Annotated in this window: 203 protein-coding genes, 18 tRNA genes, 2 other RNA genes, 1 riboswitch and 1 other annotated feature; of the genes, 210 read left to right on the forward strand and 13 right to left on the reverse strand. The window is 28.7% G+C overall.

Annotation, left to right across the window (positions count from 1 at the left end):
- From dnaA to SMONO_RS00290, 58 genes are all read left to right on the forward strand, one after another.
- Entirely contained in the window at positions 1–1,332 is a 1,332-nt protein-coding gene (gene dnaA, locus SMONO_RS00005) for a chromosomal replication initiator protein DnaA (protein ID WP_101780309.1), read from the forward strand.
- A gap of 132 nt (positions 1,333–1,464) precedes the next feature.
- A complete protein-coding gene (gene dnaN / locus SMONO_RS00010; protein ID WP_158637873.1) occupies positions 1,465–2,589 on the forward strand; it encodes a DNA polymerase III subunit beta in 1,125 nt (374 codons plus the stop codon).
- A gap of 66 nt (positions 2,590–2,655) precedes the next feature.
- A complete protein-coding gene (gene gyrB / locus SMONO_RS00015; protein WP_101780311.1) occupies positions 2,656–4,560 on the forward strand; it encodes a DNA topoisomerase (ATP-hydrolyzing) subunit B in 1,905 nt (634 codons plus the stop codon).
- Positions 4,561–4,584: 24 nt separating this feature from the next.
- Complete coding sequence (gyrA, locus tag SMONO_RS00020; RefSeq protein ID WP_101780312.1) at positions 4,585–7,017, forward strand: DNA topoisomerase (ATP-hydrolyzing) subunit A; 2,433 nt, start codon at positions 4,585–4,587, stop codon at positions 7,015–7,017.
- 3 nt (positions 7,018–7,020) lie between these two features.
- Positions 7,021–8,286, forward strand: a complete 1,266-nt coding sequence (serS, locus tag SMONO_RS00025) for a serine--tRNA ligase (RefSeq protein ID WP_101780313.1) — start codon at positions 7,021–7,023, stop codon at positions 8,284–8,286.
- Between the two features lie 97 nt (positions 8,287–8,383).
- Positions 8,384–8,481, forward strand: an RNA gene (ffs, locus tag SMONO_RS00030) — signal recognition particle sRNA small type.
- Positions 8,482–8,495: 14 nt separating this feature from the next.
- Complete coding sequence (locus SMONO_RS00035; RefSeq protein WP_101780314.1) at positions 8,496–8,921, forward strand: nucleoside deaminase; 426 nt, start codon at positions 8,496–8,498, stop codon at positions 8,919–8,921.
- A gap of 34 nt (positions 8,922–8,955) precedes the next feature.
- On the forward strand, positions 8,956–10,809 hold the full coding sequence (gene dnaX / locus SMONO_RS00040; RefSeq protein WP_101780315.1) for a DNA polymerase III subunit gamma/tau: 1,854 nt from the start codon (positions 8,956–8,958) through the stop codon (positions 10,807–10,809).
- Positions 10,809–11,375 (forward strand): toprim domain-containing protein, encoded by a 567-nt coding sequence (locus SMONO_RS00045; protein ID WP_101780316.1) that lies wholly within the window; start codon positions 10,809–10,811, stop codon positions 11,373–11,375. The genes dnaX and SMONO_RS00045 overlap by 1 nt, the downstream gene beginning before the upstream one ends.
- Positions 11,376–11,393: 18 nt before the next feature.
- Positions 11,394–12,023 carry a dTMP kinase gene (tmk, locus tag SMONO_RS00050; RefSeq protein ID WP_101780317.1) on the forward strand — a complete coding sequence of 210 codons (630 nt, stop codon included), beginning with the start codon at positions 11,394–11,396 and terminating at the stop codon, positions 12,021–12,023.
- The gene (locus SMONO_RS00055; RefSeq protein ID WP_101780318.1) at positions 12,023–12,769 is read left to right on the forward strand and encodes a DNA polymerase III subunit delta'; all 747 of its coding nucleotides are present in this window, start codon (positions 12,023–12,025) and stop codon (positions 12,767–12,769) included. The genes tmk and SMONO_RS00055 overlap by 1 nt, the downstream gene beginning before the upstream one ends.
- Positions 12,769–13,491 (forward strand): tRNA1(Val) (adenine(37)-N6)-methyltransferase, encoded by a 723-nt coding sequence (locus SMONO_RS00060; RefSeq protein WP_101780319.1) that lies wholly within the window; start codon positions 12,769–12,771, stop codon positions 13,489–13,491. The genes SMONO_RS00055 and SMONO_RS00060 overlap by 1 nt, the downstream gene beginning before the upstream one ends.
- Before the next feature lie 4 nt (positions 13,492–13,495).
- Positions 13,496–14,629: a tRNA lysidine(34) synthetase TilS gene (gene tilS, locus SMONO_RS00065; protein ID WP_158637874.1), complete on the forward strand. Its 1,134-nt coding sequence runs from the start codon at positions 13,496–13,498 to the stop codon at positions 14,627–14,629.
- Positions 14,630–14,669: 40 nt separating this feature from the next.
- On the forward strand, positions 14,670–16,592 hold the full coding sequence (gene ftsH, locus SMONO_RS00070) for an ATP-dependent zinc metalloprotease FtsH (protein WP_101780321.1): 1,923 nt from the start codon (positions 14,670–14,672) through the stop codon (positions 16,590–16,592).
- A gap of 77 nt (positions 16,593–16,669) precedes the next feature.
- Positions 16,670–17,521 (forward strand): Hsp33 family molecular chaperone HslO, encoded by an 852-nt coding sequence (locus SMONO_RS00075; RefSeq protein WP_101780322.1) that lies wholly within the window; start codon positions 16,670–16,672, stop codon positions 17,519–17,521.
- A gap of 53 nt (positions 17,522–17,574) precedes the next feature.
- Positions 17,575–18,582 (forward strand): ABC transporter ATP-binding protein, encoded by a 1,008-nt coding sequence (locus tag SMONO_RS00080; RefSeq protein ID WP_101780323.1) that lies wholly within the window; start codon positions 17,575–17,577, stop codon positions 18,580–18,582.
- An 88-nt stretch (positions 18,583–18,670) separates the two neighbouring features.
- Entirely contained in the window at positions 18,671–18,985 is a 315-nt protein-coding gene (locus SMONO_RS00085) for a DUF1904 family protein (RefSeq protein WP_101780324.1), read from the forward strand.
- Positions 18,985–19,971, forward strand: coding sequence for a tRNA dihydrouridine synthase DusB (gene dusB / locus SMONO_RS00090; RefSeq protein WP_101780325.1), 987 nt, complete (start codon positions 18,985–18,987; stop codon positions 19,969–19,971). The genes SMONO_RS00085 and dusB overlap by 1 nt, the downstream gene beginning before the upstream one ends.
- A 4-nt stretch (positions 19,972–19,975) precedes the next feature.
- Complete coding sequence (lysS, locus tag SMONO_RS00095; protein ID WP_101780326.1) at positions 19,976–21,487, forward strand: lysine--tRNA ligase; 1,512 nt, start codon at positions 19,976–19,978, stop codon at positions 21,485–21,487.
- Entirely contained in the window at positions 21,487–22,494 is a 1,008-nt protein-coding gene (locus SMONO_RS00100) for a class-II aminoacyl-tRNA synthetase family protein (RefSeq protein WP_101780327.1), read from the forward strand. Before lysS ends, SMONO_RS00100 begins: the two co-directional genes overlap by 1 nt.
- Positions 22,495–22,541: 47 nt before the next feature.
- Positions 22,542–23,141, forward strand: coding sequence for an IspD/TarI family cytidylyltransferase (locus SMONO_RS00105; RefSeq protein WP_101780328.1), 600 nt, complete (start codon positions 22,542–22,544; stop codon positions 23,139–23,141).
- Positions 23,142–23,249: 108 nt separating this feature from the next.
- Positions 23,250–23,798 (forward strand): 30S ribosomal protein S6, encoded by a 549-nt coding sequence (rpsF, locus tag SMONO_RS00110; RefSeq protein WP_101780329.1) that lies wholly within the window; start codon positions 23,250–23,252, stop codon positions 23,796–23,798.
- A gap of 21 nt (positions 23,799–23,819) precedes the next feature.
- Entirely contained in the window at positions 23,820–24,269 is a 450-nt protein-coding gene (locus SMONO_RS00115) for a single-stranded DNA-binding protein (protein ID WP_101780330.1), read from the forward strand.
- A 19-nt stretch (positions 24,270–24,288) separates the two neighbouring features.
- A complete protein-coding gene (gene rpsR / locus SMONO_RS00120) occupies positions 24,289–24,510 on the forward strand; it encodes a 30S ribosomal protein S18 (RefSeq protein ID WP_101780331.1) in 222 nt (73 codons plus the stop codon).
- A gap of 60 nt (positions 24,511–24,570) precedes the next feature.
- Entirely contained in the window at positions 24,571–25,017 is a 447-nt protein-coding gene (gene rplI / locus SMONO_RS00125; RefSeq protein WP_101780332.1) for a 50S ribosomal protein L9, read from the forward strand.
- On the forward strand, positions 25,017–26,363 hold the full coding sequence (gene dnaB / locus SMONO_RS00130; RefSeq protein ID WP_101780333.1) for a replicative DNA helicase: 1,347 nt from the start codon (positions 25,017–25,019) through the stop codon (positions 26,361–26,363). The genes rplI and dnaB overlap by 1 nt, the downstream gene beginning before the upstream one ends.
- A 71-nt stretch (positions 26,364–26,434) precedes the next feature.
- Positions 26,435–27,799, forward strand: a complete 1,365-nt coding sequence (locus SMONO_RS00135; protein WP_101780334.1) for a hypothetical protein — start codon at positions 26,435–26,437, stop codon at positions 27,797–27,799.
- Positions 27,800–27,846: 47 nt separating this feature from the next.
- A complete protein-coding gene (locus SMONO_RS00140; protein WP_101780335.1) occupies positions 27,847–29,031 on the forward strand; it encodes a hypothetical protein in 1,185 nt (394 codons plus the stop codon).
- Between the two features lie 8 nt (positions 29,032–29,039).
- Positions 29,040–29,699, forward strand: coding sequence for a uracil-DNA glycosylase (locus SMONO_RS00145; RefSeq protein ID WP_158637916.1), 660 nt, complete (start codon positions 29,040–29,042; stop codon positions 29,697–29,699).
- Positions 29,700–29,709: 10 nt separating this feature from the next.
- A complete protein-coding gene (locus SMONO_RS00150; protein ID WP_101780337.1) occupies positions 29,710–30,618 on the forward strand; it encodes a hypothetical protein in 909 nt (302 codons plus the stop codon).
- Positions 30,619–30,635: 17 nt separating this feature from the next.
- Complete coding sequence (gene cysS / locus SMONO_RS00155) at positions 30,636–31,967, forward strand: cysteine--tRNA ligase (protein ID WP_101780338.1); 1,332 nt, start codon at positions 30,636–30,638, stop codon at positions 31,965–31,967.
- Positions 31,967–32,686 carry a 23S rRNA (guanosine(2251)-2'-O)-methyltransferase RlmB gene (rlmB, locus tag SMONO_RS00160; protein WP_101780339.1) on the forward strand — a complete coding sequence of 240 codons (720 nt, stop codon included), beginning with the start codon at positions 31,967–31,969 and terminating at the stop codon, positions 32,684–32,686. The genes cysS and rlmB overlap by 1 nt, the downstream gene beginning before the upstream one ends.
- 21 nt (positions 32,687–32,707) lie before the next feature.
- The gene (locus SMONO_RS00165) at positions 32,708–33,331 is read left to right on the forward strand and encodes a hypothetical protein (protein WP_101780340.1); all 624 of its coding nucleotides are present in this window, start codon (positions 32,708–32,710) and stop codon (positions 33,329–33,331) included.
- A gap of 24 nt (positions 33,332–33,355) precedes the next feature.
- Entirely contained in the window at positions 33,356–33,517 is a 162-nt protein-coding gene (gene rpmG, locus SMONO_RS00170) for a 50S ribosomal protein L33 (RefSeq protein ID WP_342748167.1), read from the forward strand.
- 3 nt (positions 33,518–33,520) lie between these two features.
- Positions 33,521–33,931, forward strand: a complete 411-nt coding sequence (gene secE / locus SMONO_RS00175) for a preprotein translocase subunit SecE (RefSeq protein WP_101780341.1) — start codon at positions 33,521–33,523, stop codon at positions 33,929–33,931.
- A gap of 9 nt (positions 33,932–33,940) precedes the next feature.
- Positions 33,941–34,573 (forward strand): transcription termination/antitermination protein NusG, encoded by a 633-nt coding sequence (nusG, locus tag SMONO_RS00180; protein WP_101780342.1) that lies wholly within the window; start codon positions 33,941–33,943, stop codon positions 34,571–34,573.
- Positions 34,574–34,634: 61 nt separating this feature from the next.
- Positions 34,635–35,147 carry a peptidylprolyl isomerase gene (locus SMONO_RS00185; protein ID WP_101780343.1) on the forward strand — a complete coding sequence of 171 codons (513 nt, stop codon included), beginning with the start codon at positions 34,635–34,637 and terminating at the stop codon, positions 35,145–35,147.
- A gap of 120 nt (positions 35,148–35,267) precedes the next feature.
- Positions 35,268–35,702: a 50S ribosomal protein L11 gene (rplK, locus tag SMONO_RS00190; protein ID WP_101780344.1), complete on the forward strand. Its 435-nt coding sequence runs from the start codon at positions 35,268–35,270 to the stop codon at positions 35,700–35,702.
- A 2-nt stretch (positions 35,703–35,704) separates the two neighbouring features.
- Positions 35,705–36,391: a 50S ribosomal protein L1 gene (rplA, locus tag SMONO_RS00195; RefSeq protein ID WP_101780345.1), complete on the forward strand. Its 687-nt coding sequence runs from the start codon at positions 35,705–35,707 to the stop codon at positions 36,389–36,391.
- Between the two features lie 68 nt (positions 36,392–36,459).
- Complete coding sequence (locus SMONO_RS00200; RefSeq protein ID WP_158637875.1) at positions 36,460–37,254, forward strand: Cof-type HAD-IIB family hydrolase; 795 nt, start codon at positions 36,460–36,462, stop codon at positions 37,252–37,254.
- Positions 37,255–37,334: 80 nt separating this feature from the next.
- Positions 37,335–37,715: a MerR family transcriptional regulator gene (locus SMONO_RS00205; protein WP_158637876.1), complete on the forward strand. Its 381-nt coding sequence runs from the start codon at positions 37,335–37,337 to the stop codon at positions 37,713–37,715.
- Entirely contained in the window at positions 37,705–38,697 is a 993-nt protein-coding gene (locus SMONO_RS00210; RefSeq protein WP_101780348.1) for an aldo/keto reductase, read from the forward strand. Before SMONO_RS00205 ends, SMONO_RS00210 begins: the two co-directional genes overlap by 11 nt.
- Before the next feature lie 37 nt (positions 38,698–38,734).
- Positions 38,735–38,891 (forward strand) — a sequence feature (ribosomal protein L10 leader region).
- A gap of 34 nt (positions 38,892–38,925) precedes the next feature.
- Positions 38,926–39,426 (forward strand): 50S ribosomal protein L10, encoded by a 501-nt coding sequence (rplJ, locus tag SMONO_RS00215; RefSeq protein ID WP_101780349.1) that lies wholly within the window; start codon positions 38,926–38,928, stop codon positions 39,424–39,426.
- Positions 39,427–39,492: 66 nt separating this feature from the next.
- On the forward strand, positions 39,493–39,861 hold the full coding sequence (rplL, locus tag SMONO_RS00220) for a 50S ribosomal protein L7/L12 (protein ID WP_101780350.1): 369 nt from the start codon (positions 39,493–39,495) through the stop codon (positions 39,859–39,861).
- Positions 39,862–39,914: 53 nt separating this feature from the next.
- On the forward strand, positions 39,915–40,496 hold the full coding sequence (locus tag SMONO_RS00225) for a CatB-related O-acetyltransferase (RefSeq protein ID WP_101780351.1): 582 nt from the start codon (positions 39,915–39,917) through the stop codon (positions 40,494–40,496).
- 122 nt (positions 40,497–40,618) lie between these two features.
- Positions 40,619–44,434, forward strand: coding sequence for a DNA-directed RNA polymerase subunit beta (rpoB, locus tag SMONO_RS00230; RefSeq protein ID WP_101780352.1), 3,816 nt, complete (start codon positions 40,619–40,621; stop codon positions 44,432–44,434).
- A gap of 18 nt (positions 44,435–44,452) precedes the next feature.
- Entirely contained in the window at positions 44,453–48,202 is a 3,750-nt protein-coding gene (rpoC, locus tag SMONO_RS00235) for a DNA-directed RNA polymerase subunit beta' (RefSeq protein ID WP_101780353.1), read from the forward strand.
- Between the two features lie 78 nt (positions 48,203–48,280).
- On the forward strand, positions 48,281–48,706 hold the full coding sequence (rpiB, locus tag SMONO_RS00240; RefSeq protein ID WP_101780354.1) for a ribose 5-phosphate isomerase B: 426 nt from the start codon (positions 48,281–48,283) through the stop codon (positions 48,704–48,706).
- A gap of 10 nt (positions 48,707–48,716) precedes the next feature.
- On the forward strand, positions 48,717–49,340 hold the full coding sequence (upp, locus tag SMONO_RS00245) for a uracil phosphoribosyltransferase (protein WP_101780355.1): 624 nt from the start codon (positions 48,717–48,719) through the stop codon (positions 49,338–49,340).
- Positions 49,341–49,419: 79 nt separating this feature from the next.
- Positions 49,420–49,800 (forward strand): MG406 family protein, encoded by a 381-nt coding sequence (locus SMONO_RS00250; protein ID WP_101780356.1) that lies wholly within the window; start codon positions 49,420–49,422, stop codon positions 49,798–49,800.
- 39 nt (positions 49,801–49,839) lie between these two features.
- Positions 49,840–50,613, forward strand: a complete 774-nt coding sequence (locus SMONO_RS00255) for a F0F1 ATP synthase subunit A (RefSeq protein WP_101780357.1) — start codon at positions 49,840–49,842, stop codon at positions 50,611–50,613.
- Between the two features lie 105 nt (positions 50,614–50,718).
- The gene (locus SMONO_RS00260) at positions 50,719–50,979 is read left to right on the forward strand and encodes an ATP synthase subunit c family protein (RefSeq protein ID WP_425443420.1); all 261 of its coding nucleotides are present in this window, start codon (positions 50,719–50,721) and stop codon (positions 50,977–50,979) included.
- Positions 50,980–50,995: 16 nt separating this feature from the next.
- The gene (atpF, locus tag SMONO_RS00265; RefSeq protein WP_101780358.1) at positions 50,996–51,511 is read left to right on the forward strand and encodes a F0F1 ATP synthase subunit B; all 516 of its coding nucleotides are present in this window, start codon (positions 50,996–50,998) and stop codon (positions 51,509–51,511) included.
- Between the two features lie 4 nt (positions 51,512–51,515).
- A complete protein-coding gene (locus SMONO_RS00270; RefSeq protein WP_101780359.1) occupies positions 51,516–52,061 on the forward strand; it encodes a F0F1 ATP synthase subunit delta in 546 nt (181 codons plus the stop codon).
- Positions 52,062–52,071: 10 nt separating this feature from the next.
- Complete coding sequence (gene atpA, locus SMONO_RS00275; protein WP_101780360.1) at positions 52,072–53,646, forward strand: F0F1 ATP synthase subunit alpha; 1,575 nt, start codon at positions 52,072–52,074, stop codon at positions 53,644–53,646.
- Position 53,647: 1 nt separating this feature from the next.
- Positions 53,648–54,499 carry an ATP synthase F1 subunit gamma gene (atpG, locus tag SMONO_RS00280; RefSeq protein WP_101780361.1) on the forward strand — a complete coding sequence of 284 codons (852 nt, stop codon included), beginning with the start codon at positions 53,648–53,650 and terminating at the stop codon, positions 54,497–54,499.
- Positions 54,500–54,510: 11 nt separating this feature from the next.
- Positions 54,511–55,908, forward strand: coding sequence for a F0F1 ATP synthase subunit beta (gene atpD, locus SMONO_RS00285; protein WP_101780362.1), 1,398 nt, complete (start codon positions 54,511–54,513; stop codon positions 55,906–55,908).
- On the forward strand, positions 55,908–56,192 hold the full coding sequence (locus SMONO_RS00290) for a FoF1 ATP synthase subunit delta/epsilon (RefSeq protein ID WP_101780363.1): 285 nt from the start codon (positions 55,908–55,910) through the stop codon (positions 56,190–56,192). Before atpD ends, SMONO_RS00290 begins: the two co-directional genes overlap by 1 nt.
- A gap of 226 nt (positions 56,193–56,418) precedes the next feature.
- On the opposite strand, the gene SMONO_RS00295 is transcribed toward SMONO_RS00290, so the two are convergent.
- Both SMONO_RS00295 and SMONO_RS00300 read right to left on the reverse strand, forming a co-directional pair.
- Positions 56,419–57,348 (reverse strand): 5'-3' exonuclease, encoded by a 930-nt coding sequence (locus SMONO_RS00295; protein ID WP_101780364.1) that lies wholly within the window; start codon positions 57,346–57,348, stop codon positions 56,419–56,421.
- 13 nt (positions 57,349–57,361) lie between these two features.
- Complete coding sequence (locus SMONO_RS00300; protein ID WP_158637877.1) at positions 57,362–57,970, reverse strand: IMPACT family protein; 609 nt, start codon at positions 57,968–57,970, stop codon at positions 57,362–57,364.
- A 90-nt stretch (positions 57,971–58,060) separates the two neighbouring features.
- Between SMONO_RS00300 and SMONO_RS00305 the strand changes: the two genes are divergently transcribed.
- The 12 genes from SMONO_RS00305 (at position 58,061) to SMONO_RS00360 (ending at position 74,236) form a co-directional block, all read left to right on the forward strand.
- Positions 58,061–58,549: a nuclear transport factor 2 family protein gene (locus tag SMONO_RS00305; protein ID WP_101780366.1), complete on the forward strand. Its 489-nt coding sequence runs from the start codon at positions 58,061–58,063 to the stop codon at positions 58,547–58,549.
- A gap of 119 nt (positions 58,550–58,668) precedes the next feature.
- Positions 58,669–61,572 (forward strand): preprotein translocase subunit SecA, encoded by a 2,904-nt coding sequence (gene secA / locus SMONO_RS00310; protein WP_101780367.1) that lies wholly within the window; start codon positions 58,669–58,671, stop codon positions 61,570–61,572.
- A 145-nt stretch (positions 61,573–61,717) separates the two neighbouring features.
- Positions 61,718–63,703, forward strand: a complete 1,986-nt coding sequence (gene uvrB, locus SMONO_RS00315) for an excinuclease ABC subunit UvrB (protein ID WP_101780368.1) — start codon at positions 61,718–61,720, stop codon at positions 63,701–63,703.
- A gap of 7 nt (positions 63,704–63,710) precedes the next feature.
- Entirely contained in the window at positions 63,711–66,554 is a 2,844-nt protein-coding gene (gene uvrA / locus SMONO_RS00320) for an excinuclease ABC subunit UvrA (protein WP_425443421.1), read from the forward strand.
- A complete protein-coding gene (locus SMONO_RS00325) occupies positions 66,547–67,644 on the forward strand; it encodes a bifunctional folylpolyglutamate synthase/dihydrofolate synthase (RefSeq protein WP_101780370.1) in 1,098 nt (365 codons plus the stop codon). The genes uvrA and SMONO_RS00325 overlap by 8 nt, the downstream gene beginning before the upstream one ends.
- Before the next feature lies 1 nt (position 67,645).
- Positions 67,646–68,311: a folate family ECF transporter S component gene (locus SMONO_RS00330; protein ID WP_101780371.1), complete on the forward strand. Its 666-nt coding sequence runs from the start codon at positions 67,646–67,648 to the stop codon at positions 68,309–68,311.
- A gap of 54 nt (positions 68,312–68,365) precedes the next feature.
- Positions 68,366–69,295, forward strand: a complete 930-nt coding sequence (hprK, locus tag SMONO_RS00335) for an HPr(Ser) kinase/phosphatase (protein WP_101780372.1) — start codon at positions 68,366–68,368, stop codon at positions 69,293–69,295.
- On the forward strand, positions 69,288–70,685 hold the full coding sequence (locus SMONO_RS00340) for a prolipoprotein diacylglyceryl transferase family protein (protein ID WP_101780373.1): 1,398 nt from the start codon (positions 69,288–69,290) through the stop codon (positions 70,683–70,685). The genes hprK and SMONO_RS00340 overlap by 8 nt, the downstream gene beginning before the upstream one ends.
- Positions 70,669–71,601 carry a thioredoxin-disulfide reductase gene (trxB, locus tag SMONO_RS00345; RefSeq protein ID WP_101780374.1) on the forward strand — a complete coding sequence of 311 codons (933 nt, stop codon included), beginning with the start codon at positions 70,669–70,671 and terminating at the stop codon, positions 71,599–71,601. Before SMONO_RS00340 ends, trxB begins: the two co-directional genes overlap by 17 nt.
- Positions 71,602–71,662: 61 nt before the next feature.
- Positions 71,663–73,042 (forward strand): prolipoprotein diacylglyceryl transferase, encoded by a 1,380-nt coding sequence (locus SMONO_RS00350; RefSeq protein ID WP_101780375.1) that lies wholly within the window; start codon positions 71,663–71,665, stop codon positions 73,040–73,042.
- A gap of 9 nt (positions 73,043–73,051) precedes the next feature.
- On the forward strand, positions 73,052–73,999 hold the full coding sequence (gene whiA, locus SMONO_RS00355; RefSeq protein ID WP_101780376.1) for a DNA-binding protein WhiA: 948 nt from the start codon (positions 73,052–73,054) through the stop codon (positions 73,997–73,999).
- A gap of 3 nt (positions 74,000–74,002) precedes the next feature.
- Positions 74,003–74,236, forward strand: coding sequence for a helix-turn-helix domain-containing protein (locus SMONO_RS00360; RefSeq protein WP_101780377.1), 234 nt, complete (start codon positions 74,003–74,005; stop codon positions 74,234–74,236).
- A gap of 26 nt (positions 74,237–74,262) precedes the next feature.
- Here SMONO_RS00360 and SMONO_RS00365 read toward each other — a convergent pair whose 3' ends face one another.
- Positions 74,263–74,658 carry a rhodanese-like domain-containing protein gene (locus SMONO_RS00365; protein ID WP_101780378.1) on the reverse strand — a complete coding sequence of 132 codons (396 nt, stop codon included), beginning with the start codon at positions 74,656–74,658 and terminating at the stop codon, positions 74,263–74,265.
- 93 nt (positions 74,659–74,751) lie between these two features.
- Here SMONO_RS00365 and SMONO_RS00370 point away from each other — a divergent pair, with 93 nt between their 5' ends.
- The 5 genes from SMONO_RS00370 (at position 74,752) to smpB (ending at position 79,433) form a co-directional block, all read left to right on the forward strand.
- Positions 74,752–75,366 (forward strand): LemA family protein, encoded by a 615-nt coding sequence (locus tag SMONO_RS00370; RefSeq protein ID WP_101780379.1) that lies wholly within the window; start codon positions 74,752–74,754, stop codon positions 75,364–75,366.
- Between the two features lie 81 nt (positions 75,367–75,447).
- Positions 75,448–76,488: a hypothetical protein gene (locus SMONO_RS00375; protein WP_101780380.1), complete on the forward strand. Its 1,041-nt coding sequence runs from the start codon at positions 75,448–75,450 to the stop codon at positions 76,486–76,488.
- 86 nt (positions 76,489–76,574) lie between these two features.
- Entirely contained in the window at positions 76,575–76,847 is a 273-nt protein-coding gene (gene secG / locus SMONO_RS00380; protein ID WP_101780381.1) for a preprotein translocase subunit SecG, read from the forward strand.
- 35 nt (positions 76,848–76,882) lie between these two features.
- Positions 76,883–78,979: a ribonuclease R gene (rnr, locus tag SMONO_RS00385; protein ID WP_101781099.1), complete on the forward strand. Its 2,097-nt coding sequence runs from the start codon at positions 76,883–76,885 to the stop codon at positions 78,977–78,979.
- A 13-nt stretch (positions 78,980–78,992) separates the two neighbouring features.
- Positions 78,993–79,433 (forward strand): SsrA-binding protein SmpB, encoded by a 441-nt coding sequence (gene smpB, locus SMONO_RS00390; RefSeq protein ID WP_101780382.1) that lies wholly within the window; start codon positions 78,993–78,995, stop codon positions 79,431–79,433.
- Between the two features lie 78 nt (positions 79,434–79,511).
- On the opposite strand, the gene SMONO_RS00395 is transcribed toward smpB, so the two are convergent.
- On the reverse strand, positions 79,512–79,727 hold the full coding sequence (locus tag SMONO_RS00395; RefSeq protein ID WP_101780383.1) for a hypothetical protein: 216 nt from the start codon (positions 79,725–79,727) through the stop codon (positions 79,512–79,514).
- Positions 79,728–79,770: 43 nt separating this feature from the next.
- Positions 79,771–80,025, reverse strand: a complete 255-nt coding sequence (locus SMONO_RS00400) for a hypothetical protein (protein ID WP_101780384.1) — start codon at positions 80,023–80,025, stop codon at positions 79,771–79,773.
- 88 nt (positions 80,026–80,113) lie between these two features.
- Between SMONO_RS00400 and ssrA the strand changes: the two genes are divergently transcribed.
- The 4 genes from ssrA (at position 80,114) to trmB (ending at position 84,652) form a co-directional block, all read left to right on the forward strand.
- Positions 80,114–80,526: a transfer-messenger RNA gene (gene ssrA / locus SMONO_RS00405) on the forward strand.
- A 44-nt stretch (positions 80,527–80,570) separates the two neighbouring features.
- The gene (locus tag SMONO_RS00410) at positions 80,571–82,517 is read left to right on the forward strand and encodes an EAL domain-containing protein (protein WP_101780385.1); all 1,947 of its coding nucleotides are present in this window, start codon (positions 80,571–80,573) and stop codon (positions 82,515–82,517) included.
- Positions 82,518–82,530: 13 nt separating this feature from the next.
- On the forward strand, positions 82,531–83,985 hold the full coding sequence (gene mgtE, locus SMONO_RS00415; RefSeq protein ID WP_101780386.1) for a magnesium transporter: 1,455 nt from the start codon (positions 82,531–82,533) through the stop codon (positions 83,983–83,985).
- A gap of 16 nt (positions 83,986–84,001) precedes the next feature.
- Positions 84,002–84,652: a tRNA (guanosine(46)-N7)-methyltransferase TrmB gene (gene trmB, locus SMONO_RS00420; RefSeq protein WP_101780387.1), complete on the forward strand. Its 651-nt coding sequence runs from the start codon at positions 84,002–84,004 to the stop codon at positions 84,650–84,652.
- Here trmB and SMONO_RS00425 read toward each other — a convergent pair.
- Positions 84,649–85,200, reverse strand: a complete 552-nt coding sequence (locus SMONO_RS00425; protein ID WP_101780388.1) for a hypothetical protein — start codon at positions 85,198–85,200, stop codon at positions 84,649–84,651. The genes trmB and SMONO_RS00425 overlap by 4 nt on opposite strands.
- A 121-nt stretch (positions 85,201–85,321) precedes the next feature.
- Positions 85,322–85,416, forward strand: a riboswitch (purine riboswitch).
- A 108-nt stretch (positions 85,417–85,524) separates the two neighbouring features.
- Here SMONO_RS00425 and SMONO_RS00430 point away from each other — a divergent pair.
- The 33 genes from SMONO_RS00430 (at position 85,525) to gatB (ending at position 127,240) form a co-directional block, all read left to right on the forward strand.
- On the forward strand, positions 85,525–86,889 hold the full coding sequence (locus SMONO_RS00430; RefSeq protein WP_101780389.1) for a BMP family ABC transporter substrate-binding protein: 1,365 nt from the start codon (positions 85,525–85,527) through the stop codon (positions 86,887–86,889).
- Between the two features lie 56 nt (positions 86,890–86,945).
- A complete protein-coding gene (locus tag SMONO_RS00435; RefSeq protein WP_101780390.1) occupies positions 86,946–88,475 on the forward strand; it encodes an ABC transporter ATP-binding protein in 1,530 nt (509 codons plus the stop codon).
- A 1-nt stretch (position 88,476) separates the two neighbouring features.
- Positions 88,477–90,507: an ABC transporter permease subunit gene (locus SMONO_RS00440; RefSeq protein ID WP_101780391.1), complete on the forward strand. Its 2,031-nt coding sequence runs from the start codon at positions 88,477–88,479 to the stop codon at positions 90,505–90,507.
- Positions 90,497–91,402, forward strand: a complete 906-nt coding sequence (locus tag SMONO_RS00445; RefSeq protein WP_101780392.1) for an ABC transporter permease — start codon at positions 90,497–90,499, stop codon at positions 91,400–91,402. Before SMONO_RS00440 ends, SMONO_RS00445 begins: the two co-directional genes overlap by 11 nt.
- Positions 91,403–91,483: 81 nt before the next feature.
- Positions 91,484–92,203, forward strand: a complete 720-nt coding sequence (gene deoD / locus SMONO_RS00450; RefSeq protein WP_101780393.1) for a purine-nucleoside phosphorylase — start codon at positions 91,484–91,486, stop codon at positions 92,201–92,203.
- Positions 92,204–92,322: 119 nt separating this feature from the next.
- Positions 92,323–93,276 carry a tRNA (adenosine(37)-N6)-threonylcarbamoyltransferase complex transferase subunit TsaD gene (gene tsaD / locus SMONO_RS00455; protein WP_101780394.1) on the forward strand — a complete coding sequence of 318 codons (954 nt, stop codon included), beginning with the start codon at positions 92,323–92,325 and terminating at the stop codon, positions 93,274–93,276.
- 12 nt (positions 93,277–93,288) lie between these two features.
- Positions 93,289–94,068: a MurR/RpiR family transcriptional regulator gene (locus SMONO_RS00460; RefSeq protein WP_101780395.1), complete on the forward strand. Its 780-nt coding sequence runs from the start codon at positions 93,289–93,291 to the stop codon at positions 94,066–94,068.
- 23 nt (positions 94,069–94,091) lie between these two features.
- A complete protein-coding gene (locus SMONO_RS00465) occupies positions 94,092–95,201 on the forward strand; it encodes an alpha/beta hydrolase (protein WP_101780396.1) in 1,110 nt (369 codons plus the stop codon).
- Positions 95,202–95,266: 65 nt separating this feature from the next.
- Positions 95,267–96,628 carry an asparagine--tRNA ligase gene (asnS, locus tag SMONO_RS00470; RefSeq protein ID WP_101780397.1) on the forward strand — a complete coding sequence of 454 codons (1,362 nt, stop codon included), beginning with the start codon at positions 95,267–95,269 and terminating at the stop codon, positions 96,626–96,628.
- Between the two features lie 102 nt (positions 96,629–96,730).
- The gene (locus tag SMONO_RS00475) at positions 96,731–97,699 is read left to right on the forward strand and encodes a glycosyltransferase family 2 protein (RefSeq protein WP_101780398.1); all 969 of its coding nucleotides are present in this window, start codon (positions 96,731–96,733) and stop codon (positions 97,697–97,699) included.
- A gap of 14 nt (positions 97,700–97,713) precedes the next feature.
- The gene (locus SMONO_RS00480; RefSeq protein ID WP_101780399.1) at positions 97,714–98,412 is read left to right on the forward strand and encodes an RDD family protein; all 699 of its coding nucleotides are present in this window, start codon (positions 97,714–97,716) and stop codon (positions 98,410–98,412) included.
- A gap of 50 nt (positions 98,413–98,462) precedes the next feature.
- The gene (locus SMONO_RS00485; protein WP_101780400.1) at positions 98,463–100,634 is read left to right on the forward strand and encodes an ATP-dependent helicase; all 2,172 of its coding nucleotides are present in this window, start codon (positions 98,463–98,465) and stop codon (positions 100,632–100,634) included.
- Positions 100,635–100,720: 86 nt separating this feature from the next.
- Entirely contained in the window at positions 100,721–100,984 is a 264-nt protein-coding gene (locus tag SMONO_RS00490; protein ID WP_020836037.1) for an HPr family phosphocarrier protein, read from the forward strand.
- 552 nt (positions 100,985–101,536) lie between these two features.
- The gene (nrdF, locus tag SMONO_RS00495) at positions 101,537–102,559 is read left to right on the forward strand and encodes a class 1b ribonucleoside-diphosphate reductase subunit beta (protein WP_101780401.1); all 1,023 of its coding nucleotides are present in this window, start codon (positions 101,537–101,539) and stop codon (positions 102,557–102,559) included.
- A gap of 3 nt (positions 102,560–102,562) precedes the next feature.
- Entirely contained in the window at positions 102,563–103,036 is a 474-nt protein-coding gene (gene nrdI, locus SMONO_RS00500) for a class Ib ribonucleoside-diphosphate reductase assembly flavoprotein NrdI (protein ID WP_101780402.1), read from the forward strand.
- Positions 103,023–105,188: a class 1b ribonucleoside-diphosphate reductase subunit alpha gene (nrdE, locus tag SMONO_RS00505; RefSeq protein WP_101780403.1), complete on the forward strand. Its 2,166-nt coding sequence runs from the start codon at positions 103,023–103,025 to the stop codon at positions 105,186–105,188. The genes nrdI and nrdE overlap by 14 nt, the downstream gene beginning before the upstream one ends.
- Before the next feature lie 100 nt (positions 105,189–105,288).
- Positions 105,289–106,035 (forward strand): ABC transporter ATP-binding protein, encoded by a 747-nt coding sequence (locus tag SMONO_RS00510; RefSeq protein ID WP_101780404.1) that lies wholly within the window; start codon positions 105,289–105,291, stop codon positions 106,033–106,035.
- On the forward strand, positions 106,035–108,077 hold the full coding sequence (locus SMONO_RS00515) for a hypothetical protein (protein ID WP_101780405.1): 2,043 nt from the start codon (positions 106,035–106,037) through the stop codon (positions 108,075–108,077). Before SMONO_RS00510 ends, SMONO_RS00515 begins: the two co-directional genes overlap by 1 nt.
- Positions 108,078–108,092: 15 nt before the next feature.
- The gene (locus tag SMONO_RS00520; protein WP_101780406.1) at positions 108,093–108,845 is read left to right on the forward strand and encodes an ABC transporter ATP-binding protein; all 753 of its coding nucleotides are present in this window, start codon (positions 108,093–108,095) and stop codon (positions 108,843–108,845) included.
- Positions 108,846–110,708, forward strand: coding sequence for a hypothetical protein (locus tag SMONO_RS00525; protein ID WP_101780407.1), 1,863 nt, complete (start codon positions 108,846–108,848; stop codon positions 110,706–110,708).
- Between the two features lie 94 nt (positions 110,709–110,802).
- Entirely contained in the window at positions 110,803–112,848 is a 2,046-nt protein-coding gene (locus SMONO_RS04335; RefSeq protein ID WP_101780408.1) for an ABC transporter ATP-binding protein, read from the forward strand.
- A gap of 2 nt (positions 112,849–112,850) precedes the next feature.
- Complete coding sequence (locus SMONO_RS00535; protein ID WP_101780409.1) at positions 112,851–113,516, forward strand: hypothetical protein; 666 nt, start codon at positions 112,851–112,853, stop codon at positions 113,514–113,516.
- 83 nt (positions 113,517–113,599) lie between these two features.
- On the forward strand, positions 113,600–115,318 hold the full coding sequence (ptsP, locus tag SMONO_RS00540) for a phosphoenolpyruvate--protein phosphotransferase (RefSeq protein WP_101780410.1): 1,719 nt from the start codon (positions 113,600–113,602) through the stop codon (positions 115,316–115,318).
- A gap of 43 nt (positions 115,319–115,361) precedes the next feature.
- Positions 115,362–115,922 carry a DNA-3-methyladenine glycosylase I gene (locus tag SMONO_RS00545; protein ID WP_101780411.1) on the forward strand — a complete coding sequence of 187 codons (561 nt, stop codon included), beginning with the start codon at positions 115,362–115,364 and terminating at the stop codon, positions 115,920–115,922.
- 51 nt (positions 115,923–115,973) lie between these two features.
- Positions 115,974–116,450 carry a PTS sugar transporter subunit IIA gene (locus SMONO_RS00550; RefSeq protein WP_101780412.1) on the forward strand — a complete coding sequence of 159 codons (477 nt, stop codon included), beginning with the start codon at positions 115,974–115,976 and terminating at the stop codon, positions 116,448–116,450.
- An 81-nt stretch (positions 116,451–116,531) separates the two neighbouring features.
- Positions 116,532–117,500 (forward strand): CPBP family intramembrane glutamic endopeptidase, encoded by a 969-nt coding sequence (locus tag SMONO_RS00555; protein WP_101780413.1) that lies wholly within the window; start codon positions 116,532–116,534, stop codon positions 117,498–117,500.
- Positions 117,501–117,513: 13 nt separating this feature from the next.
- A complete protein-coding gene (locus SMONO_RS00560; protein WP_101780414.1) occupies positions 117,514–118,407 on the forward strand; it encodes a pseudouridine synthase in 894 nt (297 codons plus the stop codon).
- A gap of 39 nt (positions 118,408–118,446) precedes the next feature.
- Entirely contained in the window at positions 118,447–120,342 is a 1,896-nt protein-coding gene (locus SMONO_RS00565) for a hypothetical protein (RefSeq protein ID WP_101780415.1), read from the forward strand.
- Positions 120,343–120,426: 84 nt separating this feature from the next.
- The gene (locus SMONO_RS00570) at positions 120,427–122,040 is read left to right on the forward strand and encodes a hypothetical protein (protein ID WP_101780416.1); all 1,614 of its coding nucleotides are present in this window, start codon (positions 120,427–120,429) and stop codon (positions 122,038–122,040) included.
- A gap of 12 nt (positions 122,041–122,052) precedes the next feature.
- A complete protein-coding gene (gene ligA / locus SMONO_RS00575; RefSeq protein ID WP_101780417.1) occupies positions 122,053–124,047 on the forward strand; it encodes an NAD-dependent DNA ligase LigA in 1,995 nt (664 codons plus the stop codon).
- 1 nt (position 124,048) lies between these two features.
- On the forward strand, positions 124,049–124,339 hold the full coding sequence (gene gatC / locus SMONO_RS00580; protein ID WP_101780418.1) for an Asp-tRNA(Asn)/Glu-tRNA(Gln) amidotransferase subunit GatC: 291 nt from the start codon (positions 124,049–124,051) through the stop codon (positions 124,337–124,339).
- Positions 124,340–124,341: 2 nt separating this feature from the next.
- Positions 124,342–125,808, forward strand: a complete 1,467-nt coding sequence (locus SMONO_RS00585; RefSeq protein WP_101780419.1) for an amidase family protein — start codon at positions 124,342–124,344, stop codon at positions 125,806–125,808.
- Complete coding sequence (gatB, locus tag SMONO_RS00590; protein WP_101780420.1) at positions 125,801–127,240, forward strand: Asp-tRNA(Asn)/Glu-tRNA(Gln) amidotransferase subunit GatB; 1,440 nt, start codon at positions 125,801–125,803, stop codon at positions 127,238–127,240. The genes SMONO_RS00585 and gatB overlap by 8 nt, the downstream gene beginning before the upstream one ends.
- Before the next feature lie 23 nt (positions 127,241–127,263).
- On the opposite strand, the gene SMONO_RS00595 is transcribed toward gatB, so the two are convergent.
- The gene (locus SMONO_RS00595) at positions 127,264–127,959 is read right to left on the reverse strand and encodes a potassium channel family protein (RefSeq protein WP_101780421.1); all 696 of its coding nucleotides are present in this window, start codon (positions 127,957–127,959) and stop codon (positions 127,264–127,266) included.
- 90 nt (positions 127,960–128,049) lie between these two features.
- On the opposite strand from SMONO_RS00595, the gene SMONO_RS00600 reads away from it, so the two are divergent.
- From SMONO_RS00600 to SMONO_RS00820, 45 genes are all read left to right on the forward strand, one after another.
- A complete protein-coding gene (locus tag SMONO_RS00600; protein WP_101780422.1) occupies positions 128,050–129,696 on the forward strand; it encodes a TrkH family potassium uptake protein in 1,647 nt (548 codons plus the stop codon).
- A gap of 143 nt (positions 129,697–129,839) precedes the next feature.
- Positions 129,840–131,627 (forward strand): HAD-IC family P-type ATPase, encoded by a 1,788-nt coding sequence (locus SMONO_RS00605; RefSeq protein WP_101780423.1) that lies wholly within the window; start codon positions 129,840–129,842, stop codon positions 131,625–131,627.
- A gap of 66 nt (positions 131,628–131,693) precedes the next feature.
- Positions 131,694–132,593 (forward strand): HAD-IC family P-type ATPase, encoded by a 900-nt coding sequence (locus SMONO_RS04385; RefSeq protein WP_101780424.1) that lies wholly within the window; start codon positions 131,694–131,696, stop codon positions 132,591–132,593.
- Between the two features lie 78 nt (positions 132,594–132,671).
- Complete coding sequence (locus SMONO_RS00615; RefSeq protein ID WP_101780425.1) at positions 132,672–134,492, forward strand: ABC transporter ATP-binding protein; 1,821 nt, start codon at positions 132,672–132,674, stop codon at positions 134,490–134,492.
- 263 nt (positions 134,493–134,755) lie between these two features.
- Positions 134,756–136,114 (forward strand): FAD-dependent oxidoreductase, encoded by a 1,359-nt coding sequence (locus SMONO_RS00620; RefSeq protein ID WP_101780426.1) that lies wholly within the window; start codon positions 134,756–134,758, stop codon positions 136,112–136,114.
- A gap of 3 nt (positions 136,115–136,117) precedes the next feature.
- A complete protein-coding gene (gene lplA, locus SMONO_RS00625; protein ID WP_101780427.1) occupies positions 136,118–137,122 on the forward strand; it encodes a lipoate--protein ligase in 1,005 nt (334 codons plus the stop codon).
- A gap of 14 nt (positions 137,123–137,136) precedes the next feature.
- Entirely contained in the window at positions 137,137–138,249 is a 1,113-nt protein-coding gene (pdhA, locus tag SMONO_RS00630) for a pyruvate dehydrogenase (acetyl-transferring) E1 component subunit alpha (RefSeq protein ID WP_101780428.1), read from the forward strand.
- Positions 138,249–139,238: an alpha-ketoacid dehydrogenase subunit beta gene (locus SMONO_RS00635; RefSeq protein WP_101780429.1), complete on the forward strand. Its 990-nt coding sequence runs from the start codon at positions 138,249–138,251 to the stop codon at positions 139,236–139,238. The genes pdhA and SMONO_RS00635 overlap by 1 nt, the downstream gene beginning before the upstream one ends.
- Before the next feature lie 21 nt (positions 139,239–139,259).
- Complete coding sequence (locus SMONO_RS00640) at positions 139,260–140,519, forward strand: dihydrolipoamide acetyltransferase family protein (RefSeq protein WP_101780430.1); 1,260 nt, start codon at positions 139,260–139,262, stop codon at positions 140,517–140,519.
- Between the two features lie 15 nt (positions 140,520–140,534).
- Complete coding sequence (lpdA, locus tag SMONO_RS00645) at positions 140,535–142,334, forward strand: dihydrolipoyl dehydrogenase (protein WP_101780431.1); 1,800 nt, start codon at positions 140,535–140,537, stop codon at positions 142,332–142,334.
- A 1-nt stretch (position 142,335) separates the two neighbouring features.
- Entirely contained in the window at positions 142,336–143,304 is a 969-nt protein-coding gene (gene pta, locus SMONO_RS00650; protein WP_101780432.1) for a phosphate acetyltransferase, read from the forward strand.
- A 1-nt stretch (position 143,305) separates the two neighbouring features.
- Positions 143,306–144,496, forward strand: coding sequence for an acetate kinase (locus SMONO_RS00655; protein WP_101780433.1), 1,191 nt, complete (start codon positions 143,306–143,308; stop codon positions 144,494–144,496).
- Between the two features lie 125 nt (positions 144,497–144,621).
- A tRNA-Asn gene (locus tag SMONO_RS00660) sits at positions 144,622–144,697 on the forward strand.
- A 9-nt stretch (positions 144,698–144,706) separates the two neighbouring features.
- Positions 144,707–144,782 (forward strand) — tRNA-Glu (locus tag SMONO_RS00665).
- Between the two features lie 20 nt (positions 144,783–144,802).
- Positions 144,803–144,878, forward strand: a tRNA-Val gene (locus SMONO_RS00670).
- 8 nt (positions 144,879–144,886) lie between these two features.
- Positions 144,887–144,962 (forward strand) — tRNA-Thr (locus SMONO_RS00675).
- Between the two features lie 76 nt (positions 144,963–145,038).
- On the forward strand, positions 145,039–145,413 hold the full coding sequence (locus SMONO_RS00680) for a hypothetical protein (protein ID WP_101780434.1): 375 nt from the start codon (positions 145,039–145,041) through the stop codon (positions 145,411–145,413).
- 61 nt (positions 145,414–145,474) lie between these two features.
- Positions 145,475–145,550: transfer RNA gene (locus tag SMONO_RS00685), tRNA-Lys, on the forward strand.
- A gap of 5 nt (positions 145,551–145,555) precedes the next feature.
- Positions 145,556–145,640, forward strand: a tRNA-Leu gene (locus SMONO_RS00690).
- 288 nt (positions 145,641–145,928) lie between these two features.
- Positions 145,929–147,323 carry a uracil-xanthine permease family protein gene (locus SMONO_RS00695; protein WP_101780435.1) on the forward strand — a complete coding sequence of 465 codons (1,395 nt, stop codon included), beginning with the start codon at positions 145,929–145,931 and terminating at the stop codon, positions 147,321–147,323.
- A 100-nt stretch (positions 147,324–147,423) separates the two neighbouring features.
- The gene (locus tag SMONO_RS00700) at positions 147,424–148,257 is read left to right on the forward strand and encodes an HAD-IIB family hydrolase (protein WP_101780436.1); all 834 of its coding nucleotides are present in this window, start codon (positions 147,424–147,426) and stop codon (positions 148,255–148,257) included.
- Between the two features lie 16 nt (positions 148,258–148,273).
- Positions 148,274–148,579 (forward strand): thioredoxin, encoded by a 306-nt coding sequence (gene trxA, locus SMONO_RS00705; protein WP_101780437.1) that lies wholly within the window; start codon positions 148,274–148,276, stop codon positions 148,577–148,579.
- 13 nt (positions 148,580–148,592) lie between these two features.
- The gene (locus SMONO_RS00710) at positions 148,593–149,417 is read left to right on the forward strand and encodes a Cof-type HAD-IIB family hydrolase (RefSeq protein WP_101780438.1); all 825 of its coding nucleotides are present in this window, start codon (positions 148,593–148,595) and stop codon (positions 149,415–149,417) included.
- A gap of 267 nt (positions 149,418–149,684) precedes the next feature.
- Entirely contained in the window at positions 149,685–150,740 is a 1,056-nt protein-coding gene (gene potA, locus SMONO_RS00715; RefSeq protein WP_101780439.1) for a spermidine/putrescine ABC transporter ATP-binding protein, read from the forward strand.
- Positions 150,733–151,743: a spermidine/putrescine ABC transporter permease gene (gene potB / locus SMONO_RS00720; protein WP_211277584.1), complete on the forward strand. Its 1,011-nt coding sequence runs from the start codon at positions 150,733–150,735 to the stop codon at positions 151,741–151,743. The genes potA and potB overlap by 8 nt, the downstream gene beginning before the upstream one ends.
- Positions 151,710–154,895, forward strand: a complete 3,186-nt coding sequence (gene potCD / locus SMONO_RS00725) for a spermidine/putrescine ABC transporter permease/substrate-binding protein (RefSeq protein ID WP_101780441.1) — start codon at positions 151,710–151,712, stop codon at positions 154,893–154,895. Before potB ends, potCD begins: the two co-directional genes overlap by 34 nt.
- Before the next feature lie 95 nt (positions 154,896–154,990).
- Positions 154,991–155,065, forward strand: a tRNA-Cys gene (locus SMONO_RS00730).
- Positions 155,066–155,229: 164 nt separating this feature from the next.
- Positions 155,230–155,306: transfer RNA gene (locus SMONO_RS00735), tRNA-Arg, on the forward strand.
- A 43-nt stretch (positions 155,307–155,349) separates the two neighbouring features.
- Positions 155,350–155,426 (forward strand) — tRNA-Pro (locus SMONO_RS00740).
- A gap of 26 nt (positions 155,427–155,452) precedes the next feature.
- Positions 155,453–155,528: transfer RNA gene (locus tag SMONO_RS00745), tRNA-Ala, on the forward strand.
- A gap of 7 nt (positions 155,529–155,535) precedes the next feature.
- A tRNA-Met gene (locus SMONO_RS00750) sits at positions 155,536–155,612 on the forward strand.
- Positions 155,613–155,639: 27 nt separating this feature from the next.
- A tRNA-Ile gene (locus SMONO_RS00755) sits at positions 155,640–155,716 on the forward strand.
- A gap of 44 nt (positions 155,717–155,760) precedes the next feature.
- Positions 155,761–155,853 (forward strand) — tRNA-Ser (locus SMONO_RS00760).
- 7 nt (positions 155,854–155,860) lie between these two features.
- Positions 155,861–155,936: transfer RNA gene (locus SMONO_RS00765), tRNA-Met, on the forward strand.
- A gap of 3 nt (positions 155,937–155,939) precedes the next feature.
- Positions 155,940–156,016 (forward strand) — tRNA-Asp (locus SMONO_RS00770).
- Positions 156,017–156,021: 5 nt separating this feature from the next.
- Positions 156,022–156,097: transfer RNA gene (locus SMONO_RS00775), tRNA-Phe, on the forward strand.
- Positions 156,098–156,211: 114 nt separating this feature from the next.
- A tRNA-Ile gene (locus SMONO_RS00780) sits at positions 156,212–156,288 on the forward strand.
- A gap of 225 nt (positions 156,289–156,513) precedes the next feature.
- Positions 156,514–159,204 (forward strand): magnesium-translocating P-type ATPase, encoded by a 2,691-nt coding sequence (gene mgtA, locus SMONO_RS00785; protein WP_101780442.1) that lies wholly within the window; start codon positions 156,514–156,516, stop codon positions 159,202–159,204.
- A 101-nt stretch (positions 159,205–159,305) separates the two neighbouring features.
- Positions 159,306–161,723, forward strand: coding sequence for a leucine--tRNA ligase (gene leuS, locus SMONO_RS00790; RefSeq protein WP_101780443.1), 2,418 nt, complete (start codon positions 159,306–159,308; stop codon positions 161,721–161,723).
- A gap of 91 nt (positions 161,724–161,814) precedes the next feature.
- Entirely contained in the window at positions 161,815–165,675 is a 3,861-nt protein-coding gene (locus SMONO_RS00795) for an AAA domain-containing protein (protein ID WP_101780444.1), read from the forward strand.
- 3 nt (positions 165,676–165,678) lie between these two features.
- On the forward strand, positions 165,679–167,952 hold the full coding sequence (locus SMONO_RS00800) for a hypothetical protein (RefSeq protein WP_101780445.1): 2,274 nt from the start codon (positions 165,679–165,681) through the stop codon (positions 167,950–167,952).
- A gap of 1 nt (position 167,953) precedes the next feature.
- Complete coding sequence (locus SMONO_RS00805) at positions 167,954–169,048, forward strand: hypothetical protein (protein ID WP_101780446.1); 1,095 nt, start codon at positions 167,954–167,956, stop codon at positions 169,046–169,048.
- A gap of 8 nt (positions 169,049–169,056) precedes the next feature.
- A complete protein-coding gene (locus SMONO_RS00810; protein WP_101780447.1) occupies positions 169,057–170,868 on the forward strand; it encodes an AAA family ATPase in 1,812 nt (603 codons plus the stop codon).
- A 22-nt stretch (positions 170,869–170,890) separates the two neighbouring features.
- Positions 170,891–171,457, forward strand: a complete 567-nt coding sequence (locus tag SMONO_RS00815; protein ID WP_245857239.1) for a 4Fe-4S single cluster domain-containing protein — start codon at positions 170,891–170,893, stop codon at positions 171,455–171,457.
- Positions 171,458–171,542: 85 nt separating this feature from the next.
- Positions 171,543–173,366, forward strand: a complete 1,824-nt coding sequence (locus SMONO_RS00820) for a hypothetical protein (RefSeq protein WP_101780449.1) — start codon at positions 171,543–171,545, stop codon at positions 173,364–173,366.
- Here SMONO_RS00820 and SMONO_RS00825 read toward each other — a convergent pair.
- Complete coding sequence (locus tag SMONO_RS00825; RefSeq protein WP_101780450.1) at positions 173,363–174,208, reverse strand: bifunctional 5,10-methylenetetrahydrofolate dehydrogenase/5,10-methenyltetrahydrofolate cyclohydrolase; 846 nt, start codon at positions 174,206–174,208, stop codon at positions 173,363–173,365. The genes SMONO_RS00820 and SMONO_RS00825 overlap by 4 nt on opposite strands.
- Positions 174,209–174,250: 42 nt before the next feature.
- On the opposite strand from SMONO_RS00825, the gene SMONO_RS00830 reads away from it, so the two are divergent.
- From SMONO_RS00830 to gpmI, 7 genes are all read left to right on the forward strand, one after another.
- Positions 174,251–175,813 (forward strand): formate--tetrahydrofolate ligase, encoded by a 1,563-nt coding sequence (locus SMONO_RS00830; protein ID WP_101780451.1) that lies wholly within the window; start codon positions 174,251–174,253, stop codon positions 175,811–175,813.
- A gap of 114 nt (positions 175,814–175,927) precedes the next feature.
- Positions 175,928–176,653 (forward strand): hypothetical protein, encoded by a 726-nt coding sequence (locus tag SMONO_RS00835; protein ID WP_101780452.1) that lies wholly within the window; start codon positions 175,928–175,930, stop codon positions 176,651–176,653.
- A 25-nt stretch (positions 176,654–176,678) separates the two neighbouring features.
- Positions 176,679–177,404: a glucosamine-6-phosphate deaminase gene (gene nagB, locus SMONO_RS00840; RefSeq protein WP_101780453.1), complete on the forward strand. Its 726-nt coding sequence runs from the start codon at positions 176,679–176,681 to the stop codon at positions 177,402–177,404.
- 24 nt (positions 177,405–177,428) lie between these two features.
- A complete protein-coding gene (locus SMONO_RS00845) occupies positions 177,429–179,108 on the forward strand; it encodes a hypothetical protein (RefSeq protein WP_101780454.1) in 1,680 nt (559 codons plus the stop codon).
- Positions 179,109–179,201: 93 nt separating this feature from the next.
- A complete protein-coding gene (tpiA, locus tag SMONO_RS00850) occupies positions 179,202–179,951 on the forward strand; it encodes a triose-phosphate isomerase (RefSeq protein WP_101780455.1) in 750 nt (249 codons plus the stop codon).
- 11 nt (positions 179,952–179,962) lie between these two features.
- Positions 179,963–180,781: an HAD family hydrolase gene (locus SMONO_RS00855; protein ID WP_101780456.1), complete on the forward strand. Its 819-nt coding sequence runs from the start codon at positions 179,963–179,965 to the stop codon at positions 180,779–180,781.
- Between the two features lie 2 nt (positions 180,782–180,783).
- Positions 180,784–182,370: a 2,3-bisphosphoglycerate-independent phosphoglycerate mutase gene (gene gpmI, locus SMONO_RS00860; protein ID WP_101780457.1), complete on the forward strand. Its 1,587-nt coding sequence runs from the start codon at positions 180,784–180,786 to the stop codon at positions 182,368–182,370.
- 14 nt (positions 182,371–182,384) lie between these two features.
- Here gpmI and SMONO_RS00865 read toward each other — a convergent pair whose 3' ends face one another.
- Entirely contained in the window at positions 182,385–183,584 is a 1,200-nt protein-coding gene (locus tag SMONO_RS00865) for a hypothetical protein (RefSeq protein WP_101780458.1), read from the reverse strand.
- Positions 183,585–183,649: 65 nt separating this feature from the next.
- On the reverse strand, positions 183,650–184,630 hold the full coding sequence (locus SMONO_RS00870) for an NAD(P)/FAD-dependent oxidoreductase (RefSeq protein ID WP_101780459.1): 981 nt from the start codon (positions 184,628–184,630) through the stop codon (positions 183,650–183,652).
- Between the two features lie 66 nt (positions 184,631–184,696).
- Here SMONO_RS00870 and tsaE point away from each other — a divergent pair, with 66 nt between their 5' ends.
- The 8 genes from tsaE to proS all read left to right on the forward strand — a co-directional run bounded on the left by tsaE (position 184,697) and on the right by proS (position 190,949).
- Positions 184,697–185,113, forward strand: coding sequence for a tRNA (adenosine(37)-N6)-threonylcarbamoyltransferase complex ATPase subunit type 1 TsaE (gene tsaE / locus SMONO_RS00875; RefSeq protein ID WP_101780460.1), 417 nt, complete (start codon positions 184,697–184,699; stop codon positions 185,111–185,113).
- Position 185,114: 1 nt separating this feature from the next.
- The gene (gene tsaB / locus SMONO_RS00880) at positions 185,115–185,681 is read left to right on the forward strand and encodes a tRNA (adenosine(37)-N6)-threonylcarbamoyltransferase complex dimerization subunit type 1 TsaB (RefSeq protein ID WP_101780461.1); all 567 of its coding nucleotides are present in this window, start codon (positions 185,115–185,117) and stop codon (positions 185,679–185,681) included.
- Positions 185,682–185,696: 15 nt separating this feature from the next.
- Positions 185,697–186,167 (forward strand): hypothetical protein, encoded by a 471-nt coding sequence (locus SMONO_RS00885; protein ID WP_101780462.1) that lies wholly within the window; start codon positions 185,697–185,699, stop codon positions 186,165–186,167.
- A gap of 91 nt (positions 186,168–186,258) precedes the next feature.
- Positions 186,259–186,492 carry a hypothetical protein gene (locus SMONO_RS00890; protein WP_101780463.1) on the forward strand — a complete coding sequence of 78 codons (234 nt, stop codon included), beginning with the start codon at positions 186,259–186,261 and terminating at the stop codon, positions 186,490–186,492.
- Positions 186,493–186,582: 90 nt separating this feature from the next.
- On the forward strand, positions 186,583–188,643 hold the full coding sequence (locus tag SMONO_RS00895) for a PTS transporter subunit EIIC (protein ID WP_342748170.1): 2,061 nt from the start codon (positions 186,583–186,585) through the stop codon (positions 188,641–188,643).
- Positions 188,644–188,743: 100 nt separating this feature from the next.
- A tRNA-Ser gene (locus SMONO_RS00900) sits at positions 188,744–188,834 on the forward strand.
- A gap of 103 nt (positions 188,835–188,937) precedes the next feature.
- The gene (locus tag SMONO_RS00905) at positions 188,938–189,522 is read left to right on the forward strand and encodes an acetyltransferase (RefSeq protein ID WP_101780465.1); all 585 of its coding nucleotides are present in this window, start codon (positions 188,938–188,940) and stop codon (positions 189,520–189,522) included.
- A gap of 2 nt (positions 189,523–189,524) precedes the next feature.
- On the forward strand, positions 189,525–190,949 hold the full coding sequence (proS, locus tag SMONO_RS00910; protein WP_101780466.1) for a proline--tRNA ligase: 1,425 nt from the start codon (positions 189,525–189,527) through the stop codon (positions 190,947–190,949).
- 30 nt (positions 190,950–190,979) lie between these two features.
- Here the strand turns inward: proS and SMONO_RS00915 are convergent, their stop codons facing one another.
- Entirely contained in the window at positions 190,980–192,071 is a 1,092-nt protein-coding gene (locus SMONO_RS00915; RefSeq protein ID WP_158637878.1) for a Fic family protein, read from the reverse strand.
- Positions 192,072–192,299: 228 nt separating this feature from the next.
- Between SMONO_RS00915 and SMONO_RS00920 the strand changes: the two genes are divergently transcribed.
- From SMONO_RS00920 to SMONO_RS01095, 36 genes are all read left to right on the forward strand, one after another.
- Positions 192,300–192,833 carry a DUF402 domain-containing protein gene (locus SMONO_RS00920; protein WP_101780468.1) on the forward strand — a complete coding sequence of 178 codons (534 nt, stop codon included), beginning with the start codon at positions 192,300–192,302 and terminating at the stop codon, positions 192,831–192,833.
- Between the two features lie 77 nt (positions 192,834–192,910).
- The gene (lepA, locus tag SMONO_RS00925) at positions 192,911–194,713 is read left to right on the forward strand and encodes a translation elongation factor 4 (protein ID WP_101780469.1); all 1,803 of its coding nucleotides are present in this window, start codon (positions 192,911–192,913) and stop codon (positions 194,711–194,713) included.
- Position 194,714: 1 nt separating this feature from the next.
- A complete protein-coding gene (locus tag SMONO_RS00930; protein ID WP_158637879.1) occupies positions 194,715–195,140 on the forward strand; it encodes a GNAT family N-acetyltransferase in 426 nt (141 codons plus the stop codon).
- Positions 195,141–195,213: 73 nt separating this feature from the next.
- Positions 195,214–196,131 (forward strand): hypothetical protein, encoded by a 918-nt coding sequence (locus SMONO_RS00935; protein ID WP_101780471.1) that lies wholly within the window; start codon positions 195,214–195,216, stop codon positions 196,129–196,131.
- A 62-nt stretch (positions 196,132–196,193) separates the two neighbouring features.
- On the forward strand, positions 196,194–197,057 hold the full coding sequence (locus tag SMONO_RS00940) for a hypothetical protein (RefSeq protein ID WP_101780472.1): 864 nt from the start codon (positions 196,194–196,196) through the stop codon (positions 197,055–197,057).
- The gene (locus tag SMONO_RS00945; protein WP_158637880.1) at positions 197,002–197,703 is read left to right on the forward strand and encodes a YgjP family zinc-dependent metalloprotease; all 702 of its coding nucleotides are present in this window, start codon (positions 197,002–197,004) and stop codon (positions 197,701–197,703) included. Before SMONO_RS00940 ends, SMONO_RS00945 begins: the two co-directional genes overlap by 56 nt.
- A 30-nt stretch (positions 197,704–197,733) precedes the next feature.
- Positions 197,734–198,714: a DnaJ domain-containing protein gene (locus tag SMONO_RS04305; protein WP_211277585.1), complete on the forward strand. Its 981-nt coding sequence runs from the start codon at positions 197,734–197,736 to the stop codon at positions 198,712–198,714.
- An 18-nt stretch (positions 198,715–198,732) separates the two neighbouring features.
- Entirely contained in the window at positions 198,733–199,428 is a 696-nt protein-coding gene (locus SMONO_RS00955; RefSeq protein WP_101780474.1) for a hypothetical protein, read from the forward strand.
- Positions 199,428–200,249: a hypothetical protein gene (locus tag SMONO_RS00960; RefSeq protein WP_101780475.1), complete on the forward strand. Its 822-nt coding sequence runs from the start codon at positions 199,428–199,430 to the stop codon at positions 200,247–200,249. The genes SMONO_RS00955 and SMONO_RS00960 overlap by 1 nt, the downstream gene beginning before the upstream one ends.
- A 16-nt stretch (positions 200,250–200,265) precedes the next feature.
- A complete protein-coding gene (locus SMONO_RS00965) occupies positions 200,266–200,715 on the forward strand; it encodes a hypothetical protein (RefSeq protein WP_101780476.1) in 450 nt (149 codons plus the stop codon).
- A gap of 75 nt (positions 200,716–200,790) precedes the next feature.
- Positions 200,791–202,617 carry a translational GTPase TypA gene (gene typA / locus SMONO_RS00970; RefSeq protein WP_101780477.1) on the forward strand — a complete coding sequence of 609 codons (1,827 nt, stop codon included), beginning with the start codon at positions 200,791–200,793 and terminating at the stop codon, positions 202,615–202,617.
- A 115-nt stretch (positions 202,618–202,732) separates the two neighbouring features.
- Positions 202,733–204,085, forward strand: coding sequence for a phosphopyruvate hydratase (gene eno, locus SMONO_RS00975; RefSeq protein WP_101780478.1), 1,353 nt, complete (start codon positions 202,733–202,735; stop codon positions 204,083–204,085).
- 70 nt (positions 204,086–204,155) lie between these two features.
- A complete protein-coding gene (locus SMONO_RS00980) occupies positions 204,156–205,049 on the forward strand; it encodes a phosphatase PAP2 family protein (RefSeq protein WP_101780479.1) in 894 nt (297 codons plus the stop codon).
- The gene (gene ruvX / locus SMONO_RS00985; RefSeq protein ID WP_101780480.1) at positions 205,042–205,464 is read left to right on the forward strand and encodes a Holliday junction resolvase RuvX; all 423 of its coding nucleotides are present in this window, start codon (positions 205,042–205,044) and stop codon (positions 205,462–205,464) included. Before SMONO_RS00980 ends, ruvX begins: the two co-directional genes overlap by 8 nt.
- A 34-nt stretch (positions 205,465–205,498) precedes the next feature.
- Positions 205,499–206,068 (forward strand): hypoxanthine phosphoribosyltransferase, encoded by a 570-nt coding sequence (gene hpt / locus SMONO_RS00990; RefSeq protein ID WP_101780481.1) that lies wholly within the window; start codon positions 205,499–205,501, stop codon positions 206,066–206,068.
- Positions 206,069–206,140: 72 nt separating this feature from the next.
- Positions 206,141–207,109 (forward strand): 6-phosphofructokinase, encoded by a 969-nt coding sequence (pfkA, locus tag SMONO_RS00995; RefSeq protein ID WP_101780482.1) that lies wholly within the window; start codon positions 206,141–206,143, stop codon positions 207,107–207,109.
- A gap of 19 nt (positions 207,110–207,128) precedes the next feature.
- The gene (pyk, locus tag SMONO_RS01000) at positions 207,129–208,583 is read left to right on the forward strand and encodes a pyruvate kinase (RefSeq protein ID WP_101780483.1); all 1,455 of its coding nucleotides are present in this window, start codon (positions 207,129–207,131) and stop codon (positions 208,581–208,583) included.
- A gap of 101 nt (positions 208,584–208,684) precedes the next feature.
- Entirely contained in the window at positions 208,685–210,121 is a 1,437-nt protein-coding gene (gene pyk / locus SMONO_RS01005; RefSeq protein ID WP_101780484.1) for a pyruvate kinase, read from the forward strand.
- A gap of 110 nt (positions 210,122–210,231) precedes the next feature.
- Positions 210,232–212,175: a threonine--tRNA ligase gene (gene thrS, locus SMONO_RS01010; RefSeq protein WP_101780485.1), complete on the forward strand. Its 1,944-nt coding sequence runs from the start codon at positions 210,232–210,234 to the stop codon at positions 212,173–212,175.
- A 25-nt stretch (positions 212,176–212,200) separates the two neighbouring features.
- On the forward strand, positions 212,201–213,331 hold the full coding sequence (locus tag SMONO_RS01015) for a formate/nitrite transporter family protein (protein ID WP_101780486.1): 1,131 nt from the start codon (positions 212,201–212,203) through the stop codon (positions 213,329–213,331).
- Positions 213,332–213,594: 263 nt separating this feature from the next.
- Positions 213,595–215,127, forward strand: a complete 1,533-nt coding sequence (locus SMONO_RS01020; protein WP_101780487.1) for a YfcC family protein — start codon at positions 213,595–213,597, stop codon at positions 215,125–215,127.
- A 55-nt stretch (positions 215,128–215,182) separates the two neighbouring features.
- Positions 215,183–216,994: an ABC transporter ATP-binding protein gene (locus SMONO_RS01025; protein ID WP_101780488.1), complete on the forward strand. Its 1,812-nt coding sequence runs from the start codon at positions 215,183–215,185 to the stop codon at positions 216,992–216,994.
- 9 nt (positions 216,995–217,003) lie between these two features.
- Positions 217,004–217,321, forward strand: coding sequence for a PTS sugar transporter subunit IIA (locus SMONO_RS01030; RefSeq protein WP_101780489.1), 318 nt, complete (start codon positions 217,004–217,006; stop codon positions 217,319–217,321).
- A gap of 21 nt (positions 217,322–217,342) precedes the next feature.
- A complete protein-coding gene (locus SMONO_RS01035; protein WP_101780490.1) occupies positions 217,343–218,302 on the forward strand; it encodes an ROK family protein in 960 nt (319 codons plus the stop codon).
- Between the two features lie 73 nt (positions 218,303–218,375).
- Positions 218,376–219,452 (forward strand): hypothetical protein, encoded by a 1,077-nt coding sequence (locus SMONO_RS01040; protein WP_101780491.1) that lies wholly within the window; start codon positions 218,376–218,378, stop codon positions 219,450–219,452.
- A gap of 1 nt (position 219,453) precedes the next feature.
- Positions 219,454–221,661: a PTS transporter subunit EIIC gene (locus tag SMONO_RS01045; protein ID WP_101780492.1), complete on the forward strand. Its 2,208-nt coding sequence runs from the start codon at positions 219,454–219,456 to the stop codon at positions 221,659–221,661.
- A 24-nt stretch (positions 221,662–221,685) separates the two neighbouring features.
- Entirely contained in the window at positions 221,686–221,985 is a 300-nt protein-coding gene (locus SMONO_RS01050) for a PTS sugar transporter subunit IIB (RefSeq protein ID WP_101780493.1), read from the forward strand.
- A 58-nt stretch (positions 221,986–222,043) separates the two neighbouring features.
- Complete coding sequence (locus SMONO_RS01055; protein ID WP_101780494.1) at positions 222,044–223,147, forward strand: DUF871 domain-containing protein; 1,104 nt, start codon at positions 222,044–222,046, stop codon at positions 223,145–223,147.
- A gap of 2 nt (positions 223,148–223,149) precedes the next feature.
- Positions 223,150–223,425, forward strand: a complete 276-nt coding sequence (locus SMONO_RS01060; protein WP_101780495.1) for a hypothetical protein — start codon at positions 223,150–223,152, stop codon at positions 223,423–223,425.
- 116 nt (positions 223,426–223,541) lie between these two features.
- Positions 223,542–225,320 (forward strand): PTS transporter subunit EIIC, encoded by a 1,779-nt coding sequence (locus SMONO_RS01065; RefSeq protein WP_101780496.1) that lies wholly within the window; start codon positions 223,542–223,544, stop codon positions 225,318–225,320.
- 47 nt (positions 225,321–225,367) lie between these two features.
- Entirely contained in the window at positions 225,368–225,577 is a 210-nt protein-coding gene (locus SMONO_RS01070) for a hypothetical protein (protein ID WP_101780497.1), read from the forward strand.
- Positions 225,561–226,262 (forward strand): hypothetical protein, encoded by a 702-nt coding sequence (locus SMONO_RS01075; RefSeq protein WP_101780498.1) that lies wholly within the window; start codon positions 225,561–225,563, stop codon positions 226,260–226,262. The genes SMONO_RS01070 and SMONO_RS01075 overlap by 17 nt, the downstream gene beginning before the upstream one ends.
- 191 nt (positions 226,263–226,453) lie before the next feature.
- Positions 226,454–226,984 carry a translation initiation factor IF-3 gene (gene infC, locus SMONO_RS01080; RefSeq protein WP_101780499.1) on the forward strand — a complete coding sequence of 177 codons (531 nt, stop codon included), beginning with the start codon at positions 226,454–226,456 and terminating at the stop codon, positions 226,982–226,984.
- Positions 226,985–227,003: 19 nt separating this feature from the next.
- The gene (rpmI, locus tag SMONO_RS01085; protein ID WP_101780500.1) at positions 227,004–227,198 is read left to right on the forward strand and encodes a 50S ribosomal protein L35; all 195 of its coding nucleotides are present in this window, start codon (positions 227,004–227,006) and stop codon (positions 227,196–227,198) included.
- Positions 227,199–227,216: 18 nt separating this feature from the next.
- Positions 227,217–227,582: a 50S ribosomal protein L20 gene (gene rplT / locus SMONO_RS01090; protein ID WP_101780501.1), complete on the forward strand. Its 366-nt coding sequence runs from the start codon at positions 227,217–227,219 to the stop codon at positions 227,580–227,582.
- Positions 227,583–227,647: 65 nt separating this feature from the next.
- Complete coding sequence (locus SMONO_RS01095; protein ID WP_101780502.1) at positions 227,648–227,968, forward strand: hypothetical protein; 321 nt, start codon at positions 227,648–227,650, stop codon at positions 227,966–227,968.
- A gap of 23 nt (positions 227,969–227,991) precedes the next feature.
- Here the strand turns inward: SMONO_RS01095 and trpS are convergent, their stop codons facing one another.
- Positions 227,992–229,005, reverse strand: coding sequence for a tryptophan--tRNA ligase (gene trpS, locus SMONO_RS01100; RefSeq protein ID WP_101780503.1), 1,014 nt, complete (start codon positions 229,003–229,005; stop codon positions 227,992–227,994).
- A 95-nt stretch (positions 229,006–229,100) separates the two neighbouring features.
- On the opposite strand from trpS, the gene SMONO_RS01105 reads away from it, so the two are divergent.
- On the forward strand, positions 229,101–229,901 hold the full coding sequence (locus SMONO_RS01105) for a diacylglycerol kinase catalytic domain-containing protein (RefSeq protein ID WP_101780504.1): 801 nt from the start codon (positions 229,101–229,103) through the stop codon (positions 229,899–229,901).
- Positions 229,901–230,260 (forward strand): hypothetical protein, encoded by a 360-nt coding sequence (locus SMONO_RS01110; protein ID WP_101780505.1) that lies wholly within the window; start codon positions 229,901–229,903, stop codon positions 230,258–230,260. Before SMONO_RS01105 ends, SMONO_RS01110 begins: the two co-directional genes overlap by 1 nt.
- Before the next feature lie 9 nt (positions 230,261–230,269).
- Here the strand turns inward: SMONO_RS01110 and SMONO_RS01115 are convergent, their stop codons facing one another.
- Complete coding sequence (locus SMONO_RS01115) at positions 230,270–230,572, reverse strand: rhodanese-like domain-containing protein (protein ID WP_101780506.1); 303 nt, start codon at positions 230,570–230,572, stop codon at positions 230,270–230,272.
- Between the last annotated feature and the right edge of the window lie 114 nt (positions 230,573–230,686).

Genomic DNA, 230,686 nt, shown 5'->3' on the forward strand with positions numbered 1-230,686 from the left:
ATGACTAACGCAGCTTTATGAAAAAAAATAAAAGAATGGCTTATATCTTCTGATTTAATCGAACCTAATGTATATGAGGAATATGTTAAGAATGCCTCAATTGAAGATCTTTCTGAAAACCAAAAGGCTATAGTAGTTAGCAAAGAAATCTCAAAATACTATTTAGAGAACATTAAAACTGAACTTAAAGAAAAGATCAGTATTATATTAGAAAAAGACACTTCACTTACATTCCTTTCTAAAGATGAATTTAGAAAGGAAAAGAAAATAAGTGAAATAATAACTAAGAAAAAGAAAAAAAATAATGGTAAAGAATTTATTTTTGAAAGTTTTATATCTGGTAAAAGTAACAGTGAAGCTTTTAATGCATCAAAAGCTGTAATTAACAGCTTAGGAAACAAATGAAATCCATTATTTATTTATGGAGATTCGGGTTTAGGTAAAACACATTTACTAAAAGCTATTTTAAATGAACTTGAAAACACAAATGAAGATTTAAATGTGAAATACTTTGCTTCAAATGACTTCAGAAAAGAAATATTAGATTCATTATTAAGTAGTTTTAAAGATATTGAACAAACTAAACTTGAAATGAATGAAATTGATGTTTTATTAATTGATGACATTCAGTTCTTAGCAAATAGTGGTAAGACTAATGAAATCTTCTTTAATATTTTTAACTCTTTTATAGAAGAAGGAAAACAAATAGTTATTACTTCTGATAAATTTCCTGAGTTGTTAAATGGTTTTGATAAAAGACTCGTATCAAGATTCAATCAGGGTTTAAGTGTTAAAATAGAAACTCCAGACTTGGATACAGCTCTAAAAATAATTGATTATAAAACTGGTGGATCTAACTTAAATTTAACTTCAGATTCTAAAAAATATATAGCATCTCACTTTGGATCAGATGTTAGAAAAATTGAAGGTATTATAAATAAAATTGAATTTAAATTAATTCAAGAAAAGGATACAATCGGAGAAGTTATTGAATTAGATACAGTTCAAAAAATGTTAGAGGATTATTCATATGCACCTGGTGGTGAAATAACCGTTCAAAAAATCAAAAATGTTGTAGCTTTGAATTACGGTGTTAATGTTAAATCAATAGACGCAAAGAATAAAGTTGCAAACGTTGTTCTTGCAAGACATGTATCTATGTATTTGACAAATGAATTAATGAAAAAGAACTACTCTGAGGTAGGTATTTTATTTGGTGGGAAAGACCACACAACCGTTATCAACGCATGTAATAAAATTAAGAAAGCTTTAAATGAAGATAAAATTTTCAAAACAACAATGAAAAAAATTAAAAAGGAAATAACTTCTTAATCTGCTAACAGATATTAAGTGATAAAATTATTCTATAAAACTCTTTTGGTGTTTAGTTTTTTAAAAGTTATCCACAAATTAAGAGCATAATAATAATATAAATAATTAGTAATAAATATGGAGGTATTTTCAATGTTCTTTAGTGTAAATAGATTAATTTTTATTGAAGAAATTAATAAATGTAATAGGATTATAGATCCTAAAACACCAACACCTAGTTTAGCTGGTATTCTTTTAGAGGTAGAAGCTGATAAGGTTTCTTTAATTTCTTCAAATACTTCAATGTCTATAAAAACTACTATAGATATGGGAAGTAACGATTTATTAATTAAACAAACTGGAACAATATTAATTAGAGGAAAATATTTTTTAGAAATTTTAAGAAGAATGGATGATGAAATTATTAATATTTCTAGTGTTGAAGATAATCTAGTTATGTTATCTGGTGAAAAATCTGAATTTTCATTAAATATATTAAATTATACAGATTACCCTTCTCTTGCTTTTAGAGAAAAAGGAGATAATGTTAATGTTAATAATATAGAACTTAAGAAAAGCTTAAATCAAACAATTATTTCAGTAAATGAGTGAAATCAAAAAATAGTTTTAGCTGGCTTAAATTTTTCATTAGATAATTCTATGTTTTATATAACTGGAACAGATGGTTTTAGAGTATCAAGAAAGAGAACTCAAATTTTAGGAGATGTTCCTGAAAAATTTGAAACCAATATTCCACATAAAAGTATTTTGGAGATTATTAAATTACTTCCTGAAAAAGGAGAATGTAAAATTGTTTCTGTTGATAGTCATGTAACTTTTATTATTAATAATACAATTTTTCAAACAATAATTTTAGAGGGACAATTCCCAAATGTTAATGCAGTATTCCCAACTGATTTTAATACAACATTATATGTTGAAAATAAAAAGTTCTTTAAATTAATTTCAAGAGCTGATATTCCAAGCGAGGATAATGCATCAACTGTTGTAAATTTAATTTTGAATGATGATAGTATTTTTATTAAATCAAATATTCATCAAATCGGAAGTTTTGAAGAAGTTTTTAAGGAATTTGAAATAAAAGGATTGGATGAACAAAATATTTGTTTTAATTCTAAATATTTAATCGATTCACTTAGAACATTTGAAACTAAAAATATTGAGATCAATTTAATTGATTCAAAAAAACCGATTGTAATTTCTTCTTCTGAAGATGTAAATTTAAGTCAAATAATACTACCGATGTTTTCAAATTAACTATTAAGAAGGAGTACCTTTCACTGACTTAAATGATATAATTAAGTTCGTGAGAGGTATTTTATTATGGAAGATAATAAGTATGGAGCTAGTCAGATTCAAGTTCTTGAAGGATTAGAAGCTGTTAGAAAAAGACCAGGTATGTATATTGGTAATACAAATAAAACTGGTCTTCATCATATGATTTGAGAAATTTTAGATAACTCTGTTGATGAAGCATTAGCAGGTTTTTGTGATGAAATATCTATTTTTATAACTGATGAAAATGAAATAATAATACAAGATAATGGAAGAGGTATTCCAGTTGATATTCACCCTAAAACAGGTAAAACAACTTTAGAAACAATTTTTAATGTTCTTCATGCTGGTGGTAAATTTGATGAATCAACTTATAAAGTTTCAGGAGGATTACATGGTGTAGGTGCTTCTGTAGTTAATGCTCTTTCCTTATATGTTGAAGCGATGATTTCAAGAGATGGAAAAATTTATCATCAAAAGTTTTCTGATGGTGGAACAAAATCTACAGAGATAAAAGAAATTGGTGTTTCAGATTATAACGGTTCTATTATAAGATTTAAACCAGACCCAGAAATTTTTAAAGAAACAACAGAATTTGATTTTAAAGTAATTCAAGGAAAAATTAGACAATTAGCATTCTTAAATAAAAAATTAAAATTAAATTTATATGATCAAAGAAATGATAAATATCTAGCTTATGTTTTTGAGGATGGAATAAAAGATTATATAAAAGAAATTAATAGTGGAAAAGAAAAAGTTCATGACGAAATTTTTTATATTTCAAATAATTCAAATGATATTGAAGTTGAAGTTTCAATTCAATATAACGAAACATATGATGAAAATGTTTATTCTTTCTGTAATAACATTTTTACTTCTGAAGGTGGTTCGCATGAAGAAGGATTTAAAAGCTCATTATTAAAATCTATTAATTCATATACAAATGATTTAAAAAATTTTAAAGGAAATAAATTTACTTGAGACGATTTAAGAGAAGGAATTGTTTCTGTTATATCAATTAAACATAGAGACCCTTTGTACGAAGGACAAACAAAAGCTAAACTTTCAAATAATGATGCAAAAGAAGCTGTATCAGAAGTTTTAAGTGAAGCTTTTAAAGAATTCCTACTTAAAAATCCAAATGATGCAAAAAAAATAATTGAAAAAATTTTAGTTTCTCAGAAGGCAAGAAAAGCTGCACAAAGAGCTAGAGAAGATACAAGAAGAAAGTCTGCGATTGATAATTTTTCACTTCCAGGAAAACTTGCTGATTGCGAATCTAAAAATATTGATGAATGTGAACTATATCTAGTCGAAGGTGATTCAGCTGGAGGTAGTGCTAAAACTGGAAGAAATAGAAAAACACAAGCTATACTTTCTTTGCGTGGAAAAGTTTTAAATGTTGAAAAAGTAAAGCAATCAAAAGTATTTGATAATAATGAAATTCAATCAATTATAGCAGCTGTTGGAGTTGGAGTTAAAAATGATATTAATCTTAAAAAATTAAGATATGGAAAAATAATAATAATGACTGATGCTGATGTTGATGGAGCTCATATTAGAGTCTTACTTTTAACATTCTTTTATAGGTATATGAAAGATTTAATTTTAAATGGAAACATTTATATTGCTCAACCACCTCTATATAAAATTGATGCTGGTAAAAATAATGTTGATTACGCATACAATGATTTAGAACTGGAACAATTAAAAGAAGAAAAATATAAGGATCTTAAATATACAATTCAAAGATATAAAGGTCTTGGTGAAATGGACCCAATTCAATTGTGAGAAACAACAATGGACCCAGAAAGAAGAACAATGATCCAAATTAAAGTGGAAGATGCATTCTTAGCTAATGAAGTTTTTTCAAGTTTAATGGGAGAAAATGTTGATTTAAGAAAACAATTCATAACTGAAAATGCTCAGTTTGTTGAAAATATAGATATTTAATAATAACAGGAAGGTGGAAACTAAATGAGTGATATTAAACATGGTCGTATTTTAGAAATCGATATTAAAAATGAAGTAGAAAAAGATTTTCTTGAGTACTCAATGAGTGTTATTGTTAGTCGTGCCCTTCCGGATTTAAAAGATGGATTAAAACCAGTTCATAGAAGAATTATCTATGCAATGAATGATTTAAAGATAACTTCAGATACCCCACATAAAAAATCAGCTCGTATTGTTGGAGAAGTTATTGGTAAATATCACCCACATGGTGATTCATCTGTTTATGAAGCAATGGTAAGAATGTCGCAAGACTTTTCATATAGATATCCTTTAGTAGAGGGTCATGGTAATTTTGGTTCAATCGACGGTGATGGAGCTGCTGCCATGCGTTATACTGAGGCTAGACTTGCCAAAATAACTTCAGTCTTGTTAAAAGATATTGATATGGATACAGTCCCTTTCATTGACAATTATGATGCTTCTGAGAGAGAACCGAAATATTTAACTGGTTACTTCCCTAACCTTTTAGTTAACGGAGCTACAGGTATTGCAGTTGGTATGGCAACAAACATACCACCTCATAATTTAAGAGAAGTTATTCAAGCAATTGTTGCATATATAAAAGATGATCAAATAACTATTGATGATATTTTAAAATACATCAAAGGACCTGATTTCCCTACAGGAGCTTTAATGACAAATGGGAAAAGTATGATTGATGGTTATAAAACCGGTAAAGGTAATTTAATCATAAGATCAAAAATTGATATTGAAGATACTGGCAAAAATCAAAGAATTGTTATTAGTGAAATACCTTATCAAACTAATAAATTGAAAATCGTAGAAAAAATAGCTGAGTTATATAAAAATAAACTTATAAGTGGTATATCAGATATTAGAGATGAATCTAACTATGAAGGGATTAGAATTGTTGTTGAACTACAAAAAAATTCAAATCCTCAGTTAATAATTAAAAAACTATACAAGTATACAAATTTACAATCAAGTTTTGCAATAAACATGTTGTCTTTAAATAATGGAATACCTGTAGTTTTAAATATTAGAGATATTATTAAATTTTACGTAAAGCATCAAATTGAAATCATTGTTAAGAGAAGTCTTTTTGAAAAAAATAAATTGAACGCAAGATTACATATTTTAAATGCGATAAGAATAACTTTAGATCACATTGATGAAATTATAAAAATTATTAAAGAATCAAAAACAACCGAAATAGCAAATCAAAAATTGTTTGATACATTTCAATTTGATGAAAAACAATCTAAGGCAATTTTAGATATGAGGCTTCAAAGACTTGTTGGACTTGAAAGAGAAAAAGTTGAGCTAGATATTAAAAATATTGAAATAAGAATTTCTGAGTTAGAAGAAATTTTATCTTCAAAAGAAAAACAAGATGAACTTCTAATCAAACAACTTGAAGAGATAGCTCAGAAATTTGGAGACGACAGAAGAACAAAAATAATTGAAGAAGACGAAACACAAATTGATGAAGAAGAATTAATTCAAGATTCACAAATGTTAATTACTTTATCTAATGAAGGATATGTTAGAAGATTATCTAATGAAGAATTCAAAACACAAAAACGTGGAGGTAAGGGTGTTATCATTAACAACAATGCTGATGACAATATTGTTATAGCTAAAGTTGGAAAAACAAAAGATGATGTGTTGTTTTTCTCTGATGAAGGAAAAGTTTACAGAATCAAAGGTTACAACATTACTCAATTTTCAAGAAATGCAAGAGGAGTTCCTGTGATTAACTTTATTGGAATAAATTCTTCAGAGAAAGTAACTTCAATTTTATCTTTAAAGGATAAAAAAAATATTTATAAATATTTATTATTTGTGACTCAAAACGGAATTGTTAAAAAAGTTGAAATTGAAGAATTTAGTAGAATTAATAATTTTGGAAAAATTGCAATCAATTTGGATGAAGATGATAAATTAGTTTCTGTTATTCCGACTGTTGGATCAACTGAAATTTTAATAGCATCTCAAAATGGAAAAATTATTAAAGTAAATGAAGATGACTTTAGACCAATGTCAAGATCTTCTCGTGGAGTTAAAGGTATGGGTCTAGATAAAAATGATGTTGTTGTATCTTCATGTTCAAGTTATAAAAACGAATGCGTAGCAACTGTATCAGAAAAAGGAATTGTTAAAAAAACACTTATAAGTGAGTATAACATTTTTGGTAGAGGAGCTAAGGGTGTAGTTGGTATGAAACTAAGTGATAAAACAGGTAAATTTAAATCTGTATTACCAATTAGAGAAACCGATGAAATACTTATGATCTCATCAAAAGGTAAAGCTATAAAAATCGGAGCGCAAGATATAAATTTACAGTCAAGAAACTCCACAGGGGTTATTGGTTTCAATCTTGAAGATGACGAATTAATAACAGCTGCAACACTAGAATGAAATAAAGGTGAATAAGAAATGTTAGACATTAATAAAATTGAAAATGATTTTGACAAGGTTTGTTCAGACTTAGGAAAAAGAAATAAAGATTTCAAAAATGAATTAAATGAAATTGTTGAATTGAATTTACAAAGAAAGAAAATTACTTTTGAAGTTGAAGAACTTAAATCTGAAAAGAATAAAATTTCAAAAGATATTGGAGTGTTAGCTAGAGAAAATAAAAAAGACGAAATTGAAAAATTGAAAAATGCAGTTTCAGAAATAAATATCAAAATTGAAAAGTTAGATTATGAGTTAAAAAACGTAAGTGATAATTTGAATTTAAAATTAAGTTACATCCCAAATATTCCAAATAAAAATATTCCTTTAGGGAAAGATGAAGAAGATAATGTGGAAGTAAAAAAATGAAATTCAGATAATTTAAAAAATGGCGGAGAAGCACATTGAGAAATTGCATCAAAATTGGGATTAGTTGATTTTGAACTTGGAGCAAAATTATCAGGATCTAGATTTGTTGTTTATACAAATAAAGGTGCAAAAATGATAAGAGCGCTTACAGATATTTTAATTAATAGACATACAAACAACGGTTATAAAGAAATGTGATTACCATTAATTGTTAATAAAGAGAATATGTATGGAACAGGGCAACTTCCAAAATTTGAAGAAGATGCTTATAAAGTCGATGATCAATATTTAATCCCCACTTCTGAAGTGCCTTTAACAAATACTGTTAGAGATAAAATTTTAGATAAGAGTGAACTTCCAATGTATTTAACCGCTTTCACACAATGTTTTAGAAAAGAAGCTGGAAGCGCAGGGAGAGATACAAAGGGTCTTATAAGACTACATCAATTTAATAAGGTTGAAATGGTAAAAATAACTGATAGTAAAACTTCATATGAAGAGTTGGATAAGATGTTATTGGATGCAGAGGATTGTTTACAACTATTTAATTTACCTTATAGAGTTGTTGAATTATGTGGAGGAGACATAGGGTTTTCTTCAGCTAAAACATATGATCTAGAAGTTTGATTTCCAAATCAAAATAAATTTAGAGAAATATCCTCATGTTCAAATTGTTTGGATTTTCAAGCTAAAAGAATTATGACAAGATATAAAAATGATGAAGGTAAAAATGAGTATGTTCACACACTAAATGGTTCTGGTTTAGCTATAGATAGATTGTTTGCCGCAATAATGGAGAACTATTATGATGGCGAAAAATTGATCCTTCCAGAAGTTTTAAAACAATACTTTGGAAACCAGGAATTTTTAAAATAATGTTTCACGTGAAACATTATTTTTTTTATAAATTGTTTCACGTGAAACAATTTATAAAAAGCAAAATTACTATAATTTTGCTTAAAAAATGTTATTATATAAATGTCATTGTAAGGGTGACGTTCGAATTTGGTCAGGACCGGAAGGTAGCAGCCATAAGAATCTAGTGCCTTGTACAGTGACTTTTTTTATTTTTTAGGAGAATTTACATGGACAAAATTTACTACACCCTTTTAAAAGAACTTAAGAAATGTAAAAAAAGTAAAGACGTTCCTGTTTCAGCTTTACTTATTAATCAAGAAAATAAAATAGTCGCAAAAGACTTTAATACAAGACAAAAAAAGTACAACTTTACAAATCATGCAGAAGTTGGTGTTATAAATAAGATTTATAAGAAATTCAGAACTAAAAATTTATCAGAATATATTTTAGTTACTTCTTTAAAACCTTGTTTAATGTGTTTGACAATAATAGAAGAGGCAAATATTAAAAAAGTTTTTTATTATTTGGATAATTTGAAATGTAATTATAAAAAATTAAAAACAGATATTTTATTTGAAAAATTTGGAACAATAAACCAACAAAAGGAATTCAATATTCAATTAAAGGAATTCTTTTTAAAATTAAGGAAATAACTAGGTAAAATATTTATGCAAGAGGAGATATGCTATGGAAAATAAGAAATCACTTTATAGAGAATATAGACCAAAAAACTTTGATCAAGTAGCTGGTCATGAAGGAATCAAAGAAATTTTAATATCACAGATTAGTACAAATTCATTTGGGCATGCCCTATTATTTTCGGGTCAAAGAGGAACTGGAAAAACATCTATAGCTAAAATATTTTCTAAAGTAGTTAATTGCCAAAATTTAAATGGTTACAATCCTTGTGATGAATGTATAAGTTGTAAAGAATTTAATAACAACTCTCATTCAGATATTTTTGAAATCGACGCAGCTTCTAATAATGGAGTTGAAGAAATTAGGAATATAAAAGCTAATGTGTCTTTAATGCCAAACTTTTCTAAATTTAAAGTTTATATAATAGATGAAGTTCATATGTTATCTAATTCAGCTTTTAATGCTTTATTAAAAACTTTGGAAGAGCCTCCAAAACACGTTTTGTTTGTTTTGGCAACAACAGAATTTTCAAAAATACCAGCAACAATTATTTCGAGATGTCAGCTATTTAATTTTAAAAGAATTGCCCAAAATTCTTTGGAAAAAAAAGTTAAAGAAATTTGCAACTCTGAAGGTAAGGACATTACACAAGATGCATTAAACGAAATATATTACATGTCTGACGGTTCTTTAAGGGATGCTCTAAATTATTTAGAACAATCACTTACAATATCTTCTGAAGAAGTTACAACAGATGTGCTTAAAAAAATATTTTACATAGCAACCAAAAACGAAAAAATAAATATAATAAAGAATGTTCTTGAAGGAAATTCAAAAGAAATAATTTCATATTTTGAAACTTCAAATAATCAGGGTATAGATTTTCAAACAATGACTTTAAGTTTGTTGGATATTTTAAAAGAAATAATTGAAGTTAAACTTACTGGGGATAAAACTTTTTTAGCAAATTTAAATAGTGAAGATTTTTCGTATTTTGAAAATAAAGATCTAAAAAAACTATTTGAATTATCAGACAACATTGCTGAATCTTACACAAAATCTAAAAATTCAAATATTAGTTTTCAGTACATATTAATAAATATATTAAAGTCTATTTCGAAAGATAAACTTATAAGTGTTAGTGAGAAATTGTTAATTGATAACTCGCTTGAAAATGAAATTCTCGAAAATGAAATTCTCGAAAATGAAATTCTCGAAAATGAAGTTGTTGAAAATGAAGTTGTTGAAAATGAAATTCTTGAAGAACATAAAATTGAAAACAAAGTTTCTCGTGATGAATTAGATGCTAATATAAATGATTTCTTTAATTCTCAAGATGATGCAAAATTTTTAAAATTGCAAATGAAATTATTGATATCAGAATCAAATATGTATAAAAAAGCCATAGATTTTTCTAATGATCAAATTATAAATGTTTTGGTTGGTGCCAATAAAGAAGCAAGAAATTACTTTGATGAAAAATTTAGTTTAATTTTTAATGAGGACTCAATAAAAAATGATGCCAAATTTATTGAAAATTTTATTATGTTTTTTGGATCAAAAATTACCGCTGCAAGCCATGACTCTATAATTTTGGTTTGTGACGAAAGAACAATTTCTAAATGAATAAATAATAAACTTCAAAATGAAAATGTAAGATATGAAATTTTTAAATACTTTAATAAAGAAATCAAAATAATATCTATAGATAAAAAGCGATGAGCAGAAATAAAAATAGACTTTATGGATAGAAAACAAAATAATAAGCTAGAACAATACCGTGAAGATGATATTCAAGATTTTTACAAAAATTTAGTTATGGAAAATGATCAAGAAGAAAATGAATATCTTAAAAGAGCAAAAGAGATTTTGGGATCTCAAAATATTAAGGTTGTGAACTAATGGAAAAAATGATTGAGGAATTAAAAAAACTTGATGGAATTAGTAAAAAAACTGCTGAAAAAATAATCTTTGACTTGATAATTAATAAAGAAAAAATTTCTTCATTGGAGGAAATAATAAAAAAAATAAAAGAAACTTATAGTGAATGTGAAAAGTGCTTCTTTTTTAAAGAAAATAACATATGTTCTTTCTGTGAAAACAAAAATAGAAATGAAAAAATAATTTGTGTTGTCTCAACAAAGCTGGATGCATTGAAAATATTAGATAGTAACTATAATGGTATGATTCATGTCCTTAATGGAGAAATAAATTTAAATAAAAATATAGGTCCTGAAAAATTAAAAATGAGTGAATTATTTGTTAGAATAAATAAAGGAATTGAATTATTGTTGGCTTTAAATTTGACTTTTGAAGGAGAGGTTACTTCAAATTACATTGCAAACAAAGCTAAAGGTATAAGTGAAAAAATTTCAAGGATTGCAAGGGGGATTCCCTTGGGAGGTGTTATTGATTATATAGATCAAGAGACACTTAATGATGCGATTATTAATAGAAAGAAAATGTAATTTTAAGAGGGTATTGATATGTTATTTATTTCTTTAGAAGGTATAGATGGTTCAGGTAAAACAACTATCTCAAAAATGATTAAAGATAGTTTGATGCAAAAAGGTTACAATGTCTTATTGACAAGAGAACCTGGTGGAGAACCATTGGCGGAGGAGTTAAGAAGGATTATTCTTGATGAAAAAACTAATATAAATCCTTGGCCTGAGACACTATTGTATGTTGCAGCCAGAAAGCAACACTTAGACTCAATTATATTACCGGCTTTAAAAGAAGGAACAATCGTTATTTGCGATAGATTTATGGATTCCACTTCCGCTTATCAAGGTTATGCTAGAAATATTGGGATGGCTGACGTTGCAGAATTGCAAAATATAGTTCTTGGCTCAACAAAACCGGATTTAACTATTTTCTTTGATATCACACCCAAAGAATCTCAAATTAGATTAATAAACAGAAAAAGAAATGCCGATAGAATGGAACAAGAAAATCAAAAATTCCACGAAGCAGTATATGAAGGTTACCAAATATTAATATCTGAAAATTCAGATAGAATTAAAGTTGTTGATTCAAGAAAACCAATAAATGAAGTTTTACAGCAAGTGGATTTTCTAATTGATAATGCACTAAATGAGAGAACAAAAAAATAATGAAAAAAATAGAAGTATTTAAGACTGTGAATGAATTGATAAAAGAAAACAAATTTTATCATTCAATAATAATTTCAAACGAAAATCAAAACGAATTAAATGAAATATCAACAGAAATAACTAGACAAATTTATTGCTCTAGTAAATCTTTTGAAAATGATAGTTGTGATTGGTGTTTAAAAGTTATTAAAGGAAACAACCTAAATACTTTTTTTATTGGAGATGGATCAACTAAAATTTCCAAAGAAGAAATAAAGGAATTAATAATAAGATTTTCATCAACTGGTCTTGAAGAAAATAAAAATAAAGTTTATATAATAGCTAATGGAGAAAACTTGAGTGAGTCAGCTTCAAATTCAATATTAAAGTTTTTAGAAGAACCACCAAAGAACACTTATGCAATAATATTAACTAATGACAGAAATCAAATTTTATCAACTATAAAATCTAGATGTAAATTATTCTCTATTGAGAATGATAGTGAAAAGTTAGAATTGGATTCTCAAATAATAAACTTAGTTATAAATAAAGATAAAAGTGGCCTTCTTGAATATTTAATAGATTTTAAGAAGATGGATAAAAATGAAATTATTAGAATTCTTAAAAACACTTTTAATATTTCTCTTGAGTTAAATATGAAATACCTGCAAGAGATGTTGTTGGATTCAATTAATGAAATAAAAAATTCAAACTATATTAACTTGATATTAGAAAATCTATTTATAAAAATATATGAGGTAATTTAATGAAAATAGTAAATGCTGTTTTAAATTATAAAAATCTAAAAATAATTCAAGACAACAACATGTTTAATTTTTGTATTGATTCAGTTTTATTGGCAAGATTTTGAGAACCTTCTAAGAAATTTAAAAATATTTTGGATTTTGGAACAAATAATGCAATAATTCCTTTAATAATTTCAAGATATACAAATTCTAAAATAGCAGCCGTAGAAATCCAAAGTGAAGCTTGTGAAATTGCAAACGAGAATATTAAAATAAATAATTTGGAAAATCAAATCGAAATTTTTAATTGTGATATTAAAGAATTTGTAAAAGATAAAAACAATAAATTTGATTTATTGTTTTGCAATCCACCGTTTTTTAAAGTTGATCAAGGTGCAAATTTAAACAAGAGAAGTGAATTATTAACACCCGCAAGACACGAAGTGTTAATTACCTTGGAGGAAATAATAAAGAGTGCAAAAATAGCATTAAAAAATGGTGGTAAGTTTTTGATGGTTCATCTAAGTGAGAGGTTTGATGAAATAATAGTTATTTTAAAACAAAATAACTTTGCTGTAAAAAGAATTCAATTTGTATATTCTAAAGAAAATCAAGAAGCAAAAAGAATATTGATAGAGGCAATAAATGATGGAAATGATGGAATGAAAATTTTAAAACCTATTTATATCCATAACGAAGATGGCAGTTATAAAGAAAATATTTTAGAAATGTTTGGTGATTAATTTGTTGGATAAAGAACGAAAATATATTATAGGTTTATCTGGTGGAGCTGACAGTGTATTTCTTTTTCACAAACTTATTGAAGAAGGTTATAAAAATTTTGTAGCTTGTCATGTTAATTACAATTTTAGACCAGATTCAAATAAAGATTTAGATTTAGTAAGAAGACTTTGCGAACAATACAAAATTAAACTAATAGTTAAAAACTTAAAGCAAGATTATTCTAATCTTGCTCAAAATTTTGAATCTTGAGCAAGAGAAGTAAGGTATGATTTTTTTTGTGAAAATCTACTAATAGAAAAAGCTGAAGGAATTCTTATTGCACATAATTTGAATGACAACATAGAAACATATATAATGCAAACTAAAAATAATAAAACAGTAAAATTTTATGGAATAAATGCAATTGGCGAATACAAAGGTAATAAAATTTTAAGACCAATTATTGATTTAAAAAAATCATTTATTGTCAACTCTTTAAATGAAAGGTCTATACCTTATATAATAGACATTACAAATTTTGATGAAAAATATGAAAGAAATAAAATAAGAAAAAAACTAAAAGAAGAAGATTTCCATAAATATTTATCTTTAATTGAGGAAAGTAACAAAAAAATTGACTCATATAATTTGAAAATACAGAAAATTGATTTTTCAAAAGATTTAAATATTGATTTTTTAAATGAAGATAATATTTGAAATGAAAAGTTAATATTTAAATTTCTGGAATTTAACGGAATGGGAAATGAAATTTATAAATCAAAAAAATCACTAATAAAAGAGATTGTTAAACAAACAAGATCTAATAAAAGTCTTGTAGAAATTATCAAAGGAAACTTCTTGATAATGAAAGATTATAAAAAACTTAGAGTTTTAAAAAATAGTGATTTTAAGACTTATGAATATTTAAATAATAAAGAAGATATGTTTCAAAAAATTTTGAATGAAAACAAAATAATAGAAACCGAAGGGCTAATTATAACTAATGACTGAAAAAAGTATCAGTCACTATTAGAATACGACAACAAGAAGTTATCAAAAGTATATAAAGACAATAAAACTAGTTATTTTGAAAGATACAAAAATATTTTGATTTTTAACAAAACAAAGAAAATAGTTTTAAATAAAATAACTATATAATGATAAAATCATTATTGGTATTAGAAGACGGTGAAAAATAATGAAAAAGAAAAAATCTATATGGTTATGGGTTTTATTCATAGTAATGATAATTGTTATAGGACTTGTTATTTGACAATTTATAGCAGGAACTGCCGACAAACTTACTCTTGATGAGTTTAATAAAATTTTTACTCAAGGTGGAAGTGTGGCAACAGAAAGAACTTCAGAGAAAATTTATAATGGAGTTCACGTTATATCTGGTGTTTATACAACTGCTGATGGTGTAACAAGGAAGTTTGTTTTAACATTAAATAATGCAAATTATGATAAAGCTCTTGCTGAAGACCCTGGTTTTGCAGAATTTGTAAGTAAAATAACTTTAATCGCGGATGCAAATTCACCATTTATGAGCCTAATAATCGGTTTATTACCAATGGTGATATTAATTGGTTTCTATATTTGAATGTTTTCATCTATGTCTAAAGGTGGAATGGGTGGAGGAATGTTCGGCCCAGGTAAATCAACAAGACCTAGAGAAATCAAATCTGATGTTAAATTTTCAGATGTAGCAGGAATAAATGAAGAAAAAACAGAACTAGTTGAACTAGTTGACTACTTAAAAAATCCAAATAAATACGCACAAATGGGTGCTAGAGTACCGAAGGGTGTTCTTATGGAGGGTCCTCCTGGTACGGGTAAGACTTTACTTGCAAAAGCAGTTGCTGGAGAGGCTGGAGTAGCATTCTTCTCAATGGCTGGTTCAGAGTTTGAAGAAATGTTTGTTGGGCTTGGGGCAAGTAGGGTTAGAGATCTATTTAGTGATGCTAAAAAAGCAGCCCCATGTATTATCTTTATTGATGAAATAGATGCTGTTGGTAGAAAACGTAGTGGTGGAATGGGTTCATCAACAAATGAACAGACATTAAACCAATTACTTGTTGAAATGGATGGGTTTGGTTCAAACTCTGGAGTAATAGTTATGGCCGCAACCAACAGGGTTGATGTTCTAGATAACGCTTTATTGAGACCTGGAAGATTTGATAGAACAATTCAAATTTCTCTTCCAGATATTCGCGAAAGAGAAGATATCTTAAAATTACACTCAAGAAATAAATCTGTTTCTCCTGAAATAGATTGAAAACGTATTGCAGAAAGAACTCCTGGTTTCTCAGGAGCTCAATTAGAAAACGTTCTTAACGAAGCTGCAATTCTTGTTGTTAGAGATAAAAGAAAAATGATTACTTTAACAGACATTGACGAAGCTATTGATAGAGTTGTTGGTGGACCTGCTAAAAAATCAAGAGCAATGACACTTCAAGACAAACAAATTGTTTCATACCATGAAGCTGGTCATGCTTTGATGGGATTAAAATTAGAATCTGCATCAAAAGTTCAAAAAGTTACAATTATCCCAAGGGGTAATGCTGGTGGATATACAATTATGACTCCTAAAGATGAATCAAACTTTTCATCAAAAGAAGATCTGTTTGCATCAATTGCCGGTTACTTGGGTGGTAGAGCAGCAGAAGAAATTATGTTTGGTAAAAACAAAATTACAACCGGAGCTCATGATGACTTGGATAAAGCAACAAATATTGCGAGAAGAATGGTTACGCAATTTGGTATGTCTTCATTGGGACTTACAAAATACTTAACCATGCAAGAAGAATCATATGGACAAACAAAAGGGGTTTATTCAGATGAAGTCGCTTATAAAATTGATACTGAAATTAATGTAATTTTAGAACAATGTTACAAAACTGCAGTTGAAGTTATTAACAAGCACAAAGATGTTTTGGAATTAATAGCTGAATCATTAAGAGTTTTAGAAACAATTACAGCTGAGCAAATTGATTATATTGATAAAAATAATCAATTACCAAAAGAAGTGGTTGAAGAAAAAAACAGAAGAGCAGTTGAAGATAAGAAAAAAGAATCTGGAGAAATATTGGAATTTGAACCAGACGAAGAAGATAAATAAAACACTTTACTAAAAAGTGTTTTTTTATTTCTAAACAAGTATAATAAGAAAAGTTAAATTGTAAGGAGAACAAAAACATGGATATGGAAATTAGAGCTTTAAGTGAAAAGAATAATGTAAAAATTTCAATTGTTGATATATCAGAGGGATTTAATGAAATTGTAAAATTACAAGGAACTAATCCGTTAACCTCAGTGGCTTTAGGAAGAACTGTTATTAATAATGCTCTATTAAGTTTATCTTTAAAAGATGGAAGTAAAATGACAACAAATTTAAATGGAATGGGTCTTGGTGGATCTATAATAGCTGAATTTCAAGATAAAAAATTTAGAGGATATATTCAAGTTCCTAATTTTGAAGTGGATAAAATTGAAGAAGGAAATGGAAGCCCCTTATCTCAAGTGGTGGGAACACAAGGTTTCTTACAAATTTCAAGAGATAATGGCGGAACTGAACCATATACTTCAAGAGTTGATTTGGTTTCTGGAGAAATAAATTTAGATTTCATGTATTACTTACAACAAAGTGATCAAATTCATTCTTTAATAAGTTCAACTGTAGAAATAAATGAAGATGGTACAATTAAAAAAGCTTGCGGGATAATAATTCAATTATTACCTGGATTTAGCGATGAAGATATAGATTTTATAGAGGAAAAAGTTGGCTCTTTAGAACATTTGGTAAAAACTTTAATTAGCACAACTAATTATGAATCTTTAATTAAAGATATCTGTGAAGATGCTAAAGTTCTAAGTGTCGGAGAATTAAAATTTGAATGTACTTGTAATATGGAAAAAGTTATTGATTCAGTTAAAATGTTAGGTCAAGAAGACATTAAGAAAATTATTTCAGAAGGAGAAGTTGTGGAAGTTGTTTGTGACTTTTGTAAAAAACAATATAATGTTAAACCTGAAGAACTTGCTAAATAATTTGTGATAAAATTATTTTGGTGTATTTAAGTTCTATATTAAGGAGAATTAATATGGAAGAAAAAGATTTACAACAACCTGTTTCTGTGGGTGAGGGTGAATTAAAACAATCTAAAGAAAAAAAAGAAAAGATTGTTAAAGAGAAACCAGTTAAAAAGCAAGTGGCTGGTGATCAAGAACCTCGTATTAGAGAGTTCGAACATGTTCAGGTAGAAGAAGTAACTGAAGATGGAGTTAAAGGGTTAAAGCAAAAAGTAAAAATTCAAAAACAATTAACCTCAAAATATTCTAAAGATATTTTGGAAGGAAAAATAATTTCTACAACAGGTAACAAACCTGATTTTGAAAAAAACGTTATTGAATTGTATGGTGCTAAAAAATGATACGTAACTGGAGATTTAGTAACACCAGTTCTACGTGGAGTGGACTTGAAACTTGAAAAGGGTAAATTTATTGTAATTTTAGGACCGTCTGGTTCTGGTAAAACAACTTTATTAAACGCAATTTCGGGATTAGATAAAACAACCGAAGGTGACGTTTTCGTTCTAGGTAGCAATTTGTCTTTATTAAAAGACTCACACTTAACAAAATTCCGTAGAGAAAATGTTGGGTTCATTTTCCAACAATATAATCTACTTTCAAACTTAACTGCAAAAGAAAACGCAGAAGTTGGGGAAAACTTAAGTAAATCAAAAGAAAACAAAATGTCAATTGAAGAAATCTTCAAAACAATTGGTATGGAAGAACAAATGAATAAATATCCACACCAAATGTCGGGAGGACAACAACAAAGGGTTTCTATTGCTAGAGCTTTAGCTAAAAACCCAGAGATTCTATTTGGTGATGAACCAACTGGAGCTCTTGATGAAGAAATGGGTAGAAAAGTTCTTGATATTTTAGTTGATGTTAAAGAAAAATATAACACAACTGTAATTATAGTTACACACAACCCTAACATTAGTGAAATTGGAGATACAGTTATACATGTTAAAAACGGTAAAATTGATCAAATTAAACAAAACGCTAAACCAAAAAAGCCTTCAGAAATTGACTGATCATAGAAAAACAAACTACAAAGGGAAATCTTTTGTAGTTTTTTTTCTGCTAAAAAAGTATATAATTATATTTGTTAAAAGGTGGGAAAAAGACATGCCAATATTTAATTTTAAAGGTGTAGACGAAAGTAAAGTTAACGAATACTTTAAACAAGTTGGGGAACTGGCTTTAATCATTAATGCCGATGTTAAGAAGTTTGTATTTTGACACGATCCAAGTACTTTAATAGGTAATGGTTACGAAAAAGACGCAATTCAAGTTTCAATAGAATGAGTCGGAAGACCATTGAAGCAAGAAGAGGTATCTAAACACATTCAAAAATTCTTTGGAAATATTTCAAAAAATATCTATGTTAAATTTGAGGAAATTAACAGTTTCTTATATTTAAATGGAGAATGTATTGGATAATGAAAATTAAAAATGTTGATATAAAGGGTCAAGTATTTTTAGGTCCTATGGCAGGAACTACTAATGCTGCCTTTAGAATTATTTGTAAAGAAAAAGGTGCAGCACTTGTTTATGCTGAAATGGTTAGTACTGAAGGTTTGGTTCATAATAATCAAAAAACTAAAACTATGATTGAAGTATCTAATTTGGAACACCCCATCACTTTGCAAATTTTTGGTTTTGATGTAAATTCGTTTGTCGAAGGAGCCAAAATAGTTGAAGAATTTTCTGAATGTGACATTATAGATATTAATATGGGTTGTCCGGCACCAAAGGTAGCATTAAGAAGTCAAGCTGGAGCAAATTTATTAAAGTACCCAGAAAGAGTTGGGGAAGTAATAAAGGCTGTTGTTGATAACACATCAAAACCAGTTACAGTAAAAATGAGAATTGGTTGAGATGATGAAAACAGAAATGTAGTTGAGCTTGCTAAAATTGCAGAAGCAAATGGTGCAAGTGCCATTGCAGTGCATGGTAGAACAAGAAATCAATTTTATACTGGAAAAGCAGATTGAACTTGAATTAAAAAAGTTAAAGAAGCTGTTAGTATACCTGTAATAGGTAATGGTGATGTTGTTGATGGTCCATCGGCAAAAGCAATGATTGAAGAAACTGGTTGTGATGGAATAATGATAGCAAGAGCAGCTCAGGGTAATCCATGAGTTTTTAGAGAAATTCAACATTATTTAGATACTGGTGAAACCTTGGAAAAACCATCATACGAAGAATGAAAAGAAACGGTTATTAGACATGCAAATCTATTAATGGAAATGCGTGGAGAAGAGTTTGCAATGAGAGAAATGAGAAAACAACTTCTTTGATATTTAGGAACACTGGGAAATGACAATATAATTAAAGAAATGAAACAAATGGCAACTACTATTGAATCATTAGGAGATATTAATAATATATTTAGTTTTTATGAAAGCAAAAATTTAGGAGAATAATCAGATGAGCAACAATTTTGAAAGAAATTTTTCAGAACAAGAAAATATAAGAAGAGATAAACTTAAAAAATTAACTGAAAATGGTAGAGATCCTTTTGTTGAAAATCAATTCGAAAGAAGTCATTCATTAACAGAATTAAATGATCAATTTTCTTCATTTTCAAAAGATGAGTTAACTGAAAAAACAAACATTATAATCTCTGCTGCAGGTAGAATTAGGCTATTTAGAGAAGCTGGTAAAAAAGCAATCTTTGCAAATATTCAAGACCAAAAATCTTCAATTCAAATATATGTTAGACAAGATGAATTGGGTGATGAAGAATTTGAGTATTTCAGAGATTTAGATTTGGGTGATATAGTTGGTGTTGAAGGAATTATGATGAAAACCGATCATGGAGAATTAACTATAAGAATTAAAAAGGCCAAATTACTTAGCAAAGCTTTAAAACCATTGCCAGACAAACATTTGGGTATGGCTGATATAGAAGAAAAATATAGAAGAAGATATGTTGATTTGATTATTAATCCTGAAGCAAAACAAGTTTTTATTGATAGAACAAAAATAATTAGAACTATCCAAACTATTTTAGATTCAAAAGGATATATGGAGGTTGAAACACCTATCTTGCAATCTGTTAGGGGTGGAGCGAGTGCCAAACCTTTTGTAACACATTACAATGCATTAAATAATGATTTTGTTTTAAGAATTGCAACTGAATTACATTTAAAAAGATGTATAGTTGGTGGTTTTGATGGTGTGTACGAAATTGGTAGAATCTTTAGAAATGAAGGAATAAGTACAAGACACAATCCAGAATTTACATCAATTGAACTTTATGTTGCATATAAAAACATGGAATTCTTAATGGAATTATGTGAAGAATTGTTTAGAGAATGTTCGTTGGTTGTTAGAGGTACTACAAAAATTAACTATGGTGGACATGATTTAGATTTATCAAAACCATTCAAAAGATGACACATGGTGGATGCAATTAAAGAAGTTTGTGGAGTTGATTTTTGAAAAGAAATGACTTATGAAGAGGCTTGTGAAATTGCAAAAAAACATAATGTTAAAGTTGAGAAACATCATTTTTCAGTTGGACACATTATCAATTTATTTTTTGAAGAATTTGTGGAGGAAAAAATTGTTGAACCAACATTTATTTGAGGACATCCGAGAGAAATTTCTCCACTTTCAAAATTAAATTCAAAAGATCCTAGATTCACTGATAGATTTGAATTATTTATCATTAATAGAGAATATGCAAATGCATTTGCAGAGTTAAATAATCCAATCGATCAATATGATAGATTTGTAGATCAAATCAAAGAAGCTGTTGCTGGAAATGATGAGGCAAATGAAATGGATATCGATTTCATTGAAGCACTGGAATATGGAATGCCACCAACAGGCGGAATTGGAATTGGAATTGATAGAATGGTTATGTTATTAACAAATTCAGAATCAATAAAAGATGTTCTTCTATTCCCTCAAATGAAACCAAGAGGCAATTAATGAAATACGGTATAGCTTTAGGTTATGTTTCTAAATTAAATTTTCAAGAAACAATTCAAGGAATAGAATATATCAAAGAAAATACTTTCAAAGCTTTAAAAGAGAAATTCAATTTATTAAATGTATCAAGTGGTATTGTGACTAACAAGAACCTTTGATTAAATGATGACTTTCAACAAACAAAAAGGCCAATAGATTTTGATGTTACAAGTCAAAATGAATATGGTGAAATAATTCAATCAAACAACAAATGAAGAAGATATTTTTTAAAGAATTTTGATGAAGATAATGAAACGGTAAATGGAATAATTACAAACTTTACAACCGTTAATAGAGATGCCGTTTTGGACAATATAAACTCATTAATTTTTGATGAAGTTGGACTAGAGATTTTAGTTGATGAAGTTGATATGGATATTTTGAATAATAATCTTATAGAGATTTATAAAATACTTTGTTCAATTGATACAAATTTGAGTAAAGAATATGATAATTTGAATAGTTTTCATTTTTCAAAGACATTAACTTTCATAACATATAAAAAATTAAGAGAATTATATCCGCTATTAACGTTTTCAGAAAGATTAAATAAGTTTGGAAAAGATCACGGCAGTTTTGTAATACAAGATTATGCTGAAAAAATAATGAATCAAAAAAATATAAGTCAATTCTCAGAAGATGTATTTAATTTGAAAACCTACTCAAAATTATATATTTATAATGGAGAGTGCGAAAAATCAGTTTCATTAGTTTATGCCGGTTTCCAAGTTGATAGAAAAACACTTCAAGAACAAAATCTTATTTTAAAAGAAAATAGCAAAATAAATAATGAGTATAATCACTTGATAAAGTCAAACGAACTTCCTTTGACTTTATCTGTTGGAATCTTTACGAATAGAGTTTTGATGACAATACTTGAAAAACAGCATATTGGAGAAGTGCACTCTTCTATATGGGGAAGCGATTTTCTTGAGTACTGTAAAGCAAACAATATTAAAATACTTTAATCACAACTTAGTTGTGATTTTTATTTATAATTAAATTGGTGATAAAAATGGTATCCTTAATTATTGTAGCTAACGGATCGGGACAAAGATTCGGTGAAAATAAAATGTTAGCAAAAATTAATAATGAATATTTAATAAATGAGACAATAAAATGTTTTGAAAATCTAAATGAAATTCAAGAGATTATCGTTGTTTCTAATTTGGAAATTTTTGAAATAATTAAAAATAAAGATGCAATACTTGTTGAGGGTGGGAAAACAAGGGGTGAGTCTGTAAAAAAAGGTTTGGAGCTTGCAACCAAAGATTTTGTGCTAATCCATGATGGTGCAAGACCTTTTGTTTCAAAAGAAACTATTTTGGAAATTATAGATAACTTAAATGAAAATGATTCTGTAATTCCTACTTTAAAAGTTACAAATTGTTTAAAAAGAATCGTGGGAAATAAAATTGAAACAGTTAATAGAGAAGAGTATTTCCAAACTCAAACACCACAAGGGTTTAAGACAAAAATAATTAAAGACCAATACAATGAAAATCAAAATGATTTCTTTGATGACTGTCAATTAATTGAAAAATTAAACTACAAAATAAAATTTATAGAAGGTGATGAAAAAAATAAGAAAATTACTTTTAAAAGAGATTTATAAATATACCTTGAATATAATATAACTTTTACTATATAATAAATAGGCGAGTTAATTTTTTATTAACTCCTTGCCTTTTAGTAGGCCAAAAGACCACAAGGAGATAGAAATATGATTAGAAAATACGAAGTAATGTACATCATCGATCAAGATACAACAGATGTTAAAGTTGTTCAAACAAAATTACATGATGTTCTTACTGCTAATGGCGGAAAAATCTTAGAATCAGAAGACTGAGGATTAAGAGATTTCGCTTATATAATTAAGAAAAAGAAAAAAGGTTACTATACAGTAGTGATCGTTGAAACAGATTCAGCAAACATTAATGAATTTGAACGTGTTTCAAGAATTGATAAAAATGTAGTTAGATACCAAGTGCTTAACACAGAAAACGAAAAAAAATACATTCAATCAACAAAATTATCTAAAACAGATATGTCAAAATTTAAAGAAGAGAAAAAACCTTCAAGAGGATTTGACAGAAGAATGCCAAGAAGAGATGAAAACCCAAGAGTTGAAGAATCAAACGAAGTAAAATCTGTAAAAGAAGAAAAAGAAGTAACAGTTGTTAAAGAAGTAAAAGAAAAAAATGCTGCAACTAAAGAAGCTAAACCAGCTGCTAAAAAAACAACTAAAAAAGTTGAAGAAAAAGAAGCTTAATAGCTTTAAAGGAGAATTCAAATGAACTCAGTAAACCTAATAGGAAGAATTACAAAAGACCCAGAACTAAGAAGTTCATCAAATGGTAAATCATTTGTTGCATTTACACTTGCTGTAAATGAATTTTCTGGAGGGAATCAATTCACTCAATTTGTACCTTGCTTTGCATGAGAAAAGACTGCAGAAAACTTGGCAAAATTTGTTAAAAAGGGTGCTCAAATTTCTGTGGAAGGTTCAATAAATGTTAGACAAGAAAACAACAATGGACAATTTTCACAAATCGTTACAATTAGAGCTAATAGAATTGAATTCCTGGGTGGTACTGGTAACGGAACTCAATCAGGTTCAAATAATTCATTTGAAACAAACCAACCAAAACAATCTACTCAACAAACATCAAGTAATTTTGATTTTGATCTAATAGACGATGTTAAATCAAACGATGATGATTCGATTTTATGAGAAGACTAATATAGGAGGAAAAAATACAATGAAAAAATTTGTAAGAAGAAAAAAAGTAAATTTCTTTGCTAAAAACAACATTGATTATATAGATTACAAAGATGTGGATTTATTAAAAAAATTCATTTCTGCTAATGGGCAAATATTACCAAAAAGAATTACAGGTACATCACCAAAACACCAAAGAATGTTAGCTGTTGCTATTAAAAGAGCAAGAGGTATGGGGTTGTTACCATTCGTGGTTCAATAATAATTATTAAACACCTACAAGGTGTTTTTTTATTTGTTATAATTAAGAAGGTGAAAATAAATGAAAGTAATTTTATTAGCTGATGTGAAAAATTATGGTAAAAAAGATCAAATTGTAAATGTGTCTGATGGATATGGTGCAAATTACTTAATACCAAAAGGATTAGCAATTCTTGCAACAAAAGATGATGTAAGTCATTTAAATGTAAGAAAAAGAAAAGAAGAAGAATTAAATAAAGAAAAGCAAAACGAAATAAACTTTTTAAAGGAAAGAATTGAAGGGTTACAATTAAATTTTAAAATTAAAACAAAAGACGGAAGACCATTTGGTTCAATTTCTCTTTCGCAAATAACCGAAAGGCTGAAAAAGGAATTTTCTATCGAATTAGATAAAAGAAAATTTGAAAAACATGAAAATATTAATAAGTTAGGTTTATTTTATTTAAAAGTTAAACTTGAATTTAAAGTAATGGCAACTTTAAAAGTGTTTGTAGAGGGTACAGAATAATGAATGAAAAAATAGATTTAAATAGTGTTCTAATAGATTCGGAAAAAGCTGTATTAGCAATTGCAATGCACTCACCAAAAGCGAGTTTTGATATTTTAACTCAACTAAACTCTGAAGATTTTAGTTTGGAAAAACACCAAACTATTTTTGAAGCAATCAATAGCGTTTCGCAAAATAGCCAAAACGTTACAATAACAAAACTAGCTGAATTTTTAGAAGATAAAAAAATGTTAGATAAAATCGGTGGAGTTGGATATTTATCTGATGTATCTGGATACTTCTATACTGATGAAGGTTTTGAAGATTATGTTGAAATAGTTTTTAAAAATTCTATTGGAAGACAGTTGGATAGAGCTTTAATACACATTAAACAATTAAGAGATAGCAAATCGCCAATCGATGAAGTTTTTATGGTGGCTCAACAAAAAATTTTAAACATTAAAACAGATATAAAAAAGGACGACGCAACAGAGGTTAAAGAAACTGTTGTAGAAGTTATTAAAAAAATTGAAGCACTAGAAAAAAATGGAGGACTTGTAAATGGTGTTCCTTCTGGTTTCTCTGATTTGGATCAAATAACTAATGGATGACAAAAAGGAGATTTCATTATTTTGGCAGCTCGTCCTTCTATGGGTAAAACTGCTTTCGCACTTAACTTAGCTGTTAATGCAGCGGAAAGACAAAAGGGTGTAGCATTCTTTTCTCTAGAGATGCCCAAAGAACAATTGGTGCAAAGGGTATTAAGTTCTGTTTCTGGAATAGATTCTGGAGCATTAAGAAATGCTCAAGGATTAACAACAGAAAAATGAACTAGAATTACGGCCGGTGGAGAACAAATTAAAAACATGAATATTGTTATTGATGATACTCCTGGTATTACGGTATTACAACTACAATCAAAACTAAGAAAAATGAAAAGAGATTTTGGAGTAGAAATATGTTTTATTGATTACCTTCAATTAATTTCATCTATGTCAAATAAGTTTGATAGTAGACAAAACGAAGTTGCAGCAATATCAAGACATTTAAAAAAAATTGCTCGTGAATTGAATATGCCTATAGTTTGTCTTTCTCAATTATCACGTAGTGTTGAAAAAAGAGAAGAAAAAACCCCTTTAATGTCAGATTTAAGGGATTCGGGAGCCATTGAACAAGATGCAGATATAATTATGTTTTTATATAGGGATGCATATTATAAAGCCAAAGAATATAATGTTGGAGCAGATGATCCAACAGATGAGACAGATATTATAATTTCAAAACACCGTAACGGAGCAACGGGTGTTGTTAAAGTTAATTTCTTAAGAAGTTATGGTAAATTTATAGATCAGTCAAAAAATTCATAATGGGTTTTTTAATTTTTTAATGTAGAATAAACAATAGAGATTTGTTTTAAAAAAAAGAGGTTAGTTAAATTATGAAAAAATTACTTTCAGTGTTGGGGACATTTGCAATAGTTACACCAGGTATTTCTGCTGTAGCGTCTTGTGGTATAAGCACTAATTCAATCAAAACTTTAGTTGATAATGATAAAGAATTTAAAATTGGAGATGAGACTGTTGGATACTCAAAAGTATTTGGAAGTAACTCAACACTTTCTGTTTTGGGATATCAAGTGTTAGATGCACTTACTTTTACTGAGGATAAATACCCCGGAAAAGATAATCCAAAAAAACAAAAGCAAAAGGATGTTCTTGGTGATACTGGTTTAGCAATGGCACTTACAAACGCAAACAAAGAAGAACAAAAACAAGATATAAAATTCTCTGGAGATGCTATTGAAGATTTTGTAAAAGATTATAATGAACCTGTTGACTCAAACTTTACAGAAGTTAATTTTAATTTAGGTATCACAAATAAAGAAATTAAAGAAGGAGAAAAGTGATCAGCTAGCAAAGCTACAACTTTTAATTCTAATGATGCAAAAACTATTCAAGCAGAAGTGAAGTATCAATATAAGGAAAATGGTAATTTAGATAAAACAACAATTGATCATGACACTTCTTCTAGTGAAACTAGTTTAGAAGATTACCTTTCAAAAACATGATCAACCGAAAAAGCAAATGTTGATTGAACTAAAGGGCTTTCTGAATATAAAGATAAACCATATTATGCAATGAGCAGTGATGATGCTGAAAAAATGTATTCAGCAATTTTGAAAGAAGATGAAAAAAATCAAGAAGAATTGCTTGGAAATCCAAAAGTTAACTTAGCAACTTTCAAAAATGATCATACAAAATTAACCAGCTCTAAAACTAGATATGAAAATGGTATATTGATGCCCGGGCAATACAATCTTCCTGGAAATGCAGACAAACAAATAAAGGACTTTAATGAAGAAATAAAGTCACAAGACATTTCGGGATCAAGTGTATTTTATAGAAACAAAGATAAAAATGCTCTTCAATCACAAGTTGTGGGTGGCTATGATAATGAAAATAGAACATTCATGTACAGCAAAAGCACATCTCCTCTAAAAATTGACTTCACATTCACAATGCCTGAAGATAAAAAAAGAGAAAGAGAAGAAGTTAATTATAAAATTGAAATAACTTTAAATAATTTAATTGTTGGATATCAATTGGTAGGAGTTAACTTAGAAACTGAAATTAAGGATAAAAAAATAGAGTCTGCAAAAAACGTTTATTGATATGAGCCTGCCTTTTATCAATTTACAAATAAAGAAATGTTTAGAATTAGTTCTAATAATGTAGATGGAACTACAGATGTTTTTAAAGACTTAAAAGGGGCAACTATTAATATATCTAAAAAAACAAAGTAATAATTTGTGAGATAATTGAATAGAAAAAAAGAAACGGGGCACTTCTTATGAACTACTACATCAGATTTGATAGTAATTTTTATAATGTTGTTGATGGTAATACAAATCAAGTGATTGCGTCATTTGTTAGTGATTTTGAAGCTAACAAATTTATACAATCACTTTTTGGCTTTGCCTTAAACCCATTTGCAAGAAATCAACCTCAAGTAATTAATCATTATCCTATTAATAATCAGATACCTATGTATACAAACCAAATACCAATGCAAATAAATCCAAACAATCAATACCAATTAGTGCCACCCCTGAATCAAGGCACTATTCAACAAGGTATCTTGCAACAACCTCAAATGATGCAACAACCTCAAATGATGCAACAACCTCAAATGATGCAACAACCTCAAACGATGCAACAACCTCAAATGATGCAACAACCTCAAATGATGCAACAACCTCAAATGATGCAACAACCTCAAACGATGCAACAACCTCAAATGATGCAACAACCTCAAATGATGCAATCACAAACAATGATGCAAGAACCAAATATTGTACAACCTCAAACGATGCAACAAGTTGCTCCAGAACCAAATTTGAAAGCTGTAGAGCCCAATCAAAGTGTTGTTCAAGAACAAATTTTTGAACAATTAAACCAAAATACAGTTGTTAAAACAAACGAAAATAACATCTTTGAAGAAAAAGAAGAAGAGTTTAAGTTTGAATTTAATGACAATACTTTATCGATAGATTCAAGTTTATTTGAAGAAGATAAAATGGGAGCAATAATACAGGAACCAAATAGTTTTGTTAACAATACTGACGATGATAGTCTTGGAGAAGTTTCTGCATATAAAGACATAAAACATGTAGAACAAAAACAAGTAGAAATAATTGATGATAATACATTTGGATTTGAGGATATACCGGACTTAGACGAAGACTTTGCTTTTAAGGAACCAGTTTCTAAAAGCACAGAAGAAGAAAAAGCCATTACAGAAATTTATGAGGAAAACTTAATACCAGAAAGTAGAGTTACATCAAAAAAGGATGACGGTTTAATTGATCTTGGACCAATGAATGAAGAAGATGATATATTCTCAACACCAAGAAAAGATGCTGAACAAGATGATTTTGAAGTATTCTCCTTATCTAAAAAGGAAAAAGCAGAACTTAAAAAAGCCAAAAAAAGAGAAGAACTTTCAAGAAAGAGATATCAAAAACTTTTAAGATAATGAAATTAATAAACGAATTAGATCAAGAATGAATAGATTTATTTTTGAAAAAAGATATTTATAAAGATATTGAAAGTATTCTTAATAAAATTGAAGACTTTGAAAATGTATATCCTCCACAAGAGGATATTTTTAGAGTTTTTAAGATAATAAAACCAAAAGATATTAAGGTTGTAATTATTGGACAAGATCCTTATCACGGACCCCAACAAGCAAACGGAATAGCCTTCAGTGTTTCAAATAATGTAAAAACACCTCCTAGTTTAAAAAATATATTTAAAGAATTAAAAAGTGATTTGGATATAGATCACTTCAACAATAATGATTTATTGGGTTGAGTAAAGCAAGGTGTCTTTTTAATAAATTCGTGTTTGACTGTAAAAAAAGGAGAACCAAACTCTCACAAGAATCTCGGTTGAGATAAAGTAATTTTAAAAATTTTAGATGAAATAAATAATTTTAATAAAGACATTATTTATTGTTTGTGGGGAAATTATGCAAAAAAAATATATAATAGTCTTGTATATAAAAATGAAAAGAAAATTATTTTTTCAGCTCACCCATCACCATTTAGCTTTAAAAATGGTTTTGAAAAAAGTAATCCTTTTTCAAAAATAAACTTAATGTTGAAAAGTACTAATCAAAAAGAAATTAATTGAGAGTATTAAGGAGCGTACCATGAATAATATTAGTAAATGATTGCTTGAAGGAAATAATATGGCGTATGCTATGTCTGGTTTTATTGGCTTCTTTATATTCTTGTATTTCTTATACAACGCCATGTCTTTTTGAATTTTAAAAGAAAAATACCATGGCATAAGATTCACAACTAAAAACATTGCTTATATTACAATGTTTACAGCAATAAATGTAAGTATAACTGTTGTAATTTCATTAACTTTACCAATTACTGTTTTTCCTCCAATCAGAATTGCATTTGAAGGGGTAATGGTTAAAATAACGGGCTTTATTTTCGGTCCAATCATCGGGGTTTTGGTGGCTCTAATCACTGAAATATTAGTAATGATTTTTGTTCCCTCATTCGTTCACCCAGCTTTTATAGTTGTAATTATTTGTTATGGATTTATTGCTGGTATAGGATCGAGTTTTTTAAGATTAGGCAAAGGTTACAATTGAGTGCCGGTTCTTTTAATTAATTTGTTTTTAATTGCATTTGCGGCATTTATGGTTTTTGTTATTGATGGATATCCAGCAGAAGAAACAATCAAGGTTTTGGGTTTTGAAGTTGACAAAGAAACTTATAAATGAATATTCCTTGGTTCTATAATAGCTTGTATAGCTATTTTCTGAGTAATTTATTTTACACTATTAATAAAAGGTCAGCGAAAAACGCTGCATGTTTTATTACCGATCATCTTGTTTGCTACGGCATCTGAATATTTGGTAACAGCCGTAATTTCTGCTTGGGGTGATGCTGGATTTTTAGGTATACCAACAGAAAACGGGGGATATACTGCTATGTTTATTGGAAGACTTGTTCAAGCTCCTATGAAAATTATATTTAACTCAGCCGTTTTATATTTAACTTATAAAGCTGTTTCTCCGTTAATTAAAAGAGACAGATAATAGAAGGAATTAAATTAATGAAATTATATGATTCTTTAACAACAAAACTAAAAGAAATAGATGTTCCTAAGGTTTGTATTTATAATTGTGGACCAACTGTTTATGACTATATACACATAGGAAATGCAAGACCTTTAATTTTAACTGACATTATTATTAAATATTTAGAGCACAGAGATATTAAATATAAATATTTATTAAATATAACAGATATCGATGACAAAATAATAAATAAAGCTTTAGAAAAAAATATGACAGAAGAAGATTACACAAAAAAATTTACCAATGCTTTTTTGGAGGATATAGATTCTTTGAACATAAAAAGACCAACAGCTATTCTACCTATATCTACAAAAATAAATGAAATTTTAATTTTCATAGACGACCTAATTAAAAAAGACTTTGCCTATGAAGTTGATGGTAATGTTTATTTTGACATTAGTCAATGAGAGACAAAATACGGAATGCTATCCAAACAAAATTTGGAGCAATTAAATATGGGTGAAAGAATAGAGGTTGATCAAAATAAAAGAAGTCCTCAAGATTTTATTTTATGAAAAAAAACTGATACCGGCAAAAAATGACTATCTAAATGAAGTTTAGGAAGACCTGGATGACACACCGAGTGTGCATTGCTAATTGATGATTATTTTAATAACTCAATTGATATTCACATCGGAGGAATAGATTTAAAATTTCCACATCACGAAAACGAAAGAATTCAATACATGGCTAAAAATTCAAAGGAAATAGCTAAGGTTTGAGTGCATAATGGCCATTTATCAATTGATAATGTTAAAATGTCAAAATCTTTAAAGAATACAATATCTGTTAGAGATTATATAAAAGATAACGGAAGCAATTCTTTAAGATATATTTTTACAAACTCAAACTATAAACAACCTTTAAATATTACACAAGAATTAATAAATCAATCTAAGGATTGAGTTTCAAAAATTGAAACTATGTTAAAAACTGTCAACTGATCAAGTGCTATAGGTGAAGTTATTTTAACAAACCAAACTCCAATTGATGAAGATTTTAACTCATACAAATATCTAACAAAATTTAGAGCAATAATTAGAAATGATTTAAACACTCCAATGGCAATATCTTTAATTGATGAAATGTGTAGAAATATCAATAAGCAAATAAAAGCAAAAATGGTAGATTTAACTTTTTCAAAACTAAAAGTTATACTAGATATACTGGGCTTTAAATTTGAAGAAAAAAAATTAACACCAGAAGATATTGAAAAAATTAAAAAATGAAAATCATGTATTGATACAAAAGATTTTGAAGAAGCAGATAAATTGAGGGAACAACTTAAACAGGAGAATATCATCTAATGAAAAATTATATTTATGGAAAAAATGCAGTTGAAAACATAATAAGAAATTTTAAAAGCGAAATAAAGCAAGTTTTCATTTTAAAGGGACACTCATTTGATCCAGAAATTTATAATTTAATAAAAGAACAAAAAATAGAATGACATTCCTTGGAAAAACAAGAATTTAATGTTTTAATAAAAGAAGGTGTAAACCACCAAGGGCTAATAGCGCAAGTTAAGGATTTTAAATATCTAGAACTTAAAGAATTTTATAATGATTCAAAATTAAAACAAATAGTTTTAATTTTAGACAAAATACAAGACCCACAAAACTTTGGGTCAATTATAAGAACAGCAAGTTTATTTGGGGTTGATGGAATAATAATACAAGAAACAAATCAAGTTCAAGTTACTCCGGCTGTTATGAAGGCTTCTGCTGGAACCATTTATAACGTACCAATTATAAAAGTTAGTAATCTAAAATCTGCAATAAGCAATTTGAAAGATAGGGGATTTTGGATATACAGTTCGTATCTAAATGAACAAAGTGTATCGATTAAGGAAATTGATTTTGACAATAAGTCGGCAATAATAATAGGGAATGAGGGAAACGGTATCACAAACAAAATCGTAGAAATGTCAGATTTTGTTTTTAAGATTGATACCACTAACGTAATAGATTCGTTAAATGTTTCGGTAGCAACAGGAATTATACTTTTTGAATTATCTAATAATTAAAATATAGATAGGAATAAAAGAATGAACAATTTTAAACACATTATCAATGAGGTGATAGCATCTGAATTTTCAGAACAACTAACAAAAGAGACACTAATGCATTTTCAAAGATCAGTAATTAAGATAATAAATACAGAACACCAAAAAATTAGTTTCTTACAATTAGAGAAAGATGACCTTACTTCACAAGTTTTTCTTGCAATTAAAGAAGTGAAAGAGAAATATGACATAAATAAGAATGTTCCATTAATAGCATATGCAAATTTTATAATAAAAAGAAGAATACTTGATTATGCAAAATTTCTAAAAAGAGATAAAAGAAAAATAACTATTCAAATGATAAATTCATATAGAAGCGGTTTAACAGATGAGGGTCAAACATTTTTAGAAAGAGACATAGATCGTTTTTCTTTTGTAAAAAGCAAGGAAGATGACAGGAGTAATGAAATAAAGGAATTATTCTTTCTTTTTATTGAAAAAACAAAAGATAAAGTAGAGAAGAAAGCGGCTATGATGCTTTACAAAGGATATAGTCAAAAAGAAATTATAGAAAAAAATAATATAACAAGAAAAGATTTCTTGAAATTAAAAGAAAAACTAAAAAAGTTTTTTAACTATTTTATTAAAGATATAAGTAAGTTATAATAACTAGGAAAAGAAGAGAGTGTTATCATGCCACAATCAAAGAAAAAAGTTATATTGGTTTGTAGTGAGTGTCTTTCAAGAAACTACACTATTCAAAAGAGCACAATTTCTCAAAGAGAAAGATTACAAATCAAAAAACATTGTATAACATGCAACGCTCATGTTCTACATAAGGAGACAAGATAAAAAATGTCTGACAAAAAAGATTTAAGAGAGCAAAAAGCTCAAGATAAATTAAATAAAATTAAAGAAAAACAAGCTCAAAAAGAAGCTAAGAAAGAAACTAAAAAAAATAAAAAAGAAGAATTCACTAAGCTTTACAATGAGTTTGAAGGGCATGACGGAACACAAGAAGGTAAAATCAAAGCCGCTAAAAACAAAAGAGTCAAAAAAGAAAAAGAAAAAATAGATTATAAATTAGCTTTAAAAGAAGCACCTGTTAAATTTCTTAAAGAAGTAAACAAAATACAATGATCATCAAGAAAAAATTTAGGAACTAAATTTTTATGGGTTATAATATTTATTGCAATATTTGGAGTGTTTTTCTTCTGTGTTGATTTAGCATTCCAAAACTTATTTGAACTTATCAGAATTATCTAAAAGGAGATTATCATGGAACAAAACTTATTTGAATTAGAAGATGAACTTTCATCTTACAAAGGACAATGATTTGTAATTAACTGTAACAGTGGGCACGAGGATCGTGTCAGAGCCGATTTACTACAAAAAATAGAAACATCAGGATTAGAAGACAGAATATTCGATATTAGAATTTCAAAAGGGCCTGTAATGGGTAAAAACAACAAAATTAATGAAAAGAATAAATTTCCCGGATATTTATTTATAAATATGAACATGACTGACGAAACATGATTTATTGTTAGAAACACACCTGGTGTAACAGGGTTTATTGGTTCATCTGGTAAAGGGGCCAAACCTTTACCATTAACAGTGGAAGAGGTTTCAAGAATGTTGGAACAACAATCAACCCAACAATCAAAAGGAGAAAAATCTTCAAAAGGGAATGCAAATCAACCCAAAAGAGAAAAAGTTTTATATACAGCTAATTTCAATGTGAAAGATGTTGTCCTTGTTAAGGATGGTCCCTTTGCAGGTACTGAAGGGCAAGTTATGGAAATGGATTTCGAAAAGGGTGTTGCGGTTGTTAACATCGAACTATTCGGAAGAATTACACCAACTGAATTTGAATTCTCAAGTTTAGAAAAAGCTTTTGTTAACTAAGAACTTTATGAAAATAAAGTTCTTTTTTCTTGTAAAATTTACCTAAGGGAGAAAATTAATTATGAACAATATTAAATTCGAAATAATTTTGGAAGATGGTAGAAAAATGAATGGAGAATTGTATCCAGAACTTGCTCCAATATCAGTTGAAAACTTTGTTAACTTAATTAAAAATAAATACTTTGATGGATTAATTTTTCACAGAGTTATAAAAGGATTTATGATTCAAGGAGGGGGTATGTTTCCTGATATGTCAGAGAAAGGTGGATTAAATCCAATTAAAGGTGAATTCTCAATTAATGGATGAAACAAAAATGCCACATCATTGCCTCATAAACCGGGTGTATTTTCAATGGCTAGAACAAATGTTATGGATAGTGCAACAAGTCAATTCTTTTTAGTGACAGGAGATGCTGGTTTTTTAGATGGTCAATATGCTTCTTTTGGTAAATTATCTGATGAAGCAAGTTTAGAAGTTGCCTTATCAATTGAAAAAGTTGCTACAGGATCAAAAGGTTATCATGATGATGTTCCTTTAGAACCAATTATTATAAAAACAATGAATCTTATTTAATTAAGATTTTTTTTATTTAAAAATTATGTTAATATTATTTATGGCAGATTTTAATTGTGGAAGTAAGTATGCAAATGCATAACTACGTTAGGACCACAGCGAAAACAGGAGGTGTTGTTCGTGGCAAAAAGAATCACACGTATAGCAAAATTAGAATTTATGGCAATGCAAGCAAAACCTGGTGCAGAATTAGCTTCACTTGGAATTAACATGCCAGTATTCACACAACAATTTAATGACGCCACTAAAGATAGAGCTGGAGAAATAGTGCCTGTAGTTATTACAGCTTATGACGATAAATCATGCGATTTCGTTTTAAAAACTACTCCAGCAGCATTTATGCTTAAAAAAGCAGCAGGAATTCAAAAAGGTGCATCTAAATCAGGAACTGAAACAGTTGCAACTATTACAGCAGAAGATATTAAAAAAATTGCTGAATATAAATTACCTGATTTAAATGCAAATACAGTTGAAGCAGCTATGAGAATTATTGAAGGATCAGCTAGAAATATGGGTATAAAAGTTACTGGAATGCCTGAAAAAGAAGGTAAATAGTAATGGCAAAATTAAGTAAAAAATTAAAAGCTGTTAACGAAAAAGTTGACAAAACAAAATTATACTCAATTTCAGAAGCTCTAAAATTAGCTAAAGAAACTTCAATCACAAAATTTGACTCAACTGTAGAAATAGCATTCAACTTAAATGTTGATCCAAGACATGCTGACCAACAAATTAGAGGGGCATTAGTAATGCCTGGTGGAACTGGAAAAACTCAAAAAGTTTTAGTTCTTACAAAAACTAAAGTAAAAGAAGCTGAAGATGCAAAAGCAGACTTCGTAGGAGCAGAAGACTTAATCCAAAAAATAGCAAAAGAAAACTGATTTGATTTCGATGTTATTGTAGCAACTCCAGAAATGATGGCAGAATTAGGAAAAATCGGTAAGGTTTTAGGACCTAAAGGATTAATGCCTAACCCAAAAACTGGAACAGTTACAATGGATGTAGCAAAAGCTTTAGATGAAATTAAAAAAGGTAAAGTAGAATACAGAACTGATAAAGAAGGAAATGTTCACTCAATCTTAGGAAAAGTTTCATTTAATGAAGATAACTTAATGAAAAACTATATAGCTCTTTTAGATGTAATTAAAAAGGCAAAACCTGCAGCAGTTAAAGGTACATATATTAAAAATATATCAATCTCAACTACTATGGGCCCTGGAATCAAAGTTTTAATTGAAAACTAAAATCAAAAACTCACTTAAAGTGAGTTTTTTTTATTCTATAATTATATTGAAAGATGAAGGTAATGATGATGAAATGATGATTTTCTGATTATGATGGCACAATTAATTTAATGCACAATAACTTTATAGATCCTAGAGATTTGGAATTTATAAGAAATTGAATTAAGGATGGAAACAAGTTTGCTATTGCAACTGGTAGAATGGAACATGAAATTAGACCTGTATTAGAGGAAGTTAATATACCTTATGACTATATGATATGCAATAACGGAGCTATTATTTATGAAAAAGATAAGGGAATTATTGAAAATGCAACAATTCCAATGGAATCTAGAGAAGACATAATCAAGATTTTTAAGGAATTAAAAGAACAATATGTTATGGGTTATTGTATAAAAGATGAGAGAAAACCATTTTCAAAAGTTGATGAACCTGAAGTTTATACAAATCCATTTTTAGAACAATATGCACCTTCATATAATAATTTTGAAGAGGGTGAAAATGATATTTTAAATTCTCCAGATCTTAACTTGCTATATTTTTTTGTGGCAGAAGCTGATGTATTGACTGTTAAAACCTTATTAAAAGATAAAATAAAAAAATGTAAAGCTGTAACAACTCATAGAAATGTCATTGAAATTATGAGAGAAGATGTTTCAAAAGCTTATGGAATAAAAAAAATACAGGAAATTAATAATTTTCAAGATTCAGATGTTTATGCAAGTGGTGATGGTGAAAATGATATTGAAATGTTAAAGTTTGCATCAAATTCCTTCGCAATGAGAAAGTGTCAGCCAAAAGTGGATAAAGCGGCAAAAAATATAATAGATAATGTATTTGAAATTGAAAAATTTTTAAAATAATTCAAAAAAGTGCTTGCATTAAAGTAACTTTAATGAAATATACTTAAAAATGAGGAATGTCCTTAAGGGGGGGGTCTGGTATGAAAAAAATTTATATGAATGAATTGGCTAAGATCTTAAATATAAATGAATCTGCTTTAAGATATTATGATTCAAAAGAACTATTGCCAAATATTCAAAGAGACTCAAATAATTATAGGTTTATATTTGAACAAGATATTGAAAGAGCAAATACAGTGATTTGTTTAAAAAAAACAGGTATGCCTTTAAATGAAATAAAAAAATACTTGGATCTTTTAGAACAAGGCAATTCCTCTTTAGAAATAAGATACAAGATGATTTTAAAACAAGAAAAAATGGTCTTAGAAAAAATAGAAGATATCAAAAAACAAGTAGAATTTATAAACTTTAAAAAAGATATTTACGAGAAAAAAATAGAAGAGGAAAAATATGAAAACTAGAAAATTAGGAAAAGATTTAGTTGTTTCTGAAATTGGATTAGGATGTATGGGATTAAGTTTTTCACAACCACCGTTCCCAACAAGAGAAGAGGCTGTTGAATTTATTAGAAAAGCTTATGAAATGGGAGTTACATTCTTTGACACTGCAGAAGTTTATGGTCCGTTTGATAACGAAGAAATTTTAGGAGAAGCTCTAGAGGGGGTTAGAGACAAGGTTGTTATTGCTACTAAATTTGGATTTAGCTACACACCAGATGGTAAAAGAGATGGTGTTGACAGTAGTGAAGGAAATATAAGAAGGGCAATAGAGGGTTCATTAAAAAGATTAAGAACAAATTATATTGACCTATATTATCAACATAGAGTAGATCCTAATGTTCCGATTGAAAATGTAGCTAAATTAATGAAAGAATTTTACGAGCAAGGAAAAATAAAACATTGAGGATTAAGTGAGGCGTCTGCAAATACAATTAGAAAAGCTCATGCTATATTCCCTGTAACTGCCTTACAAAGTGAATATTCACTTTTCTGGAGAGATCCAGAAAAAGAAATAATACCAACATTGGAAGAGTTGGGAATAGGGTTTGTTCCGTTTTCACCTTTGGGGAAAGGTTTCCTTACTGGAACAATAAATCCAGACACAAAATTGGAACCTGGTGATTTTAGATTAAGTGTACCAAGATTTCAGAATAAAGAATATTTAAAAGAAAATTTAAAATTAGTTGATTTTGTAAAGGAGTTGGCAGAAAAGAAAAACACAACACCAGCTGCGATAGCGATTGGCTGAGTTCTTTCTCAAAAAGAATGATTTGTCCCAATCCCTGGAACAAAAAAAATTGACAGACTTAAAGAAAATTTAACAGGAGCTGAAGTTAAATTTACTGATAAAGAACTTTTAGAAATCCAAGAGAGATTGGAAAAAATTGAAATAGTTGGTGATAGATATGGTGCTGACGCTATGAAAATGATTGATAAAAGTTAATAAAAAAATTATGTAGAGACTTAAAGAATATGATATTATATAAGTGCTATTCGTACCGAAGAAAGTAACTGGGATTTTATCCCTTAATTTGTTACCGAGGAATGAAACTACATATACTATTTGTAAGGTTTTCTTACAATGTTTATTGTATTTTTAATTGACCTCGGAATTATCTGAGGTTTTTATTTTGATTTTAAAAAACGAAAGTACAAAAGGAGGTCGTTACGAGTGTCAAACGCAAGACCAGCTCATGCTAAAAAGAATGAGGTAGTTAAAGAAATTGCAGACAGAATCAAAAACTGTAAAGGTATGGCGATTGCTGAATACAAAAATTTAACTGTAGCACAAATGACAGAATTAAGAAACAAAGCTCGTGAACAAGGAATCTTTATTAAAGTTTATAAAGACTCATTATTCAGAAGAGCGGTTGAAGAATTAAAAATTACTGGATTAGATGCTTATTTAGTTCAACAAAATGTTTACATTTTTTCAGACGAAGAAGCTCTATTTCCTGCAAAACTAGTTTCAGAATTTGCAAAAACAAATGAATCACTAGTTCTTAAAGCGGGAATATATGAAGGAAACGTTATGGATACAGCGGCAATTAATGAAATTGCTTCTCTTCCATCAAAAGATGAATTATACTCAATGTTTGCTTCATCACTTATTTACCCATTACGTCAATTTATGTTGACTGTAAAAGAAATAGCAAATACAAAATCAGAATAAATAAACAATTAAGCGTACAAATAGCGATTAATTAAATTAAAAGAAAGAAAATAAGGAGAAAAAATCATGGCAATTACAAAAGACGATATTATTAAAGCTTTAGAAGAAATGAAATTAACTGAATTAAACGATTTAGTTAAAGCAATCGAAGATCACTTCGGAGTTGTTGCAGCAGCTGCAGTTGCAGCACCTGCAGCAGGAGCTGGAGGAGCAGCAGCACCTTCAGAAGTTTCAGTTATGTTAACAAATGCTGGAGGAAACAAAGTTTCAGTTATTAAATTAGTTAAAGAAATGACTGGATTAGGATTAATGGATGCTAAAAAATTAGTTGATGGAACATTACCTGTAGCTATTAAAGAAAACGTAAAAGTTGAAGAAGCTGAAGAAATGAAAAAACAATTAATGGAAGCTGGAGCATCAGTAGACTTAAAATAATAAATTATTTATAATGACCCTAAGGGTCATTTTTTTATATAAGGAGAATAAGTATGTCTAAATCATCAAAAATATATTTTTTAAAAGACTATATAACCAATGAAGGAATAGAGGTTGGCGAGTATACTTATTTTTATAGTTTTAAAAATGAACAAGGACTTAAAGAGTTTCAAAATAGAAATGTTTTATACCACTTTCCAAAAATTTATAATGATAAATTAATTATAGGAAAATTTTGTGCAATAGCAGATGATGTTAAATTTCTTATGAATGGTTCAAATCACAATATGGATGGAATATCAACTTTTCCCTTTGCAATGTTTGATGAATTCGGGGCGAATCATGAATCCCTGACAAAAGTAAATTCCAAGGGTGATACAACTGTTGGCAATGATGTTTGAATTGGTTATGGTGCAACAATAATGCCTGGAATTAAAATTGGCAATGGTGCCATAATAGCTGCAAAATCGGTTGTAACAAAAAATGTAGAACCTTATTCTATTGTTGGGGGAAATCCTGCAAAGTTAATTAGAATGAGATTTGATAAAAATAAAATTAATGAGCTAGAAGACTTGAAATGATGGGATGAAAGTATAGAATCAATAGGTAACATGATAGACAAATTAACTAAATAAGATTAAAAAGGCAAAAAGGTAAACAAAATTGTTTATTTTTTTGCTATTTACTATTGAATTTAAGTGAAAAATAATATAGAATTTGTTTGCGTATGTTTTATTTGAACGGGGGAAATTATTAAATGAAGTACAAAATTAAAAAAATTAATGCGCTTGTGGAAAGACGTGATTATGCAAAAGTATCAGGTGACCTTGAGTTACCCAACCTTATCGAATTACAAACAGACACATTCGAATGATTTAAACAAAAGGGAATAAACGAAGTGTTTGAAGAAGTTTTTCCAGTAGTTTCAGCTGATGGTGACATTGTTTTATCAATGACTGATTGAGAATTTAGAGAACCTAGACTTTCAATTACAAAAGCTAAAGAAGAGTCAAAAATATTTGAAGCTCCTATTTACTCAAACTTATCATTAACTATTCACATGGAAGATGTAGAAGTTTTTAAAGAAGAGATTTCGGGATCAATGGAAACATTCTTAAAAGGATGATTACAAGAAAAATTAGAATCAACTGGTGTTGAATTTAAAGATAGTAAAGGATCACTTTACTTTTTTGAGTTCAAAGGTAAAACTGGTGAAAAAGATACAATTCAAATTGAAATTAAAGATGAAAAGGATGAATTCTATCTAGCAAATATTGACATATACAAAACAGGAGAAGTCTTCTTTGGAGAATTCCCATTAATGACAGATAGAGGAACTTTCGTAATTAATGGTAGTGAAAAAGTAGTTGTTTCACAACTAGTTCGTTCACCAGGAAGTTACTTTAAAGAAGAAATGAACCGTAAAAATGGGGAAATGATTTATTATGCAGACATTATTCCTTCAAGAGGTACATGATTAGAATTTGAATTAGATTCAAAAAAAGCTTTAGATAATAAAGTTACTAATGTTTTTTATGTAAAAATTGATAAATCAAGAAAAACGACTGCCACAAGTTTATTAACAGCCTTCAAAATGCAAAAAGAAGAAATTTTAGACTTGTTTGATAATAACGAAGTAATCTCATCAAGTTATGAATTAGATACTTTAACTGGTGATATTGAAATAGATTACGAAAACCAAGTTCAAGAAATTTATAAAAAAATTCGTCAAGGTGAAACTGCAACAGCTGATGGAGCAAGTAAATACCTATACGGATTATTATTTGACAAAAGAAAATATGATCTTACAAAAGCAGGAAGATTTAAATTGCAACAAAAGTTATCTGTAAAAAACAGATTAATTGGACGTGTTCTTGCCGAAGATATAATTGATGTTAAAGGTAAAGTTGCATTTGCAAAAGGAACTGAAATAACAAAAGATATTTTTGATGATTTGGATAAAGTTCTTGAAGCTGGAGCGATGGTACAAAAAATTAACTTTAATGATGCAATCACTTCAGGTAATGAAATTCAAAAAGTTAAAGTTTTTAAAGACAATGATTTAAGAAACGAAACTGCAACAATTATAGGTATTACAAAAACATCAAGTGATGAATTTGTAAATTTGCCAGATATTATTGCAACCATTTCTTATGCAATTAACTTAATGGATGGAATAGGTGAAATTGATGATATCGATCACTTAGGAAACAGAAGAGTTAGAACTGTTGGTGAATTATTACAAAACCAATTCAGAATTGGTATGATGCGTATTGAAAAGAATGTAAGAGAAAAACTTGCAACATCAAACCCATTCAAAATGAAACCATCAAGTATTATTAATAACAAACCATTAACTGCAATAATTGGAGAATTCTTTAATCTTTCTCAATTATCACAATTCATGGATCAAACTAACCCGTTAGCTGAATTAACAAATAAACGTAGACTAACTGCTTTAGGGCCTGGTGGTCTAAGTAGAGATAGAGCTGCTCTTGAAGTTCGTGACGTTCACCCGTCTCACTACGGAAGAATCTGTCCAATTGAAACTCCTGAGGGACCAAACATTGGATTGATCAACAACTTATCAACTTATGCAAAAATTAACGAATATGGATTTATTGAAACTCCATATAGAAAAGTTAAAAATACAAAAGTTATCTCAGGTGAGTATGAATACTTAACTGCCGATAAAGAAAAAGACTATGTAGTTGCTCAAGCAAATATCAACTTAGCAGAAGATGGAACAATTTTAGATGAACAAGTAGTTGCTCGTTATAGAGGAGATGACATTATGGTTTCTCCAGAAGATGTTGACTATGTTGACGTTTCACCAAAACAAATTGTTTCAATCGCTACATCATGTATTCCGTTCTTAGAAAATGATGACGCCAACCGTGCACTTATGGGTGCGAACATGCAACGTCAAGCTGTGCCTTTAATTAATCCAGAATCTCCAATCGTTGGAACTGGTGTTGAACATGAAGCTGCACGTGACTCGGGAGATGCCATTGTTGCAACTGCTGACGGTATTGTTAAATATGTTGACTCAAAAAGAGTTACTATTGAACAAAAAGATGGAATTAAAACATATGATTTAAACGACTTTAGTCGTTCAAATAATGGTACTGCTATAACTCACTTGCCAATCGTAAAATTGGGAGACAAAGTTAAAGCAAGAGATATCTTAGCTGATGGTCCTTCAATGGAAAAAGGTGAATTGGCCTTGGGACAAAACGTTGTTGTTGCCTTTACAACTTGAAATGGTTACAACTATGAGGATGCTGTTATTGTTTCAGAACGTATCGTAATTGACGATAGATTTACTTCTATCCACATTGATGAATACACAATCGAAAGAAGACAAACAAAACAAGGTCCTGAAGAAATCACTAGAGACATTCCGAATATTTCAGAAGTAAGTAAAAAATACTTAGACGAAGATGGAATTGTAGCTATTGGATCAGAAGTTAAAGTTGGAGATATTTTAGTAGGTAAAGTTACTCCAAAATCACAAACTCAATTATCACCTGAAGATAAATTGTTACACGCAATCTTTGGTGAAAAATCAAGAAATGTAAAAGATAACTCATTAAGAGTACCAAATGGTGGAGAAGGAATTGTTAAATCAATTAAACGTTTCTCAAGAGCTGATGGTCACGATTTACCAGCAGATATCTTAGAAATTATTAAAGTTTACATCGTTCAAAAACGTAAAATTCAAGAGGGAGATAAAATGGCTGGACGTCATGGTAACAAAGGTGTTATCTCAAAAATCTTACCTGTTGAAGACATGCCACATATGGAAGACGGAACACCAGTTGACATTATGTTAAACCCACAAGGGGTTCCTTCACGTATGAATATTGGACAAGTATTGGAAATCCACTTAGGTATGGCTGCTAAAAAACTTGGAATTAAAGTTAATACACCTGTTTTTGAAGGGGTTAAAGAACAAGAATTACAAGATATTATGGAAGAAGCTGGAATGGATAACTATGGAAAAGTTACATTAGTTGATGGAAGAACTGGAGAAGCATTTGATAAACCAATTTCTGTTGGGGTTATGTACATGCTAAAACTTTCTCACATGGTTGATGACAAACTACATACAAGAAATATCGGTCCATACTCATTAATTACTCAACAACCGTTAGGTGGAAAAGCACAAAACGGGGGACAAAGATTCGGGGAAATGGAAGTTTGAGCACTTGAAGCTTATGGTGCTGCTTACACATTGCGTGAAATCTTGACTATTAAATCAGATGATATTAAAGGTCGTATTAAAACTTACGAATCAATCGTTAGATCAAAACCAATTCCAAAACCAGGAATTCCAGAATCATTTAACGTTCTTACAAAAGAAATTATGGGTCTAGGATTTGATATGCATATGATCGATGAAGAAGGAAATAAAGTACAAATAAATGCTTATGATGACGATGATGAATTTGAAATTGATACAGAATTATTAGATGGTGATTCATCATTTAATGATGCAGATATCAAAGACTACGTTGAAACAAGCGAAGATGATGAAATTACTTTCGAAGAAGAAAGTATAGAAGAATAATAAGGAGAAGTTTTTAAAATGAAAAATTCAAACAAAAGAATGATTAAAATCGAACTAGCTTCTCCAGACGTAATCAGAAGCTGATCACGTGGTGAAGTTACAAAACCAGAAACAATTAACTACAAAACATTAAAAACAGAAAAAGAAGGTCTATTCGACGAAAGAATTTTTGGACCAACTAGAAACTATGAATGTACTTGTGGTAAATATAAAAAAGTAAAAAACAAAGGAAAAATTTGTGAACGTTGTGGTGTAGAAATTACAGAATCAATCGTTAGACGTGAAAGAATGGGTCACATTGAGTTAGAAGAACCAGTTACTCATATCTGAATGTTAAAAGTAGCTCCTTCAAGAATTGCTTCAATTTTAGATTTAAAAACTAAAGAAGTTGAAGAAGTTGTTTACTTTGTAAGTTACATCGTTTTAGATCCAGGGAACTCAAAACACCTTAAAAAAGGTATGGTTTTAGACCTTGGTAATGCTAAATCAAGTGCAAAAACAAGAGAAAAATTATTAAAAACTCTTGAAGATATAAGAGCTGGAATTGAACCAGACTCATTTGCATGAAAAAGAGCAGATAACTTAATTAATCAATTAAGAACTCCAAGTACTCCATTCTCAATGGATGAAGCATCAACTTTCATTTCAAGATACATCAATGCTAAATTTGGAATCGGAGCAAGCGCTATCGAAGACTTATTAAAAAACATTGAATTAGATAAAGAAATTGAAAAAATAAGAGAAGACTTAAAAGAGAAAAAAGGTTCATCTGAACAAAATAAACTAATGAAACGTCTTGAAGTATTAGATTCATTAAAAAAATCTCAATCAAGACCAGAATGAATGGTATTACATGTAATTCCAGTAATTCCACCAGACATTAGACCAATCATCCAATTGGATGGGGGTAGATTTACTACTTCAGAAATTAACGACTTATATAGAAGAATCATTATTAGAAATGAACGTCTAAAAAAAGTTAAATCAATGGGTGCACCAAGTATTATTGTTAACAACGAAAAACGTATGTTACAAGAAGCTGTTGATGCATTATTAGACAATGAACGTAAACCAAGACCAGTTACTGGTAAAGACAAACGTCCATTAAAATCATTAACATCAATCTTAAAGGGAAAACAAGGAAGATTCCGTCAAAACCTTTTAGGAAAACGTGTTGACTACTCAGGTCGTTCGGTTATTGCTATTGGACCAGACTTAAAAATGTACCAAGCAGGTATCCCAAGAGATATGGCTATTACATTATTTAAACCATTTATCATTAAGAGATTACAAGAAAAAGATCTTGCCGAAAACGTAAAAGTAGCAGAAAAAATGATTTTAACAAACGATGCTAAAGTTTGAGATATCTTAGAAGAAGTTATTAAAGATAGACCGGTATTATTAAACCGTGCTCCTACACTTCACCGTTTAGGTATTCAAGCATTCGAGCCAAAACTAGTTAAAGGTAAAGCAATTAGACTTCACCCATTAGTAACTACAGCTTTCAACGCCGACTTCGACGGGGACCAAATGGCTGTTCACTTACCAATTAGTGATGAAGCTGTTGCCGAAGCAAGAGCGCTTATGTTAGGTTCAAAAGCGATTCTTGGACCAAAAGATGGTAAACCTATCGTTACTCCTACTCAAGATATGATTTTAGGAAACTATTACATCACCACTGAGGAAAAAGGTGTTGAAGGTGAAGGTACATTATTTGCGAACTATCAAGAAGTGAAAATTGCTTATGAAACTAACTCAGTTTCATTAAATGCAATTGTTGCAATGCCAGTTAGCGAATTAAAAAACAAAAAAATATCTGATAAACACAAAGATAAATTCTTAATTACAACAGTTGGTAAAATATTCTTTAACCAAATGTTTGTTGAAGAATTCCCATGAATTTCTAATTCAAACATTAATAATGCGGAAGATGAAATTGAAAAATTCATAGTTGATGGAAACACTGATATCAGAAGTTACATCATGAATGAATATGAAGCTCAACAACCAATTAAGAAAAAGGAACTATCATCAATTATTGAAAGATACTTCAAATTATATGGGGCACAAAAAACTGCTCAAATGTTAGATAACATGAAGGACTTAGGATTCAAATTTTCTTCAAAATCAGGAACAACAATCAGTGCAGCTGACGTTGTTGCTTATACAGAAAAATTTGATGAGTTCAAAGTTGCAGATGAAAAAGTGGCACAAATCACTGAATTCTACAACATGGGTATGTTAACAAGAACTGAGAAAAAACGCCGTGTAATTAACGTTTGATCACAAGTTAAGGATAAAATCCAAAACAGACTTGAAGATGTTCTTAAAAAGGACCCAAAAAACCCTGTATTTGTTATGGCTGATTCAGGAGCTCGTGGTAACGTATCTAACTTCACACAGTTGGTAGGTATGAGGGGACTTATGAATGACCCTAAAGGGGACATTAAAGAAATTCCAATTAAATCATCATTCCGTGAAGGACTAACTGTTTCAGAATACTTTATTTCTACCCACGGGGCAAGAAAAGGTATGGCTGACGTTGCCTTAAAAACAGCCGATTCAGGTTACTTGACAAGAAGACTTGTTGATATTTCACAAGAAATCATTGTTACTGAAGAAGACTGTAAAACAACAAAAGGTTTCGATGTTCACTCAATTATAGAAACAAAACACGATAACATAATCGTGCCTTTAAAAGACAGATTAGTTGGAAGATTCACTTTCAATGACGTTGTTGATGCAAAAGGAAAAACAATCGTTGAAGCTAACACTTTAATTACATTAGCATTAGCAGATGATATTATTAATGCTGGAGTTGAGGAAGTTCAAATTAGAACTGTACTAACATGTGACACAAACCGTGGTGTATGTAGAAAATGTTATGGTGTTAACTTAGCAACTGGAGAAATCGTTACAATCGGTGAACCAGTTGGGGTTATTGCCGCTCAATCAATTGGTGAACCTGGTACTCAGCTAACTATGCGTACTTTCCATACCGGAGGGGTTGCTGGGGGAGCAGATATTACACAAGGTTTACCTCGTATTAAAGAATTACTTGACGTTACAAACCCTAAAGGTTCAATTGCTATAATTTCACAAATCGATGGAGTTGTAAAAGAAGCAAAAGAAGAAGAAGGAATAATTACAATTGTCGTTTCATCTGATCAAGATGAAAGAAAATACAAATCACAATACGGAGCTATTTTAAGAGTAGCGGAAGGTGAAGTTGTAACTCGTGGTCAAAAATTAACTGAAGGTGCAATAAACATTAAAGAATTATTAGAAGTTGCAAGAATTGAAGACGTACAAAACTATATCTTAAAAGAAGTACAAAAAGTTTATCGTCTACAAGGGATTGAAATTTCAGATAAGTATATTGAAATTATTGTTAAACAAATGTTGAATAAAGTTAAAATTATTGACTCAGGAGAAACCGAATTACTTCCAGGAGAAGTTATTTCATCTAGAACATTCAGAACAGAAGTGAAAAATGCAATTATGGCAGGTAAAAAACCTCCTCTTGCAAAACACGTTATCTTTGGTATTAAAAAAGCACCACTTGAATCAGATTCATGATTATCAAGTGCATCATTCCAGGATACAGCAAGAGTTCTTGTAAAAGCAGTTATCAAAGGAAAAGTTGATAAACTTGAAGGATTAAAAGAAAACATTATGTTAGGAAACTTAATCCCAGCAGGAACTGGATTAACTGGTAGTGCAGATATTATCAAAAAAGGTAAAGAAACTTACGATTCAGAATACTAGAAAAAAGGTGGTAACACCTTTTTTTGTTTTTCTTTACTAAGAAAATAGTGTATATTCATTTAGAGGAGGATTCTTAAAATGAAAATTTTTATAGGAAACGACCATGCAGCTGTTGAAATGAAAAATAAGATAGTTGAATTTTTAAAAGAACAAGGTCATGAAGTTGTAAACATTGGAACAGACTCTAATGATTCAGTGGATTATCCTGACTTTGGAAAAGAAGTTGCACAAAAAGTTGTGCAAGAAAATACATTAGGAATAGTAATTTGTGGAAGTGGTATTGGAATATCGATAGCTGCAAATAAAGTAAAAGGGGCTAGAGCAGCGCTTTGCTACGAAGATCAAACAGCGATGTTAGCAAGAGAGCACAACAATGCAAACATATTAGCTCTTGGAGCAAGATTTATTGCAAACGAAAAAGCAATTAGATTGGTGGATATTTTCTTAAATGCTGAATTTGAAGAAAGACACGCAAATAGAGTTGAAAAATTAAATAACCAATAGGAGAGATAAAATGGCATTTACAATTATAAAACACCCCTTAATTCTTGATAAATTAACAAGAATGAGAAGAGAAGAAACATCATCAAAAGACTTTAGAGAAAATCTAAATGAAATAGGTCAATTAATGGTATATGAAATATTTAGAGACGTACCTTTAACTGAAATAGATATTAAAACACCTGTTGTTGAGACTAAGGGTTTCACTCTTGATATACCTGTGGTTTTGGTTCCTATTATCAGGGCTGGTTTGGGTATGACTGAAGGAATACAAAGATTAGTTCCTACTTCAAGAATTGCTCACATAGGACTTTATAGGGATGAAGAAACTTTAGAGCCTGTTCAATACTTTGCAAAAACTACAAAAGATATTGAATCAAGTTATGTTATTGTTGTTGACCCTATGTTGGCAACTGGTGGTAGCGCATCAAAAGCTATAGAAATTGCAAAAAGTTGAGGAGCAAAACAAATAAAATTTGTTTGTCTTGTTGCTGTTCAAGAGGGTGTGGATAGAATAATTAAAGACCATCCGGATGTAGATATTTACACAGCTAGTTTGGACCCTATTTTAAATGATCGTGGATATATTGTTCCTGGTCTTGGTGATGCTGGAGATAGAATATTTGGTACAAAATAGACAATTTTATTGTCTATTTTTTTATTTAAGAAGATAATTTTAATAGATTTTGTAAATTAATAGGAGTATTATTATTTAGATGGAACTTAATAGGGGTGAAATTGTGTTGTTTAAAAATAAAAAAACAATTATAAGCTTATCTCTAATTTCAATGATTCTAGTTTTATTAACCATTCTTACTTTATTGAAAGTTATTGATTATACATTTATTACAGGTTATCTTTTAGGGACTTGTTTTGTGTATTTATCATTTATATTTATGAATTTATCTATAAAAAACTTGACTATAAACTTAAACCCATTTAATTTTATATTTTTTTCAATATTAAGAATTGGATTCTACATCGTTCCATTCCTTATAAGTATTTATTTACCAATTGCATTCAATGTCTACGGATTGCTAATTGCTTTTGTTATAAATTGAATTCCTTCAATTTTTTTAAAAAGTAAAAGTAAGTAAGTTTTTATATGGTAACCAAAAAATAAAAAGGAGGTTCTTATGTTCCTTGCTGATGAAGAAGGTATGATGGATGTTTGAAATAAAATAACACCTCAACTTTTATCTATCCTATTAACTTGCATTATAATTTGTACATTTTGTATAGTTTATAATGTTAAGATCAGAAACTATAAAGAGGATAAAAAACTCACAGGCTTTTTAGTTTTAACGGAAATGTTTATTACGAAAGTGGAAAACATGGTTGTTACAATTATGGGAAAAGCTCACAGAAAATTAACACCATATATTATGTATTTATTTATGTACATAATGGTTTCTTCGATAGTTGCTTTAATTGGAATAGAGCCTTTAACTAGTTCTTATACAGTAACATTCTCAATGGCGATAGTTACTTTTTTAGGAATTTATTATTATGGATTGAGATATCAGAAACTAGCTTTCTTTAAAAGGTATTATAATCCAATAGAAATTATTGGACAATTTGTTCCATTAATTTCACTATCATTCAGGTTATTTGGAAATATTCTTGGAGGATCAATTCTATTAGGTTTACTTTATGGAATGATGTTAAATCTTCAAGGTAACATATTTTACCCAAGTGGTCCTGGAATGGAATGAGATAACAAATTAAGTTACTGATGATCAGGATTTAATATATTTACAGTTATTTCGCTTCCGTGATTACATTTATACTTTGACTTGTTTGACGGAGCAATTCAATCAATTGTCTTTTCAATGTTAACTCTTTCATATTGATCTGGAGCCAAAAATGGTGAAAGTGCAAATGAAGGAAAAGAAAAATTAGAAAGATAATTTTAAAAGGAGAAAAAGAATATGTTTATAGAAACACTTACAACATTAACGGTAACAATGGGTGGTAACTTTATATCAGTTATGCCAATATACTCAACTTTATTTATGTTTTTAACTGTGTCTGAGGATCATCCAGATTCAATAGCAATAGGATTAAAATTATTGGGTGCAGGTCTTACTGGAACAGGTATGATCGGAGCGTCAGTTGGACAAGGTATGGTTGGTTATGGTGCTTGTATCGCAATTGGTAGAAACCCAGAAACAGCACCAAAAATTACTTCAACATTAATTATTACAGCAGGATTTTGTGAATCTGGAGCTATCTATGCTTTAGTTGTTGCTATCTTGTTAATCTTTGTGGCATAAGAAAGGTGTGAAGTTTATGCTTTTAGTAGCAGGAGTTCCTAATATTATAGAAGGACTTTTTCCTAACTTAGCTAATTTTATTGCACATATTTTATCAACAATAGTTATTTTGATATTGCTAACAAAATTAGTTTACAAACCTTTTAGGGAAATGATCAAAGAACGCAGAAAAAAAATTAATGAGCTGTTAGATGATGCTGCTGCAAAACAAGCAAAAGCTAACAGAAACAATAAAGAGGCTTCTAAGTTTTTAGATTCTGCAAAAGAGGAATCTAAACAAATCATTAACACAGCAAAACTTTCGGCAGATACATTAAAATTAGAAATAATTGAAAATGCGAGAACTGAGGCAAGCAACATTCAAACTCACGCTAAAAAAGCGATTGACTTTGAAAGAAATGAAATGCAAGAACAATTAAGACAAGAAGTTATTGACCTAGCATTTGTTGCAGCTGAAAAATTAATGAATGAAAATATTTCAAAAGAAAAAAATGAAAAAATGATTGAAGACTTTATAAAAGGTTTAGATTAATTAAATGTTGAAACAATCTTTAATTAACAACTGAGCAACTGCAATTTGTGAAATTGCAAAAGAGGAAAATAAAGTTCAAACATTTACAGAAACATTAGAGGACTTGAGTAAAATTTTTGAGTCTAATGAAGAAGCTATAATTTTTTTATCAAATAAATTTATACCTTTAGAAAAAAGAATAAATTTTGTTGATGATATCTTTAAAAAAGAAATTGATGTATTAATTTTAAACTGTTTGAAATTAATAGTGGAGAGAGAAAGTTTCTCATCAGTAAATTATATTTTACAGTCAACTATTAAAAAACTTTGAGAGAGTTTGGAAATTAAAAAGGGAATAGTTTATTCTACAATTGAAATTGATAAAAAATTTATTTCAATAATGGAAGAAAAAATAAACAAAAAGATTAATCAAAAAATCAAATTAGAAAATAAAATAGACAACTCATTAATTGCAGGAATAAGAATTGAAGTTGCCAACAATGTTTTTGACTATTCTTTAAAAGGAAAAGTTGAAGATATGAAAAATAGTATTTTAGAAAATAGAAAATAGAGGCGATAGCATGTCACTTAAAATAAATGAAATATCTGAAGTTATCAAAAAACAAATAAAAGAATATGGTAAACAAGTTATTGAATCACAAGAAGGTACTGTTGCAAGTATCGGTGATGGTGTTGCTCTATTATTCGGCTTAGATGATGTAATGATGGGTGAACTTTTAATTTTCTCAAAAGATATTTATGGAATGGCACTTAATTTAGAAGAGGGTGCTGTTGGTGCTGTTATCATTGGTGATGATTCAAAAATTCGCCAAGGTGATAAAGTAACCAGAACTGGAAAAGTGGTTGAAACACCAGTTGGAGATCAATTACTTGGAAGGGTTTTAAATGGTATTGGAATGCCAATTGATGGAAATGGTCCTTTGAATAATGAAAAATTTTCACCAGTTGAAAAAATGGCCTCGGGAGTTATGTCAAGAAAATCAGTTAACGAACCAATGGAAACAGGAGTTCTTGCTATAGACTCAATCATTCCAATTGGAAAAGGTCAAAGAGAATTGATTATTGGAGATAGACAAACAGGTAAAACTGCGATCGCAATTGATGCGATAATTAATCAACAAGGTAAAAATGTTAAGTGTGTATATGTTGCAATTGGACAAAAAGAATCAACAGTTGCACAAGTTGTTGAGAAATTAAAACAAGCTGGAGCAATGGAATACACAACAGTTATTTCTGCTTCTGCAAGTGAGTCATCTCCTATGCAATACATTTCACCTTATACAGGAGTATCGATTGCTGAAGAGTGAATGTCAAAAGGTGATGATGTTTTAATTGTGTATGATGATTTATCAAAACATGCAATTGCTTACAGAACTTTGGCTTTACTTTTAAGAAGGCCACCGGGTCGTGAAGCATATCCTGGAGATGTTTTCTACTTACACTCAAGATTGCTTGAAAGAGCTGCAAGAGTGAATGAAAATTTTGGAGGGGGAAGTATCACTGCACTTCCCATTATTGAAACTCAAGCTGGGGATATCTCTGCCTACATTCCTACAAATGTTATTTCAATTACAGACGGACAAATATTTTTATCAGAACAATTATTTAACTCAGGTATAAGACCTGCTGTAGACACTGGTTTATCGGTTTCAAGAGTTGGATCATCAGCTCAAATAAAAGCTGTTAAGCAAGTGGCGGGGACTTTAAAACTCGAGCTGGCACAATATTATGAATTACAATCATTTGCAAAATTTGGAAGTGACTTAGATGAAACTACAAAAGAAACTTTAAGTCATGGTCAAAAAATTGTTGAGTTATTAAAACAAAGACAGTACAAACCAATTTCACAAATTGATCAATCAATAATATTATTGGCTATAAAAGAAAGAATTATAAAATGGTTACCACTAAATGAAATGGTTAATTTTAAAGAAGAAATAATAAACCACTTCGAAAATGACAAAGATGCGAAAGCATTAAGGAAATTATTAACAACAGAAAAAGAGTTTAGCGATAAACTTTATTCTGACATTAAATCACAAATCATAACTATTTTAAAAGTTATGACATCAAAAATAAAAGGTTATGAAGCAGCTGATTTTGGTAAGATAGAAGAATTTAATAAATTAAAATAGTATGCCAAATTTAAGTGAACTAAAAACCGAAATAAGTAATATAAAAGATATTGGAAAAATAACAGGAGCAATGGAATTAGTTGCAACTGCAAAATTAAAAAAAATATCTAAAAGAATGGGAAACATTCAAACCTACTTAGATGAAGTTTATGAAGTTTTTAATTATATTATTTCTCACTCTGAGGATTCAATATATTTAAAAAAGCAAAACCAAAAACCAGCAAATACTTTATGAATTGTTATTGGATCTAACCTGGGATTATGTGGAGGTTACAATTCAAATGTTTTTAAAGTATTGAAACCTTTAATAAATAAAAAAGCAGATAGTGTTGTTGCTATTGGTTCAAAGGTTGTCAACTTTTGTAAATCAAATGGTATTAACGTTAAAGAGGAATTTACAAACATTGATGTAGATTTTTCAAACGAACATTCTAGAAAAATCGCCGTTAACTTATTGGATTACTTTATAAAAAAAGAATTTGAAGAAATAAAAATTGTATACACAAAATTTATTAACAACGTTACTTTTGAACCGAAAGTTTTAGATATGTTTCCGATAGAAAAAAAAATAGAAGATAAAGAATCACATGAAGATGTAATCTTAGAACCAGATCCAGAAACAGTTTTAACAACAAGTGTTTCAATGTATTTAAACACAATTTTATTTGGCACTGTAATTGAATCACAAGTTTCAGAACAAGCAAGTAGAAGAATGGCTATGGAAGCTGCAAATAAAAATGGTAAAGAGCTTTCAGAAAATTTAAGTGTTATGTTTAATAGAAAAAGACAAGAGAACATTACACAAGAAATCAGTGAAATCATTGGTGGAGCGAATGCTCAAAATGAAGATTAGAGGTAATAATCATGACAGAAAAAACTACACAAGGTAAAGTCGTTCAAGTAATGGGACCTGTTGTTGACGTTAAGTTTAAACAAGAGGATATGCCAAAACTTTACAACACAATCGAACTAGACAACAATGGAACTAAATTAGTTTTAGAAGTTGTTCAACACATTGGGGATGACTTGGTTAGAACCATAGCTATGGGTCCAACTGAAGGTTTGATTAGAGGTGTTATTGGAACAAATACAGGAAGCCCAATCAGTGTACCTGTTGGTGAAAAGGTTTTGGGAAGAATGTTTAATGTTCTTGGTGATCCAATTGATGACAAACCCGAAGTTGAAGGTGAAAGAATGCCTATTCACAGACTTGCACCAAGTTATGATGAACTTGCTACTTCTGCTGAAATTTTGGAAACTGGAATTAAAGTTGTTGACTTAATGATGCCCTTTGCTAAAGGTGGAAAAATTGGATTATTTGGTGGAGCTGGAGTTGGTAAAACAGTTTTGGTTCAAGAATTAATTAATAACGTTGCCAAAGCTCATGGTGGAATTTCTGTTTTTGCTGGAGTTGGTGAAAGAACAAGAGAAGGTAATGACCTTTACTTTGAAATGATAGATGCTGGTGTTATTGATAAAACTTCATTGGTATTTGGGCAAATGAATGAACCTCCCGGAGCAAGAATGAGAGTTGCTCTAACTGGTTTAACAATTGCAGAATATTTTAGAGATGTTAAAAATCAAGATGTTCTATTATTTATTGATAACATTTTTAGATTCACTCAAGCTGGTTCAGAAGTATCTGCTCTACTTGGTAGAATGCCTTCGGCTGTTGGTTATCAACCAACACTTGCAACTGAGATGGGAGCGCTTCAAGAAAGAATTACTTCAACTCAAAAGGGTTCAATTACATCTGTTCAAGCAGTTTATGTTCCTGCCGATGATTTAACTGACCCGGCACCAGCAACAACTTTTGCACACTTAGATGCAAGAGTTGTTCTTGATAGAACAATTGCTTCATTAGGAATTTATCCAGCTATTGATCCATTGAACTCAAGTTCAAGAATGTTAGATCCACAAATCGTTGGAGAAAATCATTATCAAATAGCCTTAAAGGTTCAAGAAACTTTACAAAAATATAAAGAACTTCAATCAATAATTGCTATTCTTGGTATGGAAGAACTTTCAGAAGAAGATAAAATTGTTGTTAATAGAGCTAGAAAAATTAGAAACTTCATGTCACAACCATTTACTGTTGGAGAAAAATTCACTGGTAGAAGCGGAAAATATGTTCCTGTTTCTGAAACAATCAGTTCATTTGATTCAATATTAAAAGGTGAGCTGGATCATATACCAGAAGTATTATTTATGTATGCGGGTTCTGTAAAAGAAGTTATTGAAAGATATAGCGACAAAAAATAATGGAACTTACTAAATTAAAAATAATAACTCCAGAAGGTATATACATAGATGATTTAAAAGTTGAATCAGTTAGCGTGAGAACTGCCGATGGACAAGTTACTGTCTTTGCAAATCACTCACCAATAGTTTCTACATTGCTTATTGGTGATATGAAATATGAACTTAACGGTACTTCTAAGTACATACACTTACATAGAGGTATTTTGCAAGTTTCAAAGGAACAAGTAAAAATTTTAACTCAAAGATTATACGAAGTTGATGAACAAGGTCGCAGATTAAAATAGTTCAATTGAACTTGGTATTCACCATGAACAAGAACAAATAAGAAAACATGAACAAAATAGGTAACTTTAAAAAGTTATAAAAAGTGTTGCATAGCAAGATTAACCTATATATAATTAAGACATCCAGGACTTTCATTTGGCCTAGGGGTGTTTGAAATTAACACATTACGAGATCTTTACCCCACCGAAAGGTGATGGGTTTTTATTTAGAAATAAAAAAGCAGAACTAAGAAGTTGATTCTTGTTCTGCTTTTCTTTTTTCTCTGTAAGCCAGTTGTCTTTGCACTTTATCCTCAATCATTTTTGTGAATGCTCACATTTTCTCTCTTTTTAAGAACCCCATAAATCTAACATAGTTTATCCTTAATGGTTTAAAATTGATTCTTCCAATTTCGACATTTTTTAATATTCTAGTTATTTGTTTATTCATTAAAACTTGTTCTCTACATTGTTCAAGTTTTTTTCTTTGTTCCTCAGGAAAGTCGTTTAAGTTTTTAAATACATTTTCAACACAACCATATTTAGAAATTAATTTTGTTGCTGTATTATAATGCATGCCCCTAACGCCTTTAATATTATCTGATTGATCTCCTAATAAAGATTTTATGTCTGGAATTTGACATGGTTTACAACCAAATTTTTCATAAACTTCTTTAGCTGTAATTATTTCTTGTTTACACTTTTTGGATTGCTGTGAAACGATTCTTACATCATCAGATACTAATTGATAAGTATCTTTATCATTTGAAACAATATCAACTTGATAACCTAGTTTAACTGCAATTCTAGCAATTGTTCCCATAATGTCATCACCCTCAAATGAAACCTTTTCATATCAAGGTATATTAGCTGATGTTAAAAAATCCCTTACTAATTGCATTTGTGGAATTAAATCTGATGGTGTCTCTTTTCTTGTAGCTTTATATTCTGGATATATTTCTTTTCTTCAACATTCTTTACCAACATCAAAAGTTACAATAACTGTATGATATTCGTTTGATTGAACTAGTTGAAAAATGTTTGCTACAAAAACGTAAACTGCATTTATTAAAACACCTTCTCTGTTCATTGCCACTTTTTTTCTTTTTAAACTTCCATAATAACCCTTATGAAGAAGGTGATATCCATCGATGATTACCACTTTTTTCTTATCCATTGTTGCTCTCCTTTTAATAATACCCTTGTACTTTTTTTATGATTTTAATTTTACTTTTTATTGGATCAAGTTTTTCCATCTGATCCAATTTTAGTTTTGCATAAACCAAATCATCGATGTAGTTGTATTTAATTTCGCTTGCTATATTTTTTAAGCTTGAACTTATAGTTTTAATATCAGATATATTAAAAATAATCTCTAGATTATAAAGAAATTCCAATTGTTTGGTGTTCAACTCTTTTAACATCTCTATTGCAAGATGGCTATATGCTTTTTGTAATCCACCAGTTCCTAGTTTAATTCCACCATAGTATCTTATTACTAAAATAACTATATTGGTTAGATTGTTGACTTCAATTAACTTAAGCAATGGTTCTCCGGCTGTTCCATTGGGTTCGCCATCATTATTATAACCATAAGTTAATTTTTCATCGCCACACCTGTAGGCATAACAATTATGAGTTGCGTTTTTATCGCTGAATTTTTTAATAAAGATATCCAACTCTTCTTTATCTTTGACTTTTGAAATATAGGTAATGAATTTAGATTTTTTTATTGTGAAATTTCTTTCTACAACTTTTTCATCGTTTAATATTCTTAAAAATATCATAACTTTAACCATTAATAATAATACCTTGTAATTGGTAAAAAACATATATTATTTGCTATATTCTTTTAAAAGTGTTAATCTCTTGAAAAGGGAGACAACAATATGCAAGATAAAAAAGTAATTAATGATTTTTATGAAGCTTTTAAAGCCGGGGATGCTAACAAAATGGTTGGTTTATATTCTCCAAAAGCAACTTTTAAGGACCCTATGTTTGGAGACTTGAATTATGAAGAAGCAAAATTTATGTGAATAATGCTTGTTTCAACAAGAGCAACTTCACAATTTGAATTAAATTATACTGTTGAAGAACACAAAGGAAAAATAGTTGTTATTTGAAAAGCAACATATTTATTTGGAGATAAAAAAAGAAAAGTTATTAACATTGTAACTTCAAAAATGGAAACCGAAGACGGTTTAATTACAAAGCATGTTGATAGTTTTAATTTTAAAAGATGAGCAAAACAAGCTATTGGCTTTTCTGGTTTGTTATTTGGTAATGCTAAATGATTTAGAAAAAAAGTTAGCGATGGAGCAAAAGAAAAATTATATAAATTTATGGATTATATGAAATCTCAACAAGCAGGAAAATAAAAAGACCTTTAATATAAAGGTTTTTTTATTTATAAATATTGGCTAGATACCTTTATATTTGGCGTCTTTCATTGTATAATGATTAAGATTTTTGACTTAATAAAAAAGGAGTAGTTTTAATGGCAAGAGATAAAGCGATAATTAAAAAGCATGGTAAAACAGCTGATGAAATTATCTCACTAGAATCAGTTTATGAAAAATTGAGCGATTCTGATTTAGCAAATAAGACACAAGAATTTAGAGATAGATTAGAAAAGGGTGAAACTCTTGACGATCTATTGGTTGAAGCTTTTGCGGTAGTTAGGGAAACTGCATTTAGAGTTTTAAAGATGAGAGCTTATAGAGTCCAACTTATTGGAGCAATAATATTGCATGAAGGTGACATAGCAGAAATGAGAACTGGTGAAGGTAAAACTTTAACTGGTCTTTTTCCTGCTTATCTAAATGCTCTTTCAGGACTTGGGGTTCACGTAGTTACGGTAAATGAATACTTATCACAAAGGGATAGTGAAATAAATGGTCAAGTATATAACGCTTTAGGTTTGACTGTTGGTTTAAATGGAAGAGATTTATCAAAGGAGCAAAAGAGAAACGCCTATGCTCAAGACATCACATATACAACAAATGCAGAGTTAGGATTTGATTATTTAAGAGATAATATGGTTTACCGTTTAGAACAAAAAGTTCAAAGAAAACTAAACTTTGCAATTATTGATGAGGCCGACTCAATATTAATTGATGAGGCAAGAACCCCTCTAATTATTTCCGGGGGAAGCCAAAATAGAATTAATATGTATAAAGCAGCCGATGGTTTTGCAAAAACTTTGGATGAAAACAAAGATATTGAAATGGATTTAGAATCAAAACAAGTTTACTTAACTGATTCTGGTATTAAAAAAGCTCACAGTTTTTTCAGTATAGAGAATTTATTTGATTTTAGAAATACAGAATTATTTCACTTAATAATGAATGCCTTAAAAGCTTTGTTCACATTTAAACTTGAAGTTGAATACACCGTTCAAGATAACGAAATAATTTTAATTGATCAATTTACTGGAAGAACTATGCCTGGTAGAGCTTATAGTGATGGTTTACAACAAGCACTACAAGCAAAAGAGGGTGTTGAAATAGAAGAAGAAACAACAACGCTTGCAACAATAACATACCAAAACTTCTATAGGCTTTACAATAAATTATCAGGTATGACCGGTACTGCAAAAACTGAAGAGGAAGAATTCTTAAAGATTTATAATACAAGAGTTATTGTCTGTCCTACCAACAAACCAATAATAAGAAAAGATGAACCCGACCTAACTTTTGGTACTACACATGCGAAATTAAAACATTTAGTAAGAGATTTAGAAGAAGTTGTTCAAGCGGGTAGACCTGTATTGATTGGTACAACTTCTGTGGAATCTTCAGAACAAGTTTCTCGCTATCTAGAAAAAGCTGGTTTAAAATTTGAAATGATTAATGCAAAAAACCACCACAGAGAAGCAGAGATTGTTGAAAAAGCTGGACAAGTTGGATCAATAACTCTTGCAACTAATATGGCCGGTCGTGGAACAGATATCAAACTATCTCGTGAAGCAAGAGAAAATGGTGGATTATTTGTTATGGGTATAGAACGTAACGAGGCAAGACGTATTGATAATCAATTGCGTGGTAGAGCTGGAAGACAAGGAGATCCTGGTAGTTCAAGATTTTACATCTCAATGCAAGATGAATTGATGGTCAGATTCTCTTCAGAAAAACTAAGACAAATGTTTTTAAAGCTTGGTGATGACTACATAAACTCAAAAATGTTTACAAGAGCAATTACTAATGCGCAAAAAAAACTAGAAGGTTTAAACTTCGATCAACGTAAGAATGTTTTAGATTATGATAATATTCTTTCACAACAACGAGAAGCTATTTATGCTCAAAGAGATTCAATTTTAGAACAAGAAACTTTAAAGGTTGTTCTTTCAAGATTTCAATACACAATAGCTTTTGAAATGGTTGAAAGAAATTCTGAACTTGTTCGCGGAGAAAGAACAATAAGCATTCCTTCTTTAATACAGGAAATAAACGGTAAATTTGTTTTTGAAGGAGCCTTATCGGAATCTGATTTTGTAGGATTAGAAAAACAAGAAATTGCAAAAAAAATATCACAAAACATGATGGAATATTATTTATCAAAAACTTCAGCTGTTCCAGAAGAAGTTATAAGTGAAATGGAAAGAAGAACTATTCTTCAAACTCTAGATCATCATTGACAAAAACATATTAACTTAACTCAAAAACTTAGAAGTGGTATTTATCTGCAACAATATGCACAGAACAACCCATTACATGAGTATGTTGAAGAATCGGCAAGATTATTTAACAAAATGAAAGTTATGATTGCAGAAGAAACAATTGTTAAATTAAATGGATCATTTGTTAGTGAAATGAAACCAAATCAGGAAAATGTCTCTTTTGTTGAATCTGAGACAAAAACAGTCAACATATCTGATAAAGATATAGATGAAATATTATCAGAATGAAAAATACCAAAAGAAAAATTTTCAAGAATTATTGTAGAGAAAAGATTTGAAGAACTTAAAGATGAATTTAAAGAAGATCAAAAAAATTACGATAAAACTGAATTCCAGTTTGCAGTATTAGATGGATTGATGAAAAAACTTGATAATATGTTTGCCCAACAAACAAAACAAGCTGGAGAATTATCTTTTGAAGCTATTGATAAAATTGTTAATAAATTTAAACTTGAAAAAATATTTACAAGAGAACAAGTCAAAGAAAACTTTGATAAGTTAATGAAAACATGCAAAGACGAAAAAGAGAAAACAACATTATTGATTGAAACTCAAATATTAATGGCTTTAGCAAATCAATTTGAATCTAAGCAAAATGAATTTAAAATAACTGATGAAAAAGGTAATGTTAAAAAAGTTTTCAAAACAAATCCAGACGGTTCAATCTCTGATGAAGATATCGAAGATACAGAACAAATACAAACTAAAACAAAAATAGGTTAATAAAACATTTTAGCAATAAAAGATAGAGACAAGAAAATTAAAAAATTCTTGTTTTTTTTATTTAACTATGTAAAATATTGCTAGGTCATAGTATCTCTAGGGGCAAAGCTCTAGATTTTTTAAGTCCTATTTAAGAGGTGAAAATATGGAAAGTACAAATCAAAAATTTGAATTAGTTACTGAATATAAGCCTGGAGGAGATCAACCTCAAGCAATTGAAAAACTAATCAAAGGTTTAAAAGATAATGTTAAACACCAAGTTTTGATGGGTGCTACTGGTACTGGTAAAACTTTTACAATGGCAAATGTTATTAAAGAAGTAAATAAACCAACACTTGTTTTAGCTCACAATAAAACATTGGCGATGCAATTGTATATTGAATTAAAAGAATTATTTCCAAATAATAGAGTTGAATATTATGTGTCAAATTTTGATTTTTATCAACCAGAAGCATACATTCCATCAAGAGATTTATATATTGATAAAGATGCAAAAAGAAATAATGATCTTGAAATGATGAGATTAAGTTCTATGAATGCACTTATGATTAGAAAAGATACAATAGTTGTTGCTTCTGTCGCATGTATTTACGCAACTCAAGATCCAAAAGAATATGGAGATGTATTCTTTGAATTACAAGTTGGGCAAATCTTATCTAAGAAAGATTTGCTAACTTTTTTAGTACACACAGGTTATACAAGAGATGAAAATGATTTGGCTATGGGATACTTTAGTGCAAAAGGTGATGTTATAAGAATTGCTCCAAGTTGAACTGACAAATATCACATAAGAATTTCTTTGTTTGGAGAAGAAATTGAATCTATTGAAATGATAGATATATTAAATAATACTGTGATAGAAAAACTAAGAATGTTTACAGTCTATCCCGCAGCAGCGTATGTAACAAATTTTGACAAAATGAAACTTGTTGTTGAAAATATAGGGAAAGAATTAGAACAGAGGGTTCAATGATTTCAAGAACAAAAGAAATTTATTGAAGCAGATAGATTAGCAAAAAGAACTAAATATGATATGGAAACTATGAGTGAGTTTGGAATTTGTAGTGGTATAGAAAACTATTCTCCTCATTTAGATTTTAGAGCTCCCGGAGTACCTCCATTTACATTATTAGATTATTTTGGGGATGATTTCTTAACAATAATAGATGAATCACATATGATGATTCCACAATTAAATGCTATGTACAATACAGACAGAAGTAGAAAAGAAACTTTGATTGAGCATGGATTTAGATTACCTAGTGCAATTGATAATAGACCTCTTAAGTTTGAAGAGTTTGCAAAAAAATTAAAAAATGTAATTTATACTTCAGCAACACCCGGTCCATATGAATTGGAATTAACAAATAATGAAACTGTAGAACAAATAATTAGACCTACAGGTTTGGTTGACCCGCAAATTGAAATACGTCCAACTATTAATCAAATGAATGATATAGTTGATGAAATAAATAAGGTTGTTGAAAAAGGCCAAAAAGTTTTTATTACAGCAATCACAATTAGAATATCTGAAGATATAACAACCTACTTACAATCAAGAAATTTAAAAGTTGCCTATCTTCACTCTGAATTAAAAACCTTAGAGAGAAATCAAGTGCTTACTGATTTAAGAAAGGGTGTCTATGATGTTATAGTTGGTGTTAACCTTTTAAGAGAGGGACTAGACATTCCTGAAGTTAGTTTGGTTTGTATATTAGATGCTGATAAACAAGGTTTCTTAAGAAACACAAGAAGTCTAATTCAAACAATAGGTAGAGCTGCAAGAAACTCTGAGGGTAGAGTTATATTTTATGCTGACTCAACTTCTCAAGCAATGAAGGAAGCTATAGAGGAAACTGATAGAAGAAGGTCAATCCAAGAAGCTTATAATAAAAAGAATGGAATAATTCCTAAAACTATTATTAAAAAAATTACAGACATTATTTCAGATTCAAACATTAGAAATAAAGTTGATGAATTGAAAAAACTAAAGAAAAAAGAAAAAGAAAAGAAAAAAGAAGACTTAATAAATGATTTAAGAAAACAAATGCTAACTGCAGCTAAAGAACAAAATTATGAAAAAGCAGCAGAACTAAGAGATCTTATTTTAGAATTACAAGCAGAAAGTTAGAGGTTGAATTATGAATAAAAAAATAATTGTTAAAGGTGCTAGAGAGCATAACTTAAAGAATATCGATATTGAAATACCAAAAGAAAAACTGGTTGTTTTTACAGGTCTTTCTGGTAGTGGTAAATCATCTTTGGCTTTTAATACAATTTATGCAGAAGGTGAAAGAAGATATATTGAATCACTTTCTTCTTTCTCTAGACAATTTTTAAAATCTGTTGAGAAGCCAGATGTTGATGAGATAGAAGGGCTTAGCCCAGCCATCTCAATTGATCAAAAAACTACCAGTCATAACCCAAGATCAACTGTTGGTACAACAACAGAAATTCACGACCACTTAAGATTGTTATTTGCAAATATTGGAACTCCATTTTGCATTAATGGACATGGTCCTATAAAAACTTCATCACTTAAAGAAATAATAGAAACAATAAAAAAGGAAACAAAAGATGAAGATCAAATTTTTATTTTAGCACCAGTTATAAGAGATAAAAAAGGAACACACAAAGACTTATTAAATAAATTAAAAAAAGAAAATTTTTTAAGAGTTCAAATAAATGGGGAAGTTAAAAGTTTAGAGGATGAAATTGAATTAGAACAAAACAAAAGACACAACATAGACATAGTTGTGGATAGACTAATTTATAAATCAGAAGATGAAGATCTACAATCAAGAATTTATTCTGCAATAGAAGTTGGTCTGGGTTATTCTAATGGATTAATAAAAATAAATTATCCCAAAAGAAATGATGAAACAAGATTATTCTCTACAAAATATTCATGTAGTGAATGTGGTTTTTCAATTCCAAATCTAGAAGCAAATTTATTTTCATTTAACAAAAAAAATGGAGCTTGTGAAACTTGTTCTGGTCTTGGTGTTAACTTAGAAGCAGACCCATCATTGATAATTCCCGATTCTTCATTATCAATTCGTGATGGAGGAATATTGTATTACAAAAATATAGTAGACACAACAAATATAGAGTGACAGAAATTTAAATTGCTTTGTGACTTTTATTTAATAGACTTAGATTCACAAATAAATAAATTAAGTGAAAAGCAAATTGCTGCAATTCTTTATGGTAGTGAGGAACCTATCGAAACAAAAATAACAACTGTGAGTGGAAATGTTTTAAGAGCCTTTGACTATATTGAGGGTGTTGCAACTTTAATTGAAAGAAAATATATCGAAACAAAATCAGAAGAAAACAGAAAGTATTATGGAAAATACATGATGTCAAAAATTTGTAAAACTTGTGATGGAAAAAGATTAAATGATATTGCTTTAAGTGTAAAAATAAACGGATTGTCAATTGCGGATTTTGTAGAAATGACAATTGAAGAAGAACTAACATTCTTATTAAATTTAAATCTAACAGAACAACAAGAAAAAATTGCAAGTTTAGTTTTAAACCAATTGCTTTCAAGAATCAGTTTCTTAAACGAAGTTGGTTTAAATTATTTAACTCTTTCTAGAAGTGCTACAACTTTATCTGGTGGTGAAGCACAAAGAATTAGACTAGCTAAACAATTGGGTTCAAAATTATCTGGAGTACTTTATGTTTTGGATGAACCTTCAATTGGTCTACACCAAAGAGATAATGACAAACTAATATCCACATTAAAAAAACTTAGAGATTTAGGAAATACTTTAATAGTTGTTGAGCATGATGAAGATACAATGAAATCTTCTGATTGAATTGTGGATATCGGTCCTGGTGCAGGTGTTGATGGTGGTAACATAACAGCACAAGGCACATATGATGAAATTTGTAAAAACCCAAACTCCTTAACTGGTAAATACTTGTCAAAGCAATTATCAATACCAACACCAAAAAAGCGCAGAGGTGGAAATGGATTAAAAATTGAAATCAAAGGAGCAACAGAAAATAATTTAAAAAATATTGATGTAACAATTCCTTTAGGTAAATTTATCTCGGTAACTGGTGTTAGTGGTAGTGGTAAATCTACATTGGTAGAGGAAGTTATATATAAGGGATTAAGAAAAGAACTTAATAAAGAATTAATTCGACCCGGTAAATATAAATCTATGAAAGGTTTTGAAAATGTAGATAAAATTATTTATGTTTCACAAGATCCTATTGGAAAAACTCCAAGATCAAACCCAGCAACCTACACTTCTGTTTTTGATGACATAAGAGATTTGTATACAGATATACCAGAATCAAAAATAAGAGGTTACAAAAAGGGTAGATTTAGTTTTAATGTTCCCGGAGGAAGATGCGATGCTTGTCAAGGTGATGGTATTGTAAGAGTTGATATGCAATTCCTTGGTTATGTAGAAGTTGTTTGTGAAGTTTGCGATGGTAAAAGATATAATGAAGAAACTTTACAAATTAAATATAGAGGAAAAAATATTTGAGATGTTTTAAGTATGACTGTTCAAGAAGCTTACGAGTTCTTTGAAAACATTCCTAAGATAAGAGAAAAATTAGAAACCATTTTAGCTGTTGGTCTTGGCTATATCAAACTTGGACAAAATGCTACAACCTTATCTGGTGGTGAAGCTCAAAGAGTTAAGTTATCAACCTTTTTATTAAAAAAACAAACAGGAAAAACTATTTTCCTATTAGATGAACCAACAACTGGTTTACATATTGATGATGTAAAAAGATTAATTGATGTTTTAAATATATTAGTTGATCAAGGAAACACTGTATTAACTATTGAGCATAATTTAGATTTCATTAAAGTTTCTGATTATGTTATCGACCTTGGTCCTGAAGGTGGAATGGGTGGGGGTACAATACTTGCTACTGGAACACCAGAACAAATAGTTGAAAATAAAGAAAGTTTCACTGCAAAATATTTAAAGGAGTATTTGAATGATTAGTGTTGAAGAAAATTTAATACCTTCTGAAATTATTTTCAAAAAAAATTATAATTTAAAAAGACTTTTAGAGGATATGAACAATCCACAAAATAATTTCAAAGTTATAAGTATTGTTGGAACAAATGGTAAAGGTTCCACTTCTCAATTTATTTTTAGTGGATTAAAAACTAAATTTAAAAGAGTTGGATTATTTATATCTCCAGCATTTTTAAATCAAAATGAAAGAATCCAAATTAATTCAGAGATGATTTCTGATAAAGATTTAAAAAGGTTGCTTTCAGAAAATAATGATTTAATAAAAAAATATGAATTAACTTTTTTTGAAATATGAACATTCATTGCTATTTTATATTTTAATGAAATGAAAATTGACATTGCAGTTATTGAAGCTGGTATAGGAGGAATTAAAGATTCTACAAGTGTCTTTGAAAACCAATTAGCAGTTTGTGTTACTTCTTTAGGTTTTGACCACCAAGAAGTGTTGGGATATACAATTGAAGAAATAATTTATCAAAAAATAGCTATTGCAAAAAAGGGTGTAAAAATATTTATAAGTGCAGATAACTCTAAATACAAAAAAATAATTAACAGAGTTAACGATAACGAAAAAGTATTTGCTCAGAAATATACAGATCCAATTCACTTTCAAACTTTCAACAAGGGATTGGCCAAAGATGTTCTTGCATATCTCGGTATACCATTTGATAATTTTCATGTAACGCCTTTGGGTAGATTTAGTGTCTTAAGAGAGGAACCCTTATTTATTTTAGATGGTTGTCACAATTATGATGGGGCATATAAGTTATCTAAGCAAATTAGGGGGATAGACAATTTAATTATTTTGTTCGGTTCTAGTGAAGGCAAAGAGCAATTTAAAATGTTAGAAATTTTTAGAAAGCAAAAAAAAGATATATATCTAACTGAATTTGATCATATGAAATCTTGAAGTATAGATAAAAATAAATTTGCAAAATATAAAATCGTTGAGGATTGAAAAGAATTTTTAAAAAGCAATCAAGACAAAAATGTATTGGTTTGTGGAAGTTTATATTTTATTCCGCTTGTCTATACATGGTTTGGAGGGCAGTAATATGAATTTCTATTTATATACAAATATAGCTGCAGGTATTTTGTTGTTAGGTATTTTGGTGACTTCCCTTGCTCTTGAAAATTTTACTTTTAAAAAAATTAGTCTAAAACATATAACTGTAATTGCTTTATTTGCTGCGTGTAGTGCTATAATGACTGGGCTATCGTATATGATACCCCCTATATTTGGAAATATTCAAATTGCTTTAGGGGATTGAATAATATTTTTAATAGGTTTAATATTTGGTCCGGTGTGTGGAATCATATCAGCTATTTGTACAGATACACTTATGAGTATCACTTTACCAAGCAGATTAGGTTATCATGCCGGATATATGTTTGGTAAATGTGTTTTGGCTTTTTTTGGATCACTTGTCTTTTTAACAAAGTCAGAAAAAAGAATTCTATTAAAAGTTATAGTTCTCTACACATTTGCCTATATTTTGCAAAGTCTACTTTTAAACCAAATTTGAATGATGTCATGAAAAGGTAATGCTGCTTGATTAGATTTTGTAGCTAAGTTAATAAAGTTGCCAGTGACACTTCCTATTTATATTACTTTAACTATTTCCTCATATATTCCTATAAGAAAAATGTTGAAAAATTGGAACACAGAATTTGTGTGATGTTTTAAAACAGACTACTTAGAGAAAAATCTAGATTACTAAATCTAGATTTTTATTTAATTTATTATATATAATTACTAGTGAGGTAGTAAAAATATGAGTAAACTTTATGCAAAAAAATTAATAGACTTCTTTAAATTAGAAATAGTATCTGGCGACGACAAATTGGATAATGTAATTGAAGCCTACGGTATAAATAGAGCTGGATTAGAACTTACTGGTTATTTTGAGGATGGAGAAAAATCACATAGAATAATTGTTATGTCTACCAAAGAATATTCATACATTATGAATTTTGGTGAAGAAGAAAGAAAAGTGAGATATGAAAAGTTGTTTTCAAGAAAAATACCAATGATTATTCTTACAGACAAATTTGAAGATCCAATAGCCATTGACACTGCTAAAAAAACAAATTCATTACTTGTTAGAACAAATACAGAATCAACAAGTGATTTTACACAAAGTGTTTTAGAGTTTATGGATGATTATTTTGCTCCTCTAACTGAAGTACACGCTTCTTGTATAAATATATTTGGTAAAGGTGTTTTACTAATTGGCGAATCAGGTATTGGTAAATCTGAGATTACATTGGACTTAGTTAAGGCAAATCATTTATTTGTTGGTGATGATAGAATTGTAATTACTAAAAAATCAAATGAATTATATGGTAAAAGTCATGAAATACTAAAAAATCTAGTTGAAGTTAGGGGTATTGGTATTGTGGATGTTTCGCAAACAAATGGTTATCAAGTTATTTTAGAGAAAACAAAAATTGATTTAGTAATTGAGTTAACTCAATTCAAAAAAAATGGAATTGACGATTCTGAAAGGCTAGGTAATACATTTGCTGGATACAACATACTTGGTGTTGATGTTCCATATATCAAAATACCAGTTTCATCAGGAAGAAATATTCCAAACATAATTGAAGCAGCTGTTGCTAAATTAAAAATTAAGCAAAGCGGTCTTTATGAAGATGAAACTCAAATATTAAGTGAAAGAGCGTTGAATTTTAACAATGATTAATTTATTAACTGACATCAATTGAGTAAATGGGGGTAAAATACCAAGTGACTATGGTGATCAATTAAGGTTGATGTATCCAATCCTTGTTGGTTTTGGGGTTTTTCTTGTTATGGGCATTTCTGCACTTAAAATATGAAAAAGAAAAATACCACTTAAAGAATTTGTTAATGCAATTTATATTTCCTTGCCAATCGGAGTAATCGGAGCAAGTATTTTTGGCAAACTTGGTTCATTAGAACAAGAGTGGACATATTTCTATAAATTATTTTTCTTCTGGCAACCGGGAATGAGTTTTTTTGGTTCAATGCTATGTGGTGGAACTGCTGCTTTTTTGTGATTTTGACATAAAAGTAAAACAACAAGAGTTTCGGTTTATGTATATGCAGATTGCATAGTGCCCAATATTTTACTCGGACAATCAATTGGTAGATGGGGTAACTTATTTAATCACGAAATAATGGGAAGAAATGTTGACGATGTAAGTAAAATAAATTGATTACCAGATTTCATTTGACATAGATTATTTTATGTTGTAGATCCAAACACGGGAGAAAGATTAACTGAAATTCAGTTTAAAGAACCATTATTTCTATATGAATCTTTTGCAACATTGATGCTTTGAATACTGATAACATTTGTTTTTGCAAATTTAGCAAAATGAATAAGTAAAAAACCATGAAATGTAGATCCAATCAATTTCCCTTGCAAAGCAAACAAGAAATATAAATTTGCTTTAGAAAAAGATTTAGATGATTACTCAACTCAGGTACCTGTTAAATATCAAAGAGGACCTAATGGAACAATTTATTTATCTAATGAATGGGCGTGAAAAAAGGCTTATACATTATATGAACCTTCATTGGGTGCTGTTCAAGCAGAACAAACAAAAATAAATAATCAAAAAAGTGTTGCTTTAAAAGCGAGAGAAAAATATAATAATTTAGTAAATAAGATTAATCAAGAAATTGAAAAAGAAAAAGTTAAATTAAACAGAGGCAAAATAACTAAAAATGAGTTTGTCTTGTTTAAAAAAGAAACTAAAAATAATTATAAAAAGGAATTAAAAAACCTACGATTAGAAAAGAATTCACTCATTTCTTTTATGAAGAGAAATTCTAAAGGTCTTTATCAATTAAATAATCCAAACAATTACAAGATTACTCATTGTGGGACTCTTTCAAGTATTTATATTATTGGATACACAATTATAAGATTTATTCTTGATCCATTAAGAAATCCATATGAATTAACTGTAAAAAACATGGATATTTTGAACTACTTATTTCTAGCTGGATTTTTAATATTTGGATTAATAATATTTGTTTGTGCTCAATTTATAGCACCAAAAAAATGAAGAGAAGAGGGTTGATTATATGAAAAATCATATTAATACAGATTTTGATTTAATAATTGCTGGGGCTGGGCCCGCTGGCTTAAGTGCTGCAATATATGCCGGTAGAGCTGGTTTAAAGGTGCTTGTTTTAGAAAAAGAAGCACCTGGTGGTAAAGTGATTAAAACTGGAGAAATTGAGAATTACCCAGGTTTTACAAATATTCAAGGTCCAGATCTTGCTATGCACTTTTTTGAACAAGCAACTGCTATGGGGGCTGAATTTGAATTTTCTGGTCTAAAAGATTTTGAAAGAAATGAAGTTTTTAATGTAGAGTTAGAAAATGGAAAAACATTAACCTCTAAAGCTTTAATAATTGCTACAGGAACAAAAGAAAATTTAATTGGAGTTCCTGGAGAAGTTGAATTATATGGTAAGGGTGTATCTTATTGTGCGGTTTGTGATGGAAGTTTCTATAAAGAAATGCCAGTTGCGGTTGTTGGCGGGGGATACAGCGCCATTGAAGAGTCTATGTTTTTAACAAGGTTTGCTTCAAAGGTTTATTTAATTCATAGAAGTCAAAAATTTAGAGTTGATAATAAAACACTTGAAAAAGCAAAATCAAACAATAAAATAGAATTTATTTTAGATAGTATTGTTGAAAGTATCGAGGGAACTGATAAAGTCTCTTCTGTTAAAATAAAAAATACAATTAATTATTCAAAAAGTGAAATAGAAGTTAATGCAGTATTCCCATTCATTGGACACTATCCTGTAAGTCACTTTGTTAAGCAAATACAAATATTAGATGAAGACAAACATGTTGTTGGTGATGAAAAAATGAGAACCAAAATTGAAGGTCTATTTGTAGCTGGGGATGTTAGAAACACACCTTTCAGACAGATTGTTACAGCAACAAGTGATGGAGCATTGGCTGGTCAAAATGCTGTTAATTATATTGAAAGCCTTGATTAAAATGTCAAGGTTTTTTATTGTTGCTATGTTAAAATAATCAGAGTTAAAAGGTGTGATTACAATGTTTCTAAGCTGAATACAAGGAACAAATTGAGAAAATCCTGGTGGAGGTCTATGAACTGTAAATGAAGATTATGGTTTTTTCCATGTTTATGCATTCACAATGACTATGGGTGTTATATTTGCAATAGCCATATCAGCACTAAAATTATACAGAAGGGGAATTTCTTTAAATGAACTTTGAATAGCAGCAGCAATAATAGTTCCTGTTGGTCTTTTGGGGGCAAGTTTCTTTGGTAAATTAAATGCACAAGGTTTGGGAGAAAACGCAAATGGCGTTTCTTTCTTCGGTCTTTTTGCTTTTTGAGAAGGTGGAATGGCAATACATGGAGGTGTCTATTCTGGAACAATAGCTGGAGTTATAATATTTTATTTTTTATCAAAAAGAACCAAAGTATCTTTGTGGGTGTATGCGGACTGTATAATCCCCAATGTGCTTGTGGGTCAAGGTATTGGTAGATGAGGTAATTTTTTCAATCACGAATTAATAGGTAGACCTTTGGCGGAATGAAATAATGGTCAAACAGATGCTTTAAAATGACTTCCTGAATTTATTAGAACAAATATGGTATTTAAATATACAGGTAATAATTCAATTATAAATGGACTTCCTGTTGAACAATCCAACTTATATGTGATGTCACCGATATTCCTTTATGAATCTTTAAGTCTTATATTTGCTTGGGTTATAATAACTTTTATTATTCCTAATATAGGTAAATGAATTGGTAAAAAACCTTGAAAATTAAATCCAGATAAGTTTGAACCTAAGTTCTTTAACTTTAAAATCTGAAGAACAGAAGTTTTTGCAAATCATGAATATAAAGAAATAGAATTATACAAAAAAGAATTTAAAAAAATCAATGATGAAAACTTTATAAAAAGAAAGTGAAAACAAGGTAAGTTATTATCTAAATGCAATAATCCTCAGGGATATTATTTAGTTAGAACTGGGGTCCAAGCTGGGCTATACTTCTTTGTTTGAAATATGGTTAGATTTATATTGGAAACTGGTAGACCAGATGATCATTTATTCTTAATGTATCAAAGAACTTTATCATTAACTGTGATAGGATTATCAATGTTTGCCGGACTTATAGTTTCAATTCTTTCTCAATGGGTTATTCCATATTTATTTAGAAAGCCTGGCATAATTTATGAACAAGAATATTTTTATTTGGATGAATCAGAATGAAATTCTATCCAACCCATTATAAATAATGACGAAAGCAAAGAAAAAAAATGACATATTTTTAATTTAAAAGAAAAAAAAGCATCTTCAGAAAAAGAAAAAATAAAAATTGATAATAAAATCAGTAAGAAAAAATTAAAAGAACAAAAAGTTAAAGAAAAATTAGATAAGAAACTAGGTAAGAAATAGGGTGATAACATGTCTTTTGCAATGGAAGTTAAGGAAGAAATTTTAAATCATACATTTACAGAAGAGCAAAAGATAGCTTTGTTATCTGGTTTCATAAAATATAATGGAGAATTGATCTATACGAATAACGGAGCTGCATTAAAATTAACAAGCAACAGTAATAACGTTATCAGAAATATATTCTCCATTCTAAAAACTATATATAAGGGTAATATAGAAATATCTATTATACAAATTCAAAAATTAAGAAAGAACAAAATCTATCAATTAATGTTAACTGATAAAGTTCTTGAATTCCTTGCTAGCAACAATATTTATAATGTTGACGATGGTGAGAAAATAATTGAAATGGATTTGGAAAAATATGATAGAAAAATTAAACAAGAGTTAACAAGGGCTTATGTTTCTGGAATGTTTATTGCTATAGGAAGTGTCAATTCACCTGAAACAACTAACTATCATTTGGAGTTACAATTCAAAGAGATTGAATCTGCAATTTATATAACAAAAATACTTAAAAAGTTCGGTTTTGAATTTAAAACAACAACAAAAGGAAATAAAACAGTTTGTTATATAAAAAAATCTATTGCAGTATCCGACTTCTTAAAGTTTATAGATGCTTCAATTTCTGTAATGAAATTTGAAAATACAAGAATTAACAGGGATGTGAGTAATAACATTAATAGAATGATTAATATTGATATTTACAATCAGCAAAAATCTTCAGCAACAGGAACAAAACAAGTGCAAGAAATAGAGTTAATACAAAAGAATAATCTTATGTCAGAGTTATCACCAAAAGCTCAAAAACTTGCACAAATTAGATTAGAAAACCCAGACGCATCATTCTCTGAATTGGAAATGTATATGAATGATCAAAATGTGGTTATTACAAAATCTGGAATAAGCAATTTGTTTAAAATAATAAACAAACTTGCAAATACAATTGGAGACTAAAATATGAAAAAAGATATTATTAAAACATTTAGTAAAAACATGAAAAGAATAAGGGTAAATGCACAACTAACACAAGAAGAATTAAGTTTCAGCTCTGAACTACATAGAAATTATATTTCTGATGCTGAAAGAGGAAAGAGAAATATATCTCTTAAGTCAGTTGAAAAAATCGCAAAAGCTTTAAATGTTGAACCAATTGAATTTTTTAGGGAAATAGAAGAAGAAAAAGAAAATTAAAAAAATAGAACCTAGGTTCTATTTTTTTAATATAAAACTACTTTTGTTAACTTGTCAAAGTTAGGATCATTTCTTATGCTTTTGTAACCCTCGTAAAATAGATAGGACTTAAACCCTTTTTGTCTTAAGTTTTTGTAAACTGAAAGATGGCTTCTTGAATCTTCATCTATAATTAAAATCTTTGAATTTTTATCTAAAACCTTAAAATACTTAAAATTGAAACTTGTTACTGGTATGTTTAAAGAACCTTTTAGGTGATTTTCGCCATAAGAAATAGAATTTCTAATATCTACAACTTGTCAATTTTTACTCTTTAAAATATGATTTAACTTTTTGCTGCTTTTAGTTTTATATTTTTGTTTAAAGGCATTAGTTCTAAACAATTTATCAATAAATTTAAATACATAATCTAATCATTGCATCTATTAATCACCAAAATTATTATATATTGAAATAATGGAATTTGCTTTAATCTATTAGATAATGATAAAATATTTTTATAAGAGGAAAGAAAAATGAGAATTACACCAGAACAAGAGTTTAACAACATCAACAATTTAGCAAATACCAAACCCAGAAGAAGTCCATTGGGAGCTTTTATTTGATATTTAAGTTTCTTTTTGGTCATTCCGTTGTTTGTTCATATAGCTAATATAAACAAATTAAAAAGATTGAATATAAAGGTTTCAGAAGCAGAATCTGGCATAGATGTTCAACTTAAAAAAAGAAGAGACACAATAATAAAGTTAATTGAATCAGTCCAAGGTGGCATGAAATTTGAAAAGGAAATGCTTACCAACCTAACCTCAATGAGAACTGGGGTTGGGATTAAAGACTTAGGGAAAAATGCTTCAATGCTTGATAAAGTGTCTAAACAAGTAACGATGCAATTAGAAAATTATCCTGAAATTAAATCAACAGAATTAGTTCAAGAGTTGATGAAAACTACTTCAAGTATAGAAGATGATATTTCAGCTTCAAGAAGAATTTACAATTCAAATACAAGTATTTTTAATCAGGCCTTAAATACCTATCCAATAAATGCAGCGGCAGCACAATTGGGATATAAGTTTAAATCCTTATTTGAAATAACTGATTTTGAAAGACAAGATGTAAAGATTGAATTTTAATATAAATTAAAAAAATATTTTTTTGGATATGAAATATCCAAAATTTTTATATGAATGATATTCGTTTGGGGGGAAAGAAAAATGAATTTAAACAAAATTGATCAAGAATTATTTTTTGATTTAAAAAATGCTTTTGAGGGAGATCGAAGCGTAATGGGCGCTGCAAGAGCACTTATTATAAAAAAAATTATAACCATTATAGGATTAACATTATCAGTACTAGCACTTTTTTCGGGACTTATATTACTATTTTTAGGTGTTCAATACATTGGGCCAGAAAATATTGTGACAAAGATTGGAATTGTATTATTAATTTTGAGTATTTTTTTACTTCCAATATTTTTGATTCTTATGCTTTTGGGGTTGGAAAGGTCGAGTAAAAAATTGAATGAAGCTATAAATGAAAAGGGAAAACTTCCAGCTATTTATAAGAGTTTTTATTCTTCAAAAAAAGAACTTAAAGATGCATTTAATTTTAACTTAAAACTAGTTAATACAAATCCATCCCCAAAAAAAATTTATTCTCAATTTCATCAATCATATTTAAGTTCTCTAACTCCACCTATTTATAATAGGTCTTTGAATTCTTTAGATTTTATTTTTAATGATAAAATTGCAAAATTTCAAATACAACAACCACTTATTTTTTCAAGTAGGCGCAGGACAATGAGAAATTCTACGGTTAGTTATAAAAGAAAAGAAATAAAGGTTTCTATGGATGTTTTATATATGGACCACTCAGAATTCCAAACTATTGCAAAAAATCTTAGAATAAAAAAGGCAAAAGTTCTTAAAGGTGAATATAGATCTGAGTCTGTTGAATTTAACAATAAATACTCAACAAACATTCCGGCAAATCATATTGGTGGTGCTAAATTCCTTAGTCCCGTCGCTTTAGACACCCTGGCAAATATAAACGATAATAACTTTTTTGATTTAGGTATATTTGAGAATATATATGTGGAAAAAGTGTTTATGAAAAAACAAATTGCACCAGTTGGTCTTTTCGACTTTACTAAACTTAAAAGTAAAAAATCAATATTCGAATTGATGTCTGCAAAAATGCACCAAGAATATGAAATGCTTAAGCTTTCTATGGCTTATTTATCTTTTGTTAAATAAAATACATTATGGAATGATTGAGATAAAATCATTCTTTTTTTACCAAAAATTGTAGTATTATATAGATATTGAATGGAGGCCTTGTAATGAATTTACTTGCAAGCACAACAGCAAACCAAATAATTCTAGGTTTTGAAATTCTAGCTTTAATCGTTTCTGTATTTATGATAATAATTGGTTTGATTCAAAATAAAAGTTCTCAAACTGGGTTGAGTGCTTTAAATGGTGGTAACGATGAACTTTTCTCTAACTCAAAAGAAAGAGGAATGGATAAAACTACTTCAATATGAATGTTTAGTTTAGGAATCACATTATTTATAATCACAATTGCAATAGGAATTATTTCAAACACTGTTTAGAAAATAATGGTGTTTTTTTGATAGAAAGAAATGTTATGAAAAATACAATACTATCTCGTGTAAAGGAAAAAGAAAAGTTACATTTAAATGATTTAACAAAGAGTGTTAAAGCAGATTATGAAAGTGTAACAAACACGCTTAAAGAACTTCAAGAAGAGCATTTAATTGGTTGAACAAAGGAAAATGTTTTATATTTTGTTGGTGAAAAGTATAAAATTGGTTCGGTTAAAATAAATGACAAGGGATTTGGTTTCATTAAAGAATTCAATAGTGAAGATGAAGATTTTTTTGTGCCTCCAAATGCACTTAATGGTTGTATTTCTTCTGATGAAGTAATCTTTACAGTACAAAAAGAAAAAGATGACAGACTAAAAGCGATTGTTGAAGATATTGTCTTAAGAACAAAAACATCACTTGTTGGAGAAATAAGAAAAAGCGGCGATGGCAGATTCTTGGATTTCATTCCAAATGAACCTGGTTTTAAAAACTACAGAATAGTTATGATTAATGGAAAAGATTTTAATTTAAAAGAAGATTTAATAATAAAAGTTAAGATTTTAAACGTTAGGGATAGAAAACTTTTTGTAAGAATTCAAAAAATAATTGGAGATGCAAATAAAGCTGTAGATAGAATTATTTCTATTGCATATGAATATGAAATTAAACCTGAATTTAATAAATTAACCATTGAAAACGCCAATGAAGTTGCAAAACCAATTGATTATAATGACCCTAAAGTCAAAAGAAGAATGTCAAATTCTTTAGTTAATAAAAACCTTGTAACAATAGATGGAGCGGATTCAAAAGATTTAGATGATGCTGTTTATGTTGAAAAGACAAATGATGGTTATAAATTAATGGTTGCCATAGCTGATGTTAGTCACTATGTAACACCGTTTTCTCCACTGGATAATACAGCCTTGTTTAGGGGTAACTCTGTATATTTGGCAAACAAAGTAATACCAATGTTGCCTGAAAAATTATCTAACGGAGTTTGTAGTTTAAATCCAAACGAAGAAAAACTATGTATGGTTGCTGAAATGGATTTTGATTTAAAAGGTAATGTTATAAAGAAAAAAGTTTATGAGTCAATTATGATCTCAAAAGCTAGATTAACATATAAAGAAGTTAATGATCTTTATGCAAGCGGTAAATCAGACAGACCCAAAGATATAGTTGACATGTTAATGATTTCAAAAGAGTTACATGAAATCATCGATGCAGCAAGATCTGCTAGGGGTTCAATAGAGTTTGATGTTGCCGAACCAAAAATAATTTTAGATAAAGACTCAAATGTTATTGAAATTGCTAAACGAGAAAGAGGTATTAGCGAAAAACTGATTGAAAATTTTATGGTTAGCGCAAACGAATGTGTAGCGACTGTGATTTTTGAAAAAGAATTACCATTTATTTATAGAAATCACGACGTTCCAAAAGAAGAAAATTTAATTGAATGACATTCAATATTAAGAGCTTTAGGAATAAATGTAAAGTTAAATGATTTAGACAAAATAAATCCAAAAACAATTAAGAATGCTTTAGTTCAAATAGAAGACCAAATAACAGACCCTACAGAAAGAGATGTTATAAATGTAACTCTTCTTAAATTTATGGAAAAGGCAGCTTATGAATTAGAAAATATAGGACACTTTGGATTAGCAAGTGAATGTTATACACACTTTACAAGTCCGATAAGAAGATATAGTGACTTAATAGTTCATAGATATTTAAAACAATACCTTGTGGATAGAGATTTAAGAGATTTTAAATTAGAACAAAATGAAAAATTTGTTTTAAAGGCATGTAGCATAATTAACGATACCGAAAAACAAGCCGTATCTGCTGAAAGAGAAGTTAATAAAGTTTGTATGGCTGAATATATGCAATCAAAAATCGGACAAGAGTTCGAAGGAATTGTTGCGGCTGTTTTAAAGTTTGGTATATTTGTTCAATTGGATAATTGCGTTGAAGGTTTAATTCATATTTCGGAATTGGCTGATTTCACATTTGATGAAAAAACAAATATTATGGTTAACAAACAAAACAAAGTATTTAGACTCGGACAAAAAATTAAAATAAAAGTTAAAAATGCTGATGTTAAAAAAAGAATTATAGACTTTGTGCTTGTATAATGGTGGTGAAAAAATGGGAGAGCATGTTTTATTAAAAAATAAAAGAGCATATTATGATTATGAAATTTTAGATACTTGAGAAGCAGGGATAGTTTTGACTGGTCCTGAAATAAAATCTATTAGAAATAAGGATGTATCTATAAACGAATCTTTCATTTTGATCAGAAAAGGTCAAGTAGAAATCTTAAATATGAACATTAAAGATTATGAGTTTGCAAACAACATTAAGCAAGATTCTACAAGAAACAGAGTTTTGTTGTTGCACAAAGAAGAGATAAAAAAAATTTTAAAAAGAGTACAGTTGGAAAATCTTACAATCATTCCTATCAAACTTTATTTGAAAGGAAACTATGCAAAAATTGAAATTGGTTTGGGTAAAGGTAAAAAGACAATAGATAAAAGAGAAACAATTAAACAAAGAGATGTCGAAAGAAGATTAAAAAGAATAAAATAAAAAAATTCCTTAAGGAATTTTTTTATTTTTCTTAACAATTGCTATGATCAACACCAGAGACCCAAAATTAATATTTAATTATTCCATTTCATAAGTTTCTACATTTTCTTCATGGTTATTTGTTTTTTTATTACCTAGAATTATAATTCCACTTGTTAGTGTAAGTCCTCCCGAAAAAAAACCGAAAAACACACCAGAAAAACCACTTAATATTAAAATTAATCCTAAAAATCCATTAAATATAATCCCTGCAATTGCACCTATAAATCCAAAATTCTTTCCTGTTTTATTCATTTTAAATTCTTACCCTTCATATGTAAAAAATTACATTTTATATTTATCTTCAAACATATACTAAAATATTAGCTGGTTTACCACATCCACAAGTTCCGCAATTTTCACTAATTTCTTTTAATTCTATATTTGCTTTCAAATATTCAGAATAACCTAAATTCAAACTGTTAGAAACATGTTCTCCTTTTTCAAGTGCCAATATAATTGTCTTTTGTTCTTTTAATAATTTTTCTAAATCATCTAAAGAATATTTAGACATATCTAAAATCTCAATTGTGTTATTTAAATTTTTACTCATTTTAAATCCTCTTTTCCTAATATTATTTTAATGTATAAATCAAATAACAAATTTTATTTAGAGAAATATTGTTTTATAATATAAATATGGGGGTGTCCTGGTTTCGACAGGATACAACTGACCCATGACTGCAGTGGTTTGGTAGACCTAAATACTTCTAGGTTTGATAAAATGCAAACGAAGAAAAAAATGAATTTGAAATGCCAGCATTTATGATCAATAATGCATCAGCTGGAGTTGCTTTAGCAGCTTAATAAACTCTCGAAGTTTATAGCAGTTCAACGTTTATGGTTGTGTTTGTGCTTCATCCATTAACGTATTACCTAGCGCAATAGAACAAATGATTTTAGTGATAAATTTGTTTGAAACTCAATCACTAACGCTATAAATTTAAATCTTGTTGACTCTGTTGGTTTATAGTGTAAGTTAGAGACGACTAAACTGTAGATGTCATCGGTTGGAGTATTTTGGACGCGGGTTCGATTCCCGCCATCTCCACCATTTTTTTATGTTTAATTGTTTTATAAGAAAGGAATGTAATTTTTATGAATATTATAAATGTATTAATTGCATGTCTTTCTTATACAACAATTATTGCTTTTTGTTACACAATCTTTTGAGGTTTAACAAGACACTTATTTTCTAAACTAAAAATATATTATGAAATATTTTTGGGCTTTGTTTTAGGTTTTATTTCAACTTTTTCAATTATTTTAATTACACTATTGGGTGGTGAAAAATCTAATTTAGGCTTGACAATTCTTCTACCAACATTTTTATATTGGGTTTCCATAATATTTATTTCTCCAATGTCAAGCATAGGTATTTTGACTTGCAATATTTTAAATCTAGTTTTATTTTCATCTCTTTTTGGGGAATTTTTTGGAAAACCAAATGATGTTTGAACTATTACTATGTTGGTGTTAGCTTATGTGATTCCATTTATAATTTATTTGATAACAATATTTTGAAGAAAAATATCTAATTGATCAAATTGATCAATAACAACGATTATGCTTTTAACAGTTGGTATTGTAATGAGTTTACTGGAAATCAAAACAGCCATTGGAATAACAAATTTAACAAATTTATTATTTTGATTGGGTAGTGGATATTTGGCATATGCATATATAACTGTTATCAACCAAATTTATTTACATGCTCTAAAATTACAAAATATTGTAATTTATGACAATATATATTACTTAAACTTTTCTTCTGCACATGAACAAATTCTAAACAAAATTCAAGAAGAAAAAACAAGATATGGAATTTATTTAACATATTTTATTTCAAATTTTGAAAAATTTGAATCAAAAGTTAGTGGGCACATAAAAGAAGAAGTTGTTCATTCTGTTTCTGAACAAAGTTACAATTTGATTAAAGAAAACTTTAATAATGCTATTTTCTTTAAACCAAATTACAAAACTTTTGGGGCTTTTATTCCATTTGAATTAAGTGAAGATTTTAATGAAAATAATAATAAGTATTTAGAAAATATAAAAAATATTTTTGCTCAAATAAATACAGAATTTAAAATTGATAATTACAAAATTTCTGTTAAGTTAAAATCTGTTTCTTCATATTATGGATTGCATTCAAATAATTTAGATACACTTCTTGAATATAACAGGCATGTTGCAAATGACTTGCTATTGACATATCAAGAAAAAAATATTATTGTAAATCCTTTGGAAATAATAAAAGAGAAAAATCAAAATAAAAAAATGTTATCATTGAATGAAGTTACAAACCTTAACCAATTTGTAACTTTGTTTGAACCAATATATTCAACTAAGAAAAAAGATTTTGAGGCCTATTTCTTGAATGGTATGATTGATGGTATAGAAATAAATTCAGAGTTATTCACAGAAAAAAATAAACTGATTTTTGATATGGGATTAGGAAGTTTGTTTTTAAGATATATTGCACTACAAAATTTAAAGAAATTAAATAAGCAAAGTAAAAATATTAAAGATAAAACTATATTTATGGATTATGATAGTGACTACATTTCGAATGAAGATTTTGATGTTGTTGAATTTGTATTGAAACTTAAGAACTTAAAAATAGATTTGACAAAACTTGTTTTAAACTTTGATTTAAATCGGGATGTTGATAATCAAAAGCTTCTTGAAAAAAATATTGAAAAATTAAAAAGTAACTCAATAAGAGTATCTGTTTCAAATTTTGGTTCATTAAAAACAGACTTTTCTCTTATAGGTTTCTATAAGCCTGACTTTATTTTCTTAGAAGGGGAAATTTCAAAAAAAATTAATAGCGGAAAAGAAAATGAAAATATTGTTTTAGAAGGTTTAAAAATAGCTTCAAAAATAGATGCAAGTATAATTGCAACTTCTGTAAATAGTTATATAATTTATAAACACCTAAAATCTTTGGGAGTAGAATTGTTAACGGGAGAACTTATCGGTAGCTCAATAGAGGCAAGAGAATCTATACCAGAAGAATTAAAATACCTATTAAATAAATAGATGGAGAAATAAAATGTTAGAAAAAGAAGATAATTTAAAAAGTCTTAGTGAACTAATTGAAAAGTTGGTTATTGATAATGATATCAAAAAGCTTAGAGAGTTAGAAGAAGAACACTACCCACAAGATATTGCAGAGGCATTAGAAAATTTGGATGAGAAAATAGTAATTATATCTCTAAGGCTTTTTACAAATGATACAAGTAGTGAAATTTTTCCCCACCTTGATGCAGACCTTCAAGAAGAAATTATAAATAAAATGTCTTCTCAACAAGTTAGTGAACTATTTGGTGAACTATATACAGATGACATTGTAGACATTTTGGAAGAAATGCCTTCAAATATAGTTAAAAAAATTCTAAGATCTTCAACCCCTGAAGCTAGAGCTCAAATAAACAATATTTTAAAATATAATGATGACACCGCTGGAAGTATAATGAGTGTTGACTATACAAGATTTAAAGTTTATTGAACTGTGACAGAAGCTATTGAAAAAATTAGAGAAAGAAATGAAGAATCAGAAGACCACAACACTTTTTATGTAGTCGATGATTTAAATAACTTAAAAGGAACTATAGAATTAAGGGACCTAGTTTTTTCAAAAGGTTCAGTATTGATTTCTGAAATAATGGATGAAAGAGTTTTGTTTGCATTTACAAAAGATGATCAAGAAACTGTTGTAGAAAAATTTAAGAAGTATGACATTACAACTTTACCTGTTATAAATGTACAACAAAAACTTGTTGGTATTGTTACAGTTGATGATGTAATAGATGTAATTGAAGAAGAAGTTACAGAAGATATTTATAAAATGGCAGGAATAAGCCCCACAGATGATGAATATTTTAAAACAAGTATTTGAAAAATGGTTAAATCAAGAAGTGTTTGACTGATGTTCTTAATGGTTTCGGCAACTCTTTCTCAAGTAATAATAACTTTGTTTTTAAATATTTATCATGCAGGAAGAGAAGTTGTAAATCCAGAATCTAACAATCAAATAGAATATATTGTTACCATGTTGCTAACTCCTCTTTTAACTGTAATTTCAGGAACCACTGGTAATGCTGGTAGTCAATCTTCAACTATGATAGTTAGAGCACTTTCTTTAAAAGAGGTTGAAACAAAAGATTATGCAAGAGTGATGTGAAAAGAATTTAGGGTTGCATCAATTACGGGGTTAATACTTGTTAGTGTTAACTTTGTTAGAATGGTTGTGATTTACTCTATTCAACAAAAAGGTGATCTAAATCAAGCGATATTATGATATACAATAGCTACATTGTCTATTTCTATGTATATTTCTTTAATAATGGCCAAATTAATTGGAGGAACACTTCCTATAATTGCTAAAAAACTAAAATTAGACCCAGCCGTAATGGCGGCTCCTTTATTAACAACATTAGTAGATGCTTTATCTACTGCCATATTCTTTTCAATAGGATTAATATTTTTTACACAATTTATAAACTAAAATAAGGAAAGCAAAAATGAGATTAAGAAATAAAAATTGAACAAAAGACTATATTGAACAAAATAGAAGATACATGATAACATCAGATAAAAAAATTGATGCTAGTTCTTTATTTCCACAAAAGCAAGATACTTTTTTGGAAATTGGTTGTGGCAAAGGTCAATTTATTATCGGACAATCATTAAAAAATAAAGATAAAAATTTTATAGCTATGGAAAAGGAAACAACAGTTATTGGGGTGGCTTTAAAAAAAGCAATAACAACAGAAAATGTAGACCTAAATAATTTATTGTTTTTGAATAAATATGCTGAAAATCTTTTGGATATATTTGAATCTAATTCTTTAAAGGGAATATTTTTAAATTTTTCAGACCCTTGACCTAAATCAAAACATTATAAAAAAAGACTAACTTACATAGATTTTTTAAATATTTACTGAGATTTATTAAAAGATGATGGAATTATTGAAATAAAAACAGATAATGATAATTTATATGAATTTAGTTTAGAACAAATAGAAGAATCTAAGTTTAAATTACTTTATAACACAAGTGATTTATATTCAGACGAAGAAGCACTAAAAGATAATATAGCAACAGAGTATGAACAAAGATTTCAATCAATGGGAAAAAACATCAATAAAATAGTAATAAAAAAAGAGGCTTAATCTTTGGATTGAACCTCTTTTTTTGGCGTATTATTTATAAAATTAATATAGGCTTTTTTAAATTCTTCATTTTGAGCAATTAAATATCTTGTTATTGAAAAAAATAAATAAAGATAAATATAATTAATTATTAATAATATGAAAAATATTCATCATGTTGATTTGGCGTTTTCTACTCAACTTATTTTATTTATTAATGAACCACTAGTAATTTCAATAAAAAATGCTCCAATTGTGAAAATGCTTATAAATATTAAAACAAATCTTGTTTTAACTATGTTTAAGTTCTTTTCTTTTGTTTCTAGATTTGTAACAACTTCCATCCCATAAAATAATGAAACAGATGATTTGCTTAGGTTTGTTGTAACACAAACTAAATACACTAATATAAAGTTTAAGTTTATTTGAGAAACAAGAGTTGCTTTGTCTTTGGTTTCCAGAGGCAAACTTAAAAGAAGTATTGAACTAACAACCATTAAAGATAAAGTTATAGACCCAAATCACAGTAATGGCTTTTTTAAGTCGCTTTTTATTAATTTGAAATCCATTTTTATCACCTTTTATAATTATATTTTAAATATGACTTCTTTATTAAGAATATTTCGATAATTTTTTTTTTTTTTTTTCAAAAAAGTGCTAGTTATTTTTTGTATATGGACTTATAATAGAAATGTAAATTAAGTAAAAGTTTTTATAAGCCAACATATTGGGTTGGTGTTTCTACAATGTACCTATACATTCCTAAAAACGAAACACAGAAAGGAGCTAACTTTTTACTAGTGATATAAAAAGTGCTCCTTTTTTTATAAAATATAATAACAAAAACTAATTTACGCATTAGAAATAGAGAAATAATTTTTAAAGGAGGATATATGAAAAAATTATTATCAGGATTAATGGCTACTGCCATTGTTGGGACAAGCGCATCAGCTGTTGCTGCTTGTGGATCACCTTATAAAGCTTTCAATGAAATCTATCTAGTAACAGATGCAGGTAAAATTAATGACAAATCATTTAACGAATCTGGTTACAACGGTGGTAACGAAGTTATGAAAAGACTTGGTGATGTATCTGAGGGTTATAGTGGAATCGGTTATTTTCAACCACCTTCAATCACAGAATTAGAAACAGGTTATAGCAATGCTCAAACAGCAGGAGCTAAAACACTTATATTACCAGGATTTCACCATGCTGGAGATCATTTAAAAAATGCTTCTGAGGCAATGAAGAAAAACGACGGAAATGTAATTTTCCTTGATGGAGTACCTGAGGATGAAAATGGTAATACTTTAGATAATGTTGTAGGATTCCTATTTAGATCTGATATATCAGCATTCTACTCAGGGTTTGCTTCAATTATATGATCAATAACAAATAATAATTACAAAGGTCAAGAATTGAAATTAGCAACATTTGGCGGAGTACCAAATGGTTTAGCTGTTGAAAGTTTCATGATTGGTTACTTAGCTTCAATTGATTTTTATAACCAATTGAAAGAAAATGAAACAGGAGTAAAAAAATTAACTGAGGTTTATAAAGCTGCGGGTATGGATGAATCAAAAATTGAGGAAGCTTTAAAAGTTAATGTATCAAGAGTTGACAGTCAAAAAACAGTTAAGTCTGAGTTTAAAAGTAACTTCTTTACAGACAACTTTAATGCTGGTGGAGGTACAGTAATTTCTCAACAACTTGTTAATGGAGGTGCTGATGTTGTTATGGGTGTTGCTGGACCACAAACAGGAGACTTATTGAGTGTAATAAAAAACCAAAGAGCTAATACAATGGTTGTTGGTGTTGATACAGATCAGGTGAATGCTTACCCTGGAAGTAGTGATAAATTTATTACTTCAGCAGAAAAAGATTTAGTATCTGCAACAATTGCAGGAGCTGCAATGACAACTTATGCGGATAACAAAGAGCTTAAAGAAAAATCAAAAGATGAAATTGCTAAAGTTATACTTAAAGACGATCAAAAAAATTTAGAGGATTGAAAAGGTCAAGAAATTTATATGGGTGGATCATTCTCTAAAGATGGAAAAAATAAAATTAATTCACAATTGCATGACGCAATAGAAAAAGCAATTCCAAATGAGGCACTTATTGATGCTTCAACATACTACTTTGATAAACAAGATTCTACTGCAGATGGTTGATTAAAAAACATTGGAGACGATACTATTAAAGAATATGTTAACTTAGTTATGAACAGTCTGGGTTTAACAGGAGATGTAATTTAAAATTATAAAAACAAAATAGCCGGCTAAAATCGGTTATTTATTATGAGGAGACAAATATGAGTCAATATGCCGTTGAAATGGAAAATATCTCAATGATATTTAACAAAACTATTGTGGCCAATAAAGATATAAATTTTAAAGTTAAAAAGAATGAGATTCATGCTCTTGTGGGGGAAAATGGAGCAGGAAAATCAACATTAATGTCAATTTTATTTGGTATTTATGAACCTACAACGGGTTCTATTAAAATAAATAATAAATTAGAAGCTATATCAAATCCAATTAAAGCTTCTAAGTTAGGTATTGGCATGGTTCATCAACACTTTAAATTAGTAGATATTTTTCCTTTATGAAAAAATATTGCTTTGGGTGCTGAAGAACTAATAGCAAAAACAATTGTGAATTCAAAAAAAATAAAAGAAGAAATTACTGCAATAATGAAAAAATATAATCTAAATGTCGATTTAGATCAAAGTGCAGGAAACGCTTCTGTTGGGGCTCAACAAAGAACTGAAATTTTAAAAATTCTTTATAGAGATGCTGATATTTTAGTTTTTGATGAACCAACAGCTGTGCTTACGCCTCAAGAAATTGATGGTTTGCTTGAAGTTATGAAAGAATTACAAGCGGCCGGTAAGACAATTATCTTTATTACTCATAAAATGGCAGAAATTTGAAAAGTTGCTAACTCTGCAACCGTAATAAGAAAAGGAACTGTTATAGATACTTTTGAAATTTCTAAAACTACTCCTGAAAAACTTGCAGAAGCAATGGTTGGTAGAAAAATTGTAGAAGTAAAAAACGAATATAAACCAACTCTTACTGAAACGGTTTTAAAAATGAAAAATGTAAGTGTTAGAAAAAGTAATAATCATAAAATATTGGGATTGAAAAACTTCAGTTTAGAAATTAAAGCAGGAGAAGTTGTTGCTATTGCTGGTGTAGAAGGTAATGGACAACAAGAGATAGTTAACGCAATAACTGGTTTAAGTAAAATTGAAAAGGGTCAAATTCTAGTTTCCGATGAAGACGTTTCGAAAAGTTCGATTTATGATAGATATAATAAATTCAAAATTCGTCATATTCCAGAAGATAGACATAAACATGGTTTAGTTTTAGACTCTACTTTATTAGAGAATATGGTATTACAAGATATTTCAAACAGTAAATTCAATAAAATGGGTATTTTAAATTTTGCAGCTATTCAAACTTATGGTCAAAAAATATTATTAAAATTTGATGTTAGAAATGCCCAATCGGGGTTTGCAATTTCTAGACAACTTTCAGGTGGAAATCAACAAAAAGCTATAGTTGGTAGAGAACTTACTGCTGAAAGTCAATTAATAGTTATTTTTCAACCAACAAGAGGTTTGGATGTGGGTTCAATAGAATTTATTCACAGTCAAATACTGAATGCAAAAAATGAAGGGAAAGCGATTTTATTGATTTCCTATGAATTATCAGAAGTTATGAGTTTAGCTGACAGAATAGTTGTTGTTAATTCTGGTGAAATGGTTGGAGAAATTGAAGCCAAAGGAGCCAAAAAAGAAGACATTGGTAGAATGATGTTGGGAAAGGAATCTTAGTATGAACTTTAAATTAAATAGATGATTAAGAAATCAAAAAATAAAGAGTTCAATTACTAGTGAAAGAAACCTTTCTAAACTAAGTTATTTAAAAGCTTCTGTAATTGCAATAGCAATTGGTTTTGTGGTTGGAGCACTTATTGTAATTCAACAAGGTTATAATGGATTTGAATTTATTTTTGCCTCATTTGGTTATTCTTTTGATGCAGCAACTATGAGTAAAACACTTAACTATTTAGCTGTATATATATTTTTAGGTTTAGGATTGGCTCTTGGATTCAAGGTTGGGCTATTCAACATGGGTGGTTCTGGTCAAGCAATACTTGGTATGACCTTGGCTGTAGCATTGATAGCAACAAAAGCCAACTCTGACGGAGTTGCATTTAGAGATGTAGATAAAAGCTTTGTAATAGTTGTTATGATAGCGTTTATATTGAGTGGAGTTTTTATCTCAACAATAGCAGGTTTGTTGAAAGTATTTTTCAACATTCATGAAGTTGTAACAACTGTTATGTTAAACTGAATTGTTTGATATTTTTCAAGATGATTTTTGATGGATTCAAGTTTTGGAAGGGGTAAATGATCAATTTCCAATGGATTAACACCAAAATTACCTTCAGATTGACTTTCAATTGGAGGTAACACTTGAATATTGGGGGTTGGGTTGGCTGTAGTGGCTGTGATAACTATTTACTTGTTACTATCTTTTACAACTTTTGGTTTTAAATTTAATGTTGTAGGAAAACAACCTCAAGCTGCTATGTATGCAGGAATTAAAAATAGACAATATCTAATTTTAACCACAGCATTACAGGGTCTATTTATTGGATTAGGGTCAATGTTTTATTGATTTAATATAAAATCTTCAATGGAGGTTGGTTCTGAAGTTCTTCCTTCAATTGGTTTTGATGCAATACCAATTGCATTGGTTGCATTCAATAATATCATTGGTGTAGTTCCTGTGGCTTTAATTTGAGCTATGTTTAAAGCTGGTTCTGAAAGAGCTTTAGGTTTACAATTTATTGGACTTTCTCCAGAAATATCAAGTTTAATATTTGGTATTATTATTTATTCATCAGCAGTTTACATTTTATTCTTAAAATTTAAACCTATTGAAAAAATTAAGTTATTTATATTTGAATCAAAATGTTATTTATATCGAGAATTTAAAATAGATATAAACAAAAAAATAAAAGATTTAAAACTTGAACTAAAAGAAATAAATAAGAAAGCTGATATTTTAGAATTAAAAAAACAAATTTCAAATATAAATCAAGAAATTTTAAAACTTAAAATCGATAAAAGATCTAACAAAGAAGACCAGGAAAAATATCATGATCTTAAAAAGCAATTATTGTCTTTAGAAAGTGTTTTAAAATCTGAAGTTGAAAATTACTTATCAATATATAAATCAAAAATAAAAATGCAAATTCAAAATAAGAAAATGACTTTTGAAGAAATGTACAATGATTACAATAATAAATCTTTCAAAGGTCTTAAGAAAAAAATTAAAACTGAACTTGCTGTGAAATATTACACTATTATGGATCAATTTGTATTAATGCAAATAGAACGAAATGATTTAATTAAAAATTTAAAATTAGAGAAAAAACTTATAAAAGAAAGAAGTGAGATTTCTTCTTTAATTAATAAAATAAGTCTACTTAAAAATAATAGTGAAAACGATAAAACTGAACTTGACGTTTTAAAAAATGAATTAAATCTAAAAATTAAAAACATTAAAGATGAAATTAATAATAAGATTAAAGAAATAATAAACAAATACGATCAAGATGCAAAATTAATCATTGATGAATTTAATGTATTTAAAAAAGCTAAATTAGATATATTAAAAGATTCAGAAGTAAATGCTAAATTATTTTTAAAAGAAAATAAGGAAAAATATGAAATTGAAAGAAAAAAATTAAAAGATAATACAAAAGATAAAGAAGAATACAAATTTTTGGAATTAAAAATTTGTATTGAACAGTATAAAGCTGAATTGGAGGTTGTTGAAAGATATGGTAAATAGTTTATTTGAAAACTTCTCTCTATATTTAGCGGTATTCTCTCTTGCAGCTCTTTCTGGACTAATTTCTGAAAGATCTGGTATTGTTAATGTGGGTATTGAAGGTTATATGATAATGGGTGGTTTGACAACTGCTATTATAGGACAAAATCTTTCTGAATCAATGGGAAATTGAACACAAGTTATGGCAATATTTGCCGGAGCTTGTGTTGGGGGGGCAATTTCTTTATTACACTCATTTGCTTCTATTAAATTAAAAGCAGATCAAATAATATCTGGTACTGCAATTAACTTGCTTGCACAAGGTATAGGCCTATATATGGCCACAATGGGTGCTAATACATACATTTATGGTGACTACACAGTTATTTCTGTTGATTCAAATAGAATTTTTACATTTTATTTAATAATTGCTATGTTGATAACTTTATTAACAGGCTTATACTTTTCATTTACTAGAACTGGTATGAGACATATTTCTGCTGGTGAAAATCCAAACGCTTTAGAAGCTGCTGGGGTAAATGTAATAAAATATAGAATTATTGCTGTTTTATTTTCAGGAATAATAGCTTCTTTGGCTGGTGGTATATACACAATAACAGCTAGGGGTTCTTATTTTTATGGAACAGCTGATGGTATGGGTTTTCTGGCCTTGGCTATAATGATAGTTGGTCAATGAAGGGTTAAGTGAGTAACTCTCGGTGCTGCTGGGTTTGCATTCTTCTTTGCACTATCAAAGGCTCTTCCAATTAACTTGGAAGGTGGATGAATTAAAACCAATGCAAAACTATTCCAAGTATTACCATTTGTAATTTCATTAGGAACTATGGTTGGATTATCAAAATGATCAAAACCACCAGCTGCCGCGGGTATTCCTTACGATAAAGCAAAAAGATAAAAAAGTTTCATTAAGAAACTTTTTTTTATTTTTATAAGATTAAATTATAAAATATTTATGTATATAAAAGGAGAATTTAAAATGTCAAATATACCCACACCACATATTAATGCTAAAAAAGAAGATATAGCAAAAATAGTTCTAATGCCAGGAGATCCTTTAAGAGCTAAAAAAATAGCAGAGACGTATTTAGAAGATTATAGATTAGTAAATGAAGTAAGAAATATGTTTATGTACACAGGAACTTATAAAGGAGTTAAAGTTACTGTTGCAGGAAGCGGAATGGGATGCCCAAGCATTGGGATCTATTCATATGAATTATTTAAATTCTATGATGTCGATTACATAATTAGAGTTGGAAGTGCAGGAAGTTATAACGAAAATATTAACGTATATGATATTTTTAATGCCAAAGAAGCTTTTGGAGAAAGTAATTATGCAAAAATTGCTGCAAATATAGATTCAAACATTATTGAAGCAGGTCAAACATTATTCAATAAAATTGAAGAAGTTGCAAAAAGAAATGAAATAAAAACACATGTTGGTAGATGTCACTCTTCTGATGTGTTTTATAGATATGACGATTCAATGACGTTTGCTAAAGAAAATGGACTTGATGTAGTTGAAATGGAGTCATATGCATTATTTTCAAATGCTATTGTAACCGGAAAACAAGCTGCTTGTTTATTGACAATTTCAGATAGTTTTATAACAAACGAAGCTACAACAGCTGAGGAAAGACAAAATAATTTCATGCAAATGATTGAATTGGCCCTAGAAACTTCTTTAGAATTAAAATAGTATAAAATCCAAATCACCTTTTGGTGGTTTTTTAGTTTTGGAAAAAAATTCTAGCAAAGTATTTTACTATCTTTCAAAATATAGTAAAATAAAATAGATTTTGTAAACGAGGTAATTTAATGATAATTTTAGCTATTGAATCAAGTTGTGATGAATTTAGTATATCTATTATGAGAGATGGCAAAATCCTATCAAATATTATTTCTAGTCAAATTAAAGAACACTCAGAATTTGGAGGAGTAGTTCCTGAATTGGCCTCAAGATTGCATGTTGAAAATTTTCATTGAGTTTTAACTAAATCTCTAAAAGAAAGCAATGTTGTTTTAGAAGAAGTTGATTACATTTCTTACACTTCAAACCCAGGATTAATAGGAAGTTTAATTGTAGGGAAATTAGTTGCACAAACACTAGCAATGTATTTGAATAAACCTTTAATGGAGATGAATCATATTAAAGGTCATATATATGGTGCAAATATTGACGATAAATTTGTATATCCAGTTTTAGTTTTGGTCGTTAGCGGAGGGCACACCCAGATCCAACTGCTTGAAAAATCTTTGGATTTTAAAATAATAGGATCAACACAGGATGATGCGGTTGGAGAATGTTATGATAAAGTGGCTAGAGTTCTCGGTCTTCAATATCCTGGTGGACCCAAAATTGATAAATTAGCACAAAAAGGTAATCCCGATAGATATCAACTACCTATAAGTAAGAATGATGATACATATGATTTTTCATTTTCGGGTTTAAAAACAGCTAGTTTAAATTTGATTAATAAATTAAATCAAAACAATGAAAAAATAATTATTAACGATTTATGTGCTAGTTTTCAAAAAACTGCAATTAACACATTGATGTTGAAGTTTGAAAGAGCGGTAAAAGAGTTTAAACCAGAAACAATAACTGTAGTTGGTGGTGTTAGTGCTAATTCAAGTATTAGATCAAAATTCTTTGAAATAGGAAAGAAATACAACATAAGCAAAATCATAGTTCCAAATATGGAATATTGTACAGATAATGCAGCAATGATAGCTGAATTAACAAATGAATATATCAAAAATAAGAAATAGAGGTTTTAAAATATGAGATCATTTTTAAGTAAATTGACTACAATTGACGATAAAGATTTAACAATTAAAGAAAAGAAGATTGTTGAATATATTAAAAGTCATTTAAAAGAAATTGTAGATACAAATATGAAGATTGAGAGAATGGCACAAGAAGCGGGAACTGGTTATAGTGCTATTTATGGATTGCTAAAAAAACTTAATATAAAAGGTTTTAGAGATTTTGCAATATCTCTTGCAAATGATGCTGAAAATCAAGAAATAAATATAGCAAAAAATGATGAAAATGTTGTGGCTGGTTATATAAATATAATCAAACAAAACTATGCTCTAATAGATAAAAAATCAATTTTTGAAACATTGAGCATAATAAGATCTGCAAAAAGAGTTTTTGTTTGTTATTGAGAAAATTTATTATCAGGTCCAGCTCATGAACTTTCAAACTTTTTTTATAAAAATGGTTTCAATGTTCATCTATTGGATAGTGATCACGAAACCATTAAAGATAGAATCAAATCTTCAAATGAAGAAGATGTCTTTTTGTTCTATACAAGATATGGAAACTCTTCAAGATTGGATAATGCAATTAAAGAGATAGGTGAACTTAATAGAAAAGTAATTTATATATCAGGTAAAGTTGCTTCACACGATATTACAAAACACTTAAATTCAATACATACGTTAATAGTAGACAATCCAGATACAAGTATTTACAAAGGGCATATTTCCCATTCGGTTCCTTTCAACTATTTTAATGACTTACTAATTTATCATTTTTTAAATTCAGAGAAATAATTTTTTAGAATAGAGGTTTATCAATGAAAAATTCAAGAAGAATTAAAAAAAATACCTTAATAAATAATGTAAAAAAAGGATTTAGAACATTTTATGGTGGAATGGAAACTCCTTTTAAACAATCCTCATTAAGAGTTTGAATACAAGCTAGAAAATTCAATAAAACACGACAAGACAGAAAATGACTTAAAGAACTTTTAACCACAAACAAGGTTGTAAGAAGATTTTATAAAAGACCTGAATTAGAAATTCAAGATATAGAAAATGTAACTCCAGTAGACTTTAAATCAAGAGATAATCTTAATTTAAAAGGTCTAATTTATGAACCAAATAAAGGATCAAACAAATGAGTTATAGCTTCGCATTGATTTGCAGGTCATAAAACTTGATCGTTACATCATGCTAAAGTTTTTGTTGAAATGGGTTATAACGTGATGGTTTATGACTTTAGGGGTCATGGACAATCGCAAAATGACTCAACAACAATGGGTGGAAAAGAACATAAAGATCTTATGGGTGCTGTTGATTGATTAAAAGAAAATAAAAAGATAGATCAATTAGCCTTTATGGGAACAAGTATGGGTGCTTTTGTTTCAAATTATTGTTCAATTCTATACAAAGAGGAACTAAAAGCTTTAAACTTTAAATTTGTTGTTTCTGATGTAACTTATGGAAGTGTATTCAGTTTATTTTTACATGTAAGAAATGTATATTTAGGGTTTCTTCCTAAAAAAAGAACTAAAAAATTTATAAATAAAGTTATTGCTAAACAAAACAAAAAGGAAGTTAGCATAAATTTACATGAAGTAAGTATATTCCACCTACTAAGAGAAGGTGGTAATAAAGATTTATTCCCAACATTATTTTGTCACTCATCAGATGATAAAGTAACTAGTCCTACAGATACATATGAATTGATTATCAAAAGAAATAATCAAGACGATGATTATTTAATGTTCAACTTTTCAATGCACACTCAAGGTATAAGATACCACTTTAAAACATTTAATTACAAGTTGGCTGAATTTATAAATAGATTTGAAAAAGATGATGTTCTATTTGATAAAGTTATAAAAGAGTGAGAGTTATTAAAATTTGAAAAAAAAGATCAGTTATCATTGATGCTTAAATAATTAAATAAGAGAGAACTTTGGTTCTCTTTTTTTGTATAATAATATTGCAAAAAGGAAGTATTAATATGAAAGACATTAGAGAGTTATATTTGGTATATAAAGATTTAAAAGAGATCACCTTAATAGCTAGGGTTAGAAACAACAGACAAGGTAAGGTTGTTAGTTTCTTGGTTCTTAATGATGGAACAACTTTAAACGATATTCAAGTTGTTTATAAACCAGAAACTAAAGGATTTGATCAAGCAACTAAAGCCAGAGTTAGTTCAATTGTGGAAGTAAGAGGTTTAATTGTTTTAACTCCGGGAAAACAACAAGAGTTTGAAATTCAAGCGCAAGAAATTACATTGTTAGATCAAGCGATTGAAGATTATCCATTACAAAAAAAGGAACATTCACCAGAGTTTTTAAGAGAAATTTCACACCTAAGAGCAAGAACAAAAACATTTCAAGCAATTTTTAGAATTAGATCTATGGCTGCTTTTGCAATTCACAAGTTCTTTCAAGAAAAAAATTATGTATATGTTAATACTCCGATAATTACTGAAAATGATGCAGAGGGTGCTGGTGAAGCGTTTGTTGTAACAACAAGAGAAGATGCTAACTACGAAGAGGATTTCTTTGGTAAAAAAGCAAGCTTAACGGTTTCTGGACAATTAAATGGTGAAGCATATGCGCAAGCGTTTAAAAATATTTATACATTTGGACCAACTTTTAGAGCTGAAAATTCAAACACATCAAAGCATGCTGCAGAATTTTGAATGATTGAACCAGAAATGGCATTCTGCGACCTAAAAGGAAATCTAGAAATAATTGAGGATTTAGTAAGATACACAATTAACTATGTATTTGAAAATGCAAAAGATGAACTAGATTTTTGTAATGAAAATCTCGAAGAAGGATTGATCGAAAAACTTAATATAGTTAGAAACTCAAAATTTGCAGTTAATAAATATGAAGAAGTAATTAAAATACTTAAAAAGGCAGTTGAAGACGGTCATATATTTGAAGAACCAAATATTGAATTTGGTTTAGATTTAGGAACAGAACATGAAAGATATATTTGTGAAGTGGTTAATAAATGTCCTACATTTGTAACTGACTATCCTAAAGAAATTAAAGCCTTCTATATGAAACAAAACCAAGACAATAAAACAGTTGCAGCAGCAGATTTACTTGTTCCTGGAATTGGTGAACTTGTTGGTGGAAGTCAAAGAGAAGATGATTTTGAAAAAATTATTACAAGATGTAAGGAAATGGGTATAGATCCAGAAGAACTGGACTGATATAATGGTCTAAGAAATTATGGTTATTATAAATCGGCTGGATTTGGACTTGGTTTTGAAAGATTAATTATGTACATTACTGGCGCTCAAAATATTAGAGATGTAATTTCTTTCCCAAGAACCCCAAGAAATTTATTATTTTAAAAACAACGAAAGTTGTTTTTTCTCTTTGCTATTTTTTTGAAAAAGGTACTTTGTACTTATAAATTAGTGTAAAATATATATGTTAAATAAGGGGGATATACCATGTTAGTTTCATTTGTTATTACATGACAAGAAATAGAAGAAAACGTTAATGAAACACTACAAAGTGTTCTTAACCAAACTGATGATGATTATGAAATCATTTTAATATCAGATAAAATGCTTGAAGATAACCAAGAATTTGTTATCCTAAGAAATTATTTCTGAGACATCAAAAATATTAAAACAGTTGTAAACAGTTCTATTCAAGGGGCAGCTGTATGTTGAAACACTGCAATTGATTTAGCTGATGGTGACTACATTAAATTTATCTCTCAAGGTGATACTATAAGTCCTGATTTTGTAAAAAATCTGAGAACTGAATTAAATAAATATAATGGTGAAGAAGTTGATTTAATTGAATATAATGTTCAATTAAGGGGTTTATCAGATAAAACAATTGATACTCACTTAGAAAAAGGTAAACTATACAACTTAAACAGAGAATTCCAACCCTATGCAAGTATAAGTGCAACTTTATCAAATAAATTATTTAGAACTCAATTATTAAAAGAGTTTGGTTTTAAATTTAGAAGATTCGTTAGATTTGACATGTTATTTGCATATAAAGTATTAGGTCAAACAGACACTTATTTATTCTTAGATACAGAAAAACCATTGGAAGAAGTTTATTTGGGACAAGTTCAATACTCAGTATTTGACCTAGTAAATCAATGAACTCATATTTTAAATTACTACAGAAGAATTGGTAAATTTAAAGATTTAAAAGATTATTTAAACTATGCATATTATAAAACTCTAATTCACATTTGATTATGAAATATTAGAAAATATGATAATAAATTATTAATTAAAAAAGCAGCTACTTTTGCAAGTAGAAAATTTGAAGATAAAAGAGAAGATTTTATGAAAAATAATAAGGCCTTCCTTGAAACTAAAGATGTTAGATTTATAGAAATTGTTGATCAATTCTCATCATACATCAAAGAAATTATGAAACTTGCAAAATAAAAAGGGTGAGTTTAATGACACATCAAGAAGAAAAAAATATCATAGAAAAATCTTCTCATAATTTGGTTCAACCACATTTGGGAAGAATTTTTTTTGCTAGATTATTTGATTTGATTGTGTGCTCTATACCAACATTAATATTGACCTTTTTGAATCCAATTACAGATTTAAAAACTCTTTTTATTAATTTGCCTGTTAGTCAAATTGTTTTATTTATATATTTTATTTTATTGCCATACTTTTGAAAAGGTAACACAATTGGCAAACTTATTTTTTCTCTTAGATTAATTAAAGATAACAACAAAAAAATTAAAATGAAAGAAATATTTTTTAGAGAGTTTTATTTTTTGTATATTCCTTTAGTTATTCAATTAGTTATTCAACTGATAATTGGTTTGATAATATTCACTAGCGATGATCCAGAAAATATAAAATCACTTTCATTTATAGTAACAACAATTAGAAATATAGGATTTACATTTTTGGCGATTTGATTTATTTATATACCTATTACAATATATTTACAAAAAGAACACATATCAGCAGTTGATCTTAAATTAAACACAAAAGTTTATTATTTAGAAAAAGTTTTGATTATAAACAAAAGAGAAAAAAGCAAAAACCATATTCACTTACAAAAAGATAGACCAGGAAATTTTGACTTAGAAGAAATCGATAAAATAATTGATCAAGATAAAGATTTAAATAATTAATAAAAATAAATAAAAAATTGATATGATAGAAAAGTTATAGGAGTTATTATATGATAGAAAATTTACTAAAAGATTTGAATGACGAACAACTCGATTCAGTTATCACAACAGATGTTCCATTAAGAATAATTGCTGGAGCTGGTAGTGGTAAAACAAGAGTTATAACAACAAAAGTTGCGTACTTAATTGAAAAAGAAAAAATATTTCCATCAAAAATTCTCGCAGTAACTTTTACAAACAAGGCTGCTCAAGAAATGAGAGATAGAGTAAAAAAAATAATTCCCAATTTAGATAGAAATCCAATGATTACAACATTTCACTCTTTTTGTGTAAGGGTTTTAAGAGAAGATTGTGAATACATTGGCCTTTCTAAAGATTTTACAATAATTGACGGAGCTGACCAAGGTAAAATCATTAGAGATATAATAAAAAATTTGGATATTACATCCGATAAAACTAAACCAGAAAAAAAGATTCTTTCTAAAATAAGTAATTGAAAATCTAAACAATTAACATGAGAAGAAGCTTATGAAGAAACTTTTAATATTGCTGAAAAAAAATGAGCAAAAGCTTATAGAGACTATGAACAATATTTAGCAGAGAAAAATTATTTAGATTTTGATGATTTAATTCTAAAAGTTCATAAATTATTTAATGAGAATATTGATGTTAGAGAAAAATGAAAAAATAGATTTGAGTATATATTAGTTGACGAGTTTCAAGACACAAACTATACACAATTTGATCTAATAAAATGACTTACTGGTTCTAGAAATAATTTAACTGTTGTTGGAGATCCCGATCAAACCATTTATTCTTGAAGAGGAGCTAAAGTAAATATTATTTTAAACTTTAAAGATGAATTTAAAAACTCAAGAACTATTATGTTAACTGAAAATTATAGATCAACAAAGCCTATTTTGGATATTGCAAATGATTTTATTGATAATAATAAAAATAGAGAAAAAAAAGATATATTCACTCAAAAAAAGGAAGGAGAAATAGTGAGGGTTAAAGAAGTTGCTTCAAGAAATTTTGAAGCCAAGTTTGTTTCTAAAAAAATTAAAGAACTAATAGAAGAACAAAATTATAAATACTCTGATATTTATGTTTTGTATAGAACAAATGCTTGATCTCAAGAGTTCGAAAAAGAGTTTCAAAATCAAAAGATACCATTCCATTTAATTGGTGGTTTTAAATTTAGAGATAGAAAAGTGATTAAGGACGTAACCTCACTACTAAGAGTTGTGGTTTTTAAAGATGATTTGGCAATGGATAGAATATTTGGTTTCACTCCAAAAGTTGGTGCTGTAACTGCCTCAAAACTAAAACAAGCAGCTTTTGAATTTGATTTAAATTTATTCGATTTCCTAACTCAACACCAACAAGAAGTTAATTCAATATCTAAAAACTTAAATGAACTAATAAATTGTTTAATAAAAGCTAGAAAATTATTTGAAGAAAACAGAAGTCTTTTAGAGTTGACAACAATGTTGGTTAAAGAGTCTGGCTATAAAGATAGATTAGATTTAAAGGATAAAGAAGATATAGAATCTTTACAAAACTTAGAAGCATATTACGATCAAATGGAGAAATATGACATTTCATACAACGAGGGTGAAAATGAATTAAATAGAGCTGTAAGTTTTTTACAAGAAGAAGCGCTTTCTAGCGATGAAGATAATGAAGTTGAAATTAACAAAGTTACATTGCTTACAATCCACTCTGCAAAAGGATTGGAAAATAAAGTTGTATTTATTGTTGGGTTAAACAAGGATGTATTTCCTTCTAAAATGAGTTTTTACTCAATCGAAAGTTTAGAAGAAGAAAGAAGAGCTTTCTACGTTGCTATAACCAGAGCACAAGAAATGTTATTTGTTTCTTATGTTTCTGGTGAGTATTCATATATTTCTAGTGGTGAATTAGGACCTTCTAGATTTATTCAAGAATTAAATCCTGATTTATATGAAATTGAAAAAAGTATCTATTTCCACTCTAATACAGAAACTTCAAGTGGATATAAAGGAAAACCCAGTTTAGAATCAAAACCATCAAAACTAGAAGCTGGAGTGGTTAAGGGAGACCGAATTAATCATATGGTGTTTGGCATAGGAACTGTTGTAAAAGTTATAGATAAATATATATCTGTAGCATTTGTAGATCCAAAACAAGGGGTTAAAATGATTCCTATTAACAGCTCTTCGTGAGAAAAAATGGAATAACTTTTGGAAAATCACTAAAAAGTGAAATGTTTTTCTTGTATATAAAAGTTTTTTATATACAATAATATTGTTAAGGAGGATAAGATATGACTTCATTTACAGCAACAGTAATTGATCCGGTTGGATTACATGCAAGACCTGCATCAGTTTTAACCAAGGAAGCTTCAAAATTCGCATCAGAAATTAAAATCAAATGTGGAGATAAAGAAGGTAACTTAAAATCAATTATGAACGTAATGGCACTTGCAGTTAAAACAGGTGCTGAAATTACAATTGAAGCAAATGGCGAAGACGAAAACGAAGCTATTGAAGCAATTGAAAAAGCAATGAAAGATAACTCAATTATCTAATTTGATTAAAAGTCCTACGGACTTTTTTTTGTCCACATTTTGTCCACATTTTAACCACATTTATTTTTAAAAACCCTTTATTTAAGGGCTTTTTTTACTTATTTATTACTAAAAATAAATTTATTTTTTTTCAAAAAAATATGGTATTTTTCTTTTTTTTAGTTATAACAATATAGAAATGAAAACATAATTTCACAAAAAAAAGATGCGGAAATTTGGTGAAACTCCAAAACTGTACCAGCACCTGTAATAAGGAAATAGAAATTTAATGATCTATTAGAATTTGAGTCAGATGCCAATTCTTTTATATAAATCTTTTACTGGCTATAAAAGATAATATTTACAAATAATATTTTAGCCACGATACAATCATCGTGTTTTTGTTTCACTAAAAGTGCAGTTAATGCGCGTAAAATTTTGTGAAATGATATGTTTTTCAAACTATCATTTTTAACAACCCAAATTACTATCAATCATAATATTAAGGCGTTAAAAACGCACCAACTATTCAAAAAACTGGGTAGTTTTTAAAAAAAGAAAGGCAATAAACTTATGGCAAAGAAAAAAAATCAATATTACTATGATTCACTTTCACCAATTGAATTTGCATTAAACAAATTTAATGGAAGAATGAGATCAGTTAACTGAAACGTTATGAACGATGATAAAGATTTAGAAGTATGAAATAGAGCAACACAAAACTTTTGATTACCAGAGAAAGTACCGGTTTCAAACGATTTAGTATCTTGAAAAACTTTAACTCCTGAATGACAAGAGTTAATTACAAGAACTTTTACTGGACTTACATTGTTAGATACAATTCAAGCAACAGTTGGAGATGTTGCTCAAGTACAAAACTCACTGACAGACCATGAACAAGTTGTTTATACTAACTTTGCATTCATGGTGGCTGTTCATGCGAGATCATATGGAACAATCTTTTCAACTTTATGTTCAAGTGAACAAATAGAAGAAGCTCATGAATGGGTTATTAACTGTGATAGTTTGCAAGAGAGAGCTAAAGCATTAATTCCTTACTATGTAGGAAACGATCCTTTAAAATCAAAAGTTGCAGCAGCACTTATGCCTGGATTCTTGTTGTATGGTGGATTCTATTTACCATTTTATTTATCAGCTAGGGGTAAATTACCAAATACATCTGACATAATCAGATTAATTTTAAGAGATAAAGTTATTCACAATTACTACAGTGGTTATAAATACCAAAGAAAAGTTGAAAAGCTTTCTCCTGAAAAACAAGCAGAAATGAAAAAATTTGTATTCGATCTATTATATGAGTTGATAGATTTAGAAAATAAATTCCTTTATGAATTATACGATGGTTTCGGAATAGCAGAAGATGCTGTAAGATTCAGTTTATATAATGCTGGAAAATTCTTACAAAACTTAGGTTACGAGTCACCATTTACAGAAGAAGAAACAAGAATTGAGCCTGAAATTTTCACTCAATTATCAGCTAGAGCTGATGAAAATCATGATTTCTTCTCAGGAAATGGATCATCATATGTAATGGGTGTAACTGAAGAAACTTCAGACGAAGACTGAGAATTCTAATAAATGCACGATGACGTTATCAAAATATCTGGACAAGATATTGTGAGACCGAAGGGAAAAGTATTTTGTGTATACTTTTCATCAATTTCAAACAACACCCATAGATTTATGGATAAATTAGATGTAAATGACGCAAGAATTCCTTATGAATTAGACGAAGATTTAATTGTGGATAAGGAATACGTATTAATTACTCCGACATATGCCGGGGGAGGTGGAGACACTAAAGGTGCCGTCCCACCTCAAGTAGTTAAATTTTTAAATAACGAAACTAATAGGAATTTATGTAGAGGAGTGATTGCTTCTGGTAACACCAACTTTGGTGACACCTTTGCAATTGCGGGACCTATCATTTCTAAGAAATTAGGTGTTCCTCTTTTATATCAATTTGAACTATTAGGTACTAAAAATGATGTTGACACTATAAGAGAAATCTTAGAAGATTTCTGAAGGGGAAAAGAAAATGAACAAAGATAATATCAAAAATCTTTCTGGTACAAATGAATCTGATGAATATATCAAATTAAATGCTAGAGCAAAACTTTTTGTTCCAGGTCAAGACAATTTTAAATTAGATATTCAAGCAGCAGAAATGTACATGAAAGAGCACATTGAACCAAATATGATGAAATTTGGGTCAACAAAAGAAAGAATTGATTATTTAGTAACAAATCAATACTATGATGATCAAGTAATCAATAAATATACAATCGAACAAATCGATGAAATAACAAAATATGCATATTCATTCGATTTTAAATTCCCAAGTTTTATGGGAGCTTTAAAATTCTTTAATGCTTATGGATTAAAAACTTTCGATGGTAAACAATACCTTGAAAACTATGAAGATAGAGTAGTTTCAAATGCTCTATTCTTAGCTGGTGGTAACTTTGAAAAAGCTAAAAACATTTTAAAACAAATTATTTTAGGAAGATTTCAACCTGCAACTCCAACATTCTTAAATGCTGGTAAAAAACAAAGGGGAGAATATGTATCTTGTTACTTATTAAGAGTAGAAGATAACATGGAATCAATTGCAAGAGCAGTTACAACATCACTACAATTATCAAAACGTGGTGGAGGAGTTGCTTTGTGTTTGACAAACTTAAGAGAATTTGGTGCACCAATTAAAAATATTGAAAACCAAGCTACAGGAGTTATTCCTGTAATGAAAATCTTAGAAGATTCATTCTCATATGCAAACCAATTAGGACAAAGACAAGGCGCTGGAGCCGTTTACTTAAATGTTCACCACCCAGATATCATGTCATTCTTGGATACAAAAAGAGAAAATGCTGATGAAAAAATAAGAATTAAATCTTTATCATTAGGAGTTGTTGTTCCGGATATTACTTTTGAATTAGCAAAAGAAAATAAAGAAATGGCACTATTCAGTCCTTATGATGTAGAAAAAGTTTATGGAAAACCATTCTCAGATATTTCGGTAACTAAAGAATATGAAAACATGGTAAATAATCCAAAAATTAAAAAAACTTACATTAATGCAAGAAAGTTATTCCAAGCTATCGCTGAATTACATTTTGAAAGTGGATATCCATACTTATTGTTTGATGATACTGTAAATAACAACAATGCTCACCCAGTAGCTGGAAGAATTGTTATGAGTAACTTGTGTAGTGAAATTGTACAGGTATCAACACCAAGTGAATTTAATGCTGACTTATCATTTTCAAAAACTGGAGAAGATATTTGTTGTAACTTGGGAAGCATGAATATTGCAAAAACAATGGAAAGTGGAGAAGAGTTTTCTGAAGTAATCTATAACTCAATTCTTGCTTTAGATCACGTTTCAAGAAACAGTGATTTATCAAGTGCTCCTTCAATTGAAAATGGAAATAAAAATAATCACGCTGTTGGATTAGGTGCTATGAACTTACATGGTTTCTTAGCAACAAATCACATTTACTATAATTCACCAGAAGCTGTAGACTTTACAAATATGTTCTTCTACACAATGGCATTTCATGCTTTTAAAGCTTCAAATAAATTGGCAAAAGAATTTGGTTCATTTGCAGGATTTAATATTTCTAAATTCGCAGACGGTTCATTCTTTGATAAATATACAAAATGTGAAGAAAATAAATGAACTCCTGAATCAGATACAGTAAAAAACTTATTTGATAAAAACAATGTTACTATCCCTACTCAACAGGATTGAATTGATTTAGCAGAAGAAATTAAAAAAACAGGATTAGCAAACTCACACTTGATGGCTGTTGCTCCAACTGGATCAATTAGTTACTTATCATCATGTACACCGAGCTTACAACCTGTAGTTGCTCCAGTCGAAGTTAGAAAAGAAGGAAAACTTGGAAGAGTTTATGTTCCTGCTTATAAAATTGATTTTGACAACATGGGTTATTACTCACTTGGAGCATATGAAGTGGGACCAGATCCAATTATTGACATTGTAGCTGCAGCACAACAACACGTTGATCAAGCTATATCATTAACATTATTTATGACAGACCAAGCAACAACAAGAGATTTAAACAAAGCATATATTAGAGCATTCAAAAAAGGATGTGCATCAATATATTACGTAAGAGTTCGTCAAGAAGTTCTTGAAGACAGTGAAAACTACGAATGTGATGCTTGTGTAATATAAAAAAGTAAAAACTATAAAAGTTTTTGCTTTTTTTATTGCTTTTTTTCAAAAAAAAAAAAAAAAAGCATAATAGGTTATAATATTTATTGAGGATAAAAATATGATTGAGATAAAAAATATATCCAGAAAATTGGGGAATTTTGGATTAGAAAATGTTAGTTTTACTATCAAAAAAGGTTCTGTTGTTGCATTTGTTGGGGATAATGGTGCAGGAAAAACGACAACCATTAAAGCTCTTTTTGGTGAACTTAAACTAGATAGTGGAGAAATTTTAATTGACGGACAAGATTTATTTAAAAATAACAACTTGTCAAAAGTTGCTTTTTTTCCAGATTCAAATAATGTGCCTTTAGATATAAGGATTCATGAATATTTACAATATATTTGTGCTGCAAATAATATGAATAAGGAAAGAACGGATTTAAGTATTGATAATGTATATAGATTATTAGAACTTAGACCTTATAAAGATAAGAAAATAAAAGAGCTTTCATCTGGATGAAAAAAGAAAGCTATAATGGCAAGTGTTTTAGTTAGATCACCAGAATATATAATTTTTGATGAACCAACAGCTAATGTGGATGTTGAATCTAAATTATATTTTATGGAAATATTTAAATTATTATCAAAAGTAGGAATAACCATTCTAATTACTAGTCATATCATTGAAGAACTTCAAGAATTGGCCAACTATCTTGTACTAATTAAAAAGGGACAAATTGTTTATGCAAGTGATTTTGACAAATCAAAAGAACACATAATGGACGTTTATAAAAGACATATGAATGAACCCATAAAAGATTTACATGTATTAAGAGATTTATATAATAAAAGGAATAAAAGATAATGAAAAAGGATTTGAATGTAGTGAAGAGAGAAGAAAGTACTTCAAACTTTCAAAAAGAAGTAAAAAACTTTTTTCTACTTTATAGAATTAATTTAAAATTAAGTCTTAGAGATGTTGGTTCAATAATAAGTGGTATATTATTTGCCTCCTTAGTTACTCTATTTTTTATATTAGAGTTTTCAGAAATAATAGTGGCAGGTTCTGCCGATAAATATGGCACTTACAAAATACTTGTATACACATTGGGATCTAGCACATTGATATTTCATATTTTGTTAAGCTCACTATATTTATTTAAAAAGCAGGTAAAAGATGGTATAGCTTCTATTGAACTAAGAGCTGGTTTTAAAACTTGAAAATCTTATTTAATAAGAGTTTTAATTGTTTTTTCTACTTCTCTTGTATATATTGGAGTTTCTCTTGCAATAACAATAGTATTAAATGCAATGAGTATTGGTAACACAAAATTATTCTTTAATTTACATTATTCACAAGTATTTTTCTTAACTTTCCTTGCTTTCTTTTCAACTATGATCATGACAGTTGTTATGGTTATGTTTAAAACTTCTATGGCAACAATGTTTGCTATGGTTTACATGATAGCTATAGCTTTGGCTCCAATCACAGCCTCATTTAGTTATTTACTATTTCAAGAAAGAGATACAAATTATAATACTAATATAAGAATTATTTCAGGATCTAAATTTTATAACAGCTTTAAAGGAAATGAAGAACTATTTAATGATGATAATGGTTTTGGAAAATCAAAAACAACAACATCAATTAATGAATATGTTAAAGCTACTTTAGATCCTCTTTCTGAATATACAGAAGATGGCAAAAGTATATATGACGAAAATTATAAAATGGAAGGTTTTTCTTTGAGACACAGTGTCGAAATGAATGGGGCTTCTTCTTCTGTTAAGTTTGAAAATTCAAAAGCAAGTCATATCTTAACTAAAAATTTAGGTTTTGGACAAGTTTACTATAACTATAATGTCTTTGAAGAAAATGGAGTAGAAAGTAAACAAGAATATCTACTTGAAGAGACACCTATATGACCGCTTTTGGAAGCTATTAATGAAGCTGTTTTAAAAAATCAAGATAGCTTTTCAAGTAATAATAGTGGAGAAATACCAACTTTATTTATTGAGAAATCAAGTTACTATTGAATGAATAGAATTGATGGAAAAAATATGGATATAGATAATTTGGTAAAAGAACTTTCAAGGCAATTACCTGAATATTCTGGAATACTGAAATTTATTCAAAACTTCTATAACCAATATAGATCTATATTAGCTGATGCTTATTACAAGGGTAGGTATTGAAGTTCTGGTTCAAGTTATAAAGCTTCATACAATGATATCCTAGATAATGCTTTAATACCATCTTCAAGAGGAGTTCAAATTGATAATTATTACTCTTGAAAAGAACTTTATACAATAGGAAATTATCCTAATTACAGTGATCCGTTCAATTTTGATGAAGTTGATGCACCTAACAAAAGGGATAGATGTAGTTTGGGATACAAAAATGAGTTAGCAAAATCTCATAATGATGAAATGGCAAAAGTTTATAAAAGCTTTCCTGAACTTACAATATTAAATCAACTAATTGTAAGTTTATGAAGAATGGCAATGGATTTTGATATATACAGAACTGATGAATTGGATTCATCTTTATATGAATATTACAACACAACAGTTGCTTCTAACACTTTAAAAACTGATATATTCAGACACTTTGCAGCAATGTCTACAGGATTATTTTCTGATGTACTGTACAATGATCTTTTCAATGTTTCAAATGAAGTATTTTATCAAGGTCAATTTTATACAGTGACAAATATATTTGATTTTGAAAACTTTAGTTACACAAATAGAGAAGCTGATGCAGCAATGCAACCAGCTTATAAAACAACAAAAATAAAAACCAAAACATTATTTTTAATACCGTTAGCTTATTTTGTTTATATTGTATTGATATCACCGCTTGGTTATATTGGTTATGTTGTATTTAACAAAAAGGCAAAATTATAGAAAGGAGCTTTAAGAATGATTGAAATAAAAAATATTACAAGAGATTTGGGTGGTTTTGTTATAAATCAAGTAAGTTTCAAAATAAAAAAAGGTTCTGTTGTTGCATTTGTTGGGGATAATGGTGCAGGAAAAACAACAACCATTAAAGCTCTTTTTGGTGAACTAAAATTAGAACAAGGAGAAATCCTAATGGATGGACAGAATATTTTTGAAGAAGAAAATCTACAAAGAATAGCTTTCTTTCCAGACTCAAATAGTGTTCCTTTGAATATGAAAGTAAAAGATTACGTTTCTTATGTTTGTGCTGTTAACGGAATGTCAAAACAAGATGCCCAAGAATCTGCATCTAAAATATTTGCAATGCTTTCTTTAGAGCCTTATATAAATAAAAAAATTAAAAGTTTAAGTGCTGGTTGAAAGAAAAGAGCGATTATGGCAAGTGTTCTAGTGAGAACTCCTGAATATATAGTTTTTGATGAACCAACAGCAAATGTTGATGTAGAAGCCAAACTATCATTTATGAATATTCTTCATGAACTTTCTAAAATCGGAGTAACAATTTTAATTACAAGTCACATTCTTGAAGAACTTCAAGAAGTTGCTAATTATGTTGTTTTTATTCGTGATGGAGAAGTTGTGATGGAAAAAGACTTTGATAATAGGACCGAGTCTATTGCCGCTTTATATAAAGAGGTTATGGCTGAAAAAAATAACAAAGAAAAACTATTAAAAGAAATTTATAACCCTAAGGAAAGGGTGGTGATTTAAGTGTCAGAAGTTAAATTAAATTTGAAAAAAATGTCAAGACAAAAATCACCAAATAATAGCAGCTCTAGAACAAATGAATTTAATGGTTTTAGAACACTGTATTTAATTAATTTGAAAAGATTAGTAAGAAATAAAGCTGTTATTGCAATGGCAATAATTTCATTGTTGGTAACACTGACAATGACTTCAATTGTAAGTTCAACTATGAACAGTCCTGATGGAGCCTCTTCAATTGGTTTAATAATTGTATCTGTTCAATTTATATGTGAAATATTTTTCTTTATAGTATTTATGATAATACTTTCATCTGAGTTGATTAAAAAACAGTTGCTAGAAGGTATTCAAAATATTGAAATTAGATCTGGGATGAGTTACAAAAAGTCTTTCTTATTAAGATGATATGTATTTATGACTTTTACAATGGCTCTTGCGTTAGCAAACAGTCTTTTAAAAATTGCATTATCAACAAACATTGTTTTTCAGTTCAACTCTTTATCACTTGTTATAATAAGTACTTGCATATTCTTCTTTTTTATAGGTTTTGTATGAACACCTGTTGTTTTTCTAATTACAATAATATGTTCTATAGCATGAAGTATTATGCTAAATGTATTTATAACAATGTTATTGGTTTTTTCAGGAATGATTTCATCAATGGGTACATTATTTGAGTATCAAAAAACAGAGAATAACACTCTTGTTGCTAGAACGAATTTAAAATTGGAAATTGGAAATTCTTTTTATAAAACAGTTAAAGATGACCAAACTTCAGAAATAAAGGCTTTATTTATAGATGAGGATGACGAGGGCAATTCAATCTTACAAAAACAATTAAATAATAATTTGATTGTTGCTGGAATGGAAGGAAATTTAAAATCAACATCTATTTATTTTGACTATTCTTTCAGAAATCCTTATTATAACGCCGCTTTATGGGGTGGAGCTTTTAATATTAAAGGAAATCCAAAAGATGGTGCACAATCAAATGAATATAATCCGATTATAGATACAAGTATTTATTATTTATTAAATGATCTTTTTGAAACTGTTGAAAAGGGCATGAAATCAGACAATAATAAACCACCCCTTTCGCTGCCTGGTTATATGGGTGGGTTTATGGATGAATATGGTAGTGATAGTAAATTTCATGATATATCACCTTTATTAAATTGATTAGCTAAGCAAGAGCAAACAAAAAAATATAAAACCTTACTAAAATGAGTTGATGGTTTTTACTCAAAATATAAATTCATCATACCTTCTAATAAAAATTTAAGAACAGAAGAACCCTTCATATTTATAAGTGATTTTAGAAACTCTAATTATTTGTTACAAGAAGATCAAAACAAAGAAATTTATAAGGTTTATAAAAGATATCCAGAAATGCTTATAATAAACAATATAATAACCGAATCATGAATATCTTCTATGGTTTCTAAAGCCGAACTTACTTATAGGGGTAACAGTTGAAATTCAACTTTTAAAGACCCTAAAGAGGCTTATGAAAATTATCAAGAATGAACTAATGGGTCAATATTAAAAAATAATCTCAACATTTTTCAACATTTTTCAACAATACATTCACAGTTATTTGGTTCAAATACTATAAAAGATATGTTATTTAAAGATTCTCTTTTTGGTTACACTGGTATAACAACTGGTTACAAAAATCTTATTGATTTAGCTTCTGTAGATGCGAGAGAAATGGAAAATAACTCACCCTTGAAGCCAATATTTGAAAGCGTTAAATTAGAAAAAAATAATGGATTTTTAGTACCTATTGCTTTCTTGATATATTTATTAATTGGTACTGGATCAATGTATTTAATTTACCTATTATGATCTAGAAAATCAAAAATATAAAAAAACACTCTAAGTGTTTTTTTATTTATTTAAATTAGTACATTTAAAAGTTGTTTTATTTAAGATATAATTTATATTACTAGGAGAAAATTATATGGAAAATAACTTTTTTGTCAGATACGAAAAAGATGAGTATCTAGTTAATTTAACAGAATCCACTGACTTTAAAAAAAGTAAGGGATTCTTTGGTCTTTGATTTTTTTATTGAAAAAAATATAAAGCTAAAGCAATTGCTGTTATTTTTTTAATAGCATTAGCTTCAGCTATTTCGGTTTTTAACATCCTTGTTACAAGGCAAGTTACTGCAATTCTTGTTGCAGAAACAATGCTAAGCACATTTAAAAATCCAGAAATGTTATCGGATATTGTTATTCAAGTATTAAAAGAAGCAAGTGTTACCTTGTCTCCAGAGGATATTAAAAAATTGCAGGATTTTTTAGCAACAAATCAAATATCAAATGATGTTATTAATATTGTTTTACAAAAACACTATTTTGATTATGTATTTGTTGATGAGGCTGGTGTTGTTAGAACGACATTTATGTTCTTGTCTGTAAGCAAAATGCAATGGGTTGGAGTTTTATTGGGAAGTATCACTGCGATTATTATAATTATCTATGTAGCTTACTGCTTGTGTGGTGAAATTGGAGAAGATGCTAATAGTGATTTAAAAAACAAATTAGTTAAATCTTTATTAAATAAAAACATTGAATTTTACAACAACAATTCACAGGGTAAAATTACTGAGACAATAGTTAAAGATGTTAAAAATATAGCTAATCAATTAAAAGTTGCTCCGCTTATTATTGTATTTATTATCTGTACAACAATTGGTTCTGTAGCTATGCTTATTTATATCGACACAATTATCGCTTTATTAATGTTTGCGTTAATCTTCTTTGTACTAATTTTAGCTGTTCTTGCCGTATTGTGTATCTCAAAACCTATGAAAAAAAGTATTGAAGCAAGGTCAAAACACGATTCTGAAATTACAGAAAAAATTGCTTCAATAAGACTAGTTAAATCAAGTGGTAGTTGAGATAGAGAAACAGAAGATAATAATATTGAAACAGCTAAAAATACTAAAACAAACAAAAAGTTAAACTTTGGAATATCAATTATTCCAGGTATTATTGTTGGTGCAATGGGTTGTTTAACTCTTTCATCAATGATATTTGGTATATTTGTTTATGGAGACAATACACAAAAATTAATTACTGTCTTCTCATCTTTTACAGCTGGAACATTTGTTATGGTTACGCCAATATTCCAACTAAATACAATTTTACAAAGTATTAATGAGACAAATAAATCATCACAAAATATTGGAGATATTATCAATGATACAAATGATATTGTTGAAAAAGAAGACACTGTGGAAATTGAAGATTGTCAAATTAACTCTATAGAATTTAAAGATGTTTCATTTGCCTATCCATCAAATCCTGATTTACCAGTTATAAAAGATTTAAATATTACTTTAGAACAAGGTAAATCATATGCGTTTGTTGGACCTTCTGGTAGTGGTAAATCAACTGTTACAAGACTGATTATGAGATTCTATGAAGAGTTTAGTGGAAAAATTATCATAAATGGTAAATCAGAAATCAGAGACATTAATTTAAAAAACTGAATGGATAGTATAGGATATGTCGATCAAGAACCACAAATATTATCAGCAACAGTAAAAGAAAATTTAAGATATATTAAAATGGATGCAACTGATGAAGAAATTATAGATGCATGTAAAAAAGCAAAAATTCACGATTTAATAATGGATCTTCCAGAAGGCTACAATACTTTCTTACAAGAAAGAGGAAAACAATTAAGTGGTGGTCAAAAACAAAGAATGGTTATAGCAAGGATGTTCTTAAAAAATCCAAGTTTAATTATTCTGGATGAAGCAACAAGTGCCTTGGATAATTTAGTTGAAAAAGAAATATCTGCAGAGTTAGATAAACTAATCGTTGGTAAAACAACAATCGCAATTGCTCACAGATTGAGTACAATTAAAAACTACGATAAAATATTTGTTCTAGATACTAATAAACAAATTGCACAAACAGGAACATTTAATGAGTTAATCAAAAAGCCTGGATTATTCAAAGAACTATATGAAGTGAGCAAGGAGGAGAAATAGTTATGAAAAATTTCAATAAGATATTTAATCCTTCAAACAATTGAAAAACAACTTTTTACCTAATTATAGTTGTGACTTTGCTAACATTTTTCCTTGCTGTTTTTATGGGTTATCAATTCACAAATGAAGATGGATCAATAACATTTAAACTATTTTCTTTATCGGATAGATCAAAAGAATTAGGATACATTAGAGAAATATTTAACAAAAAACCTTTGGGTGAAAATGGCAATCCAATTGTTGTTGTATATAAAACTAGCCATGTATATGCTTTAATTGCTAAATATAACTTAATTGCATATGTTTTGTGATTTATAATACCATTATCATTTACCTTAAATCACTTCAGATTAATACATTTAGTTGGTAAAACAAGAAGAACTGCTAATGCTTCAATTGTATTGATGTCTTCAATTGTTTTATTAATTCTGGTTGTTAATTATTGAATAGGTTATTTTGGATGGATTGATGTTATGAATAAAAACAGATGGGTTCAAAGTGAAGGACAAAGTTTTAAAACTTGAGGATATAACTGAAGAACCGTTGTTCAACAATCGGTGCTTATAATTGGTGTTGCATTAATGATTGCAATGTCTGCTTATAACGTGTTTGTTGAAACAAAAACTAAATATGTAAGTATTTCTAAAAAAAATCAAGCAGCAAATTAATTGCTGTTTTTTTATACCTTAAAATTTAACCTTTAAAAGTGATAATTGTGTATAATATAAATGTTTAACAGGAGGTTATATCAATGTCTAACAAATTAACAGGTATTGGTGCAAGTAACGGTATATCAATTGCTAAAGTATATATACTTGACGAACAACCAATCAAAATATCAAAAGAGCCAACTAAAAACGTTGATTCTGAATTATCAATTATAACTTCATCAATTGAAAAAGCAAAAACTGACTTAGAAAATTTACAAGTTATTGCTAAAGAAAAACTTGGTGAAGAAAAGGCTGCTATATTTGAAGCTCACGCTTCAATATTGGAAGACCCCGCAATGGCTGAAGAGTTTACTTCTTTGGTAAAAGAAAATAACTACAACGCAGCTCAAGCAATTAAAGAAGTTGCAGATAAATACATCGCCATGTTTGAAGCAATGGAAGATGATTATTTCAAAGAAAGAGCTGCAGATATTAAAGACGTAACTGAAAGATTAATTAGATACGTTTTGAATATGCCAGTTGCTGATTTGGCAACAATTGCTGAGGAAGTTATTATTGTTGCTGAAGACCTAACACCTTCACAAACTGCACAATTAAATCCTAAATTTGTAAAAGGATTTGCATGTAATATTGGAGGAAGAACTAGTCACGCAGCTATAATGGCGAGAAGTTTAGAAATTCCTGCGGTATTGGGTTTAAAAACAATATTACATGATGTAAGAGAAGGTGATGTTTTAGCACTAAATGGTGAAACAGGAGATGTTGAAATCAATCCTTCAAACAAAACTGATTGAGAAAATTTAGCTAAAAACTTTGCTGAAGAAAAAGCTGAGTTACAAAAACTTAAAGATCAACCAACACTTACAAAAGATGGTTTTGATGGTTTTGTATTAGAAGGAAATATAGGTAGTCCAAAAGATGTTGAAGCTGTTTTAGAAAATGGTGGAGAAGCTGTTGGTCTATTTAGAAGTGAATTCTTATACATGGATAACGATCACTTCCCAACAGAAGAAGAACAATTTGTTTCATACAAAAAAGTTGTAGAAGAAATGAATGGAAAACTTACTGTAATTAGAACCTTAGATATTGGTGGGGATAAAAAATTATCATATTTCCAATTCCCTGAAGAAATGAATCCATTCTTAGGATATAGAGCTATTAGATTTACTTTAGATAGAAAAGATATTTTTAGAGATCAAATTAGAGCTTTATTAAGAGCGAGCGCATTTGGTCCGGTTGGAATTATGTTCCCAATGATAGCTACAGTAGACGAATTCTTAGCTGCAAAACAGTTTACTTTAGATTGTAAAGCAGAGTTAGAAAAAGAAGGACATAAAATTGGTGATGATTTAGAAATTGGTATGATGGTTGAAATACCTGCAGCTGCAGTTAATGCAGAAAACTTTGCAAAACATGCTGACTTCTTTTCTGTAGGTACAAATGACTTAATTCAATATACAATGGCTGCAGATAGAATGAGCGAAAACGTAACTTACCTATATCAACCATACAATCCCTCAATTTTAAGATTATTAAAAATGACAATTGATGGAGCACACAAACATGGTAAATGAGCTGGTATGTGTGGAGAAATGGCTGGAGAACCTGATGCAATTCCCTTATTAATGGGATTGGGATTAGATGCATACTCAATGTCAGCTACAAGTATTCTAAAAGCAAGAAGTATTATGTCAAAACTTACTTTAAAAGAAACTCAAGATTTAGCTAATAAAGCACTTGAGTGCGAAACAACTGATCAAGTATTAAAACTAGTTAAAGATTTAATGAAAGATAAATAATAAAAAGGGTACCACCCTTTTTATTTTTGTCAAAAGGAGAAATATGAAAAAAATAAGATGTGATTGAAAAAGTAATAATGAAAAACTTCTTGATTATCATGATAATGAATGAGCTAAAATAACTCATGACGATAGGTTAATTTTTGAAATTTTAATATTAGAAACAATGCAGGCAGGATTAAGTTGATTGACAATACTCCTTAAGAGAGAAAATTACAGAAAAGCTTTAGATAATTTCGATTATGAAAAAATGGCAAATTATGATTTAAAAAAAGAAAACGAACTAATGCAAAATGATGGAATAATAAGAAACAAACTAAAAATAGAATCTTTTTCAAAAAATGCTAAAAGTTTTATTGAGGTAAGAAATGAATTTAAAAGCTTTGATAAATATATTTGAAGTTTTGTTGATAACAAGCAAATAGTAAATAAAGTTGATAAAATGTCTGACATAAATTCTAAAACAAATTTATCAATTCTGATTTCAAAAGATCTCAAAAAAAGAGGTTTTAAATTTTTAGGGCCTGTTACTGTGTATTCGTTTTTACAAGCAACAGGAATTATAAACGACCATTTAAATGAATGTTTTGCAAAATATTTATAACTTAATTGTTAACTTTTATTGTAAAATAAAAGTGGGAAGAAGGTATTTTTTATGGGTTTATTCACAAAAAATAAAAATTTAGATGTATTTGCTCCAGTGGATGGTGAAGTAATAGATCTTTCAAAAGTTGAAGATGAAGTGTTTTCAGAAAAAATGTTAGGGGACGGATTGGCTTTGGTTCCTGAAAATGGAGAATTTGTTGCGCCGATCGATGGTAAATTAGTAACAGTTTTCCCAAGTGGTCACGCTTATGGAATAGCTAATTCAAACGGTGTAGAAATTTTATTACACATCGGGTTAGATACAGTTTCATTAAATGGTGAAGGGTTTGACATTAACGTAAAACAAGGTCAAAACGTAAAACAAGGAGACTTATTAGTTAATGTTGATATTAAAAATGTTTCTTCTAAAGTTCCTTCAATGCACACACCATTAATATTCACAACAGACTCTATGAGTGGAAGAAGTTTTGAAATTGTAAAAACAGGAAAAGTTAAAAAAGGTGACCTAATAGCACAAGTAAAATAATTGTTTTATTTTAACAAAAACCCTAAAGGGTTTTTGTTTTTTATTTAGCTAAAAGTAGTAAAATAAATAAAGGTGAAAATTATGAACACAAAACACAATGACTTTAGGTCAAAGCACTTTGATTTAAGTGAAGAAGCAAAATTTAGATTTGATATATTGAATTATAAAACTGATGGAATGATATTTTTGTCAACAGTTTTAATAATTCCTTTTATATTGTCTATAATGGTTAGTTTTATACAGCCAGGTGAACAAGGTAAAATTAATTTTCAAATATTATATTTAGTTTCTGTTTGCGTAGGATTAATCTTTAATTGTATTAGAAATAAAAATGGATTATTTAAAGGTGGCTATTTATGAATATATATTTTTATTTTAGCTCCGCAAGTTATTGGGGTTTTAATTTCTTCTATAACTCTAGCTATTTTTGAATTAACCGAAGAAAATAAAGGGGTTGTGAATTCGTTTGTTTCTGTTGTGACTATGATTGTCACAGAAATCATAATAATAGCTTTGGTATTGAAATTTGACAGGAAGATTTTTAAAAGAATTATAGAAACCTTTAAAACAAAGTGAAAAGAATTACTAGTTGTATCGATATTTGGATTAATATTATTATCTATTATTGTGACAATAATAATAAATTGATTAATAGAAACACTTTGATTTGGATTGGGTGAAAGTAGCAACCAAGAAGCTTTAAAAAGTATTTTAAATGGTGACTATGGGAAAACTATAAGAATAGCTTACATAATTCCTTTATTTATTCTAACGGTAGTCACAGCTCCGCTAGCAGAAGAAATTTGTATGAGAAATAGTTTTAATTTGAATGCTTCAAACAGATGGTTAGGATTTGTGGGTAGTGCAATGTTTTTTGGATTCATTCATTATGGCCCTGCATTTGATTTTGAACACATATTAAGCTACAGTGCAGCTGGATTTATATTGTCTGGAATATTTCTTTACACAAAAGGTAATATGACTTATTCATGGACAATACACTTATTAAATAATTTATTGGCATTTATATTAATTATAGCAATTAACTAAAAAGGAGTCTCTTATGACAGTAATAAAAGTAAATCAAAACGATGTTGATCAGACGATCTTTAATTTTATAAAAAAGAACTTTAAATCAACAAATCTCTCAATCATTTATAAGTGATTTAGAAAAGGTAAAATAAAAATAAATGATGTAAGAATAAAAGATACTAAAGTAAAAATAAAGTTAGATGATGAAATAACTATTTATGATAGTAGTCAAGCAGAAAAAAGAGACCAATTCGTTGAAGTGGATTTTTCTGATTTAGAGATAGTTTATGAAGATGAAAATATATTAATTGTAGACAAACAACCCAACTTAGAAGTTCATTCTCCTATAAATATTAATCTAGATCAAATGGTTAAAAGTTATTTAAAAAATAAGGGTGAATACAAACCAGAAGAAGAAAATAGTTTTGTTATAAGTCATGTTCATAGAATAGACAAATTAACAAAGGGTCTTGTTGTTTATGCTAAAAACAAAATAACTTTGGATATTCTTATAAAAGAGTTAAATAATAAAAGTAAATTTGTTAAGCTTTACTTAGCGAAAACAGAAAACCAAAACCTACAAACAGGAAAGGTTAATGGTTATATTAAGTATGATAATGATAATCAAAAAGCTAGATTTAGAATTGAAAAATTTAATAACACTAAAAAAGTAGAACAAATAAATACTTTGATTGATCCTGAAAATAACATCTATGAAATACAAATTCTTACAGGTAGAAAACACCAAATTAGAGCTGTTTGTGACTTTTATAAAGCACCAATTTGTAAAGATTTTAGATATGGAGCAAAAAGAAGTCACCTAAGAGAAATTGATTTAATTGCTTACAAACTGGTTTTTAATGATTTTGAAGAACATTTGGCTTATCTAAATGGTACTGAATACAAATCAAAATATAAATTTTAATGTTAAAATTATTACAATGTACGTTTTAGGAGGTTGAATATGTTATCTACAAGACAAGGTATTTTTAGTATAATTGTTGGTACAACAATCTCTACACTAAACGCCATAATTCAATTTTTGACTATGTATTGAGTTTTGGAAAAATTTGGAACGGAGTTTAACGGGTTTATACGTTTGGTTACATCTTTTTCTGCAATTATAGCAACCGCAGAAGGTGCATTAGGTATTGCAGCTTCAATCCTGCTTGTTAAACCATTGGTAAATAATGATTGAATAAGTGCAAACGAGATATATTCTACTGCAAAAAAAAGTTACAAAAGATCTGCTATAGTTGGTCTTGTTTTAGTAACTTTAACTTCAATTGGTTATCCCTTATATGCGGGAATTAGTTCTCAAGGTCAAAATATATTAAATCCTGGAACTTGAGAAAACCCTGGTATTGAAACAAATATTGGTTTTGCTGCATACTGACAATTAATACTTGTTTCTTTAATTTTTGGAACAAAAAACTTTGCTTCAGCTTATTGATTCAGTGTTTATGAAGCAATAATTATTGCTGATAATAAAAACGTCATTAGAAGAATGACAATATTGTTTACAGATGTTTTTGTAAGTGGTTTAACATTCTTTTTATTAGCTAAAGTTAATAATCCAATAATTCCATTCATACCAACTCTTCTATATTCGCCAATAAAGGGTCTTTTGATATATCTATATGTTAAAAAGAAATATTTATGACTTAAATATTACAAAGATTTTAATAGTTTCAAATTAAATACAACACAAACAAAAATAACATGATCAACGCTTGGGGGAACATTATTGTTAAACTCCGATATAGCAATAGTTTCTGTTATTTTAGGATTGAACGTTTCATCTGCTTTATCTCTTTATCTGGTTGTTGCTTTAAATGTTAGGTTAATTATGACAAATTTTGTTGTATCATTTAGAGAATTTTTTGTAACATTGGTTGCAAAAAGAGGAAGAATAAACTGAGATAGTTATGCAAAATATGAATTATATACATACTTAATAGCTGCATTTACATTTATAAATATGTCTATACTTTCCCCTTATTTTGTTAGTGCTTTATACTGAAAAAATATAGATCCATCAGGAACGTCTCTTGCAGAACCTTCAAAAAATGCATTAACTTTTATGTTTCACACCCCTATATTCTCGACATTATATGCTGGTGTTACTGCATTTGCAATATTGTGTGATGGGCAAATGACTTTGATTCAAGCAAAGGGTAGATATGGAGAAGTATCTAAATTTCAAAACATTATCGGTATTACTTATATAATTATTGCCCCTTTAGCAACATTTATAATTGTTATATCTGGTGTTGGTGGTGCTCAAAATTTGGTTATTGGAATCACAACCATGTACTCCATTAAGCTTGCTTGCTTGGTTTTTAGATATGGTTATTTATGAGTTTATGTTTGAAAATATGTAACTTATAATTCAAGTAAAAAGCATGTTTTAAATAACTTTCTAATACTCGTTGTTCCAACTGTTCTGGCGGCTGTAGTTAATATAACTTTAATAAATAAATGATTAAACATTGAACAGGCAACTTCTTCAACAGCAACTATTGCGCCATTGATTGGTTTATTCTTTGCTTCAATTCTTATATCAATGTTCTCACTAATATTATTTTCATACATATTAAATGCAAAAGCCTTTAATGGATTGGTTAAAAACTTGCCAATAGTGCAAAGGATAATATTAAAAAAATCTGCTGAAGAAAGAAAAAAAAGATTTGAAGAATATGGAATTGACGTTGATGAAATAGTTGATAATAGTGAAAGAATATCTCAAGCTATGTATGGTATAGAAGAATCATCAGTTAAAAGTGAAATTATTAATGAATCAACTGAAATTAATATAAATCCTAAAAATGAAAATATTTATGTTTTAAAAGGTAAGTAAAAATCGATATAATTCGATTTTTTTATTTAATCATTAAGAATAGTTAAATTCTATTGAGGTGCTATAATTTATAAAGGTGAGAATATGGCAATAACTTCATTATTTATAGCATTTGGAATCTCAACATTGTACTTATTCATGTTCTATACATCTGGTTTAATTGCAATAGAGCTTTTCAAATTTAAAATAAAGAATTACTTTGTAGCAATTGCTACAGGTTTTTTTAGTTATTTCACCTTTTTATCTGTTTGTACATTCCCCTTACAACTTATTTCCGTACTTCCATACACTTTCTTTATTTATTACATATTTGCAATATCTGTAATTTATTTACTATTTTGCTTTGTTTTTATGAGATTTTGATTAAACACTAATGTATTTAAAGTGGATTCATTATTTTTTATTGGTGTTGTTTTTATTTTTATTGCAATAGATTTTGTCTCAATTAAATTTATATCTACAGAAAACTTTAGTAGACACAAAAATACCTTGGCTATTTTATATTGATTAAAAGACAATCCAGTTTCTTTTTTTAACAATTCAACATTATTTAATTTTCTTGGATTTAAACCTTTTCAAGGTTGATATAGTTTCCAACTATCTACTATAATGATGGTTAATGCTCAGCCTTATCAATATAAGGATATAATTATACCTTTAACTGTAATTTTAGATGCCTTCTTAATTACTTCGATATTCTTTACATTTTATGAATCATTTGGATTAAATGATAAATTTAAAAAAAGGGTTATTAAATTTAGTGTTAGTTTAGTTATTTTTATTCTTACTCGAATGGCTTTTTGAAAACTTGGATATTCAATATTTGGTGGAGAAATGATTTTATTGTACCTTATATTTTATGCAACAACATTGCTATTAAGGTATACAACATTTAATAATAGAGAAAGACACAACCCAATATTAATTGGTTTGATTTTAGGGGGTTATATTTCTTTCTCTTGAGATAGTTCATATCAAATTTTGTTTTTGTTGTATGCATTTATTTTTACAATACAAAGAAAGTTTACACAAAACTTCACAAAAGATATTTTGAAAATTGCTCTTTTCCCGATGGTTGGCTTCATTTTTTATAATGTTATTTTAGGTTTGTATATACAAATTATCATATTTGGTTCAATACTCTTGGTTATGTTTATGACAGCATACCTAATGAATAAAAATTATAGTTTTGTTGTTAAGTTTGAATTATTTTTAGAAAACAGAAGCACATTTGCTGTTCTTATAGTTCCAATCTTTTTTATGGCAATATCTACAGCGTTTATTCTTGCGTTTAATGAAAATATTATTTCGGAAGAATACAATTCACTAAATATTTTATATATTTGAATGTCTGTTATAAAAAACAATATTGCACAACAACTATTAACATTTATAATATCCATGTCATTATTGGCAGGTTCATTGGTTTGAGTATTTTTTAGAAAAAAAATAAAAGCAGATCTATTAACGAGTGTTGTGGATTTATTTTTAATAAGTTATCTTACATTTTATAATCCAATCTCTGTTAGATTTATTAGTACCTTCTATCCAAAGATGTTTGAAACAAATGGTATGGTACTTTTAGTATTGTTGTTTGCAACATTAAACTCATTGCCATATTCAATAAAAGGTAAGGGGTTAAAAGAAAAAAACGAAGAGGTTGTAGTTATAAAACATTATTCAAGAGTTAGTTTTTAATAAGGAGTTTTTATGAAAGAAATAATAGAAAAAGTTAATATCTTAAAAGAAAAACTTAATAAATGAGGTCATGCATATTATGTTTTGGATAATCCAGTTGTTGATGATGCGGAATATGATAAAGCATTAAATGAATTAATTAATTTTGAAAAAAAATATCCAGAATTATTAACACAAGATTCTCCAACACAAAAAGTTGGTGGTGTTGTTATGGATAAATTTGAAAAATATAAACATAAGTTGCCTATGTTGAGTTTATCAAACGCTTTCAATAAAGATGATCTAATAAATTTTGATGATCAAATATTAAAAGAAATAGAAAATAAAAAATATAATTTCTTTGTAGAGCCTAAGATTGATGGTCTATCAATCTCTTTAATTTACAAAAACGGAATTTTATTTAAAGGAGTGACAAGGGGAGATGGATTTTATGGAGAGGATGTAACTTCAAATGTTAAAACAATAAAAAGTATTCCTTTATCTATTTCTGATAAAAATGATTATGTAGAAATTAGGGGAGAAGTTTTTCTTTCTAAAAAAGAATTTGAAAAAATCAATAAGCAAAGACAAAACAATGATGAAGAGTTATTTGCAAATCCAAGAAATGCTGCTGCAGGTACACTAAGACAATTAGATTCTAGTATTGCTGCTTCTAGAAACCTGGATGCTTTTTTATATTATTTTATGGATAGAGAAAAATTTCATACACACAGTGATTCCTTAAACTATTTAGAGGAAATGAATTTTAAAATAAATAATCTTGGAAAAATTTGTAATTCAATAGAAGAAGTCTATTCTCATATTGAATACATACAAAGTCAAAGAGAAAATCTAGAATATGAGATTGACGGTGTTGTGATAAAGATAAATGATTTTGATTTATATGAAAAGGTTGGATACACTGCAAAATCACCAAAGTGAGCAATTGCATTTAAGTTTCCGGCAGAAGTTAAAGAAACAACTTTAAAAAATATTTTTGCTTCAGTTGGCAGAACTGGAAGAATAACTTACAACGCTTCACTTGAACCTGTTCAAATTGCAGGCACCACAGTTCAAGCCGCAACATTACATAATGCTGACTTTATAATTCAAAGGGATATAAGAATTGGTGGCAAAGTAAAAATAAAAAAAGCTGGAGACATAATTCCTGAAGTTATAGCACCAATACAAAACGAAGAATATATAAAATTAAAAAAATGAACTGAAGATATAATTTGTCCTGAATGTAATTCTAATTTAGAAAGGGTTGATGGAGAAGTTGATCAATACTGTATTAATTCTCAATGTCCTAGAAAAATAGTTAGAGGACTTGAACATTTTGTATCAAGAGATGCAATGAATATTGAGGGTTTAAGTATAAAAATCATTGAAAAACTTTTTGAAAGTAAATTTATAAATAATGTAGCCGATATATTCAAATTAAAAAAATTCCAAAAGGAATTAATTCAATTGGATAAGATGGGAGAGAAATCTGTAAATAACTTATTAGAGTCAATTGAAAAGTCAAAGCAAAATTCATTGGAAAAACTATTCTTTGGTTTAGGTATAAGACATGTCGGAAAGAAAACAGCAAAAACCTTGGCTATAAATTTTAAAAGTATAGATGAAATATCAAAATTAGGTTTTGATCAATTAGATCAAATAAATGATATTGGGCCTATAGTTGCAAAATCTGTTTGTGACTGATTTGAAATAGAGCAAAATTTAAATTTGATAAAAGATTTAAAAGAGTTAAATGTAAATATGATTTATTTGGGTAATGAAGGAACAAAGAACAATGATAAAATAACTATGAAAAGCTTTGTTATTACAGGTACTTTAAGTAAGCCTAGAAATTATTTTAAGGATTTGCTAGAAGAGTTTGGTGCAAAGGTAATTGATACTGTGAGTAAAAAAACAGACTTCTTATTAGCTGGTAAAGAAGCGGGTAGCAAATTAGAAAAAGCTGAAAAGTTAGGAATAAAAATTTTATCAGAAGATGATTTTTTAGAAATGATAGGTGAATAGAATGCAAATAAATTTAGAGTTATTAAAAGAACTTCAAGAAGATGCTATGTTAGATTTAACAGAAAAAGAACTTCAAGATATTCTTAAAGTAGAAAATCAAATATTAAAAAAATTTGAAAAGGTTTTATCTGTAGATACAGATGGTGTAGAGGAATTACATTATCCTTTTGATTTTAACTTCACTTATTTAAGAGAAGATGACAAAACTCAAGTATTGCCTCAAAATGAAATATTAAGAAATGCACCAAGTATAGATGGTGATTTTGTAACAATAACAAAGGTGGTTAAATAATTATGAATTTTAAAAAAACTACACTAAAGGAAATACATGATAAATTAGTTTCTAAAGAAATTAAGTTAACTGATTTAATAAAAGAAGTTATTTTAAAATCTAAAGAAGAAATGAAAAGTAATTTTTTAATTACTTTAACTGAAGATGAGGCTTTACGAAAAGCAAATGAACTTGAAAATAATATTGATGCTAATAATGTATTAACTGGTATCCCTTTTATTCACAAAGATAATATTTCTACAAAAGGAATTTTAACAACAGCGGGTTCAAAAATGTTATCCAACTATACACCATCATTCGATGCAACAATAGCAGAAAAATTTAATGAAAAAAATTCAATTTTAATTGGTAAAGCTGCACTTGATGAATTATCAATGGGTGGAACTGGGTTGTTGTCTTTTAACGGTGAAGTTAGAAATCCTTATGATTCAAACAGAATAGTTGGAGGAAGTTCAAGTGGTAGTGCGTATGCTGTTGCCAAGGGAATAGTTCCTTTTGCGACCGGGGGAGACACTGGAGATTCAATTAGAAAACCAGCAAGTTTAAGTGGTGTGGTTGGTTTTAAACCAACATATGGTTCAATTTCAAGATATGGTGCAATACCATATGCTCCAAGTTTAGATCATCTAGGTTTTTTTACAAACAACGTTGAAGATCAGGCCTACTTATGTGATGCAACATATGGTTATGACTCAAAAGACTTTACATCTATAGACAATAAAAAAGAATTTGTAAAAAATATAAATCAAGTAAGTAGAAGATTTAAGTTTGGTTACATTAAGCAAGTAGAAGAAATAATGCCAGAAGAACTTAAAGAAGATTATAAAAAGCTTTATTCAATTCTAAATGATCAAGGACATGAAGTTCTAGAATTAGAATTTAACAAAAAATTATTAGAAGCAATTCCTGCAACTTATATGATGATCTCATTTGCAGAAGCTGTATCAACTCATGCGAATCTTGATGGAATAAAATTTGGTGTAAGAGTCGAAGGAAAAGATTATATGGAAATAATTAAAAATTCTAGAACTCAAGGGTTTGGTGAAACGGTAAAAAGAAGATTTTTAATTGGAAGTTATCAATTAAAATCAGAAAACCAGGATGTTCTATTAGCGAAATCTAAAAAAGTTAGAAGATTAATTGTCGAAGAGTTAGATAAACTATACAAACAAGTTGATATTTTAATATTACCACCGACAACAAAACCAGCACCAACTGTTAACGAGGTCTATGGATTTGATGTTGATCAACAAGAAGATGGGACTAAATTTATTGAGGATATTTTAATTCTTGCGAATTTCAATGGTATGCCTTCGATAACTCTTCCCTTTGTTTGCAAAGAAAATATGCCTATAGGAATCAATTTAAATGCAAAACCAAAAGAAGATCTAGAAGTTTTACAAGCCGCTAAAATAATTGAAAAATTAATTTTAGAAAATTTTAGACAAGTGGGTGATTTAAATGAATAACTTTGAAATAATCATTGGGATTGAGAATCACGTAGAGTTAAAAACTAATTCAAAAATGTTTGGTCTTGGACCGGTTACTTATGGTGAAATTCCTAACTCAAAAGTTTCTGAGGTTGACATGGGCTATCCAGGGGCGATGCCTTCGGTAAATAAAGAAGGAGTCAGACTCGCTTTGCTTGCGTGTAATGCTCTAGGTATGAAAATAGATCCTCTTTTAAGATTTGATAGAAAGAATTATTTTTATCCAGATTTAGTAAAAGGTTTTCAAATAACTCAACAATATTTTCCGATTGGACGAGAAGGTAACATTGAAATAACTTTAGACAATGGTGAAAAAAAGGTCATTGAAATTGAAAGACTGCACATTGAAGAAGATACTGCAAAACAAACTCACAAGGATGATTTAACCTATATAGACTTTAACCGAAGTGGGGTTGGTCTAATAGAAGTTGTTTCAAAGCCATTTATAAGAAGTGCTGATGAAGCGGTTGCATATGTAAATCAATTAAGAGAGATTTTATTATTTCTTGGTATAAGTGATGTTAAAATGAACGAAGGTTCATTAAGGTGTGATGTAAATATTTCTTTAAGACCATATGGTTATCCTGAATTTGGACCAAAAGTTGAAATAAAAAATTTAAATTCACTTAATAATGTAAAAAAATCAATTGAATTTGAAGTTAAAAGACAATCCAAAATACTTTTATCTGGTGGTAAAGTTGAACAAGAAACTAGAAGGTTTGATGAAAGTATACAAGAAACTGTATTGATGAGAAAAAAAGATAACGCAATTGATTATAAATACTTTAGAGAACCTAATATAGTTCCAATTAAATTAGATAAAAGTTGAATTGATGAAGTAATAAATAACTCACCAGAGTTAGCTTCGCAAAAAAGAGAAAAATATTTAAATAAATATCAATTATCATCTGATGATACAAATTATATTCTTTCAGACTTATCTCTTGTTAAATTTTTTGAAGATTGTATAGCGTTGGGATCTGATGCAAAAAAAGTAGCTAACTATTTAATCACAGATATTAAATCTTTATTAAATAAGGATGGAATAAATTTGGCCGATTCCAAATTAAAACCAAATGATATTAGTGAAATAATTTCTATGATGGATGAAGGATTAATTTCTTCAAAACACGTTAAAACTATATTGCCAATTGCATTTGAAACCGAAAAGAGTATTAAAGATATAACTGAAGAAAATAATCTAAAATTAATATCAAGTGTTGAAAAAATTGAATCTGTTTTAGAGCCAATTGTAAAACAAAACCTAGAATTAATTAAAGAACAATACGAACAAAGACCAGAAAGAGTTGAAAAAACTTTAATGGGTCAGTTGATGAAAGAAACTGGTGGAAATGTAAATCCCACAGTTGCAACAGAAGTTATTATCAAAATGATTAAAGAAAATAAATAAAAAACTAGCTTAAGCTAGTTTTTTTAATCATCAATCTCTTGGTCTCCTCTAATTTTTAAGACAAGATCATTTACTATATTATTTTTTGCATATACCCCAAGAATATCTCCTTCTTTAAGAACTGTGTATTCATCTGGGAGTATGGTTTTACCATTTCTCTTAATTTGAATTATGTTAAAGTCTTTATTTGATGTTAGTCCTGCATCGAATATTGATTTATCAATAACTTCTTCTTCATTGACTATAATACTTGTGAATACATATTCATTATCAATAGATTGAACTTCACTTTCAATATCAAATAATGATTTTGTTGCAACCATTTTTCCTGTAATAACATCAGGGATAATAACTTTATCCTCATCCAAACCAAGAGCCAATAGAATTCTTTTGTGTCTTTCATCTCTCGCTTTAACTATTATGTTTTCAACGCCTAAATCCAATAAGTTTAAAACAGTTAAAACACTTGATTCCATGTTTCCACCAAAACAAACAATAACTCCATCATATTGATTGATACCATTTTTTTCTAATGCATTTTTATTTGTTGCATCTAAAACAACGCCCTCAACCGATTCAAATTGGTTGATGTGTAGATTTAATTTTTCTTCATCATAATCAAATATTTTAATTAATTGTTTTTTTTCATCTAGTGTTTGTGCAACTGATAATCCAAAATAATTTGCACCAAATATAGCAAAACTCTTCTTTCTAGCCATATGAGCACCAACTTTCTAACTATTAAATTATACAACTCTTTTAATGTTTAATGTATAATTTAATGTAGATTTGAAAGAGGTAGTTTTTTCATGAAAAATTCTTTGAATGACGATAAAGATATAATTACTAAGTCAGTAAAAAAGAAAAAGGAACCAAGAAAAGATAATGAAAAGTTCTTTTATAAATTAAAAAACTGATGACCTTTTTCTCGAGTTAGTGGAAGAATTATATCAGCTTACTTACTAGCTATAATAATTGGGGGTTTCTTGCTTTCGATTCCAGGGGTTGTAATAGATAAAAATAATCACTGAAACTTTATAACTGGAATGTTTACTGCTTCAAGTGCTATATCTGATACAGGAATTACAATGATTCAAACAAATACTGGTTATTCTTTTATTGGGCAACTTTTGATAATAATAATGTGTCAAATTGGAGGTATTGGTATACTTACAATTAAAATATCTTTACTTGTAATGATAGGAAGAAAAGTGTCTTTGGATGATCAAAATATTGCCTCGTCTGAAAGGGGTAACAACAGTTTATCTAATACAGTTGAAATGATTAAAGATGCATTTATATTTTTAATTTCATTGGAAATAATAGGTTCTATTGTTTTGTTTTTTGGATTTTATTTTACACCAATTGATTTAAATTTAGGTAAGGACTCAACAATAACAAGTCCTTATAATGATTTTGGTAAATCACTTTGAGCATCAATATTTCATTCAATTAGTGCAACAAACAATGCTGGTTTTGATATTATAAGTGGTAAATCTCTTGTTCCCTATAATCAACAAGGATCAGCAGGATATTTAATTCAAGTTACTTTTTTATGTCAATGAGTAATTGGTGGTCTTGGTTATCCAACTTATCATGATATTAAAAAGAAAATAAAAGCCAGAAAACAAGGAAAAACAGTAAAATTTTCTTTATTTACAAAAATAAACTTCATTACATACGTTACTTTATTTGTTTTAGGACCAATTCTTGTATTTTTAACAGAATGACTAACTCACGAAGAAAGCAGAATCTTATTAAATGGTGAATGAGTTCCAACTGAGAAAATGACTAAAGGTGGAGAGGTTTTATTAATAGATAAATGAACCCCAACTGGTGGTTGAAAGCCTACACATGTTTGGTTAATGGACTTAATATTTAATGTATCTTCAACAAGAAATGCTGGATTTGCAACGGTAGATGTTAATGATTTTACTGCCGGAAGTAAATTTATACTTTCGATTTGAATGTTTATTGGTGCAGCTCCTTCTTCAACTGCTGGAGGTATAAGAACAACCACATTTGCTATATGTATTTTAGCTGTGTTCTCTATTATGAGAAATAAAAAATCTGTTGAAGCATTTAAAAGAAAAATACCAGATGAAACAGTAAAAAGGGCATTTGCTGTAGTATTTATTTCATTTTTTATAGTTGTGGCAAGTATTTTAATTGTTTACTTAGATAGCAATGAAATGCTTTTTGGAACAGATGACACAGATCACACAGAAGCTACAATAATTAAACTTATAATGTATGTCTGTTCTGCTTTTGGAACCGTTGGGTTCCAACCGTTCCCGAACGAACAAATACTTAAACTGGGTGTTTTGAGTAAAATAATACTTGTAATAACAATGTTTGTCGGTCAATTGGGTATTTCCAACACGCTGTTAGCTTTTGTGAAACCAAAAAATAAGCAGAACTATGGATATTTAGAAGAAGAAATAACAATAGGTTAGAAGAATTTTAAAATTCTTCTTCTTTTATTTAAAGTCAACAAACTAGGGTTTATAAAATGGACTTTAAAGTCGTAAGTTTGACTTATATATTTAAAGTAGTAAGATAATTTCGTCAAGATTTTTAAATCTTTCGAGGTGTTAAAATGAACATAAATGAAAACATTAAGGAGCTAACAGACTCCCAAAGTTCAGTTTTAAGTGAAGAATGATATAAACTATCAAATAAGAAAATATGTAGCATTTTGGAAGTTGACCCAGAAAAAGGGTTATCAACTAAAGAAGCAAAAGCGAGATTAGAAACTTATGGTAGAAATATTTTGCCAAAATCTAAAAAACCAAATTGATTAACAATTTTTCTAAAAAGTTTCTTAGATCCTTTAAGTTTAATTATGATTCTTTCTGGTTTTGCTTCTGGGTTAGTTTCTGCAATATCAGGAAAAGTTGAAACAGTTGATATAACCGGTTTAGTAATAATAGCAATAATAGTTTTAACAAACTCAGTAATTGCAACAATTCAAGAAGTGAAATCATTAAATCAGGTCGCTAACTTAAATGAAAATAAACAAGTTGCAATCGTTTTAAGGGACTCAAAAAAAACTGAAGTAGATATTGAAGAGCTTGTTCCTGGAGACATAATCTTTGTTAATTCAGGAGGTTTTGTACCTGCAGACACTAGAATAATTTATAATCAATTACTAAAAATTGATGAGTCTGCCCTTACTGGTGAAAATGAACCAGTTAATAAAACATCTGATATTATTAAAGATAAAAATTTAATGCTTGGAGATCAAAAAAATATAGCATTTATGTCTACTTTGGTTCTTGAAGGTAAAATGACTGGCGTTATTTTTGGCACAGGAAAAGATTCTGAAATAGGAAAAATAGCTACAAAAATAACAGGACACAAACAAGAAAAAACCCCTTTAGAAAAAAAGGTTACAAAATTAACTTCAATAATAGGTCTTGCTTCAATAATTTTAGGTTTAATATTATTTTTGACTTCGTGGTTATTAAGAGAACAACTTAATGAGGTAAATCCAGAAAATGCACAACTAAAAAACTTATTATTGGTTGCTGTTTCTTCTGCTATATCTTTAATACCAGAATCATTAACCATTATTGTAAAAATTTGTTTAATGGTTGCTACTAAAAAAATGGCAAGAAAAAATGTAATAATTAAAAATCCTAAATCAATTGAAACTTTAGGGAATGTTAATGTTATATGTTCAGATAAAACAGGAACTTTAACTCAGAATAAAATGAGTGTAGATAAAATATTTTTAGACTTTAAAGAATCAAATTTTAATGACTTTAATGAAAAAAAATACCCAGAACTTGTAAATTGCATAACTCTTTGTAGTGATGCTATTGTTGAAAAAGAAAAGATTGGTAGTGCAACAGAAATTGCTACAATTGATTTTATTAAAAAGTTTAAAATTGATTATAAATTAATTAGAAAAAGCAACGAAAGACTAGATGAAATACCATTTGATTCAAAACGAAAACTAATGACAACTTTAAATGAAGTTGAAGGTAGAAAAATGGTTTATGTAAAAGGTGCTGTGGATTACCTTTTAGATATTTGTTCAAACAAATTAGTTGGTGGTAAAGTGACTCCTTTAACAGAAGAAGATAAAGTTAAAATTAACGAACAGTTATATAGTTTTGCAAAAAGAGGTCTTAGAGTATTAGGTTTCTCACAAAAAGATATAACAGGAGAAAAACAAAGATATGAAAATAATCTAACTTTCTTAGGTTGTGTTGCAATAATTGATCCTCCAAGAGAAGAGGTTAAAGCATCTATTGAAGAAGCAAAATCTGGGGGTATTAGGGTAATAATGATTACGGGAGATCATAAAATCACTGCATTTGAAATTGCAACCAGATTAGGTATTGCAGATGATCGATTTGATGGTGTTTTAACCGGATAAGACATAAATGAATTATCTAATGAACAATTAAAAGAGAGATTAAAAAGAACAAACGTATTTGCAAGAGTGAATCCAGAACACAAAGCATTAATAGTGGATTTATTACAATCAGACAATAATATTGTTGCCATGACAGGTGATGGTGTTAATGATTCACCAAGTTTAGTTAAGGCGGATGTGGGTATATCAATGGGTATAACAGGAACAGAAGTTGCAAAAGGTGTGAGTGATGTTATCCTTGCAGATGATAATTTCAAAAGTATAATTTCTGGTGTTAACTCAGGAAGAAATGTCTATGAAAAAATAAAGTATTCTATTTCCTTTTTGATTGCAGCAAACTTAAGTCAAATACTAACTTTATTATTAATATTAGCTATAAATAGAGATATTGCTTTAAATTCTGTTAATATACTCTTCCATATTTTTATTATTGAAACAATAGTTGCAGTACCAATTGGTATGCAAAAAGAAAGACGTGGAGTGATGAAAAACCCTCCACCAACACACAAAAAAGAGAGTTTATTAAAAGGGATTAGGTCTCAAATTATAATCACAACGCTATTTAATACATTGTTTGCTTTATTAAACTATGAAATAGCTGTTTGGGTATTTGGTTCTGGTTCTGAGGAAGCAAATGCATTTGGTAAAACAGGTGTTTACATTGCAATTATGTTTTCTCCAATATTTTATTCAATTCTTTATAATAATTTCTTCTTACCAATCAAGACTACAAGAAACAATAAAGAAGCTGATAAATATAGACCAAATCATTGATTATTAATTCTAATGTCAGTTGCATTAATAGCAACAACCTTAACATTGATACCTGTTTCAAAAATAAATGAGTTTTTTGATTTTACAACAGTGGGTTTAAAACCATGATTAGGAATTGTATTCTTTATTAACTCATTATTACCAACTGTTTGTATATATGGTACTTATCAAGCATTATTAAAAGTAATATAAAAGAAAAACATTATTTTATATGTTTTTCTTTTTTAAAGATATACTCTCAATAGAGTTAAAAATGAAAGGAAAAATAAAATGGAAAATATGGATTTTGAAGTTGGAAAAGGTAAGTTTTTCCACACCCTAGTTTATTATTTTGCAAAAGAATGAAAACTATCATTAACAATGCTTGTTTTGTGTATAATGTTTGTTCTACTGCATTTATCATTGCCAATACTGACATTCCAAATGACAGCTGCAATAACAAATCCTAGAGAAGATGGTGAAGTTGTTAAAAATATAATAACTGATACATGAACAAATGACTATGTACTACTAATATATGTTGCTATTGGAATAGTTGTAGTTTATTGTGTATTATCATTTATTTATGACTATTTAGCATATATAATGGGTCGTAAAATTGAAATAAGTTTAAGAAATAGAGCTTTGGAAAATCTTGTAAGACAAGATATTTCATATTACTCAGATAAAAAAATTGGAGAGATTTTAACTAAAATAGTTTCTGATACACAGATAGTAGGAGATCAAGCTGTTCAAGTTCCACTTCAATTCGGATTATCATTCTTTGAAATTATTGGTGCTGCAATATTAATGTATATATTAAGTTGACAACTAGCATCAGTAACTGTTATCACATTTGTTATATTAATGTCTTTAATGATGGTAAGTTTCTATGCAACTAGAAATAAAGTTATTAAAGTTAGAGAAAGTATTACAGAAATTAATGGTAATGTAACTGATAGAATTGCTACTGTTAGACTAATTAAATCCGCAGGTACTGAAAACTATGAAACTGAAAGATTTAAACAAGTGCATAAAGACTTCTACAATAAATCTAAAAAAGTAGGAACAAGACAAGCAATTATGTTGACTACTATGTGGGGTGGAATGTTTGTCCTTCAATTTGCAACAGTTATTGCAACAATGCTAATTTATGGACAAGAAGGTGCTGAAGGTGAGTTTATTAAACAAAGATTTGCAGCATATAACTTAGCCCAAGGACTTATGATAGGACCTCTATTTAATGTTATGGCAGCATTATTTGGACTGGCACAAGCTTCTGTTGCTGCTCAAAGAGTTGATGACACAATTAAGTCAAAATCAATTATGAATTCTCACTATTGAGATGGTGAGATAGTTAAAAAAATTGAAGGAGACATTTTATTTAAAGGTATAGAATTTGCATACCCAGAAAAACCAACAAAAGTAATTCTTCCAAAATTTGACTTTAAATTTGAAGAAGGAAAATCATACGCCTTTGTTGGAGAAACTGGTAGCGGTAAATCTACTATTGCAAAACTTTTATTACGATTCTATGATCCTACAAAAGGACAAATAATAATTAACGGAAATACAGACTTGAAAGATGTTAATTTATCAAGTTATTTAAGCCACGTTGGATATGTTGAACAAGATCCACAAATTCTTTACGGTGATGTTTTTGAAAATGTTAGATATGGATCTTTTGATAGTACCAATGAAGAGGTTATAGAGGCTTGTAAAAAAGCAGAACTTCATGAACTTGTAATGACTTGACCTGACCAATATGAAACGATTCTTGGAGAAAGAGGTTTCCTATTGAGTGGTGGACAAAAGCAAAGATTAATAATAGCGAGAATGTTCTTGAAAAATCCAAAAGTCTTAATTTTAGATGAAGCAACAAGTGCTTTAGATAATATCGTTGAAAAAGAAATTCAAGCAAAATTGGATGTGCTTATGAAAGGTAGAACAACAGTTACTATCGCTCACAGACTAAGTACAATTAAAAATGCAAATGAAATAATAGTTTTAGGTGGAAATGGAAAAGGGATAGTTCAAAGAGGAAAATTTAATGAATTAAAAACTCAAGATGGACACTTTAAAAAACTATATGAAGCTGGATTAATTGAATAATAAATTAAAGAACACCAAAATTAAATAGAACATAAAGTTATCAACCTAAGTTTTATTTAGCAATTTTGTGTTTTTTTATTTGAAAAAGTTGATTTTAAGTGTTAATTAGTAAATTTAATGTTCTCATTACACAATTGGGGGTATAATTAATTTAGGAATATTTTTTATTTTGAATATTATTATTGAAAAATCTTCCAAATTGTATAAATTTGCATTAAAAGTTGGGTATTTCCAACAAAAAAATCTTTAAAGGAGTTATAAATATGAAAGTTATAGTTTTAGGAACAAATCATGCAGGAACAACTGCTGTTAGAACACTAAAAAGACTAAACCCAGAAATTGAAGTTACTACTTATGATAGAAATGATGTAATTTCATTTTTGGGTTGTGGAATAGCGTTATGAGTTAAAGGAGAAATTAAGGATCCAAATGGACTTTTTTATGCAAACCCTGAGATTCTAGAATCTGAAGGAATCAATGTAAAAATGAAACATGAATGAATTTCGATTGATTCTAATAAAAAAACTGTTTTGATTAAAAATTTAGAAACAAATGAAACATTTGAAGACAACTATGATAAGTTGATAGTTGCAACTGGTACATGACCTTTACTGCCACCAATCCCAGGATTAGACTTAAAAGGTGTACAAATCTGTAAAAATTATGATCATGCTAAAAAAATTCAGCAAGCTAACTTAAATGATTCAATAAAAAAAGTAACTATAGTTGGAGCGGGTTATATTGGTGTTGAACTTGTTGATGCTTTTGTGGCACACGGTAAAGAAGTTACATTAATAGATCTTGCAGAAAGAATAATGCCTGTATACTACGATGCAGAATTCACTCAACATGTAGAAGATAGAATGAAAAAAGCTGGAGTAAATCTTGCTTTAGGGCAAAGCGTTAAAGAATTCAAAGGTGTTGATGGAAAAGTTACGCATGTTGTTACTGATAAAGGTGAAGTTGAAACTGATTATGTAATTTTCTCTGTTGGTGTGGTTGCGCAAACCAAACAACTTGAAGGTGTAGTCGATTTAAATGACAGAAAAGCAATTTTAACTAACGAGTACTGTCAATCATCAAACGAAGATATTTATGCAATTGGAGATTGTTCAACAGTTTTCAATAAAGCATTAAACATGGAAATGCCAATTCAACTAGCAACAACTGCAGTTAGAACAGGTATTATTGCAGCTTCAAATATTGCTAATGGGAATAAATTAGCGTCTCCAGGTTTTACAGGAGCAAATGGTATTGAAGTATTCGGATTTAAAATGGCTTCAGCTGGTGTTAGTGAAGCTAGTGCAAAAAACATGGGATTAGATTATGAAGCCATTTTATTATCTGATTCAGATCGTCCAGAATTTATGTCAACATACAAAGAAGCTTGAATCAAATTAGTGTGAGATAAAAAAACGAGAAAAATCATTGGGGCCCAAATAGCTAGTGAAAATAACCATACCGAAATCATGTATATGTTGTCATTGGGTATCCAAAAAGGACTAACTATTGATGAGTTACCATTGGTTGATATATTCTTTTTACCTCACTTTAATAAGCCATACAATTTTGTTACATTGGCTGGTTTAGAAGTTTTAGGATTAAATTACTTTAAAAAGTAAAAAATGATTAATCTTTTAATATCAAAATCAAATGATCCAGCTTATAACTTGGCTGTTGAAGAGTATTTAACTTACCATTACAAAACTCAAAATCCTATTCTATATATATGACAAAATAGCAATACGATTGTGGTTGGTAGAAACCAAAATACTTATGCTGAAATAAACATTGCAGAAGCAATGAAAGATGAAGTAAAAATTATAAGAAGAAATACAGGTGGAGGAACGGTTTTTCACGACATGGGAAATGTTTGTTATTCACTTATTGTGAATAATGATAAAAACTCACAAACTAACTTTGAAATAGCATTAAAACCAATAATTGATTATTTAAGAAACGAAGGATTAAATGCAAATTTTTCGGGAAGAAATGATATCGAAATTGATGATTATAAAATCTCTGGAAACGCACAATTAAAAACTAAGGACAAAATTCTTCAACACGGAACATTATTATTTGATGTTGAATTACCTAGGATCTTAAAGTATTTAAATGTTGATTTGGAAAAAATAAAACATCAAAAAGTAAAATCAAAACCAGCTAGAGTTGCCAATATAAAAAAAATTTTAGCTGAAGCAAATAAAGATATTGAGTTAGAAAATTTTATAAAAAATATTATTAATAGTTACACAAAAAATAATGAAGTAAAAGAAATAGAATTCACCATTACCGAAATTGAAAATATTAAAGAAATTTTGGAGAATAAGTATTTATCGAGAGAGTGAACTTTTGCTAAAAATGAAGACTTTGAAATCTCTAATAAAAAATATTTAGAATCAAAAGGTTTGATTGAAATAAAAATAAATATTGATAAAGGAAAAATCTCAAAAATTAAGATATATGGAGATTTTCTTGGATATAAAGGTACAGAGGATTTGGAATTTTCTCTAATAGGTGTAGATTACGACTATCATTCTGTAAGGGGTGTTTTAGAAAAACATAACCTTAAAGAGATCTTCGGAGATAACTTTGAAGCTGAAGATATTTTAAAACTATTAATAAATTAGGAAGGGATAAAAATATGAAATATATAACAAAATTTGATCCACTTAAAGATGAAATTGTACGTGTTATGGATAAAGATGGAAAAATCATTGATCCAAAATTAGTTCCAAATATCTCAGATGACGAATTAATCAAAGCATACACAATTATGAACCTTTCAAGAAGACAAGATGACTATCAAAACAAAATGCAAAGACAAGGAAGATTGCTTTCTTTCTTAACTTCAACAGGACAAGAAGCTTGTGAAGTTGCTTATACAATGGTTATTGATCCTAAAAAAGACTTCTTTGTTTCTGGATATAGAAACAATGCTGCTTGATTAACTATGGGTCAACCAATTAGAAATATTATGCTCTATTGAGCTGGAAATGAAGCTGGTTCAAAAGCTCCTGAAGGTGTTAATTCATTACCGCCAAACATTATTATTGGTTCTCAATACTCACAAGCTACAGGGCTTGCGTTTGCAGAAAAGTACCAAGGTAGAAATGGAGTTGCTGTAACAACAACTGGGGATGGTGGAATGAGTGAGGGTGAAACATATGAAGCAATGAACTTTGCTAAGTTGTATGAACTGCCAGTTGTATTTGTTTGTGAAAATAACAAATGAGCCATATCAACTCCAACAGATCAACAAACAAAATCAATAAATATAGCAGTAAAGGCTATAGCTACAGGAATGCCTTCAATTAAAGTTGATGGAAATGACTTTTTAGCAAGTTATGCTGTTGCAAAAGAAGCGGTTGAATTTGCAAGAAGTGGTAAAGGTCCTGTTTTAATTGAATTTGATACATATAGACTAGGTGCTCACTCATCTTCAGATTCACCAGATGTATACCGTCCAAAAGGCGAATTTGAAGATAGAACACCTTATGAACCACTTATTAGACTAAAGGCTTATATGATTGAAAAAGGAATTTGAAGCGAAGAAAAACAGAATGCTTTAAATGAGGAGCAAGATAAACATATTGCTTCAGAATTTGCATGAGTAGAGCAAAATAAAAACTATGGAATTGAAGATATATTCAATTATCAATATTCTGAATTAACTGAAGATTTAAAAGAACAAATGGCTGAAGCAAAAGAATTTTTTGCTAAATATCCAGAATCTAAAGATGGAGGGCACCACTAATGGCAATTATAAATAATATTAAAGCAGTTACTGAAGCTTTAGATGTCGCTATGGAGCGTGATAAAAACGTTATTGTTTTTGGTGAGGATGTTGGTTTAGAAGGAGGGGTTTTTAGAGCTACTCAAGGTTTGCAACAAAAGTATGGAATTGAAAGAAGTTTTAATGCTCCAATCTCTGAAGCAATGTTTGCTGGAGTTGGTTTAGGAATGGCAATGAATGGTATGAAACCGGTTGTTGAATTACAATTTCAAGGATTGGGATTACCCGCACTTCAAAATGTTATTGCAAATATATCTCGTATGAGAAATAGAAGTCGTGGTAAATGAACTGCACCAATGGTAATTAGAATGCCTATGGGTGGGGGAATTAGAGCCTTAGAACACCATTCAGAAGCTTTGGAGGCAATTTTTGCCCACATTCCAGGTATAAAAACAGTTATGCCTTCAACACCTTATGATACAAAAGGTTTATTATTAGCGGCAATTGAATCACCAGATCCAATTATTGTTTTAGAACCAACAAAGTTATATCGTGCATTTAAACAAGAAGTTCCAGAAGGGTACTACACAGTTCCAATTGGAGAAGGTTACAAAATACAAGAAGGAAATGATTTAACAATTGTTACATATGGAGCTCAAACTGTAGATTGTATGAAAGCAATTGAATTAGTTAAATCAAGTCACCCTAATGCAACAATTGAATTAATTGATTTACGTTCAATTCAACCATGAGATAAGAAAATGGTTATTGAATCAGTTAAAAAAACAGGAAGATTATTAGTTGTTAGTGAAGCGGTTAGATCTTTTGGTGTTCCTGCTGAAATTATTACAACAGTTAATGAACATTGTTTTGATTCATTGAAGGCACCTTTATCAAGATGTACTGGATATGATGTTGTTATTCCTTATGACAGAGGAGAGGGTTTCCATCAAGTAAACCCACAGAAAGTTGTAGAAGCAATTAAAAAAGTGCTTGATTACAAATTTTAGTTAGAGAGGAATTGAAATAATATGTATAAAGTAAAATTTGCAGATATTGGAGAAGGGCTTACTGAAGGTAAAGTTGCAGAGGTTCTTGTTAAATTAGGACAAGAAATTAAAGAAGGAGATGCTTTGTTTTTTGTAGAGACTGACAAAGTTAACTCTGAAATTCCAGCACCGGTTGGTGGAAAAATATCTAAACTTTTAATTTCAGAAGGGCAAGAAATAAAAGTCGGCGATGTTGTTGTTGAAATTGATGATGGAAATGAAATGGTTGATGAAAAGCCTGCATCTACATCTAAGAATGAGCCAATCGAAGAAAACGCTTCAGTTGTTGGGTCAACACCGGTTTCCAACGACGTTATTGCTTCAAGAGCAACAACAAATATTGCTTCTGAAATTTCGAATGAAGGAATTAAAGCAACACCATTAGCTAGAAAAATCGCAGCAGATAAAAATCTAAACTTGTCAACAATAAAAGGGACTGGTCCTCATGGAAGAATTTTGGTAGCAGACTTGAATTCAGCACCTGTGGGATCAGTATCAAATTCAATTTTAAAATCAACTACAAAATCCGTTGATATTGATGCTCCTTTATCATGAGATTCAATTCCAATGAGTGGAATTAGAAAAGCAACCATTAAAGCTATGGTTAAATCACATTCAGAAAACGCTTCATTTACAGGAATGAAAAATATAAATATAACTCCTACATATGATATGCGTGCAAATCTAAAGGATTGATCTGAAAAAAATGGAATCAAATTAACATACTTAGCATTTGTTGTTAAAGCAGCAGCTAAAGTTTTAGAAGAAATGCCAAATATTAATGTTCGCATTGATGAGGCAAACAATGCCATCTTACAAATGCATAACATAAATATAGGTATTGCAGTGGATACTGAAAAAGGTCTGATGGTTCCTGTTATAAAGGGAGCAAACCATTTATCTATATTTGAAATTGCAAATAAAATAGGTGAGTTAGCTATGAAAGCCAGAGATGGTAAATTAGCTATGGCTGAAATGAAAGATGGAACTTTTACAGTTTCAAACTTCGGATCGGTTGGATTAGATTACGCAACACCAATTATAAATTCACCAGAATCTGCTATTTTAGGGGTTGGTACAATGACAAAAACTCCTATTTTTGTAAAAGATGAAATTAAAACGGGTTGAATCATGCCATTCTCAATGACATGTGATCACAGGATTATTGATGGTGGAGATGCAGGTAGATTTTTAATGAAGATTGAAAATTACCTAAGCAATCCAGCATTACTATTAATTTAAAAAGGGAGATGCAGGATGTATAAAGTAAAATTCGCAGATATTGGAGAAGGACTTACTGAAGGTAAAGTTGCAGAGGTTCTTGTTAAATTAGGACAAGAAATTAAAGAAGGAGATGCCTTGTTTTTTGTCGAGACCGACAAAGTTAACTCTGAAATTCCAGCACCAGTTGGTGGAAAAATAGCTAAACTTTTAATTTCAGAAGGACAAGAAATAAAAGTTGGCGATGTTGTTGTTGAAATTGATGATGGTAATGCAACAGTGGGCGAAAAGTCTTCTTCTGAAGAAGAAAATGCTTCAGTTGTTGGTTCAACACCCGTTTCTAATGATGTTATACCAAGTAGAGGTCCAGCACCCGTGCAACAAACCTCTAAATCAGAATCTGCTCCAATAAAACATACAGATATTGAAGAAAGTTTTGATGTTATTGTTATTGGTGCTGGTATTGGTGGATATGTTTCAGCAATTAAAACAGCTCAAATGGGATTAAAAACATTAATTATTGAGAAAAAATACTATGGTGGTGTTTGTTTAAATGTTGGGTGTATTCCAACAAAATCATTGTTAAGAACTGCTAAAGTTTTTGAAGATATAGTTCATAAAGCAGCAAACTTAGGAATTGATATGAAATCAAATGAAGAACCAAAAATTAATTGAGGAAAAGCACTTGAACGTAAAGATGGTGTTGTTAATAAATTAACTAGTGGGGTTCAAGCTTTACTGACTAAAAATGGTGTAAAGCAAATTATTGGAGAAGCTTCTGCTTTAGATAAAAATACTATTATTGTAAATGATAAGAAATATCACTGTGATAATTTAATTATTGCAAGTGGTTCAGTACCAAATGAATTACCATTACCTGGATTTGCTGAAGGAAGAGAGAGTGGATATTTAATTGATTCAACAAAAATTCTTTCTTTACCAAAAATACCAAAAGCTTTAACAGTTATTGGTGGAGGTGTTATAGGAATAGAGTTTGGTTGTTTATTTGCGGCCCTAGGAACTAAGGTTACTGTTGTTGAAGGAGCACCAAAAATTCTTCCTATGTTAGACCAGGATGTAACAACTTTAATGACAAAAATATTAAAAGAAAAATACAAAATTGAAATATTTACTAATGCAAAAGTTAAAGAAGTTAAAGGTAAATCGGTTATATTTGAAGTTGATGGAAAAGAGCAAGTTATTAAATCAGACTACTGTTTAGAATCAATTGGTAGAAAAACTGTAACAGCAGGATTTGATGAAATTGGCCTTGAGTTATCAGAACGCAAATCAATTATTGCGAATGAATATGGAGAAACAAATATAGAAGGTGTTTATGCAATTGGGGATGTCACAAGTAAAATCATGTTAGCTCACGTTGCTTCACATGCCGGTATTGTTACTGCAAACAGAATAGCATTAAAAGCAAATAAACCAGATGCTCATGACTTAAAAATGGATTATTCAAAAATTCCAAGTTGTATTTATTCTCATCCAGAAATTGCTATGATAGGTAAAACTGAGCAACAATTAAAAGAAGAGGGTGTTGAATATAAAACATTCAAGTTCCCTTTTGCGGCAATCGGAAAGGCACTGGCAGATGATGATACAACAGGGTTTGTAAAAATAATTTGTGAGCCTAAATATAAAACATTACTTGGTGCACATATTATTGGTAATAGAGCAACAGATATGATCTCAGAGTTCACAACATTAATTGAATGTGAAGGAACAATTACAGAATTAGCAAGAGCAATACATCCTCACCCAACCATGAGTGAAGCGATAGGTGAAGCTGCTGAAGCATTAGAATCAGGAAAATCATTAAACCTTTAATATGTATTCAGTAGAACAGATAAAAGAAATTCTTGTAAATTCAGATCATAAAAAAACAATTGTTTTACCAGAAGGTGAAGAACCTAAAATTCAAGAAGTTGCAAATTTACTTGTGAGAGAGAATATATCAAAAGTTATTATGTTGTTTCAAAAAGAAGTTTCAATTCCAAAAACTTTAGATTCAAAAATAGAAGTTATTGCAATTGATAAGATGAACAAAGAACCTTTGGTTCAAAAATTTATGGATTTAAGAAAAGAAAAAACCAATTTAGAGCAAGCAACAAAATTAATGGAGCAAGCTAGCTATATTGGGTCAATGTTTGTTAAAATGGAAAAAGCCGATTGTATGTTGTGTGGTATAACTTACACAACAGCTGATACAATTAGACCTGCATTGCAAATAATAAAAACTTCACCTGATGTTGCTTTGGCAGCAAGTGTTTTAATTATGAATAAAGGTGATGAGAATTACTTTTTTACAGATTGTGCTTTAAATTTAAAACCTACAAGTGAGCAACTAGCAGACATTGCAAAAATGACAGCTAAATTTGCACAATCATTTAATGTAAAAAATACTGAGGTAGCTCTATTAAGTTACTCAACCGATGGTTCGGGATCGGGAGAAGATGTGGCTCGAGTTAAACAAGCAGTTGAATTATTAGACAAGCAAACATTAGATTTTAATTATGCAGGAGAAATTCAATTTGATGCAGCATGAGACAAAGAGATTAGAGACAAAAAATTTAAAAATTGTAAATTAACCAAACAAACACCGGATGTATTTGTTTTTCCTGATATTAATTCAGGTAATATTGGTTACAAAATTGCTCAAAGAATGGGTGGATATGAAGCTATTGGACCATTTATTCTAGGGTTTAATAAACCTGTTAATGATTTAAGTCGTGGAGCCACATTAACAGATATAATTAATACAGCTATAATTACAATTTTCCAAGCAATGGAGGGGTAACATGATTTTAGTAGTTAATGCAGGAAGTAGTTCAATTAAGTTTAGATTATTTAATGATTCAGATATTAAAAATCCAGTTGATGTTCTTGATGGTATTGCAGAAAGAATAACTGTAGATGGTTTTGTTTCATTTAAATATGAAGGAAAAAAGTATGAATTTGACATGGAATTACCTAATCACGAAGTTGCAATTCAATTTATTTTGAATAAATTAATTGAATTAAATGTCATCGTTAATATTAATGATATAAATGCTGTTGGATTTAGGATTGTCCACGGAGTAACTATAAGCAAATCTTCAATTATTGATCAAAAAGTTTTTGAAACAATTAGTGAAGCTGTTAAATTGGCTCCTTTACATAACCCAGGTGCAATTATTGCAATTGAAGCTATTAAAAAAATAATGCCTAAAGCAAAAATGGTTGCTTGTTTTGATACGGCATTCCACCAAACTTTAGGTGAAGAACAATTTCTATATCCTGTTCCGTATTCTTGGTTTGAAGAACATGGAGTAAGAAAATATGGATTTCATGGAATTAGTTATCAGTATATAACTGAAAAAATGTCAGAAATTCTTGTTAAATCAAAAGATAAATTAAACCTTATTGTTTGTCATTTAGGAAATGGAGCAAGCATTACTTGCATTAAAAATGGTAAATCATTTGATACAACGATGGGATTGACTCCTCTTGCTGGTATTATGATGGGTACTAGAAGTGGTGATATTGATCCATCAATTATTGAATATATGTCTAAAGAATTAAATTTAGATGTTTCAAAAATAACAAATATTTTAAATAAGGAATCTGGATTATTGGGTTTAAGTGGTAAATCAAGCGATATGAGAGATATAACTGATGGTTATTTTAAGGGTGATAAAAATTATATAAGAGCTCTTAATAAATACACCCAAGTTGCTGCGGATTATATAGTCAAATTTGCAAACCTACTAGGAAACGATTTTGATGGTATAGTTTTTACAGCTGGGATTGGAGAAAATTCAGTAACAACAAGAAAATTAATTTTAGACAAATTACCCCTATTGAATATAGAAATTGACTCAGCAAAAAATGAGGAGTCATATGGGGATTATAAATATATTTCATCAAGAAATTCAAAAATTAAAGTTCTGGCTGTTAGAACCAACGAAGAACTAATGATTTGTAAAGATACAATCAATCTTACAAAATAAAAATAAGAAATAGACTTTAAAACAATAAAAAGTCTATTTTTTTGCCTTTTTTACAAAAAAAATAAAAAAAATATTGATTTTAATATTGCTAATATGCTATTATGAATAGGTAGAAATCTATCTATGGCTTTTTAGCTCAGTTGGTAGAGCAACCGGCTGTTAACCGGTTGGTCGCAGGTTCGAGTCCTGCAAAAGCCGCCATTTATATATGGCCTGTTGGTGAAGCGGTCAACACACACGGTTTTCATCCGTGCACACACGGGTTCGAACCCCGTACAGGCTACCATTATTTTATATTATATTTTTGGAGTGTTAGCTCAGTTGGGAGAGCTCCTGCCTTACAAGCAGGCGGTCGGCGGTTCGAGCCCGTCACACTCCACCATTTTTTTTGCTGATGTGGCTCAATTGGCAGAGCAACTGACTTGTAATCAGTAGGTTGTAGGTTCAAGTCCTATCATCAGCACCACGCAAGAAATCATCAACCATAAATGGTTGTTTTTTTATTGCTAAATCTATGTATTATATAATTAAGGAGTGAAAGTATGAAAAAAAATCTATCTTTAATTGCCTATATTTCATTAGCTCTTGCTTTATTAAATCAAATCTTTGTAATATCTTTTGCAAAATTAATATTTAAAAAAGTTAACAAAGTGGAGTTGGATGAAATGAGTTATATAATAATAATTATTGCAGTAATTTTTTTGACAATTATTGGAATAATAGCTACTTTATTTATCTTTAAAAATACTGTTAAATCAAGTTTTGTGGGGTCTATAATCTTAATTACATTGGGAGTTATGCTTTTACCTACAATATTTGGATTTACATGAATATTTGGAGTAATTAATATTATTTGTGGAATTTTGATGATTACAGTTGGCGCAATCCATCTTAAAACATCGAGAGAATACTTATAAAATTAAAATAAGTATTCTATTAAAAAGAAAAAAATGTTATTATAAATGTGTTAATTTTAACGTCTCGTTAGCTCAGTCGGTAGAGCAACTGGCTTTTAACCAGTGGGTCATAAGTTCAAGTCTTATACGGGACACCATTCATCCGGAATTGGCGGAATTGGCAGACGCACCAGACTTAGGATCTGGCGTGGTAACACGTGGGGGTTCAAGTCCCTTATTCCGGACCATAAAGAAACATAATCACGAAAGTGATTTTTTTTTTTTTTTTTAAAAAAAAAAAAAAAAACATTACCTTATTCTTGCAATTGAACCTAAAATTATATATATTCATTTTTAAGAAAAGTTGGAGAAATTGATGAAAAGTATTAATCTTGTAAAAAAAATTAATAAAAGAAGAAAAAATAACTCTTTAGTTTCTCTTTCTTTTCAATTTTCAAATCTATTTATATATAATTAATCAACCATTTTTATTGGTTGATTTTTTTTGTAAAAAGTTAGATTTAGAAGGAGGAAAAATGGAAGATAATAAAAAAATTGAGCTAATATTAGAACCTCACCAAAGACCTAAAAACTTTGGTCAGTGATCAATATTGTCAATTCAACATGTCTTTGCAATGTTTGGAGCTACAGTCCTTGTTCCTATGGTAATAAATGCCCAAGCACACAAAGACGGAATGGGTGATGCAATAAATATATCAATGGCATTATTTTGTTCTGGTTTTGGAACATTAATTTATATAGTTCTAACAAAAGCGAGGGTGCCAATATATTTAGGGAGCAGTTTTGCTTATATGTCGGTTATGGGTGTTGGTTGAGCACAGTGAGAAAACTCAATATTTATAGCTGTTTTTGTTGTAGGTTTAGTATATATACTTATGGGATTCATTATTCATTGAACGGGGGTTAAATGAATAAAAAAAGCATTTTCACCAATTGTTATAGGACCGATTGTAATAACAATAGGTTTAAGTGCTGTACCTAGTGCTTTGGGGAATGTTGGTTTCGCTTGGGCAGGGCCTCCTGAAGGTTTAAATTACCCACAATGATTGGCAATAATAATTGCCATAATTACATTTATGGTTGCAGCTCTTTGCATGTTAAAAGCAAAAAGTTTCTTTAAAATAATTCCAATACTAGTAGCTTTGGGTGTTGGTTATTTACTTTGTATAATTTTACATTTTAGTTTATCTGGTTTGGGTATCAAAATAATGGATACAAGTTTTATAACAAATACTAAAGATTGAGAATGATATCCAAGTTTTAAAGCTATATGAAAAGTTAATCCAAATACAATTGGGCCAGCGCTAGTAGCTATTGTGCCAATATCATTGGTAACTATGGTGGAGCACTTGGGTGATCATATAAATATTGGAACAATGACTGGAAGGGATTTCATAAAAAATCCAGGAGTAAGCAGAACTCTTATGGCTGATGGAGTTGCTATGAGTATTGCGGGTCTAATTGGTGGTCCTGCAAATGCAACTTATTCTGAAAATACAAGTGTTGTTGGTTTAACAAAAGTTGCCAGTGTTTGAGTAACGGGTTTAGCTGCAATATTTGCTATAGTTATGAGTTTCATCGCTCCAATAAATCAATTAATAAGAATGATACCAGCTCCTGTAATGGGGGGCATAAGTATAATGCTGTTTGGTATGATTGCTTCAAATGGTATCAAAATAATGCTGGATTCAAAAGTTGATTTAAAAAATGCCAAAAATCTAATCGTAATTTCTACAATATTAGCGATTGGTGTTGGAATGTCTGTTAGTGGAGCAAACATTGATATTAATGGTTTTAAAATAACTGGCTTATTCTTAGCTACAATTTGTGGGGTTCTATTAAACTTATTATTACCAGAGCATGACAATATGGGAATTATGACAATTTTTAAGAAAAAGAATAATAAATAGTTCAAAGGAAATGATTCTATAAAATAGAATCATTTTTTAATCTATTTTATAAAAATGAGTATTTCCTTTATAATCAATATTAGTAAATTGAGGTGGAAAGATGAAATTAAAAGAAAACGTTCTTATTTTTTCAGACTTAGATGGTACCGCTCTTGCAAGTACTCATAAATTTAGTGATAGAACAAAAGAAATGGTTAAAAAAGTATATGATAAAAATTATTACTTTATTCCAGTTACAGCTAGATGTACACTAGACACTTTTGATCAACAATCTATTTATTTAGGTTTAGATAAATTAAATGGTCTTGCAGCGGCTAACAATGGTACACATATCTATGACTTTAAAGAAAAGAAATGAATAAAAGAAGAGTATATATCAGCAGAATCTTTAAAAGAGGTTTTTGATATAACGTTTGGCAAAATTGGTAAATACAAAGTGCACTTTATAGGAGATGACATTTACTATGTGTATGGCGAGGGTGAAAATTCAAAATACTGAAGTGATATTATGAAAACCGACTATAAAGTTATTCAAAATTTTGAAGATATTGATAGAAAGATAAATCACATTACAGTTATATTAGAAAAAAACCCTTCACAACAAAGTGTTGAAGAATTTTACAAAGATTTTTCTGGTATAAGCAATGAACTTGATATAATTAAATATACAGAGAGGGTTTATGAATTGGCTATTAAAGGAATTCATAAGGGATCTGTGGTTAAAGAAGTCTTAAATTACTTAGGACTAGACAAATCAAATACAACAACATTTGGATTTGGAGATAGTTTTAACGATTTTGAATTAGCAGCACAAGTTGAATACTTTATTGCAATGGGAAATGGTTTGGAAGAACTAAAAAACAAAGCATCATTTGTTACAAAATCAAATGATGAAAACGGTGTAGCTGATTTTATTGAAAAAAATATACTATAAAAGGAGAAAACAGATTATGGCAGTAAAAGTTATAAATACAGTAGAAGAATTTGAACAAGAAATCGCAAAAGAAGCAACAGTGGTTGACTTTTATGCAGAATGATGTGGACCTTGCAAAATGTTAGCACCAATATTTGATTTAACTTCAAATGAAGAAACATCAGTTAACTTCATTAAGGTTGATACAGACAAACTAACAGAGGTTGCACAAAAATATAATGTTATGTCAATTCCCACATTAATTATGTTTAAAAACGGAGAAGTTGTTAAACAAAATAGTGGATTTATGTCAAAAGATATTTTAAAACAATTTATAAAATAGGGGGTAGAAAATTGTGGTTAAATTAATAGCGCTTGATGTCGATGGGACTTTAGTTAAAAAGAAAAATTTAGTATCTAAAAAAAATATCAACGCAATAAATGAAGCACGTAAAAAAGGTGTAAAAATTTGTATTGCGACAGGTAGAAATATAACAAGAGCTGTAAAAGTTGCTAAAGCAATTGGAATTGATTTAGCTCACGAATATGTAATTACCCTAAATGGTGGAGCAACTTATAAATACGATGGTTTAGCAACACCTAAATTGATTGAAGAACACTTATTTGAAATGGACGACTTTAAAACAATTTATGACAAAGCAAAACAATACAGGTTAAGCACATTTAGTTATGCAGAAGATCCTAATGTTTCTTATGTTGTTAAAAAGAACTTTTTCACTTATGTTCTTAAAAAAGTTTCTGGAAGAAAATTAATTAAATACAACAGAGATGAAATAGACGGGAAATCATACAAAATAATAATTTATGGTAACAAAAAAGGAATAGCTAAAATAAAAGAGGATTTAAAACCAAAAGGTTATGAAATGTTCTCTTGAAGTTATGTTCCTCACTCTTCAAATATTGAAGTTAATCCAAAAGGTGTAGATAAACTTTATGCATTACAAAAAGTTGCTGCAAATTATGGAATTGACTCAAAAGATATAATGTTTTTTGGAGATGGTGACAATGATATTAAAGCTATAAAATGAGTTGGTCACGGAATTGCCATGGGAAATTCTAAAAAAGATTTAAAAGAAATAGCTAGTGGTTCAACAAAAACAAATAAACGCCACGGTGTAGGTCATTACATCATAAAAGAATTGCTTAAAAGTGCTAAGTAGCACTTTTTTTATTTTTTATAATTTTCATAAAATAAAATAAAATATATATATAATTATCTTATGAAAAAACAAGGGAGGATTACTATGAAATTGCAAAGTGTAATAAACATAAATCAATATCTAATTTCGGAATGATTTAACGTAGTAATTACTCGTGTTGAATGATTTGAAAAGGTTTTAGAGACCGAAATGCTCCTCCTGATTGCGTAATATATTTTAATTAAGATTACGCGTTAAAAATTTAATATTTTAAAAGGAGAACATATTATGAACAACAATAATATTTTAGAGATTAGAAATCTTACTAAAAGTTATGATGGAAAAGTTGTTTTAAAAGGTGTTGGTTTTAATATTAAAGAAGGAGAGTTCATAACTCTTTTAGGACCTTCTGGGTGTGGAAAAACAACTACTTTAAACATAATAGGTGGTAGAGAAAAACAAGATACTGGCGATTTGTTATTTGAAGGTAAGGATTTAACCCCAATACCAAGTAATAAAAGACAAATTAACACAATCTTTCAAAACTACGCACTTTTCCCGCATTATGATGTTTATGACAATATTGCTTATGGATTAAGAGTTAAAAAAATGAAAGAAGACTTAATCACAAAAGAAGTAATGAAATATATTAAGAAATTCTCTCTTGAGGGAATGGAAAATAAAAGAGTTCATGAACTTAGTGGTGGTCAAAAACAACGTGTTGCTATTGCAAGAGCACTTGTTTTGAAACCAAAAATTTTACTACTTGATGAACCAATGTCGGCTCTTGACGTTCAATTAAGAAAAAGAATGCAAGATGAATTAAAAGAACTACAAGAAGAAATAGGAATTACTTTTATTTTGGTAACTCACGATCAAGAAGAAGCTTTGACTTTGAGTGATAGAATTGTGGTCATGAACGATGGACAAATACAACAAATTGGTACACCAGAAGAAATATACAACGAACCAGAAAATAGGTGGGTTGCAAACTTTATTGGAGTATCTAATGTTATTGGAAATGGTGTATTTATAAAAGACTTAAAAGTTAAATTTGATGGAAAAGAATTTGACTGTACAGATAAAGGGTTTGGAGACAATGAAGAAAATATCGACATTGTTTTAAGACCTGAAGATTTACAGATTGTAGAACCAAACAAAGGTTTCTTTAATGGTTCGGTTGAAAACATAATTTTCAAAGGTGTGCACTATGAAATTACTATTAAAACAGAAAATAGAATGTATATAGTTCACACAACTGAATTCCATGATTTTGATAAAGAAGTTTCTATTAAATGAAATCCAGAAGATTTACACATAATGTGAAAAGAAATTGATGAATAATTTAGTTAACGAAAAAGACATTATTGAAACACAAAATAATGTTGAATTCGAAAAAGAATTAGACGATATTGAAAACATTGAATCTGAAGGAACAGAAATAGAAATAGAAATACCAAAAGTTAAATTTAAAGATAAAATAGCAGAATTTAAAATCGTAAAAGGACTAAGGGGAAAGGTTTGACCTATTATGCTCCCTTTTATGGTTGTAATGGGATTTTTAGTTGTACTTCCACTACTTGGAATAGTTATATTTGCAATAGTTGAAGCAACTGGGAACAGTATTAAATTTAAAATTGACTTTACAAACTTTATAAAATTATTAACATCAGGATCAATTCTATATGTTATGTTTTTATCTTTGCTTTATGCATTTATTGCAAGTTTAATTTGTGTTGCTTGTGCATATCCGATTGCTTTGGTTATGGCTCAACTGAAAAATAAAATGCTTGCTAAAAATGTTTGAGTGTTAGTGACGTTGCCTATTTGAATAAGTATGATTCTAAAAATACTTGGATTAAGAAGTTTATTCTTATTAATTTCTCCAAGTGTTTTAGGAACTCCAATTGCAGTTGTTATTGGTATGGTGTACATGTTTTTACCATTTGCAATCTCACCAATTTATAATGCAATTGAAAATCAAGACCCAAATTATTATTTAGCTGCTTTGGATTTAAAGGCAAGTAAGTCAAGAGCTTTTTGACAAACAACTTTTAGACAATCTTTACCAGGAGTCTTTGCTGGATTTACATTAGTTTTAGTACAAGCAGCAACATCATTGCTGATTGTAAGATATATGGGTGATGGAAAAATAAATTTAATTACAACCATTATAGAGAACTACTTCTTTAGGGGTACAGACTTTACTTTTGGTGCAACAATAGCTATTGTTTTGGCTTTGCTTTTATTTGCAATTATGGGGGTTATGAAGTTAATCTCAAACAAATTCGAGGTGAAAGGAGCATCTAAAAAATGAAAAAATTCATCAAATCAAGTTACTTCTTAATAATGATGTTATTCATCTATGTTCCTATTGCTGTTATGATTTTATTCTCATTTAACTCTGGGAATAGCACAAGTAGTTGAAGTGGATTTAGTTTAGAATGATATTCAAAACTAATAACTAACTCACCGTTTATGAAATCAATTACAGTCTCTTTGTTTGTGGCAATGGTTTCAACAATAATTTCATTAATTATTGGTATGATGGCTGTAGTTGGTTTAACTAAAATAAGAAAAAGAACAGCTGATAACTGAGTTAGAATAGCAAACATTCCATTAGTAAATGCAGATGTAATTACTGCTGTTGGATTAATGTTAATTTTTGTTCTAGCTGGTGTTAAGTTTGGTATTGTAACTTTAATTGCTGCACACGTTTCATTTAACGTGCCTTATGTAATTATTACAGTTTTGCCATTTATGAATAGAATTGATAAAAATGTTTTAGAAGCATCAAAAGACTTGGGTGGAAACCAAAGACAAACTTTCTATAAAGTTGTTTTACCAATCTTAACTCCATGTATTATTACAGCTGCTGCAATTTGTTTTGCGATGAGTTTTGATGACTTTATTATTTCTTACTTTACAGGTGGAGGACAAACTAATGTTTCAACTTTCATTTATACCGCAAAAAGAATGCAACCTTATATAAATGCATTTGGAACTTTATTAGTTGCATCAATTGTATTTATTATTTTGGTTTGAAACATTATTACATTTTCAATCCAAAGATCAAAAGAAGTTAAATTACAAATTAAAAAAGGTGAATATAAAATTAAACTTATTTCAAAAATTGAAAATGAAATTCTATATTTACAAAATTGTCTTTCAACAGGAACAAAAATTGAAAGATCTAAAAATTTGAAATTGTTAGCTCAATATAGATTGCTTAAATTTCAAATTAGAGCGCTTAATAATAAAAATAATAATAAAAAAATTAGTAAATTAGAATGAAAAAAGGAATTAATTTCATCAGAAATTAAAAGCGAAAAAAGATACTTTACTATTTTTAAAAAATTAAATATTAAAAAATCTCAAATAGAGTCAAAAATTAAATTAATGACTAATGATAAAAAAATTAAAAGGTACGAACAAGTTCTATCAAAATTAGATAGAAAAATTAACAAATATGATAAGGAAATAGAATGAATAAATAACAGAAATGAAATTGATAAGGAAAGATCGCACGACATTGGACAACAAATTGTAGATTTAAAAGAAGAGTTAGCCGGACTTGAAAATCCAAGTGCTAAATTAGTTTCTTGATATAACAAGAAAATTAAAGTTCTTTCAATAAAAAGAGATAGTTTATTGGAGGGAAGAAACCAATATAAACTTAGAGTTACTATTGAAAAACTTGCCCTAATTCAAAAAGACAATCAAGAAAAATCAGAAATTAAATATAAACAATTTAAAGAAATTGAAGAAAAAGTATTTAGAAAAATATCTTTAGTTGAATCTATCGACAAACAAATTGAATTTTTAGATAAAGAAAATGAAAACTACAAAAATAAATTAGCTGAATTAAAAACTTTAAGAAAAGAAAAACTTGAAGATGCAACAGAGGATTTAAGATCTAAACTGGCTACAAGTGAAGAAAAACTTGATAAAGTAAACAAACACGTAAAAGCCAAAAAAGATAAATATTTCCCTGATGTTTTAGAAGAGAACTATGTTCCAAAATCAAATAGATGAATTAAAAGAAATTGAAAACAACTTACTATGGGAACTGCCCTTTTAGGGTCATTCTCATTGTTAACAACTGCTTATGTTATGAATAACATTTATGACTTAACAATTGGTAACTGAGGAAGCTATATTGACCCAGAATTAATTACAGAATTTGAACAAGAAACAGGTTTAAAAGTTAATTATCAACAATATGATTCAAATGAATCATTATATAACAAGACTTATACATTTAACTATGACATTATGGTTCCAAGTGACTACATGGTTGAAAAACTAGCTACAGAGGGTGGTTTACAAAGAATTGATTGATGTAAAGTTGAAAATATTGCTGCACCTGACGGTAGAACAAATCCACAAGAATGTGAAGAAGTGGTAGAAACAGAAACTGAAAATGAAGTTCGTGAAGGTCAAAATGATGACGGATATGAATTACATTACAATGAAGGTATTAGAAAAGTTCATGAAAATAGTGAGTTTACTGACGCTGAAGGGGTGGAATCAAACCTTCTAGATTACTCAATACCTTGATTCTGGGGTGATGTAAGAATTGTATTTAACTTAGGTGAATATGAAAATGGAAAATTTATTCATAACGAACCATTGGTAGAATTCTTATCTGCAAAAGGTGTAATAGAAGAAAATAAAGACGAAAACAATAATCCAAATGAAAATTACGAAAATGAACCTTATATTGTAAATGAAGATAAATTATCTTGAAATATTTTGTGAGAAGCTGCTAATGCAAACTTCAATTTAGCATTAAACGAAGATCCAAAAAATGTGTTTATGTATGGTTTCCAAAAATTATATGGAACAGTACAAGCAGAAGATAATTTAGCAATTAATGATTTGAATAACAAAATTTCAAAACAACAGCAAGTTGATAATGTATCAAAAGAAATAGATACATTAGTAAGTCACAGAAATGTAGGACTTTATGGAGATCAATTGTTAGATAAAGTTCATGATAAAGATTTTGATATTGCTGTTATGTATAATGGTGACCTAATTTATGCAATGCAAGATGATTTTGAAAGTGAAGCAGAAGAAGATTCGATTTCTAATTTAGAAAATGAAAATGAATCAAATGACTACAAATTCACAGTCGTTTCAGGCGTTCCTGACGCTAATTTACAACAAAATGTATTTATTGACGGAGAAAAAGTTAATAAAGAATCAACTAACTTATGAAGTGACAACCTTGTTATTTCAAGTGTTAACTCAAATTTAGATGCAACATACAAGTTTATAAACTTTATGTATGAAAGAGAAGCTCAAAAAGCCTTAATTGATGAAACTGGTATGCCAACAGCATTTGATGAAATGTTGGATTATGGTATGAAACAAGGTGATGAATGGGCTAAATGATTCACTCCAAGTAATAGGGGCTCTGCATTTGGTTTTGATGAAAAAATAGATAATTATCTTGTTGATAAATTTAACCAAATAATTTCTACAAAACACTAGAATTAAAGCCCTTTTTTAAGGGTTTTTATTTTTTTAACCTTTATGATTAATCTATACTAGATTTTAGTTTTTTTTAGTATAATCATTTAGGTAATGGTACCATAGCCAAGAGGCTAAGGCATGGGACTGCAACTCCCTGATCGTCGGTTCGACTCCGACTGGTACCTCCAAAATGAATTTAAAAGAGCAAATAGTGCTCTTTTTTATTTATTTTATTAAAAAAGACACATATTGTTTTTTTATTTGCTATAATAAATATTGTCAATTTTGTACAAAGTTGATAAAAAAAGAACAAAATGTAATATAATATTTTTGGTTGTTTTCACACAAAAATGCGCCCTTAGATCAATTGGATAGATCGTTTGACTACGGATCAAAAGGTTAGGGGTTCGAGTCCCTTAGGGCGCGCCATTATTGAGAGCAATCATGAATATTATTAAATATTCATATACTTCGGGAAGTGGCTCAGCTTGGTAGAGCATTCGGTTTGGGACCGAAGGGTCGCAGGTTCGAATCCTGTCTTCCCGACCATTTAATTTAATATTTTATTTATATATGGGCCCGTAGCTCAGCTGGGAGAGCACCTGCCTTGCACGCAGGGGGTCGACGGTTCGATCCCGTTCGGGTCCACCATATATATGGCGGGGTAGCTCAGCTGGTTAGAGCGCTCGGCTCATACCCGGGAGGTCAAGAGTTCAAGTCTCTTCCCCGCTACCATATATTTTATTGTTTATTTTATATTTTGGACCTTTAGCTCAGTTGGTTAGAGCATCCGGCTCATAACCGGATGGTCATTGGTTCGAGTCCAATAAGGTCCACCATCATGATGACTCTATTATGATCATGAAGGGGCAAAACAAAATACGGAAGATTACCCAAGCCTGGCTGAAGGGGTCGGTCTTGAAAACCGAGAGTCGGGGAAACCCGAGCGGGGGTTCGAATCCCTCATCTTCCGCCATTTTTATCGCGGGGTGGAGCAGTTGGTAGCTCGTCGGGCTCATAACCCGAAGGTCGTAGGTTCAAGTCCTGCCCCCGCAACCATTTGGCCCCATAGCGAAGTTGGTTATCGCGCCTCCCTGTCACGGAGGAGATCACGGGTTCGAGTCCCGTTGGGGTCGCCATTATCGGTTTTGTAGCTCAGTTGGTAGAGCAATTGATTGAAGCTCAATGTGTCGGCGGTTCAACTCCGTCCAAAACCACCATTTATGAAAACGAGAGGCGTCATAGAATGACGTTTTTTTATTCAAAAATATCAAAAAAAATTAATTTTTTAATTGTATTTTAAAAGTTAATATTCTATAATTAATATTGTTTTACGGAGTATAGCTCAGCTGGTTAGAGCGCACCCCTGATAAGGGTGAGGTCGGTGGTTCAAGTCCACTTATTCCGACCATTAAGAAAAATATTTAACACCCATTAAGGGTGTTTTTTTATTTTTATGTAGGTATAATAATAGCGGTTTAGAAAAGAGGTGGTAAATATGAGTATTCCTTCCGTCGATCAGTTAGAAATATTAATAAAAAATAAAACGGTAAGAAGTATTGCTAATTTACCATCTGTTTTTGCATTGTCAAAATAGATATTTAAGTTAGCTTTCATAAATAAGGAGAACGATGTTATGAGAACTAAGAAAAAGTTAAATAATAATTATAATAATCAAATTTCCGAGTTTGTTAAATTAGATCAAGCTCAAACATTAAAAAAACTTGAAGTTTCTAACTTTGGTCTTACAGAAGAACAAGTTGAAATACAAAAGGAAAAGTTTGGAGATAATAGCTTAAAAGAAAAGAAATTCAATTACTTACTTTCATTTATCAAATCATTTTTTAGTCCATTCAATCTAATTTTGATTGTAATAGATTCATTTAGCTTCTATCAATATGCACAAGAACCAGAACCATCTGATTTGGTTGGTGCTTTATTGGTTCTAACAATGATTTTAATAAGTGGAACAATTTACTTTGTCCAAGAAATAAGAGCTTTTAGTGTTATTAAAAAAATGACATTTGAAAATAAGCACATGACTAAAACTATTAGAGGTGTTGATTTCAAAGTAAAAGATATTGATAATGCTAATTCAATTAAGTTAATTAAAGAACATGAACAAATTGAAAACTCAGAATTAGTTCCTGGTGATTTAATATATGTATCAAATGGCGATTTAATTCCAGCAGATGTAAAAGTTATTTGATCAAATAACTTATATTTAAATCAATCTTCTTTAACTGGAGAGTCATTTCCTGTTCAAAAGAAAACAACTAATGAAAAAGAAAGTTATTTGGAATATCAAAATGTTTGTTATATGGGAACAGAAGTTGTTTCCGGATCAGCGCTTTGTGTTGTAATTCAAACAGGGCAAAAAACTTATTTCTCAGCAATAAATGATAAAGTTACTGAAAAAAGAAGTAAGAATTCATTTGAAAAAGGTATTTGAAAAATAACAATGTTGTTAATTTCATTTATGCTTGCAGTTACACCAATAGTATTTTTGGTTTTTGGTTTAAGACCTGGTGAAATTGATGATAAATGATTTGCAGCTGCAATGTTTGCTATTTCAATAGCTGTAGGTTTAACTCCAGAAATGTTGCCAGTAATTGTTACTGCAAACCTTTCGAGGGGTTATTCAAAAATTAAAAAAGAAAATGTTATTGTTAAAAATTTAAACGCTGTTCAAAATATGGGTGCAATAGATATTTTATGTACAGATAAAACCGGAACAATAACAAGTGGTGAAATTAAGCTAGATCATGTTTTTGATATTAAAAGTCAAAAAAATGAAATGATAGAACATGTTTTATATTTAAATAGTTATTTCCAATCTGGATTCCAAAATCCAATTGATCAAGCAGTTTTGCTTAGCAAAAACATAAGCGCACCAAATCTTGATGAATATACAAAAGAATGAGAAGTTCCTTTTGACTTCCAAAGAAAGATATTGTCTGTGATCTTATCAAAAAACGGAGAAAAAGAAATATTTACAAAAGGGGCAATTGAAGAGGTTTTAAAAGTATGTAACCGTATTTATATAAATGGTGACATTGTAAAACTAACTCAAGAACACATTGATAAAATTATTAAAAAATCAGATGATTACAATAATGATGGTTTCAGAGTTATTGGTATAGCTCATAACCAACTAGAAGATGAAGATATAGAAGAAGATTTGGTATTCTATGGATTTGGTACATTCTTTGATGAACCAAAGAAAACTTCAAAAAAAATTATTAAAGAATTAGCCGAAAAGGGAATTGCTACAAAAGTATTGACCGGAGACAACGAAGTTATTACAAGAGCTATTTGTTCAAAAGTTGATTTTAAAATTGAAAAATTATATTCAGGTAAAGAAATCGAAGCAATGAGCGAAGAACAATTACACAAAGCAGTTCGTAAAGGAAATGTTTTTGTTAAGTTAAGTCCAATACATAAATCAACAATTATTAGAGCTTTAAAAGAACAAGGTCATGTTGTGGGATTCATGGGTGATGGAATTAATGATGCACCAGTATTAAGAGAATCTGATGTCGCTATTTCTTTTGATGAAGCATCAAACATAGCAAAAGAAGCTGCAGACATTATCTTAATGGAAGAATCATTATTACCAATTAGCGCGGCAGTTCATGAAGGAAGAGTTTCATTAGCCAATATATTAAAATATATTAAAGTTACTGTTGCTTCAAACTTTGGAAATGTGTTAAGTGTTCTTGTTGCATTGTTCTTAACTATGGCAGAACCAATGCAACCACTACACTTGTTAACACAAAACTTATTATACGATATAGTGATGTTTGCATTTATATTCGATAAAGTTGATAGTAAATTCACTGACAAACCTAGACCTTTAAGAACTAAAAATATTATTTGATTTACAGTTATAAATGGTCCTGTAAGTTCAATATTTGATATATCAACATTCTTGGTTCTATTATATGGATATCATATTGTAAATCCAGGTATCGGTTCTGGTGTAGCTCAACCTGATCCAGAAGCATTGGCTGTATTTAATGGTAGTTGATTCGTTGTTGGATTAATGACTCAAACAGCTGTTATGCAAATGTATAGAACTGAAAAAATACCATTTATTCAATCAAATGGTTCATGACAAGTTACAGTGTCAACAATATTTGTATGTTCAATGGCAGTAATTGTACCATATGGATTTATGAGCATCCCAGCAATAAGTCAGGGTATGAAAATGGGTGTACCACCGATGACATTCCTACCAATTGCTTTAGGTTTTGTGGCTGCTTATATGATGCTTGCACAAGCGATTAAAATGTTATACATTAAAATGTTTAAAGAATGATTGTAAAAACTTAAACTTATGTTTAAGTTTTTCTTTATTCAGTTTAAATGATTAACACAAATAAAGTTTTAATGTAAAATAATAAAGTTAATAAAAGAGGTAATAACATGGAATTTTCACATAAAGCAATTGAAAAGAAATGACAAAAATTTTGAGAAGAAAATAATACATATAGAACAACGAGTGATAAAGACAAAAAGGCTTATATTTTAGATATGTTTCCATATCCGAGTGGAGCGGGACTACATGTTGGTCACCCAAAAGGTTATACTGCAACTGACGTATTTGCAAGAATGAGAAGAATGCAACAATATGATGTTCTTCACCCGATTGGGTGAGATGCTTTTGGTTTACCTGCCGAGCAGTACGCTTTAAAAACAGGGAATGATCCAAGAGAATTCACATCTAAAAATATCATTACTTTTAGAAATCAATTAAAAAAACTTGGATTCAGTTATGACTATAATAAAGAAGTTAATACAAGTGATCCAAACTATTACAAAATTACACAATGGATCTTCCAACAACTTTACAAAAAAGGATTAGCAGAAATTAGAGAAGCTAATGTTAATTGGTGTGAAGGATTGGGAACTGTTCTTGCAAACGAAGAAGTTATTTTAGAAAATGGTAAAATGGTTTCTGAAGTAGGTGGTTTTGAAGTTATTAAAAAACCAATGAAACAGTGAGTTTTAAAAATTACAAATTATGCAGATAGATTACTTGAAGGTCTGGATGAATTAGATTGACCAAGTTCAGTAAAAGAATTACAAAAAAACTGAATTGGAAAATCTGAAGGTGTAATTGTCAATTTTGATGTTAAAGATAGTGCTGAAAAAATTGATGTTTTTACAACAAGAGCTGACACTATGTTTGGTGTTTCTTATGTTGTTTTGGCGCCAGAAAATGAACTAGTTTTAAAATTAACAACTGAAGAAAACAAAAATAAAGTAGAAGAATATATTTCTTTGACAAAAACTAAAACAGATGTTGAAAGACAAGACGATTCAAAAGACAAGACGGGTGTATTTACAGGTAGTTTTGTGATTAATCCAATCACAAAAGAAGAATTACCAATTTGAGTGGCGGATTATGTTTTAAATGAATATGCAACCGGAGCTGTAATGGCTGTTCCTGCTCATGATGAAAGAGACTGAAAATTTGCAACTAAATACGAATTACCTTTAAAATATGTTTTAGAAACAAGCGATCATTCAAAAGCGTTTGTTGGTGAATCACCCTTAATCAATTCTGATTTCCTAAATGGTTTGAATAGAGTTGAAGCAATTAAAATAGTTGTTGAAAAGCTTGAAAAAGAAAATAAAGCACAAAGAAAAATTAATTATAAATTAAGAGATTGACTATTCTCAAGACAAAGATTTTATGGTGAACCATTCCCTGTATTGTTCTTGGAGGATGGGCAAATTGCTTTAGTTGATGAAAAAGAACTGCCGTTAGAATTGCCAAAAACTGATTATATAAAACCTTCTGGAACTGGTGAATCACCTTTGGCAAATTTAACTGAATGAGTTAATATTGAACACAATGGTCAAAAAGCAAAAAGAGAAACAAATACAATGCCTCAATGAGCCGGAAGTTGTTGATACTATTTAGCTTACATATTGACCACAAGTCCTAATGAACTTGTAGACATTCAATCAGATGAAGCAATGGAATTATTTAAAAAATGATTACCAGTAGATCTTTACATTGGAGGTCAAGAACATGCCGTTCTTCACTTGCTTTATGCTAGATTCTGACACCAAGTATTATTTGATCTTGGAGTTGTCCCTACAAAAGAGCCATTCCAAAAATTAATAAATCAGGGTATGATCTTAGCTGATAATGGTGAAAAAATGAGTAAGTCTAAAGGTAATGTAATTAATCCTGACGACATAATTGAATCACATGGAGCAGATACTTTAAGGCTTTACGAAGTGTTTATGGGACCTTTAGAGGCGTCATTACCTTGAAGTTTTAAAGGTCTTGATGGAGCTAGAAAATGACTGGATAGAGTGTTTAGAATGATTGAAAACACTCAGTTAACAGATGAAAATAATGGTAACTTAGATTTTGTTTACAATGATGTTGTTAAAAAAGTGACCCAAATGGTTGAGGATTGTAAATTCAATACAGCAGTTTCTCAATTAATGATGTTTGTAAATGCCGTTTACAAGGAAGAAAAACCAGTTTATAAAGAATATATTTTAAACTTTATAAAAATGCTTTCTATTTATGTGCCCCACTTAGCTGAAGAGTTATGAGTTAAAACAGGTAATGAAGGCAGTGTTTGTTTACAGGTTTGACCAACTCATGATGAATCTAAATTATCACTTTCAACAGTGACTATTGCTGTTCAAATTAACGGAAAACTTAGAGGTACTTTTGAAGTTGATAAGGGAACTGAAAAGGAAGAATTAATAAAGATGGCAAAAGAACTTGATAATGTAAAAGAACAAATTAATGGAAAAGATATAGTTAAAGAAATTGCTGTTCCAGATAAAATTGTCAACATAGTTGTTAAGTAGTATTTCAATATCAACCAGTAAAATGGTTGATATTTTTTAATTTCCTAAAAATGCTATAATAATAAAAGTGTAAATAGATAGGGGTAAAATTATGTCAAATATTATTGAAAATAATGGTGTTAAAGAGATAGTTTTAGACTTTTCATTTTTACAAAATGTACAATTTAAAGAAAGTCCCGCAACATTAGACCAAATAATAGATCAATTAGATATTAAAGGAGTTTCAACATATTTAGATTTTCAAAATTTCTTAAGAAATTCAATGGCAAAAAAATCTTTCATATGTCTTTTGGATGATAAAACTAGGCAACTTTCAAAAAAAGACACAAGTAAAACATCTTATAATGGGATAATTAGAATTGAATTAGATTCAAAGAATCAATCATTGCTGCCCGAAGGAACTTACTTAGGTTTTTACGTTAATATTGACACAAAAAATGCAGCCTTAACAATTAGTTCCATTTTTATGACTAGATTAAAACCTGTTGCCCAAGAATTTGAAACAATTATTCAAGAATCTCAAATTTTGTTGATAAGAAATCAAGGGCAAATAAAAGATGACGAATTGATAAGAAGGAATGTACTTAATTCATCAAACATTTCAGAAATAGGAAAACTATTATCTACTTTTGAAGAAGAAAAAGAAAAATGACTTAACTATCTAGAATTTAGTGAAGATCTTTTAATGTTGGAGAGAAAAAAAGCCTTACCTTATTTGGGTGCTCAAGCAACGAAAGTTATAAGAATAGATAAAAACCATTTTTCAAATGATTTAATAGAATATGAAATCAAAGAATTCAAATCAAAAAGCTTTAAGTATTTATTTGTGAATTCAGAAAATATATTAAAAAGCAAAGGAACTACATTCGACTTTACAAATGTAGTTACTCTAGATCTTCTAGCAGATGATATTGAAAAAGTTAACAAAATTAAAAAAACTAAAGATTTATCTTTGGTTCCGATAAAAAGAAATAAAAACATAACAACTACTCATGAACTTCTAAAAAATATTCATGATATTTTTGATTTTGATTTTGAAAAAACAAATGAGACACAAAATATAATATCTTTATCAACTATGCTAGGAACTTCAGAAGACACAATAAGTTTTGCAAACTATTGATCAAGAAATCCAAAGACAATTTTTCTTGGTGAAAGAAATGAGTTTGAAACTCTATTAAAAGAAAACCCAAATGAAATGCAAAACTGATTTATTCAAAAAATTTGTTTTGAAGTGGAAATGGATTTTGAAGATTCTCTTTTAACTGTCAAAAATAATCTAGATTATTTAAGCTCTGGTTATATTGCCTATACAGGAATTGGTGAAGATGTTCTAATTGAAAGATCCAAACAAGTAATAAAAAAAATATCTGATGGTAACACAAAGAATCCATACCTAGTTAACTACTTGTTCAATACAAGGTTGGTTGAGCTATCCGAAGTTTCAAATGATGTAGAAATAAAAGATGATGAGTTCAAATTTAATCTAAATAATGAGCAAAAAGATGCTGTTAGAAAAGCTGTAAATACAAAAGACATTTTTATTTTGCAAGGACCGCCGGGTACTGGTAAGACACAAGTTATTTCTGAAATAATAAACCAATTATCTAAAATGAATAGAAAAGTTTTATTATCAAGTCAAAATCACGAAGCTATAAAAAACGTTGTGGATAGATTACCAATTGATCCAAACTTAAACAAAATAAGGCTAACTAATCAATTAAACTTGAAAACTCAATCTGCAAACAACTACTCACCAGATAGAGTTTTATATAACTATTACAAAGCTATTGGTAAAAAAGTTTTTGATGACATGAATAATGATGAGAGTTCAATCAGGGAATTCTATTCTTATAAAAATGATCTTGAAAGATTAATAAATGCAAATAAAAGTTTTCACCAAAACAACACACAAATAAGATCAATACAAGAAAAAATTGATGAACTTAATAAGCAAATAATTTCTTATAAAGAAAATAATTTAGAAAAAATAAAGAGCAAAAATTATTTGAAAGAAGAATTAATTAACACAGATAATTTAATTGAAATTCTAAATACTAAAGATTTTGATGCAACTGTTAATATTAGCGAAAAACTTTTAGAGTGCTTTAAAAATTCTATAGAATTTGAATTAAATAATTTCATATATATGAATTTAAACTTTGAACCAAAAGATTTTTCAAATATATATTCTTTAATCAAAGAAGTTGCTAATGAAGTATATTTTAAAAATGAAACTTTTGCTGAAATAAAAATTTGCAAAGCAAATGTTATTAAGTTTAGAAGAAATGCTGATTTTGATTTGGCAGAAAAAGAAGAAAGTAAAATTGCTGGACTAGAACAAATATTAAAAATGGATTCAAAAATAACTGAACTAAATAGTATTTTTAATAATTTTGTAACTAGCCTAAAAAGTTTGAAATTAGAAATAGAATTGAGTTTACAAAGTGAAAGCACAGTTAACGTTTCTGAAATGGACATTAACAAATTGGAAATTGAAAAGAATGAACTTACAGTTACAAAAAATAATTTAAGTGAAAATTCAGGTTCTAATGCAAAAGAGTTAAGAGATTTACTTAAAACAGTTAATCAAAAATTTAATTTAAATTTAGGATTAACTGATGTAGATCTTGAAGAACAAATTAAAGAAGAATTAAATAAATTAGAAATCAAATTAAAAGAAAGTAAAGAAAGAAAGGAAAACTTTTCTGATATTTACTCAGAAATAATTAAATATCTTAATGATAATTATAAAATAACAGATAACTTTGAAGAAGAGCTTGCTTCAAAAGATTTTTCAGGACAAATGTTCAAAGATAGTCAAAGATATATACAATCTATTTTAGATAATTTGGTTAATGTATATTCAATGACATTAACTTCAACAAATTTATTTAGATTCAATAAAGATAACTTCGCAACGAAATTGGGATTGGAAGAATTAAATTTGAGGAACATGGATGTTGATGTTGTTATTATTGATGAAGCTTCAAAAGCAACATTATTGGAAATTTTAATGCCGCTAATTTATGGTAAGGCATTAATACTTGTTGGTGATTATAGACAGTTGCCACCGATTTTAAAACTACAACCAAGTGATGTTGACGATGTAAATAAATATTTTGGTAAAGAATATAATTACAACTTAATGTATGAGTTACTTGATGAATCTGCATTTAAAAAATTAATTGGAGCAAGAAACAAAACTATAACAACGATATTGAAAACTCAATATAGAAGTCATGAACAAATAATGGATGTTGTAAATAAATTTTATGATGGTAACTTGAAGGTTGAATCTCAAGTTAGCGAGCAAAAGCGTCATGACCTAAAAATAACAAATCACTTTGGTAAAGATATAATCGATTCAAGAAGTTCTGTTTACTGGGTTGATTCAACAAACAATTTAAGAAATGAAACTAATTTTGAACAAAGCGAAGACTTCTCAACAAGTTTATTTAATGATCTTGAAATAGACTTAACAAAAAAACTTTTAGAAAAAATAAATAAAGCAGTTGAAGATAAAAAAACAGAAATCAAACCAACTGTTGCAATAATTAGTTTTTATGGATTACATGTTAATAAACTAAAAAGAGAAATTAAATCAAATAAATTTAAAAACATAGAAATTGTAATAAATACAGTTGATGATTTCCAAGGAAAAGAAGCAGACTACGTAATCGTTAATATGGTAAGAAACCCAGAAAAATTATCAACAAAATCTGGAAGAGACTTTTTGAAAAAGTACGAAAGAATAAATGTTGCATTCTCAAGAGCAAGAGAACTTCTTGTAATTATTGGTGCACAAAGAGCTGTGAATGATATAACTGTAAAAATTCCTACAGTAGAAGACCCGAACGTATCAAACAGTCATCAAGTCTATGCAGATATAATTGCTAAACTTGACTTTGAAGGTTGTTTACTACAGCCAAGTGAAATTATGGAGGATTAAAAAATGATATTTAATAAAATTGAAATTCTATATGACAAAGTTTGTCTGCCTTTAAAAATTAAATATTCAGAAATCAGAAAACCTACGTTTATGGAATTTTTGATTTTGTTAATTATTATTGAACATCCAGATAAAACCAAAAATCTACAAGAAATTCTTGAAAAAGACTTTGAAATAAAAAACCAATCTTTATTTGAAAGAGCTTTAAGAGAACTTATTAATTTTAAAGTTATTGAAATAAATAAAGTTAGAGCTGGTATTGGGTCTCTTAATATGAATACTTCGATTGATAATTTTCATATAGATGCAAAAATACAAAAAGAATTTAAAAAGGGAACTTACACAATCTCTCACGATAATAAATTTCAAGATGTTAAATATTTTATAGATCCTATTACAAGAAAAACTGAAATATTAAAAGAGGCAAACTGAAATAAAAGGGTTAGTGATTTGAAGTTTAGTCACAGACTTTCTATTCCTTTCGATAATTCTCAATTAGAAAATAAGGAATTAATTTTTTCTAAGTCAAAAGATTTTATGAAAGATAAATCAGATATTTTTGGAGATGATTCATTCTTGAAAGATATTTTATTGGAAGGTCAAGAGTCTATAAATGAAGTTAGTCGCTTTAAAGAATACACAAAAAATGATACTGCTGCAATTGAGAGTTGAATTGAAATTTTTGACAACGGGACCTTTAAAGTTAAAACTGACAATCAAAATTTAGAAGACTATTTAAGATTAAATCCAAATATATCTGCAGAAATTTTAAAAGATGTTGCAACAAAATATGAAGATAAACTTAAAAAAATATTTAGACCAGAAACAAACTTTACAGATATGCAAAATTTTATATCAACACCAGATTTACTTTCTAATTTAAATGTTAAAACAACGTATAATTTAATCCTTATAAATGATCAATACATTGAATCTGATAACGAAATTATAAAGAATAAAGATTTAACAAAAAATATTGAAACAATAATTTTTTATAATTCAAAAAGAAATAACAAAGTAATAGATATTATTGATGGTAAAGTTATTTTTTATGTTGGATATATAGAAAATGAAACTCTACAGTCAAATTCATTCATATATTTGGATTCAAAAAATGCCTCAACAGCCTTTTTAGTGGCAGAAAAAAATATTCAATCAATAAATTTAAATATTCCAGTTCTTTACGCTTATAAAAATTCTAATAAAATTTTAGATCTCTATGCAATGTTTAAAACAAATATTGAATCTATTATTGAAAAATTTGAACAATCGCTTTTAGAAGCAAATTATGAATTGGCGATGAATATATATTTAGTTCTAGAAAGAGTAGGGTTAGAAAGTAAAGTTTCTAAGGCTCTTGAATATTACTTAAGTAAAACAACGGATAGTGGTTCAAACTATTCTGAAATGAAAAAGTACTTGTCTGAAGCAGAAGACAGAAAGCTATTCTTGATACTTGATAGAGTAGCTAAGAATCTTATAGTAAATGTTTCTAAAGAGAGAACTGATGATGAGTTATTTGAAATAGTTAGAAACTATAAATTTGTTGATACCAAAAACATACTGGATATATTTAATCAAGCAGATATTCAAAATAACATTGATAATATCTATAAAATTAATGATTTTTTAAGAAAGAACTCAGTTGATGGGTGAAAATTTAATGTTAGAAATTCATTAAATATATTAACTGATTATTTCAAAAACAATAATAGAGCTGAAATGTTTGATGAGAATAAATACAATTCTGATGTATGAACTCAACACGCAAATACATTAAATACAATAGGTAAAATTACAAAAGAACTATATATGAATAATTATGCTTTTGTAGAAAACAACTATAGCTATCTATTAAATTCATTAATGGAATTGGTGGGCAATTCATTGGATATAGAAAACTTTGATCAGTATTTAATTAATCTCTCAGATTCTTTAATTGACTTTTATAAGTCATACTATAAATACAAAAGCGAACAATTTTCTACAATAACTGATGATATGATTGAATATAAAATTCAAATAATAGCTGGTGGTTATATTAACAAAGTAGAAGATGCATTAAATGAATTTATAGATAAAAAGATATATAATATGCCAATTGAGTTAAAATTAGAGTGAGTAAAAAACGTAGAGAAAAACTCTAGTGCCGTGGATAAAATACTAAAAAATAATGATAAAGCATTTAAAGAAGCTTTAAATATCATTTTTGGTAAAAAGAGAGAATACACACAATTTGATTTATCAAAATATAGCGAAATGTTTGGAGGAAAATAAAATGAGTATGACAGCTGAAGAAATCTTGGTTAATTGCGAGAAGCAATTTGCTTTCATAAAAAGAGATATTGATGCTTTAATAAAGTACATTAAAGAATTAATAGGTCATTGTGAACAAATAGATAACTCTGGTTTTTACAAAAACCAAATACAAGAATTATTAAATAAACTAACTAAAGAACAAGAAGATTTAGCTCAAAATACTTATGAAAGAGAATTGTCTTCCGATACACATGTCGCTATCGAAACATATCATGAAATACAAAGATATGCAGAGAGAAAGAGAGACTCAATTGCTGAATTTAAAGCACAGGTTTTTAGTTTCAAAAAGGATGTTCTTGCAAAAGAACAAGAAAATATTTTAAAAGCATTAGATAAAAACCTATTTGAAGATTTGGAAAACTTAAAGAATTCTTTAATAGAAAAATATGAAGATGATGAAGACAAACTTTATATAAAAAAAATGTTTGATGAAAATAAACACATATTGATCAATAAAAAAGGTAATGAAATCTATGAATTTGTTTTAGAAGAACTTAAAAATAGAAAAGCCTCAAACAGTGTAATTGCAAAAGAAATCGTCTCGGGTTCAATTGATTTATATAGCGAAGATAAAGATTTAGTTGAAGCAATAAGAGGTGAAGCTAAAAACTTTATGGGCTCAAAAGACTCTAATAATTTTCAAGAAACTATGAAGAACTATTTTGTTAACTCTTCAAAAATAGCAGAACAAGAAGCTGTTAGAAAAGATAATGTTATTAAAATAGTTAATGCTATTAGAGAAGTTGGTTATATTGTTAATGAAGACAATATAAGAAAAGTTGAAGAAAAAAATATGATACTTATCCATGGAGAAAAACCAAGTGGAGAAACAGCTGACTTTGCTGTAAAATTAGATGGAAGTTTTATTTATAACTGAGAAGGATTTGATGGGCACGAACATGATGCTGATGCACAAGCCTTTTTAAGTAAATTGAAAGAATTTAACTTGCATTCAAGTGACGAATTCAATAAACAATATAGAGAGCCAAAGTACATTGCTAAAAATAAACAAATGTTTAAAAATAAAAATAGCAATTCAAACTCAAACAAGTAGGTGGAAATATGAGTGTAAAAAGAGAATTAAGTCAATTAAAAAATTTAATAGGAATTAAAAAAGCAATAATAATCGAAGGTAACATTGATGATATTTATGAATTTGAAGGTAAGTACATAAATATTCATGAAATAATTATGAATATTTTTGAAGAAAAAAAGTACTCAGATAAATTTATTTTTGATCAAAACTCAGGTTTAAAAGGTAAGAAAATTTCCAATCTTATTTTAACGTCTGCCGATCAAGGACAAGGTGAATCTGCTGCAAGTGAATTTGATGAGTTATTTGGTGGCGGAAGCAATGATAAACCAGAAAGAAAAGATGAATTAAAATTAAAGAAACCAATTGATTTTTTTGCGATTTTAAATAAAAATATTAACAGAGAAGATGAAAGAAAAATAGGTTTTGTTGCTGATTACACAAACTTTGTTTTTAGTGATCAAGGATTAGACATTGATGATAGAGCTGTTCTTACGGAATTTTCTAAAACATTAAAGGAATCTGAATTTTCAATTGCAAAAATTGATGAACTAACAAGTTGTATAATTTTCTTAACTAAAAAAATTAATCAACTACCACCAAGTTTATATTTAGATAATCCTGAAATAATAATTTCCACTTTACCAAAACCAAGTAGAGAAGAAAGGAAAGAATTCCTATCAACAATTAAATCAAGAATTCAAGTTACAGATATTTCAACAGAATTTAATAATATTGTTGATGCAACTGAGGGATGAACGTTAAAAGAACTTTCACACTTTGCTAAATTTAGTTGTAATTTTGAAACTCCAATAACTTTTACAAAAATGTTTAATATTTACAATTATGGAGAAAAAACTTCTCCATGAGAAGAGTTAAGTTATGAAAAAATGTTAACAATAAAAGACTACTTAGCTTCAAAGGTTATCGGACAAGATGAAGCTGTTGAAAAAGTTGCCAAAGTAATTTATAAAGCTTATACAGGATTAACTGGTATAACTTATTCTTCAAAAAGAAGTAAACCAAAAGGAACTCTATTTTTTGTTGGACCAACAGGTACTGGTAAAACTGAACTTGCAAAAGCAATAACAACTTTCTTGTTTAATGATGAAGCAAATTTAATTAGATTTGACATGTCTGAGTATGGACAAGACAATGCAGATCAAAAATTAATAGGAGCACCTCCTGGTTATGTTGGATTTGAAGGTGGAGGACAACTAACAAATTCTGTTAAAGAAAAACCTTTCTCTGTAATCTTGTTTGATGAAATTGAAAAAGCTAGTCCAAAAATATTTGATAAGTTTTTACAAATACTAGAAGATGGTAGACTTACTGACAACACAGGTCAAACTGTAAGTTTTAGTGAGTCATTCATCATATTCACTTCAAACATTGGAGCAGCTGATGTAAATCCAAACCAAAGTACTGAAGATGTTCACAATGAATTTATAAAAAAAGTTCAAGAACACTTTACAAATGAATTAAATAGACCAGAACTTTTAGGAAGATTTGGAAACAACATTGTTCCATTTAACTTTATTAAAGATTTAAGTTTAAAATCAAAAATTATTCGTCAAAAAGTAAAACCAATTCAAATAGCTATATATGAAAAATATAAAGCTGAATTACATATTGATTTAAATGATCAAAATTTAATTGCGATAATGCTAAAAAATGCAGATGAAAGACGTGGTGGGCGTGATGTTCTTAACTCACTAGAAACTAATCTTGTTGACCCGCTTTCAGAATTTATTTTTGAAAACTTACAAAATATAAAACCAGGAACTAAAATTTTAACTTCATCTGGTGAAGGAAAAATAAACTTTTCAATAAATGGCTAATTTGAATATTGGTAAATTTTTAATGAATAGTGAAATTGAGGGCCCTGGAACTAGGTTTGTAATTTGGTTTCAAGGATGTAATATAGGATGTAATGGTTGTTCTAATCAAGAGTTGCTTTCTTTTCAAAAGAAAATGTTCATGCCTAATGATTATATTTATGAAAAAATATTAGAAGCTAAACAATTGTTTGATATTGAAGGGGTTACATTAATTGGTGGAGAGCCATTTTTGCAACCAGATGGTTTAAAAGAACTTGTTATTTGATGTCAAAAAAATAACTTAACAGTAATTTGTTTTACTGGGTACATTTACGAAAAAATATTGGATGAATATAAAGAAATATTAGAAAATATTGATATATTAATTGATGGACCATTCATCATGAAAATGTTGGATAAGAACAGAAGATTAATAGGAAGCAAAAATCAAAGAGTTATAAAAATAACTGATAGATATAAAGATTGTGATTATTTTGAACAGCCACACTCTGAAGCGGAAATTCAAATTTACAATAATAGAATTTCAATAAATGGAGATGGTGTAATCTTTGATGATGAAAATGGTCAGTTTAATTTCAAATTAAAATAGGAGACTTAAATGAACTTTTTAACTAAGAGTATGCTAGATTTTTGATCCAATTTTCCTTTTTAGAATTTAATGAAAGGAAAATAAGATGAAAGATAACAAAAAAAGAATAAGCTTTGACATCACAATAACAGCAATGCTTTTATCTGTGGGGGCTTGTCTAAAATTAATTTTTCCAGTACAACTAGGAATTGATTTAACTTTCCTTGTAATAATAATTACAGGATTGTTCTTTAAAACTAAAATATCATTAATATCTACAATTGGTATTGCTGGTTTAAGTTTTATTATAATTTCCGATCCATTGTATTGGGCAGCAACTAGTTCTATGTATTTAATATTTAATATTTTTATAGTTCTTCTTAAGAAAGTTATTTTAAGAAATAGATCAATAGTTTATATATCAACTCCATTTTTTGGCTTGATGATAACAACTCTATACCTTTTGATTTCGATTGTAGTTTACGGAAGAACTGAAGGCTATGCTCTCTATTTATTACATTTACATGAAGCTTATGTAATTTTCTTTATGTATTGCTTTTTAATACCAATTGTTTTAAAACAAATATTAAAGTTTATGATAAGGATGGAAGAAAAGCATCCAAGTGTTTTTAATAATAAGTTTAAAGAGTATATAGTAGAAAGTGAACTTGATATGAAAAATTTTAGTGATAAAAAAAATAATTATAATATCCAAATAACTTCAATGGTACTTTCTCTAATGCTTTTAATTTCTTATTTCAGTTATGTTCCATATGCAATGGTTATAAAATTGGATAATATAAATTACCTTTCAGCTATTATTATTGTTCCTACACTTATGTTATTTGTGACACCGGGATGAATGAAGTTGGCAAAAAAAATTGGAAATCAAAATCTGCTAAGAATAAACTCTATTGGAGTTTTATTTGCTTTGATATTTACATTTAGTTCTTTTGCAACAAATAAAAATGCTATGACAATAGGTTTTTTATTTACGGGATTGGTACTATTTGGAATTTTTATAGCAGGATTTTTACCAATAAATATAGAGTCTATAAAAAGCTATGAAAAAAGAAATAATTTAAAAAATAAAACATCAAAATATAATTCATTATTTGGATTTGTCCTTTTACCATTACCATTTCTTTTAAATTATTTTGTAGGTAATGTTTATGTTCTTGCTTTTTTTATGGTTTTTGGGATTACAATAGTTTTGTTGATTTCAATGAATAAAAATATAATGTCAGAAGGAAATGTTCTTGATATTCAAAAAGGATTATTTGCAAAATTAAAAAATAATAAAAAATTCTTTTCAGAAGTCTTTATACAAAATTACTTTATTGGTTTTTTTAAATTTTTAGATTGATCACTTGTACTTTTCTATTTTATTTCTTTTACAAGTAATGGAATCGAAATAAATTGAACAGAGAATAAATTATTAGTTTTACTATTTTTAATTTCTGGATTTATATTGAAATACATTGCTCAAGCAATTTTTAGTAACATTAAATTTAAAAATACTAATGTAAACAGAATAGCGATGGCAACAACAATATTTTCTGTGATTTTATTTATTGCTTTCTTAACTTCCAATTTATTTATGCATTATGAAAGTGTAAATTATGTTTACTATTCTATAGTTACTTTGTTAATGTTTGTGTTTGGAACATCGTATGCTTTAATAGAAAAAACTAAAGCTCAAAGATTTAGAACTATGGTTGGCGATGAAGAGTTTCCGCTTGCAATGATAATTGATCATGTGATGGGGAATGCATTCTTTTCTTTGATAATAGCTGTTACGTTCTTTACAACCATATTATTAACAAAGACATCATTATTAGGATTAATAATACTGATGTCAATATTTGCAGTAATAGCAATAATTTTATTGATTATTAATGTATCTATAAAAAATAAAAAAGAGAACTAAAGGTTCTCTTTTTCTTTATATAAAGTAAAAGTATTTTGCAACAAACAAGCTATTGTCATTGGACCAACCCCCCCAGGAACTGGTGTTATATGTTTAACTTCTTCCAATACATTATCAAAATCAACATCTCCACAGTATTTTCCATCCACAAAATTTGCACCAACATCTATAATTGTCATATTGTTGTTTACAAATTCTTTTGTTATTAGATTTGCAACACCTGCCGCACTTATTAATATGTCTGCCTCTTTACAAATGTCTTTTAAATTTTTTGTCTTTGTATTACAAATAGTAACTGTTGCAGATTTATTTATTAACATGTTTGCAAGAGGTTTTCCTACAATATTGCTTCTCCCAACAATAACAACATTAGCTCCAATTAGATCAATTTTTTTTCATTCTAGTAACTTAAGAATACCATAAGGTGTTGCTGGGAATATTTTTGAATTATTTAGCATTACGTTTCCGAGTGTTTGAGGATTAAAACCATCAGCATCCTTACCTGCAGGAATTAAATCTATAATTAATTGTTCTTCAATGTGTTTTGGTAGAGGTAATTGAACTATTATCCCATCAACCTCGTTATCATCAATTATTTTTATTATTTCATTCTCTAATTTTTTTTGTGATATCTCTTCTTCAAATTTTTTAAGTTCACCAATAATCCCGACTTTAGCACAAGCATTTAATTTATTTTTAATGTATTTATTGCTTGCTGGGTTATCTCCAACTTGTAATATAACTAATTTTGGTTTTCTTTTTCCCTCTAATTGATTTATACTAATTTTGAGGTTAGTATTTAATTCTTGAGCAAATTGTTTTCCATCAATAATTTTGTTCATATTTTAAATCCTTTCTTGAGAGATATTCTAAAGGTGATTATAATGGAAAAAATATTAAAAGCATTAGATATGCTAAAAATTGATAAAAATGACTATGAATTCTATGGAAAAAACATAGTTAAAATAGACTATGAAAAATATATGAATAATAATAAAGGGAAATTGATTTTAATGACTTCAATTAACCCAACTCCAGCTGGTGAAGGAAAAACCACTACAGCAATAGGGTTAGCAGATGGTTTAAATTATATTAATAAAAAGACTGTTTTGGCTTTAAGAGAGCCTAGTTTAGGACCTGTATTTGGAAGAAAGGGAACTGCAACTGGTGGTGGAGAAAGTGAAGTTATACCTATGGATGATATTAATTTGCACTTTACAGGAGATTTTCATGCAATAACAACTGCTAATAATTTAATTTCTGCTCAAATAGATTCTGAAATTTATTGAAATACAGATATAAAAATAGATCCTAATAATGTTGTTTGAAAAAGATGTTTAGATTTAAATGATAGAGCTTTAAGAAAAGCTGAAATAAAAATAAGTTCTAAAATTTCGAGAACCGAAGAATTTACAATAACTGCAGCAAGTAATATGATGACAATATTGAGTCTTTCAAAAAGTATAAATGACTTGAGAGAAAGACTTGATAATTCTCTTATTGCTTATAACAAAGAAGGAAAAGAAATTTATTTAAAAGAACTTAAAATTACAGGTTCCCTAATGGCTATTTTAAAAAATGCAATTAAACCTAATTTAGTTTTGACAAAATATGATACACCAACACTTATTCATTGTGGCCCATTTGCAAATATAGCAACCGGAACAAATTCAATAATTTCAACAAATCTTGGCTTGAGTTTGGGAGATTATTGCATTGTTGAATCTGGTTTTGGAAGTGATTTGGGTTTTGAAAAGTATATTAATGTAGTAAATCAAGACAACGATCTAATTCCTGATTGTACAGTAATGGTTGTTACTTTAAGGGCTCTTAACTTACACAATGATTTTGAAAATAAATTTGATCATTTAGAAAAACATTTAAAGCATATTACTCAATACAATCTTAATTTAGTTGTTGCAATTAACTTCATTGAAGGTGATGATGAAAAACAACTTAGCACTTTAAAAGAATGATTAGATAAAAATAACTATGAATGAGAAATGAATGAAGCCTACACCAAGGGTGCTTCTGGTGCTGAAAAATTAGCAATAAAAGTATCTGAAATTTGTGAAAAACAACAAACTTTTAAAAAACTTATAGATTCAAACGAAACTATAGAAGAAAAAATTTCTAAAGTAATTAAAAATTTCTACTATTTAAATGATTTTAAAATAAGTGAAAAAGCACAAATGAAGATTAAAGAAATTAGTAAAACTATGTATTCAAATCTTCCAATTTGTATGGTCAAATCCTCAAACTCAATTGATGGAAATGACGCAAATGAAAATAATTATGAAATGATAATTAAAGATATAAATGTAAATACCGGAGCTAAATTCATATTAGCATACACAAATAATGTTATGAGTATGCCTGGGTTAAATAAAGACCCAAATTCAAAAGACATAGATCTTGAAAGTGGTAAAGTTACAGGATTGAAATAAACGGAACTGTTTCCGTTTTTTCTTTTGCTTTATTAATTGTTGTTTTTCTTTATAATATATTATGAATATGCAAAAAATATTATATTTTTTTTCTTTTGAAAAGGTGGTGTCGAAATGTTTTTAAGAATAAATGGTGATATAAACTACTATTTAAAAAGATCTAGTTTTATAAAATATTTTGATGAGAATAACCTTTCTAAAAAATCAAAATGATATATTAGAAAAATCGAAAGAAAGGTTAATGATAAAAACACCTTTACATACTTTAAATATTGAATACTATGAAGATGAATTAACATAAACTTTAAATTATCAGAGAATTTTATAATTAAACTTAATAAAAATATAATCAAACTTAATTTAAACTTAAATTCCAAAGAAGAAAGATTTATTAGGGATTTGGAAGAATTGGTTTTTAACTCTTGAAGACCATTAAAACAATTACCAGTTAAATTCGAACTAGAAAAAAGAGAAAAAATAAATTTAATTCAAACTAACGTTAATGTTCATAAATACAATCCAGAAAAAGAGGAAAATAAAATTAACTTAATTGGTAAATTTGATTGCTACTTTTCTAACCAAAACATGTATTTAACAGATAATAATCAGAAAGTAAAGAAAGTTATCAAAAATGAAGATGTGACAGAAGCTTATATAGAAACTTTTGGTGTTGTTGTTGTTACAAAAAAACAAAAGTATTTATTTAGAGCTAAAAATAGACTTCTAACTTATGTTTTATTGCAAAGAATGGTTCCGAGAGTTGGACCGAGTTTAGAAAAAAAAGATAAGCTTTATAACTATTTTGATTTTTGGAACAAATTAATATCAAAAATTAGTTAATATATTTATGTTAGGAGAAAAAGATATGAAGATAATTAGAGTAAAAGATAACAAAGAAGCTGGTGAAATAGTAAGTGATATTCTTTTAGAAGAGGTTAAAGCAAATTCTAAAGTAGTTTTGGGTTTAGCTACAGGTAGTTCACCAATAAGCACTTATGAAAACATTATTTTGAAAACAAAGGATCAAAAAATTGATTGAAGTGGAGTTACTACTTTTAATCTTGATGAATATAAAGGGCTTGAATCAGATCATATTCAATCATATAGATATTTTATGAATGAAAAATTATTTAATCACATCAACATTTTGAAAGAAAATACATATATTCCAAGTGGATTAATAAATTCTGACGAAGAAGCTAAAAAATATGATAAATTAATTAAAGAAAAAGGTGGAATTGATTTGCAACTTCTAGGTTTGGGAATCAATGGACACGTTGGTTTTAATGAGCCAGGTAGTGACTTTGAAGGTCTAACATCAATTGTTGATTTAACAAAATCAACAATTGAGGCAAACTCAAGATTTTTTGAAAATCAAGATGAAGTACCCACACAAGCCATTTCAATGGGTTTAAAATCAATTATGAGTACGGGTAAAATTGTTTTAATTGCAACTGGTGAATCAAAAGCTGAAGCCGTAAAACATTTAGTAGAAGGTCCCATTTCTATAGAATGACCTTGTTCTATTTTGTTAAATCATCAAAATGTAACAATAGTTATTGATGAAGGGGCAGCTAAATTACTAAAATAAAATTAAAACAAAGGATTTAAAAAAATGAAAAAATGATATTCAAGAAAAATTATGTTTAAATTGGCTTTTTTTGTACCTGTTATTTCAGTGGCAATTCTGGCCCCATTAAATGTTGTTTCTTGCGGTAATCAAGTAACAATAAGCAAAAACGATAGATATGATAGACCTATAAATTGATATAGTCCTTATAATACTGTTAATGGAAGTTCGAATGCATTTGCAAATGATAATTGCTCTATCTTGTGAGATGAAGAACAACAATTATTTTATAGTTGAATGCTTTTTAGAGATAATAAGGGATTTCCTTCTGGGTGAGTTGAAATGACATCTCCAGATCTAAATAATTGAACACAAGGTAAATACAGAATAAAACAAGGAAGAGAATTCGATACTTTAAATGGAAAAGGTAAAACCTCAGCTTTGGGCGGGTCTGTTTGAGTTGATACAAAAGGCGATTTTTTTGAAAAAGGAGATGTTGTTTTTGTATTATCAATGCAACCTTCAAAAATACTTATAAAAAATGATTCTGATTACATTGGTTCTAAAGCGACTTTATCATCAAACTATACAACAAGTGAAAGTGGTATTGCATATTTTGTATCTCACGGTCTTGGTCAAGAATTTTATACATCTGGAGTTTTATCTAAGGATTGTTTAAATAATGACGGATCAATGAACTGAAGAGATACTGCTCTTTTTGAAACTGATGATGGACTTTATTTTGCAATTTCGGCAAATAATAGATTAGAGTTTTGAAAAATAAATCATTTTGATAATAAAAAGGCAAAAAATGAACCAAAAATTACAAAAGTAAGCGAAATGTTTGTTAGAAATATTGGTGTTGAAGTTCCAAATGTTGTGAGAATGGGAGAAAATCTTTGGTATATATCTGCTTCTGTTCAAGATAACCCATTTGGAGGACCGTTCCAGTCTGGTTGATGATCTTTATGTGAATGAGACAAAGAAAAAGGTTTTGTACATGTTAAGAAAAGTGAAAATGGAGATTATGTTAGAATTCCAGAAGAAGATTTACAAAGCGTAGCTGCTGCAAAAGAAGTTCAAAAAGAACAACCCAACAACAAAGTTATTGAATGAAGCAAAAGTAGTAAATATAGCCATTTAATAAACCCTTGAACAGCAAATGAATATGGAACAGAAGGTTATGCTCAAAGAGTTGTTAACCCTTATCAAACTCAAGAAACTATCCAAAATGCAAAGAATCCCAACAAAAAAAGTTATGCTAAGTTTGCAATAGCTCGTTCTATGACTTCTAACTGAGCATATGATACAGATATTTGATCTTGAAAAGGTGGTTCTTATGGTAGTGAAAAAATAGAGTTTAATGAAAAAGGCGAATTAGAGTTTTCACCATATGATAAGATAGCTGGATTTTCAGATAATGGAACAGCGGTTTACCATTTAAAAGGCAGTGACCTTAATGACGGTTATAACTTAAAATTTAATGGTCAAAATTTTACTTTTAAATTAAGTGATAATGTAATTTCTTGAAAAAATGAAATTAAAACAGGACTCAAAAAATGAACAGAAAAGGGTGGTCCTGCGAATGAAGATGATGAAATTATTATTGTTTGAAATAAGTGCACACTAACTTTCTACAACAAGACAAAAAACTGAAATGCCCACTTTATGTTACCTCAAGGAACAACTCATGAAGCTAAAGAAGGTGCAAAATCAATAGTCTAAAAATCTCTAAAGGGGATTTTTTATTTTATAAATTAGCAATATTATAATATGGTGTAAAATCATAAAGTAAAACACTAAAGGAGTATATAAATAATGAGAAAACAAATTATTGTAGGGAACTGAAAAATGTTCAAAACAAATTCAGAAGCTATTGAATTCATTAAATCAGTAGATTCAAAAGTAAAAGCAGACGAAAACATTATCGCTGGTATTGCTGTACCTTCAATTATGTTAAGTGACGTACAAAAAGTAGCTAAAAACATAGTTATTTCAGCACAAAACTGTTATTTTGAAAAAGAAGGAGCATTTACTGGTGAAATATCAGTTCCAATGTTACAAGATTTAAACGTTAAATATGCTGTAATTGGTCACTCAGAAAGAAGAGATATTTTCGGAGAAACTGATGAAATGATTAATAATAAGGCAAAAGCTTTATTGTCATCAAACATCACACCAATTTTATGTTGTGGAGAAAGCTTAGAAACATACGAAGCTGGAAAAACAATCGAATGAGTTAAAGCTCAAATCACTAAAGACTTTGCAGGAATTTCTGCAGAAGATGCAAAAAAAGTTGTAATAGCATACGAACCAATCTGAGCAATCGGTACTGGAAAAGTTGCAACACCTGAAATTGCACAAAATGTATGTAAAGAAATTAGAGATATTATAAAAGATATCTATAATGAAGAAGTAGCTAATGAAGTATTAATTCAATATGGTGGAAGTGTTAAACCAGAAAATATTAAAGATATTTTAGATCAAGCAGATATTGATGGTGCACTAGTTGGTGGAGCTTCATTAATTGAAGATTCATACCTAGGATTAGTAAACTACAAAGGTTAATTTTTTAATAAATGAAATATAAAATTTTAGCATTAGATATGGATGGAACTACTTTCAAACAATTAGACGATATAGTAATGGAGAATGTCGAACCTATCAATCAAGCTATCAATCACGGAACAAAAGTTGTATTTGTAACAGGAAGACCTGTTCACACAAAACTGAACAGACTTGAGTTATTTGATTTCTCAAATGACGGTGCAATTTTTGCTGCATTTAATGGAGCTCTTATTTATGATTTAAAAAATAAGCAAGCAATTGATGCTAATCCAATAGACAAAGAAACTGCTTTAAAAGCTTACGAACTTTTAAAGACAGATAAAGTTTTTAAAGATGTAGAACTTTGATTCTATACAGTTGATGATACACTAAGTTATATTAGTAAACCATTAACAGAAGCAAAATTCCTAGGACATGAAACAAATTTCTTTGACTATGAACCGGTGTTATTTACAAATGAAAAGAAAATGTTTGATTGTCATAAAATACTTGCAATGAACACTAATCAAGAGTTTGTGGATAAATTAAGAGAACTTGGACTAGAAGTTTCTTGAACTCAAGGATCATATTCTGGCGAAGTTACAAAAAAAGGCATTAATAAAAAATATGCCTTAGAATTTTTATCAAAAAAATTCTCAATTGATAAAGAAGAAATTTTAGCTATGGGTGATGGTGCAAATGATGCTCCTATGTTTGAATACGCAGGATTGTCAATAGCTCCGGCAAATGCTCATGATGAAATTAAAGCACAAGCAAAAGAAGTTTCTGAATATACAAATTTGGAAGGTGCTGTTGCTAAAGCAATTAATAAATATATATTAGGAGAATAAATATGAAAACTAAAAAACCAGTAGTATTAGCTATATTAGATGGTTGAGGATTAGCAGAACCAGGAAAAGGTAATGCAGTTCTTGAAGCAAATATGGAATTTGTGGAAAGTCTTAAAAAAGAATATCCTTGAGCTCCTTCACACGCAAGTGGAGAATGAGTTGGATTACCTGAAGGACAAATGGGAAACTCAGAAGTCGGTCACATCCACTTAGGGGCAGGAAGAATTAAATATGAATCATTATCATTAATCAACAAAGCAATTTCTGATAATAAATTTGATTCAAATGAAGAAATTCAAAAAGCAATTAAAAATTCATTAGATAAAAATAGTGCATTCCACATTATGGGATTATTCTCAGATGGTGGTGTTCACTCTCATATGAAACATATGTTTGCAACATACGAAGCAGCAGCTAAAGCTGGTGTTAAAGAAATTTACTTACATTTATTTACAGATGGAAGAGATACAAAACCAACTGTTGCATTAAATTATTTAAAAGAATTAAATGAACTATTTGCTAAATACGGTGTTGGTCAAGTAGGATCAATTTCAGGAAGATTCTTTTCAATGGATAGAGACAAAAGAATGGAAAGAGTTGCTGATGGATATAAATCAATGGTTGATAGAAACTGTGAAAATTCATTTACAGATCCAGCAACTTACATACAAGCTCAATACGACTTAGGAAAAGATGATGAAGGTATATTACCTGCATACAATTCAAGTTGTGAAAATGGTTACATTAAGGAAAATGATACAGTAGTATTTGCAAACTTTAGACCAGATAGAGCAATCCAAATGGCAAGCACATTTACAAACAATGATTATGCTGCTTGAAGTGATTCGTCATTTGATGGATTAACATTCTTAGGGGATAAAATTTACTTCCTATGTATGATGGAATACTCAGATTCAGTTAAATCAAAAAACATTGCTTTTAAAGCTATTGAGGTTGTAAATGGTTTGGGTGAATGATTGAGCAAAAAAGGTTACAAACAATTGAGAATTGCTGAAACTGAAAAAATTGCTCACGTTACTTTCTTCTTTGATGGAGGAAAAGACTACTTCAAAAATGGTCTAGCAACTCCTGAAGAAATTAAACTTGATGGAGCAGCAATTGATTTAATTGCTTCGCCAAAAGTTGCAACTTATGACTTAAAACCAGAAATGTCAGCTGTAGAAATTACAGATAAACTAGTTGAAAGAATAAATTCAGAAGAATTTGATTTAATAGTTTTAAACTATGCTAACTGTGACATGGTTGGACACACTGGTGTATTAGATGCTGCAATTCAAGGTGTAAAAACTTTAGATGCACAACTAAAAAGAGTTTATGAAGCTTGTGAAGAACATGGAGCCACAATGATTATTACAGCAGACCACGGTAATGCTGAAGTTATGATTGATGCAGAAGGTGGGCCAAACAAGAAACATACAAGTCAACCAGTACCAATTATTATTACTGATAAATCAATTAAAATAAGATCAAAAGATGCTGCAATCGCTGATGTGGCACCAACAATTTGTGAAATTTTAGGAGTAGAAATTCCAGAAGAAATGACACAACCTTCATTAATTGAAAAATAAAATAAAAATACCTTCTAAATATTAGAAGGTATTTTTTTTCTATTATATTTATTTTCTAAAATAATAGGAATTGCCATTAGTAGTGATATTGCATAAATTTGTAAAATGAATAGTCCAGAGAAAATTGAAGAAAGAAATTCCATTGTTGGATTTTCATATTTACCTCTAATCTTTAAAATTGTATAAATTATTGTCATGATGTTTGAGATCAACACAATTAAATATAATAAAGGATATACAAAATAATATAAAACTGGAATTTTCTCTTTAAAGTCATAGTTATCAAAAATAGTTAATTTTCAAATAGCTAAAGATATTAAAAGAAAACTTATAATAATTTTCATTATAGAAAACACAATTTCACACTTAGATAATTTAAATTGAATTTTCTTAATTTCTTTTTTATTCTCTTTAATAAATAAATTATTTACTCAAATCATCAAATACTGACAAGCTGTAATCAATAATAAACAACCAATAGAACCAAGTATCAATAACTCTAACCCATTTTTTTCCACCAAAGGATTAAAGAAAAAGTATGGTGTTGAAAGTTCACCTATTCCAAGATTTCTAACTCATTGATAGTCGTTATCTATAAGCCATTGTAATTCTTTTTCAGGAATATTTTCTAGGTAATGATCTGCTCCAATGCTTTTCATTATTAAAAATCTTATCATTACAAAAAATAAATAAAATAATGGATATATTCAACCTATCAGTAAATCTCTTTTATATCAATTTTTTATATCAATCTTTTCTTTTTTAACAGCAATTATATAATAACTAATTGCGATAATGTAAGTTACAAGGTGCGTGGTGACTGTGATAAATCATTTCATAAAACTATCATAAACATTCGCATAAGAAACTAATGGATTAGTTTCTATATCTTGATTTGATAATGTAGCTGATAGTGCCGATCAAAATAAAGTCATTGTAAGAGTAAAATAAGCTAAAAAATTAATTCAAGCTACTTTACCTGGCTTTCAAATTCCTCACTTACCATCCAATGCCACAAATAGAAAAAATATAATAAACATTCAATTAGTTTGGGTTGTTCAAAAAGACATATCTGCAAATATTTTATCCACAGCACCAAAAACATGGTATCTTGGTGCTGGATTCAATTGAGCCATAGTTGCAGATAGAGCTAAAAAACCCAAAAAATAAATAAAAAATAAATATCAAACTATTATTTTCAACTTTTTATTCATATTGACCCCTTAATTTAAATTTATTTTATTATCAATTAAATAAAGAAAAAAAGCAATTAATATGATTACCAACCGTTATTAACTACTTTTCTATCTTTTATTATTTTTTCAATATTAACAACTGCTTGCATTGATTCATAAACACTTGAAACTAAGTTTCTAATTTTTGTATCATAAACACAACAATCTCCAGCTGCAAATATACCTTTTACAGAAGTTTCCATTTTGCTATCCACTTCAAATCTATTTAATTTGTTTATTTTCAAATCTAAGTTTTCAAATTTTTCTTTTTCTATTGTTGATCCGAACTGAACAATTACTGAGTCAAATTCTAACTCCAATTCCTCATTTGATTCCACGCCCACAATTTTTAATTTTTTGGCTAATTCTCCATCTTCTTGAGTTATTTCAACAAAGTTATAACAAGTTAAAAAATTAGCATTATTATTTTTTGCTTCTTCTATGCTTGCTGGTTTTGCTCTAAACTCTTCTCTTCTATGAATTATAGAAACAGATTTTGCAATTCCATTTAATTCATTTGCTCAATCAAGTGATGAATCCCCGCCACCAAATATCAATACATTTTGGTCTTTAAATGCTTTTATGTTTGTTACTGAATAAAATATATTTTCATATAATTTATCAACTAATTGAATCGGTTTAAAAATACCCATTCCGTCTGTAAACAATATTCTTTTGTATTGTTGTATTTTTTTATTTGAAAATTTAACTTCAAATCAATTTATATCATTTTCATTTTCTGGCTTTATTATTTTTATACCGGTCACATAAGTATTATATGAAACTAAAATATCATCAGTTTCTTTTTTGATAGATTCATACATCATATCCATTGCTTCTTGTCCTTGTATTTTGGAAATTGCAGGAAAATTATATATATATTTTTCTGGATAATAAGTTGTAACTTGACCACCATATGTTTCTCTAGATTCAACAACATCACCATTTAATTTTAAATCTGCTGCCATTTTTCAAGCATATAAACCAGCTGCCCCACATCCAATAATCAAAATATCTTTAACCATAATTGCCTCCAAAATAATGCAAAATCATTATATCATATATACATAAGTGAAAAGGGGTAATGCCAGATGAGATTTGAAATTTCTAATATAGAAGAATTAGATATAATAAGTGAGCATTTAATAAACTATTTAAAAGGTAATGTTTGTTTAATTCTTGATGGACAAATGGGTGCTGGGAAAACTACTTTTACAAAGAACTTATTGAAAAAAGTTGGTGTTAAAGAAATTGTCACTTCTCCAACTTTTAACATTATGAATCAATACAAATTACACGACCTAAATATTAATCACATTGATGCCTATAGATTAACAAACGAAGAAGATGAACAAATGTATTTAGAACAAATGATAGATTCATTTAATATTGTTGAATGAAGTAAAAACTTGGCCATAAAATATGAAAATTACTTTAAAGTTATAAAATTAAAAATTGAAGTAATTGATGAAAATATAAGAGTTTTTAATTTAGAAGGAGTTAACTAAAATGAATTTATTTTTAGACACAAGCAATAATAAGTTAATATTGATTTTAGAAAATAACAATGAAATAGTGGACAGTCTATTTTTAGACAACCAACTAAGAATAAGTGATATAGCTCTAGATGAATTACAAAAGTTTTTAAGCAAAAACAATATAACTATCCATGAAGTAGAAAATCTTTATGCAACAAAAGGACCTGGTAGCTATACAGGGGTCAGGGTTGCAATAACAATAATAAAAACATTGAAAACTATAAATAATAGTTTTAAAGTTTATTTGATTTCTTCATTGGCATTCCAATCTTCAAATAAAAAAGCAATAAGTATACTCGATGCAAAAGGTGGAAAAATTTATTTAGGAATATATAAAAAAGGACAAAATATAATTGAAGATCAATTGATACCTTCGGAATATTTGGTGGATTTTCAAAATCAATTTTTTGATCACGAACTGATTAAGGATTATAGTGAAGTTGATTTTGAAAATGCATATTTAAATAATAAGAATAATTTTAAAGAAGTTACAAAAATTGAAGACATCAAACCATTGTATATAAAGCATTTTATTTAAGAAAGAGGTTTATGAATGAAAAATAATCTACAAGCAGGTAATCTGCCAACGTGAGCTTTAATATTATTAATAATATTATTCATATTAGGTTTGCTAGCTTCAATTTGGGGTATTGCTTCTGCTTTTGGTTTGAACAAAAATAAAATCAATTCAGATGATAAAGTCTTTAAAGGTAAAGAAATAATAAATTTTAAATCCGGATTTAAAAACAATCATGGAATATTTGCTCTTACGTTTTTGAATTATGATAAAAATGATTTTTTTATTCCAATCTTTATCTTTGAAACAAAGGACTTTTTAATGACTAGAGATGCTATTTTAAAAGAAATAGAAATGGAAGAAAAACAAATTATATTTGACTATATGAAAAACAAGGGATTGTCTTTAAAAGATGTTGCGTTTGTACAATTGGAAGATGAATTAAATGGGAGATTAGAATTTTGAATAAAAGAAACAAACTCTGATAGCAAGGGTTTTAATAGATAAAGTCAAAGTAAGGCTTTTTTTTGGAAAATTCTCCACAAATTTGACAAAAAAAAAAAAAAAAGGACTATAATAAAGGTGTGGAGGACGTTATATGGAACAAAATCAAATAATTGGATTGTCATTAATTTTAATAGGGTTATTGATAATGACTGTCTTTACTTGATTAATTTTTCGTTTAAAGAATGGATCAAAAAAAGAAATAAATTTTAAAGCAAACAATCAAGAAAGCCAAAGTATATGACAATTTACTAAAAAGAATTTTCCTGTATTTTTGGCGTTGTTTGGTTTGATAATGTCTGTAACTGGATTGATGATGATGTTCTAGTGTCTTCACAACTAGAAAGAGAGAATAGAGTTTATGAAAAATATTTCTTCAAAAACTGGAGAAAAGAAAGAAAATCAATTTATAAGCTATATGAAGAGGATGGGTCATGGAATAATGCCCACCCTTTCAAAACTAAGTAAAGCATTCTTATTACCTATTGCTTTGCTTCCTATTGCTGGTGTATTCTTGGGTGTTGGTTCAGCTATTGCTACCAACTCTGCAGATGCAAGTTTTGGGTTTTACTTTGGTAGTGTTTTAAACAAAATGGGTGATGTCTGTTTTGGTAACTTACCTGTATTATTTTGTATATCTGTTGCATTAGCGTATACAAAAGATTCTGGAATTGCAGCATTAACTGCTGTTGTTGGATTCTTGGTTATGAATGGTATGCAAGCTGCTTTATTACATACAACAAGCGTTGATCAAAGTACTGTTTGAGTACAATATTTGGGTCAAAACGATGAATTAAAATGAGCACAACTTTATACACAAAAAGGAGATAACTGAGTTATTGATTGGAATTCGCTTGGATTTAATTTACAAGATATAACACAATATGTTAGTGCTTCTAGTGAACAAGCGATATTGAGTGGAGATTTTATTTCTATTAATTCAAATTTAGAATTAATAGATGCTGCTGGTAGTGTTAAATATTCATTATTATGAATTAATAATATTCCTAATGGATTAATTACTTCAAATATTGGTGTTAACTCACTAAACACAGGGGTTTTTGCTGCTATATTTGTCGGAGCAATTGCAGCCAAATGTTACAATAAGTTTCATGACACACAGTTGCCTTCAGCAATTAGTTTCTTTTCAGGAACAAAACTTGTTCCAATTGTAACTTTTGTTGCGGTTATACCTTTATCATTTATATTTATGTTTTTGTGACCGTACATTGGTATTGGTCTTGCTGCATTCGGTAGGGTATCAGGTGAACTACCTGGAGGTTTAGATTCATTTATTTATGAAATTGCAGAACGTTCATTGGTTCCTTTTGGGTTGCATCACGTTTTCTATGCACCATTATGATGAACTAATGCTGGAGGATCAATAGCAGAGGCTTTCACTGGAGCAAATGATGCACAAAAAGAAGCTTTTGTTGCGGTTTGAATGTCTAATCACCAAGATATGTTTGGTGTTGTTGGTGTTAGTGAATCGGTTCATTGAACAGTTAACTTTGCTGCAATTCAGACATATATAAGTACTCAAAGAGTTGATTTATGACAATCAATGGGAGATCAAACAATGGCTTATTCAGTTATTGCGAACTCAAACATACTTAACTTTACAGACTTAGAAAAATTAGGTCTAAATATAGGAAGATTCCAATCTGGTAAATTTGGATTCATGTTAATAGGATTGCCTATGGCAGGACTTGCAATGTGATTGAATGTACCTAAAGAAAATAGAAAATCAGTTATGGGTATTTACTTCTCAGCTGCATTTACTTGTTTCTTGACAGGTATCACAGAACCAATTGAATATACATTCTTATTCTTAGCTCCATGATTATTCTATGGAGTACACATGCCTTTAGCATCAATTTCATTCTTATTGGCTGGTTTATTTAAAACTCACGTTTCAATGACAGTATCAGGAGGATTTATTGATTACATAGTATTTGGTATAATACCATTCTTTGGTTCAAATGCTATGAGTGCTAAATCATGTTTTGCAATTCTTGGAGTTGCAGTATTAATGGGTCCAGCCTACTTCTTCTCATTCTACTTCGCAGTAAAATATGGAAAAGTAATGGTGCCAGGACGTGATGGTTCATCTGATGTTCAATTAGCTACAAAAGCTGATTATAAAGAATCAAAAGGTCAAAACCTTGATGGATCAAAAAAAGAAACTTCTAGCAATTCCAATGAAGAAGCTAGAGTTGAAAAAGCTAGAAAAATTATTGAATTCCTTGGTGGAGAAGAAAACATCGAAGATGTTGATGCTTGTGCAAGTCGTTTACGTGTAACTGTAAAAGATGGAACAAAAGTTGATAAAGATGGAATAATCTCTTTAGGTGGAGCTGCGGGAGCCCTAATCAGAGGAAATAACGTTCAAGTTGTTTATGGTGGAGAACAAGAAGCTATAAAACCTAGAATTATAAAAATTCTTGGAGAACAACGAAAAGCAAAAAAAGCTAAATAATTTAAATTAAAAAAATGCTCTTAGGAGTGTTTTTTTATTCTTTTTCATTAAATGTATTGTTATTTAAAGCATTTTTTTTGCTATAATGAATTATGTGTATGGATTGATACTCAAGTTGGTGAAGAGGGCACCCTGCTAAGGTGTTAGGCCGGGCAACTGGCGCGAGAGTTCGAGTCTCTCTCAATCCGCCATTTAAGAAATGAAACCAAGATTGCAAAATCTTGGTTTTTTATTTGAATATGTAAATAATACCTATAAAATAATTAATGTAAGAGTATCTAAGAGGTGATATTAATGAACAAAAATGATATAACAAATGATTTAAGTGAAAATAAACCAAAAAAAGGATTTTTAAAGAAAATTTTTGCTGGTAAAGAAGGGCAAAAAAAAGTATTAAACATTGTAAAAACAAAGAAAATAAATAATCTTTATTTCTATACAGATGTAAGTAATGTTTTGCTTATTTTAGAACATGGAATAAGACTTATTAAGGATCAGAAACTTAGAAAAGATGAAGAATATGTTGTTTGAACGTATTTAGAAAACGAAAATTCAGTAGGGCTAGAGTTTGACAGCTCAACAAGAGCTCATTTTTGAAAATGAGCTAGTGAATCAAAAGTGGATATTGAAAAAATAACAGTAGTTGGTATTGACCCATCGGCATTAGCTAAATTAACAAAAAATGATTGAGCTATTGATGAAGTTAAAAACATAGTTTATATTTATGAAACTGTTCCTTTAGAAGCTATTGATTTTATAATGATTAAAGACAAAGCTAATTTAAAAAGAATTCAAACATATGTTGAGGCAAACGACATAGACATAGATGTATTTTATGGTGAAACAGGAAACGTTGATACTAAAAAGGAGAGAAAATAACAATGGCTAATAAAATGGAAAAAATAACATCAAGAGATGTTGATTTTAGTCAGTGATATACAGATGTTGTAAAAAATGCAGGGTTAATGGATTATGGACCAGTTAAAGGCACAATGATATTCAAACCTCATGGTTTTGCTATATGAGAACAAATTCAAAAATTTTTAGATCAAGAATTTAAAAAATTAGATGTTCAAAACGTTTATTTCCCTTTATTGATACCTGAAAAATTATTTTTAGCAGAAAAAGAACATGTTGAAGGATTTGCTCCAGAATTAGCAACTGTTACAAAGGTTGGTAATAAAGAACTTGGAGAAAACTTATTTATTAGACCAACAAGTGAAGTTATAATTGCTGATTTCTTGTCAAGAGAAATTAAATCTTATAGAGATTTACCAATTAAGTACAATCAATGAGCAAATGTTATGAGATGAGAAAAAACTACAAGGCCTTTTTTAAGAAGTAGTGAATTTTTATGACAAGAAGGTCATACTTTTCATGCCTCAAAACAAGAAGCTAAAGATATGACTTTGCAAATATTAGAAGTTTATAGTAGAGTAGCTAATGAAATTTTACTTTTACCAGTTATTACAGGAAGAAAAACTGAAAAAGAAAAGTTTGCAGGAGCAAAAGAAACCTATACTATTGAATCATTGATGTATGACGGTCAATCTCTTCAATCAGGAACAAGTCATTATTTTGGAGATAATTTTGCAAAAGCGTTTAATATCAAATTTCAAAACAAAGAACAAAAAGAAGAAAATGCCTATTCTTCGAGTTGGGGAGTTTCAACAAGATTGATTGGAGCTATAATAATGACTCATTCAGATGATTTTGGGTTGGTATTGCCAAGTAAAGTGGCTCCTGTTCAAATTTCTATAATTGCAATTAATGATTCAGAAGAAGTTATGAGTATTTCAAATGATCTTAAATCTAAATTATCTTCAAACTACAGAGTTGAATTAGATAAAACTGATAAATCATTTGGATTTAAAATATCTGAAGCAGAAATTAAAGGAGTTCCAATTAGAATTGAAATTGGACCAAGGGATTTAAAAGAAGGTGTAGTTACAATTTCTAGAAGAGATTTAAGAAATAAAGTTCAAGTTAAATTGGAAGAAATTGAAAATTATATCTCAAAAGAAATTATAGAGCATGATAAAAACTTATATAATAAAGCTCTTGAAAATAGAAATAGTAAAACTTTTAAAGCAAACACTTTAGAAGAATACAAAACAATTATTGAAAAAAATCCAGGATTTGTACTAGTTCCATTTTGTGGAGAAATTGAATGTGAAAATGAAGTTAAACAAAAAACATCTACTAACTCAAGATGTATTCCGGAAGGAATCGAACAAGTTAAATCAAAATGTTTTAACTGTAATAAAGATTCTCAATTAATGGTTTACTTTGCTAGGGCTTATTAATAAAAAAAGATGCTAATTAAGCATCTTTTTTTATCAATCTTTACCTACAATTAAATCTACAACTCTACTAAATTCATAGTTTTTTGATTCTGGTATTTTTCTCATTTTATAAGTAGCTATTAACTCATCAAATAAAGAAACAAAAGTTGCATCATCTATTCTATCAAAACTTGGTTTGATTTTGAAATAAACTCTTGAAAATGTGAAGATGGGATAGCGAACCATATAGTCCATCATTGCTCTTTTAACTTCTCTGTGTGAACTTTCTTCTTCTTGAAGCATTTCTCTTTTTATTTCAACAAATAAATCATTTGCTGCTTGGAAAGTTTTAATGTTTGCATCAAGTTGATATATTAATAGATCCAAAAAGAATTTTATTCATTTTTGATAATCATTACTATTGTCTAACTTAGCGAGTTCTTGATAGTATAAAAATTGCTCATGAAGAATTGCTTTAGAAATATAAAAATATGGTTTTGTTGTTAAGTTGTGTCTGTTTAAAACAATATTAAATAAAATTCTTCCTGTTCTTCCATTTCCATCTGTGAATGGATGAATTTTTTCAAAGTAAGCATGAGTAATTGCTGCTTTTACAATTGATTCTAATAAATTGGAACAACCTTCAAACAAAGTTGAATCATTGACCCAATCAATAAATTCTGTCATATATTCATCAACTAGTCCTGGGTGTGGTGGCATGTGGTTTGCGATTTGTACTTGTTTAACTCTTCAAACCCCAGGATTTGCATTTATAGCATCAATTGACATCATATTTACAAATAAGTTTTTATGTATATTTAATACCAACTCTTTTGTAAATATTTTAGTTTTCATTAAATCTTCATTTGCAAATTTTAAAGCGTTAACATAATTTGAAATTTTCTTACTAATAGGGCTGTTTGCTGCAAGCAATTCAATATCATTTGTATCTATTCCCTCAATCATATTTGAGTGACGTGCTTCGTATTTTAAAAGTTGCATACTTAAAAACTGTGTATCAAAAGGAGAACTATTCAAATACTGATTATATAACTTGAATTTCTCTAAAATGATATTGGCTTGCTCATTAAAAGCTTTTGGATCAAATTTAATTTCAGAAATTCTATAAAGTTGTTTAGACATATAATTAATCCCCTTTAAAAAGTGCTTATTTACTATATTATATCACATTTAGCAAATTCCTAAAAAACCAAATAAGCCTTATTTTATAAGCTTTTAAAAAAACTCTAAATTTGTAATTAATTTGCTTTTAGAGATATAATAAAAATGTATACGGATTCACAAAAAATAAATGTGAAATTGACGTGGTATTTATTAATTAAAAATGGACAGCTGAAGGGAGGTTTTTGAATGAAATCAAAAACTGGAGATTTAGTTCTTGTTCATGCATATAAACATAGTGGAAAACTATATAGATCATGAGAAAAAGTAAGTGTTTTTGAAGAAACAGAAGATTACTTAATTTTGATTAACGAGGAAGTATTGATTACTGAAGTTAATGGAAGAAAATGAAAAACAAATGAACCAGCCATATGGTTTTTTTACAAACAAGGCTGATACAACATAATATGTATGTTTAAAGAGCGAGGTATCAACTACTATTGCAACTTGGCTTCACCGTATATTTTTGAAGAAGGAACAGTAAAGTACATAGACTACGATTTGGATTTTAAAGTATTTAATGATTACAGTTATAAAATTTTAGACCTAAAAGAATTTAATAGAAATAGAATGGCTTGAAATTACTCTGTAGAAATTGTAGATAAAGTATGAGAATGTGTTGATGAAATAAAGAAAATGATTAAGGAACGTGCAAAACCCTTTAATCATGAATACACAAGTGATATATGAGAACAATATCAAAATTTAAAAAATAAAAACTAGCATAAGCTAGTTTTTATTTACTAATAACAAAGGAATATTGGTTATAATATTTAAAGGAATTATGGAGACGATTTTATATGGATAAATCAAAAATTAGGAACTTTAGTATAATCGCCCATATTGATCATGGTAAATCTACATTAGCTGATAGAATTCTTGAATTAACAGGAAGTGTTGAAAAAAGAGACATGCAAGCTCAACTTTTAGATTCAATGGATATTGAAAGAGAACGTGGAATTACAATTAAATTAAACTCAGTTCAATTAAAATATAAAGCAAAAGATGGAGAAGAATATATTTTCCACTTAATAGACACTCCTGGTCACGTTGACTTTACATATGAAGTATCAAGAAGTTTAGCAGCTTGTGAAGGAGCTCTTTTGGTTGTTGATGCAAGCCAAGGAATTGAAGCTCAAACATTAGCTAATGTTTACTTGGCTTTGGACAATGATTTGGAAATAGTGCCGGTAATAAATAAAGTTGATTTACCAGCAGCCGAACCAGATAGGGTTAAAGAAGAAATAGAAAAAGTAATTGGGATAGATTGTTCAAATGCTCCAATGATTAGTGCAAAAACCGGATTAAATGTTCAAGATGTTTTAGAAGCAATTGTTAACTTCATACCAAGTCCTTTAGAAGCGGATGATTCAAAACCATTTAAAGCTCTAATTTTTGACTCTTATTATGACAAATATAGAGGAGTTATGGTTTCTGTTAGAGTAATGGATGGAACTATTAAAGTTGGTCAAACAATAAAAATGATGCAATCTGGAGCAACATACGAAGTTACCGAACTTGGTGTAAAAACACCTTTTGAAATCAAAAAAGATAGTTTAGAAGCCGGTGAAGTAGGTTGGATTGCAGCTTCAATCAAAACTGTAAGAGACGTACAAGTCGGAGATACAATCACAACAAAAGAAAATAGCGCTAAAGAAGCTCTTCCTGGATATAAAAAATTAAACCCCATGGTTTATTGTGGTATTTATCCAGTTGATACAGCTAGATACAAAGACTTAAAAGAAGCCTTAGAAAAAATATCTTTAAGTGATGCGAGTTTAGTTTATGAACCAGAAAGTTCACAATCACTTGGGTTTGGATTTAGATGTGGATTTTTAGGATTATTACACATGGATGTTATTCAAGAAAGACTTGAAAGAGAGTACGACTTAACTTTAATTGCAACTGCACCATCAGTTGTTTATAAAGTTACTCAAACAAATGATGAAATTATTGAAATTGATAATCCAGCATTTCTACCAGATCCTCAAAAAATCAAATCAATTGAAGAACCTTTTGTAAAAGTTACAATAATGACTCCAGATCAATATCTAGGAGACTTAATGAGTTTGTGTCAAGATAAAAGGGGTAATTACATTGATATTGAATATATTGATGACACAAGAAGAACTTTAGTTTATGAAATGCCATTAAATGAAATTGTTTTTGATTTCTTTAATAAGCTAAAATCAATGTCAAAAGGTTATGCTTCTTTTGATTATGAATTAATTGGTTATAAAGTTTCAAAACTGGTTAAAATGGATATCTTATTAAATGGAGATATTGTCGATGCTTTATCAACAATAGTTCATAAAGATTTTGCTCAAGGTAGAGGTAAAGTGTTAACTGAAAAATTAAAAGAAATAATACCTAGACAAAACTTTGAAGTTCCAATTCAAGCTGCAATTGGAGGAAAAATCATAGCAAGAGAAACAATTAAAGCTATGAGAAAAAACGTTCTTGCAAAATGTTATGGTGGAGATATTTCGCGTAAGAAAAAGCTTTTAGAAAAACAAAAAGAAGGAAAGAAAAGAATGAAAGCTATTGGTTCTGTTGAAGTTCCACAAGAAGCATTCATTGCTGTTCTTAAATTGGATGATTAATATGGAATATTTAGTAGATTTTTCAAATGATAACACCGTATTCGAACAGGCTTGTATAATCAGAAAAAAAGTGTTCTGCGATGAACAAGGTTATCCTGTAGAAGAAGAAATGGATGAACATGATTCACATAGTTTTCATTTCTTGGGTTTTTATAACAATGAACCAGTTGCTTGTGCAAGAATATTAAAAAAAGATCAACATTGACACCTTGGAAGGATTGCTGTTTTAAAAGAATTTAGAGGAAAAGGTCTGGGAAGTGAACTTGTAAAATATTTAGTAGATTACGCTACAAACGAGTTAAAAGCAGAAGAATTACATCTTTCTGCCCAAGAAACTGCAGTTAAAATTTATGAAAATGTAGGATTTAAAGTAACATCTGAACCTTATTTAGATGGTACAATTTATCACTATGATATGGTTAGATAAAAATATTTAACCTTTTTTTTGTATAAATTTGTCTCAGAAAATTATATAATCTATTTAAAGGTGGGCTTTTGGGATGAGAAGAGTAAGAGTTTGAAGATTCATAATAATGTCAATCATTTCGGTATGTTTAATTTTTGTTATACCTTGATTGAAAGTTGATGGAACACAAGTTACTTTTACAAGTGAAGCTTTCAATATAATTACATTGCTGACTCTTGCTAGTGGAATAATTTACTTAGGTGCAGGTTTTTTAGCAAATGGTTTAAAAAATAGACCAGGTAAAGTATTTGGTGTAGTAAATGCAATTATAGGTTTTGGAATAATAATCCTTCTATCGATTCAAACTTTTATTGATATGAATGGAATAGGTATAAAAATGATTTACTTTATGCCTTTGTTTTCTTTACTTACAGTAGATTTAGTTTTAGCTATTATTCATATCTCAATCAAACCAGGAGTACAACAAAATCAAAATATTCAACAATCACAAGCGGTTGAGGGACAACAATTTTCTAATAACGCAAACGATTCGATGACTATGAATATAAACACACCTCAAACTCAAGATGTATCAGAATTGAAAAATAAAATTCTGAACATGAAAAGTGGATTAAGCAAATCTTATGAAGAGGCAATTGATGAAATTGAAAGAACAGGTGCTTTGAGTGGTCTTGATATGTCTGATTTATTAAAAGATGATAGTTATAATGATAATAATAAAATCATCCCTTATTCAGTAGAAGATCAACAATATCAACAACCAAGACAACCAGAACAACAATATCAACCAGAACAACAATATCAACAACCAAGACAAAACGAACCTTATGAACCAACACACTATACACCAAGAAGAGAGCAAAATTCTAATGTTCAAGATCCGTTAGCAAATTCTTCTAGTGATTATGAAAGTATTCATTCTTCAAGTTTATCAAGAAAAGATTATAAATATATTTCAAGAAGAAATGATATTGACGACAATAAGCATTAGAGAATTTAAACAATAGATGTTTAAATTCTTTTTTATATAAATTTAGAATGCAAGGTGAAAATATGAAAAATAAAGGTGAAAAAAAGAAGTTAAAAAAACTTAATTTTAGAAACTTTAAAACAGGTTCTGTGGCCTTTATGATAATTCTATCTATTTTTAGAATTGCTATGATTGTATTTTGGTTAATTGCCCCAATTATTTTGGCATTTACTATTGCATTTGATGATGGAATAAGAAACCTAGTTCTTTTTATATGGGATTTAATTTTAGGATCTGACGGTAATGCCACGCAAGCAACTGTTATAACTATAAATACGGTTGCTCCTATTATGTGGTTTTTAACATTATTAATAATGTTAGGAGCAACTGTAAAGCCCTTTTTCAATAGAAGAACTTATTTACAAAGATTATATTTAGGATTTAATTATATTTTCTGACCAGTTCTTTTTATTTCAATTATATATGGTATATATTATACAATTCCATTTTATGGAAAACCTGGAGGATCAATAACAGACCCAGAATCTGCTGCTTGACAAGCTCTAAGAGCTTCTTTTACTCCGTTTAGTGGTTGAATGATAGCACTACAATGTATGTACTTTGTATTAATTATATTTGGTATTTTTTCATTTTTCGAAGCGATAATGGTTAAAAAAATGAAATTAGATTACAGTGATTTTGTTGTGAGAGAAGCAAATCAAAGAAGTTTGGTTAATCAAGTAATTGAGGGAAAGATTGAATTTGGGGACTTCAATCCCGATGAGGTTGATAAGGAACTTAAAAGAATAAGAAAAGAAGAAATTGCTGAAGAAAAACGTTTAAAATTTGAAGCCATGCAAAAAGCAGAAGAAGAGAGAATTGAAAAGAAAAATGCAAAAAAACAACGAAAAAACAAAAAAGGAAACAAAAATAAAGAAGAGTCTTAGTTTTAAAGGTCAAAAAATTAACTACTTTTTAACGTTGAGAGATCAAAAATATATTAGATTAAAATTAGAAGACACAAATATTTATGTATCAGCTCCTTTTAAAGTTTATGATTGAGAAATAGAACAGTTAATTTATAAAAATATTCAAAAAATTCAAAAAATAATTGATTATAAAGAAAAAAATCAATTTTTTTCTATTGAAAAAGAAGGTTTTATAAAGATAGATGATGAAAAAATACCTGCAAAATTTTTAGAAGAATTAGATAATAAGGAAAAAATGAGTTTCAAAATTTATGAAACTCAAGAAGAGACTATTAAAAGAATGTATAAAAAGTTATCAATATTATTTTTTGACTATTTTGAATCAACCGTTGATAGATTAAAAGAAATAATGGAGTTAGATTTTAAAAATTTATCTGTAAAAGTTATGAAGGGTAAATGAGGTGTTTGTTATCCTGAAAAATCTAAAATAGTTTTAAACACAAGATTGATACACTTTCCAAAAATTGCATTAGAATATGTTGTTATTCATGAATTAAGTCATTTAGTACATAAAAATCACTCAAAAGATTTTTGAAGACATGTAGAAAGATATATGCCAAATTACAAAAACATAAGTGAAATTTTAAAAGTAAATGTTTTATAAAGTATAATAATCTTATGGAGAGATAAAATAATGGGTTGAAAACGCGAATATAAAAAAATGAAAAAAGAAAGTGAAAGAAAATCTAGTATCTTTGATTATTCTGATGGTATTTCAAGCAACATTGTTTGAAATAGATCTATGAATTCAGCAAATCATTGAGTTATAGATAATCTTTTATCTGAAATATCGCACTTCAATAAAGAAATTAAAGAAATTTTAAGTATTCAAGTTCTTCCTGATGAACTTGAGGATTACTCATGAAAAATAGACTCTATATCTACTGTTGAAAATTTCTATTCTTATCCCATGGCAAGTTATTTTAAAGAAACATATAATGGTATTTCAAATAAATTAGGAAATTATGAAGCTGCATTAATAGTTGCTAGTTTAAGTAAATTCGCATACTATACAACTGAAAAGTTTTGAAAGGTATTTAATTATACTTTTGCAAATAAAAATATTAATGAGAAACCTTTAATAAGAGTTTTTGAAGTTATGCAAAGAACTTCAATAGATTCAATTAACGGAATTATTGAAAAAGCATTGTTACTAATAGATAAGAAACAATTAGATCCTTACAAACACCATTTACTTCTTGAAGAAATAATGGACTTGGGTGATGATTTTACTTATCACTGGTCAAGGATGTTAGATCAAGTTGTGGATTTAACTGTAGAAACATTTATGTTTCAAAGTGAATACGGTCAATCAGATTCAACATCTTATTCATCTACTTATTCTGATTTTTTTGGAAACTCAGATGATGATTTTGATGATTTTTTTGAAAAAACAAAAACGTTGGTATTCAATGATGAAGTGAATGATGCCTTTAATTACTTTGGAATATCTAAAATGGCAAAGCCCGAGGAATTTAAAAAGATTTATAGAAAAATGGCAAAACAATTTCATCCAGATTTAAATCCAGATCCTTCAGCAGCTCAAGAAATGAAGAAGATCAACATATTCAAAGAAATAGTAGAACAATATTATGATAAATATGACATAGTATAGAAAAAGAGGTATCTAGTTATGCAAAACAAAGTTTGAAATGATTTATTCCAATCTTCACAAAATTTGATAACAAGTTTTTCTCAAGATCAAGAAAAATTGTTATCTTCTGTTAAGGATTTTAGTAATAATTTAGTTGCTTTTTCAGAGATTTACTTTTCTGACAGAGAAGAATTCTTTAAATTCTTAAAAAATAAATTTAGTAGTTTTTATTTACAAGCAACTTCAATAGTTTCAAGTGCAGATTCAGTATCTGTTATTATGCAATTAAATGAAGGTGTCAATGATTACTTGATTTTAATTAATCTATTTAGACAACTTTTAGTTACTTTAGATTCACTCACAAGTGATTATTGATTAAGAGTTGCTGAAAAAGTAAAGGATGCCAAATTTATTAAAATGGTAATAGGAATATCAAATGAAGCAAGATTTGAAAATGATAATGAAATATCAGGTTTTGTTATTAAAACTTTAGAAAAAAATAGAATTAAAGAAAATGACTTCTTTAAAAACTGTATGAATAAGGAATTGTGAGAAGAAATTAAATTACTTGAAGAAAAAATTCTTAATAAGCCAGATGGAGATTTTGAATACTTTAAAGAATTGTTATCAAAATCCGAACATTTAGCAGATGATATGGTTATAAATTTATGAGCTGTTTTAGCTATAAATATTAGTTATTTAGAATTTCTAAATGATATTGTGGGTGAAGTTTAATGTCTTTAAAAGAATGGGAATACTATAGTTTTATACAAAAAGATTTAATTAGCAAAGAAGTTTATATGCTGTTTTCAACTTTTGGAGAGGACAACAAATATTTACAAACAATTCAAAAACAATGATTTGAATCAAAAGATATTGAAGAATTTAGAGATCAAATAGAAGAAAAATTTGAAGAAATTGAAGTAAAAGTAAAACCTCAAGTTGATAGAGATAATTTAAGTTGTCTTTTAAGGATGATGGCTATTTGTGATACTTTTTTTGAGTATGAATATTTATATGAAGCATCAAGAGAAACGTTCTTAAATTCAAATAAAGAAAAAATTAATAGTCTAAATGTTTATGATTATGCATTTGATGACAATCTAACTTTTAGCTTAAGGTCTTTTATTGAAGATCTAGAAGAAATTAATTTACCTAAAAAGTATTCAACAGTAATTGAAGATATTAAAAAATCAATCTCTAGAGTTTCTGAACTTGGAGATTACAACTTAAGAGTTAAAGAAGCATACAAAATTAACGATTTAATGAGTGACTTATTAGATGTTTTAGAAGATTTTGAAGACTTTGAAGATAATTCAACAGAATTTGGAACAATTGATGAAGTTATTTTGTATAATTTTGCAATATACCAGTCCACTAAAATGCATTTTTTAATACTATTGAGAGAATATATTATTTTAGAAGAGGAAAAAAGCAATAATATAATATTGCAAAAATCTAAACCATTAATAAACGAAGAAGAATTAAGACTATCTGAGACAAAAGTTCTTTCAGATAAGATTAATGAAATTTACTATAAGACTTTAAAAAATTAAAAAAGGAGTGAGTAGTATGGAACAACATTTAAAATATCCGTTTTGTTGTAAAGACCATTCAAACTTTTTTTCAACACTCTTAGAAAATTACATAAAGTTAAGGCCGAAACAAGAAGGTATTGTTATTATCAATGAGGATTTTCAATTATATAAAGAATTAACAAAAACAAATTTGAAACTAATTTTTGAAAGTGAAAAAAATAGTATTAAAAAGTGAAATGACAATTTAATTGACGATCTTGAGAAAAAACTTTGAAGTATAGCTAGCATCATGTTTATATATTATGTTTTTCATGTATTTGAACTTAATTTAAATAAAGAAGTAGTTGAAAATTTTGAGTTTTTAAAAGATCAAAGTATAAATCTACACAATTCCATTGGCACTTTAGAAATACAATCTGCATTTAAATTAATCTTTCAAATAATTGATGACATCAAACAAATTAAAGAGGCAAATATTTACTAAATTAACTTATTTGTTGGTATAACAATTAAATATTTGGTATTATCAATAAGTTATTAAATTATTAAGTAGGAGAAAATCATGAATAAAAAAATAATAAATATAGCTGTTATTGCTCACGTTGACGCAGGTAAATCAACTTTAGTTGATGCATTTTTAAGTCAATCAAATGTATTTAGAGCAAATGAAGAAGTTAAAGAACAAGTTATGGACAGTAATGATCAAGAAAGAGAACGTGGAATTACAATTTATTCAAAAAACTGTGCTATTGAATATAATGGATACAAAATCAACATTGTTGATACTCCTGGCCACGCTGATTTCTCAAGTGAAGTTGAACGTATTATGAAAACTGTTGATACAGTTATCTTATTGGTTGACTCAGCTGAAGGACCAATGCCTCAAACAAGATTTGTTTTATCAAAAGCTTTAGAATTAGGTTTAAAACCAATTCTTTTAGTTAATAAAATTGATAAAAAAGACCAAAGAGCATTAGAGGTTGTTGATGAAGTTCTTGAATTATTTATGGAATTAGATGCAAACGATGAGCAAATTGAATTCCCATCATTATTTGGTACAGCTCGTGATGGTATAGTTCAATATTCAATGGAAGAAAAAAGTGATAACTTAGTTCCTTTATTTGAAACAATTATTAAACAAGTTGGAAACTATCCATTAGAATTAGCTCAAGAAGCAGTTCAATTGCAAATTTCATCACTAGCATACGACTCATTTATCGGAAGATTAGGAATTGGAAGACTATTTAAAGGAGTTCTAAAAGAAGGGCAACAAGTTGCTATTTCTAAAAATGATGGAACAGTTGCTAAAGGTAAAATTACTGGATTATTTATCTATGAAGGATTAAAAAGAGTTGCTGTAAAAGAAGCTCAAGCTGGTGAGATTGTAGTTATTTCTGGAATTAGTGATTTAACAATTGGAGATACAGTTTGTGAACCAGATAAAATAGATGCACTTCCTCCAATCGTTATTGAAGAACCAACAATGAGTATGAACTTCCTAGTTAATACATCTCCATTTGCTGGTAGAGTTGGTAAATATGTTACAACAAGAAATATTAAAGAAAGATTGGATAAAGAATTAGAAGTAAACGTTGGTTTAAGAGTTGAAGCATTATCAGATTCATCTGCCGATGGATTCAAAGTTTTAGGTAGAGGTGAACTTCACTTATCTGTTCTAATTGAAACAATGAGAAGAGAAGGATTTGAATTGGGGATCTCTAGACCAGAAGTTGTTGTTAGAATTGATGAAAAGGGTAACAAACTGGAACCAATGGAAAAAGTTATAATTGACGTTCCAACTGAATTTGCTGGAACAGTTATTAACAAATTAAACCTAAGAAAAGGTATGATGGTTGATATGGACTCTGATGGAGTTAGAGATAAGGTTACTTACCACATACCAACTAGAGGGTTAATTGGATTTAAATCAGAATTTACAAACGACACACGTGGTGAAGGGGTTATGGTTAAATCAAGTATTGGCTATGAAGAGTATAAAGGTAAAATAGACGGAAGATTAAATGGTACTTTAGTTTCCATGGCTAATGGTGTAACGCTTCCTTATGCTTTAAATAACCTTGAAGAAAGAGGGATACTATTTGTTGGTCCTCAAACTGAAGTATATGATGGAATGATTGTTGGATTGCACTCAAGAGATAATGACTTAAATGTTAACCCAACAACTGGTAAAAAATTAACAAACACTAGATCATCGGGTAATGATGATTCAGTTAAGTTGACACCTCCAAGAAAATTCACACTTGAAGAAGCTCTTGAATTTATTGAGTGAGATGAACTAGTAGAAGTTACTCCTGAAGATATAAGATTAAGAAAAAAATGACTTTCAGAAAATGAAAGAAAGCAACACAGAAACGACCCACACTAGTAAAAAAATTCCGTATTGGAATTTTTTTTTGAAAAAAGTTCCATATCAATATGAAAAAAATTATTAATAATCTAGGAAAAAAGGTTTATTATAGAAATATAAGGAGAATTTGAATATGTCAAAAATAACTAACATAGTTGCACGTGAAGTATTAGACTCACGTGGATTCCCAACAGTTCAAGTTGATGTAACAACTGAATTTGGTGGATTTGGAACTGCTAAAGTTCCTTCAGGAGCTTCAACTGGTTCAAGAGAAGCATTAGAATTAAGAGATGGAGATAAAAACCGTTTTGGTGGAAAAGGTGTTTTAAAAGCAGTTTCTAATGTAAACGACAAAATCGCAGATCAAATCATTGGTATGGAAGTAACTGATCAAGTTGCAATCGATACAGCAATGTGTAAATTAGATGGTGATGACTTCAAAAAAAACTTAGGAGCAAATGCAATCTTAGGTGTTTCATTAGCTGTAGCTAAAGCTGCAGCAAGTGAATTGGAAATTCCATTATACAGATACATCGGAGGAACAAACGCAAGAAGATTACCTGTTCCAATGTTAAATGTTATTAACGGTGGAGAACATGCTGATTCAGCAATCGACTTCCAAGAATTTATGATTATGCCTGTTGGTGCACCAACATTTAGTGAATCATTAAGATGAGCTTCAGAAACTTTCCAAGCTTTAAAATCTTTATTACATGATAAAAAAGATATTACAGCTGTTGGTGATGAAGGTGGATTTGCTCCAAACTTTGCATGAGCATACCCAGAAGAAACAATTGAAGCATTTAAAGCAAAAACTCCAGTAGAAGTTGCTTTAGATTTATTAGTAGAAGCTATCGAAAAAGCTGGTTACAAAACTGGTAAAGATGGAATCATGATCGCAATGGATTGTGCTAACTCAGAATTATACATCGATGGTAAATACCACTTCAAGAAAATTGAAAAATTAACAGGAAAAGATTGATCATTAACAACAGATGAAATGGTTTCATTCCTAGATAAATTAGTTGATACATACCCAATTATTTCAATTGAAGATGGATTAGCTGAATCTGACTGAGATGGATTCCAAAAACAAGTTAAAACAATGGGTCACAAAATCCAAATCGTTGGAGATGACTTATTTGTTACTAACCCAAAAATTACTGCAGAAGGAATTGAGAAAAAAGCTGCAAACTCAGTATTAATTAAACTAAACCAAATTGGAACTTTAACAGAAACTATTGAAACAATTCAAATGGCTCAAAAAGCTGGTTGAACTGCTGTTACTTCACACCGTTCAGGTGAAACTGAAGACGCAACAATTGCTGACTTAGCAGTTGCTTTAAACACAGGACAAATCAAAACAGGATCAATGTCAAGATCTGATAGAATTGCAAAATACAATAGATTATTAGAAATTGAAGCTGAATTAGGTGAAGCTGCAATTTATGATGGTTTAAAATCATTCTATAACTTAACAAAATAATAAAAATATAATTTTTACTCGAATCACATAGTGATTCGTTTTTTATTTATAATTAAGTAAAGGTGATTAAATGTTTCTAAACAAAAAGAAAAATTATATTTGAATAGCTATTTTAATTGTTTTTTTAGCATATTTTATTTCTATAGCTTTATTTGATTTCAAAATTGCTCAATTAATTGGCTCAGATTTTAAAAATAATTGATTTTCAATATTTTTTGATAAATTTGGAAGTTGTCTAATTATATTTCCTTTATTCATAATCACTAATTCATTTGTGCTTAAAATGATTACTAATTATAAAAGTAATAAATCTATAAAAGTTATAATAATGATTTTGTTTTCGTTTATTTATGTGACTATTTCAATTTTATCTATATTTCTTTTTGAAAAAAATGACAACACAAATTTATACATAACTTTCATTTCTGTAACTACTTTTCTTTTGATGTTGCATGTATTTTTTATAAATTATTTCTCAATTAAATTAATATTAAAAGAAGATTTAGAATTTATAAATAAAATGTTTTATTATTCTTGTGTTTCGTTGGCATTTCTTATAATTTCTTGAACCAATGTAACACTATTTAAATATATTTTTGGAAGAAATAGACCAGAAGCAGTTTTAGAAGAAGGTGCAAATTTCCAATATGTATTTCAGATTAACTTTAATAGACTGGGCAAACAAAGCACTAGTTTTCCATCGGGTCATACAATGTCTGCTGGACAAATAATTATATTTACATACTTTATAAATTTGAAAAATCCTAAAAATAATAAACTAATTAAAGGTATATTAATTATATTAGTAGCAATTTTAACTTTAAATGTTGCTACATCTAGAATGTTGATGCAAAAACACTTTTTAACAGATGTTTCTCTATCAATGTTTTTGGTTATTGTATATTATTTGGTAACACCAATAATAACAGAAAAAATACAAAAGAGGATAATAAAAAATGGCTAAATATATAGGATTAGATTTAGGAAGTAAAACTATTGGAGTTGCAACAAGTGAGGGATATTTTTCAAATCCAAAAGAAACAATAAGATTTCAAGAAAATAATTTTGAAGACGGTGTAATAAAATTAAATTCCTTTCTTAAAAAAGAAGGATTTGAAAAATTGATAATAGGATATCCAAAAAATATGGATGGATCGACAGGTCATAGAGTTGAAATGGTTGAGGACTTCATAAAAGTTATGTTAGAAAAAAAAGCAGTAAAAGAAGAACAAATTGAAAGAGTTGATGAAAGATTAACTACAAGAATGGCAAAACAAATGATGATATCTGCAGATCTAAGTCGTAAAAAGCAAAAAGAAAATAAAGACCAAGTAGCTGCAAAATTAATTTTAGAAACTTATCTTAACTCAATTAAGTAAGTTATAATAATGTTGTAAATAAGTGGAGGTATCAATGGAAAAGCATCCTTTAGTAAAAGAAATTTTATTTTCTAAGGAACAAATCGACACAAGAACTGCGGAATTAGCAGAAGAAATTGATAAGTACTACGAAAGCCAAGATGTTAAGGAAAACACTGTTATTCTTATTGGGCTATTAAAAGGTTGTGTACCTTTTATGGCAAATTTTATTAAGTATTTTAAACATGAGTGTCAAACAGAATATATGGTTGTTTCATCATATTTGGGTGGGACAAAAACAGTTGGAGAACCAAAAATAAATTTAGACTTAAATATATCAATTAAAGACAAGCACATATTGATAATAGAAGATATTATTGATTCAGGAATTACGTTAGATTACATTAAAAACTATTTAGCTTTTAAAGGTGCAAAAGAGGTTAAAGTAGTAACTCTTTTAGATAAACCAGAAGGTAGAACAGTTGATATGGAAGCTGACTGAAGTGGATTCACAATAAAAAAGGAATTCATAATTGGTTATGGGCTTGACTATGAGGAAAGATTGAGAAATCTTCCATACGTAGCAATTTGTGATACGGACAAGCTAAAAGATTGAAAATGATAATTTAATCATTTTTTTATTAATTAATTAGATTTTTAAAAAAGTTATATAATCTATACATATGGAGGAAGTTTTATGATTAAAAAAATTGGTGTTTTAACATCAGGTGGTGATGCTCCTGGTATGAACGCAGCTGTTGCTTCAGTTATAAAAACTGCAATTTCAAAAGGGATTGAACCTTATGTGGTCAAAGATGGTTACAAAGGATTAATCAATAACTGAATTGAAAAAGTTGATATCAACTTCGCATCAGACATAATATCAAAAGGTGGGACAATAATCGGTTCTGCTAGATTACCTGAATTCAAAGAAGAATCAGTTAGACAAAAAGCTGTTGATAATTTGAAAAAAATGGAAATTGAAGCATTGGTTGTTATTGGTGGAGATGGAAGTTATCAAGGAGCTGAAAAACTTACAAAAATGGGAATAAATTGTATTGGTTTACCTGGGACAATTGATAATGATATTGTTTCATCAGACTATACAATTGGTTTTGACACAGCCTTAAACACTGTTATAAATTCATTAGATCAAATAAGAGATACTATCCAATCACACAATAGATGTATGGTTGTTGAAATAATGGGTAATGGTTGTGGTGATTTAACTTTATATGGAGCTACAGGTACTGGGGCTGAGATTTTTTCTACAAAAGAAAGTTTCTTAACAGAAGAAGAGATTATTAATCAAGTTAAAGAATTACGTAGCAAAAATAAAAGAAGTGTACTTATTGCTGTTGCTGAAAAAAATTATGATGTGAATGAATTGGCAAAAAAAATCGAAAAAGAATCTGGATATGAAACTAGAGCTACAATTTTAGGACATACTCAAAGAGGTGGTAAGCCAACTGGTATGGATAGATATTTAGCGGTAAAAGCTGGTATGTTTGCAGTCGAACAATTGATTGCAGGTAAGGGTGGATTATATATTGGAATGAGCAACAATGAATTGGTTGCTAGAGATATTGATTCAACTTTAAATATGCCAAAAGTTGATAAAAGTGATGAATATGAAAAACTAAGAAATATTAACAAAGCTGTTTAGTAACAATAAGGAGAAAATTATGAACAAAGAAATAGAATTTTACGAACCAAGTAAGATAGCAAAAAAAATCAAAAGAACTAAAATCGTTACAACAATAGGGCCAAGCACTCATTCAAAAGACGATATAAGAAAATTGTTTGAATCAGGTATGAACGTAGTTAGGTTAAATTTTTCACACGGAAAACAAGATGAACAAGCAGAAAAAATTAAATCAGTAATTGAATTGAGAGAAGAATTAGATAAACCAATCTCAATTATGTTAGATACAAAAGGACCAGAAATTAGAATTGGAAAAGTTCTAGATGGGTCTCAAGAAATCAAAGCAGGTACAGATGTTAGAGTTTATACAACTCAAGAAGAGTACTTAAACCGTGAATGTAAATCAACTGAAATGACAGTTTCTTATGACATGAGTATTGATTTAAAACCTGGAGATACTGTTTTAGTAGATGATGGAAAATTAACATTACACGTTATTAATGTTGAGCCAGGACTAGTTAATTGTAAAGCTTTTAACACTCACACTGTTAAAACAAACAAAAGAGTTAACTTGCCAGGTGTAGATTTCTCATTACCATTTTTAGCAGAAAAAGATATAGAAGACATTAAGTTTGGAGCAAAAATGAAAGTTGACTATATAGCAGCATCATTTGTTAACTCAGCTGAAAATGTAAAAGAAATTAGAGCAATCTTAAAAGAATGTAAAGCAGAACATGTTCAAATTATTTCAAAAATAGAATCAAAAATTGGAATTTTCAATATTGATGAAATCATTGAAGCATCAGATGGAATTATGGTGGCTCGTGGAGATCTAGGATTAGAAATTCCTTATTATGAAGTTCCATATTGAGAAAAACAAATGATTAGAAAATGTAGAAAAGCAGGAAAAGTCGTTGTTGTTGCAACACAAATGTTAGAATCAATGACTGACAATCCTCAACCAACAAGAGCTGAAGTAACTGACGTTTACTACGCAACTGAATTAGGAGCTGATGCAACTATGTTAAGTGGTGAATCAGCTGCAGGTATTTACCCATTTATTACAACAGAAACTATGGCAACAATTAATAAGCGTGCTGAATTAGGATTTTATGGGAAAATTTACTATGATAGAGCTTTAGAAATCGCAAGAAGTTCTACAACAGGAACTAGAGCAGACATTGCTGATGAATTAGCAAACATTACTAGAAATGGTAAATATGAATTCGCCTTGGTTCTTTCAAGAACTGGAGAATTATTAAGAACAATTTCTAAATTTAGACCAAACGTTACAATCTTGGGTGTTTGTGATAAAGAAGAATTATGAACTGGATTTGGAGCAATGCACTCAATATTTATGAATAAAGTTGAAAGCATAGATAAAGCAATAGAGGATAAATCAATTTTGCCAGAAATTGCAAGATCTTGAGGTGCTAAAAAAGGTGAAGAAATCTTAATAGTTAGAAATGAAGATATCAAAGTTTACACAGTTTAATAAATAACCACTTATGTGGTTATTTTTTTTTCTATTGTTCAATTTAAGAAAAAGTAAACAGAAAATGTTATAATTCTCTTGTTATTAACAAGGAGAATACTATGAACAAATTAAACTTAAATGAAAGAATGAAAAGAACCAAAGTTATTACAACTGTTGGTCCAAGTGTTCATTCAAAAGAAGCTATCAAAGAATTGTTTGATAAAGGAATGACTACAATTCGTTTAAACTTCTCACACGCAGACTTCCAAGAACACGGTGAAAGATTTGAATGAGTAAAATCATTAAGACAAGAAATCAACAAACCAATTTCAATTTTATTAGACACAAAAGGTCCAGAAATTAGAATTGGTAAAATGAAAGATGGAAAACAAGAAGTAAAAGCAGGTACAGAAGTGACTGTTTATACAAATCCAGAAGATTTTACAACAAGAGAATGTACAGCAACTGAAATGCAAATGTCATACGATATGTCACAAGACGTAAAAGTTGGTGACGCAGTTTTAGTAGATGATGGAAAATTAACAATGTACGTAACAAGCGTTGAAAAATACAAAGTTATGTGTAAAGCTTTCAATACACACTTAGTAAAAACAAACAAAAGAGTTAATTTACCAGGTGTAGAATTTACATTACCATTCTTAGCAGAAAAAGATTACAACGATATTCACTTTGGAATCGAAAACAATATCGATTACATAGCAGCATCATTTGTTAACTCAGCAGATAATGTAAAAGAAATTAGAGCAATCTTAAAAGAAAAAAATGCAGAACACATTCAAATTATTTCAAAAATTGAATCACAAGTTGGATGTGACAACATTGATTCAATTATTGCTGAATCAGATGGAATCATGGTAGCTCGTGGAGATCTAGGATTAGAAATTCCTTACTATGATGTACCTTACTGAGAAAAACAAATAATTAGAAAATGTAGAGAACAAGGGAAATTAGTTATTGTTGCAACACAAATGCTAGAATCAATGACAGACAATCCACAACCAACAAGAGCTGAAGTAACTGACGTTTACTACGCTACTGAATTAGGAGCTGATGCAACTATGTTAAGTGGTGAATCAGCAAATGGAGACTTCCCATTCATTACTGTTGAAACTATGTCAACAATTAACAAACGTGCAGAAGTTGAATTTTATGAAAAACACTACTACACAAAACAATTAGAAAAAGCAAAAAAATCTAGTTCAGGAAAAAGAGCTGAAATAGCAAACCAATTAGCTAACACTACATTAGCTGGTAACTATGAGTATGCAATAGTAATTTCAAGAACTGGAGAATTATTAAAAACAATTTCTAAATTTAGACCAAATGTTACAATTTTAGGTGTTTGTGATAACGATAAATTATGAACTGGATTTGGAGCAATGCACTCAATATTTATGAACAAAGTCGAGAACTTAGATTCATTCATGGAAGATGAAAAAGCAATTTCAGAAGTTGCTAAATCATGAGGTGCAAAATCTGGAGAAAGAATCTTATTTGTAAGAAATGAAAACATAAAAGAAATCACTCTAGCATAATAATTTTAAAAAAACTAAACATATTAATGTTTAGTTTTTTTTGCTTTCATTTAATAAAATTATGTATAATATAAATTGATATATTTAATAGTTAAAAGGCGGAAGTACAGATGAAAATAACATTGTTAGATGGAAATATAATGAGCTTTGATGGACCAAGAAGCGTAATGGAAATAGCAAAAGAGATTTCAATATCATTAGGAAAGAAATGTGTTGGAGCAGTTGTTAATGGAAAAGAAATAATACCCTCAAAAGCTGTTGTGGACAGGGATTGTAAACTTGAATTAATTACTGAAAGACATGATTTTTTTAACTCCGTTGTTAATTATACTGCAAAAATTCTTACAGCATTTGCCTTAAAAAAGGTTATGCCTGAAGGATGTATTTTCCCAGAAAAAGAAGGTTATGATAAAACAGAATTTTTTGTATATTTTGATGTTGATAAAAAATTATCATTAGAAGATTTAAAACAAGCAGAAGATTTTGCAAATGAACTAATAGGTCAAGCTTTTGAATTTGACTTCATCACAGAAGGTTTTGAAGAACAAGCATATATTGAATTAATGACTTTCTTGAATGTGAAGAAAGAATATATTGATGTGATGATAAAAAACAATCAACAAAGATATATTAAATATCCAGTTGCAGCTTTAAATAATGTTAAATTTTATTCTAGATATGCAACATTAAATAACACAAAAGATTTATATAAAATAGAACTTAATGAGGTTACTGCATTCCAAACTGATGGAAATAGATTTGTTTACAAAGTTCATGGATTAACAGCAACAAGCGAAAAAGAATTTGAAGATAAAAAAAGAAAACTTGAAGAAGTAAAAGAAAATGATCATAAGTATATTGCTAAAAATTTAGAAATATATCATTTAGATCCTTTGATTGGTCAAGGTTTACCGATTTGATTACCAAATGGAACAATCTTGAAACAAGAAATTAAAAAGTACTTAATGCAAAAAGAATTTGAATATGATTTCATTCAAATAGAAACACCTGTAATTGGAACAAGTGAACTTTATAAAACTTCAGGTCATTGAGACCATTATCGTGATGATATGTTTGCACCGATGATTCTTCCGAAAGAAGAAATGGTTTTAAAACCAATGAGCTGTCCTCACCACATTTCTGTTTATAAATATAAACAAAGAAGTTATAGAGATTTACCTTTGAGATTTGCAGAACATGCACTACAACACAGATATGAATCTTCTGGAAGTCTTACAGGACTTGAGAGAGTAAGGGCTATGGAGTTAACTGACTCACACATTTTTGTAAGACCAGATCAAGTTAAAGAAGAGTTTGTAAGATGTTTCAATTTGATTACAGAGGTTTTATCAACTTTTGATATTAAAATTGATTACTTATCTTTATCATTAAGAGACCCTGAAGATAAAGAAAAATACTTTGATGATGATAAAATGTGAAACAATGCAGAAAGACAATTAGAATCTGTTTTGAAAGAATTAAATATCAATTATAAAAAAATGATAGGTGAAGCTGCTTTCTATGGACCTAAGTTGGATATTCAAGCCAAAACAGCTTTAGGACACGAAATAACTGTTTCAACAATTCAACTTGATTTCTTATTGCCTCAAAAATTTGATATTAGTTATATAAATGAAGAAGGTGTTTTAGAAAAACCTATAATGATTCACAGGGGACTTGTTGGAACTTATGAAAGATTCATTTCTGTTTTATTAGAACAAACAAAAGGTGTTTTACCATTATGGTGTACACCACAACAAATTGAAATTATACCTGTTAATATTTCTAAAAAGGATTATGCCGAGAAAGTTATGAAAGAACTTAAAACTAATTTAATTAGGTCAAAAATTGATTTGAGAGATGAAAGATTAAGTTATAAAATTCGTGATGCTCAAATAAGAAAAATTCCATATCAATTAGTTCTTGGTGAAAAAGAAGAACAAAATGGAACAGTCACATTTAGAAGGTATGGTTGTGAAGAACAAACAACAGTAACCTTAGAAGAATTTAATGAAATGATTCTAAAAAAAATCAAAGAAAAGTCATATAATTAATTTTAAATAGGAGTATGAAATTACTATGAATAAAAATAACAACATTGAAGATGAAATTAGAGCCTTGAAGGAAGAAGACTATGGAATTTTAGATGCACAGCATTCTTTCATGGTTGATGGTGTTCTTGGCGGATTCAAAGCTGCAATACATAAGTTGCACTACACATTTATAAAACAAATATTATTAGGAATAATGAGTGGTGTGATCATTGGTTTTGGTTATGTTGCATGTATAATTGCAATGGTATCAATCCAAGACACTTCATTTAAAGCTTTTGGAACAATTCTTTTAGGATTTATATTCCCTGGATGTATTATATTAATTACATTCTTGGGAGGTGGATTATTCACAAGTCATGTGTTTAGCACAATTCCTGTTTTTAAAGGTTGTGGAAGTAGAAGGTTATATTTAAAGGGTATATTCGGAGTTCTTTTGGGAAACTTTGCAGGAACTTTTATATTTGTTGCTTTATTTTCTGCTGCTGGAGGTCTTTGAGATAATAAAGATTTTCTAACTAAAGTATTTAGCATGGCAATGCACAAGATGTATTTAGTAAATCATGATATTTTAAATGGAGTTGCAATAAGTGGCATGAGTATATTGGCAACTGTTGGTATAGGAATTGCTTCAGGTATTTTGTGTAATATGATGGTTTGTGCAACTCTTCCGTTGGCAAGTACAACCAAAAATACTGCAGCCATTATTCTTATGATGATTTTCCCAATTGCTTATTTTGCAATTGGTGGTTTCCAACATGGACCTGCAAACTCGTTCTTTATGTGAATGATGCTTTTTGAAGCAATATTCAATCACTCAGATGTTGTTATAGGTGTTATTGTTGATGGTGCGGGTGACAAAACAGAATTCATTAAAGAAATTCACCCTCAAATACAATATTTCTTCTTGTTTATAGCGATTAGTACTTTACCAACACTTATTGGTAACTGATTTGGAGGTGCATTATTATTGCCTGGTATTCTTTACTTTATAAATAAAGAATATGCTTCAGTTTTATTTAAAAAAATAAAGCTAGAATATCTAGAAGAAAAATCAGGTAATTTTAAAGCAAAAGCTGAAAAACAAATGAAAAAACTTAAGCAAAAAATAAAAGAGAAGCAAGCTGATATTGATTCTCAAGAAAATAATAAAAATTAACAATAAAAAGACCATTTAATTATGGTTTTTTTATTTTTTTATATATAATTAAAAAAGATAAATGCACAGGAGTATTTTATGAGATTAATAATCAAGCAAATCAGTAAGGGCAAACGTAAGTAGTTTCAAACTATTGATTTTTTGATTATCAAATATAATAATACTTATCTTTAAAATTTAAAAATAATAAATACAAATAATAAATGAAATAATCACAATTTAATAAATATAAAATTAAAAAACTAGAATGAGAGAATATCAAAATGAAAAATAATGATTTAAAAACTAAAAAGAAGTTTAAGTTTAAAATACCAACTTCTTTTACAATACTTTTTGCTGTATTGGTATTAATAATGATAGCTTCTTGAATAATGCATTATGCAGGAGTTACTTTTATACCAGAACATTCCAAAGAAAACCCAGAGCAAGATGCTCAAAGGGTAAAAGCTATAGGAATAGTTTATTTATTTGTATCTATATTTAAGGGTTTTGAAAATAAGGTTGAAATTATTGTATTTGTACTTTCTATTGGTGCATTTATTTATATAGTTATGAAGTCAAAATCTCTGGATGCGTTGACTCAAAAAATAGCGTGAAAATTTAAGGATAAAACAATATGGGCAATACCTATAGTTGTTATTTTCTTAAGTTTTTGTGGATCTGCATATGGAATGGCAGAAGAAGCTTTGGGATTCCATATGATAATCATCCCTTTAATGTTGGTTGCTGGTTTTGATGTCTTTACAGCTTTGATTACAGTACTTCTGGGTGGGGGTATTGGTCCTATGTTGGCAACATTTGACCCATTCCTAATTTTTACTGCTGCAGCATCAGCTGGTAGTGAACCTATGGATGGATTGGTTTTTAGATTAATTGCATGGGTTTTAGTTACAGGATTTACATCTGGTTGAGTTATGTTTTATGCAAGAGGTGTTAAAAGGAATCCTCAACTTTCATATACTTTCTCTACAGTAGAAGAAGACAAAAGATTTTTCTTAAAAGAACAAGTTAATGAAGTTCCATTAACAAAAAAAAGAATAAGTATAAGCGTTATATTTTTATTTATGTTCCTAATAATGATTACTTATTTATTCCCTTGAGATGAACTACTTGGAACAACAGCTATGAACGATTTTGCAATATGAATGGAAAAATATTTACCATTTTTATCTGGTATGGTAGATCCTATTGGAAATGGTGATATGTTTGTTGTTGCTGGATTATTTTTAATAGGTTCTTTGGTTGTTACAATTCTTAATTGAGAAAATGAAGAATCTTTTATTGAAGATCTTATGACGGGTGCAAAAGATATGATTGGTGTTGCATTTATTATATCTATTGCAGGAGCAATAACTTTCTTGTTAGAGGAAGCTGGTATAAAATCACTTATGATAGGTGGAATTGAAAATTCTAACATAGGTAATATGAATCCTTTCTTATTTATTGTTATGACTTTCTTATTGTTCATACCGATGTCATTTGCAATACCATCAACATCTGGTTTTTCTAGTGCAATATTTCCTGTATGAGGAGAATTATCTAAACAAATAACAATTGGATCAACAGGAATCAATATGGTATCTGGAAGTATAACTGCATTCGCTTATGCCAACGGTATGGCAAATATGGTGTCTCCAGCTTCTGGGATTGTTGTTGGAGCTGCACAAATAGGTAGAACTAGTTATGGTACAATTATGAAAGGAACTTGGAAGTTCCATGTGTCGCTTCTTGCTATAAATATTTCATTACTATTAATTGGTACTGGACTAAATTATACAGGTGCACATATCTTTTAATGATTAAATAAGCAAAACCCTAAAAAGGGTTTTGTTTTTATAGGGGGAATAATTTATGAAAGCAAAAAAATTTGATAGTGACAAGGCTTTTTCTTCTAAAAAATTCTTTGATTCATTTAAATTAATGGGAGAGGGTGTAAAGAAAAACCCAGGAACTTTTATAGGATATATAGTATTCACTATAATTGATTCAATTCTTTATTCTTCAATGACAATAATTGTTTCAGAGATGACTAACAATATAACAAGTGGCGGTGAAAAATCAAGTGAATTTTTGGGCTTTTATATGACATGAGTTAGTTGATTTTATGTAGGTTTAATTTTGCTTTTTGCAATAATTATATTTGACTACTTTACAAATATTTATGCAGCGCTTTTTGCAAAAAGAGTTGAAATTTACTTAAGAATTAAAGCTTTGGAAAAACTGGTTGAAATTGATATAAGTTATTATTCAAAAAATCAATTAGGTTTAATAATGTCTAGAGTAATAAATGACAGCCAAGGCGCAGGAGATTCTTTTAATGATTTTCTATTAAATTTATTGTTTAGTGCTGTTAGTTTTGTAACTATGATTGTATTTATGTTTACAATTGATAGAACGTTAACTTTAATAGTTTTAGCAATATTTTTCCTATTAGTAATTATCATTTGAGTTATTTTTGTTTATTATAGAAGAGCTATCATAATATCTGTTGATGTTAAACAATCAATTGATGCAGATATAACAGATAGACTTATAAATATAAGAGCTATAAAAGCAAATGCAGCAGAAGATAGAGAAACAATAAGAAATAAAAATTTGCACAAAAAATATGATGAAAAATTGAATAAAGTTATTTGATTACAATCTATGTTGTCATTCTTTTCTTATACAATTGCTTGATCTCTTCCGATAATTACAATAATTTCAACAATAGCTTTACATGGTACAAATGATGGCAACACAGAACATCTAACTTATGTTTTGGTGGCATTTACTTCAGCTACAAACAACATACTATATGCTTTGCTTACACTACCTATTTGGATGAGGGGACTTACAAAACTTTCTAACTGTATAATGAGATTAAATTATATTTATGAATCAAATTCATTAATTGAATTTTCAGAAAACCCAAAAAAAATAGGAGATATTGAAGATATTACATTCAAAAAAGTGACTTTTAATTATCCAGAATCGCCAACCAAACAAATATTGGGACAAGTTTCTTTTACATTTGAAAAAAATAAGAGCTATGCATTTGTTGGTGAAACCGGTGTTGGAAAATCTACAATAGCTAAATTATTATTAAGATTTTATGATGTAACAACGGGAGAATTACTTATTAATGGGGTTAATATCAAGAAAATAGATCACAATGATTATTTAGATAAGGTTGGTTATGTTGAGCAAGAGCCTCAAATTTTATATGGAACTGTTATGGATAACTTGAAATATCCTTGCTTCGATAAAACTGATGAAGAAGCAATTTCTGCTGCAAAAAAAGCAAAAATTCATAATTATATAGAAAAATTACCAAAAGGCTATGATACAATTTTAGGAGAACGTGGTTTTATGTTTAGTGGAGGGCAAAAACAACGTCTAGTAATTGCAAGACTTTTCTTAAAAGATCCGCAATTACTAATTCTAGACGAGGCAACAAGTGCTTTAGATAACGTCGTAGAAAAAGAAATTCAATCAGAATTAGAAAAGCTAATGATAGGAAGGACAACTGTAGTTATAGCTCATAGATTGAGTACAATTAAAAATGTTGATGAAATAATTGTTTTAGATAAAAATGGTGTTTCACAAAAAGGTAGTTTCGAAGAACTTAAAGAAAAAGAAGGAAGATTCAAGAAACTTTATACTACAGGGTTAATGAAATAGAGGTATATCATGAACGAAATTAAGTGAGATGAAATATCAATGGAAATGATTTCATGTATTGGAACTTCAAAGTCTAATGCAATATTAGCTATAAGAGCTGCCAAAAAAAATGATTTTGATAAAGCTAAAGAATTAATTCTTGAAGCAGAAATTGAAATGTCAAAAGCTCATAACCTTCATTTTGATATCGTTTCTAGAGAAGCTAGTGGAGAGAAATTAGATTTAAAACTTATTTTTATCCATGCAGAGGATCAAATGCTTACTACACAAGCGATGATGGACTTAGCTAAAGAAATGATTGAAATGTATAAAATTATTAACAAATAAAAAAATTGGGAGGGTATTTTTATGCCAAAAGCGTTTACTATAGATTTAGGTGCAACTTCAGCGAAGTGTGCATTCTTTGATAACGATAAAGTTATCAAAACATTTGTGTATGACACAACAGAAAAAAAGGACTTACTAGATAATATTTCAAAAGAAACTTTTAGAGTAGCTGATGAAAACGGCATTAATATGCAAGAATTGGATTTTGTGGGGATTGCTGTTTGTGGTATTGTAGATAATGAAACAGGTACTGTTCTTTATTCAACTAATTTGGGTTGAAAAAATTATCCAACAAGAACTGAATTAGAAAGATTATTTAACAATAAAAACATTGTCGTTTTAAATGATGCAAAAGCAGCTACCTATGGAGAATGAAGTGTTTCTTTGAATAGAGAACCAGATTCAATGGCTCTTTTTACAATTGGAACAGGTGTTGGTGGAGGAGCTATTTTTAATAGAAAATTAGTTTTTGGAGACAACACAGGACTTCCTAGTGAACCAGGACATGGTGGAGGTTTTCAAACAGAGTATCAATGTGATTGTGGTTTGATAGGTTGTTTAGAACCAGTTTCATCAGCAACTGGAATTGAAAGAAAATTGAGAGCTGTTGGAGCTAACTCTGTTGGTCCATTAGGTCAAATATATGCTGTGAAAAAGAATGATTTACACATAATTGATGTAGCTGAATTATTTATTCAAGGTGATGAAGAAGTTGTTAATGTTTTCAGAGAGAACTTAGAACCATTAGCAAAATGTATATCTGTACTGATTCATTTCTTTGATCTTTCAATGGTTGTGATTGGTGGGGGTCCATCAAATTTAGGTATACCATTCTTAAATATAATTAAAGAAATTCTTAAAAAGTATGTTTTAGTTGAATTTTACGAAAAAATTAAACTATCAAGTTCTGAATTAGGTAATTTAGTTGGTGCTTGAGGGGTTTATCAATATGGTGTTGATAATATAATAAATAAAAAATAAATCCTAAGGATTTATTTTTTATTTAGAATTATTTTAAGAATTATTATAAAATATATTAAAGGAGAAAATTTGCATGAAAAAACTACTATCATTTATTGGTGCTATGACATTAACAACATCTACTATAGCAATTTCAACTACTGTAGTTTCTTGTAATGCAACTTGATCTATGGAATTTAAGTCCATAATAGAAAAAGAAGTTAGAAATCTTTTTAATGATGAATATTATAATATAAGTAAAAACGAAATAACTAAGGATGTTAGTATTTTTGAATTTGATGAAATAGCTTGAGAATATAAACCAAGAAAAGAAAGATGTGATGAAAATGAAGATTTTTTTTCATCAGAATTAAGTATAGAAAAAGTGTGTCAACCTGTAAACACATTTAGTTTAAGAATTAATGAAGAAATACAAAAAAATGAAACAAAGTTAAAAATATTAGCAGATAGTTCTTTTGAATTGTTTCTAGAAGCTAGTTCTTATTTTGATTCATTAGTTCCTGAATTTGATGAAAATAAAGAAGATGAAAATGAATATTATTACTATGTTTTGGACGATGAAGTCACTTACGGTAAAGCCTCAAAGGAAATTAGTTATGATTCCGAAAAGGATATATTGGATTATTTCGGAGATGAAATAATAAACCCAATTTTTCAAAAAACAGCTACTCAATTTGCTGTTTTAAGAAATAATCTTGAGTTCTTAAAGGCATTTTTATTAATTATTAAAAGTAAAACTGATGTTTACAGTGAAGAATATATTAAAAATATCCAATACATGGTAGATTATCTAGATGAAGGATGATTTATACCAATGTTTAAAATTATAAGAAAAGAAAAAGTTGTAAGTCAAGGAACTTCTATGACAAAAATGAAATACGATAAAGACATTGTTAGGTATTTGGATGTGGGTTCAAATGGAACTGAAATTTTAGAACCATATGAAGGTCTTTGAATGGATAGTCCTCCTTTTGGTGAAGAAGATCTGCTAAATCCTAAAATGACAGGATTTATTAGATTTAATCCAACAGAAGATGAACTTAAATCACAGCAACATGCAGACTTAAATTCTATAGCGGCTTCGATTAATACATATGAAGTTAATAGAATATATGGATATGGCGACTTAATTCTAGGGGGTAAAAAATAAAATGTTAAAGTTTGAAAATTACCCTGATATATTTGAATTAATAAAAGTTGTTAATACAGATAAAGATAGAAAATTTAAATTTAAAAAAGAAATATCTGATTTAAAAAGTGAATTACATAATAAAAAGTTAAAATTAAAATCTGTTAGCGGTATGTTTTTAAAAATTAGAAAAGAAAAAGAAAAGGAATTAACAGCAAGTTTAGATGTCGAACTTTCAAATGCTAGATATAAAAAGAGTGATATAAATAAGCTCTATAAAGATTACAAGTTAAATTTATCTCTTTTAAAAGAAGAATATGATATAAAAAGAGATAATAGAATTCAAAAAATGAAAGTTGAAATCTATGATATTCAAAATAAAATCGAGCAAATTAAAACTCAATTATTAGTCAACAAAGAAAAAACTAAGGAAGATAAAAATAAAATTAAAGAACTTTGAAATATAAAAAGAGAAGAAGTAGAACAAAGAAATGAATTATTACTATCTGAGCTAAAGGTTTTGAAAAATGAGACAAAAGAAAATATTTCTAAATATAAAAAAGAATACAATGAAAAACACAAAAACTTAATAAATCAATGAAAAATAGATAATCACAGTTTGGTGAATGTTGGTTATATTTTAAGAAAACTCGGTCGTAAAAGAAGATTGAAACCAATAAATAATGAAATAGATGAGACAATTTACGAATTGTCTTTAAAAGTAAATGAAATCAAAATTGACTTTAAAAATAAAGTTCAAACTGAAAAAAATAAAGTTAAAGATAAAAAATTAATAGTTAGATACAATAAAGGTAAAGCGGATCCAATAACAATAAAGACTTCTGTCGATAAAATTACTTGAGCATCAGGTAAATTATCAAACTGAAAATTTATGGTTGCAATTAAAAATGGTTTCTTCTCACTAATGCCTCTGGTTATTGTTGGTGCCATGTTTATTTTGGTTAATAACATAATTCTTGGTGCTGGTAATGGTGGAATATTTAACCTTTTCTATTTAACTGCAGATCAACTTGCTGTTTTGGATAGATTAAAGTCAATTGGTTCATACATTTGAAATGGTACATATGCATTTTTTGGACTACTATTATGTGGAGCTATATCTTATCACTTAGCTCCATATTATAAGGTTAATCAATGGGCTGCTGCAATAGTTGGCATAGTATCTTTTTTGATAATGAATCCTTCTTTTTGGGGAAATCTAGGAGTTTTTGGAACTTCTGGAATGTTCACCGCTATGATTATCGCTTTGGCTTCGACTTCTATATTCGGTAGATTATCTAAGAATGATAAGTTAAAAATAAAAATGCCTGAATCAGTTCCTGATGGTGTTGCAAAATCTTTTAATGTACTTATACCATACTCAATAACTGCCGTTTTCTTCGGTCTAATCGCATTTGCAATATCATGAATTGGTTCAATTGTTGGAGAAATAACAGTTGGGTCAAATAGTGTAACATTTATGGATATAAATGGATTAATTACAGTTGCAATTCAGAAACCTCTTGTAAATGCAGTTTCAGGGTTTGGTGGAATGATAACAATTGTTATGATATGACAATTGTTATGATTTATGGGTATTCATGCTAGTGGTATTCTTTCTCCAATAGTAGAACCGATTCAATTGGACGGTTTAACTCAAAACCAACAAGCACTGGCTGAAGGAATACAACCAGAATATGTATTTACAAATCCATTTATGAACAACTTCTTGTTTATGGGTGGTACTGGAGGTACAATTGGTTTAATTATAGCTATATTATTATTTTCAAAACGTGGTGATTATAGGTCTATGGCTAAAGTTACATTAATTCCGGCGTTATTCTGTATTAATGAACCCTTACTATTTGGTTTACCAATTGTTTTAAATCCAATATTATTTATTCCATTTGTGTTTGGACCAATAATTGCTGGTATGATTGCTTACTTTGCAACAACTACAGGAATTATGCCTCACTCAAGCGTAGTGGTTCCTTGAACGACACCGCCAATACTTGGTGGTATATTGACAACAAAAAGTATTATGGGTGGTTTAGTTGCTGCTGTTAACTTTGTAATGCTTATTTCGATTTATACACCTTTTGTATTACTTGCAAATAAAATAGAGCAACGTGAACTTTTAAATAAATTTGCACAAAATAAAAATCAAAATTTAGAAAATGTAGTAAAATTAAATAGTAATTTAAATAATTTAAATTCAACAAATGTTTAATTCACTTTGGGAGGGAAAAAAGCAATGATTAAAAAAGTACTTTTAGCTTGCAATGCAGGAATGAGTACATCGATTTTGGTAAAAAATATGCAAAACCATGCCTTTGAAGAGGATATTAATGTTGAAATAAAAGCTGTTTCAACAAGTGAAGCAAAACTCAATGGATCTTCATGAGATATTGTTCTTTTAGGGCCACAAGTAGCATATGAACTAGATGAGATGAAAACATATTTTGACACACCGGTGTTCGTGATCGATAAAGAAGATTATGGAAAAGCAAATGGTGAAAAAGTATTAGGTTTCGCATTAGCAAACTGTAAATAAAAAAAACACTTTAAAAAGTGTTTTTTTTATTGTTAAAATTATATTAGTGAGGTATTTTATGAAAAGACAATTAGGAATATCAATTTATCCTGAACAATCTAAATTTGAAAAAGACAAAGAATATTTGGATTTAGCAAAAAAATTAGGATATGAAGTTGTTTTCACAAGTGTATTACATTTTGTGGGATCTGAAAATGAAAAAGAAAAAGCGGATATGGTTTTAAAGGCAATTAAGTATGCAAAAGAAATTGGTTTTTATACAATACTTGATGTTGAATATAAATCAATGGATTTAATTGGAATAAATGTAAATGATGTTTCAAAATGTAAAGAATATGGAATTGATTGTTTAAGATTGGATTCTCCAAGTTTACCATTTGAAATAGCAAATATTACACATAACAAATTTGGTATTGATATACAATTGAACATGTCAAATAACGATAGTTTAATTGATAATGTTATGGATTATAAACCAATAAAAGAAAGACTTAGTGGATGCCATAATTTTTATCCATTGGAATATACTGCTTTACCTTTTGATTATTTCAAAGAAGCAAATCAAAAATATTTAAAACATAATTTATCAACAGCTGCATTTGTGGGTAGTCACTTTGGTGACATGACAACAGCTGTGGGGTGGAAAGAATTGCCAACTTTAGAAGAACAAAGAAATCTCTCGATATCAGAACAAGCAAAAATATTATTCTATACAAATGAAATCAACTTAGTTTTAATAGGTAATGCATATGCAACTCAAGAAGAGTTGAAGGAACTTGCAAATATAGATAGATATGAAATTACTCTAAATATAAAACCACTTTATGAATTAAGTCAAAGTGAAAAGGGTATTCTAAATTTTGATCATTTTAGAAGAGGAGATATCACAGAATATTTCGTCAGATCAACATTTTCAAGGGTAGAATTTAAAAATTCATCAATTGAGCCTAAAAATACTAAAAAGATATACAACAAGGGTGATGTTGTGATAATAAATAATAATGATATTAAGTATAAAGGTGAATGCCATATTATTGTTAAAGACAATTTTGAAGATAAACAACAAAAATACAATTGAATTGGTACTGTAAAAGAAAGTGAAAGAAGATTAATTGATTTTATTGGTCCTTGAAATCACTTTAGATTCGGAATAGAGGATTAGAAATGTTATTAGTGCAATTAAATAGTGATATGAGTTTATCAACTTTTTGAACATTATTCGCCTTTGGCGTTGCCGGGTTAATTCTAGGAATATGTTCAACAATATTTTTCATTAATTTTAAAAGAAGCAAGAAAGTGGAAAAAGATTCATTTAAAACTATTACTACAAAATTTAAAATTTTTAGATTTTGACAGTATTATGGAATATTTACCCTTGCAACGGTAGGTTATTTAATGGCCTTAATATTTCTGGGTATTTGTCTGGGAGAAGTGATATAAAATATTTTTTAAAGGTAAAAATTTTTCCAAAATTATTAAATTGTCTGGAAAAAGGTATTGCTTTTTTTTTTTTTTTTTTATACAGTTAATTTGTAATAAAAAAAGAAAGGATTAAAATGAACGATAAAAGTTTACATTTAACTAACGAAAAAAAGTTAAAGACAAAGAATATAAAAGACGCAGACAACTCTAATGGTGGATGAAGTAAATTTTTAACAATGCTTCAAGAATTAGGAAAAGTATTACAATTTCCTATTGCAGTACTGCCATTTGCAGCAATTCTAAATAGATTTGGTGCTCTTGGTATTGGTTATACATCAGAAACCGTTGAAGGCACACTTGTCATAACAAATCAGGTGGGTTACTGAATATCACTAATTATTCAAATACCAGGTTCCATACCTTTTGATAATCTTCCATTGTTATTTGCAATTGGTTGTGCATTTGGTTTAGCTAAAGATCACAGAGGTGAGGTTGCACTTGTTGCTGTTATATTTTATTTAGCCCTTGCTGGTTTGACTGCCGAAGGAACTTTACCAAATATGATTTATGGAAAAACATTAACATTTACAGATGAAAATGGAATATCGTTTTCTAAACTACTATATGTACAAATATTAAAAAGTAATGAAAATGGTACAGAAACAGTAATTTCAGGAGGGGCATATGTATTGAGTACAGGTGTTCTTGGGGGTATAGTGACTGGTTGTTTATCTGCTTATATATATAACAGATTACAAAATATAAAATTACCAACTGCATTATCATTTTTTGGGGGTCGCAGATTTGTTCCTATGGTTGCATTAACAGCTGCAATCCCGGTTGCATTTGCATTTGCAATAATTTGACCTTGAATACAATTAGGACTAATTAGTTTTGGTACTGCTGTTGCAAATCCTGAAAATCCAGCGGTTGCGATTCCTGGAACCACTATATATGCAATTTTAAATAGGTTATTATTGCCTTTTGGTTTACACCAAATTATGAATACATTCTTTTGATTTCAAATGCCTGTAAGTGGTAATGTTGTTCAACCGGGATTTGGCTCAAATCCTATAATTGGAACAGAAACAGAGATAATAATGGGAGATATCAACGCATTTGCTAGTGGTATAAGTACATCGGGCTTATTTCAATCAGGATTTTTCCCAATAATGATGGGTGGACTACCTATGGCTGCTGTGGCTATGATTATGACATCTGATAAAGAAAATAGAAAAGAAATTGCTGGATTCCTTGGTGGGGTTGCGGGTGTTTCTTTCTTATCAGGAATAACAGAACCATTAGAATTTTCATTTGTATTTATAGCTCCTGTATTATTAGGTGTTCACGCTGGATTAACAGGTATATTTATGGCAATAACCACTTCAATGAAAATTCAAATAGGATTTGGATTTAGTGCAGGATTTATAGATTTTGCTGCATCATTGCCACAATCATGAGCTTTAGCTAATGCAAGAGACTCAGTTATTTCAAATCCATTATGAATATTAGTTCTAACTGCTGCTGCTGGTGCTACATACTACTTCGTCTTTTATTTCACAATAAAAGGAATGAATTTAGCTACACCCGGTAGAAATGTAACTAATGAATCAATTAAAACTAAAGAAAATTTTGACAAAAATAAAAAGCAAACAGTATCGAGTGGAGATAAATATGAGGTTATGGCAGATAAGATTGTTAAAGCAATCGGAAAAGATAACTTTGTAAGTATTGATAACTGTGCCACAAGATTAAGATTGATATTAAAAGATAATTCTACAATAGATGATGCTTTAATTAAATCCGCAGGAACTTATGGCATTAAGAGATTGGGTAATGAAAGTTTGCAAATAGTTGTTGGGTCTGATGTTGAGCATACTGCCAATGCATTAAGAAAAATATTAAACCATTAAAGTAAATATATAAAAGAAATGTTTACATTTCTTTTTTTGGAGGAAATATGGCTTTTAACTTTGACAAAGATACTGATTGAATATTCACTTTTTGTAAAAATTGCTGAGACTTTAAAAAATTTGTTTTTCAAAAACCAATAAATTTCGAGTTAAAAAATTCATACATTGGTATTTGTACAAACTGCAAAAAAAATCAAAGAATAAATCTTATGGAAGCAAGAGATTATTATGGGCATTTAAATGATCATAATAACTAGTACAAATATGAGTAACTTTCCATGATGAGTTATATTAATAATAATTTTTGCAATTTTAATCCTATATTTTTTAATCCCTTGAAAGAAGATTTATTCTAAAAATAAAGATAAATCTGATTTAATAAATGAACCTAAGGAATATTTGGATAAAAATAAAAATACTAATTTAACTAAAAACATTGCAAATCCTCAAAATAAACCAATGTTAGGTATTTATAACTGATTTGGTAAAAAAGAAGCCTTACGATTAAAAACTCTAATATATGTTAAACCAGAGGAGGATAGTTGTGAACTTTGCATACCTTTTGAAAATAAAATTTTATCATTAGAACCTTATGACAATAAGTACTTGACAATGAGTGAAGCTATTTCAAAAGGATACCATCACATTGGCTGTAAACATAAAGATTTGGACTATTTTCCTGGTAGCACAAAAATCAAGGAAAATAGATTTACAATTAAAGAGCAATCTGAAAAACACTCAATCGTTTTAGGACTTTATAAGTTAGAAAATGATATTAGAAATTTGAAATATGAATTTGATAATGTTAAACAAACTGATAAATTGAATTATGAAATAATTTTAAAATCTGAAGAAATCCATAGATATTGTTTAAAAAATAACTTAATTAGAAATAGCGAAAGAGAAAATCCTAATATTTCAGATCTTAAAAAATTTAGTTAATTAATTTAAAAAAGTTAATTTTTTTTAAAAAACTATAATATAATAATTAAGGTTTAAAGAAAGAAGCGCACAGCTCACCGTAATTTCAAAAGAAACGGTAAAACTTATTTATTATTGATATATATATAAAATAAATAAATTTTAAGTGTGCTCCTAATCTTTTTACGGCACACTTTTTATTTGGAGGAAAAATGGCAGACATTAAAAATATAAAAACAGATTTTGTTAACAGAGAAATTAGAGCTAAACAAGTTTTAATTATTAATGAAGATGGTACAAAAAATGGACCACTTAACAAATTTGAAGCTTTAAAATTAGCAGAAGAAGCGGGTTTAGACTTACTTCAAGTGGGTATGCAAGACAACGCTACAGCTATTGCTAAAATACTTGATTATGGGAAATTTAAATACGAACAAAAGCGTAAACAAAAAGAGAACAAAAAAAATCAAGTTAAAGTTGAAAACAAAGAAATCCGTTTAACTGTGGGAATTGGTGATCATGATATGGACACAAAAGCTAGAAAAGCTAGAGAATTCCTAGAAGCGGGAGATAGAGTTAAAATTTCATTAAAATTTAAAGGTAGAGAGATTACTTTCCAAGAGTTTGGAAAAGAAACTTTAGAAAAATTCTACAAAAAAATTGAAGATGTTGCAAAAGTCGAAAAAGAAGCCAAACTAAATACAAGATTCTTAGATATGTATGTAGTGCCAAAAAAAGGTTAATTATAGGAGGAGAGAATTTATGCCAAAAATGAAGACAAAAAGCTCTTTAGCTAAAAGAGTTAAGAAAAATGGTGCAGGTAAATTAAAAAGAGGTAAAGCTTATAGATCTCACTTAGCACAAAATAAATCAACAAAACAAAAAAGACATCTAAAAAAAGCAACTTTCGTCTCAGCTGGAGATATGAAACGTCTAAAAGGATTATTACAAAACTAATATAGGAGGTAGAACAATATGGCAAGAGTAAAATTTGGTAAAGTAACTAGAGCAAGAAGAAAACGTTGAATTAAAAGAGCAAAAGGTTACTATGGAACAAAAAAAGCAAACTATAAAAAGGCTCATGAACAAGTTGTACGTTCTATGGCTTATGCTTTTGTTGGACGTAAACTTAAAAAACGTGATTTTAGAAAATTATGAATTATTCGTATAAATGCGGCGGTTAGACCATTAGGATTAAGTTATTCTAAATTTATGAATGGTTTAAAAATTGCGGGAATTGATATTAATAGAAAAATGTTATCTGAATTAGCAATTCATGAACCAAAGCAATTTGAAGCAATCGTGGCTTCATCTAAAAAAGCTTTAGATTCTAAAAAATAATAAAAGTGAGCATTAAGCTCATTTTTTTATTTGTGATAAAATTAATCTATAAAAGAGGAATTGTTATGGCTAAAATATTAGAAGATAATCAAATAGAGTTTTCAAAAGAAGATTTAATTTCTGCTTGAGACAATTCTCCAACTCTAATCAACAAAGATGAAAAAAAATTTAGAATGTGTTTTATTTGTAAGTTCTTCATGATAAAAGATAATTTTGAATACGGAGATTTATCTTGGGTTTGTGAATTTATTGACTTGAAACATTTTAATTTAGATTCTTCAAATATAATTGCAGTTCATCCCGGCTGTAGAGAGTTTAGACATAAAGATGATTGTACAAAGATAATACAAAAAATAAAAGCAGCACAATGAAGTGCTGCTGAATAAAAGAAAATAGATATCTGTGATATCTATTTTCTTTTATAATTTAATCCAGTTAAGTTTTGAACTTTTGTAAGTTTCTTTCTAGCAATTTTACGAGCTTTTTCGGCTCCTTCTTCTAATCATTTATCTACTAGATCTGAGTTACTTAGTTCATCAAACCTTTTTTGAATTCCTTCTAAAAGTTCAACAACAACTGAACTAACTTCTTCTTTTAGAACACCATAATCTTTTCCTTCAAAGAATTTTTCAGTTTCTTCAATTGAAATGTTTTTAAGTGCTGAATAGATGGTTAACAAGTTACTTACTCCGGGTTTGTTTTCCGGATCAAATTTAATTATATTTTCTGAATCAGTAACAGCCGATTTAATTTTTTTCTTAACATCTTCAATATTATCCAAAAGTGCAATAAAACTTTTTGGATTTGCAGCTGATTTAGACATTTTTTTTGTTGGATCTTGCAAGTCCATTATTTTAGAACCTATTTTTGGTGTGTAATGTTCTGGAATAGTAAACATTTCACCAAATTTATTATTCATTCTTTCTCCAATGTTTCTTGCAAGTTCAATATGTTGTTTTTGATCTTTTCCCACAGGAACAAACTCAGGATCATACATTAAAATATCTGCAGCCATTAAAACTGGATAAGTTAATAATCCTGTTGGTATAAATTCGGTACCGTTTTCTGATTTAACTTTTGTAGATTTGTCCTTAAATTGAGTCATTCTTTGTAATTCCCCAATAGTTGTATTACAAGTAAGAATTCAAGCTAATTGAGTATGTTCTAATATTTCGCTTTGAATAAATACTGTAGATTTTTCAGGGTCCATTCCACAAGCGAAATATAAAGTTACCATATTTTTAATGTTTTTTCTTAATACTTCTTTTTCAATTGGTGTTGTTATTCCATGCAAGTTTGCAACAAAAACGTACATATCAAATTCATCTTGTAATGCAACAAAGTTTCTCATGGCTCCAATGTAGTTTCCAAGTGTCATTTGACCAGTTGTTGTTATTCCTGATAACATTCTTTTTTTATCCATATTCTTACTCCTTGATTTACAAATTATATTATACAATCTTTATATATTTTTCTTTTAAAAATAAGTAAAATTAATTATAGTTTAGAGGTGAAATAATGTTTTCTTTTAGCATTATAAAAAATGATTATAAAAGTACAGAAGAAGTAGTCTCTAATTTGAGAGAAAAACTTGAATTAAGAGGATGAGTATATAATGAAATAGATCCTAATTATGTTTTCATATTTGGTGGTGATGGTACTTTTTTAAAAGCTGTTTCAATATATAAAGAAAAGATAAAAGATATTGAATTTGTTCCATTTAAAAGTGGTGGAATAGGTTTCTATACAAATAAAAATAGAGTTGAAAACATAGATGATACAATAGAATCGATTGAAAATAAAAGTTATAAATTAAATGAATTTGAACTTTTGGAAGTTAAAACAAAAAGCAAAAATTTGGTTGTTGCAAATGAAATTAAAATATTAAATGAAAAAAATCCTTTATATGTAGAAATATATATAAATGATGAATTTCTAGAAAAATTCCACGGTACAGGAATAGTTATATCAACTTCCAATGGAAGTAGTGGGTATATGAAATCAGCAGGTGGAGCTGTTATTCTTGCCAAAGATAGCAAAGTATTTCAGATGCAAGAATTAGTGCCTGTAAGTACTAATAAATTTAGAACTTTGAATGCTCCACTTATCTTGAATGATAAACACGTTATTAAGTTCAAGTTTGAGGAGAATTCAAATGAGATGATGGTGATTGACACTGTTCAATATCCTGTTGATGAATTAGAACTTGAAATCAAACCATCAAAAACAACTATCAAAGCGGTTGCCGATCATCAATCTGCAACTAAAATTGAAATATTGAGAGATATTTTTATTAAAGATAAGGATATTATTGAATAATGAACTCAATAATATATATAGTTTTAGGGATAGCTTTCACAATATGTTTTATATCATTGTTTACCTATTTTTCAATTAGTAAAATGATTAAATCAAAAAAAGAAAAGTTTGGATTAGAATCGTTTGAAAGATCAGATACAATATATGACAAGATATTAGTTGAACTTGGAACTATTGAAAATATAGATTTTTTAAATGATCAAAAGATTAATGTGCTCTCAGACAAACTTGTAAATATTGAAAATTTAAAAAAAATGAAAATAAAAGTTCAAATAGAAGGTAAGGAATTAACTCTTTCTTCAAAAGAATTTGTAATAAAGTTATTTTTGAAAAGACTAAAAGATGAAATAAAAAAATAAGATAATTCATTATCTTATTTTTTTATTGTAATTATAAATACCACCATCTAAAGTTCTTGCATTATAACCAAGTTCGCTTAAAAATCTAGCAACTTGACCACTCCTGTTGCCTGCGTTACAAACTGTTACTATTGGTTTGTTTTGAGGGTTATACTCATCTAAATACTTTTTAAAATCATCTAAAAACTGATCTATATGTATATTAATGGCTCAATCAAAATGTGGCAATGTTTTGAATTCTGTTCTCGTTCTAACATCTAATGTAAATAAATTTTCTTTATTTTGAGCATATTCTTCAACTGAAATTAACATTAAATGACACCTTCTTTCAAATTAATTTTAATACTTTATATAAGAAATAAAACAAGATTTTTCAATCAAAATAACTTTACTTTACCTATAAATAACTTATAATTAAAGAGTATT

Origin of the sequence: Spiroplasma monobiae MQ-1, assembly GCF_002865545.1 — a bacterium.
Taxonomy (GTDB): domain Bacteria; phylum Bacillota_I; class Bacilli_A; order Mycoplasmatales; family Mycoplasmataceae; genus Spiroplasma_A; species Spiroplasma_A monobiae.